The sequence below is a fragment of the Acinetobacter sp. CAU_H_60 genome (genome assembly GCF_058599385.1).
In genome coordinates, this window is sequence record NZ_CM178653.1 from 2594515 (window position 1) to 2825200 (window position 230686).

General features: G+C 43.6%; 226 protein-coding genes, 7 tRNA genes, 3 pseudogenes and 1 riboswitch (2 of these 237 running past the window's edge). Of the genes and pseudogenes, 92 read left to right on the forward strand and 144 right to left on the reverse strand.

The annotated features are described in order from the left end of the window. Positions 1-867: the 3' portion of a DMT family transporter gene (locus AC4MBN_RS12285; RefSeq protein ID WP_341120256.1), read on the forward strand. It extends 9 nt beyond the left edge of the window; the window shows 867 of its 876 coding nt (coding positions 10-876); its start codon lies off the left edge, out of view; its stop codon occupies positions 865-867. A 48-nt stretch (positions 868-915) separates the two neighbouring features. On the opposite strand, the gene AC4MBN_RS12290 is transcribed toward AC4MBN_RS12285, so the two are convergent. The 5 genes from AC4MBN_RS12290 to AC4MBN_RS12310 all read right to left on the reverse strand — a co-directional run bounded on the left by AC4MBN_RS12290 (position 916) and on the right by AC4MBN_RS12310 (position 6243). Beyond that, positions 916-3198, reverse strand: coding sequence for a TRAP transporter large permease subunit (locus AC4MBN_RS12290; RefSeq protein WP_419374481.1), 2283 nt, complete (start codon positions 3196-3198; stop codon positions 916-918). A 177-nt stretch (positions 3199-3375) separates the two neighbouring features. Then, positions 3376-3948: a rhombosortase gene (gene rrtA / locus AC4MBN_RS12295; protein ID WP_005233757.1), complete on the reverse strand. Its 573-nt coding sequence runs from the start codon at positions 3946-3948 to the stop codon at positions 3376-3378. A gap of 72 nt (positions 3949-4020) precedes the next feature. Beyond that, on the reverse strand, positions 4021-5061 hold the full coding sequence (locus AC4MBN_RS12300) for a hypothetical protein (protein ID WP_419364172.1): 1041 nt from the start codon (positions 5059-5061) through the stop codon (positions 4021-4023). 545 nt (positions 5062-5606) lie between these two features. Continuing rightward, a complete protein-coding gene (locus AC4MBN_RS12305; RefSeq protein WP_104425690.1) occupies positions 5607-5993 on the reverse strand; it encodes a hypothetical protein in 387 nt (128 codons plus the stop codon). After that, positions 5986-6243 carry an FAD assembly factor SdhE gene (locus AC4MBN_RS12310; protein ID WP_034590267.1) on the reverse strand — a complete coding sequence of 86 codons (258 nt, stop codon included), beginning with the start codon at positions 6241-6243 and terminating at the stop codon, positions 5986-5988. The genes AC4MBN_RS12305 and AC4MBN_RS12310 overlap by 8 nt, the downstream gene beginning before the upstream one ends. Before the next feature lie 182 nt (positions 6244-6425). Here AC4MBN_RS12310 and AC4MBN_RS12315 point away from each other — a divergent pair, with 182 nt between their 5' ends. Next, entirely contained in the window at positions 6426-7598 is a 1173-nt protein-coding gene (locus AC4MBN_RS12315; protein ID WP_491880286.1) for an acyl-CoA dehydrogenase family protein, read from the forward strand. Between the two features lie 53 nt (positions 7599-7651). On the opposite strand, the gene AC4MBN_RS12320 is transcribed toward AC4MBN_RS12315, so the two are convergent. The 31 genes and pseudogenes from AC4MBN_RS12320 to AC4MBN_RS12470 form a co-directional block, all read right to left on the reverse strand. Then, positions 7652-9142 (reverse strand): flavin-containing monooxygenase, encoded by a 1491-nt coding sequence (locus AC4MBN_RS12320; protein WP_491880287.1) that lies wholly within the window; start codon positions 9140-9142, stop codon positions 7652-7654. Between the two features lie 186 nt (positions 9143-9328). Continuing rightward, positions 9329-10551, reverse strand: a protein-coding gene (locus AC4MBN_RS12325) for an IS3 family transposase (protein ID WP_491880288.1) whose coding sequence is annotated in 2 segments (ribosomal slippage) — positions 9329-10215 and positions 10215-10551 — 1224 coding nt in all. Because the reading frame shifts where the segments join, the coding sequence is not laid out codon by codon here. A gap of 113 nt (positions 10552-10664) precedes the next feature. Then, positions 10665-11030 carry a 50S ribosomal protein L17 gene (rplQ, locus tag AC4MBN_RS12330; RefSeq protein WP_004786886.1) on the reverse strand — a complete coding sequence of 122 codons (366 nt, stop codon included), beginning with the start codon at positions 11028-11030 and terminating at the stop codon, positions 10665-10667. 18 nt (positions 11031-11048) lie between these two features. Then, complete coding sequence (locus AC4MBN_RS12335) at positions 11049-12056, reverse strand: DNA-directed RNA polymerase subunit alpha (protein ID WP_004786889.1); 1008 nt, start codon at positions 12054-12056, stop codon at positions 11049-11051. Positions 12057-12072: 16 nt separating this feature from the next. Continuing rightward, positions 12073-12699 (reverse strand): 30S ribosomal protein S4, encoded by a 627-nt coding sequence (gene rpsD, locus AC4MBN_RS12340; RefSeq protein WP_004786890.1) that lies wholly within the window; start codon positions 12697-12699, stop codon positions 12073-12075. A gap of 12 nt (positions 12700-12711) precedes the next feature. Further along, the gene (gene rpsK, locus AC4MBN_RS12345) at positions 12712-13098 is read right to left on the reverse strand and encodes a 30S ribosomal protein S11 (RefSeq protein WP_001040166.1); all 387 of its coding nucleotides are present in this window, start codon (positions 13096-13098) and stop codon (positions 12712-12714) included. 19 nt (positions 13099-13117) lie between these two features. Continuing rightward, positions 13118-13474, reverse strand: a complete 357-nt coding sequence (rpsM, locus tag AC4MBN_RS12350) for a 30S ribosomal protein S13 (RefSeq protein WP_004786893.1) — start codon at positions 13472-13474, stop codon at positions 13118-13120. A gap of 107 nt (positions 13475-13581) precedes the next feature. Then, entirely contained in the window at positions 13582-13698 is a 117-nt protein-coding gene (rpmJ, locus tag AC4MBN_RS12355) for a 50S ribosomal protein L36 (RefSeq protein WP_000867907.1), read from the reverse strand. Between the two features lie 20 nt (positions 13699-13718). Further along, positions 13719-15038 carry a preprotein translocase subunit SecY gene (gene secY / locus AC4MBN_RS12360; protein ID WP_171065444.1) on the reverse strand — a complete coding sequence of 440 codons (1320 nt, stop codon included), beginning with the start codon at positions 15036-15038 and terminating at the stop codon, positions 13719-13721. A 45-nt stretch (positions 15039-15083) separates the two neighbouring features. Further along, positions 15084-15524 (reverse strand): 50S ribosomal protein L15, encoded by a 441-nt coding sequence (gene rplO / locus AC4MBN_RS12365; RefSeq protein WP_004786897.1) that lies wholly within the window; start codon positions 15522-15524, stop codon positions 15084-15086. Positions 15525-15527: 3 nt separating this feature from the next. Continuing rightward, on the reverse strand, positions 15528-15704 hold the full coding sequence (gene rpmD / locus AC4MBN_RS12370; RefSeq protein WP_004786899.1) for a 50S ribosomal protein L30: 177 nt from the start codon (positions 15702-15704) through the stop codon (positions 15528-15530). 6 nt (positions 15705-15710) lie between these two features. After that, positions 15711-16208 carry a 30S ribosomal protein S5 gene (rpsE, locus tag AC4MBN_RS12375; protein WP_004786901.1) on the reverse strand — a complete coding sequence of 166 codons (498 nt, stop codon included), beginning with the start codon at positions 16206-16208 and terminating at the stop codon, positions 15711-15713. 2 nt (positions 16209-16210) lie between these two features. Next, positions 16211-16561 (reverse strand): 50S ribosomal protein L18, encoded by a 351-nt coding sequence (gene rplR / locus AC4MBN_RS12380; protein WP_004281497.1) that lies wholly within the window; start codon positions 16559-16561, stop codon positions 16211-16213. Positions 16562-16575: 14 nt separating this feature from the next. Continuing rightward, positions 16576-17109, reverse strand: coding sequence for a 50S ribosomal protein L6 (rplF, locus tag AC4MBN_RS12385; RefSeq protein WP_004786903.1), 534 nt, complete (start codon positions 17107-17109; stop codon positions 16576-16578). A 13-nt stretch (positions 17110-17122) separates the two neighbouring features. Next, positions 17123-17518 carry a 30S ribosomal protein S8 gene (gene rpsH, locus AC4MBN_RS12390; RefSeq protein WP_004786905.1) on the reverse strand — a complete coding sequence of 132 codons (396 nt, stop codon included), beginning with the start codon at positions 17516-17518 and terminating at the stop codon, positions 17123-17125. Positions 17519-17530: 12 nt separating this feature from the next. Continuing rightward, the gene (rpsN, locus tag AC4MBN_RS12395) at positions 17531-17836 is read right to left on the reverse strand and encodes a 30S ribosomal protein S14 (protein WP_004786907.1); all 306 of its coding nucleotides are present in this window, start codon (positions 17834-17836) and stop codon (positions 17531-17533) included. Between the two features lie 9 nt (positions 17837-17845). After that, the gene (rplE, locus tag AC4MBN_RS12400; protein WP_004786908.1) at positions 17846-18382 is read right to left on the reverse strand and encodes a 50S ribosomal protein L5; all 537 of its coding nucleotides are present in this window, start codon (positions 18380-18382) and stop codon (positions 17846-17848) included. A 16-nt stretch (positions 18383-18398) separates the two neighbouring features. Continuing rightward, positions 18399-18716, reverse strand: a complete 318-nt coding sequence (rplX, locus tag AC4MBN_RS12405) for a 50S ribosomal protein L24 (RefSeq protein WP_004786911.1) — start codon at positions 18714-18716, stop codon at positions 18399-18401. 9 nt (positions 18717-18725) lie between these two features. Further along, entirely contained in the window at positions 18726-19094 is a 369-nt protein-coding gene (gene rplN / locus AC4MBN_RS12410; RefSeq protein WP_001982634.1) for a 50S ribosomal protein L14, read from the reverse strand. Positions 19095-19185: 91 nt separating this feature from the next. Then, a complete protein-coding gene (rpsQ, locus tag AC4MBN_RS12415; protein WP_004786913.1) occupies positions 19186-19443 on the reverse strand; it encodes a 30S ribosomal protein S17 in 258 nt (85 codons plus the stop codon). Continuing rightward, complete coding sequence (rpmC, locus tag AC4MBN_RS12420; RefSeq protein WP_004786915.1) at positions 19440-19637, reverse strand: 50S ribosomal protein L29; 198 nt, start codon at positions 19635-19637, stop codon at positions 19440-19442. The genes rpsQ and rpmC overlap by 4 nt, the downstream gene beginning before the upstream one ends. Then, the gene (rplP, locus tag AC4MBN_RS12425; RefSeq protein WP_004786917.1) at positions 19637-20050 is read right to left on the reverse strand and encodes a 50S ribosomal protein L16; all 414 of its coding nucleotides are present in this window, start codon (positions 20048-20050) and stop codon (positions 19637-19639) included. Before rplP ends, rpmC begins: the two co-directional genes overlap by 1 nt. Next, positions 19990-20806 (reverse strand): annotated as a pseudogene (gene rpsC / locus AC4MBN_RS12430) (30S ribosomal protein S3). Before rpsC ends, rplP begins: the two are co-directional and overlap by 61 nt. Position 20807: 1 nt before the next feature. Continuing rightward, on the reverse strand, positions 20808-21137 hold the full coding sequence (rplV, locus tag AC4MBN_RS12435; protein ID WP_001982638.1) for a 50S ribosomal protein L22: 330 nt from the start codon (positions 21135-21137) through the stop codon (positions 20808-20810). A gap of 11 nt (positions 21138-21148) precedes the next feature. Then, the gene (gene rpsS / locus AC4MBN_RS12440) at positions 21149-21424 is read right to left on the reverse strand and encodes a 30S ribosomal protein S19 (RefSeq protein WP_004673001.1); all 276 of its coding nucleotides are present in this window, start codon (positions 21422-21424) and stop codon (positions 21149-21151) included. A gap of 19 nt (positions 21425-21443) precedes the next feature. Then, positions 21444-22268 carry a 50S ribosomal protein L2 gene (rplB, locus tag AC4MBN_RS12445; protein WP_005233738.1) on the reverse strand — a complete coding sequence of 275 codons (825 nt, stop codon included), beginning with the start codon at positions 22266-22268 and terminating at the stop codon, positions 21444-21446. Between the two features lie 11 nt (positions 22269-22279). Next, positions 22280-22600, reverse strand: a complete 321-nt coding sequence (rplW, locus tag AC4MBN_RS12450; RefSeq protein ID WP_004786923.1) for a 50S ribosomal protein L23 — start codon at positions 22598-22600, stop codon at positions 22280-22282. Next, positions 22597-23199: a 50S ribosomal protein L4 gene (rplD, locus tag AC4MBN_RS12455; RefSeq protein WP_004786925.1), complete on the reverse strand. Its 603-nt coding sequence runs from the start codon at positions 23197-23199 to the stop codon at positions 22597-22599. Before rplD ends, rplW begins: the two co-directional genes overlap by 4 nt. 11 nt (positions 23200-23210) lie before the next feature. Then, positions 23211-23849, reverse strand: a complete 639-nt coding sequence (gene rplC, locus AC4MBN_RS12460; RefSeq protein WP_005233737.1) for a 50S ribosomal protein L3 — start codon at positions 23847-23849, stop codon at positions 23211-23213. Between the two features lie 60 nt (positions 23850-23909). Next, on the reverse strand, positions 23910-24221 hold the full coding sequence (gene rpsJ, locus AC4MBN_RS12465; RefSeq protein ID WP_000070912.1) for a 30S ribosomal protein S10: 312 nt from the start codon (positions 24219-24221) through the stop codon (positions 23910-23912). Positions 24222-24495: 274 nt separating this feature from the next. Further along, positions 24496-25230 carry a type 1 glutamine amidotransferase gene (locus tag AC4MBN_RS12470; protein ID WP_180025508.1) on the reverse strand — a complete coding sequence of 245 codons (735 nt, stop codon included), beginning with the start codon at positions 25228-25230 and terminating at the stop codon, positions 24496-24498. Positions 25231-25392: 162 nt separating this feature from the next. Between AC4MBN_RS12470 and AC4MBN_RS12475 the strand changes: the two genes are divergently transcribed. Next, positions 25393-26580 (forward strand): PLP-dependent transferase, encoded by a 1188-nt coding sequence (locus AC4MBN_RS12475; protein WP_180047875.1) that lies wholly within the window; start codon positions 25393-25395, stop codon positions 26578-26580. A gap of 56 nt (positions 26581-26636) precedes the next feature. On the opposite strand, the gene AC4MBN_RS12480 is transcribed toward AC4MBN_RS12475, so the two are convergent. Beyond that, entirely contained in the window at positions 26637-28337 is a 1701-nt protein-coding gene (locus AC4MBN_RS12480; RefSeq protein WP_228154820.1) for a vWA domain-containing protein, read from the reverse strand. 249 nt (positions 28338-28586) lie between these two features. Between AC4MBN_RS12480 and AC4MBN_RS12485 the strand changes: the two genes are divergently transcribed. The 6 genes from AC4MBN_RS12485 to AC4MBN_RS12510 all read left to right on the forward strand — a co-directional run bounded on the left by AC4MBN_RS12485 (position 28587) and on the right by AC4MBN_RS12510 (position 34570). Next, the gene (locus AC4MBN_RS12485; RefSeq protein ID WP_491880289.1) at positions 28587-30104 is read left to right on the forward strand and encodes a helicase HerA-like domain-containing protein; all 1518 of its coding nucleotides are present in this window, start codon (positions 28587-28589) and stop codon (positions 30102-30104) included. A 152-nt stretch (positions 30105-30256) separates the two neighbouring features. After that, on the forward strand, positions 30257-31465 hold the full coding sequence (hmpA, locus tag AC4MBN_RS12490; protein WP_491880290.1) for an NO-inducible flavohemoprotein: 1209 nt from the start codon (positions 30257-30259) through the stop codon (positions 31463-31465). An 89-nt stretch (positions 31466-31554) separates the two neighbouring features. Beyond that, positions 31555-31995 carry an RrF2 family transcriptional regulator gene (locus AC4MBN_RS12495; RefSeq protein WP_419364151.1) on the forward strand — a complete coding sequence of 147 codons (441 nt, stop codon included), beginning with the start codon at positions 31555-31557 and terminating at the stop codon, positions 31993-31995. 93 nt (positions 31996-32088) lie between these two features. Beyond that, positions 32089-33006 carry a ribosome biogenesis GTP-binding protein YihA/YsxC gene (gene yihA / locus AC4MBN_RS12500; RefSeq protein WP_125278969.1) on the forward strand — a complete coding sequence of 306 codons (918 nt, stop codon included), beginning with the start codon at positions 32089-32091 and terminating at the stop codon, positions 33004-33006. Positions 33007-33108: 102 nt separating this feature from the next. Beyond that, entirely contained in the window at positions 33109-34053 is a 945-nt protein-coding gene (locus tag AC4MBN_RS12505) for a metal-dependent hydrolase (protein WP_491880291.1), read from the forward strand. A gap of 97 nt (positions 34054-34150) precedes the next feature. Continuing rightward, positions 34151-34570 carry a VOC family protein gene (locus AC4MBN_RS12510; RefSeq protein WP_419374491.1) on the forward strand — a complete coding sequence of 140 codons (420 nt, stop codon included), beginning with the start codon at positions 34151-34153 and terminating at the stop codon, positions 34568-34570. On the opposite strand, the gene AC4MBN_RS12515 is transcribed toward AC4MBN_RS12510, so the two are convergent. Both AC4MBN_RS12515 and AC4MBN_RS12520 read right to left on the reverse strand, forming a co-directional pair. Continuing rightward, positions 34567-35805: a dicarboxylate/amino acid:cation symporter gene (locus AC4MBN_RS12515; RefSeq protein ID WP_004786945.1), complete on the reverse strand. Its 1239-nt coding sequence runs from the start codon at positions 35803-35805 to the stop codon at positions 34567-34569. The genes AC4MBN_RS12510 and AC4MBN_RS12515 overlap by 4 nt on opposite strands. Positions 35806-35948: 143 nt before the next feature. After that, entirely contained in the window at positions 35949-36821 is an 873-nt protein-coding gene (locus AC4MBN_RS12520; RefSeq protein ID WP_004786947.1) for an acyl-CoA thioesterase, read from the reverse strand. A gap of 282 nt (positions 36822-37103) precedes the next feature. Here AC4MBN_RS12520 and plsB point away from each other — a divergent pair, with 282 nt between their 5' ends. After that, on the forward strand, positions 37104-39671 hold the full coding sequence (plsB, locus tag AC4MBN_RS12525; RefSeq protein WP_491880292.1) for a glycerol-3-phosphate 1-O-acyltransferase PlsB: 2568 nt from the start codon (positions 37104-37106) through the stop codon (positions 39669-39671). Positions 39672-39852: 181 nt separating this feature from the next. On the opposite strand, the gene AC4MBN_RS12530 is transcribed toward plsB, so the two are convergent. Beyond that, a complete protein-coding gene (locus tag AC4MBN_RS12530; protein ID WP_491880293.1) occupies positions 39853-40665 on the reverse strand; it encodes an NAD(P)H-binding protein in 813 nt (270 codons plus the stop codon). Between the two features lie 33 nt (positions 40666-40698). Between AC4MBN_RS12530 and recG the strand changes: the two genes are divergently transcribed. Together recG and AC4MBN_RS12540 are read left to right on the forward strand one after the other, a co-directional pair. Next, positions 40699-42744: an ATP-dependent DNA helicase RecG gene (gene recG, locus AC4MBN_RS12535; protein WP_491880294.1), complete on the forward strand. Its 2046-nt coding sequence runs from the start codon at positions 40699-40701 to the stop codon at positions 42742-42744. Then, complete coding sequence (locus AC4MBN_RS12540; RefSeq protein ID WP_491880295.1) at positions 42731-43366, forward strand: ComF family protein; 636 nt, start codon at positions 42731-42733, stop codon at positions 43364-43366. Before recG ends, AC4MBN_RS12540 begins: the two co-directional genes overlap by 14 nt. A 1-nt stretch (position 43367) precedes the next feature. On the opposite strand, the gene AC4MBN_RS12545 is transcribed toward AC4MBN_RS12540, so the two are convergent. Both AC4MBN_RS12545 and AC4MBN_RS12550 read right to left on the reverse strand, forming a co-directional pair. Then, positions 43368-43769, reverse strand: coding sequence for an NUDIX hydrolase (locus tag AC4MBN_RS12545; protein WP_491880296.1), 402 nt, complete (start codon positions 43767-43769; stop codon positions 43368-43370). A gap of 28 nt (positions 43770-43797) precedes the next feature. Continuing rightward, on the reverse strand, positions 43798-44388 hold the full coding sequence (locus AC4MBN_RS12550; protein WP_491880297.1) for an LOG family protein: 591 nt from the start codon (positions 44386-44388) through the stop codon (positions 43798-43800). A 152-nt stretch (positions 44389-44540) separates the two neighbouring features. On the opposite strand from AC4MBN_RS12550, the gene AC4MBN_RS12555 reads away from it, so the two are divergent. Beyond that, positions 44541-45554 carry a CorA family divalent cation transporter gene (locus AC4MBN_RS12555; RefSeq protein ID WP_159122636.1) on the forward strand — a complete coding sequence of 338 codons (1014 nt, stop codon included), beginning with the start codon at positions 44541-44543 and terminating at the stop codon, positions 45552-45554. Between the two features lie 350 nt (positions 45555-45904). On the opposite strand, the gene AC4MBN_RS12560 is transcribed toward AC4MBN_RS12555, so the two are convergent. From AC4MBN_RS12560 to dxs, 8 genes are all read right to left on the reverse strand, one after another. Next, positions 45905-46195, reverse strand: coding sequence for an STAS domain-containing protein (locus AC4MBN_RS12560; protein WP_166135914.1), 291 nt, complete (start codon positions 46193-46195; stop codon positions 45905-45907). Between the two features lie 12 nt (positions 46196-46207). After that, entirely contained in the window at positions 46208-46843 is a 636-nt protein-coding gene (locus AC4MBN_RS12565; protein WP_419364133.1) for an MlaC/ttg2D family ABC transporter substrate-binding protein, read from the reverse strand. Between the two features lie 18 nt (positions 46844-46861). Continuing rightward, positions 46862-47539 (reverse strand): outer membrane lipid asymmetry maintenance protein MlaD, encoded by a 678-nt coding sequence (gene mlaD / locus AC4MBN_RS12570; RefSeq protein WP_419374497.1) that lies wholly within the window; start codon positions 47537-47539, stop codon positions 46862-46864. Further along, positions 47539-48318 (reverse strand): lipid asymmetry maintenance ABC transporter permease subunit MlaE, encoded by a 780-nt coding sequence (gene mlaE, locus AC4MBN_RS12575; protein WP_004786970.1) that lies wholly within the window; start codon positions 48316-48318, stop codon positions 47539-47541. The genes mlaD and mlaE overlap by 1 nt, the downstream gene beginning before the upstream one ends. Further along, positions 48315-49133, reverse strand: coding sequence for an ABC transporter ATP-binding protein (locus tag AC4MBN_RS12580; protein ID WP_159122639.1), 819 nt, complete (start codon positions 49131-49133; stop codon positions 48315-48317). The genes mlaE and AC4MBN_RS12580 overlap by 4 nt, the downstream gene beginning before the upstream one ends. A gap of 410 nt (positions 49134-49543) precedes the next feature. Continuing rightward, a complete protein-coding gene (locus AC4MBN_RS12585; RefSeq protein WP_180011177.1) occupies positions 49544-51376 on the reverse strand; it encodes a DEAD/DEAH box helicase in 1833 nt (610 codons plus the stop codon). A 529-nt stretch (positions 51377-51905) separates the two neighbouring features. After that, positions 51906-52736: an inositol monophosphatase family protein gene (locus AC4MBN_RS12590; RefSeq protein ID WP_004786976.1), complete on the reverse strand. Its 831-nt coding sequence runs from the start codon at positions 52734-52736 to the stop codon at positions 51906-51908. A 114-nt stretch (positions 52737-52850) separates the two neighbouring features. Continuing rightward, positions 52851-54761, reverse strand: a complete 1911-nt coding sequence (gene dxs / locus AC4MBN_RS12595; RefSeq protein ID WP_491876500.1) for a 1-deoxy-D-xylulose-5-phosphate synthase — start codon at positions 54759-54761, stop codon at positions 52851-52853. A 311-nt stretch (positions 54762-55072) separates the two neighbouring features. Between dxs and ribA the strand changes: the two genes are divergently transcribed. Continuing rightward, a complete protein-coding gene (gene ribA, locus AC4MBN_RS12600) occupies positions 55073-55675 on the forward strand; it encodes a GTP cyclohydrolase II (protein ID WP_491880298.1) in 603 nt (200 codons plus the stop codon). 121 nt (positions 55676-55796) lie between these two features. Here ribA and hemN read toward each other — a convergent pair whose 3' ends face one another. Beyond that, complete coding sequence (hemN, locus tag AC4MBN_RS12605) at positions 55797-57170, reverse strand: oxygen-independent coproporphyrinogen III oxidase (RefSeq protein WP_491880299.1); 1374 nt, start codon at positions 57168-57170, stop codon at positions 55797-55799. A gap of 242 nt (positions 57171-57412) precedes the next feature. On the opposite strand from hemN, the gene hemF reads away from it, so the two are divergent. The 6 genes from hemF (at position 57413) to AC4MBN_RS12635 (ending at position 63044) form a co-directional block, all read left to right on the forward strand. Continuing rightward, on the forward strand, positions 57413-58360 hold the full coding sequence (gene hemF, locus AC4MBN_RS12610) for an oxygen-dependent coproporphyrinogen oxidase (protein ID WP_491880300.1): 948 nt from the start codon (positions 57413-57415) through the stop codon (positions 58358-58360). Positions 58361-58510: 150 nt separating this feature from the next. Next, positions 58511-58717 (forward strand): hypothetical protein, encoded by a 207-nt coding sequence (locus AC4MBN_RS12615; RefSeq protein WP_005233693.1) that lies wholly within the window; start codon positions 58511-58513, stop codon positions 58715-58717. A gap of 98 nt (positions 58718-58815) precedes the next feature. Next, positions 58816-59604 (forward strand): shikimate dehydrogenase, encoded by a 789-nt coding sequence (gene aroE, locus AC4MBN_RS12620; protein ID WP_491880301.1) that lies wholly within the window; start codon positions 58816-58818, stop codon positions 59602-59604. A 386-nt stretch (positions 59605-59990) separates the two neighbouring features. Next, positions 59991-61814 (forward strand): acyl-CoA dehydrogenase C-terminal domain-containing protein, encoded by a 1824-nt coding sequence (locus tag AC4MBN_RS12625; RefSeq protein WP_166135889.1) that lies wholly within the window; start codon positions 59991-59993, stop codon positions 61812-61814. A gap of 359 nt (positions 61815-62173) precedes the next feature. After that, on the forward strand, positions 62174-62383 hold the full coding sequence (locus AC4MBN_RS12630) for a cold-shock protein (protein ID WP_004786992.1): 210 nt from the start codon (positions 62174-62176) through the stop codon (positions 62381-62383). Between the two features lie 376 nt (positions 62384-62759). Further along, complete coding sequence (locus tag AC4MBN_RS12635) at positions 62760-63044, forward strand: hypothetical protein (protein ID WP_419374503.1); 285 nt, start codon at positions 62760-62762, stop codon at positions 63042-63044. A gap of 99 nt (positions 63045-63143) precedes the next feature. Here the strand turns inward: AC4MBN_RS12635 and hemW are convergent, their stop codons facing one another. Beyond that, complete coding sequence (gene hemW / locus AC4MBN_RS12640; RefSeq protein ID WP_419374504.1) at positions 63144-64298, reverse strand: radical SAM family heme chaperone HemW; 1155 nt, start codon at positions 64296-64298, stop codon at positions 63144-63146. Between the two features lie 126 nt (positions 64299-64424). On the opposite strand from hemW, the gene AC4MBN_RS12645 reads away from it, so the two are divergent. Both AC4MBN_RS12645 and AC4MBN_RS12650 read left to right on the forward strand, forming a co-directional pair. Continuing rightward, a complete protein-coding gene (locus AC4MBN_RS12645) occupies positions 64425-64883 on the forward strand; it encodes a DMT family transporter (protein ID WP_491880302.1) in 459 nt (152 codons plus the stop codon). 40 nt (positions 64884-64923) lie between these two features. Continuing rightward, the gene (locus AC4MBN_RS12650) at positions 64924-66282 is read left to right on the forward strand and encodes an MATE family efflux transporter (RefSeq protein WP_491880303.1); all 1359 of its coding nucleotides are present in this window, start codon (positions 64924-64926) and stop codon (positions 66280-66282) included. A 30-nt stretch (positions 66283-66312) separates the two neighbouring features. Here AC4MBN_RS12650 and AC4MBN_RS12655 read toward each other — a convergent pair whose 3' ends face one another. Beyond that, the gene (locus AC4MBN_RS12655; protein ID WP_034701512.1) at positions 66313-66519 is read right to left on the reverse strand and encodes a DUF1737 domain-containing protein; all 207 of its coding nucleotides are present in this window, start codon (positions 66517-66519) and stop codon (positions 66313-66315) included. A gap of 288 nt (positions 66520-66807) precedes the next feature. Here AC4MBN_RS12655 and AC4MBN_RS12660 point away from each other — a divergent pair, with 288 nt between their 5' ends. Together AC4MBN_RS12660 and AC4MBN_RS12665 are read left to right on the forward strand one after the other, a co-directional pair. Further along, positions 66808-68106: an ABC1 kinase family protein gene (locus AC4MBN_RS12660; protein WP_004787005.1), complete on the forward strand. Its 1299-nt coding sequence runs from the start codon at positions 66808-66810 to the stop codon at positions 68104-68106. Positions 68107-68203: 97 nt separating this feature from the next. Beyond that, on the forward strand, positions 68204-68455 hold the full coding sequence (locus AC4MBN_RS12665) for a type B 50S ribosomal protein L31 (RefSeq protein ID WP_004787006.1): 252 nt from the start codon (positions 68204-68206) through the stop codon (positions 68453-68455). Between the two features lie 75 nt (positions 68456-68530). On the opposite strand, the gene crcB is transcribed toward AC4MBN_RS12665, so the two are convergent. Further along, positions 68531-68911, reverse strand: coding sequence for a fluoride efflux transporter CrcB (gene crcB / locus AC4MBN_RS12670; RefSeq protein ID WP_419364114.1), 381 nt, complete (start codon positions 68909-68911; stop codon positions 68531-68533). A gap of 166 nt (positions 68912-69077) precedes the next feature. Between crcB and AC4MBN_RS12675 the strand changes: the two genes are divergently transcribed. Then, on the forward strand, positions 69078-69410 hold the full coding sequence (locus tag AC4MBN_RS12675) for a HopJ type III effector protein (protein ID WP_491880304.1): 333 nt from the start codon (positions 69078-69080) through the stop codon (positions 69408-69410). A 221-nt stretch (positions 69411-69631) separates the two neighbouring features. Here the strand turns inward: AC4MBN_RS12675 and AC4MBN_RS12680 are convergent, their stop codons facing one another. Beyond that, on the reverse strand, positions 69632-70195 hold the full coding sequence (locus AC4MBN_RS12680; RefSeq protein ID WP_419364111.1) for a hypothetical protein: 564 nt from the start codon (positions 70193-70195) through the stop codon (positions 69632-69634). A 181-nt stretch (positions 70196-70376) separates the two neighbouring features. Between AC4MBN_RS12680 and AC4MBN_RS12685 the strand changes: the two genes are divergently transcribed. Then, positions 70377-71003 (forward strand): class I SAM-dependent methyltransferase, encoded by a 627-nt coding sequence (locus AC4MBN_RS12685; RefSeq protein ID WP_419374508.1) that lies wholly within the window; start codon positions 70377-70379, stop codon positions 71001-71003. Here AC4MBN_RS12685 and AC4MBN_RS12690 read toward each other — a convergent pair. Continuing rightward, a complete protein-coding gene (locus AC4MBN_RS12690; protein WP_491880305.1) occupies positions 71000-71584 on the reverse strand; it encodes a hypothetical protein in 585 nt (194 codons plus the stop codon). The genes AC4MBN_RS12685 and AC4MBN_RS12690 overlap by 4 nt on opposite strands. Positions 71585-71610: 26 nt before the next feature. Continuing rightward, complete coding sequence (locus AC4MBN_RS12695; protein ID WP_004787020.1) at positions 71611-72078, reverse strand: Holliday junction resolvase-like protein; 468 nt, start codon at positions 72076-72078, stop codon at positions 71611-71613. 123 nt (positions 72079-72201) lie between these two features. Between AC4MBN_RS12695 and AC4MBN_RS12700 the strand changes: the two genes are divergently transcribed. The 5 genes from AC4MBN_RS12700 (at position 72202) to AC4MBN_RS12720 (ending at position 77512) form a co-directional block, all read left to right on the forward strand. Next, positions 72202-72846, forward strand: coding sequence for a ParA family protein (locus AC4MBN_RS12700; RefSeq protein ID WP_419364104.1), 645 nt, complete (start codon positions 72202-72204; stop codon positions 72844-72846). Positions 72847-72978: 132 nt separating this feature from the next. Next, a complete protein-coding gene (locus AC4MBN_RS12705; RefSeq protein ID WP_491880306.1) occupies positions 72979-74127 on the forward strand; it encodes an AI-2E family transporter in 1149 nt (382 codons plus the stop codon). A gap of 110 nt (positions 74128-74237) precedes the next feature. Continuing rightward, positions 74238-74780 (forward strand): superoxide dismutase [Cu-Zn] SodC, encoded by a 543-nt coding sequence (gene sodC, locus AC4MBN_RS12710; protein ID WP_419364100.1) that lies wholly within the window; start codon positions 74238-74240, stop codon positions 74778-74780. Between the two features lie 205 nt (positions 74781-74985). Next, positions 74986-77088, forward strand: coding sequence for a YccS family putative transporter (gene yccS / locus AC4MBN_RS12715; RefSeq protein WP_491880961.1), 2103 nt, complete (start codon positions 74986-74988; stop codon positions 77086-77088). 127 nt (positions 77089-77215) lie between these two features. Next, positions 77216-77512, forward strand: a complete 297-nt coding sequence (locus tag AC4MBN_RS12720) for a DUF3817 domain-containing protein (protein ID WP_419374510.1) — start codon at positions 77216-77218, stop codon at positions 77510-77512. 210 nt (positions 77513-77722) lie between these two features. On the opposite strand, the gene craA is transcribed toward AC4MBN_RS12720, so the two are convergent. The 5 genes from craA to AC4MBN_RS12745 all read right to left on the reverse strand — a co-directional run bounded on the left by craA (position 77723) and on the right by AC4MBN_RS12745 (position 81799). Next, positions 77723-78952: a chloramphenicol efflux MFS transporter CraA gene (craA, locus tag AC4MBN_RS12725; RefSeq protein WP_491880307.1), complete on the reverse strand. Its 1230-nt coding sequence runs from the start codon at positions 78950-78952 to the stop codon at positions 77723-77725. A gap of 261 nt (positions 78953-79213) precedes the next feature. After that, complete coding sequence (locus AC4MBN_RS12730) at positions 79214-79477, reverse strand: hypothetical protein (RefSeq protein WP_491880308.1); 264 nt, start codon at positions 79475-79477, stop codon at positions 79214-79216. Between the two features lie 40 nt (positions 79478-79517). Then, entirely contained in the window at positions 79518-79790 is a 273-nt protein-coding gene (locus tag AC4MBN_RS12735) for a hypothetical protein (RefSeq protein ID WP_419364094.1), read from the reverse strand. A gap of 79 nt (positions 79791-79869) precedes the next feature. Further along, complete coding sequence (locus AC4MBN_RS12740) at positions 79870-80247, reverse strand: hypothetical protein (RefSeq protein WP_312210962.1); 378 nt, start codon at positions 80245-80247, stop codon at positions 79870-79872. Between the two features lie 142 nt (positions 80248-80389). After that, positions 80390-81799 (reverse strand): FAD-binding oxidoreductase, encoded by a 1410-nt coding sequence (locus tag AC4MBN_RS12745; RefSeq protein ID WP_125279697.1) that lies wholly within the window; start codon positions 81797-81799, stop codon positions 80390-80392. Between the two features lie 354 nt (positions 81800-82153). Between AC4MBN_RS12745 and serA the strand changes: the two genes are divergently transcribed. Together serA and AC4MBN_RS12755 are read left to right on the forward strand one after the other, a co-directional pair. Further along, on the forward strand, positions 82154-83386 hold the full coding sequence (gene serA / locus AC4MBN_RS12750; protein WP_005233651.1) for a phosphoglycerate dehydrogenase: 1233 nt from the start codon (positions 82154-82156) through the stop codon (positions 83384-83386). A gap of 125 nt (positions 83387-83511) precedes the next feature. Further along, positions 83512-84378 (forward strand): EamA family transporter, encoded by an 867-nt coding sequence (locus tag AC4MBN_RS12755; RefSeq protein ID WP_491880309.1) that lies wholly within the window; start codon positions 83512-83514, stop codon positions 84376-84378. A 46-nt stretch (positions 84379-84424) separates the two neighbouring features. On the opposite strand, the gene AC4MBN_RS12760 is transcribed toward AC4MBN_RS12755, so the two are convergent. Continuing rightward, entirely contained in the window at positions 84425-85555 is a 1131-nt protein-coding gene (locus tag AC4MBN_RS12760; RefSeq protein WP_491880310.1) for a hypothetical protein, read from the reverse strand. 332 nt (positions 85556-85887) lie between these two features. Between AC4MBN_RS12760 and AC4MBN_RS12765 the strand changes: the two genes are divergently transcribed. Further along, positions 85888-86772, forward strand: a complete 885-nt coding sequence (locus AC4MBN_RS12765; protein WP_491880311.1) for an EamA family transporter — start codon at positions 85888-85890, stop codon at positions 86770-86772. A gap of 71 nt (positions 86773-86843) precedes the next feature. On the opposite strand, the gene AC4MBN_RS12770 is transcribed toward AC4MBN_RS12765, so the two are convergent. The 3 genes from AC4MBN_RS12770 to truB all read right to left on the reverse strand — a co-directional run bounded on the left by AC4MBN_RS12770 (position 86844) and on the right by truB (position 89127). Beyond that, positions 86844-87311: a hemerythrin domain-containing protein gene (locus AC4MBN_RS12770; protein ID WP_180179401.1), complete on the reverse strand. Its 468-nt coding sequence runs from the start codon at positions 87309-87311 to the stop codon at positions 86844-86846. Between the two features lie 127 nt (positions 87312-87438). After that, a complete protein-coding gene (locus tag AC4MBN_RS12775) occupies positions 87439-88206 on the reverse strand; it encodes a sulfite exporter TauE/SafE family protein (protein ID WP_004787054.1) in 768 nt (255 codons plus the stop codon). Between the two features lie 15 nt (positions 88207-88221). Then, positions 88222-89127 (reverse strand): tRNA pseudouridine(55) synthase TruB, encoded by a 906-nt coding sequence (gene truB, locus AC4MBN_RS12780; RefSeq protein WP_491880312.1) that lies wholly within the window; start codon positions 89125-89127, stop codon positions 88222-88224. 153 nt (positions 89128-89280) lie between these two features. Between truB and AC4MBN_RS12785 the strand changes: the two genes are divergently transcribed. From AC4MBN_RS12785 to AC4MBN_RS12795, 3 genes are all read left to right on the forward strand, one after another. Beyond that, positions 89281-90309, forward strand: a complete 1029-nt coding sequence (locus AC4MBN_RS12785; RefSeq protein WP_491880313.1) for a lipase secretion chaperone — start codon at positions 89281-89283, stop codon at positions 90307-90309. 506 nt (positions 90310-90815) lie between these two features. Next, a complete protein-coding gene (locus AC4MBN_RS12790) occupies positions 90816-91826 on the forward strand; it encodes an esterase/lipase family protein (RefSeq protein WP_491880314.1) in 1011 nt (336 codons plus the stop codon). A 170-nt stretch (positions 91827-91996) separates the two neighbouring features. Beyond that, complete coding sequence (locus AC4MBN_RS12795; protein ID WP_491880962.1) at positions 91997-92977, forward strand: lipase family alpha/beta hydrolase; 981 nt, start codon at positions 91997-91999, stop codon at positions 92975-92977. Positions 92978-93037: 60 nt separating this feature from the next. Here the strand turns inward: AC4MBN_RS12795 and rplS are convergent, their stop codons facing one another. The 12 genes from rplS to ispH form a co-directional block, all read right to left on the reverse strand. Further along, entirely contained in the window at positions 93038-93409 is a 372-nt protein-coding gene (gene rplS, locus AC4MBN_RS12800) for a 50S ribosomal protein L19 (RefSeq protein ID WP_004787066.1), read from the reverse strand. Between the two features lie 171 nt (positions 93410-93580). Further along, a complete protein-coding gene (gene trmD, locus AC4MBN_RS12805) occupies positions 93581-94330 on the reverse strand; it encodes a tRNA (guanosine(37)-N1)-methyltransferase TrmD (RefSeq protein ID WP_491880315.1) in 750 nt (249 codons plus the stop codon). A gap of 42 nt (positions 94331-94372) precedes the next feature. After that, on the reverse strand, positions 94373-94921 hold the full coding sequence (gene rimM, locus AC4MBN_RS12810) for a ribosome maturation factor RimM (protein ID WP_341256379.1): 549 nt from the start codon (positions 94919-94921) through the stop codon (positions 94373-94375). Between the two features lie 21 nt (positions 94922-94942). After that, entirely contained in the window at positions 94943-95200 is a 258-nt protein-coding gene (rpsP, locus tag AC4MBN_RS12815; protein ID WP_004826436.1) for a 30S ribosomal protein S16, read from the reverse strand. Positions 95201-95342: 142 nt separating this feature from the next. After that, entirely contained in the window at positions 95343-95759 is a 417-nt protein-coding gene (locus AC4MBN_RS12820) for a type IV pilin protein (protein ID WP_491880316.1), read from the reverse strand. An 11-nt stretch (positions 95760-95770) separates the two neighbouring features. Beyond that, positions 95771-96175, reverse strand: a complete 405-nt coding sequence (locus tag AC4MBN_RS12825) for a type IV pilin protein (protein ID WP_491880317.1) — start codon at positions 96173-96175, stop codon at positions 95771-95773. 2 nt (positions 96176-96177) lie between these two features. Next, a complete protein-coding gene (locus AC4MBN_RS12830) occupies positions 96178-99876 on the reverse strand; it encodes a pilus assembly protein (RefSeq protein WP_491880318.1) in 3699 nt (1232 codons plus the stop codon). 10 nt (positions 99877-99886) lie between these two features. Next, complete coding sequence (locus tag AC4MBN_RS12835) at positions 99887-100663, reverse strand: hypothetical protein (protein WP_491880319.1); 777 nt, start codon at positions 100661-100663, stop codon at positions 99887-99889. After that, positions 100660-101508, reverse strand: a complete 849-nt coding sequence (locus AC4MBN_RS12840) for a PilW family protein (RefSeq protein WP_491880320.1) — start codon at positions 101506-101508, stop codon at positions 100660-100662. Before AC4MBN_RS12840 ends, AC4MBN_RS12835 begins: the two co-directional genes overlap by 4 nt. After that, the gene (locus tag AC4MBN_RS12845) at positions 101501-101944 is read right to left on the reverse strand and encodes a type IV pilus modification PilV family protein (RefSeq protein ID WP_491880321.1); all 444 of its coding nucleotides are present in this window, start codon (positions 101942-101944) and stop codon (positions 101501-101503) included. The genes AC4MBN_RS12840 and AC4MBN_RS12845 overlap by 8 nt, the downstream gene beginning before the upstream one ends. Then, the gene (locus AC4MBN_RS12850) at positions 101937-102398 is read right to left on the reverse strand and encodes a pilus assembly FimT family protein (RefSeq protein ID WP_491880322.1); all 462 of its coding nucleotides are present in this window, start codon (positions 102396-102398) and stop codon (positions 101937-101939) included. The genes AC4MBN_RS12845 and AC4MBN_RS12850 overlap by 8 nt, the downstream gene beginning before the upstream one ends. A gap of 162 nt (positions 102399-102560) precedes the next feature. Then, complete coding sequence (gene ispH / locus AC4MBN_RS12855) at positions 102561-103511, reverse strand: 4-hydroxy-3-methylbut-2-enyl diphosphate reductase (RefSeq protein ID WP_491880323.1); 951 nt, start codon at positions 103509-103511, stop codon at positions 102561-102563. Between the two features lie 134 nt (positions 103512-103645). Between ispH and gmk the strand changes: the two genes are divergently transcribed. The 6 genes from gmk (at position 103646) to bfr (ending at position 108517) form a co-directional block, all read left to right on the forward strand. Next, entirely contained in the window at positions 103646-104269 is a 624-nt protein-coding gene (gene gmk / locus AC4MBN_RS12860) for a guanylate kinase (protein ID WP_004787090.1), read from the forward strand. A 77-nt stretch (positions 104270-104346) separates the two neighbouring features. Then, complete coding sequence (gene rpoZ / locus AC4MBN_RS12865; protein ID WP_004650579.1) at positions 104347-104628, forward strand: DNA-directed RNA polymerase subunit omega; 282 nt, start codon at positions 104347-104349, stop codon at positions 104626-104628. Positions 104629-104845: 217 nt separating this feature from the next. Next, complete coding sequence (locus tag AC4MBN_RS12870; protein ID WP_491880324.1) at positions 104846-106951, forward strand: RelA/SpoT family protein; 2106 nt, start codon at positions 104846-104848, stop codon at positions 106949-106951. Positions 106952-107026: 75 nt separating this feature from the next. Next, the gene (locus AC4MBN_RS12875) at positions 107027-107410 is read left to right on the forward strand and encodes a RidA family protein (RefSeq protein WP_005233608.1); all 384 of its coding nucleotides are present in this window, start codon (positions 107027-107029) and stop codon (positions 107408-107410) included. Positions 107411-107631: 221 nt separating this feature from the next. Beyond that, entirely contained in the window at positions 107632-107826 is a 195-nt protein-coding gene (locus tag AC4MBN_RS12880; RefSeq protein ID WP_004787097.1) for a bacterioferritin-associated ferredoxin, read from the forward strand. A 226-nt stretch (positions 107827-108052) separates the two neighbouring features. After that, complete coding sequence (gene bfr, locus AC4MBN_RS12885) at positions 108053-108517, forward strand: heteropolymeric bacterioferritin subunit Bfr (protein ID WP_347453508.1); 465 nt, start codon at positions 108053-108055, stop codon at positions 108515-108517. 54 nt (positions 108518-108571) lie between these two features. Here bfr and AC4MBN_RS12890 read toward each other — a convergent pair whose 3' ends face one another. Next, complete coding sequence (locus AC4MBN_RS12890) at positions 108572-110206, reverse strand: PglL family O-oligosaccharyltransferase (protein WP_491880325.1); 1635 nt, start codon at positions 110204-110206, stop codon at positions 108572-108574. 241 nt (positions 110207-110447) lie between these two features. On the opposite strand from AC4MBN_RS12890, the pseudogene AC4MBN_RS12895 reads away from it, so the two are divergent. Next, positions 110448-110799: pseudogene (locus AC4MBN_RS12895) on the forward strand (hypothetical protein). A 31-nt stretch (positions 110800-110830) separates the two neighbouring features. On the opposite strand, the gene AC4MBN_RS12900 reads toward AC4MBN_RS12895, so the two are convergent. The 14 genes from AC4MBN_RS12900 to AC4MBN_RS12965 form a co-directional block, all read right to left on the reverse strand. Further along, positions 110831-111175, reverse strand: a complete 345-nt coding sequence (locus tag AC4MBN_RS12900) for a prepilin-type N-terminal cleavage/methylation domain-containing protein (protein WP_491880963.1) — start codon at positions 111173-111175, stop codon at positions 110831-110833. Positions 111176-111394: 219 nt separating this feature from the next. Next, complete coding sequence (locus tag AC4MBN_RS12905; protein WP_491880326.1) at positions 111395-111955, reverse strand: TPM domain-containing protein; 561 nt, start codon at positions 111953-111955, stop codon at positions 111395-111397. Further along, positions 111949-112992, reverse strand: a complete 1044-nt coding sequence (locus AC4MBN_RS12910; RefSeq protein ID WP_180031257.1) for a TPM domain-containing protein — start codon at positions 112990-112992, stop codon at positions 111949-111951. Before AC4MBN_RS12910 ends, AC4MBN_RS12905 begins: the two co-directional genes overlap by 7 nt. A gap of 37 nt (positions 112993-113029) precedes the next feature. Continuing rightward, positions 113030-113623 carry a LemA family protein gene (locus tag AC4MBN_RS12915; RefSeq protein ID WP_491880327.1) on the reverse strand — a complete coding sequence of 198 codons (594 nt, stop codon included), beginning with the start codon at positions 113621-113623 and terminating at the stop codon, positions 113030-113032. Positions 113624-113893: 270 nt separating this feature from the next. Continuing rightward, the gene (locus AC4MBN_RS12920; protein WP_491880328.1) at positions 113894-115315 is read right to left on the reverse strand and encodes an FAD-dependent oxidoreductase; all 1422 of its coding nucleotides are present in this window, start codon (positions 115313-115315) and stop codon (positions 113894-113896) included. Between the two features lie 72 nt (positions 115316-115387). Further along, positions 115388-119863, reverse strand: coding sequence for a glutamate synthase large subunit (gltB, locus tag AC4MBN_RS12925; protein ID WP_491880964.1), 4476 nt, complete (start codon positions 119861-119863; stop codon positions 115388-115390). Positions 119864-120313: 450 nt separating this feature from the next. Next, the gene (locus tag AC4MBN_RS12930) at positions 120314-121165 is read right to left on the reverse strand and encodes a hypothetical protein (protein ID WP_179992175.1); all 852 of its coding nucleotides are present in this window, start codon (positions 121163-121165) and stop codon (positions 120314-120316) included. Positions 121166-121177: 12 nt separating this feature from the next. Beyond that, on the reverse strand, positions 121178-122257 hold the full coding sequence (gene aroB, locus AC4MBN_RS12935; RefSeq protein WP_491880329.1) for a 3-dehydroquinate synthase: 1080 nt from the start codon (positions 122255-122257) through the stop codon (positions 121178-121180). A 28-nt stretch (positions 122258-122285) separates the two neighbouring features. Next, positions 122286-122822: a shikimate kinase AroK gene (gene aroK / locus AC4MBN_RS12940; protein WP_180031266.1), complete on the reverse strand. Its 537-nt coding sequence runs from the start codon at positions 122820-122822 to the stop codon at positions 122286-122288. Between the two features lie 36 nt (positions 122823-122858). After that, entirely contained in the window at positions 122859-124991 is a 2133-nt protein-coding gene (locus tag AC4MBN_RS12945) for a type IV pilus secretin PilQ (protein ID WP_491880330.1), read from the reverse strand. A 61-nt stretch (positions 124992-125052) separates the two neighbouring features. Further along, on the reverse strand, positions 125053-125580 hold the full coding sequence (locus AC4MBN_RS12950) for a pilus assembly protein PilP (protein WP_491880331.1): 528 nt from the start codon (positions 125578-125580) through the stop codon (positions 125053-125055). Next, a complete protein-coding gene (locus tag AC4MBN_RS12955) occupies positions 125580-126296 on the reverse strand; it encodes a type IV pilus inner membrane component PilO (protein ID WP_180013423.1) in 717 nt (238 codons plus the stop codon). Before AC4MBN_RS12955 ends, AC4MBN_RS12950 begins: the two co-directional genes overlap by 1 nt. After that, entirely contained in the window at positions 126293-126931 is a 639-nt protein-coding gene (locus AC4MBN_RS12960) for a PilN domain-containing protein (RefSeq protein WP_005233586.1), read from the reverse strand. The genes AC4MBN_RS12955 and AC4MBN_RS12960 overlap by 4 nt, the downstream gene beginning before the upstream one ends. Beyond that, positions 126931-127989 carry a pilus assembly protein PilM gene (locus tag AC4MBN_RS12965; RefSeq protein WP_419364035.1) on the reverse strand — a complete coding sequence of 353 codons (1059 nt, stop codon included), beginning with the start codon at positions 127987-127989 and terminating at the stop codon, positions 126931-126933. Before AC4MBN_RS12965 ends, AC4MBN_RS12960 begins: the two co-directional genes overlap by 1 nt. Positions 127990-128155: 166 nt before the next feature. Between AC4MBN_RS12965 and ponA the strand changes: the two genes are divergently transcribed. Next, entirely contained in the window at positions 128156-130684 is a 2529-nt protein-coding gene (gene ponA / locus AC4MBN_RS12970; RefSeq protein ID WP_491880332.1) for a penicillin-binding protein PBP1a, read from the forward strand. Between the two features lie 58 nt (positions 130685-130742). Here the strand turns inward: ponA and AC4MBN_RS12975 are convergent, their stop codons facing one another. From AC4MBN_RS12975 to AC4MBN_RS13015, 9 genes are all read right to left on the reverse strand, one after another. Further along, a complete protein-coding gene (locus AC4MBN_RS12975; protein ID WP_419364031.1) occupies positions 130743-131546 on the reverse strand; it encodes a putative RNA methyltransferase in 804 nt (267 codons plus the stop codon). Positions 131547-131606: 60 nt separating this feature from the next. Continuing rightward, on the reverse strand, positions 131607-132725 hold the full coding sequence (mraY, locus tag AC4MBN_RS12980) for a phospho-N-acetylmuramoyl-pentapeptide-transferase (RefSeq protein ID WP_180016598.1): 1119 nt from the start codon (positions 132723-132725) through the stop codon (positions 131607-131609). After that, positions 132726-134129 (reverse strand): UDP-N-acetylmuramoyl-tripeptide--D-alanyl-D-alanine ligase, encoded by a 1404-nt coding sequence (locus AC4MBN_RS12985; RefSeq protein WP_491880333.1) that lies wholly within the window; start codon positions 134127-134129, stop codon positions 132726-132728. An 8-nt stretch (positions 134130-134137) separates the two neighbouring features. Continuing rightward, complete coding sequence (locus tag AC4MBN_RS12990; RefSeq protein WP_491880334.1) at positions 134138-135634, reverse strand: UDP-N-acetylmuramoyl-L-alanyl-D-glutamate--2,6-diaminopimelate ligase; 1497 nt, start codon at positions 135632-135634, stop codon at positions 134138-134140. Between the two features lie 11 nt (positions 135635-135645). Next, positions 135646-137469 carry a penicillin-binding protein PBP3 gene (gene ftsI / locus AC4MBN_RS12995; protein ID WP_180002752.1) on the reverse strand — a complete coding sequence of 608 codons (1824 nt, stop codon included), beginning with the start codon at positions 137467-137469 and terminating at the stop codon, positions 135646-135648. A 15-nt stretch (positions 137470-137484) separates the two neighbouring features. After that, positions 137485-137817: a cell division protein FtsL gene (gene ftsL / locus AC4MBN_RS13000; RefSeq protein WP_004787146.1), complete on the reverse strand. Its 333-nt coding sequence runs from the start codon at positions 137815-137817 to the stop codon at positions 137485-137487. Positions 137818-137827: 10 nt separating this feature from the next. Then, a complete protein-coding gene (gene rsmH / locus AC4MBN_RS13005; protein WP_034169737.1) occupies positions 137828-138739 on the reverse strand; it encodes a 16S rRNA (cytosine(1402)-N(4))-methyltransferase RsmH in 912 nt (303 codons plus the stop codon). A gap of 190 nt (positions 138740-138929) precedes the next feature. Continuing rightward, complete coding sequence (locus AC4MBN_RS13010) at positions 138930-139949, reverse strand: sulfate ABC transporter substrate-binding protein (RefSeq protein WP_004787154.1); 1020 nt, start codon at positions 139947-139949, stop codon at positions 138930-138932. 242 nt (positions 139950-140191) lie between these two features. After that, positions 140192-141196, reverse strand: a complete 1005-nt coding sequence (locus AC4MBN_RS13015) for a sulfate ABC transporter substrate-binding protein (RefSeq protein WP_491880335.1) — start codon at positions 141194-141196, stop codon at positions 140192-140194. 391 nt (positions 141197-141587) lie between these two features. Between AC4MBN_RS13015 and AC4MBN_RS13020 the strand changes: the two genes are divergently transcribed. The 6 genes from AC4MBN_RS13020 to AC4MBN_RS13045 all read left to right on the forward strand — a co-directional run bounded on the left by AC4MBN_RS13020 (position 141588) and on the right by AC4MBN_RS13045 (position 145000). Further along, on the forward strand, positions 141588-141893 hold the full coding sequence (locus AC4MBN_RS13020) for a hypothetical protein (RefSeq protein ID WP_159122701.1): 306 nt from the start codon (positions 141588-141590) through the stop codon (positions 141891-141893). 139 nt (positions 141894-142032) lie between these two features. Beyond that, positions 142033-143541, forward strand: a complete 1509-nt coding sequence (gene gltX, locus AC4MBN_RS13025) for a glutamate--tRNA ligase (RefSeq protein ID WP_491880336.1) — start codon at positions 142033-142035, stop codon at positions 143539-143541. Between the two features lie 57 nt (positions 143542-143598). Continuing rightward, positions 143599-143674, forward strand: a tRNA-Ala gene (locus AC4MBN_RS13030). Positions 143675-143710: 36 nt separating this feature from the next. Then, positions 143711-143786, forward strand: a tRNA-Glu gene (locus AC4MBN_RS13035). Between the two features lie 143 nt (positions 143787-143929). After that, a complete protein-coding gene (locus tag AC4MBN_RS13040; protein WP_004787163.1) occupies positions 143930-144271 on the forward strand; it encodes a hypothetical protein in 342 nt (113 codons plus the stop codon). A 318-nt stretch (positions 144272-144589) separates the two neighbouring features. Beyond that, positions 144590-145000 (forward strand): SEL1-like repeat protein, encoded by a 411-nt coding sequence (locus AC4MBN_RS13045; RefSeq protein WP_491880337.1) that lies wholly within the window; start codon positions 144590-144592, stop codon positions 144998-145000. Between the two features lie 43 nt (positions 145001-145043). Here AC4MBN_RS13045 and ettA read toward each other — a convergent pair whose 3' ends face one another. Next, positions 145044-146705 carry an energy-dependent translational throttle protein EttA gene (gene ettA, locus AC4MBN_RS13050; protein WP_005233568.1) on the reverse strand — a complete coding sequence of 554 codons (1662 nt, stop codon included), beginning with the start codon at positions 146703-146705 and terminating at the stop codon, positions 145044-145046. A gap of 318 nt (positions 146706-147023) precedes the next feature. Here ettA and AC4MBN_RS13055 point away from each other — a divergent pair, with 318 nt between their 5' ends. From AC4MBN_RS13055 to AC4MBN_RS13105, 11 genes are all read left to right on the forward strand, one after another. Then, a complete protein-coding gene (locus AC4MBN_RS13055; protein ID WP_491880338.1) occupies positions 147024-148301 on the forward strand; it encodes an O-acetylhomoserine aminocarboxypropyltransferase/cysteine synthase family protein in 1278 nt (425 codons plus the stop codon). Positions 148302-148596: 295 nt separating this feature from the next. Beyond that, positions 148597-149484: an SDR family NAD(P)-dependent oxidoreductase gene (locus AC4MBN_RS13060; protein WP_419364021.1), complete on the forward strand. Its 888-nt coding sequence runs from the start codon at positions 148597-148599 to the stop codon at positions 149482-149484. A 215-nt stretch (positions 149485-149699) separates the two neighbouring features. Then, positions 149700-150482, forward strand: a complete 783-nt coding sequence (gene hisIE / locus AC4MBN_RS13065; RefSeq protein WP_159122705.1) for a bifunctional phosphoribosyl-AMP cyclohydrolase/phosphoribosyl-ATP diphosphatase HisIE — start codon at positions 149700-149702, stop codon at positions 150480-150482. A gap of 19 nt (positions 150483-150501) precedes the next feature. After that, entirely contained in the window at positions 150502-152004 is a 1503-nt protein-coding gene (locus AC4MBN_RS13070; protein WP_034590271.1) for an AAA family ATPase, read from the forward strand. A 39-nt stretch (positions 152005-152043) separates the two neighbouring features. After that, the gene (locus tag AC4MBN_RS13075; protein ID WP_491880339.1) at positions 152044-153438 is read left to right on the forward strand and encodes an AAA family ATPase; all 1395 of its coding nucleotides are present in this window, start codon (positions 152044-152046) and stop codon (positions 153436-153438) included. A 437-nt stretch (positions 153439-153875) separates the two neighbouring features. Then, complete coding sequence (locus tag AC4MBN_RS13080) at positions 153876-156713, forward strand: monovalent cation/H+ antiporter subunit A (RefSeq protein ID WP_419364016.1); 2838 nt, start codon at positions 153876-153878, stop codon at positions 156711-156713. A 4-nt stretch (positions 156714-156717) separates the two neighbouring features. After that, complete coding sequence (locus AC4MBN_RS13085) at positions 156718-157083, forward strand: Na+/H+ antiporter subunit C (RefSeq protein ID WP_004787185.1); 366 nt, start codon at positions 156718-156720, stop codon at positions 157081-157083. Further along, positions 157083-158891, forward strand: a complete 1809-nt coding sequence (locus AC4MBN_RS13090; RefSeq protein WP_491880340.1) for a monovalent cation/H+ antiporter subunit D — start codon at positions 157083-157085, stop codon at positions 158889-158891. The genes AC4MBN_RS13085 and AC4MBN_RS13090 overlap by 1 nt, the downstream gene beginning before the upstream one ends. Beyond that, on the forward strand, positions 158891-159409 hold the full coding sequence (locus tag AC4MBN_RS13095) for a Na+/H+ antiporter subunit E (RefSeq protein WP_125278899.1): 519 nt from the start codon (positions 158891-158893) through the stop codon (positions 159407-159409). Before AC4MBN_RS13090 ends, AC4MBN_RS13095 begins: the two co-directional genes overlap by 1 nt. Continuing rightward, positions 159406-159681 (forward strand): monovalent cation/H+ antiporter subunit F, encoded by a 276-nt coding sequence (locus AC4MBN_RS13100; protein WP_004787192.1) that lies wholly within the window; start codon positions 159406-159408, stop codon positions 159679-159681. Before AC4MBN_RS13095 ends, AC4MBN_RS13100 begins: the two co-directional genes overlap by 4 nt. Before the next feature lie 10 nt (positions 159682-159691). Continuing rightward, entirely contained in the window at positions 159692-160090 is a 399-nt protein-coding gene (locus AC4MBN_RS13105) for a Na+/H+ antiporter subunit G (RefSeq protein ID WP_180011354.1), read from the forward strand. Between the two features lie 79 nt (positions 160091-160169). Here the strand turns inward: AC4MBN_RS13105 and AC4MBN_RS13110 are convergent, their stop codons facing one another. The 11 genes from AC4MBN_RS13110 to tpiA form a co-directional block, all read right to left on the reverse strand. After that, entirely contained in the window at positions 160170-160574 is a 405-nt protein-coding gene (locus AC4MBN_RS13110; RefSeq protein WP_179992191.1) for a ribosome-binding factor A, read from the reverse strand. After that, a complete protein-coding gene (gene infB, locus AC4MBN_RS13115) occupies positions 160574-163285 on the reverse strand; it encodes a translation initiation factor IF-2 (RefSeq protein WP_180011351.1) in 2712 nt (903 codons plus the stop codon). Before infB ends, AC4MBN_RS13110 begins: the two co-directional genes overlap by 1 nt. Before the next feature lie 10 nt (positions 163286-163295). Next, positions 163296-164780: a transcription termination factor NusA gene (gene nusA / locus AC4MBN_RS13120; protein ID WP_004787201.1), complete on the reverse strand. Its 1485-nt coding sequence runs from the start codon at positions 164778-164780 to the stop codon at positions 163296-163298. A 35-nt stretch (positions 164781-164815) separates the two neighbouring features. Beyond that, on the reverse strand, positions 164816-165340 hold the full coding sequence (gene rimP, locus AC4MBN_RS13125; protein ID WP_180016611.1) for a ribosome maturation factor RimP: 525 nt from the start codon (positions 165338-165340) through the stop codon (positions 164816-164818). A 224-nt stretch (positions 165341-165564) separates the two neighbouring features. After that, positions 165565-165641, reverse strand: a tRNA-Met gene (locus AC4MBN_RS13130). A gap of 88 nt (positions 165642-165729) precedes the next feature. Further along, positions 165730-165806 (reverse strand) — tRNA-Met (locus tag AC4MBN_RS13135). Positions 165807-165877: 71 nt separating this feature from the next. Next, positions 165878-165954 (reverse strand) — tRNA-Met (locus AC4MBN_RS13140). 81 nt (positions 165955-166035) lie between these two features. Continuing rightward, positions 166036-166112, reverse strand: a tRNA-Met gene (locus tag AC4MBN_RS13145). A gap of 53 nt (positions 166113-166165) precedes the next feature. Beyond that, positions 166166-166250 (reverse strand) — tRNA-Leu (locus tag AC4MBN_RS13150). A 53-nt stretch (positions 166251-166303) separates the two neighbouring features. Then, the gene (gene secG / locus AC4MBN_RS13155; protein WP_159122712.1) at positions 166304-166633 is read right to left on the reverse strand and encodes a preprotein translocase subunit SecG; all 330 of its coding nucleotides are present in this window, start codon (positions 166631-166633) and stop codon (positions 166304-166306) included. A 13-nt stretch (positions 166634-166646) separates the two neighbouring features. After that, the gene (gene tpiA / locus AC4MBN_RS13160) at positions 166647-167438 is read right to left on the reverse strand and encodes a triose-phosphate isomerase (RefSeq protein WP_419364007.1); all 792 of its coding nucleotides are present in this window, start codon (positions 167436-167438) and stop codon (positions 166647-166649) included. Between the two features lie 278 nt (positions 167439-167716). Here tpiA and pilB point away from each other — a divergent pair, with 278 nt between their 5' ends. The 4 genes from pilB to coaE are packed head-to-tail and all read left to right on the forward strand — an operon-like array spanning position 167717 to position 172177. Next, positions 167717-169426, forward strand: coding sequence for a type IV-A pilus assembly ATPase PilB (gene pilB, locus AC4MBN_RS13165; protein ID WP_419364005.1), 1710 nt, complete (start codon positions 167717-167719; stop codon positions 169424-169426). A 30-nt stretch (positions 169427-169456) separates the two neighbouring features. Beyond that, positions 169457-170689, forward strand: coding sequence for a type II secretion system F family protein (locus AC4MBN_RS13170; protein WP_419364003.1), 1233 nt, complete (start codon positions 169457-169459; stop codon positions 170687-170689). 17 nt (positions 170690-170706) lie between these two features. After that, positions 170707-171570, forward strand: coding sequence for a prepilin peptidase (locus AC4MBN_RS13175; protein WP_491880341.1), 864 nt, complete (start codon positions 170707-170709; stop codon positions 171568-171570). A 1-nt stretch (position 171571) separates the two neighbouring features. Continuing rightward, the gene (gene coaE, locus AC4MBN_RS13180; protein ID WP_419374545.1) at positions 171572-172177 is read left to right on the forward strand and encodes a dephospho-CoA kinase; all 606 of its coding nucleotides are present in this window, start codon (positions 171572-171574) and stop codon (positions 172175-172177) included. A gap of 40 nt (positions 172178-172217) precedes the next feature. Here coaE and AC4MBN_RS13185 read toward each other — a convergent pair whose 3' ends face one another. The 3 genes from AC4MBN_RS13185 to ppnP all read right to left on the reverse strand — a co-directional run bounded on the left by AC4MBN_RS13185 (position 172218) and on the right by ppnP (position 174396). Beyond that, positions 172218-173135: a DMT family transporter gene (locus AC4MBN_RS13185; RefSeq protein ID WP_491880342.1), complete on the reverse strand. Its 918-nt coding sequence runs from the start codon at positions 173133-173135 to the stop codon at positions 172218-172220. Positions 173136-173180: 45 nt separating this feature from the next. Further along, on the reverse strand, positions 173181-173930 hold the full coding sequence (gene rlmB, locus AC4MBN_RS13190; RefSeq protein ID WP_005233526.1) for a 23S rRNA (guanosine(2251)-2'-O)-methyltransferase RlmB: 750 nt from the start codon (positions 173928-173930) through the stop codon (positions 173181-173183). A gap of 142 nt (positions 173931-174072) precedes the next feature. Beyond that, complete coding sequence (gene ppnP, locus AC4MBN_RS13195) at positions 174073-174396, reverse strand: pyrimidine/purine nucleoside phosphorylase (RefSeq protein ID WP_004787221.1); 324 nt, start codon at positions 174394-174396, stop codon at positions 174073-174075. A gap of 437 nt (positions 174397-174833) precedes the next feature. On the opposite strand from ppnP, the gene recN reads away from it, so the two are divergent. The 4 genes and pseudogenes from recN to ruvX all read left to right on the forward strand — a co-directional run bounded on the left by recN (position 174834) and on the right by ruvX (position 178814). Then, on the forward strand, positions 174834-176495 hold the full coding sequence (gene recN, locus AC4MBN_RS13200; RefSeq protein ID WP_491880343.1) for a DNA repair protein RecN: 1662 nt from the start codon (positions 174834-174836) through the stop codon (positions 176493-176495). Between the two features lie 219 nt (positions 176496-176714). Then, positions 176715-177480: pseudogene (locus AC4MBN_RS13205) on the forward strand (IS5-like element ISAba31 family transposase). Between the two features lie 343 nt (positions 177481-177823). After that, on the forward strand, positions 177824-178378 hold the full coding sequence (locus AC4MBN_RS13210; RefSeq protein WP_004787233.1) for a YqgE/AlgH family protein: 555 nt from the start codon (positions 177824-177826) through the stop codon (positions 178376-178378). Beyond that, complete coding sequence (gene ruvX / locus AC4MBN_RS13215) at positions 178371-178814, forward strand: Holliday junction resolvase RuvX (RefSeq protein WP_180031547.1); 444 nt, start codon at positions 178371-178373, stop codon at positions 178812-178814. Before AC4MBN_RS13210 ends, ruvX begins: the two co-directional genes overlap by 8 nt. Before the next feature lie 235 nt (positions 178815-179049). Here ruvX and AC4MBN_RS13220 read toward each other — a convergent pair whose 3' ends face one another. Next, the gene (locus tag AC4MBN_RS13220) at positions 179050-179670 is read right to left on the reverse strand and encodes an alpha-ketoglutarate-dependent dioxygenase AlkB family protein (RefSeq protein ID WP_180003825.1); all 621 of its coding nucleotides are present in this window, start codon (positions 179668-179670) and stop codon (positions 179050-179052) included. Between the two features lie 160 nt (positions 179671-179830). Here AC4MBN_RS13220 and AC4MBN_RS13225 point away from each other — a divergent pair, with 160 nt between their 5' ends. Then, positions 179831-181633 (forward strand): ABC transporter ATP-binding protein, encoded by a 1803-nt coding sequence (locus tag AC4MBN_RS13225; protein WP_180015031.1) that lies wholly within the window; start codon positions 179831-179833, stop codon positions 181631-181633. 75 nt (positions 181634-181708) lie between these two features. Here AC4MBN_RS13225 and AC4MBN_RS13230 read toward each other — a convergent pair whose 3' ends face one another. The 4 genes from AC4MBN_RS13230 to abuO all read right to left on the reverse strand — a co-directional run bounded on the left by AC4MBN_RS13230 (position 181709) and on the right by abuO (position 185557). Beyond that, positions 181709-181954: a hypothetical protein gene (locus AC4MBN_RS13230; RefSeq protein ID WP_419374551.1), complete on the reverse strand. Its 246-nt coding sequence runs from the start codon at positions 181952-181954 to the stop codon at positions 181709-181711. Then, positions 181903-182988 carry a glycosyltransferase family 2 protein gene (locus AC4MBN_RS13235; RefSeq protein WP_491880344.1) on the reverse strand — a complete coding sequence of 362 codons (1086 nt, stop codon included), beginning with the start codon at positions 182986-182988 and terminating at the stop codon, positions 181903-181905. Before AC4MBN_RS13235 ends, AC4MBN_RS13230 begins: the two co-directional genes overlap by 52 nt. 401 nt (positions 182989-183389) lie before the next feature. Further along, positions 183390-184109 carry a phosphate signaling complex protein PhoU gene (gene phoU, locus AC4MBN_RS13240; protein WP_491880345.1) on the reverse strand — a complete coding sequence of 240 codons (720 nt, stop codon included), beginning with the start codon at positions 184107-184109 and terminating at the stop codon, positions 183390-183392. A 98-nt stretch (positions 184110-184207) separates the two neighbouring features. After that, positions 184208-185557, reverse strand: a complete 1350-nt coding sequence (gene abuO, locus AC4MBN_RS13245; RefSeq protein ID WP_419363964.1) for a multidrug efflux outer membrane protein AbuO — start codon at positions 185555-185557, stop codon at positions 184208-184210. A gap of 281 nt (positions 185558-185838) precedes the next feature. Between abuO and AC4MBN_RS13250 the strand changes: the two genes are divergently transcribed. The 7 genes from AC4MBN_RS13250 (at position 185839) to AC4MBN_RS13280 (ending at position 192588) form a co-directional block, all read left to right on the forward strand. Next, positions 185839-186876, forward strand: coding sequence for a hypothetical protein (locus AC4MBN_RS13250; protein WP_491880346.1), 1038 nt, complete (start codon positions 185839-185841; stop codon positions 186874-186876). A gap of 96 nt (positions 186877-186972) precedes the next feature. Further along, positions 186973-187101: riboswitch (TPP riboswitch) on the forward strand. 90 nt (positions 187102-187191) lie between these two features. Beyond that, positions 187192-189087 (forward strand): phosphomethylpyrimidine synthase ThiC, encoded by a 1896-nt coding sequence (gene thiC / locus AC4MBN_RS13255; RefSeq protein WP_159124360.1) that lies wholly within the window; start codon positions 187192-187194, stop codon positions 189085-189087. A gap of 79 nt (positions 189088-189166) precedes the next feature. Continuing rightward, positions 189167-189802, forward strand: coding sequence for an NUDIX domain-containing protein (locus AC4MBN_RS13260; RefSeq protein ID WP_104426962.1), 636 nt, complete (start codon positions 189167-189169; stop codon positions 189800-189802). Continuing rightward, positions 189799-190611: a 3',5'-cyclic-AMP phosphodiesterase gene (cpdA, locus tag AC4MBN_RS13265; protein WP_491880347.1), complete on the forward strand. Its 813-nt coding sequence runs from the start codon at positions 189799-189801 to the stop codon at positions 190609-190611. The genes AC4MBN_RS13260 and cpdA overlap by 4 nt, the downstream gene beginning before the upstream one ends. 209 nt (positions 190612-190820) lie before the next feature. After that, positions 190821-191348 (forward strand): RNA polymerase-binding protein DksA, encoded by a 528-nt coding sequence (gene dksA / locus AC4MBN_RS13270; protein WP_004787252.1) that lies wholly within the window; start codon positions 190821-190823, stop codon positions 191346-191348. 2 nt (positions 191349-191350) lie between these two features. Continuing rightward, positions 191351-192271: a tRNA glutamyl-Q(34) synthetase GluQRS gene (gene gluQRS / locus AC4MBN_RS13275; protein WP_491880348.1), complete on the forward strand. Its 921-nt coding sequence runs from the start codon at positions 191351-191353 to the stop codon at positions 192269-192271. Between the two features lie 56 nt (positions 192272-192327). Further along, complete coding sequence (locus AC4MBN_RS13280) at positions 192328-192588, forward strand: zinc ribbon domain-containing protein (RefSeq protein WP_180159404.1); 261 nt, start codon at positions 192328-192330, stop codon at positions 192586-192588. Here AC4MBN_RS13280 and ftsW read toward each other — a convergent pair. From ftsW to AC4MBN_RS13305, 5 genes are all read right to left on the reverse strand, one after another. Then, positions 192577-193773, reverse strand: a complete 1197-nt coding sequence (ftsW, locus tag AC4MBN_RS13285) for a putative lipid II flippase FtsW (RefSeq protein WP_180015015.1) — start codon at positions 193771-193773, stop codon at positions 192577-192579. The genes AC4MBN_RS13280 and ftsW overlap by 12 nt on opposite strands. Before the next feature lie 20 nt (positions 193774-193793). Further along, positions 193794-195140 carry a UDP-N-acetylmuramoyl-L-alanine--D-glutamate ligase gene (gene murD, locus AC4MBN_RS13290; RefSeq protein WP_491876431.1) on the reverse strand — a complete coding sequence of 449 codons (1347 nt, stop codon included), beginning with the start codon at positions 195138-195140 and terminating at the stop codon, positions 193794-193796. 378 nt (positions 195141-195518) lie between these two features. Beyond that, a complete protein-coding gene (locus AC4MBN_RS13295; RefSeq protein WP_312534416.1) occupies positions 195519-195770 on the reverse strand; it encodes a DUF6587 family protein in 252 nt (83 codons plus the stop codon). A 57-nt stretch (positions 195771-195827) separates the two neighbouring features. Continuing rightward, on the reverse strand, positions 195828-197684 hold the full coding sequence (gene feoB / locus AC4MBN_RS13300) for a ferrous iron transporter B (RefSeq protein ID WP_004787264.1): 1857 nt from the start codon (positions 197682-197684) through the stop codon (positions 195828-195830). Beyond that, positions 197681-197941, reverse strand: a complete 261-nt coding sequence (locus AC4MBN_RS13305) for a FeoA family protein (RefSeq protein WP_004787267.1) — start codon at positions 197939-197941, stop codon at positions 197681-197683. Before AC4MBN_RS13305 ends, feoB begins: the two co-directional genes overlap by 4 nt. A gap of 175 nt (positions 197942-198116) precedes the next feature. On the opposite strand from AC4MBN_RS13305, the gene xerD reads away from it, so the two are divergent. The 4 genes from xerD (at position 198117) to thrC (ending at position 202575) form a co-directional block, all read left to right on the forward strand. After that, the gene (gene xerD / locus AC4MBN_RS13310) at positions 198117-199034 is read left to right on the forward strand and encodes a site-specific tyrosine recombinase XerD (RefSeq protein WP_159124366.1); all 918 of its coding nucleotides are present in this window, start codon (positions 198117-198119) and stop codon (positions 199032-199034) included. 99 nt (positions 199035-199133) lie between these two features. Further along, a complete protein-coding gene (locus AC4MBN_RS13315; protein ID WP_034169775.1) occupies positions 199134-199946 on the forward strand; it encodes a DsbC family protein in 813 nt (270 codons plus the stop codon). Between the two features lie 127 nt (positions 199947-200073). Then, on the forward strand, positions 200074-201378 hold the full coding sequence (locus AC4MBN_RS13320) for a homoserine dehydrogenase (protein ID WP_005233480.1): 1305 nt from the start codon (positions 200074-200076) through the stop codon (positions 201376-201378). Positions 201379-201435: 57 nt separating this feature from the next. Beyond that, positions 201436-202575 carry a threonine synthase gene (thrC, locus tag AC4MBN_RS13325; RefSeq protein WP_419363942.1) on the forward strand — a complete coding sequence of 380 codons (1140 nt, stop codon included), beginning with the start codon at positions 201436-201438 and terminating at the stop codon, positions 202573-202575. Positions 202576-202633: 58 nt separating this feature from the next. Here the strand turns inward: thrC and AC4MBN_RS13330 are convergent, their stop codons facing one another. Then, positions 202634-203686: a serine hydrolase gene (locus AC4MBN_RS13330; RefSeq protein ID WP_034703413.1), complete on the reverse strand. Its 1053-nt coding sequence runs from the start codon at positions 203684-203686 to the stop codon at positions 202634-202636. Positions 203687-203902: 216 nt separating this feature from the next. Between AC4MBN_RS13330 and gacA the strand changes: the two genes are divergently transcribed. The 3 genes from gacA to AC4MBN_RS13345 are packed head-to-tail and all read left to right on the forward strand — an operon-like array spanning position 203903 to position 207570. Continuing rightward, positions 203903-204538, forward strand: coding sequence for a response regulator transcription factor GacA (gene gacA, locus AC4MBN_RS13335; protein WP_005233474.1), 636 nt, complete (start codon positions 203903-203905; stop codon positions 204536-204538). Positions 204539-204565: 27 nt separating this feature from the next. Continuing rightward, a complete protein-coding gene (locus AC4MBN_RS13340; protein WP_491880349.1) occupies positions 204566-206131 on the forward strand; it encodes a sensor histidine kinase in 1566 nt (521 codons plus the stop codon). A gap of 17 nt (positions 206132-206148) precedes the next feature. Then, positions 206149-207570 (forward strand): sigma-54-dependent transcriptional regulator, encoded by a 1422-nt coding sequence (locus AC4MBN_RS13345; protein ID WP_491880965.1) that lies wholly within the window; start codon positions 206149-206151, stop codon positions 207568-207570. Here AC4MBN_RS13345 and AC4MBN_RS13350 read toward each other — a convergent pair whose 3' ends face one another. The 4 genes from AC4MBN_RS13350 to lptF all read right to left on the reverse strand — a co-directional run bounded on the left by AC4MBN_RS13350 (position 207571) and on the right by lptF (position 212612). Next, the gene (locus tag AC4MBN_RS13350) at positions 207571-208743 is read right to left on the reverse strand and encodes a S41 family peptidase (protein WP_034703419.1); all 1173 of its coding nucleotides are present in this window, start codon (positions 208741-208743) and stop codon (positions 207571-207573) included. It abuts the gene before it with no gap. A gap of 23 nt (positions 208744-208766) precedes the next feature. Then, positions 208767-210314, reverse strand: a complete 1548-nt coding sequence (gene gpmI / locus AC4MBN_RS13355; protein ID WP_491880350.1) for a 2,3-bisphosphoglycerate-independent phosphoglycerate mutase — start codon at positions 210312-210314, stop codon at positions 208767-208769. 124 nt (positions 210315-210438) lie between these two features. Next, positions 210439-211509, reverse strand: a complete 1071-nt coding sequence (gene lptG, locus AC4MBN_RS13360) for an LPS export ABC transporter permease LptG (protein WP_491880351.1) — start codon at positions 211507-211509, stop codon at positions 210439-210441. Between the two features lie 2 nt (positions 211510-211511). After that, a complete protein-coding gene (lptF, locus tag AC4MBN_RS13365) occupies positions 211512-212612 on the reverse strand; it encodes an LPS export ABC transporter permease LptF (protein ID WP_491880352.1) in 1101 nt (366 codons plus the stop codon). A 156-nt stretch (positions 212613-212768) separates the two neighbouring features. Here lptF and AC4MBN_RS13370 point away from each other — a divergent pair, with 156 nt between their 5' ends. The 3 genes from AC4MBN_RS13370 to blhA are packed head-to-tail and all read left to right on the forward strand — an operon-like array spanning position 212769 to position 215258. Then, entirely contained in the window at positions 212769-214217 is a 1449-nt protein-coding gene (locus AC4MBN_RS13370; RefSeq protein ID WP_491880353.1) for a leucyl aminopeptidase, read from the forward strand. Then, a complete protein-coding gene (locus tag AC4MBN_RS13375; RefSeq protein ID WP_004787296.1) occupies positions 214210-214617 on the forward strand; it encodes a DNA polymerase III subunit chi in 408 nt (135 codons plus the stop codon). Before AC4MBN_RS13370 ends, AC4MBN_RS13375 begins: the two co-directional genes overlap by 8 nt. 26 nt (positions 214618-214643) lie before the next feature. Further along, a complete protein-coding gene (gene blhA / locus AC4MBN_RS13380) occupies positions 214644-215258 on the forward strand; it encodes a cell division protein BlhA (RefSeq protein ID WP_180053830.1) in 615 nt (204 codons plus the stop codon). Between the two features lie 103 nt (positions 215259-215361). Here blhA and AC4MBN_RS13385 read toward each other — a convergent pair whose 3' ends face one another. From AC4MBN_RS13385 to glnK, 7 genes are all read right to left on the reverse strand, one after another. Beyond that, complete coding sequence (locus tag AC4MBN_RS13385) at positions 215362-215907, reverse strand: VTT domain-containing protein (RefSeq protein ID WP_180053831.1); 546 nt, start codon at positions 215905-215907, stop codon at positions 215362-215364. Between the two features lie 109 nt (positions 215908-216016). Next, positions 216017-216676, reverse strand: coding sequence for a riboflavin synthase (locus AC4MBN_RS13390; RefSeq protein WP_166136489.1), 660 nt, complete (start codon positions 216674-216676; stop codon positions 216017-216019). Between the two features lie 23 nt (positions 216677-216699). Then, entirely contained in the window at positions 216700-217992 is a 1293-nt protein-coding gene (locus AC4MBN_RS13395; RefSeq protein ID WP_034703433.1) for a DNA adenine methylase, read from the reverse strand. Then, entirely contained in the window at positions 217989-219077 is a 1089-nt protein-coding gene (gene ribD / locus AC4MBN_RS13400; protein WP_491880354.1) for a bifunctional diaminohydroxyphosphoribosylaminopyrimidine deaminase/5-amino-6-(5-phosphoribosylamino)uracil reductase RibD, read from the reverse strand. The genes AC4MBN_RS13395 and ribD overlap by 4 nt, the downstream gene beginning before the upstream one ends. 2 nt (positions 219078-219079) lie before the next feature. Beyond that, positions 219080-219547, reverse strand: coding sequence for a transcriptional regulator NrdR (nrdR, locus tag AC4MBN_RS13405; protein ID WP_004787309.1), 468 nt, complete (start codon positions 219545-219547; stop codon positions 219080-219082). Positions 219548-219686: 139 nt separating this feature from the next. Beyond that, positions 219687-221102, reverse strand: a complete 1416-nt coding sequence (locus tag AC4MBN_RS13410) for an ammonium transporter (protein WP_491880355.1) — start codon at positions 221100-221102, stop codon at positions 219687-219689. 61 nt (positions 221103-221163) lie between these two features. Beyond that, positions 221164-221502 carry a P-II family nitrogen regulator gene (gene glnK / locus AC4MBN_RS13415; protein WP_004650081.1) on the reverse strand — a complete coding sequence of 113 codons (339 nt, stop codon included), beginning with the start codon at positions 221500-221502 and terminating at the stop codon, positions 221164-221166. A 278-nt stretch (positions 221503-221780) separates the two neighbouring features. Between glnK and AC4MBN_RS13420 the strand changes: the two genes are divergently transcribed. Next, on the forward strand, positions 221781-222008 hold the full coding sequence (locus AC4MBN_RS13420; protein ID WP_491876827.1) for an accessory factor UbiK family protein: 228 nt from the start codon (positions 221781-221783) through the stop codon (positions 222006-222008). Between the two features lie 65 nt (positions 222009-222073). Further along, complete coding sequence (locus AC4MBN_RS13425) at positions 222074-223561, forward strand: YifB family Mg chelatase-like AAA ATPase (RefSeq protein WP_419374566.1); 1488 nt, start codon at positions 222074-222076, stop codon at positions 223559-223561. Between the two features lie 46 nt (positions 223562-223607). On the opposite strand, the gene AC4MBN_RS13430 is transcribed toward AC4MBN_RS13425, so the two are convergent. Then, a complete protein-coding gene (locus tag AC4MBN_RS13430; protein ID WP_419374567.1) occupies positions 223608-224342 on the reverse strand; it encodes a TorF family putative porin in 735 nt (244 codons plus the stop codon). A gap of 868 nt (positions 224343-225210) precedes the next feature. On the opposite strand from AC4MBN_RS13430, the gene AC4MBN_RS13435 reads away from it, so the two are divergent. Then, positions 225211-226563, forward strand: a complete 1353-nt coding sequence (locus AC4MBN_RS13435) for an OprD family outer membrane porin (RefSeq protein ID WP_491876420.1) — start codon at positions 225211-225213, stop codon at positions 226561-226563. A gap of 101 nt (positions 226564-226664) precedes the next feature. Here the strand turns inward: AC4MBN_RS13435 and ppa are convergent, their stop codons facing one another. Together ppa and AC4MBN_RS13445 are read right to left on the reverse strand one after the other, a co-directional pair. Continuing rightward, entirely contained in the window at positions 226665-227201 is a 537-nt protein-coding gene (ppa, locus tag AC4MBN_RS13440) for an inorganic diphosphatase (RefSeq protein WP_005233448.1), read from the reverse strand. A gap of 120 nt (positions 227202-227321) precedes the next feature. Then, positions 227322-227720, reverse strand: a complete 399-nt coding sequence (locus AC4MBN_RS13445; RefSeq protein WP_034703876.1) for an MAPEG family protein — start codon at positions 227718-227720, stop codon at positions 227322-227324. Positions 227721-227820: 100 nt separating this feature from the next. On the opposite strand from AC4MBN_RS13445, the gene AC4MBN_RS13450 reads away from it, so the two are divergent. Continuing rightward, entirely contained in the window at positions 227821-228201 is a 381-nt protein-coding gene (locus AC4MBN_RS13450; RefSeq protein ID WP_419363911.1) for a hypothetical protein, read from the forward strand. Between the two features lie 42 nt (positions 228202-228243). Here AC4MBN_RS13450 and AC4MBN_RS13455 read toward each other — a convergent pair whose 3' ends face one another. Together AC4MBN_RS13455 and parC are read right to left on the reverse strand one after the other, a co-directional pair. Next, complete coding sequence (locus tag AC4MBN_RS13455) at positions 228244-229920, reverse strand: long-chain-fatty-acid--CoA ligase (protein WP_180011317.1); 1677 nt, start codon at positions 229918-229920, stop codon at positions 228244-228246. A gap of 150 nt (positions 229921-230070) precedes the next feature. Continuing rightward, positions 230071-230686: the 3' end of a DNA topoisomerase IV subunit A gene (gene parC / locus AC4MBN_RS13460; protein WP_491880356.1), read on the reverse strand. It continues 1604 nt past the right edge of the window; 616 of the gene's 2220 nt are visible here — the last part of the coding sequence; its start codon lies beyond the right edge, outside the window; its stop codon occupies positions 230071-230073.

A 230686-nucleotide genomic window follows, 5' to 3' on the forward strand; every position in this document is an offset into this window, starting at 1 on the left:
GCCTCTCCCTCGCATCTGGTTAAGGCAATTGTCTTTCTGACCTGTTCCGCTTTTTTGTTTTCAGTCATGGGCGTCTGTATCCGCTTCGCCTCACACACCGTTGACAATGCCACTGTGGTATTTTTTCGGAATTTTGTCGGCCTGTTTATTTTTCTTCCTTTGATCTTCAATAAAGGCATTAGCTTTTTTAAAACTGAAAAACTCTGGATGCACACCTGGCGCTCTGTCGCAGGTTTGACGGCGATGTATGGCTTTTTCTATGCCATTGCACATTTAAAGCTTTCTAATGCCATGGTCTTCACTTATTCCTCACCGATTTTTATTCCACTAATTGCCTGGCTGTTTCTAAAAGAAAAAGTTACTCAAAGCATGTTACTGGCTGCTGCGATCGGTTTTATTGGCGTGTTGTGCGTGGCTAAGCCTGATTCCGGTTTATTTAACCTGATGTCTGTGATTGGCTTGAGTGCCAGCTTCCTGGCTGCTATGGCTTTTGTCACGGTTCGTGCACTGACTCAGACCGAACCACCAGAACGGATTGTGTTTTATTTCTGTCTGATCGGCACCCTGATTTCCATGGTTCCAATGTTCTGGCATTGGCGTCCTTATACTCTGACTGAACTCGGTTATTTAATTGCAGCCGGTTTATTAGCAAATACCAGCCAGTTATTTCTATCCAATGCTTATAAACTAGCACCTGCTGGTCAGATTGGGCCAGTGAACTATATTGCGATTTTCTTTGCTGGCTTATGGGGCTTTTTATTCTGGCAGGAAGTTCCGGATCTCTATAGCCTGCTCGGACTAGGACTGATATTTTGTGGGATTTTACTTTGCAGTCCTGTTTTACAAAATAAGCTTAAGCTACGTTAAAACCATAATAAAAAAAGCACCCGAAGGTACTTTTTTTATTTGTTTAAATTACTGATACCAGCCGAAGAGCTTAAATACATAAGGCACATAGGCAATGATCAGCATCGCTGGCAGCAACACGATCATTGGTAAAATCCAGCGCTCGTAACGGTAATAGAAGGACTTATGTCGAACTTCTGCATCCGCCTCGGCCACCTCAGCATCACCAATAGATTGCCTTGCCAACAGATGGTTCAGGGCAACTGGCGGTGTTACATAACCTAGTTCGAAACCAATCAAGGTAATCATCCAGAAATGTACCGGATGAATTCCATACTGATAGGCGACTGGTGCAACCGTTGCTGAAATCAGGATCACCGCACCGAACGGGTCCATGATCATGCCAACGAACACCATCAGGCCAACAATCATGGAAATCACCAGAATGGTACTGCTAATATCTGTCGGAAACGCTTCCATAATTTCCATACGTTCCAGCAGGCCGCCCACACTGACAGATAGTGCCATCAAAATCACCAGCGCACCAATGTGTCCAACCGTTTCACTGGTCGAAATGTGTAATGATTTCCAGAAGCCGACTTGACGCAGGCTTTCACCAGCAGTCGAACGTTTTACGCCATGATTTACAGCCAGCTCACCGCCCTGCTGCTCAATATGGTCTGCTTCACGATACTCAGCATTAATAGCTGTACCCGCGGTCGCCATTGCAGGCGTATTTCCTGAACCTAAGGTTGTGGTTAAGGTTTCATCCCAATGCCCTACTGGCGGTAATGGTGCAGGCTCATGACGTAACTTATCAAATAGCACGATCATCAACAGAATCACTGGCATCATGACAGGTGCAGTAAATTCATTCAGATCTGTAGACAATGCATATTTGTAGAACAGCCAGATCAGGATGAAAATCACGATATAAGGAATCACATTTACAAAGGCACGTGCAGACTGTGGTGCCGCCAGACCAGGTGCAGCAATACGGAACTTGCTTTCAGCAAAGAATAGCGAAATGATCAGGAACAATGTTGAACTGAGCAGGAAGACATAGACACCGTAGTGATACAGCATATCTGTCGTCACTTCCTTGTTCAGTGAAGCCACCACAACAATTAATAGACATGGACGAAGCACCACACCGAGTGAACCGGACATCGCAGTTGCTGCCAAGGCAAACTGACGGCGACCACCGGCATTCCACACTTCCTTATAAATGATCGCACCTGCAGCAATCACGAAAATCCCGGATGCACCGGTATAAGCGGTTGGTAGTGCAGCTGCCAGCAGGATTAACCAGGTCAAGGTTTCTGGCGCCAGATTCCATGGACGCAGGATATTCAGGAACATGTCTACGACACGGGTTTGTTTCAGCAACATACCAGCCCAGATAAATAAGGCCAGATTCAGGAAGATACTCGAAAACTCAACCAGTTGCCCCAGATAGATACCCTGACCCATCGGGTAATCCATCAAGAATACAAAGTTAAACCCCGTACTGATAGCCATATAGGCATACAGTGGGATGCTTAAGAAAGCCAGTCCAAAACTGCCTCCCTCTCGGGTCGCCTGAGGTGGCTTAATGACTTGGTACAAACTGATCAGGGTCAATGTCCCAAAGAGAATCATCCATAACCAATAGACATACTTCATGTCTCCCATCGGCACCCCGGAATTCAGCACCGACATATATTGGCTATAGGAAGAATAAACCAGGAAACTGTTCGCGATCAGCATCGCCACAGAATAGACTTTGAAATCGATACGGGTCGCCGGGCTACGTAGACCGATATGATGAGTTTTTAATGTCGCACTGATTGCAGCAAATACCACCATGATGATCAGTAGCAAGGCACGGTTTTCAGTCCCGAACTTGAAAATGCCAAAGAATGAAGTTTCAAAACTGCGATAGGCACGAATACTTGGATGCGCCTCAATATGCGTCATCGCCTTGTCATAGAACTGGTAAGACTCTTCACAGACCTGTTGTGCCTGCATAACTGCAGCACGCACATCCGCTTCAGAACGTACACCGAAGAAATCGGCATATTCATCGGCGGCATCTGCTTTCATCTGCTCCTGAACTTTTTGATCGACATTAATATTACGATCACATTGAGGCGCTTTCGGTTCAGCACGCAAAAACGAATACTGCATGCCTGTTGCCGGGTCACCATACAGACGCTCGCCCATACGCAGCAACTGACCATGAATCATTTCCCCGGTTCCAATCACCAAGGTCAGTAAGAGCAAGATGAGCACGACAAAGGTCGAGATCCACTCTGTCCAGATATAACGTAACAGACCTAATCCCGATCTGTTTTGATTATCGTTGTGCATGTATTTTCCTATTCTTGTTTTCGCGCCTTACATTCTTTTAAGCGCTGGTCTTCCTGTCTGCCCCGAAAATTCCTTTACAAGGGTCAGTATCATTATTTTCTATTTTGACTCTGCATGAAAATCAGCAGAATAAAAATGACAATTTATCTTTTCTTTTTGTCTTTTCTGCCAACAGTTTCAGCTATCCCCAACATAGTTACCCAAGATATAGAGCAATGCGACTACCACTCCCCAGATCACCCCTAATAAATGCGCTTCGACCAGTACCGGACTGCCAATAAGTTGTGCAGTTTCCTGATTTCCAATGGTATTTTCCCAAATTAGTTTGGCAAAGATTAAAAATAATACCAGTACGGCAAATCCACGTTCACGTTGATAAAGCAGATGCACACAGGCGACTGCGACATAGGCCCCATGTAATACCCCGGATAGTCCTGCATATGCTTCAATATTTGGCAGGAAAAAATAAAAACTCAGGCTGATCAACGGTGGCAGAATCAAAAGAATTGAGACGAAATGCCACACAGATGCACGGGGAAAAATGAAAGGTAAACAGATAAAGGCAAGAATATTCAGAAAATAATGGGCCCAGCCGACATGCACCCAGTGCGCAGTCCAGAGCCGCCAGAATTCCCCGAGCAGGCTTTCCTGCCAGTAGATGAAAGCATCGTTAAAGATTTGCAAACTCGCTGAAAGAGAGACAAAAGCCGCCAGAAAAATAATTTTTCGTCGAAGATGTTGATCTTGCATCGGCTCCTTGAACTCCTTTCAGCATATTGAAAATGACCTCTATGAGCATCATTCACTTAATTTTTCATTAAATTATAGGTCAGCGCTAAACAGATCATCCAGTTCTGAAGAATTATCTGTTTCATCCCAGAAGGTCTGCATGCCATCATCTGCACTACGAATACCAGTATTTTCAGTCCAGTAACGGTCAGAAATACCATTCACCATAATGGCAGCCATACTGTCGATCAGCTTGAACTGAGGATTGACTGGCTTTTCATCACTACGTGCCTGATCAAAGGTTCTTAGCGCATCACGGATTTTGGCATCATCCCCACTAGCCTGTGCCGCTACAGCATATAAGGCATGTGATAAACGTACACCTTTTTGCTCACCGATTTGTACTGACTGTTTCAGAGTTTGGTAAGGATCAGGTTTTCCATCACCTGCCCCTGGCAATAAAGTCCAGATCACAGCACGGGTTGCCATTGGTGCGCCCCAGAATTTGGTATTATCCAGACAGGTCATGCCACGCTCGACCACAGCCGCAATATCTTTAGGTACTTGTACGGCCCCACCCGAGTTAATGTCATTGGTCATGGCTTGTAAGCCACTCAGCATGCCCAGCAGATAAACTGTCTGTTCAATATCACTGTTCATGCGTGGACAGCCTTCACCCAGCGCTTTTTTATATTTTTTCTCATAACGGGTCTGGAATAACTGATAACCCGTATACTGGCGTTGTGCGGCCAGTGCAGCCCAGCGTTTCTGCTCAATCCGTGCATCCTGAGCCTCAGTTACCTGATTGACTTTAGAAGCACGCAGATACCGTAGCTCTGCATCCAGCGCTTTCTGCTCGGCACAAATCCCCGCTGCAGAATACATCAATACCGCGACACGAGTCGGATCAGCCCCCATTTCCTTAGTCGACATGATGGCTGGTGTTAAAGAATTCCCGGAATTACACACCATCTCGGCATCATCCATCGCCAGGATTGGTGGAACAATATGCTTTTCAGTGAAGCCCAGCGCCACATTGGCACCGGTTTTAATGACCTGAGAACATCCTGTTAGAACTGTTGTTGTTATTGCAATGGTCGCCATACCTTGGCATATTTTTCGGACGCTCGACATTTTCCTGTCCTCTATAATTGTGATTATGTCCATTATTCTGCTAAACATATCAGAAGCATATAACGAATAAAAGAGTATTTACTCTAATTTAGACCAGACACTTTGCCATTAAATTGCCCAGCTGCAATTGACTGCAGTAGATAAAATCCCAAATTTTGGGCAAAAAAAAGTAGCATTGCGACGGTTCAGCACATGCTACTTATCAACTTGGCAAGCCGAGAAGAAAATAAGTTCTCGAGCTTAAATCTGTTATTTAGGTGAAAATTTGTCCTTCAGCACCGTTCCCAGCCGTCCTATGATCAGGGCCATCACAATCGCAACGATCAAAAACATCCACATTGGAAATTCCATCATGATCTCCTGTGTTCGCTGTTGGTGACTTAAATGTACCTGCTTATAAAAAAAGCAACTGAAAAATTGTCAGACAATTCATTGTTTTTACAGAGAAATGTGATTTTTTGTCTGACAATTCAAGCGGGGTTAGCGGATAAATCTTTATTTTTAATCAATTTATTTAAAATTTCGGAATATCATTTGTCGGACAATTAAAGTATTTTTGTCAAAACTTTCAAAGACTTCCATTGTTTAAAAGGCAACTGGTCACACCAGATGAGCAACGGACGTGCTTTTGCATGCTGGAAATACACCACGATATAAGCTTGGTGATCAATCACGTGACTGATCAACACTCGCCGTGTGCCTTGCGCAGCTGCTGTCAGCGACCATTCACGTCCATCCAGATATTCAAACTGCTCAATGTGCGGTGTCTTACGATAAAACAACTGGTAGATGACCAATCCGATGACACCACAAACCAGCCAAATCGCCATAGGCAATAACTGATACAGCAGGAACATCAATACAGCAAAAATAAAAAGCTGAAACACCAGCGCACACTTGCTGCGTTTCAGCTTGAAACAACGATTATCCATGAACGTAAAATTTAAGCTTCTTGATAAAATCTTTTAATTCAGGGCGTGGGGGTTCAGACACTTCCATAAACCAGTCCAGCAGGTCCGGATCTTCCTGTGCAACCAGCTCAGCAAACATCTGTTTTTCGAAGGGATCAGCAGTGAGATAATAGTTTTTCACGTAGGGATCAAAATATACATCGATCTCTTTCAAGCCACGACGCGCGCGATAAATCACTTTGCGCTCTTCTAAGGTGATGTCATCAGTCATCGAATTTTCCCAACTCGTTACAAACCTGAGTAGTTTACCTTAAGCCATTGCTGAATTTCGAGGTATTTCATACAAATGACCAAAAGCATCAGTAGATTCCCCAGATTTGAACATTCAGCTCATTGTTCCCTCGTCTGCTCTATCTTAAGTTAAATAAAACATCACAATAAGGAAATTATAAGATGCATTCGAGCGCGATCCGTCCATTGGCCAGCATGCTACCACGTCAACTATTCAATGATGAACATGAAGCCTTTCGTGAGACGGTCCGAAAATTTTATGAAAAGGAAGTGATTCCTCATACAGAAAAATATGAACAGCAACAACATGTCGATCGTGTGCTCTGGAATAAAGCCGGTGAACTTGGTTTGCTGTGTGCCACGATGCCTGAAGCTTATGGCGGTTCAGGGGTAGATCGTTTATACAGCATGATCCTGATCGAGGAACAGGCCTATGCAGGCGACTCTGCGACAGGATTTTCTCTACACTCCGATATCGTGGCAAATTATATTCTGAACTTTGGCAATGAAGCACAAAAGCAGCAATGGCTCCCGAAAATGGCTACAGGTGAAGTGGTCACGGCAATTGCGATGACTGAGCCCGGAACTGGCTCAGACCTGCAGGCAGTACGCACCAGTGCGGTATTAGAGGATGATGAGTATGTGATTAATGGTTCCAAGATATTCATTACCAATGGCTATCTTTGTGATATGGCAATTGTGGTATGTAAGACGGGTCATAGCGAGAAAGGTTCTGCCAATCTGTCTTTATTTATAGTCGAAGCAGATCGTGCAGGATTTAGTAAAGGTAAGCCCTTAAATAAAATCGGTATGAAAGGTCAGGATACCTGTGAACTGTTCTTTGACAATGTCCGTGTGCCTAAAGAAAACCTGCTAGGTCAGGAAGGCATGGGTTTTATGATGCTGATGAAAGAACTGGCTTGGGAACGGTTAATTGTGGCCATCATATGTCAGGCAGGGGCAGAAGCAGCATTCGCACATACGGTGAAATACACCAAAGAACGTCAAGCCTTTGGCAAACCGATCAGCGCTTTTCAAAATACCCGTTTTAAACTGGCAGAATTGCGTACCGAAATTGAAATCTGCCGGGCTTATCTGGACCGTTGTATGCAACTACAGCTTAATCAGGAATTGGGAGTTGATGCTGCCGCAGCTGCGAAATACAAAATTTCTGAACTGTATAGCAAAGTGGTTGATGAATGCCTGCAACTGCATGGCGGTTATGGCTATATGCTGGAATATCCGATTGCACGAGCGTACCTGGATAATCGTGCGAACCGTATTTATGCAGGAACCAATGAAATCATGAAGGAACTGATTTCCAGATCACTCTAATTTGAAATATAAAAAAGGAGTACATCAGGTACTCCTTTTATCTATGTCTATACTTAAGACACCAATCTTGGCTTGACTGGTACAGCATTAGATTTCGATTTGAATTTCAATACTCCATCTTCAAAAGATGCAGTTTTAAGTTCTTTACGGTCCACTAGATAATTATTGGATACTTTCCAAGGCGCATGCTTACCCTGTTTCGGCATTACATCCGCTGCACGGGCAATATAGCCTGAAGTTAAACTACCCATCACAGTATCTTCCAGCAACTCGGTGGCATCTCCTTCCGGAATCACTTCATCATAACCATGCTGATCCATATAATTAAGCAGACGGCAGATATATTCTGCGGCAATGTCCACTTTCAATGTCCAAGAAGCATTGATATAGCCAATAATCAGCGCCATATTTGGCACATCACTGACCATGACGCCTTGATACAGCATATGCTTCGACGTATCTAAAGGCTTGCCGTCCATCGTGGCCTGAATACCACCCAGAATCTGAATATTTAAACCGGTGGCAGACACAATAATATCTGCATCCAGATGTTTACCTGATTTCAGCTGAATCCCGGTTTCAGTAAATTTCTCAATATGATCTGTTTCTACAGATGCATGACCTTCACGTAGGATTTTGAATAAGTCACCATCTGGCACTACACATAGGCGTTGATCCCAAGGTTCATAATTCGGGGTAAAGTGTTTCATATCCACTTTCCCTTTCAGCTGGAACTGTACAGATTTTAATAGTAATGTTTTCAGAAATTTTGGCTGTTTTTGTGCGAGTGCATAGATACCACGTTGCATACCGATATTACGCGCACGGGTCAGCTTATAAGCCACATCTTCAGGCAATAATTTACGCATCTTTGAGTAAATCATGTCAATCGAAGGAACTGACGCGATATAAGTCGGTGAACGTTGCAACATGGTCACATGTCCTGCTCCGCCTTTGACCATGGCAGGAACTAGGGTAATCGCTGTCGCACCACTGCCAATAATCACCACTTTTTTTCCGCTATAGTCCAGATTTTCAGGCCAATGCTGCGGGTGAATGAATGTACCTTTGAATGCTTCCTGATTCGGGAATTGCGGCTGGAAGCCTTGATCATAATTGTAGTAACCAGTACAGCCAAGAACAAAGTTAGCGATCCAGGTCTGCTTTTTGCCCTGAGCGTTTTCAACTACGACTGACCATTTACGTGTCGCTGAATCATAATTGGCACTAACGACGCGATGTTGAAAATGAATTTTTGAGCTCAAGTTAAATTCCTGAACCACTTCTGCAAGATAGTTTTTAATTGCTGAGCCAGAAGCCAATACACTTTCTTTTTTCCAAGGCTTAAAGTTGAAGCCAAAAGTCGACATATCCGAATCTGAACGGATGCCAGGATATTTAAACAAGTCCCATGTACCGCCAAAGCTTTCGCGACGTTCAATAATTTCAAATGAGCGTTGAGGACTATGTTTAGAAAGATGGGCTGCTAGACCGATTCCAGAGATCCCCGCGCCTACAATTAAAATATCAACTTGCTTTTCCATATTCTTCTTTTTCCTGAGCATTGTCATATATTTTTATTAAAGCACAAAATTGACAATACACAATGTCAAGTTTAAATAAAAGTGATTATTTTTTTATCTTTTCAGGACAAATTTCTAAACAGCCTGATAATGGGTAAACACTGTCTTGTCCTGAAATAGATTGACAGTATTCCACTTCAAACCGAGTTAAGCAATTAGCTCGGTTTTAGTTTGCTCATACGTCTGATTCGGGGTGTTCATATTTAAACTTAAATGTGGTCTATAGCAATTATAAATCATAATAGATTCCGCAATTAAGTGATCTAACTCCTTCATGGTTTGACATCGTGTAATTAAAAACTCCTGCTTTAATATTCCATTAATCCGCTCTGCTAATGCATTCTGGTAACAGTCTCCTCCATCTGTCATAGAAGGACATACCCCATAATGGCGTAATGCCGATTGATATAGTTCAGAGCAATACTGAGAGCCTCTGTCTGAATGATGAATCATCCTTGTCGCTCGATCCGTCACATGCTGCATCGCCATATGTAGAGCCTGCACAACATTCTCCGCATGCATATCATTCGATAACTTATAACCTTTAATCTGACGGGTATAAGCATCTGTCACTAAGGATAAATAATGTACGCCTTCAGCACTCTCAACATAAGTAATATCACTAACAAAGACTTCGTTGGCTTGCACTGCTGAATAATCCTTTAATAAATTTGGATGCTTCTTCATCCAATGCTTGCTATCCGTAGTTTTTGTATAGCGACGCTTGGGGCGAATCAATAAATTATGCTCTTTCAATATTTTAAATAACTGATCCCGTCCACACTTTAAACCACGCTGCAACAATTTGCCTTTAATAAGCCAATACAGCTTACGTGTTCCGATACTTGGCATGAGACAACGATATTCCATAACCAACTCAAGTATTTGTTCAGTTGCTTGTGCAGCCATTTGAGCACGTTTTTCTGCTTGATAATAAGCTTGTCGGGTGATTCCCAACCACTGACAATAACGTGAAACGCTTAGTCTTCTTTGGCTTTGCCAATCTTTGAAACGTGCTCGGTATACTTTTTTCCAAGATCAGTCCCACATTCTTTATCAATGTGATAAATCACATCCTGAATAAATTCAGTTTTAAGCTTTTCTGCGGCTAACTGCTTTTCTAATTGGCGGATTCGTTGTTGGGGGGTTAATTGGCGTTTAGAAGAAGTCGGCATATTCGAAGTCCAGTCCTGTTGTCCGTGCTTGCGTAACCATACCAGCACAGTTGATCTTCCTTGAATACCATATTTTGCCTGAGCTTGTTTATAAGTAATTTGCCCTTTTTCTACTTCATGTACAACCATCATTTTAAAGGCGAAGCTATAATCACGTTGTGTGCGTTTAACTCGTTGTTCTTGTGCATGTTCCATAAAATAAGTCTCTTAAGGTGTAAACTTATTTCAGGACGGGACACACAAGACAATAAAAAAGGCCGGTTTATTCAACCGACCTTTTCGAACAACGTTTGCTGCTCTACACGAAATCAGTTAACTTCGCGATCTACTAGCTCAACGTAAGCCATCGGTGCAGCATCACCTGCACGGAAGCCCGCTTTAAGAACACGTAGATAACCGCCGTTACGCTCTTTGTAACGAGGGCCAAGAACGGTAAATAATTTACCAACAGTTGCAGCTGAACGAGTACGAGCAAACGCCAAACGACGGTTTGCTACTGTATCGACTTTAGCTAAAGTGATTAAAGGCTCAGCAACACGACGTAATTCTTTAGCTTTAGGCACAGTTGTTTTGATCAACTCGTGCTCGAACAAAGAGTTAGCCATGTTTTGGAACATCGCTTTACGATGGCTGCTTGTACGGCCTAATTTCACACCACTATTACGATGACGCATGGTGATAGTCCTACTTAATTAACGGCTACGATAGGCGAAACGATCGTCCATACGGAGACTAGCTGGTGGCCAGTTCTCTAAACGCATGCCGAGTTGTAAGCCTTTGGAAGCCAGAACATCTTTGATCTCAGTAAGCGATTTTTTACCAAGGTTAGGAGTTTTAAGTAACTCAACCTCAGTACGCTGTACAAGATCACCAATGTAGTAAATGTTTTCTGCTTTCAAACAGTTAGCAGAACGAACAGTTAGCTCTAGATCATCTACTGGACGAAGCAAAATTGGATCAACTTCTTCACGAGGTTCTTGAGCCACAGGAGCTTGATCTTTCTGAAGATCAACAAAGATTGCAATTTGTTGTTGCAAGATTGTTGCCGCTTTGCGGATTGCTTCTTCAGGATCAACTGTACCGTTGGTTTCAAGATCAATGACCAGTTTATCAAGGTCAGTACGTTGTTCTACACGAGCGTTTTCCACTGTGTAAGACACACGTTTGATCGGGCTGTAAGATGCATCTAACTGTAAACGACCCACTGGGCGAGTCTCGCCTTCTGGGAAACGTGAGTCAGAAGTCTCATAGCCACGGCCTTGAGCCACTTTCAGGCGCATCTTAAGATTGCCTGATGCACTTAACGTGCCGATCAAGTGTTCAGGGTTAACCACTTCAACATTATGAGGTAAACGAAGGTCAGCCGCAGTTACGTCGCCTGGACCTTGTTTCTCTAATGTTAAATAAGCTTCATTTTGATCGAACAGCTTAATAGACAATCCTTTTAGGTTCAGCAAGAGCTCGACGATGTCCTGCTGCAAGCCTTCCAAAGTACTGTACTCGTGCTCAACACCTTCAATCTCGACTTCTACCACAGCAGCGCCAGGTAAAGAAGAAAGAAGGATGCGACGTAAAGCATTGCCCAGAGTATGACCAAAGCCACGCTCTAAGGGTTCTAGAATAACTTTTGCCGAGGTCCCGCTTGCCGCTTCGACCTTGATCGCTTGCGGAGTTAGAAACTCATTTGCAGTACGCGTCATATTGCTACCTCAAGGATTATTTAGAATACAATTCTACAATCAAGCTTTCGTTGATTTCAGCAGGTAAATCAGAACGATCCGGTGCAGCTTTGAACGTACCTTCTAGTTTAGAATGATCTACTTCCATCCAAGAAGGAATGCCACGTTGAGCAGCTAATTCAATTGCGTTTTTGATACGTAATTGTTGTTTAGCGCCTTCGTGAACTGCAATCACGTCACCCGCTTTAACTTGGATAGACGCGATGTTAACGCGACGTCCATTTAAAGTGATTGAACGGTGAGATACTAACTGACGAGCTTCTGCACGTGTAGAACCAAAACCCATGCGATAAACAACGTTATCAAGACGGCTTTCAAGCAATTTCAACAGGTTTTCACCAGTTGCGCCTTTAACACGAGCAGCTTCTTTGTAGTAGTTACTAAATTGACGCTCTAAAACACCGTACATACGACGTACTTTTTGTTTTTCACGTAATTGTAGTGAGTACTCAGATTGTTTACCGCCACGAGCTCCACCATGTTGACCAGGAGCTTTAGCGTGTTTTTTAGTTTTGACGTCAAATGGTTTAACGCCAGATTTTAATTGCAGGTCTGTCCCTTCGCGGCGAGAGAGTTTGCATTTTGGACCAATATAACGAGCCATGAATGTTTCTCCTTACACGCGACGTTTTTTAGGTGGACGGCAACCGTTGTGAGGGATTGGAGTCACATCGGTAATGCTGTTAATTTTATAACCCACTGCACCTAATGCACGAACCGCAGACTCACGACCTGGACCAGGACCTTTCACAAGGACGTCCAAGTTTTTCAAACCGTAATCTAAAGCAGCTTTACCAGCAACTTCAGCAGCTACCTGAGCAGCAAACGGAGTTGATTTACGTGATCCACGGAAGCCTTGTCCACCTGAAGTGGCCCAAGCCAGTGCATTACCTTGACGATCGGTAATAGTCACAATGGTGTTATTAAAAGAAGCGTGAATGTGTGCAACACCTTCAGAGACGGTACGAGTGACCTTCTTGCGTGTGCGAGTATCTTTAGCCATCTTTTAGCTTCCAGAAATCTTATTTCTTAATTGGTTTGCGCGGACCTTTACGGGTACGTGCGTTAGTTTTGGTGCGTTGACCACGGACAGGCAAGCTGCGACGATGACGAAGACCGCGGTAGCAGCCTAAATCCATTAAACGTTTAATGTTCATGGAAATTTCGCGACGTAAATCACCTTCGGTCGGAACCTTGGCAATTTCTGCACGAATCGCATCAAGCTGAGCGTCATCTAATTCACGGATCTTAGTAGTAGTTGGGATACCCGCAGCAGCTAAGATTGACTTAGCAGTGTGGCGACCAATACCAAAGATGTACGTTAGAGAGATAACAGCATGCTTGTTATCCGGAATGTTTACACCGGCAATACGAGCCATTCAATTTTCTCCAAAAAGGCAGTAGAGATAATCAACCGCCCCACAAAAATCTTGAGGGGCGGATAATAACCCAATTCGCCTACTGAAATCAACAGGTCTTGATCAGATTAACCTTGACGCTGCTTATGACGAGGTTCTGCGCTACAAATTACGCGGATAACCCCATTACGACGGATAACTTTACAGCTACCACAAATTTTCTTTACAGAAGCTTGTACTTTCATGATGAAACCTCTAAGTGCGCTTATCCCTTAGGATGAGCAGTCGTTTTTCTCATTAACGTTTGATTGTCATACTGGTGCGAGGTGAGATGTGCTTGAAGCTGAGCCATAAAGTCCATCACCACCACTACCACGATCAGCAACGATGTTCCGCCCAAGCTAAATGGAATACCAAAAGAGCTTTGCAGAATCATCGGCATTAAACAGATGACAGTGATGTATATCGCGCCAATAAAGGTCAAACGATTGAGAATATGATCTAAGTAACGAGCAGTTTGCTCACCTGGACGAATACCAGGCACGTAAGCTCCGCTGCGTTTCAAGTTCTCTGACACTTCTTTAGGACTAAATACCAGTGCTGTATAGAAGTAACAGAAAAAGATAATTAACGCACCAAAGAGCACCAAATACAACGGCTGACCAGGCGATAACACCAATGCCAAGTCTTGTAGACTACGCTTGATAATTCCTGCACTTGGATCCGAACTACCAACCCATTGACCTAAGCTCGCTGGGAACAAAAGTAAAGAGCTGGCAAAAATTGCCGGAATTACACCCGCCATATTAATTTTTAATGGCAGATGCGTTTGCTGTGCAGTAAATACACGACGTCCCTGCTGCTTTTGAGCATAGTTCACCGGAATACGACGTTGCGCCTTCTCGATAAACACAATCGCTGCAAGTACAGCAATCGATAACAGACCAAAAATTGCTAGTCCAATTAGACTAGACTGGCCATTATCCACTGAAGTTAGAGACTGCATAACTAAAGTCGGCAATCCTGCAACGATACCTGCGAAGATGATCATGGAAATACCATTGCCCACCCCACGCTCGGTAATCTGTTCACCCAGCCACATCAAGAACATGGTCCCCGCAACCAAAGAGGTTACTGCAGGAACATAAAAAGCCAGACCAGAGGTCAGGGTAATTCCCTGGCTGATCAGGCCAGCACACATACCAATTGCTTGCACAAGTGCAAGGAACAGCGTGCCTTGTCGTGTGTATTGGTTAATCTTACGTTTGCCCTGCTCGCCTTCTTTTTTCAAAGCTTCGAGCTGAGGAACCACCGTAGACATCAACTGCACGATAATCGATGCAGAAATGTATGGCATGATCCCTAAAGCAAGAATCGACATTCGCTCTAATGCACCACCCGAAAACATGTTAAACAAACCAAGGATTGTACCTTGGTTTGCATTAAACAGATTTTCTAGCGCAGCATTATTAATCCCTGGTACTGGAATATGCGCTCCTAGTCGAAACACCAACAACGCACCAATGAGAAACATCATTCGACGAATAATTTCACGGTATTTCACATGAAATGGTTGGCCTTTCATCATGTTGACATGACCTGAAGAACTAGGAGTCATAGACACTGGGGATTACTCCTCGACTTTACCGCCAGCAGCTTCAACAGCAGCTTTAGCGCCTTTAGTCAATGCAACACCTTGTACAGTGAATGCACGAGTAATTTCACCAGAAAGTACGATACGAGCACGAGTCATGTCTTTACGTACAACGTTCGCAGCTTTTAAAGTTTCAAGAGACACGATGTCACCTTCAACTTTAGCAAGCTCAGATAAACGTACTTCAGCAGTTTTCAAAGCCAATTGGCTAGTGAAACCGAATTTAGGCAAACGACGATAAAGTGCAGTTTGACCACCTTCGAAACCTGGACGAGTACCACCGCTCTTACGTGAGTTTTGACCTTTGATACCACGACCACCAGTCTTACCAACGCCAGAACCGATACCACGGCCTAGACGAAGGTTGTCACGCTTAGCACCTTCTGCAGGTGCAATTGTATTTAAACGCAGAGTCATGGCTTATTCCTCTACACTAACCATATAGTAGACTTGGTTGATCATACCACGGTTAGAAGGCGTATCTTGCACTTCTACAGTATGACCAATACGACGCAGACCTAAACCTTTCAGGCTCAGCTTGTGATTTTTCAAGCGGTGCGATGCAGATTTAGTCTGGGTAACTTTAATCGTTTTCATGATTGATTACCCTTGAATTTGTTCTACTGTTAAACCACGTTTCGCAGCAACTTTCTCAGGAGAAGTCATATCACGCAAACCGTTAAAAGTCGCGTTTACTACGTTAGCAGCGTTTGTAGAGCCATAACATTTAGTTAATACGTTACGTACGCCAACAGCTTCTAAAACTGCACGCATCGCGCCACCAGCAATTACACCTGTACCTTCAGAAGCAGGTTGCATGTAAACGCGGCTTGCACCGTGACGAGCATTGATAGGGTGCTGAACAGTACCATCAACAAGGTCAACAGTAATCATGTTACGACGAGCAGCTTCAAGTGCTTTAGAAATAGCAGCTGGAACTTCACGCGCTTTACCACGACCAAAACCTACGCGACCATTACCATCACCCACAACAGTTAATGCTGTGAAAGAGAAGATACGACCACCCTTAACAACTTTGGCTACACGATCAACGGCAACCAGCTTTTCAACAAGACCTTCGTTTTGTTCAACTTTAGCCATGATTAGAACTCCAAGCCGTTTTCACGGGCAGCATCAGCCAAGGCTTTGATACGACCATGATATTTGAAACCAGAACGGTCAAATGCAACTTTAGTAACACCAGCTGCTTTAGCGCGTTCTGCGATTAAAGCGCCTACTTTTTGAGCTGCTTCAACGTTACCAGTAGTACCCGCACGTAGAGTAGCGTCTAGAGTAGAAGCTTGCGCTAATACTTTGCCACCATCTGCTGAGATAACTTGAGCATAGATGTGACGCGGAGTGCGGTTTACACACAAACGAGTCGCACCCAATGCACGGATGTGCAAGCGTGTGCTTTTCGCACGACGCAAACGGGATTGTTTCTTTTCGTTCATAAGAACCTCGCGCCTTATTTCTTCTTAGCTTCTTTACGAAGTACAACTTCGTCAGAATAACGAACACCTTTACCTTTATAAGGCTCTGGTGGACGGTAACCACGGATATCTGCAGCGACTTGACCTAGAACTGCTTTATCAGCAGATTTAAGTACGATTTCAGTTGCAGTTGGAGTTTCAGCAGTTACACCTTCAGGAAGCGTATAGTCGATCGGGTGAGAGAAACCAAGGTTAAGGTTAACAACGTTACCTTTAACCGCAGCTTTATAACCAACACCGATAAGTTGTAACTTACGTTCGAAACCTTCGCTTACACCTTTTACAAGGTTGTTAAGCACAGCGCGAGCAGTACCAGCTTGCATCCAAGCGTCTTTAGATTCAGCTTTAGGAGCAATAACTAGAGTACCGTCTTCCTGTTTTAGCTCGACCAGCGCATGCAGGTTGAAAGACAATGTACCTTTGCTGCCTTTCACTTCGACCTGCCGGCCGTTCTGAGTAACTGTTACACCGTTAGGTACAGTTACTGGGGCTTTAGCCACACGAGACATGAGGAATCACCTATTAAGAAACAAAAGCAATAACTTCACCACCAACGCCTGCAGCACGTGCAGCGCGATCAGTCATGATGCCTTTGCTTGTAGAAACAATTGCAATACCTAAACCTTGCTTAACGCTTGGAAGTGCATCTTTACCGCGATACTGACGTAGACCTGGACGGCTTACGCGTTTCACAGTTTCGATAACTGGCTTGCCTTCAAAATATTTTAAAGTCAAAGTAAGAGTTGCTTTGCCTTCAACTTCAGCAACTTCTACGTTTGAAATATAACCTTCTTGTTGAAGTACGTTAGCAATCGCAACTTTCAACTTAGAATTAGGCATAGAAACAGTTTGTTTCTTTGCCATTTGTGCGTTACGAACACGTGTTAGCATGTCGGCAACGGTATCTTGCATACTCATTTATAGTGCTCCTTACCAGCTTGCCTTAACAACGCCAGGTACATCACCTTGCATTACTTTATCGCGTACCATGTTACGGCTTAAGCCGAACTTACGGAAGTAACCATGAGGACGACCAGTTAAACCACAACGGTTACGTAGACGTACTGGAGATGCATTACGTGGTAATGCTTGTAATTTCATCATCGCATCGAAACGTTCTTCATCTGAAGCATTTACGTTTGCAATGATTGCTTTTAATTCAGCACGTTTTGCAGCGTATTTAGCAACAGTAGCTTCGCGTTTCAATTCGCGATTAATCATACTTTTCTTAGCCATTTCGACCTCTTATTTGAACGGGAAGCCGAATGCACGCATTAGCGCACGGCCTTCGTCATCGGTGCGAGCAGTCGTAGTGATGGTAATGTCCATACCACGAATACGGTCAATCTTGTCAAAATCGATCTCAGGGAACATGATCTGTTCTTTAAGACCCATTGAGTAGTTACCACGACCATCAAATGATTTCGCAGAGAAACCACGGAAGTCACGGATACGAGGAATCGCAATCGAGATCAGACGGTCTAAGAATTCGTACATACGTTCGCCGCGTAAAGTAACTTTACAACCAATCGGCCAACCATCACGGATTTTGAAACCAGCGATAGATTTACGAGCTAACGTAAGAACTGGTTTTTGACCAGCGATAGCTTGCATATCAGAAAGAGCACCATCAAGGAGTTTCTTGTCAGCAGAAGCTGCACCAACACCCATGTTGATAGTGATTTTAGTGATGCGAGGGATCTCCATCACATTCTTAATTCCCAATTGTTCTTTTAATTGAGCTTTAAGTTCGTCGTTGTAACGTGCTTTAAGTCTGGCCATTGCCTTTTTCAACCTATTACTTCGCTACCGCCACTGATTCACCATTAGATTTGAATACGCGAGTTTTCACGCCATCAATCGTTTGGTAACCAACACGGTCAGCCTTTTGGGTTGTAGCATTAAAAATTGCCACGTTTGAAATGTGAAGCGAAGCTTCTTGAGTTACGATGCCGCCTTCAGCGCCAGTAACACGGTTCGGCTTTTGATGCTTCTTCACCAAGTTAAGGCCTTCAACCTTAACGCGGTCATTAGAAACAGACAGAACAGTACCCTGTTTGCCTTTTTCTTTACCTGCGATCACAATTACTTGATCGCCTTTTTTAATCTTAGCCATGATCGCCTCTTATAGAACTTCAGGAGCCAATGAAATAATTTTCATGAACTGTTCAGTACGAAGTTCACGAGTCACTGGTCCGAAAATACGAGTTGCAATCGGCGCTTTGTTGTTGTTCAAAATAACAGCAGCGTTATCGTCGAAACGAATCACTGAACCGTCTGGACGACGGATACCGAATTTTGTACGTACAACTACTGCATTCATCACGTCACCTTTTTTAACACGTGCGCGTGGAATTGCTTCTTTTACAGTAACTTTAATAATGTCGCCAACAGAAGCATAACGACGATGTGAACCACCAAGTACTTTAATACATTGTACGCGGCGAGCACCACTGTTGTCTGCTACGTCGAGCATAGTTTCGGTCTGAATCATTGCCCTACTCCAAAACCGAGCATCACCGGTCACAATTTCGAAAGGCTCAAAGAGTACTCGAAATTGACCGATGATGCAACAAGAACGTTAATTACTCAGCAGCTGCTTCAACAACTTCAACTAAAGTCCATGACTTAGTTTTAGACATTGGGCGGCTTTCTTTAATGGTTACAACGTCGCCAACTTTAGCTGTGTTGTTCTCATCATGAGCATGTAATTTTGTTGAACGGCGGATTGATTTGCCATACAACGGGTGTTGAACACGGCGTTCGATAAGAACAACGATAGATTTTTCCATCTTGTCGCTTACTACTTTGCCTGTTAACGTGCGGACTGTATTTTCACTCATTGTCCGTTCCCCTGTTTTTCGGTAAGGAGGGTCTTGATACGAGCAATAGTCTTGCGAGTCAATTGCACTTCGTGCGATTTACCCAATTGACCAGTTGCTTTCGCCATACGAAGACGGAATTGGTTTAGCTGTTGCTCATCAAGCAAAGCTGTCAACTCTTCTACCGACTTTTCACGTAGATCTTTAGTTTTCATTACATTACCGTCCGAGTCACGATAGTGGTTTTAAACGGAAGTTTAGCAGCAGCAAGCGTGAACGCTTCGCGAGCTAGGTCTTCGTTAACACCATCAATTTCGTACAAGACTTTACCTGGTTTGATTTGGCAAACCCAGTATTCCACAGAACCTTTACCTTTACCCATACGCACTTCAAGTGGCTTAGAAGTAATTGGCTTGTCCGGGAATACACGGATAAAGATTTTACCACCACGTTTAATACGACGGCTAATTGTACGACGCGCTGCTTCAATTTGACGTGCAGTCATTTGACCACGTTCAATTGATTTAAGTGCGATAGTACCAAAAGATACTGAGCTACCGCGGTGAGCTAGACCAGTGTTACGGCCTTTTTGCACCTTACGGAATTTAGTACGTTTAGGTTGCAACATGGATTATTCTCCTTTTTCAGCAGAACGATCATTGCGACGACCACGACGCTCTTGACCTTCACCACGACCGCGACCGCGTTTAGCTGGACGTTCTTCAGCTGGAGCTGGGTTCATGACTTGTTTCATGCCACCCAAGATCTCGCCACGGAAGATCCAAACCTTAACACCAATCGTACCGTAAGTAGTCTCAGCACGCATAGTCGCGTAGTCGATATCTGCACGAAGAGTATGTAGAGGTACACGACCTTCACGATACCATTCAGTACGAGCAATCTCAGCACCACCTAAACGGCCTGAAACTTCTACTTTGATACCTTTCGCACCAGCACGCATAGTGTTTTGAACCGCACGCTTCATAGCACGACGGAACATTACACGTTTTTCCAATTGAGAAGCGATAGCTTCAGCAACTAGACGCGCGTCTAAGTCTGGACGATCAATTTCGTTGATACTTACTTGCGCAGGAACACCCATAATAGATGTTAATTCGCGTTGTAATTTCTCAATGTCTTCGCCTTTTTTACCGATTACGATACCAGGACGAGCAGTACTAATAGTTACTTTAGCAGCGCCTGTTGGACGTTCGATAAGAATATTGCTGATCATTGCATTCTTAAGTTTTTTAGTTAAAAACTCACGAACTTGCAAATCTTTAAGCAAGTATTCAGCGTATTGTTTCGGACTCGCATACCAGTTAGCGTTATGACGTTTCACAACACCTAGGCGGATACCGATTGGATGAACCTTCTGACCCATATCAAACCCCTACCTTAACGGTGATGTGACAAGTACGCTTAGTAATACGATCTGCACGGCCTTTAGCACGTGGCATAATACGTTTCAGGCTCATGCCTTCATCAACGTAGATCGTAGAAACTTTAAGGTCGTCTACATCTAAACTGTTATTATGTTCAGCGTTTGCAATTGCAGATTCCAACGCTTTCTTAACCAATACTGCAGCTTTTTTGTTGCTGAAGTTTAAGATGTTAAGAGCGTGCGCAACAGATTTGCCGCGGATAAGATCTGCAACCAAACGAGCTTTTTGTGCCGAGATAGCGGCACCGCGTAATTTAGCAGTTACTTCCATCATAGCACCTATTAACGTTTAGATTTCTTGTCAACACCGTGACCACGGTAGGTACGAGTCGGTGCAAATTCACCAAGCTTGTGTCCAACCATATGTTCAGAGATGATCACTGGAACATGGTTACGGCCATTGTGTACAGAAATTGTTAAACCAACAAAATCCGGGAGGATCATCGAACGACGCGACCAAGTTTTGATCGGCTTACGGTTATTAGCCGCGATAGCCGCTTCAACCTTAGCGAACAAGTGCGCATCGACGAATGGGCCTTTTTTCAGAGAACGAGGCATTGTCAGATTCCTTTACTTGTTACTTAACGCGACGGTCGCGAATAATCATCTTAGTCGTACGCTTGTTGGTACGTGTTTTGTACCCTTTAGCTTTTTGACCCCATGGGCTTACAGGTTGAATACCTTTGTTACGCCCTTCACCACCACCGTGTGGGTGATCAACTGGGTTCATCGCCATACCACGAACGGTAGGACGAACACCACGCCAGCGTGATGCACCAGCTTTACCTAGTGAGCGAAGGTTGCTTTCTGAGTTAGATACTTCACCTAACACAGCGCGGCATTCAACATGAATTTTACGCATCTCGCCTGAACGAAGACGAACGATAGCGTAAGAACCGTCACGACCCAACAACTGAACAGAAGTACCAGCTGAACGAGCTAACTGCGCGCCTTTACCGATTTTAAGTTCGATGTTGTGAAGAGTAGAACCGATAGGCATGTTGCGAAGTGGCAAGCAGTTACCTGGACGGATTGGAGCATCGTTACCAGATTGAACTGAATCACCAGCGCGTAAACCTTTAGGCGCGATGATGTAGCGACGTTCACCGTCAGCATACTTCAACAACGCAATGTGCGCAGTACGGTTTGGATCGTATTCAATACGCTCAACTACAGCTGGGATGCCGTCTTTGTTACGTTTGAAGTCGATTAAACGGTAGTGTTGTTTGTGACCGCCACCAACGTGACGAGTCGTAATGTGACCGTTGTTATTACGGCCGCCAGTACGTTTTTTAGCTTCAACTAGTGGAGCATAAGGCGCGCCTTTGTGAAGGTGATCATGAACCACTTTCTCTACAAAGCGACGTCCCGGAGACGTTGGCTTACATTTTTGAATAGGCATAGTTTTCGTCCTTATTCCGCTGCGCTTTCAGCGGCATCGCCCAAGTCAGCCATTTCAACATCTTGGCCAGCTTTCAGGGTGACGTATGCTTTTTTAACATCAGAACGACGTCCTAATGTTTTACCAAAGCGTTTAGTTTTACCTTTAGTGATCGTAGTGTTAACTTTAACAACTTCTACACCAAACAATTGTTCAACTGCTTTTTTGATTTCAAGTTTGTTTGCATCAAGTGCAACTTTGAATACTTGAACACCAGCAGTTTCACCTAAAACTTGTGCTTTTTCTGAGAAAACAGGTCCTTGCAGGACTTGATATAAACGTTCGTTGTTCATCCGAGTTCTACCTCAATTTTCTTAGCAGCAGCTACAGACATAACAACTTTATCGAACGCGATCAAGCTAACAGGATCGATTGCAGTCGCATCAACCACATCAACGTGTGGAAGGTTACGAGCAGCTAGATACAAGTTCTCATCAACAGCATCAGTAACGATCAATGCACGAGTAGCATTCAAGTCGTTAAGTTTTGCAAGCAATTCTTTAGTTTTTGGAGCTGCAACAGCAAACTCTTCAACTAGAACTAAGCGATCTTGACGAACAAGTTCAGCCAGGATGCATTGCATAGCACCGCGGTACATTTTACGGTTTACTTTTTGAGACCAGTCTTGTGGACGAGCAGCAAAAGTTTTACCACCGCCAACCCAGATTGGGCTACGAATAGAACCAGCACGAGCGCGGCCAGTACCTTTTTGACGGAATGGTTTTTTACCACCGCCAGAAACGTCTGCACGTGATTTCTGAGCTTTAGAACCTTGACGACCACCAGCTAAGTAAGCTGTAACAACTTGGTGTACAAGAGCTTCATTAAATTCACGACCGAACGCAACTTCTGATAATTCAACAGCAGAGCCGGAAACAGTATTTAAATTCACGTTATTTCCCCTCAGGCCTTGATCGTAGGACGAACAGTTACGTCGCCACCAGTAGCGCCAGGAATCGCACCTTTAACTACTAGAACTGAACGTTCTGCGTCGATAGATACAATTTCAAGACCCTGTACAGTTACGCGTTCAGCACCTAAATGGCCAGCCATTTTTTTGCCTTTGAACACGCGACCAGGAGTCTGGTTTTGACCTGTAGAACCTAGAACACGGTGAGAAACAGAGTTACCGTGAGTAGCGTCTTGAGTACGGAAGTTCCAACGCTTAACACCACCTTGGAAACCTTTACCTTTAGACTGACCAGTTACGTCAACAATTTGACCAACTGTGAACAGATCTACACCGATAGTAGCGCCAACTTCACGACCTTCAAGCTCAGCTTCTGAAACGCGGAATTCTTGAACCAGACGACCAGCAGCAACACCAGCTTTCGCAAAGTGACCTTTCTGAGCGTTAGTTACGCGAGATTCGCGACGTTCACCAGTAGTGATTTGAATCGCTTGATAACCATCAGTTTCAAGCGTTTTGATTTGAGTGATGCGGTTAGGATCAACCTCAATCACTGTAACAGGCACAGAAACACCAGCATCTGTAAAGATACGTGTCATACCGCACTTGCGACCGACTAAACCAATAGCCATGTGCATAAACCTCTAAAAAAGCGGCCTAATTAACTTAGAGCGTTAATTAACCCGAAAGCCTTAACCCAATGCGATCTGAACATCAACACCAGCTGCAAGATCTAACTTCATCAATGCATCTACAGTTTTGTCTGTAGGTTGAACGATGTCGATCAAACGTTTATAAGTGCGGATCTCGTATTGGTCACGCGCATCTTTGTTAACGTGTGGTGATGTTAAAACGTTAAAACGTTCAATGCGTGTAGGCATTGGAATTGGACCACAAACTTGTGCGCCAGTACGTTTTGCTGTTTCTACGATTTCTTGAGCTGATTGATCAATAAGACGGTGATCAAAAGACTTAAGACGGATACGAATTCTCTGGTTAGACATACCAGTTAACTCCAAGCCAAATATATAAAGAATCACTCTTGACGCATCTCACCCCACTATTTTAAGGCAAGTGTCAAGAGCAGTGAAATATCACTAAGGTCGTGATCGATGCCACGACTGTAACGATAGTTAACTACTTTCTTCGCAGTTAACCCCCTTCCTATCGAAGGGTCGCTTATTATAGCCATTGTTTATTGCATAAGCAAATCCCTTTTAGAGTTTTTCTTGCTGTATTTCAATTTATTCGGGAAATCAATTGTTTATTTTTTACCCACTAGGCTGTTTTTTCCAAAACATACTGAATAGCTTGGTTTAGTATTTGATTTCCTTGAATAAAATTATTTTTGGTTGTTCTTTTCAGTTGTTGAATGTCCTGTACATATTTTCCAGAAAATTGTGAAATTTCTTCTTCATTTTCCAAAAACAGCTTTAAAGTTTCCGGGGTGATTTCCGGATGAAACTGGAAACCCAAGACATTCTTGCCGAGTTGATACATCTGATTACGACAGGCTTCATTTTCTGCCAGATGAATCGCTCCCTTAGGCAGCTCAAAGGTTTCACTATGCCACTGCATGATTTCAAACTGTTCAGGCAAAACAAAACAATCCTCGGGTACATGTGCGACTTTGCGAACCGTGGTCCAGCCCAGCTCCTGTTCCTGGTTACGGCTGACGGCCGCCCCCAAGGCATTGGCGATCAACTGCCCACCCAAACATAGGCCAATCGTTGGTTTTCCGTGGGAAAGATAACGGCGTAACCAGCGTTTTTCGATCTTGAGCCATGGATAATTCGCTTCATCATTGACACTCATGGTGCCTCCCATGATGATCAGCAAATCAACTTCATCGACTGATGGCAAAGCTTCAATATCCAGTGGACGATCGACGGGTAAAGCAAAGAATTCAGTCGCAGTAATTTGCGCCTGATGCTGCTTTAAAAAATCAATACAACTACCAAAACCCTCGCCAGCAATATGCTGAAAATAATGTACTTTTAACTGCGACTTCATGCGCCTAAACCTTTTGTTGTAGCTCTCTGATTTTAGGTTTTGCAAAAATGAAGCCAACTTTTTAGCAATGTCAATTTTTTCAACATTTCACAACATAACTGGCAGCAATAATGAGATTCTCTTAAGCTAAAGCAATATTTGATTACATTTAAGAGCATTCACGTGAAAAAAAATCCTCAAACAGCGCTGATTCATGCACCACGAAAGGCCCCGCAATATATTTCCAGTATTCAACCTCCCCTGTTTCGTGCATCCACCATCATCTTTAACAATACTGATGCCCTATTTAATCGCCACTGGACTGATGACTATGACTATAGCTATGGCACGCATGGTACACCGACGACATTTACCTTAGGCGATAGCATTGCCCAGATCGAAGGCGGTCAATATTGCTTGCTGGCACCGAGTGGTTTATCCGCGATTAATCTCGTGAATTCTTGTTTTTTAAGCCAAGGCGATGAAGTGTGGGTTGCGGATAATATCTATGGTCCAAACATGGAACATCTACGCAACCTGGAAACCCGCTATGGCATTCAAGTCAAAGTCTATAATGCGATAGATGCGGATACTTTTCAGCCCTCGGAAAAAGCCAAACTACTTTGGCTTGAAGCGGCGGGTTCCGTGACTTTAGAATTCCCCGATTTAAGTCGCTTGGTCAAGAAGGCCCAAGCGAACAACATCCTCACTGCGCTGGACAATACCTGGGGTGCAGGCCTTGCCTTTAATGCATTTGATTTTGGTGAGGATCATATAAGTGTCGATATGACTGTGCATGCCCTGACCAAATATCCAAGTGGTGGCGGTGATATCCTGATGGGTTCAGTGGTGACCCGCGATAAAGACCTGCATCACAAATTGTTCCGTGCGCATGCCATTCAGGGTATCTCTGTATCAGGCGATGATGTCGCTCAGGTACAACGAAGTCTGGCGTCGATGCAACTCCGATATGAACATCAATCACAAAGCTGCTTAACCTTATTACACTGGCTCAAACAGCAACCAGAATTTGTCCAGGTCTTACATCCGGCTGATACTGACAACGCAGGTCATGAATACTGGAAAGAAATTTGCAAGCAAGGACACAGTGCCGGACTGGTCAGCGTGATTTTTGACAATAACTACAAGTTGCAAGATATTCGCAATTTCTGTGACAGCTTAAAACTGTTTAAGCTTGGCTTTAGCTGGGGTGGTCCTGTCAGTCTGGTCATGCTATATAACTTAAAAGAAATGCGTGTGCTTGAACATTCACATTTGAAAGAGGGTTTTCTGGTCCGTTTCTGTATTGGGCTAGAACATCCGGAAGATCTGATTCAGGATATTAAACAGGCTTTAAAAGTCTTAGCTTAAATATAGACATAAAAAAATTGGGCAAATTGCCCAATTTTTTACATTATCGTTTCGCTTTACTTAAAGTAATCATAGCTTACAGAAACAGTCTCTCCTGCTTTTGGTAAAGCTGTTCCATAAAATACTAAGCTTACTCCAGAATTACTATAAACTAGATCAAAGCCTTGTCGATGTGTTGTATCACGCCCAACATTCTGACCATTTACTGTCACCTTAACAGTTGAAGGTACTGGTACCTGTTTTAAACTAAACTGACTTGCAAGACCAGTTGCTACACGGATAATGTCATCAAATACCACATTCCAGCTTGTAGCATCAGCACAAATTGAAGCAGAAGCCCCACCAGTCAAACGTGCAATCTCTTTAAAGTGCCCTCCTCCTTCAGCAGATCCACCTTGACCATTACATTCAAATCCTAATGTACTCCAAGAAGTTGTAGGATCTGCAAAAGTTGGACGGATATGATCAGATGTACCCACAATCGAAAAGTAGGTAGTGTTTGTAGACAAGAAATAATTTTTATAATCATTAAAATCTCGTCGTGTATAGTTACTATATACAGGACTGTACTGCCAATATGTTTCATTTTCAGGCTCATCTGAAACAAACACTACTAAATTTTTCACATTTGGACGATCAAAACCAGTCAAATCTGCTTCACGAACGCAGTAAAAACCTGTTTCAGTAGCTGAATCATAAGTTCCAGGTTGAGCCAAGGTAGCCCACTCTTGCTCTGCATCTGGTGTATTTCTATCAATAAAATTAGTCGTTTTATCTTTTAAAGTTCTAAGCGACTTACATGCATACGCATCCTGCGTATTCACTGCTAAACGATAATCTACACCTGCTTGATTCAATGATTTAAAGAACTGTGCAGCACCATTAGCCAAGTTACGCTGTTCTTCAGACATTGAACCTGAAGAATCAATATTCCATAAAATGTCAACCGCATTTGCAGATTGTGTTGTTTGAGTAAAAGTTTCTTTTGCTGTAGCCACTTCAATAACCGCATTGCTACTTAAAGCACTAGCAATATTCAAATCACCATATACTTGGTTAACTTGATCACTATTACTCGCTACGTAAGTATTTCCCCAAATATAACCTGATTGGTTTGCAAGCCAAAAAGATAAATTGAGACGTAATTTTTTATCACTTGCTTGTACGGCTACAGGAGTAGTAACAGATGAATTTGAATTTAATACAGATAACAACAGGTCACGAACTTTAGTCAGTTCATTGGCATTAGAAAAATCAATATCCAAGATTACATTAACCACTTCACCTTGAGCATTCGTAGATACACGATTAGTTAAAATATTGACTTTTGCATTTTGCTGGATAAGAGCATTAGTAAATGCAGCTAAATAGAATTTACTAAATTCATCTAAATTTTGATTTAATACAACTGATCTCACTTTCGCTTGATTCTGTGCCGATGAAGCAGTTAAATCAACCTGTGAAGCAAATCCAGCTGCTTTTGTCACATTATCATCTAACAATAAAACAGTCCGACCTGATGTTAATGCTGTCTCTGTAAAATATTTAGGATTCACTTCACCAAAAACTGCAATATTTGCCTTTTCACTTACTACAGTTGCAACATCTTGAATAGTAGTAAGCGTTTCGCCTGGCTGTTCTGGTGGAACTGGATCAGTAGGCTTTGTAGATATTGAGCTATCTGAATCACCACCACATGCCGTTAAAAATACAGATGTTCCCACTAACATTGCTAATAATTGTTTGTTAAGTTTCATTTACACCCTCTAACCGTTTTCAAACTATTTAATAAAAGCTATTAAATTAAAATTTTATTTTTCATAATGTTATTAAAAATAAAATGAATGGTGAATATTACAAAAAATGAATACAATTTCAACAATAAAGTCAAAATACCTTAACATGTAACACAATAAACCAAAAAAGAGACTTAAATCACAAATCCCTGCATAAGGGAAATTTAAGTATTCCAAAAGACAAAAATTTATATAGAGGTTTTCAAGTTAATGAATATACCGATCATTATTGCTAAAAAAACCAGTGATACCACGCAAGATATTGTGCTGCATTCACAGCTTGCCAACCGTCACGGACTGATTGCCGGCGCGACCGGAACCGGCAAAACGGTAACCTTGAAAGTTTTGGCAGAAAGCTTTTCTCGCATTGGTGTACCCGTGTTCCTTGCCGATGCCAAGGGAGATGTTTCCAGCCTGGCCAAGCCAGGCGAAAGTAATCCTAAGTTTGATGAACGTATTAAAAGCCTGAATATTGACTCAATTCCTTTTGAAGCTTCGCCGGTCGTATTCTGGGATCTGTTTGGTGAACAAGGCCATCCGATCCGTACTACGATTTCCGAAATTGGACCACTCCTCCTTGCCCGTATCCTAAACCTGAATGACACGCAAGAAGGAGTACTGTCCGCCGTCTTTCGGATTGCTGATGATCAGGGCCTGCTACTGATCGACTTTAAAGACCTGAAAGCCATGCTGAGTTATGTCAGCGAACATACTGCAGACTTTAAAGCGGAATATGGCAATCTATCGCCTGCCAGCCTCGGTGCGATTCAACGCAATTTATTGGCACTTGCGGATCAAGGCGGGGATAAATTCTTTGGCGAGCCAGCACTAGACCTGATGGATTTCCTGCAAACGGATAGCCAAGGCCGCGGCAATATCAATCTGCTGGCTGCCGACAAGCTGATGAACACACCGAAGTTGTACGCCACTTTCCTGTTATGGATGCTGTCAGAGTTATTTGAACAGTTACCAGAGGTGGGTGATCTGGACAAACCGAAACTGGTGTTCTTCTTTGATGAAGCGCATTTACTCTTTGATAATGCCAGCCCCGCCCTGCAGGAAAAGATTGAACAGGTGGTGCGTCTGATCCGCTCCAAAGGTGTCGGGATTTACTTTGTCACCCAGAATCCACTCGACTTACCTGAAAGCGTATTAGGGCAACTCGGCAACCGTATTCAGCATGCTTTACGCGCTTTTACTCCTAAAGACCAGAAGGCAGTCAAAACGGCGGCAGATACCTTCCGTGCCAATCCAGAATTTAAAGTGCAGGAAGCGATTACTGAACTTGCTGTAGGTGAAGCGCTGATTAGCTGTCTGGATGAAAAAGGCACACCACAAATTGTGGAACGTGGCTGGATCATGCCACCACATTCTTCTTTTAGTCCGATCTCAATTGAAGAACGTAAAGTGCTCATGCAGCAAAGTATCGTGGCTGGTATTTATGAGCAGGAAGTTGACCGTGACAGTGCACATGAGATGCTGCAGCAAAAAGTACTGGAACGTCAGCAGCAGGCACAAGCCGCGGAACTTGCCAAGCAACAGGCCAAAGAACAGGAACGTTTGGCACGTGAACAGCAAAAAGAAGCTGAACGTGCAGCCAAGCAACGTGAAAAACTCACACAGGATATTGTGAGTACCTTTGCCAAAAGTGCAGCACGTAGTCTTGGTGGTAATACCGGACAGAAAATTGTGCGTGGTCTATTAGGCTCTCTCTTCGGGCGTAAATAACCTTCCTTTCTCCGATCGAAAACATCATTTTTATGGGATATTTTCATATCCCATAATTTTTTTATGGTTTTATGCTTTTACTATATTGTAAAAGCATTTTATAAGATGTATTTTAAATACATCTTATAAATAACAGCCATGAGAGATCAGCTATGACTCCACAGCAAATTGACCTTGTAAAAGCCACTGTTCCTGTTCTTCGTGAAAATGGGGTTGCCCTGACTGGTTATTTCTATAACCGCATGCTAGGCAATAATCCTGATTTGAAAGAAACCTTTAACATGGGACATCAACGTAGTGGAGCTCAAGCACAAGCCTTGGCAGGTGCGGTTCTGGCTTATGCTGAAAATATCGAAGATCCATCTGTGCTGTTACCCGTGGTTGAGCTAATCGCACATAAACACGTAAGCCTAAACATTAAGGCACCGGACTACGGTATTGTTGGGGAAAACCTGTTGCATTCAATCAGTGAAGTATTGAACATTTCTATGGATGATCCATTGATTGATGCTTGGGCTGCAGCATACGGTCAACTGGCTGACCTGTTTATTGCAACTGAAAAAGCGATCTATGATCAGCATGAACAGACTAAAGGTAGCTGGTTAGGCTGGCGCAACTTCAAGATTGCCAAGAAAGTCGTAGAAAGTGATGAAATCACTTCCTTCTACCTGGCTCCAGTTGACGGCGGTCCATTACCGAAATATGAAGCTGGACAATATATCTCTGTACGCGTGTTTGTGCCTGAGCTGAACCTAAAACAGCCACGCCAATATACCCTGTCGACTTGCCCACAAGCCGATTACCTGCGTATTTCCGTGAAACGTGAAGATCAGAAAGGCGACATGGTTCCAGGCTGGGTATCGAATACTTTACACAGCCTGCCAGAAGGTTCAGAAATTGAAGTCTCTGCACCAACAGGCAACTTCTACCTGATCGATCCGAACAAACGTAATGTGTTCATCAGTGGCGGTGTAGGTCTAACTCCAATGGTGGCTATGCTGAACCAACTGGTGACTCTGGACATGCCACAGCCTGTGACTTTCATCCATGCCTGCCGTAGCAAACAGGTACATGCGATGAAACAGCACATTCATGAGCTAAAAGCGAAATATCCACGTCTGCATACAGTGACTGCATACGAATTCCCACATGCCAATGACAAACTGGGTGAGGATTATGATTTTGCTGGTCGTCTGGATCTCAGCATAATTGACCGTGCCCTGCTTCCAGAAAATGCCGACTATTACCTGTGTGGTCCAATGCCATTTATGGCTGAACAGCAAAAGGCGCTCGTCGCTCGCGGAATCCCTGCTGAGAACATTCATAGCGAAGCCTTTGGCACAGGTGGTGTACGCCACTAACTGCTTCTTCAGCTTAAAATAAAAAAAGAGGGTTAGTCTGGTATGCTAGACTAACCCTAATTTTTTTCATCAAAAACATCAGTATTATCATGCAACTGAATAAATTTACTGACTATGCGCTGCGCATACTGATGTATGTTGCGCAACCCCGCGATCTGCCTTATACGATTGCCGAGCTGGCGGAGCGCTTACAGATTTCGCAGAACCATGCCATGAAAATCGTCTACTTTATGGCGAAACAGGACTGGCTCATTACCTCTCGCGGTAAAGGGGGTGGAATCCGTCTCAATCCGGCTGCCCTGCAAGTTCAGCTCGGACAGATTGTGCGTATTCTGCAACGTGACAACCAGATTGTGGAATGTAATGATCCACCCTGTGTACTACGTACCAATTGCGGATTAAAAGGCATTCTGGATCAGGCTGTGGAACAGTTCTATACCAGTCTCGATCAATATATTCTGGGTGATGTCGTTGAACCGACCAAGGAACATTTTAGCATCCAGTCACCGATTAGCCTGATCAATCTCTAATACCCTTATTCTATGGGGCAATTCTAAAGTTCGCTTGCCCGCCCGACTTCCTTTATAATAGCTTCTTGTATAATTAGTCATTGAAGTTGAGCCATGCATCACAGCAGAGGAAAGTCGAAAAACAGTAAGGCATCAAATGCCCCAAAGCAAAAGATCAGCTATGAAAAAAAGGTCGATCCAGCCATTACTGAATATTCGGTACAAGCCCTCAACTGGTTACGCAAAGCTGAGTTCCTGATGAGTGCACCCAAGCTCAGCTTGTGTGTAGAAGATACCGGTTATGAAGTGGCTTTTGCTGGCCGTTCCAATGCGGGTAAATCGAGTGCCATCAATGCCCTGACCAATCAGAAACAGTTGGCCCGTGCTTCTAAAAAACCAGGCCGTACCCAAATGATCAACTTCTTTAGCCTTGGCAATCCGGATCAGCGTCTGGTCGATTTGCCGGGTTATGGCTACGCCGCTGTCCCTGAAGCCATGAAAATTGTCTGGCAGAAAGAACTGGAAAACTATCTGATTCACCGCAAGAGCCTGCAAGGTCTGGTGCTGCTGATGGATATCCGTCATCCGCTACAACACTTTGATGTGATGATGCTGGAATGGGCGTATTCACGTAAATTATTCGTACATGTGCTGCTGACCAAAGCCGACAAGCTGAACCGTGGCCCCGCTTCGAAAGCGCTACAAGAAGTGAAAGCCAAACTGAAAAAGATGAAGCTGGATTTCTCGATTCAACTGTTTTCTTCTCTAAACAAGCAAGGTCTGGAAGAACTGGCCAGTGTGATGGGCGGGCGTTTGAACTTCACTTTGAATCAAGCACCTGAATTTGATCTGGACAGCATTCCTGAAGCTTCAATGCATGATTTAAACGAAGCTGATGAACCAATTGAATTATTAGAAGATGAAGATGAGACCAACAGCGCTCATGAAGTCAGTGCCAGTGAACTGAATGATCTGGACGCGCCTGTGGAAGTCGATCCAACAAAGATTGTCGAACAGGATCCACAAAAATAAGCCGAATGTGTTTCATCGGATAAAAGAATGTCCCGTATTGCCTGCTGCAATTCGGGATATTTTTTTCATACTGTCTTGATCAAGCAGTGATGGATTCACACCATGTCTTTACTTTCGCGCTTCAAAACAACAAGAATTGGCTCTTCCATTTCCTATTTTATCCAGCCTCGCAAAGTCAGCTTTGAATGGCAAGATACTCCGGTCGACTGGATTCCTGATCAGCCCTTTGCCAGTTACTTCGTCAATGAAATTAACAATATTCTGCCCGCGGGTGAACTCTGGTTCTGCCGTTTATATAACAAAGTCCTCCCCCAGATCACTGACGAAAAATTAAAGCATGATGTACAGGCATTTATCCGTCAGGAAGCCATGCATGCCCAGGCACATAATTCGGCCAATAAAGAATATTTATCTGAACGTCAGATTGATATCCAGCGCAATCTGGACATCATGCATTTCCTATTTAACAAGCTGCTCGCCGATCAGCCATTCGGTCTCAAAATCCCTAAAATCCTAGAACACCAATGGGATCTGTTTCGTCTCGGTATCATTGCGACAGTAGAACATATGACCTGTGTCCTGGGTAAATACGCACTCTACAATACTGAATGGGAACGTCTGGGTGCTGATCCGAATATGCTGGATCTGGTGAAATGGCATGGTGCTGAAGAAATCGAGCATCGTAGTGTGGCTTTTGATTTATATCGTCACCTGGGCGGCGGCTATATTGCCCGTTATTATCTAAGTGTGGTGGTCATTATTGGTGTAATTGGCCTTTGGGTAGATGGTGCTGCACATTTAATGGCACAGGATCCACGCTTTAAGCCACTTAAACCTGCCGTATATAAACCTTGGATTTGGAAAGAATGGTTGCGTATTTCCCAGTTAGATAACCGCCTTCTACCTAACCCGCTGTGGTTAGTATCCCAACAGCTCGGTTACCTAATGCCTTGGTATGATCCGGTGCATGAAGGCAGTACCGATGATGCGCTGCATTATCTCAACCATTCACAGGCAGCCAAACGTGCTACTCTCAAAGTCGCTTAAGCTTGCCTATTATTATAATTTCTAACAGCAGGGATCACTCCCCTGCTTTTTATTTATCCTAAGATAGAAATATTACAATCATAATCAGGAGGGACTTATGCAAGCACGGATTTCTGTGATTACCCTCGGTGTACTCGATCTGGAAGCTTCACTACGCTTTTACCGTGACGGACTGGGTTTTCCCAGTGAAGGAATTATGGGGGAAGAGTTTGAATATGGCACGGTGGCTTTTATTCAGTTACGACCTGGTCTTAAGCTTGCCTTATGGCCACAGCGTAGTATCCAGCAAGATACCGGTCTGGAGCCAAGCCCAATCTGTCCGACGCAAATGACTCTGGGGCATAATGTCTATAGCCCATTAGAAGTCGATCAGGCAATGGCACAGGCTGAACGTGCCGGCGCTAAAATTATCAAACCTGCACACACCACCTTTTATGGCGGATATGCAGGTTATTTTCAGGATCCCAATGGTCATCTCTGGGAAGTTGTCTGGAACCCGGATTTTGACATAGATTAAACTGGTACTTCAGGCTCGCGGGTATGTCGATCTACCACCACACTAATCATCATATCGCCCTGTACATTCACTACTGTACGTACCGTATCGAGTAGACGGTCAATCGGAAGTAAAATCGCAATCGCTTCAGCAGGTAAACCCACTGATTGCAGTACCATGATCATAGTGACCATGCCGGCACTTGGAATGCCCGGTGCACCTAGGGACGCAATCATTGCCGTGGCACAAACCACCAGCTGCTGACCTAAGGTTAGATCCAGCCCCATCAGATTAGCAATAAACAAAGCTGCTGCAGCTTCATAAAGTGCCGTTCCATCCATATTCAGCTGTGTGCCAAGAGGAATCACAAAACCAGCTGTTTGCGGACGTACCCCCAGATTTTCCTGCGCGCACTTTAAAGAAATCGGCATGGTTGCCGAACTGGAGCTGGTGGCAAAGGCAGTAATTAATGCACTACGGGTACCTTTAAAAAAGGTCAGCGGATTCATTTTTCCGAAGATCCATAGCAATAACGGCAACACCACTATCCCATGAAAAATTGTGGTGCCTGTCACGACTGCCGCAAACTCAGCCAAACGGCTCAGTACTGAAATATCTTCAGTGGCAATTAACTTGGCGAGTAGTGCAAAAATCCCAATCGGTGCCAGTTTCATGATCCAGCCAATCATCAACATCATGATGTCAAAAAACTGGTGACTGAGCTTACGCACAGTACGGAAGCTATCTCCACCTGCGACCAAAGCCACACCGATAAACAGAGCAAAAATTACAACAGCTAGGACATTACCGTCAGCAAAGGCCTTAAAGGGATTGATCAGGGTATTCTGAATAAAATTAGTAAAGAAAGACGACGGCGTTAAAGTATCAGGCGTTTGATGCTGAGCCATGGCATCCTGAAACATCACCACATCCACACCTCTCCCCACATTAAACAGATGTGCACAGGTTAGCCCTAAAATCAGTGCCAATGAGGTGGTGGTCACGCAGCATAATAGGGTGATTTTCCAGGTTCGACTCAGCTGTCCCCCCGCCTGCAGATTAGACACTCCAACCACGATTGAGGTAAAAATCAGGGGGATCAAAATCATTTTCAGCAGACCAATAAAAAGGCTGCTGGCGATTCCAATCCCGTACAGGCCGACATCAAAAAATGTGCTTTGCGGAAATAAAGTCAGTAAAAATCCAAACAGTACCCCCAATACGGCGGCAATTAAAATCTGCGTATTTAAGCTCATTTTACATGCATTTTTAATATTGATCTTAAGGGCACTATGCCATGCAAGTGCTGGAGAATCGAGTAATTTTTTATAAAGAGCCGTGCTTAAAAAGGTATAAAGCCGGATCTGGAATCCGGCTTTATTTAAATTAAAAGTATGCTTTACTGGGTTTCAATTTCACGTAAACGGATCAGGCCTTCTTGTGTGGTACTGCAGACCAGCTCACCATTTTGCCACATGCGGCCAAAGTTCAGACCACGTGAACTGGCACTTTGAGTAGCATCCATGTCGTATAACATCCATTCATCTACCCGGAATGGTTTATGGAAATACATGGCATGGTCAATACTGGCACATTGCAAGCTTGGAGACAGATAACTTAAACCATGCGGACGAAGGGCCGTGGTCATTAAGGTAAAGTCTGAATAGAAAGCTGCAATCGCCTGATGCAGGGAAATCTCATCCACTTCTGCAGCGATCTTTCCATGAGTACGGATATAGTGCGCATAATTCGGCGCTTCCGGTTGCGGCTGGAATGGATTCACTGGCATTACAGGGCGAATTTCGACATGACGGTCACGCATGAAAGACGCACGCACGTTTTCCGGAATAAATTCGATAATCTGCCGGGTGAGTTCCGCTTCATTTTTTAGACTTTCTGCCGGTGGATATTCAGGTTCTGAAATCTGATAGTTCAGGCCTTCTTCCTGATGCGCAAAAGAAACCATACACATGAAAATGGTACGGCCATGCTGAATGGCGCGGACCTGACGGCTGACAAAGCTTTTTCCATCACGGATACGATCCACTTCATAAATGATCGGTGCGTTGACATCTCCACCAAACAGGAAATAGGCATGCAATGAATGCGCAGGACGATCTGTAGTATAAGACGCAGCACGTAGGGCCTGTCCCAAGACCTGCCCACCAAATACGCGCTTGCCTACCAGATTACGGCTAATTCCCCGGAAAATATTTTCTTCTAACTTTTCTAAACTGAGCAGCTCGACCAGTTCCTGTGTTAAGGCATTCATAAGCAACCTGTGTGATATTGGCAAGATCCAGAAGTGTAGAAATAAATCTATACAATTTATTCTGAATATTCTGCCATAAAATCCAAGCAATCTTCTAAAGATTGATTGACTGTTCTGTCAACTGCTCTTGCAACTTACTAGGAAAAACATCTACTTTCGCGCTAAAATTGAACCACTTCGATTGAATTTGTCAGAAAATGACATATTGTTTGTTTTTATAATCAATCAAAATAAATTCCCTCAGAAATTCTGTAGTTTTGGTCAGTAAAATTAGGAGTAACTATGTCCAAGAGTGGCTTTGGTCAAATGTATCGCAAGCTTTCAAGTAAGCTACTTGATCTTGTGGTCACCCCGCATGTTCTTGGGGAAGTACCAAGTGAAGTGACAACTCCTACTGCTGACCAGATTCCGGCAGCGCAGCAGAAAATTGTCTGCTATATCTTGCAGAATCATTCACGCAGTAATGCGCTGGTAGTTGATGCAGAAACTCGCCGTTTAAATATGCCACCTGCGCTCGATCCTCTACAGATTGGTGACAGCAAGGAAAAGGCTTCGGTTCTATTCCTACAGCACCATGATGAGAATAATCTGCTTAGCTCACCACCACATGCCTTTCCACCACGTCTGTTACGTCTGATTGAAGTACTGGAAAAAAATCCTGAACTAGACGTGGAACTGGTACCGGTCACTGTGCTCTGGGGTCGTGATCCTGAAAAAGAAGATTCCTGGTTTAAACTGTTATTTACTGATACCTGGTCTACGCCAAGTCGGGTCAAACAGCTGGTTAATATCGGTCTGCATGGCCGCCAGTCTTATTTGGAGTTTCATGAGCCGCAATCTTTACGTGCCCTCATGGACTTTGCCAAAGAAACTTATCCAAATTCAGCACCAGCGACCTATATTGTCAGCCGTCTGAATGATTATCTGGATGCACAGCGTGAAGTGATTCTCGGCCCTGACCTGTCAGATCGCCGTAATGTGATGCATGGCCTGATTAAATCGCCGGATGTACAAGCGGCTATTCGTAACGAAAGCATCCGCAGCAAAATCAGCATGCTGGAAGCAGAACGTCGTGCGATTGGTTATCTGAATGAAATTGTATCAGATTATTCTCATTCGACTGTACGTTTTGCCGATAAAGCCCTGACCCGTTTATGGACCCAGCTTTATGACGGCGTGGAAGTGCATAATTTCAGTACCGTGCGTGAACTGGCCAAAGATTATGAAATTGTCTATACGCCATGTCACCGCAGTCATATCGACTACCTATTATTGTCTTATGTGATTTATCGTCGTGGCCTGATGGTGCCATATATTGCAGCGGGCGATAACCTGAACATGCCATTTGTGGGTCAGATCTTACGCGGTGGCGGTGCTTTCTTTATCCGTCGTACCTTCCGCGGTAATGCACTCTATACCACCGTATTTAAAGAATATCTGTATAGCGTGCTGTCGCGTAATACCCCACTGGAATACTTTATCGAAGGTGGCCGTTCACGTACCGGTCGTCTGCTGCCACCAAAAACCGGCATGCTGGCGATGACCGTACATGGTCATTTACGTGGCAAAGCTAAGCCAATTGTCTTCGTTCCGACTTATATCGGCTATGAACGCCTGATGGAAGGTGGTACTTATGTCGGTGAGATGAACGGCAAGCCGAAAGAAGCGGAATCTATTTTTGGCATCCTGAAAACCTTGCGCAAAATTGAACGTATTTTTGGCAAGGTCCATCTGAATTTCGGTGAACCAGTATTTCTGGATGACATCCTGAAACAGCACGGTGCAGAACATATCAAAATTGAAAAGAATGATGATCCGATTCCGCAGCCGGTATCCGACGCAGTCAACAGTTCTGCCCAAGCCATTCTGGAAAATATCAACCGTGCAGTCGTGGTGAATCCGGTTTCACTGCTGTCACTTATTTTATTGGCAACACCGAAACATACGCTGGACGAAGAAATCTGTATCAAGCAGCTGGATACCTACCGTAATCTGCTGGTGGCTTTACCTTATGATGAGCGTATGCAAATTACCTCACTTTCAGGTAAAGAGATTATTGCCTATGCAATGAAGCTCAAGCTGATTAAACGGGTGAAACACGTTCTGGGCGATATCATTGCGATTGAAGATAATCAAGCGGTACTACTGACCTATTTCCGTAATAATATCGTGCATAGCTTTGTGTTGCCGTCCCTGATTGCGGCACTGGTAGAGCACAATGGCATGATTCGCCGTGAAGATGCGATCAATGCCAGCAGTACACTCTATCCATTCCTGAAAGCCGAGCTATTCCTGAAATGGAAAGAAGACGAAATTCAGCAACACGTTGATGCTTATATCGATGCTTTACTTGCAACTAACCTGATCAGTGAAGATGGTGAAAATCTGGTGGCTCCAGCACCAAATACTGAAGCGCATCACCAGCTTGAGGTTCTGGCCGCCCCAGTGACCCAAAGTCTGGAACGTTACTATATGACGCTGGCTTTAATTACTCAGCGTGGCCCAGGCAACATTTCAACCCGTCAGGTAGAAGAACTGAGTCATCTGGTGGGGCAACGCCTTTCTGTACTGTATGAATTCAACTCACCAGAATTTTTTGACAAAGCCTTATTCCAAAGCTTTATCAAAGTTCTGACGCAAAAAGGCTATATTTGTACCAACGATGACAATGCCATTGTCTATGATGAGCAGCTGACCAATGTTGCGCAGTATGCAGATCTGGTACTGGATGAAGTGAAGCTGCAAATGCTGCATCACATCACCTCCTTTACCGATGAAGAGTTGAAAGAAGCACTAGATGCGGTTGCGGCTGAACAGGCCAAGAAACGTGCGAAACGTAAAAAGAAATAGTGTTTAAGTTTAAGTAAAGGAAAAGAGAGGTTTTGGCCTCTCTTTTTTTGCTTGAGAATTAATAAAAATAATAGATATTCTCTCTCCTTTTAGGAGATGAGCAGCACTGCTGCGCAAGGGAGAGGTGATTTAAAAAACCCTCCTCCTAACCTCCTCCCAGAGGGAGGAGGAACTTCCAAATTTATAAATCAGTCTTATTCATCAACTCTAAATAATCCTGAAAACAATCCTGATGCTCTAACTCAAAACCTATCTTCTCCATTCTTGTGGCATACAGCTTTTTACCCGTCACCCTGTCACTTTCGACTTTCAATATAGGTAAACCCATTTGCTGCTGGAACCATTGCAGGACTTCATGCAGAAGTCTTGGCTGATTATTGCTCAAAATATATGAAGAATCAGGATGTTCCACGTGAATCATCTGAGCTAGAAAACGTGATAAATCTTCAATATGAATCCGATTCGACCAATGCAGATTTGGGTAGCTGGTCATCGATGCTGCCATTTTCTGCATACGTGCCACAGAAGTCCCATAAATCCCACTTGGGCGGATAATGGTACATTGATCAGGATAAGCGGCGAGATACACCTGTTCCATGTGATGCAGAATTTCACCTTGAACATCATTCGGATGAATTTCAGTTTCATCATCCACGCTTTCACCTGCATTCTGTCCATAAACCCGGGTTGATGAAACCACCACAATTCTTTTTACCGGATGGGATTTCAAGGCAGTGACGATTGGCTGAACCGAATCCAGATAAGTATGCTGATAGGCTTCGACACCCCTCTGTTTGGGACTGAGTAACACATAGACCCAATCAATCGGAGCGACTGTACTTAAATCTAGTGTGTGCACATCCTGAATCAGATGAGTTGCGAATGAATCTGTTTTGGGACTTTGGCTAATTGTGCTAATTTGATGACCTTGCTCAAATAATTGTTTAGCTACCCGCTCGGATGTTTTACCATAACCAATAAATAAAATATGCATTCGACACCGAATCACAGACCTGGTTGAGGGGACATGGCTGCAGTCCATCAGTTACAAGGCGTTGGCAATGCCGCCGCTGCTTTACTCGAAAAACTAAATATCTTTAATACTGATGATTTGCTTTTTCATCTACCACGTGACTATGAAGACCGTAGCACGATCATTCCCATGAATCAATTAACGGTGGGACGCAGCTATTTGCTGGAAGGTGTCGTGAAAGGGGTTGATTTCCCACCCGGTAAACGTAAATCCATGGCGGTGTTACTGGATGATGATTCTGGCAAAGTCACTTTGCGCTTTTATCATATTTATAAAGGCATTACCGATCGCTGCAAGCTTGGTAACCGTTTAAGAGTCTTTGGTGAAGTGCGAGTCGGTGCCCGTGGTCTGGAAATGTATCATCCAGAACTGCAAGTGATTACTGAACATACACCTTTGCCTCATACCCAACTCACCTCGATCTATCCGGCAACCGAAGGACTGACTCAGCCCAAGCTACGGGAATATATTAAACAGGCACTAGAGCTGCACAGTGATGATTTACCTGAACTGTTGCCACAAAAATTTAGCAATGGTTATGGCCTGAAACAGGCACTGGAATATATTCATCATCCGCCGCTGGATGCCAATATGTTGCAGCTGACCCAAGGCTCACATCCGGCACAGCAGCGTCTGATTTTTGAGGAACTGGTGGCACATCAAATCAGTTTACTGACCCGGCGTGCCTTTATTCAGCAGATTGAAGCTCCCTCATTTTCACCAAGTAAGACCTATGCCAAACAGCTTTTGGCCGGTTTGCCTTTTGAAATGACGGGTGCACAAAAACGCGTATCCAAAGAAATTGCCCTAGACCTGAAGCAGAATAAACCGATGCTGCGTCTGGTGCAGGGTGATGTAGGCGCCGGTAAAACCTTGGTGGCCGGTGTAGCAGCCTGTCATGCCCTAGAAGAAGGCTGGCAAGTCGCGCTGATGGCACCCACTGAAATTCTGGCCGAACAGCATTACCTCAACTTCAAGCGCTGGTTCGAACCACTCGGTTTAAATGTTGCCTGGCTTTCCGGGAAGCAGAAAGGTAAAGCGCGTGCTGCAGCAGAGCAAGTGATCCGTGATGGCAGCGCGCATCTGGTGGTAGGAACTCATGCCCTGTTTCAGGAAAATGTCGAGTTTGCCAAACTGGGCTTAGTGATTATTGATGAGCAGCATCGTTTTGGGGTCGATCAACGTTTAGCCTTGAGAAATAAAGGCTTAGATGGCATGTCGCCGCATCAACTGGTCATGACCGCAACCCCGATTCCACGCACGCTTGCTATGTCAGCCTATGGAGATCTGGATACGTCAATTATTGATGAACTCCCACCGGGTCGTACTCCGATCCAGACTGTGACTATTCCACTGGAGCGCCGTGAAGAGGTTCTGCAACGTATTGCCACGAATTGTGCTGAAGGTAAACAGGCCTATTGGGTCTGTACCTTGGTAGAACAGTCTGAAACGCTGGATGCTCAAGCCGCAGAAGCGACCTTTGCCGAGATCAAGGAACGCTTCCCTGAACTGAATATCGGTCTGGTACATGGCAAGATGAAAGCTGATAAAAAACAGGCAGTCATGCAGGAATTCAAAGACAATAAACTGCAGCTACTGATTGCCACTACCGTGATTGAAGTCGGAGTCGATGTCCCGAATGCTTCCATTATGGTGATTGAAAATGCCGAGCGTCTCGGCCTGTCACAACTACATCAGCTGCGTGGCCGGGTGGGTCGTGGTGCCAAAGCCAGTTTCTGTGCCCTGCTCTATAAAAACCCATTGTCACAAAATGGTCAGGAACGTCTACGCATCATGCGCGAAACCAATGATGGTTTTATCATTGCCGAGAAAGACCTGGAATTACGTGGTCCGGGTGAATTATTAGGAACCAAACAGACCGGTGATATGGGTTTCCGTGTAGCCAAGCTGGAACGTGATGATCACTTGCTGAATCAGGCCCATTATGTCGCCCAGCAGATGTTGAAAGATTATCCGAAACAGGCGGATGCATTATTAAAACGCTGGTTACCTGAGGCTCCACGCTATGCCTATGTTTAAGCTGCTCCAACAGGGAAAACACTGGCTGAATCGTTTACAGCCTTGTCAGCTTTGCCAGACAGATTATCAAAATCTGCATTCTGTTTGTCAGGATTGCTGGCAACAATTGCCTTGGGCACATCAGACTATTCAGCGTCAGGAAATGCAGTTTCAGGTGGCGTGTGACTATGCCTACCCGATGGATCGCCTGATTCAATTATTTAAATATGAGCAAAAGCTGCATCTAGAACCATTATTGGCAGGTGCATTACTGACTTTAAAATTTCCTAAAGTCAGTGCAGTGGTTCCTATGCCGATTTCAACCGAACGGCTGGTCGAACGTGGCTATAATCAATCCCTATTACTGGCCAAACATGTTGCCAAACACTTACAAGTTCCCATCTGGCAGCCCATTGAACGACTCAAGCAACATTCACAAAAAGGCTTAAGCCGTTTGGAACGTATCGAAGACATTGAAGCCCAGTTCAGGGTCACTACCTCTTCAAAAGTCCGTTATCGTAAGGTTTTAATTATTGATGATGTGGTTACGACTGGCAGCTCAATTCGAGCTTTAACCCAGCAACTGGAAAAACTGGGCTGTCAGCAGATTTATGCCGCCTGTCTAGCAGGAGCCAAACTTTAAATCAGGCTTGTACCAGTAAGTTCTTTTTAACCCAAGGTATGACAATTTCTGTAGTTAGTGGTGCAAGTTTCACATCTTCCCGATCCAGATCCACCCATTTCATTTCGGCAATCTCAGCCTCAATATGTGGTTCCCCATCTAATTGCACCAGATAAACATAACTGACCAGTTGATGATCCGGCTCGTTAGCAGTTTGAGTTTCAAAACGCCCGATAAATTGCTGAATCTCAGCCTGACAGCCAATTTCTTCCTGAATTTCACGTAGCATAGTTTGTTCAGGTGCTTCATCTGGTTCCAGCTTGCCACCCACTTGCATAAAACAGTCAGTATTTTTCTTACGAACCACCAGCAGCTGCTGATCTGAATTCAAAATAATGGCAGCTGCGACGGTAATAATTTTCATGAATTCGGAACGATCAAATGGGAAGTATTTATTTTACGAGATCTTCCTGATCGACCATACCCCATTTTGCTTCAGGCGGCTGGTAGTCTTGAAATTTCTGCAAAATTTCTTCGAAGTCATCACTCACGATCAGGGATTCAGTAAAACGTGGCTTGGTAAAACCTTTATCTGTAGTCATCTGAATAAATTTAAGCAAATCATCATAAAAGCCATCGACATTGAGAAAAGCACAAGGCTTTTTATGAATCCCGAGCTGTGCCCAAGTCCATTGTTCAAAAATTTCCTCGAGTGTTCCCGCCCCACCCGGAATGGCAATGAAACCATCGGAGAGTTCTGACATTTTGGTCTTACGCTCATGCATATTATCGACCACATACAGCTTGGTAATATGCGGATGCGCCAATTCACGATTCACCAAGGGTCTTGGAATGACACCAATGACCTCGCCCCCTGCAGCCAGGGCACTATCCGCTATAATGCCCATTAATCCGGAACGACCACCACCATAAATCAATGTTTGCTGTCTTTTTGCCAGGGTTTGACCTACCTTTTCGGCAATTTGTTTATAACCAGGTTCAGAACCTAGCGCTGAGCCACAGAAAATTGCGATAGAATTCATCATTTTCACCATTGCATTGCCGGTATATAGTACGCAGGCAGCGCCTGAGAGTTTTTTTTCAAAAATAACTGCACAATCAGTGTTTTTATTCAATTCCTTGTCTAAAATACACGCATTTAGATTAACATACTGCGCAAGGGAGAAAAGACAGCATGCTTGAAGCCTTTTACGCCACAGAGCGCGGTAGCCTAGAAGATGCCACCATCAATGGTGATTTCGACCTGCATCCGGAACTGGTTTGGATAGATTTAATTGCGCCTTCACAGGAAGAACAGCAATGGATTCTGGATGCCTATGAGCAAAACCTGCCCACTTTAAAATCTCTGGAAGATATTTCTTCGAGTGCCCGATTTTACCGTGATGATGACGGTATTTTGCACATCAGTACCTATTTCTTAACGAAAAATAAAAATTATCAGGTCGAAAGTGAACATGAGGATGATGCCAGCATCCTTGCAACGGTTCAGACAGTTGCTTTCATCTTGCATAAAGACCGGCTCTTTACCCTGCGCGGTGAAAAGCTGGTAGCTTTCCGTGCCTTTCGTGCCCGTGCGCGTCGCAATGATTACGATATTGACTATAAAGATCCAACCTGGATTCTGCTGGGTTTACTCGAAGCCAAACTGGATGAGTTGGCTGATATTCTGGAAGATGTACATAAGGATCTGGAAAAATACTCAACCGAAGTTCTGAATAACCGGCATCGTGAACAGATCCTGGATCTGGATGACATGATTACCCGTCTGGCCCAACTGGAAGATATGCTCGGAAAAGCCCAGCTCTGTCTGATCGATTTACGCCGGGTACTTACCTTCCTGTCACGGCCACGTGCCTTAGGCAGTCATATTTATGATGCAGATATTCGAGAACTTAGTGAAGATGTTCGCTCACTGGTCGAACACGATGCCTTCCTGTTCCAGAAAGTCCGATTCTTGCTGGATACCACGTCCGGATTCATTAACACTGAACAGAATGATACGATCCGTCGCTTCTCGATTTTACCAAGTATGCTCGCACCACCCATGCTGATTGCCAGTATTTACGGGATGAACACTGATGTCTTGCCTTTCGCTCAAGGTTCGATGAGCTTTGTGATGGTGAACATTATTATTATGGGCTTCCTGATTGGACCATTGATTTACTTTAGATGGAAGAAGTGGATTTAGAATCCCTCCTAATTTCTCCTTATTAGGGGAGGAATTTCCCTCTCCTTTCAGGTGATAAGCAGCACTGCTGCACAAGGGTGAGGTCAGAATTAACCCTCTCTAACTCTCTTGTGTTTAGATTTAAGGCAGTGCTTTAAATCTCGCTCAGAGAGAAAAGACTTCCAATATTTGCTTAAAGTTCGAGTCTAGACCCATTTCTCCACTTTTTTAAAATACAAGTTACCTCTCCTTTCAGGAGAGGGTTAGGGAGAGGTTAATTAACTAATCCCTCCTAACCTCCCTTTGAGAAAGGGAGGAACTTTTTTTAAAATATACCGGCAATAAAAAAGCACCGAAAGGTGCTTTTTTATTTACTGAATGATCTGTAAATCATCCTGCAAATGACAGGCCTGAATGATCTTCATCATTTTCTCAGGAACCGCTTTAAACTGTAGCCCTCGTGCTTGCGGGGTCTGGCGCAACCAGCGCACCAGAACAGCCAAAGCCAAAGTACTACCTTGCTCAAGTCCAGCCAGATTAACTACCACAGGAAACTTGTCCTGTGACTGAATGACACGCAGACCATCTAAGTAATAGTTCTGCGCATTGTCAGCGTCAATCTTGCCTGAAACCTGCAGTTCCTGATTATTGAATTGAATCACAGCTCACCTATCTTATTTTTTCTTGTCAATTGCCGCTTCAGCATCTGGCTTGAAGTTAGCAATGGCTTTATCCAGGTTACCACCATTACGTTTTACTGTAGCCGCAAACTGGTTACGGAACTGCAGACCTAGGTCAATCCCAGATACGTTAATGTTACGGATTTTCCATTGCGAACCTTTATCAACCAGCTGGAAAGCAACCGGGATTTTCTCGCCTTTGTTATTAAAGTCGATAGTCACCACAGGATTTTTGCTGTTAGTCGCCTTATAAGGACGAACGCTGTAGGTCTGGTTACTGAACTTAGAGAAAGCCGTACCATAATTTTCAATCAGGGTTTCACGGAAGTTCTTTTCAAACTGTGCACGCTGCGCCGCAGTACTATACTGATTGGTCGCATAAGTCCCCATCACAATCCGGGTAAACGATTGTGAATCGATATATGGGTCAAGATTCTGACGAACAATCGTTTTCACAAGCGCAGGATTATTTTGCAATTTGGCATGATCGGCTTTAAGACGATCAATCAAATTGTCTGCAACTCTTTTAATAAAAGCAGGTGGGGCTTCAGACGGTGCAGCAAACACTGTACCAGCAACCATTGTTGAAAGAATGCTTGCAGCAAGCGTTTGTTTTACTAAAGTCTTCACTCAAATCTCCTCAATCTGTTATTCAACAAATGCAGGTTCTGCATCTGTTGTTTCTGAAAATGCAGCTTCTTCTGAGGCACTTTCCTGACTATCTGACGATTTTCCGGCACCACCGGTAATAAATTTCGTCACTAAATCTTCAATTTCCATGGTGCCTTGAGTGTTCGCAATCTGCTCACCACGTTTCAAGTAAGTCAGACCGCCACCTGGAATAATTTTCAGATACTTTTCACCCAATAAACCATTTGTTGCTACCATAATGTAAGCATCTTCATCAATATTGGTGATGGATTTCATGTTATCTAATAGTTGTTTTTCCATTGTTTTTTGTTGCGCAGAATCGGCTGCGGTATAGTCTGAACTATAACGTAACTCTTCCAGGGCTTCCTGCTGAACCTGCTTGAGCTGCTCGGCATTAAAGGATGTCAGAGAGCCATCTAGTGTCATATGAACAGTGGCTAAACGGGTCACTGGATCCAGCGTAATTTTATCAACCTGACCGACTTTCACCCCACTTAAAGCAACTTTAGCGCGTGGTTTGATGCCATTTACATTTTCAAAAGTCGCTGTCATCTGATAGCTATCAGAAATATTGGTGCCTACCAGACCGCTGACACGCATCGCCAAGAAGAACAGGGCGATACCGAAAAGAATGACAAAAACACCAACGGCCAGCTCACTAGTACGTGATTTCATTAAATACCTCCGAACATGACCGCAGTCAACACGAAATCAAAACCTAATACGCACAGCGAAGAATAGACGACCGTACGTGTTGTAGAAGTTGCGATACCTTCTGATGTTGGTTCACAGGCATAACCCTGATAAACCGCGATCCAGGTACAAATTAATGCGAAAACAAAACTCTTGATAATGGTGCCATTCAGGACATCCTTATAGAATCGCACGGTACTTTCCATGCCACTCCAATAAGCGCCTTCATCTGCACCCAGAAAATCAACACCCACCATTTTTCCGCCCATAATCCCGACCGCAGCAAAGATCACTGAGAGCATGGGCAAGCTAAAAATACCGGCCCAAAGACGTGGTGAAATCACCCGTTTTAAGGGATCGACCCCGATCATTTCCATACTGGATAATTGCTCGGTTGCTTTCATTAGACCAATTTCGGCGGTTAAGGCAGAACCGGCACGACCAGCAAATAGTAAGGCAGCAACCACAGGTGCCAATTCACGTAACAGAGTTAAAGCCACTGCAGTACCAAGCATCGCTTCACTACCGAATGTCGACAGGATGGTATACATCTGCAAACCGAGTACTGAACCAATAAACAGGCCAGATACCGCAATAATCAAGAGTGACAGTACCCCAACCCGATACATTTGATAAACAAACAGCTTTACTCCAAGCCAAGTCGGCATGGAAAAGAGAATCTGCAACAGCATCAGTGTTGCAACACCAATCCCCTGAACACGTTCAATAACGCGTCTACCTAAGGCAGCAATGGCATTCATGAACGTACCTCATCACTTAAATAAGCCTGATGACTAAACTGATAATCTACCGGGCCTTCAACCGAACCGGTCAGGAACTGCTGCACAAAGGCTGAAGGATGATTTTTCAATTCTTCTGCTGTGCCCTCACCCTGAATTTTGCCTTCAGCGACTACATAAATGTAATCGGCAATCGATAAAGTCTCTGCTACATCATGCGAAACAATAATGGTTGTTAAATCCAGTGCTTCACGTAGAGAGCGGATCAGTCGGGTTAAAACCCCCATCACAATCGGATCCTGCCCGGCAAAAGGTTCATCGTACATGATCAGTTCAGGGTCCAGTGCAATCGCGCGAGCCAACGCGACACGGCGATTCATCCCACCAGACAACTCTGAAGGCATCATTTGCTCTGCACCACGTAGTCCTACTGACTCGAGTTTCAAAGCCACGATTTCAGCAATCAGATGTTCAGGCAATCTGGTATGCGCACGAATCGGAAAGGCAACATTTTCATAGACGCTCATGTCGGTAAACAGAGCGCCACTTTGAAACAGCATCCCCATACGTGCACGTGCAGAAAAAAGCTCGGAACGGGACATCTTGGCAATATCTTTACCGTCCAGTAAAACCTGACCCTGTTCAGGCGTCAGTTGCCCACCGATCAATCTTAATAAAGTGGTTTTACCAGTTCCGGAAGGTCCCATAATGGCAGTAATCTGTCCACGACGAATGTTTAAACTGATATCGTCATAAATTACACGCTCACCCCGCTTGAAACTCAAATTCTTGACTTCAATCAAAGACTGAGGATCCTGCGCTGTTTGATTTTTCATAGCTGAGTTTATTCCTGCATTTTTTCAGCATGCATATGACAAAAGAACGAAGTTCAACATGTTAGCATTTGAAAATGAAGGGTCAAGTTCATGGAAAACATAATGCTCCATGCCTGGCCATATATTTCTAGTAATCAAAAATTTTATTTCGACGCGATTTTAACAGACTATGATCCATTTAAAAAACGATATACATAATAAATCAGATTGCACAAAAGCAAAGTTACCGCAATGTAGGACATGTACCCCCTCAATAATATGAAAGACTATACAAGGATACTTTCAGATTACGAATCACCATAAATCCAGAAAAAGTTGACGAAGTGGGCATTCTATGCTGAAAAAACAAAAAATCAATGCATAAAAAAACCAGCACTCAGGCTGGTTTTTTTATTACAGACGTTATTCAATTAGTCATTGAATTTACGACGTGGACGATCTTCACCGAATGAACGCTCGCCACGTGGCTTGTCATCAAAGTTGCGACGCGCTGGACGGTCACCGAAGTCACGTTTTGGACGGTCATCACCGAATGAACGTGCTGGACGATCACCGAAACCACCTTCGCGACGTGCTGGACGGTCACCAAAATCACGTTTTGGACGGTCACCGAAACCACCTTCACGACGTGGAGCAGGACGATCACCGAAATCACGTTTTGGACGGTCACCAAATGAACCTTCACGACGTGGTTTGTAATCTACACGGTTACCGCGGTTGTCATCATTACCTTCGAAACGAGGACGGTCACCGAAGTCACGACGTGGACGATCATTGTTAAACTCGCGACGTGGACGGTCTTCATTGAAGTCACGACGTGGACGATCACCGAAACCGCCTTCACGACGTGGACGATCGCTGTTGAAGTCACGACGTGGACGATCTTCGCCACCGAACGCAGGACGTTCGCCACGAGGTTTGTCATCGAAGCTACGACGTGGACGGTCATCACCACCTTCACGACGTTTGAAGTTGCTCTCGCCTTCGAAACGACGACCACCACCGAAGCCACGACCGCCATCACGACGACCGCCACGACCACGACCAGCGCCATCACGACTACCGCGTGCAGGAGGTGGAGATGGCTCAAGACCTTCAATTTCAGATACATTTAGACGAGCTTCAAGGAAGTCTTCTAGTGCACGAATTTTACCGCGTTCACGATAAGTCGCTAAAGTAATCGCTTTACCAGTACGGCCCGCACGACCTGTACGACCGATACGGTGTACATAGTCTTCGTTCTTCATAGGAAGACCAAAGTTGATCACGTGAGAGATTGTCGGTACGTCTAGACCACGTGCTGCAACGTCAGTTGCAACCAGGATTTTTGCACGACCTTCACGGATACTGCGCAGACGACGGTTACGAACGGTTTGTGGCATCGCACCATGTAGAGCAACAACTGATAAACCTGCTTCAGCAAGTTCTTCAGCCAGCATATCTGTATCTTCTTGAGTAGAAGCAAAGACCACTGCCTGATCAACATCTTCTTCGTTTAACCAGTGAGTAAGAAGTTTTTTCTTGTGCTCAAAGCCATCAGTCCAGTGTAAAGTCTGGGTAATGTCAGTATTGGTAGAGTGACCAGTTTCAATTGCAATACGCTCTGGCTCATTCATCATGCGTTCAGCAAGCGTAATGATACGTGGAGCGAAAGTTGCAGAGAACATCAGTGTCTGTTTACGGTTTGCAGCCAAGTCACCGATTGCTTCTAGGTCTTCAGAGAAGCCAAGATCCAGCATACGGTCAGCTTCGTCGACGATCAGCGAGTCAACTTTGTCAAGTTTGATTTGACGACGGTTAACAAGATCAAGTAAACGGCCTGGAGTTGCTACAACAACCTGTGCACCTTTTAACTGCTGGATTTGTTTACCAAATGGCATACCACCCATAATTGCAGCAATACGAACACCTTTCATGTGACGTACAAATGCGATCGCGTCTTGGCATACTTGTTGTGCCAATTCACGAGTTGGTGAAATCACCAGAATAGTTGGTTGAGTCACCGCTTTCATACGTTCTTTAAATGGTACGAAAGTATCTTGGTTAGCAAGTGCGTTCAAAGTTGGGAGAAGGAACGCAGCGGTTTTACCCGAACCTGTCTGGCTAGATACTAAAAGGTCTTTACCTTCTAGTGCAGCAGGGATAGATTGTTCTTGTACAGGAGTCGGAGTAGTAAAACCTAAGCCTTGAAGGGCTTGTTGTAACGATTCATGCAAAGAAAATTCAGCAAAAGTTTTGCTCATAGAGTATTCCACCCGGAAATTGGGTGCTCCATTAAAAATAAAGTCAAATGGACATCGACAAAAAGCGGTACAGCAATTAAACGCTGAAAAGAGATGATTCAGCGGCGATCCGAGTAACGACGATGTGATATAACGCACGCATGATTACGGCATAACCTGAAGGAATCGCTTTAGCGATTGGGGCGCGAGATATCGTCCTCTCTTTGGACCGCACGCGCATACACAATGATAAGAAGAGAAATGTTCAGGTAACGAACAGAAATTAAGTGCGTGCGCAGATTATAGCAGGATTATTCATAAAGTCATCCGCTTTTCAGATTATTTTGTTTAACTGCTAATTTCTTCATCAATTTCTAAGACTTAACCAAGAAAAGAAATGTAATTAATTCTCCAGCCGGTCAATTTTCTTTTTATCAAGGCTGTGAATCATCTAAATATGAAGATATTTATTTCGTAATTATTTTCAAAAAATAAAAAAGGCATCCCGAGAGATACCTTTTTAATATTCGATTTACGGCGTTAAACCCGATTATTTCGCTGCCTCACCCCAAGCAGGAACAACTGCTTGCATAAGAGGTTTCAGCATTTTCATTGAACAAGCCAAAACTTGACCATTTTCCATAGAATCGCTACCACCACGCGCATCAACCACAGTACCACCCGCTTCTTTCACGATTAACTCGCCTGCTGCAATATCCCAAGGTTTCAAGCCAAGCTCGAAGTAACCATCAAGACGACCAGCAGCTACATAGGCCAGATCCAGGGCAGCTGAACCACCACGACGGAATTGTGCACCTGCTTCAGTTACATTGAGCAATGCATCAAAATGATTCTTGGCATAAGAGACTACTTCACCGTTACGTTTAGTACGGTAAGCATGGCCTACTGCCAGGAAAGTATTGTTCAGACTGTCTTTAACATTTACACGGATACGGCGCTGGTTCAGCATCGCACCACGACCACGGCTCGCAGAGAATAGCTCATCTTTCACCGGGTCATAAATAACACCGTGTTGAGTTACACCTTTGTGCTGAACTGCGATAGAGATACAGAAATGCGGAAAACCGTTGATAAAGTTTAGTGTGCCATCAAGTGGATCGATCACCCAACACCAATCAGCGTCGTGACCTTTACCTTCTTGCAGACCAAATTCTTCACCAAGGAAACTGTGATTTTTATAGCTTTTACGTAGAGTATCGATGGTCAACTGTTCCAGATAACGATCTACACGCGTTACCGGACCATCAATGCCTTTTTCTTCGACTTGCAGATCGAGTTTATGACGATTTTGATGCGCTTTTAAAAGCTCTTGACCAACTAATTGAGCCGCACGCGCAGCCATCACCACCATAGGTTCCATTGAACACCCACTACAAATTTGAAGATACTGATAAAGAATAATGCATAAAAGCCCGCATATTTTAGCAAATATCCGGGCTTTTTGGGAAAAAATGTGTCGAAACTTTTTAAGAGTTTATAACAGGACGCTTTGACCTAGCTTTGACCAGGCTTCATTGATTGATTTTTCAATGCCTTGGCTATCAAGTCCTGCCTGCTGCAACATCTGGCTATGTGTTGCTTGTGCCATAAAGCTATCCGCTAAACCTAGATTCAGGATTGGTTTAACGATTTGAGCTTCAGCCAGATACTCATTCACTGCACTTCCTGCGCCGCCCATCACTGCATGTTCTTCAACAGTGACAAACAGACTGGTTGAATGAGCCAGCTGGTTTAACATTTTGGTATCCAGTGGTTTGATAAAACGCATATTCACTACGCGTACGCCCACATCATGCTTGCTGGCAAATACTTGAGCAGCTTCAACTGCGGCTTGAACCCGACTACCGAACGCTAGAATTGAAACATATTCATCATATTGTTCGTTCAGGCTGAGCAATAATTCTGCCTGACCGATCTGCATCTCGGTCATGGTTTTCTGGATTTCCACACCCAGTCCATTCCCGCGCGGATAACGCACTGCTGCCGGACCATGATACAGATAAGCCGTATGCAACATTTGACGGCACTCATTCTCATCTTTTGGTGCCATGATCACCAGATTCGGAATGGTACGCATATAGGCATAGTCATAGGCACCGGCATGCGTTGGACCATCTTCACCAACCAGACCGGCACGATCGATCCCAAACGTCACATCCAGATTTTGCAGCGCTACATCATGGACCAACTGATCATATCCACGTTGCAGGAAAGTTGAATAAATTGCGACGACCGGTTTTAAACCTTCACAAGCCATACCAGCGGCAAGCGTTACTGCATGCTGTTCTGCAATGGCAACATCAAAGAAACGCTCAGGATATTCTTTGGCAAACTGCACCATGCCTGAACCTTCACACATTGCCGGAGTAATCGCCAATAGGCGTTTATCCTGTGCTGCTTCATCACATAACCATTGTCCAAATACATCGGAATATTTCGGTGCTGGATTAGGGGCTGTAACTGCATTGAGTTTACTAATCGCATGGTATTTAATCTGGTCACATTCTGCTGGCGCAAAGCCCTTACCTTTTTTGGTATAGATATGAATTAGGCGAGGACCTTTACGTTTTTTCAAGGCTTTAAAGACGTGTACCAATTGTTTGACATCATGGCCATCATAAGGACCGAAGTAGTCAAAACCAATGGCTTTAAACAGGTTATCTGCGGCATCAGTTGCAGCTTGATGTAAACGCGAGTTATATAGCCATTCCGGATGTGGCTGTACATAAGCCTCACCATCTTCAGTCACATTGACGAATTCGCCACGTTCCCAGATTGCAGCGAGATGCTTGGCAAAACCACCAGTACTACATGAAATCGACATATCATTGTCGTTCAGAACCACCATCAGGTCAGCCTGATGTGCCACAGCATCATTCATAGCTTCAAAGGCCATACCTGCTGTCATGGCACCATCACCAATGATTGATACGACTTCGCACGGGTTGTTCTGATAACGGCGTGCCAAAGCCATGCCGAGACCAGCAGAAATTGCGGTAGATGAATGCCCTACCCCAAAAGTATCAAATTCGGATTCTTCACGCGCCGGAAATGCGGCCAGACCATCTTTGGCACGGATTGTAGTGAGCTGTTCACGACGTCCGGTCAACGCCTTATGCGGATAAGCCTGATGACCCACATCCCAGATCAGGCGATCATGTGGCGTATTAAAGCAGTAATGTAAAGCGACAGTAAGCTCAATCACACCCAGATTGGCCCCAAAGTGTCCACCACTCTGACCCGCAGCATACAAAATGAATTGACGTAACTCATCCGCCACTTGTGTGAGCTGGCTTTGCTCGAGTGCACGCAGTTGCTCAGGATGATCGATCGCATCAAGCAACGGTGTTACAGGGCGTTGAGTTGGTATTTCTGTATACAGCATATATGGCAAAGCCTTCTAAAGCCTGGCAAAATCTTAAGCTAGGTCAATGGGGAATAACCGATCATATAGTTGAATTGTAGCAGCTTCAATTCAGCTACGCTTCTAGCGATGCAATATTAAACAGCGATCTCGTCGGGGTGAAAAATTTGCAGGCTACGATTATCCTGAATAATCTTACTATTTATCAACTATTATCGTTCGCTTTCTACAAAAAAGAAAATGTTCTTCATAAATTCAGCTGAGCAATTCTACTAATGTTTAAGCATTACGCTATACTTTAGCTACTTTATTAGGATTTTACGGGTTCAGCTGTGCCTATCAAATTTGTCGCAACTTCAAGATTACCGACCGCTCATGGTGAATTTAAAATTACTGTTTTTCAAGACCCTAAAACTGGCGAAGAACATGTCGCTCTTTCTAAAGGCTTAGAAGAACCAAGTGATGAACCTGTGCTGGTCCGTGTACATTCTGAATGTTTAACCGGTGATGCCTTTGCTTCATTAAAATGCGACTGTGGCCCTCAACTCCAGGCAACACAAAAACTGATTAATGAAGTGGGTCGCGGTGTCATTCTTTATTTACGTCAGGAAGGACGCGGAATTGGCTTGACCAATAAAATCCGTGCATACGCCTTGCAAGACCAGGGACATGATACGGTCGATGCCAATCTGATGCTGAATTTACCGGCAGATGCACGTCAATATGATATGTGCAGCATCATGCTGGATCATCTAGGTGTAAAAGCAGTTCGTTTGATCACCAATAACCCTTTAAAAATTGATGCACTGAAAGAGCAAGGCATTAATGTAGTGGACCGTGTACCACTCACTGTGGGTCTGAATCCATTCAATGAGCAATACCTCAAAACCAAGCATGAGCGTATGGCGCATATGTATCAGAAGGAAGATTTTTAAAAGAATCTCCCCCTGCCCCCTCTTTTTCAAAGAGGGGAAATTTCCTTTTATATAAGTATAGGGAAGCCTCCCTTTTTTAAAGGGAGGTTTGGAGGGATTTATAAGATCCTAAGAGGGATTCTTAAATCGTCATCGAGAAAATCCGGTTCTCCGGCATGCGACGCTTTAAACGCAAATCAAAAGCCATGCAAATATTGCGTACAAATGGTTTCCCTTTCTCCAAAATCGTGACTGAAGAGTCTTCAATTTTGATCAGCTGATCCTGCTGCATTTCCTCAAGCTGCTTTAGAACTTCATCAATTTCAGCAAATCGCATGTCAGGTTTTGCCCAAGAAGTAGTAAAGCAACACATCAGATTCAGGATATGTTTGCGAATGATCAGGTCTTCCTGAGTCAGGATATGCCCTTTAAAGACCGGAATCTGGTTTTGCTCTAGCAGTTCATAATATTCTTCAATGGTTTTCACATTCTGCGCAAAGCTATACCAGCTATCACTAATCGAAGAAATTCCGAGCCCGATCATCACCTGAGTTTTAGACGCGGTATAACCCATAAAATTGCGGTGCAAAGTTCCAGACTGAAAGGACTGGTACATGCTGTCTTTTTCTAGTGCAAAATGATCCATACCAATTTCATGATAACCTTGCGCTAAAAGCTTCTTTTTACCCTCTTCATAACACTGACGCTTGATCTCATCTTTGGGTACATCCGCATCTTTAAAACCGCGCTGGCCATTCCCTTTAATCCAAGGCACATGCGCATAGCTATATAAGGCCAGACGGTCTGGTAACAGTGAATTGGTCTGATCGATGGTATTTAAGACATCCTCCAGACTTTGAAATGGCAGACCAAAAACCAGATCATGCGAAATCGATTCATAACCAATTTCACGTGCCCATTCGGTCACCTGCTTAACATTTTCATAAGGTTGAATCCGGTGAATGGCTTTTTGTACGGTTTCATTATAATCCTGCACGCCATAACTGACCCGACGAAAACCCAGGTCATATAAGCCTTGCAAATGCTCACGCGTAGTATTGTTTGGGTGACCTTCGAAGCTGAATTCATGTTCTGCTGCAATCTCGGCTTTGGACAAAATGCCTTGAATGAGCTGGGTTAAATGTTCAATTGAAAAGAACGTTGGTGTCCCACCGCCGAGATGAATTTCTTTGATGACGGGTTTTTCTTCTAATAACTCACAATACAGATCCCATTCTTTCAGCACAGCTTGTATATACGGCTGCTCGACCTCATGACGTTTGGTCACCCGTTTATGACAGCCACAAAAGGTGCATAAACTTTCACAAAATGGCAGATGGATATACAGGCTGATGCCTTCCGTCGCATTCGACTCCTGAAAAGAACGTTTTAGTGTCTGCTTCCAGAGCTCTAGTGAAAATCCTGAATCTTCCCAATAAGGTACGGTTGGATAACTGGTGTAGCGGGGACCGGGGACATTATATTTTTGAATGAGAGAATTTGCCTGCACAGTCATGAATGCCTACCACCTTATCAGTCAGGTTAATGCGCTGCATAGAGCGCTGTTGAGGTTATTGTGCGGAGCTCAAAAAAAGAATTCAACCTAGTAGTCTGGTCGGATTTGAGCTGAAGCAAATTGCTCTAAAACATTAGGTTGAATGTTGTTACAGATGGTGAGCATCCAGAAAAACACCTTAATTTTTAGGCCATTTTATGCTTTGATGTAAGCAGTCTTTTTATTTCCCTATGAGGGTTCTGATGCAGCATCCTACCTCTGCAGATATTCAACGCGTTCGCGATTTTCTCCTCGACCTGCAAGCCCGGATTTGTGCCGCGCTGGAACAGCAGGAACGTGCCGGTGGCGGCACAGCCGAATTCATGATTGATGACTGGGAACGTCCTGAAGGTGGCGGTGGCCGTTCACGCGTGCTGCAAAATGGTACGGTGATTGAAAAAGGCGGTGTGATGTTCTCTCACATCAATATTTCCAAACTGCCCGCTTCTGCCACTGAACGTCATCCAAATATTGCCGGAGCCAAAGCTCAAGCCATGGGTGTATCTTTAGTCATCCATCCTAAAAATCCGAATGTTCCAACGTCACATGCCAATGTACGTTTATTTGTGGCGGAAAAAGAAGGTCAGGATCCGATCTGGTGGTTTGGTGGCGGTTTTGACCTTACCCCTTTCTATCCAAATGATGAAGATGTGCTTTCATGGCACCAGACGGCGCATGATCTGTGTGCGCCTTTTGGCGAAGAGGTTTATCCGGAACATAAAAGATGGTGTGATGATTATTTCTATCTAAAACATCGTGATGAGCAGCGTGGTGTCGGTGGCCTATTCTTTGATGACTTGAATCAATGGGATTTTGAAACCTGTTTTCAGTATATGCAGGCTGTAGGCAATGGCTATTTAGAGGCCATTTTGCCAATTTTCCAGCGTAACCAAGACAAGCCTTATACTGAAGCACAACGTGATTTCCAGCTGTATCGTCGTGGCCGTTATGTGGAATACAATCTGGTATATGACCGTGGCACACTGTTTGGCCTGCAGACGGGTGGCCGGATTGAATCAATTCTGGTGAGCCTGCCACCTCTTACCGGTTGGTTATATCGCCCGGAATGGGCTGAAGGATCAGCAGAAAAACGCTTGACCGATTATTACCTTAAACCGCATGACTGGTTAACAGAATTAAAAACAAAATAAAGCAATCAAAATATTTAAATACAAATTGCCCTCAGATGGAGGGCTTTTTTAATGGATAAATCCTCTATACTGCAACTCAGAAAGATATTTCAGGATCTACTCCTTAATCTTGACTCTGATAAAGATAAATTCTGCTAGGTAAAAATAACAATGTTTAAGCTTCACCTTAATCCTGCTACGTTGGCCTTTTGGCTATTTCTGGCGCTGGGTATTAGTGCGATTAGTACCGCTGTTATCAGTCATAACCTGATTCTAGATGTAGTTGCCATTTTTGTGAGTGTCCTCACGATTGCCGGAACCTTATTTAGTATGGCCTTGCTTTTTGTCGAACATATTATTGAGATTTGTAGTTCTTAAACCTTTAATCTTTAGCCTGCTTTTCACTACTGACAGGCTTTAGCCCTCCTGCATTTTCACGTATATTAATGGCCATTTCTGCACATGGATATGGTGAAATGAGCAAGCAATTTGCCGTTATTGGCAACCCCATCGAACAATCACGCTCTCCTGAACTGCATCAGGCTTTCGCTACCAAAACCGGGGTCGATTTGACCTATACCAAACGCCTTGCTCCACTGGATGGTTTCACAACCAATATCCAGGAATTTTTTGCTCAGGGCGGTATTGGCATGAATGTGACTGTGCCCTTCAAAGAACAGGCCTTTGCCCAATGCCAAGTCCTCACCGAACGCGCCAAAATCGCCAAAGCCGTGAATACCCTATGGATGAAAGATGGCATTCTGCATGGCGATAATACTGACGGACAAGGCTTAGTCGAGGCTATTCGTGCTCTTGACTGGACTCTGGAAAATACTGATATCCTGATTATTGGTGCTGGCGGTGCGACCCGTGGCGTTATCTATCCATTGGTACAAGCCGGTGTGAAGAAGATTGTCATTGCTAACCGTACTTTGTCACGTGCAGAACAACTGGTTGCCGATCTAAAAGACGCTGTGCCTCAAGCGGAGTTACAAGCCATTGCCTTAACTGAGTTGGCCGGTAAGTTTGATATCGTAATTAATGCGACTTCTGCCAGTCTTAGCGGTGATGCGCTGGTACTACCTGAAGCTCTACAGTTTAAACATGCCTATGAAATGGCCTATGGCAAACCGTCCACGTTCCTGGATCAAGCCAAAGCCCGTGGCATCCCTTCCTCTGAAGGTTTCGGCATGCTAGTCGGTCAGGCCATTGAATCTTTTTATATCTGGAACGGAGTAAAACCTGAGTTGAAAGATTTTCTTTAATTCTGAATATTTTTGAGATGAACGGGTTAGCCATTAATCCGTTCGCTCTTTTCCTTTCATTAAAAATAATAAAATTAAATTGGATTTAATGACATGATTTATCCAATGATTAGACCCTAACATTCGTGTACAATTCATACAAAAATACCCCTAGACAATCTCCCTAAATGTTGATTAAAGTCCAGACAGATAAGCATTTTTCAATATAAGTGCCTTATTTAAAGATGGAGAGTTCCTTTATTTAATCTTTAAACTTGTCTGATCTTCTCGATTCGCTTTTCTGACATTTTTATTTGTTGTCTTTATCAATGTTTTTTTATCCCCAATGTGAATAATCATAGAATCGATACAGATAATCCAAAACTATTTTAATCAGGATTAAACGCATGCCAGCATATAAAGCTCCTTTACGTGATATTCGCTTCTTAATGAATGAAGTGCTTGATTACCCTGCACATTACCAAAAACTGTCAAATGGCGAATATGCCGATGCAGATACGGTAGACATGATCCTAGAAGGTGCGGCAGATTTCTGTGAAAATGTACTTTCTCCGCTGAACCAGACCGGCGATGCAGAAGGCTGTCATTTTGAAAATGGCGAAGTACGTACACCGAAAGGCTTCAAGGAAGCTTATGATCAGTTCGTACAAGGTGGCTGGCAAGGTCTGTCTTATCCTGAGGAATTTGGCGGTCAAAACCTGCCGATGTCTTTAAACCTGATCAAATCAGAAATGATGGGTACAGCGAACTGGTCTTTCCAGATGTATCCAGGTTTGAGCGTGGGCTGTATCAATACCATTATCCAGTATGGTACTGATGAACAGAAAAATACCTATTTACCGCATCTGGTTGCAGGTACCTGGTCAGGTACGATGTGTCTGACTGAGCCACAATGTGGTACTGACCTGGGTCAGGTAAAAACTAAAGCTGAACCACAAGCTGATGGTACTTATGCCATTTCAGGCACTAAAATCTTCATTTCTGCGGGTGAACACGATTTAACTGAAAACATCGTACACATCGTTTTGGCACGTCTTCCAGATGCGCCACAAGGCACCAAAGGCATTTCTTTATTCATCGTACCGAAATTCATTGCTACTGAAGATGGTGGTATCGGTGAACGCAATGCGGTGAACTGTGGTTCGATTGAACACAAGATGGGGATCCGTGCCTCTGCAACCGCTGTACTGAACTTTGACAATGCAGTAGGTTATTTAATTGGCGAGCCAAACAAAGGCTTGCATGCCATGTTTACCTTCATGAATACCGCGCGTATTGGTACCGCAATCCAAGGTATCTGTCATGCAGAATTATCGTTCCAGGGTGCATTGCCATATGCTAAAGAACGTATGTCGATGCGTGCCCTGTCTGGCAAAAAAGATCCAGAAAAAGTAGCGGATGCGATCATTCACCATGCCGATGTGCGCCGTATGCTATTGACCCAGAAAGCGATTGCTGAAGGTGGTCGTGCCATGATCTATCATGCAGCACAAATTGCAGATAACATGAATGATGCCCTGCTGCGTGGTGATACTGCTGAATTTGAACAGCAGGATGATCACTTAGGTTTCTATACCCCTATTCTGAAAGGCTTCCTGACTGAAATGGGTTATGAAGCAGCGAACCACGGTATGCAAGTATTTGGTGGTCATGGTTACATCAAAGAATGGGGCATGGAGCAAATCGTTCGTGACTCACGTATCTCTACCCTGTACGAAGGAACGACTGGCGTTCAGGCGCTTGACCTGATTGGCCGTAAAGTCCTGCTGACCTCTAAAGGTAAAGTGATTCGTGATTACACCGCTGAAATTCTGAAATTCTGTGGTCAGCATGCACGCAATAAATACATGCGCCGTTTTGCCTGGGATCTGACCAAGCTATGTGCACAGTGGAACGCACTCACTGTACGTATCATGCTGGCAGCACGTAAAGACCGTGATATCGTATCCTCTGCTTCTGTGGACTTCTTGATGTTCTCGGGTTACGTCATGATGGCTTACTTCTGGGCACAACAAGCTGCGGTTGCTTCAGCAAAACTGGTTGCTGGTGATGGTGCAGAAGTTCCAGAGTTCTACAAAGCGAAGATCAAAACTGCGGATTTCTACTTTGAGCGTTTATTGCCACGTGCCCAAGGCCATGCGGAAGCAATGGTGAATCCATCAAAGACCATGACTTCACTGGCAGCAGAACATTTCAGCTTTGATTACTAAGTCAAAAGTTTAGGTTTTAGCTTTAAAAAGAGCGCTACGGCGCTCTTTTTCATGTGTCAACATGATGACTTGATACAAAGAAAAATCTGCTGCGTACACAAACTACACAAATTTATATCTATAATTTTCAGACGCCTATTAAATAATCCATATAATTTACTTGAATATCTATAAATACAGGGTATGATGGCGATAACTAGAAAAATTCTTGTTTTGGTTAGTCTTCTTTTAAGTATCGCAGTTTTAGTCATAAACCTTCGTTTTAAAGATCAATAAGCTCCATCCTTTTTATTTTTCAAAGTTACAGCTAGTCATCTGAAATTTTGACTATAAATCCATAAGATTCAATAGGTTATATTATGTCTAACACAGTTACCGGTACAGTAAAGTGGTTCAACGAAACTAAAGGTTTTGGCTTCATTCAACAAGACAATGGTCCAGACGTTTTCGCTCACTTCAGCGAAATCCAAGGTTCAGGTTTCAAAACTTTAGCTGAAGGCCAAAAGGTTTCTTTCAGCGTAGCTCAAGGCCAAAAAGGTCCTACAGCGACTAACATCACTGCAATCTAATATTGCGAAGATGAAAAAAAGCACTCATTAGAGTGCTTTTTTTGTACCTTAAATTGGCTAATTTTAGTTTCCAGATCAATTAATTAAATTTAAAAGATAATTAAATATTCGCTTTTCATTCATCATCTTGTCCCAAATCTCTTCATCTAATTTTAATCAGGTTAAAACATGAAGAAACTGAGAAGAATTTTGATGATTTTAAAATCAAAAATTGCCCATAAAAATATAGAAGTTTTAATTAAAATTATTATTTATTAGCTACTTAAATACAAATTTGACAGAAATCCTGAAATTTACAAAAGTCTTGTCTACAGCTCCATCTTCCCTACATCACTGACTCCTATGATGAACTCATTAAATAAATATGAGTATTATCATGAATAAATTAGTTTCTTCTTTAATGATTGGCTTGATCGCAACAACAGCTACCATGTCAGCAATGGCGGCTCCTGGACCGGATCATCGTCATCCAACGCCATCAGCGCATCATTTTGATAAGAAACCAATGCCGCATAAAGGTGGTTTCCATAAAGCACCTCCTAAAGCGCATTTTAACCAGCATGATCGTCATGATAAATTTGGCAAGAAAGACCATAAGGGTTTCTTCAACAAAAACCATCACAATGGCCCGCATCACAAGTTACCGCCTAAGTATCGTTAATCCGAATGGCTTAAATGCATAGTGGAGAGAGAAGAAAAAGCCCGATGTAACTCATCGGGCTTTTTTAAACTTGATTAATTATTTAGATAGATTAGGCAATTAAAGAAACTCTTCCAGCACAGAGTTTAAAAAGATGTGACCTTGCTCAGTACATGCCAGATGTTCTGTATCTTCTACCATCAGTTGACGTTGGCGCAGTGAAGTCAATAATTCACTCAGTGTATCCAAACTATAGCCTGTTCGTTCAAGATAAAGCTTTGCTTCCACGCCATCATTTAAACGTAAAGCATTCATCATAAATTCAAACGGCATATCTACCGCTTCGATGCGCTTAAACTGCAAATTTTCTGCTGGCACTTTGGCTAAATAGTCTTTAGGCAAACGGGTTTTCTGGAAACGGTAAACACCATCCGGTTGAGTCACTTTGCCATGTGCCCCTGCTCCAATGGCCAGATAATCACCAAATTGCCAGTAATTCAGATTATGTGCCGATGGCAATTCTTTACGCCAGGCAGAGACTTCATAATTGATAAAGCCATTGGCTTTTAAATAGGCCTCGCCCTGTTCCTGAATCTCTTCCAGTACTTCATCGACCGGTAAAATCGGCTGAGTACGGAAAAACACGGTATTCGGCTCAATGGTTAACTGATACCACGAAATATGCGTAGCGCCATTCTCGACTGCCAGTTTCAGGTCATTGAGTGCCTGCTCCAGTGTCTGTCCAGGCAAGCCATGCATCAAGTCTACATTAATTCGCTGAAATCCTGCGTCACGCGCCAAGCCAATCGCCGAGATCGCATCTTGATTGCTATGGATTCGGCCCAGCTTTTTCAGATGCTCGGTATTAAAACTTTGCACGCCTATCGAAAGACGATTAATACCAGCTGCTAAATATCCAGCGAATGGATCATGCTCCACTGTACCCGGATTGGCTTCCAGTGTGATTTCACAATTCTCTTCAAAAGGAATCAGTGCTTTCAGTTCGGTAAATAGCCATTGATAACCTGCAGCAGAGATCAGTGACGGCGTTCCCCCACCGATAAATACACTATGAATCGAACGGCCTTGGGCAAAATCAACCTGAGTTTTAAAGTCCTCTACCAGCGCATGCAGATATTCCCGCTCCAGGTCCAAAGACAGTTTTCCATCAGGTACGGCATGCGAGTTAAAGTCACAATACGGACATTTACGTACGCACCACGGCATATGGATATACAGGGATAAGGGAATAAGTGCAGGATTCAATTCAGCCAAAGAACTACTCAAAAACAACTACAAGATCTAGCGTAATTTTAACATGACTCGGCAACAACACTGCTAAAATTAAAATCGCCATCACCTAATGCCTAAAAATTTAAATAGAATTAGATAGTTAAAATTATGAAAATATCTTCCCAGCTCCTCATTTTACTGCCTTTGGTCTTTGCAATCGGGGGCTTGCTGACCTTACAGACGGCTATTAATACCCAATTAAAAGAATATTTATATTCTCCTATTCAAGCTGCATTTTTTTCCTTTTTGATTGGTACAATAGTGCTTGCCGGCATCGTGCTATTTCAGTCACATCCCAAACCAGGCTTACAGGAGCTGATGGCAGTTCCCTGGTATCTCTGGTTAGGTGGATTTTTGGGTGTTTATGCAATTAGCATGAGCATTTATGCTGCTCCCAAAATGGGCTTCCTGACACTGACTGGAATGATTATTTTTGGTCAGATGGTGATGTCCATGATCGTCGATCAGTTTGGTCTGCTGGGCAATGAAAAAATGCCGGTGAACTGGCAACGTCTTTTAGGTGGCGTGGTGATTTTTATTGGTGTGCTTCTCACTTTACAACGCTAAACCTTATCTCTAAGCACATGATCACTAATGAGTAATTTTTGTGTCGAATGTTTTGACAGCCACAACCTGTCGTTATGAATTAAAACAGCTGTTTCATCTGATGTTGCCCATTCTGGTCACACAATTCTCCCAAGCAGGTTTGGGCCTGATTGATACGATTATGGCCGGGCGTCTCTCACCGACTGATCTGGCAGCGATTGCGGTTGGTGTCGGCCTCTGGATTCCAGTCATGCTACTGTTTAGTGGCATTATGATTTCTACTACACCTTTGGTAGCGGAAGCGAAAGGCGCACGTACACCTGAAAAAATCGCCACAATTGCGCGGCAATCACTATGGGTTGCATTCATCCTGGGGATGATTGCGGGTCTGGTTTTACAAGTTTTGCCACTCACCTTACCTTTACTAGGTGTTCCAGAAAGTCTGCAACCTAAAGCTGGCCTGTTTTTGCATGCCATCGGCTTTGGTATGCCTGCTGTAACCATGTATGCGGCTTTACGTGGCTACTCTGAAGCCATTGGTTATCCACGTCCGGTCACTGCCATTAGCCTCATGGCGCTACTGCTTTTGGTTCCATTGAACTTCATTTTTATGTATGGAGTTGGTCCAATACCTGCGCTGGGCAGTGCAGGTTGTGGTTTTGCCACCGCAATTCTGCAGTGGCTCATGTTAATGAGTCTGGCACTGTATATTTTTAAAAATCGGGTTTATCAAAATAGTCAGCCATTTAGTCACTGGGAAAAGCTAAATGCGTATTGGCTGAAACGGATTTTAAAGCTGGGCTTTCCGATCGGACTGGCAATTTTCTTTGAAGTGAGTATTTTTAGTACCGCAGCGATTGTTCTGAGTCCATTAGGTGAAACCATTGTGGCCGCTCACCAGATTGCTATTTCCGTTACCTCGCAATTGTTCATGATTCCCATGTCTCTCGCCATTGCACTGACCATTCGGGTGGGAACTTATTATGGTGAACAGAACTGGGATGCCATGCGTAGAGTGCAAGGCTTAGGTCTGATGACTGCGACGATTCTGGCTCTGCTGATCATGTTGATGCTTTGGGTGTTCCGTAGTGAAATCGTAGCGCTCTATACCTCTGACCCGATGGTGACCCAGATCGCGCTTTATCTGGTGCTCTTTGCTGTGGCCTATCAGCTGATGGATGCCTGGCAGATCAGTGCTGCAGGCTGCTTACGCGGCATGCAGGATACCAAAGGTCCGATGTGGATCACCATGATTGCCTATTGGGTGATTGCCTTCCCGGTGGGGGTTTATTTGTCCCGTTTTGGAGATATGGGGGCGGCAGGCGTCTGGGTCGGTCTGATTGTCGGTCTGAGCGTGGCCTGTGTTTTATTGCTGGCACGACTTTATGGCAATAATAAACGTTTAAGCCAGCGTGCCTAATCCTCTTATTATTTAAAAAGATGCATTGAATTACTGATTTAATGCATCTTTTAATCCCTGTGGAATCTCCGACTCATCTGCGACTTCTTTAATCACCACTTGCCCCACAATCACATCTGTTCCATTAAAGGTCATGGTCGGTGCACCATAAAGTTCATAGCCTTCATTGAGTGCCTTGGTCACACGGGCACAAAAATTCACATCATCTTTGCCAGTAAAATATCGATAGACTTTCATTGAAATTTCTTGATCTTGAGATGCGATTATTTTAAGACTTTCATCATGGAAAGGCACTTAAAAATCATGCTTTGCTCTCTCCAGAATAATTAAATAATTGATTTAAAAACTGCCGTACATACGCCGAGTTGGTTTAAAAATTGCATAAATCAAATGAACAATATCAAGCAAATATGAATACTTTGAGAAGCTTTGCAACATAACATCTACAATTAAATATAGGCAATTTATAGTTTGTCACCTATGATCAGATACACCCATAAAAATGGTGATTTTGAGGAATCTCGCATGGCAAAAACGGCTCGAACGCCTGGTCGCCGCTTTATGAAATTGGCTGGAATGACCGCAAGTATTGCAAGTAAAACCCTATCCAATTCGATTAAAAATTTAACTGCGGATGAAGAGCAGAAAAATGCTGCACGCAGTAAATTATTTCAGGATATTGGAGTACAGATTGCTGATACCTTGGGGGAAATGAAAGGTGCGGTGATGAAAGTCGGCCAGATTGCCTCGCAATATAAAGATATTTTTCCGCCTGAAGTTGCTCGAGCCATTTCCAAATTGCAGCGTCAGGCTCCACCGATGCCATTTAAAGAGATTCAGTCACAGGTCGAAAAAGAATTAGGCAAATCTTTGCAGGACCTATTCCAGCAGTTTGATGAGCAGCCTTTTGCCGCAGCCTCGATCGGACAGGTGCATAAAGCGACGCTACCCGATGGCCAGCAGGTTGTGGTCAAGGTGCAATATCCGGGAGTGGAAGAAGCCTGTGAAAGTGACCTGAAACAGGTTCGTCTCGCCTTGCGTTTGATGGGTGTACTTAAAATTGACCGCAAGTTGCAGGATCAGCTATTTAAGGAAATCCAGCATAGTCTGGACAATGAACTCAATTATGAAATTGAGGCTCAGAATCTGGAAGTGGCGCGTGCCTTTCATGAATCGCTCGATCACCAAATTGTAATTCCGAAAGTATTTAGTGAGTATTCTTCCCGCCATATTCTGACCCTAAGCCTGGAACAGGGTGAAAGTATGGAAACGGCCAGCCAATGGCCGCTAGAAACCCGTAATGCCCTAGGCCGCCGATTATTCCGTGCGATTGGTCAGGAAATTTTCTATCTGAAACGTTTCCATTGTGATCCGCACCCAGGGAACTTTGCCTTCCGTGAAGATGGCTCGGTGATTATTTACGATTACGGCGGTGTTAAAACCCTTTCTACCGAGATCATTACTCATTTCAAGGAATTGATCCATGCAGCCCGTGATAAGGATATTTCGACCATTGAACAGCAACTGGATGCCCTGCATACCCTGACAGAAACCGGAAAATTCCCGGCCGATCTGTATGAACAATGGCTAGAAGTACTGATGCGTCCTTTAACTACCAATTATGATTTTGCTGAAAACTCAGCACATCATGATGGAATGGAATTGCTCAAACCTTCTCTGAAATATTGGGATGTATTCAAACCGTCGCCAGATACCCTGATGGTGAACCGTACTATTTCCGGACAATACTGGAACCTGATTCATTTGAAAGTACATGATGATTTGAGTGATGTATTTGAGGAAATTGTGCCAAGTCGCAGTTAGGTTGAAGTAATAAGCTTACAAGCTGTAACCCTACTTCACTTGAAACACCAAATGTTACATTATAACATTACTCTTAAATTACAAGAGGAATATTACGATGCGTCCAGACATTCATCCAGAATATCGAGAAGTTTTATTTCATGACACCAATGCTGATGCCTACTTCGTGATTGGCAGCACCATGACTTCTAGCCAGACCAAGGAATATGAAGGTAAAACCTATCCTTATGTCACCTTGGATATTTCAAGTGCTTCACATCCGTTTTATACTGGGGAGCAACGTCAAACCAGCAATGAAGGTCGCGTAGCGAGCTTTAACAAACGTTTTGCCCGTTTTAAACGTGGTTAAACTTAAAACCTCCGATTTCTCTCTCAATTTAAATCGTGGTTTATGTCAGGAAATTACCTCCAATTTCCTGACTTTTTATGCCTGCGCCAAAGCCAACTGGGTGAAATAAAAGCCCACACCCAGCATAAATACTCCGACAATCACACTAGAGATCACATAGCTCAAGGCGATTGTAACTGCACCCTGCTTAAGCAGCTGAAAAGTTTCTAGCCCAAAACTGGAAAAAGTCGTAAAGCCGCCCAAGATGCCTACCATCAAAAATAACCGTGCTTCAGTTTGCAGGAAACTGTATTTCTGGCTAAAGGCAAAGAAAATCCCGGCACACATACAGCCTATAATATTGATCCACCAGGTCGGCCACGGAAATAGCATCTGTGGCTTGGCAATCAACATTCCTGTTCCATAACGCAGTGTTGCCCCAATCGCGCCTCCCATTGCCACCAAAAGCCAGTTCATGTTTACTCCGTCTTTATTCGATCTTAAATCTTTCGTCAGCCACCATGTGGGACGAGAATAATGAATAACATCATGCACCTAAAATTGCAGAATGAACATGGATCTTTGCCAAAAAATTGGTATATTCGACGCCATTCAAATTGATTTAAGTCTAGAGGGAATCCACATGGCTCAGGAATTACTGGCTCAATTGGCTGCGGGCGAAGCTAAGTTTGCAGATGTGATTGCATATATCGATGCACGCTATACTCATACACCAACTGCATTCAAAAATGGTCAACAGGCCAATGCTGCCACTGAAAACCAAGGCAGTGCCAAAGTATTTTCATTTGCCAAATTGAATGGTCTGGATCAGGCACAAACCTTGAGCCTGTTTGCAGAACACTATGCGGCTGTACTGGCCACACCAGAAGCAACAGATCACCAGAATATCCGCCAGTTCATGCAAAATGGCTGGGATAGCATTGAGTTTGAAGGTGAAGCACTGGCTGCCAAATAAGTTATTCTGCCAAATAAAAAACCGCCTATTTCTGGCGGTTTTTTATATCAAACTAACAAAACAAGATGACATTCGTATTTAAGATTAAAATTATTTTTGGAGAAGTAGTTCAATTTAAAAATGAAAAACAATAAGGTTTAAAATAAATTAAATATCAAGAAAGTCAAACCACTCAGAAGCACTCCAAACGCCCTTTTCAGAAAGCTCTAAGTTTTCCAGTGTTAACCTTTACCTACTTTCTCAATCCACTTGATTGAGCTGACCCGAAACACCTCACAAGCACCATCACCGGTATCGGTTGGGGTTAAAGAAGATTTCCAGACAAGGTCTTTATCACGTACTTCCACCAGCTCACCTTGCAAACGCACCAGATCACCACGTTTCACCTGTTTAATCGCTTTGGCAATTTGTGGATTGGCAGGGATGATGTGCATATTGGATACCATCTGTTTGGCCTGTTCAATGGGCACTGGTACGCGATCCATTTTCCAGTTCAGGTAACGGTTATACTGATTGACTGTAATGTGCCGGGCAATTTCAGGTTGTGCAAACAACCCCCAACTCACCGCATAATCGATCGGAGAGAACTTAGCCTGCTCGTCGTCGGTATAAATTTTTGATCCCAGAATGCGGAAATCACCTTTAAACGGCTGCAAGACTGAAATAGATTGGTCTTTGGCCATCGGTGGCAGCCCTTTGGCAACATTATGGTCTACAGAAGTGTGACCATAAAGCGGCAGAAAAAGACTGGCCGCCAAAGCATAGTATCGAAGATGTTTGAACATAATTCTGTCTTTATTCCATCAAATTTTTTTCAAGAATATCTTGTTTGATAGTACGATTTTTTTAATGAATAAATAGTTGAAATTAGTAACAAGTTGATCAATTTTGGTGAGTGGAGGGCTTTAGCTAACCCTGTTATTTTCAGTTAATCTAAGCCTGTCTAAGAATCATTTGAATGCGACCATGCTGTATAAATTCTATCAACAACATATTTTTCCGCATCTGCTGAATCAGGTCATGCAGACCCCATCCCTGATGAATTTACGCCGTGAATTATTGTTGCCTATTACAGGTGAAGTCCTAGAAATTGGCTTCGGTACAGGATTGAATCTGCCTTTTTATCAGGCCGTCGATAGAGTCTATGCGCTGGAACCTAACCTGGACATTTTTAAACTGGCTGAGCAGCGCATCAGTCAAAGCCCTTTTGCAGTCGAACAGATTCAGGCCCGTGCAGAAGCTCTGCCTTTCGCAGAAAATAGTCTGGAAAATATCGTATCAACCTGGACCTTATGCAGTATTCCGGATCTGCACCAAAGTCTGCATGAAATTTACCGGGTTCTGAAGCCAGGCGGTCATTTTCATCTGGTTGAGCATGTATTAAACCGAGAGCATCTCAACATTCAGCGCTTGCAGCATTTACTCACCCCGATCCAGAAGAAAGTGGCAGATGGCTGTCATCTTAACCGGGATATTGAAACCGCTCTTTTAGAGGCTGGGTTTGAACTGGATGAAGTTCATTATATCGATGCAGAAGGTATTCCAAAGATTGGTCAGCGTATGCTGCTGGCACGAGCACATAAACCGCTTTAATCCAGCACTTTTAAATCAGTTATTCTAAACAGCCGGCATTGGGCTGATCTTGGATTGCCTATTCCAACCTGAAATTCTTGCTGGCTGGTCGCTGATTTGACCTGTACCCAGTCGCCTTGCAGCCAGATCCACTGATCTGCTTTTAAATGGCGAACCTTATTGGCAACAGCTTCGCTGGCGGCAATCACACTCAGGTTCAGCAAATGAGGTTGAATGTTCGCAGGATTGGCCTGTGCGTCTGTAGCGGTCATATTAAAACAACGCCTGTCCTGCTCAAGCTTGAATGGTTTAAATATAGCACTGGATACTTCCGTTGCGGCCAGTAACAGATCAATATTGCTGACATAGGCCAGATCATTAAAACTTCCCACCACCGGACTGGCTGGATGAATGGTACGGCGCTCAGGCCCATAATACTGTTTAGCCAGTATGCGATATTCAGCCTGATGCGGCTCAATCGATTCTACCTGAAAATTTTTGAGTACTCCGGCCTGCTCCAGATTCGGAATCGCCCGAAAGTATTCCGACCAGATCCATAGTCCAAGCGCAAACAGTGCTGCGGCAATAATCAGTTTATCCATAGTGTAGCGTTGAAGCTTGCTGTCCTTCAGTCTTCAAAATCAATCCGGATAGTCTCAAAACGTACCCGCCCTTCCTGAATGGCTTGAGCAATTGCCATCTGGCCTTTGGTCAGACGTGCACCACCACTTTTAATATCAATCAACACCACTTCAATATCTTCAGCCAGCCCCTCACCGTCACGAAAATCGGTATAGCCATCAAAGACCACATAATCCACCGGATCACCTAAAAATTTGGCATCACTAGGCAGATATTGAAACTCTGGCATGATCGGTGCCAACTGCTCGGCCATTTTGCCTTTGAGTACCGCACGACTGGTATTCACACTGCGTTTTTGTGCAGCAACTAAAGCTTGCTGATGTTCCAGCTCCAGCTCGGCAATATATTGTTCATATTCTGCTTTAATTCGACCATTTCGCGTCTGGCCCAGAATCAGGGTAGTTAAAACTACTCCAATACAGGCACCAATCAGCATGGCCATTCCAATGGACATTCAATCTTCCTAATCTGCTTTATTTTGCTGCCTACCTTCGACTGAAGTTGAAAGGGTCTGCCATCCAGTAAGCCTGCAAAGAATGATATGCTAGGCGGGAGCAGAATTAAATCATCCCGGGTCATGAAAACTATTTTAGTTGCAAATCAGAAAGGTGGCTGTGGTAAAACCATTACTGCAATTAGCCTGGCAGCTGCCCTGGCACAAAAGGGTTATAAAGTTGCTCTGGCTGATGCGGACAGCCAGAAATCGACCTTGCAATGGCTGAAACATCGCCCAAAAGATGCCGCACCGATTCAGAGTCTGGACTGGCGAAATGCCAAATCGATTGGAGATGCGCCTAAAAACTTGGAATATCTGATTATCGATGCACCCGGAGCGCTGAATGAAGATCATGCTGAACAGCTAATTAGTGAAGCAGATGCCATCATTACCCCGCTGCAGCCTTCATTTTTTGATATTGATTCTACGCGCCGTTTTCTCAAGCATTTGCATGATATTAAACGTATCCGTAAAGGCAAGGTTGAAATTCTGCTCCTCGCTAACCGCACCAAACCTAATGCAGCCAGCAATCAGGACATTCAGCAGTTTTTCAATAAAATTGATCAGCAACCGGTCGCCTGGATTTCTGAACGTGCGCCTTATAGCCGGCTGGCCATGCAAGGCCTGTCTATTTTTGATAAACAGCAGAAGATGTACCGGGAATTACAGGATCAATGGCAACCTTTATTGAATGCCATTATTGACGATCCAAGCCAATGGTTCTAGTTCTGTTATTTTTAGCCTCTTCTTTTTATTCTTGGGAAAATAATCGTACTACTTCCTGCACTATCGTTTTCGATCGCTTTTTTTTCAGTTAATATGCCTGACACAACCTAAAAAAATGAGCTTCTAAATTCAGTGCAACAGTACGCGCCTACACTACAAAAAGTCTTATTATTTGGACTGTTTTTCATTCTGATTTTTTTGAGTTTTCACATACTCAAGTATTTCATCATTCCTGTAGTTTGGGCAGCCATTATTGCGTACATGACTTGGCCGCTGTATCAGTCGATCTTAAGAATGAGTGGCAATCGGCCGACGCTGAGCGCGACTATAATGATTCTGGGTGTAATTCTGGTATTTGGTCTGCCTTTTATCTTTGCCATTTTTATGCTGCAACACGAAGGCCGGAATCTGTATTTTGAATTACAAAAACAGGTATTCTCAGGTCATCTTAGTGTTCCTGATTTTATTCGCGGCCTGCCACTTGTGGGTAAGGAAATTACCCGTACCCTGAATGAGATAAATGCCGATCCAAATAGCATTGCACAGACCATTTCCGTCTGGATTCAGGGTCATCTGAATTACGGTAAAGTTGTGCTGAATGAAATCAGTAAAAATGTCTTCAAGCTGTGTTTTGCCGTACTGTCGTTATTCTTCTTCTATCGCGATGGCCATACCATTCTGAATCAGGTGCGTAAAGCCTTTGAGATGGTAGTCGGTCCACGTATTCATCATTATCTGGCGACAATTTCAGATACCACACGTGCGGTGGTCTATGGCGTAGGCTTAACAGCAATTGCCCAGTCTTTGCTGGCAGGTATCAGCTACTTTGTGGCTGGCGTACCGAACCCGATGGTACTGACCATTATCACCTTTATCTTTGCTTTAATCCCTTTTGGCCCTCCGGTTGCTTATGGTGCAGTTTCGCTATGGCTGTTCTCGCAAGGACAGACTATTGAAGCCGTTGGCGTCATGGTCTGGGGTGTCTGTATTGTGAGTACAGCGGATAACGTGATTCGTCCACTGGTCATTTCAGGCGCAACACAAATTCCATTCTTGCTGATCATGTTTGGTGTCTTGGGTGGCATTTCCAGTTTTGGTCTGGTCGGTGTCTTTATTGGACCAGTGATTCTGGCGGTACTACTGGCCATCTGGCGTGAATGGCTGCATGAAAGCAACCTGAACGAACCTTTGATGATGCCTAAAGCCACTATGGCGCATGAGGTTGAACCGAAGAAAAAATTCCGTCTGCGCCGTAACAAGGCACCGAAATCACAAGACTGACTGGCTTAAACAAATTAAAACATTTAAGTACTGATTTTCTATAGTGCTTTTGGTCTTGCTCTGTTTCAATAGATTCCGAAAAGCAGAATAAAGATCAAGGTGTGATAATTATGTCTTCATTATTTAAACTTACAGCTTTGTGCGCAGTCAGTGCAGCACTTTTTACCGGTTGCGCTTCAACCTCTACTTCGACTGAAAATGTTAAAACCGTGACCCTGAATGCAGTTTCTGCACAGGGCGTCGGTGAATCGATTGGTACCGTATTATTGAGTGACAGCCCGGCTGGCTTGGTGATTCGTACTAATCTGAAACAGCTTCCTGCGGGTGAGCGTGGTTTCCACATTCATGAAAATGGTTCATGTGCACCGGGTGAAAAAGATGGCAAACCAGGTGCTGCACTTGCTGCCGGCAGTCACTACAACCCGAATCAGGCACCTCATCATGGCACACCAGTGACGGGTCATTTGGGTGACTTACCAGCCCTTAAAGTAAACACTGATGGTACAGCACGTGTGACTCTGCTTGCGCCACGCCTGAAACTGGCAGATGTTCAGGGTCGTACCATCATGGTTCATGCAGGCGGTGATAACTATTCAGATGAACCGCAACCATTAGGCGGCGGCGGTGAACGTATTGCGTGCGGCGTGATCTGATTTATCACAGATTATTAGCATTCAAAAACGGGCTTCTTGCCCGTTTTTTAGTAGATATTTCTTTTGAAATTGGCGCTTAAATTGCATTCAAAACCGGCAGTCAAATACCACGGATCATATTCTTGTGAATAGCTCAGATTCCACGTTGCATCCTCTTCATCACATACTTAAAAAAGCCCTGTTGCCTTTTCAGTCCAGTGCCTTGATGACTTACTGTTTGCAGATGTTCATTGTGCTTTCAGGGACAACTTTTGGTCTAAAGCTTCTCGGCTATGAGGCCTTGATTGTTCCGGTCACTTTAGGGGCAATTGCCACTGCTCTGACCGATTTTGATGACCGTTTAAGTTTAAGGCTGCGCAATCTGGGGCTGGTCATGTTGCTGTTTTTTGCAGTCAGTAGCATGCTGGAATTTCTGCACTCCTATAAAGTCTGGTTTGCACTGTGGTTATCACTTTCTAGTGCCGTATTTATCTTAATGGGGGCTTTGGGACAGCGTTATGCCACTATTTCTTTTGGCACTGTATTGCTGTCCATTTACACCATGTTTGGCTTGGGAGAATATGGACACTGGTATGAGCAGCCGCTGTATTTTGTAGTTGGTGTGCTGTGGTATGGCCTGACTTCGATTCTGTTTTACCTGATTCGTCCAACTTTACAGGTTCAGGAAAATCTGTCCATCAACCTGCAACAGATGGCGGAGCTGCTATCGACCAAAGCCAAATTATTTGATCCTGATAATCAGAATAATGTTGAGCCGCTGCTCTATGAGCTTTCCTTAAAAAATACCCAAGTCATTGAAAGCTTTAATCGTACCAAAGATTCTTTACTGACCCGACTCAAAGCCTCACGTCCGAATCATAAAACTATTTACTGGCTGAATCTTTATTTTCTGACTCAAGATATCCATGAGCAGGCGACTGCCAACTATCTGCATTATGAGCAGATTCACCAGCATTTTAGCCGTACCGATCTGATCTTTCGGATTCAGAAAAATATTCACTTGCAGGCACTTGCTTGCCAGCAATTGGCTGCATGTGTACTACGCAACGAAACTTATCAGCTTCCTGAACAGCATCAGCGGGCGCTTCAAGCATTAGAAGCCTCTATGCAGGACTGGATTGCGCAGCACCCCCAGAATATTGAAGTGAAAAACTTACAGCTCATTCTGAGCAATCTGCTGAGTGTGCATGAACAGCTGCAACATTTGCAGGATGGACAAGCCATTTACCGTCCGGATTATCCAAAGCATTTTGATGATTCCAGCCTGTTTGATGATGATCTGCGTGGACCTGCTGATTTCTGGCTGAAATTAAAACCCCATTTGGGACCGCAATCGGCGCTGTTTCGTCATGCGGTACGGATCGCTTTGGTCTTTCTGGTCGGCTATGCAATTTCTCTATTGCCCTTTGCCAAAAATGGCTACTGGATATTGCTGACCAGTCTGTTTGTCTGCCAGATCAGTTATTTCGCCACTAAAAGCCGTTTAAAACTACGGACTTTGGGTACATTGCTCGGCGTCATTCTGGGTATTCCAATCCTGTATTTTGTGCCAAGTATTGAAGGTCAGTTGCTGCTTACTGTGATTTTCGGTGTCGGCTTTTTCTATTTGCGCTCCAAGAAATATGCTATGGCCACGCTGATGGCGACCTTGGTGGTACTGCTGATTTTTAATCTGAAAGGCGCTGGCTATGCAGTCATTCTGCCGAGAATTATCGATACCCTGATTGGCTGTCTGATCGCCTGGCTGGCGGTCAGCTGCATCTGGCCAGACTGGAATTTCCGTAATATTTCCAGCAACATCAAAAAATCTTCCCAAGCGACGTTAAATTATTTACTGGCTATTCTGGAGCAATATCAACACGGCAAAAATAATAGCATTGCTTACCGGACAGCACGTCGTTTGGCCCACAATGCCCAGATTGACCTTTCCAATATGATTTCCAGTCTAAGTACCGAACCGAATCCAGATCCGGTGCTGATTCGCAATGCCTTCCGTTATCTGGTTTATAGCCACAGTCAGCTCAGTTATATTTCCGCATTGGGTAGCCATCGTGAACAGGTATCTGATCCGCAAATTCTGCAACTGCTTTCTGCCTGTCAGCAGACCTTAACCTCTGCCCTATCAAATCCTGAAAATGTACCGCAGCAGGACATTCAAGGCCAATTGGCAGAAATCCGGCAACTGAGTCAGCAGGAACATATTTCCACCCACCTGCTGCTAGTACTTAAACAGATCAGTCTTTTACTGGAAACCTTGCCTGAATTATTGTCTCTAAGACAGCAATTACTGGCAGTTGAAATCAAATAACCAAGCAGAGCACTAGGATATAAGTATTTAAAATAATTCATTTTATTCTATAAATTTCATTTTGCTTAAATCGGCAGATTGGGTACACTCAAGCCTGACTGAATAGAACATAGAAGAGTGAGTGCGCGTGAATATTAAAACTTTACGTCTGGTTGGACTGCTTGAAGGTATTTCATTTCTGCTGCTGTTATTTATTGCAATGCCGGTCAAGTACATGATGGATAATCCGATTCTGGTGAAATATATCGGCATGGGTCATGGCGTTCTTTTCGTACTTTTTCTTGTAGTGTTATTTGCAGTATGCGAAAAACAGAAATGGTCTCTGAGTATGTTTATTCTGGGCTTGATCGCTTCGATTCTGCCATTTGGACCATTTATCTTTGATATGAAATTAAAAAAGTTAGAGCAGCCGGCTAAAGCTTAACTTTTGGATTCTAATCATTATTAAATCAATAATGGACGTTCCCTCGCCTTTTAGAAGATGAGCAGCACTGCTGCGCAAGGGTGAGGTTATTTTATTAATATTTCCCTCTCTCTAACTTTCTCCCATAGGGAGAGAGAACATTCAATACTTTTATTTGAGGTACATAAAGTAAATAGCTTCATTTGATTAAACATTTAAAAGGCAGGAGCTTTAAAACTCCCCTCGCCCTTTCCTTTCTTGCATCACCTGTTTCAGCTGCATACGCGGCAAGCTAAACCACAGCGCAATTAAAATAAACGAGGCACCGCAATAAGCCCAAAGATCAAAAGCTTCATAAGCAATTCTGACCACTTCAATCACGATAAAGAAACTCAGCATCATCAAGATAGATACCGTTGCCGCAACCGTGCCTTTAGACACTTCAGATGACATCAAGGCAAAACGGTACAATACCGAAAAGCTGATCCCCTCTCCCAGACTGATGCAAGTGGTACCGATAATCAGGCAATGCAGAAAATAATCCGGAATCAGCATTCCCACTAAAAGCAAAATGGTTCCAAACAACATCAATGGCACACCCAGCATCACTGTTTTACCAAGCGGTATCTTATCGATAATTTTCAGCAGAATGATATTACCCAGAATCAGGCCACCCAATACCGGAAACTGAGCCAGGCCATATTGCATGCTGCTCAAGCCTAGTTCTTCAACCAGAATCACGGGAGATAAGGCAATCCATAGCATCAATGGCAAGCTCACCAGTGGCAATGCCATAGTCATGACCACAAAACGCTTATTTTTCAGGACCTGCTTAAAGTCATCGATAATATAGCTGAGTGGCTGTTTGGGAATACTGATATTTGGATTCGGCATTTTCGCTTTTAGTCCAAACCAGCTCAAAAATGCCAGACAGGCGATGCCGATAAAACCCCAGTGCCATGAGACATGGTCAATCATAAAGGCGCCGACCACTGGCCCTAAAAGTGGTGCCAGTAAGGAAACATTGGCCATAAGTGCCATCACTTTAATGGCATCGCGTTCTTCAAAATTTTCCTGAATCGCGGCATACCCCACAGCAGCAATAAAGGACAAGCCAAAACCCTGTAAAAAGCGCAGGAACAGAAAGCTTTGAATATTCGGTGTGAGTAAAATCGCCAGACAGCAGATCACAAAAAATGCCACGCCACCGAGCAAGACTTTTTTACGGCCTAAACGGTCCGATAAGGGTCCTAAAATTGCGGCAACAAATGCTCCACCTAGCAGGAAAAAGGACATGGAAGATGGTGCCCAGGAACTGCTCACGCCAAAATCACGGGTAATGGCTAACATGGCCGGCTGGATCAGGTCATTACAGATATAGACGGAGAATTCAAACAGAACCAGTGCCAGTGGGAACATCAGTGTGGCACGGGTCAGTTTGTGGGTTTGGGCATTTTGCATGGGAGTTGTTATTGCCAGTCTATCTGTTAATAGCAGACCGAACTTTATCTAAAATAGAGAAGAATAATTTTAGCAGAGTACTATTTTTAAATCCGTTCTCTTTTTGAATGGTCTAATCAAAATATTATATTTTCTCTTTCTGAATTAACCTCAAATCATCCGGTTCATAAGCACGAGTGAAAAACTAAAAAATTTATAGCTCTTCCAAGTTAATTCAATAAAGATTATATATATTTTATATACTTATGATAATTAATTAAATTATACAGTATTCCAGTCTTGAAACCATTTTTCTTTTCTAGAATCTTCAAAAGGAAGAAGTTGTTCTACTAACTCTATAATCAGTTGATCAATATCTTTTGCTATCGAATATCCTAAAGTTATTTTAGAAATACTCCCACTTTTTAATTGGTCACTACAGTCCAATCTAGAGTAATGATAGTTGGCCCTATCCGTAATAAATTTATCAATATAATCAATATGCCCTTCTGCTGAAAAATGGTCTTGAGGAAAAAACCTTACCAAACTTAACCAACAGAATCTTAAGAACCATATTAAATCTTCATTACCTTTTCATCATATTAAGCGTGATACCACTATCCCAATTGACATGACAATTTAAATAGACTTCTCTTTTCAGATCAGGTAAAGAAAAAATAAAAATTTTATCTGCCCCTAGCTCATTATCTTTCTCACGATACAATAATTTTTCTCGTAGGATTTTTTCTGATTTTATTTTATCGCAGTTAGTATAAAACCTATTTAAGTAGAATAGTGAGAGTGAAGCTAAAAATCCCCCAATAACACCAATTGTGGCGGCTAATATATTTGAGTCCATTAACTTCCCTTTTCTAAAACAAAAAAGCGCATCAATAAGATACGCTTTTAACGAAGTTTTGTTTAAAGATCAAACATTATTATGGACAGACTGCTTTCTGGAAAGTTTTGGTATTTGAACCGCGTACACACTGATAGAGCTTTTCAGTATTGTTCATTTTCCAGTTTTTCTCTTCTTTTCTAAAATGATAAATGGTTTGAATCGATCTCACCGAATCATCCATCAAACCTGTTTCAGTCACTTTTACCTGTCCAACCGTTGGTGACTCAACACGATTAAAGAACTGACGTATCTCGACTGTTGCCAGTTCTTCACGCAGGTCAGGCCTCATCTTAAGCACCTGATCCAAAGGTGTATCTGAAGAAGACTGCACTTTTGCAATCACTTTCTGGGTGGTTGTACAACCTGATGTCATCACACCCAGACCTAAAATTGTAACCGCCAATAACCGTAACATATTGTTTAACCCAGATTATCTTTATTATGCAGAAATTATCATGCCGGGCTTTTCAGCTTAACGCTATTTAGACTCTGTAAGTCCAGTTACAGAGTAATAAAAAAAGCGCACCTTTCGATGCGCTTTTGTAAATCTATTCTGATTAAAGATCGAATAGTTTGCCTGGGTTCATGATGCCATTTGGATCGAACACTTTTTTCAGTGCTTTCATATATTCGATTTCTTCAGCGGAACGAGTGTATTCAAGATAAGGTTTCTTGGTCATACCTACGCCGTGTTCTGCAGAAATTGAACCATCGTATTTTTTCACAGTATCAAATACGTACTTGTTCACGACTTGGCATTTTGCAAAGAATTCATCTTTGGTCAGGTCAGCCGGTTTCAGGATATTCAAGTGCAGGTTACCGTCACCGATATGACCGAACCAGCAGATTTCGAAATCTGGGTAGTTTTCATTCACGATCGCATCGATTTCTTTAATAAAAGCTGGTACGTGAGTGATCAGTACAGAGATGTCATTTTTGTACGGAATGAATGGAGCGATCGACTCAGAGATGTCTTCACGCAGACGCCATAAGCTATGTACTTGCTCAAGACTTTGGCTCATCACGCCATCCAGCACCCAACCCTGTTCCATACAGTGCTCGAAGATTTCCATCGCCTTGTCCATAATCGGCTCAAACGGCGCTTCAAATTCAAGCAATACATAGAATGGACATTCAGTTTCAAATGGACGCTGTACGTGACCATTGGCCAATACTTTTTGCATCGCCAGCTCACCGAAGAACTCGAATGCAGTCAGGTCGATTTTTGCCTGGAAGGCATGCAATACTGGCATGATCGCATCAAAATCAGGTACACCCAGTACCAGCACTTGCAGGTCGTGTGGCTGACGCTCAAGTTTGATTTCTGCTTCAGTGACTAAACCTAAAGTACCTTCACCACCGATGAACAGGTGTTGTAGTGCATAACCAGTCGCGTTCTTGATCATACCCTTGTTTAGACGCAGTACATCACCTTTACCAGTCACCACAGTCAGGCCAAGCACCCAGTTACGGGTCATGCCGTATTTGATCACTTTAATCCCGCCAGCATTGGTCCCGATGTTTCCACCGATCTGGCTTGAACCAGAAGAGGCAAAATCAACCGGGTAATACATGCCCTGCTCTTCAGCATAGTTTTGCAGCTGTTCAGTCACCACACCTGCCTGTACGCGCACCATACGGTCTGCCGGGAAGAATTCCAGAATCTGGTTCATCTTGTCCATGCTTACCACAATCTCGCCATTCGCAGCGACAGCACCTGCAGAAAGACCAGTACGACCACCTGATGGAGTCACTGCAACATTGAACTGATTGGCAAGCTTCACAATTGCTTGAACCTGTTCAGTCGAAGATGGGAAAACGATGACCGATGGGTTTGGATCAAAGTGTTTGGTATGATCACGACCCCAATTCTGGAGGCTGTCCGCATCAGTTTTAATACGGTTTTCACCCACAATTGCAGTCAATTGGGTCAATAACTCTGGGGTTAAAGCGACTGGAGCATTCATCGTTTGCAGACCTAGCATGAATTAAACAAGAGAGACCTCGCCAGTTTATTTGTATATTTTTCAGGCATTAAAACCTGTATACAAAGCAGGCGAAACATGATGATTAAAGCACCAAAACTGGCAGCTTAAACAGCATGGCGCAATATTATAAGCTATTTTTGGGGCTTTCCCTTAAAAAATGACAATTTTGATAATATACCTTTGAAAATGATAGTTTAATTCAACCAGTTCTATCATTTTCACTACTATCACTTGCAAAAATAGCTGATATTGTAGTCATCAAGGAAATGTATAACCGCCCCATTCCTGTGCTATTATACGGCGACTAAATTTGGCCTTTGTAGCGGAGCCGTAATGAGCCAACATCTATCTCTACCTAAAGATAAAATCCGTTTTCTATTGTTAGAAGGCGTTCACCAGAACGCAATCGACACATTGAATGCAGCTGGATATACCAATATCGACTATCGCAAAACAGCGCTTGAGGGTGAAGCACTGAAAGAAGCGATTAAAGATGCACACTTCATTGGTATCCGTTCCCGTACTCAGCTCACTGAAGAAGTGTTTGAAGCTGCGAACAAACTGATCGCGGTAGGCTGTTTCTGTATCGGTACCAACCAGGTGAACCTGGATGCAGCAATGCGTCGCGGTATTCCGGTATTCAACGCACCGTATTCAAATACACGTTCGGTTGCTGAACTTGTACTTGCTGAAGCGATTCTTCTGCTTCGCCGTGTACCTGAAAAATCTACAGATACACATGCAGGCGGCTGGAACAAATCTGCTGTAGGTTCGTTCGAAACTCGTGGTAAGACTTTAGGTATCGTTGGTTACGGTTCAATTGGTTCACAACTTTCTGTCCTTGCTGAAAGCCTGGGTATGAAAGTGATCTATTTCGACACAGTGACTAAATTACCATTGGGTAATGCACGTCAGGTCGGCACAATGGGCGAACTTCTTGCAAATGCTGATGTTGTTTCTATTCACGTTCCTGATGTTCCGTCTACACGTAACTTCATGACCAAAGAACAATTCGCGCAAATGAAAGAAGGCTCTATCTTCATCAATGCGGCACGTGGTACATGTGTGGTGATCGAAGATCTGGCTGAAGCATTGAAATCTGGCCATCTTGCGGGTGCTGCGGTTGACGTATTCCCTAAAGAGCCTAAAGCGAACGGTGAAGAATTCGTTTCTCCATTACGTAACATTCCAAATGTGATCCTGACTCCACACGTGGGCGGTTCTACTATGGAAGCTCAGGCGAACATCGGTCTGGAAGTTGCTGAGAAATTTGTAGCTTATTCAGATAAAGGTATGACGCTTTCTGCGGTGAACTTCCCAGAAATCGCGCTTCCATTAACCGAAGGCAAACACCGTCTGCTTCACATCCACAAAAACATCCCGGGTGTACTGTCTAAGATCAACAACCTGTTTGCTGAACACGGTATCAACATCTCTGGTCAGACTTTAATGACCAAAGGCGATGTGGGTTACCTGGTGATGGATGTAGACGCAACTGCATCTCAAGAAGCACTCGATACTTTACACAATCTTGAAGGTACAATCCGCGTTCGCGTATTGTTCTAATTCAGGTTTTTAAAAAGCCACAGTCTTCGGGCTGTGGTTTTTTTATTGCTTAAAGGTTTTTATTTTAAGCCTTACTCAGCTGATGCTGCTCTTCCGCTCTTCGAGAAATCGAAACAAATTTAGTCATGCCAAATCTTAAAATTGCACCTATGGTGCAAGCGCCGCTGATTCTGCTGATCGCGATGATCAGCATGCAGAGCAGCGGCTCCTTTGCCAAATATCTGTTTGGCCAGTTCCCGATCTTGACCGTTTCCGCAATGCGCCTACTTCTTGGTGCATTAATTTTGGCGCTCATTTTTAAAATCTGGCAGATCAATTTCCGCCAGGTCAAATGGCCAGCCATTATCAGTTATGGCTTGGCATTAGCTGGCATGAATATGCTGTTTTATCTGGCAATTGACCGATTGCCGATTGGAATCGCAGTCTCTTTTGAATTTATTGGCCCCTTAAGTGTTGCCCTGTTTTATGCCCGGCAGAAATTTGATTTTATTTGGGTGGGATTGGCCATTCTGGGGCTGGTTCTGTTGTTTCCCTTTGATCAGGCTGCACAACCGCTTGACCCGATGGGCATCCTGTTTGCCTTAGGTGCAGGTTCCTGCTGGGCACTATATATCGTGGCCGGACAAAAGCCTTCGGGTGTATCAGGAAATCATACCGTGTGTCTGGGCATGTTTGTGGGCATGCTGGTGCTGATGCCGATTGCCCTATTTGCGGGAATGCCTGCTCATGTGTTTGAGCCAAGCAGCCTCATGTATTTTGTTATTTTGGCTGCACTTGCCAGTGCCTTACCCTTTAGCTTGGAAATGATTGCACTGCGTAATTTAACTGCTTTGAGTTTTGGCACCTTGATGAGCCTAGAACCTGCGGTTGCAGCACTCTCCGGTTTTGTATTCTTAGGCGAGACTTTATTGTGGACACAATGGCTGGCGCTGGCCACTATTATCAGTGCATCGATTGGCTGTACGGTGACGACACAAAGAAGAAAGTATTAAATAAAAAAGGCGCTCAAGCGCCTTTTTTAAGATGATTGATTTAATTTTAGCGTGGCGTTGCATCCTTAATAGCTGTATTTAATGCTGTAGCTGCTGTCACATTATAGCCATCACATGCCGAAGCAAGATGGTCATACAGGTAATCTGTCCATTTGAGCATTAGAGGAGTTGCACCCTCTTCCCTTAAATTGTCCAAGGCAGCTTTTCTTGCTTGAGCAATATAATCGGCATGATCAATATGCTCTCCATGTTCCGAGAAAGTACTGGAATAAATTTCACCCTGATATTCGATCGCCCCAAAGTATTTATAATATTGCTGAGCATCGTCTTTATATTCGGCTTTTTTAAATTTCAGGTTAGCCATCGTGCCATCTAAAATGGTTTTCGCCATCTCTTGAACAGACTCGCCTGTCTGCCATTCAGACAGTGTACGATAGCCAGTTTTGATATCCGGATCAAATTCAATAAATTCTTCCTCCGGATGCTCAGCCAGAATACGGAAACATTTAGATCCGTTCGGGAAAGTACGTGCCTTCTGCAAACCGACAAAATTGGTAGCAAACTGATTGTAATATTTACGTTCAGCATCCGTGGTATCAGTATCAAAGAAAACTCTGGTCTCGGTATCGTCATACATCTTCACGACAGCAATATTGGTACGTTCAGTTAATGCTTTACCTGACAGGTCATACCACTCCAGGTGTCGATGATTGCTGATGTTATTTTCCGGAATAGTGACGGGACGACTGGTAAATTGTTCAGAAGTATTTTCCAGTACTTTTTCCAGTTTATAACCTAATGCTGTACGGGCACGATCTGCAGGGAATACGCCTTTTTCTGTGACATAAATTGGGAAGGTCATATCTTCATCAAGATCATATTCAGTATCAACAGTCCGGTTATCATCTGCATACAAGATGCCGTCAGCGATTTTATTTTTATGACTGGCCAATAGAAGCTTTTCCGACTCCATATCTGAAGCATCAATATTCGGCAGGTTGAACTGATAGGTATAGAATTCAGAAATCGTATCTGATGTTCCATCACCATTATCCGGGGTTCCAGGATTGGTTGGGGTTGGTTGACCTGCGACTGGCTCGTTATTATCAGAATCAGAGCCACCACATGCAGTCAGCATAAGGCTCAAGACAGCACAAGAGAGTAATCTTAATTTCATTATTATCTACCTTATTATTTTTTCATCGTTTTATTTTTCATTGTTATTTTAAAGTTGACCCAAATCATGAGGTCTAAGCCATTTTAATAAATATAAAATTAAGATCAAATTAAAAATTGATTAATTTGTAACCACAATCTCATCAATAATTCATTTTGAATTTAATTTTTCTGGCATAGGATGAAATCAAAAATTTAAATTCACTGATCCAAAATCTGCTTCGCATTCACAAAATATTCGTCTGCCCTACTCATCAAAAATTAACCAGTTTGATATACTTCCGCTTTCTTCTGTATCTCGATTATACCCTTCTGGTATAAGTAGTTTCTCCCATGCCAAACGTCCAACTTCTTGCTGTGTTGTACATGGTTCTCTCCATGACTTCATACCAGATCAGTGCATCCTTCGCCAAGCAACTTTTCCTGGTGCTTGACCCGATCACCGTCACTATTTTAAGACTCTGCTTTGCCGCCATTATTGTCTGTGTTATGTTCCGTTCCTGGAAAATTATCCGACGTTTACACTTCCTGAAATGGCGGGATCTGCTCTGCTATAGTGCTTCTCTGGGCATCATGAATATCCTGTTCTATATGTCGCTCGGGAAACTTCCTCAAGGCATTGCAGTCGGACTGGAATTTATTGGTCCGCTAGGACTAGCGTTAATCTCAATTCAGAACCGCAAGGACTATGTCTGGGTGTTACTGGCAATTTTAGGTATCGTGCTGATGGTGCCATGGGGGGAAGCCAATAGCAGTAACTTTGATCTGTTTGGTGCAGCCTGCGCCCTAGGGGCTGGCCTCTGCTGGGCGCTGTATATCTATTTTGGGCAACGCGTGGTACAGCAAAATATCGGGATGCATGCACTGACGATTGCCATCAGTATTTCAGCCCTGTGTTTGCTACCAATCGGACTGTATAACAATGCTCCTGCGCTCGTTGATACCCAATATTGGGGCAAGGCCATTACCATTGCAGTTCTGGCAACCGCCATTCCTTATGCGCTGGATTTAAAAGCGCTCCAGCACTTGAATAAAACCAGTTACGGCACGCTTTCCAGTCTGTCTCCAGCTCTGGCAGCACTGGTAGGTTTTATCTTGCTGGGTGAAAAAATTACGCTACTTCAAACGATAGCACTGGTTTGTATTATGCTGGCTTCAGTTGGCGTGACCATGCGGGAAGCACGGCAGCAATATAAAACCCGGAAAATAGAAAGCTGAATAAATAAAAAAGATGGCACTTTGACCATCTTTTTTTGTTATGAAAATTTGAATTTAAATAAATTTAAATATTAGCTTTTAACCAGCATGTCTTTTTTCATTTTTTTATAACGCTGATATTCAGTTTTGTACTGATCCGCTAGAGCCTGCTTTTGCTCATCTCCCAGAATTTTCCCGGCCTGCTGGAAGAAAGCATGCTCCTCTTCTTTCAAATGATGATGAACTTTATCTGACAGTCTCTTGGCAATTGCAATCCAGCTTGGGCTACTAAATTCAGTTTCAGTCAGTTCCTCAATCATTTCATCCATTTCATGATGTTCTGCCAAGGCGTGACGGGTAATGTTCAGGCCGGGATCTGTCATCATCAAGGGAATATAAAAGTAACGGTCTTCTGCCGTTTCATGCGCAAACAGTTCATTCTTCAGCTGCTTGAACAACTCACGACGTTCTGGCGAATCCCCCGAAGTTTGCAGTAATTTTTCTGCCAGATCACGCTGGATTTCATGACTTTCCCTTAATGCTTCAAAAATGGTGGTCATGTAATTTTTCTCCTGTTTTTGTCATGCCTTTGCTCCAGCATAGAGTGAAACCGGCAAATGGTCAGGAATATTTATAAGGCGAATTTGTATAAAAAACTTTAATATTGAGAATAGTTTACATCTATTTTTAGGCTAAAAACATCTGATAAGCCATACGGCAAATCAGCAAACTGACCAGGATCAGAAACAGAATCCGGATAAAACCGCTGCCATATTTAAAAGCCAGTTTAACTCCTAACAGCGAACCGCAAATATTCGCAGCTGCCATCATGGCACCGACTAGAAATAGCACATGACCTGTAGGAATAAAGAAACTCAGTGCCGCGAGATTAGTAGTGAAATTAGCAATTTTCGATAAAGCTGAGGCATGCAAGAAATCCACGCTCAGATAACGAATAAAGAAAAAGATAAAGAAACTGCCTGTCCCCGGGCCAAAAATTCCGTCATAAAAACCGATGGCCAGGCTGCCTAGTGCTGCCAGTATCAGCATCTTTTTATTCAGCTTTTGTTCGACATGTACCCGTCCGAATTGCTTTTTCATGAATGTATAGATTGCAATCACGATCAGCATGATCAGCACAAAAGGCTTGAGAATATCCACCGGAATCAAGGTGACACTGGCTGCTCCAATAAATGAGCTAATAAAGCTGCACAGCGCAATTACACCAAGTAAAACCCAGGGCAGTTTGACCTGTCTAAGATAGGAAAAGGCTGCCGATCCTGTACCAAAAATAGAGGCCAGTTTGTTAGTGCCAAATACCGTGGCGGGTTGCAACTGCGGCAGGCTACTCATAATTGCCGGGATCTGGATCAGACCACCACCACCGACGGCAGCGTCAATTGCTCCGGCCATAAAGGCAAAAAGCACCAGACTGAGGATAATCTCGATGTCCATTGTTATTCAACGCGCCTAGAGATTAAGAACACGTTTGGGTACCAGACGTTTTTTATCCGTGATTTCAGCCAGACCTAAGCATTTCTCGCCCTCAAAGACCAGCACCTGTGGCTCTGCCGGATGGTCGATATTACTTTCCATACCCCGACTAAAATATTCTGCACGGCCTTCCGGTGCCTGAATCTGCGGGAAATGTTGTACTGGTGCATAAGCTGGCAGTAATAGTGTTTCACGTTCTGCCTCAGTCAAGCTTTCCAGATATTCAATGGTATAGCTTGGAATAATATCAAAATGACCGGTTTGAATCCGGTGCAGATAAGTCAGATGACCATAGGTACCGAGAGCTTTGGCAATATCTTCGCCGAGTACCCGGATATAAGTGCCTTTAGAACAGGTCACATCCAGCGTAATACTATTTTCAGTAAAAGATAAAAGCTCAATTGCATAAATGGTAATTGGACGTGCTTCACGTTCGATCTCAATGCCCTTACGCGCCAGCTCGTACAGCGGACGGCCTTCTTTTTTCAGGGCTGAATACATCGGTGGCACTTGCTGGATCTCACCAACAAACTTGGCAATTGTCTCCTGAATCAACTCTTCATTCAGTTTAGGGACCGGTTTTTCCAGCAGAATCTCTCCTTCGACATCACCTGTCGTAGTGCTATGTCCCAGAAAAACTGTGGTCTGGTAACGTTTGGTTGAATCCAGCAGATAATGCGAAAACTTGGTCGCCTCACCCAGACAGATCGGTAAAAGACCGGAGGCCAAGGGATCTAGTGCACCAGTATGTCCAGCTTTTTGCGCACGATATAACCAGCGTACTTTTTGCAATGCAGCATTCGAGCTGATGCCTAGAGGCTTATTTAATAGAAATACACCGCTGATATGACGACGCTGAATTTTAGGAGATGAAGCTTTCATGGCAAAAAGTCAGACATTTTATAAATTGGCGCAATGGTAAAACCCCTGCCAATTATTTACAACTTTTCTACAGCATATAAGGTGCAATATCTCCTATCCTGCCGAATGCAAAATTTAAAATAATCCGATAATTAAAATAAAGGTGCATAGGATATGCAGAAATATAAACTATGGATCGTGATTGCGCTCATCGTATTGTGCTTGATTACCCTGATTCTATGGCTTGCTCCTAGGGATGAAGCACAGGCACGTGTCTCAGGCCCGCAATCCACCAATGAAAGCAGCGCTCAGCAGGCAGCAGCACTGGCCAATGGCCCCGTAAATAATATATTCCCGAGTCCAAGCCAGCAGGATACGGAAATTAATTGCCAGATGCAGATGGATGCCAGTAACCGTCTGATCGTTAATGAGCAGACCCGTAACTGTTTTGAATATTTTATTACCCAGTACGGGGAAAAAACCCTCGAACAGATCCAGCGAGATTTTAAAACTTATATTCAGCAAAATTATCAGGATTCTGCGCTCTCACAAGTTCTAGATCTTTGGGACCGTTATATCCAGTATCGTCAAGGTTTGGGAGAACTGACCCCACCTGCAGGTCTGGATCAGGAAGATCCAGCTTACTACCGCAGTATCTATGCCAGCACCCAGAATCTGCGTAAGCGCTTTTTCTCTGATTATGAAATTGAAGGACTGTTTGGCACTGAAGATACCTATCATGAATATACCTTAGACCGTATGGCAGTCATGGCGGATAAACAACTGAGCGAAGCAGAAAAAGCCCAGAAACTAAAAGAACTATTTGCACAGTTACCGCAGGATTGGCAAGAAAATCTGGAGCAGCTGAATAAACTGGAAGATCTGCGTAAACTTACGGCTGATATTAAAGCCCGAGGTGGTTCTGCGGAAGAAATCCGTCAGATGCGACTGAATCTGGTCGGTCCTGAAGCAACCCAACGTCTGGAAAAACTTGATGATGAACGTGCGAATTGGAAATCCAGTGTGACGCGTTACTTGGGCGAGCGCGATAACATCCTAAAAAGTGGCCTGAGTGAAAATGCCAAACAGCAGGCAGTTGATCAGTTGCGTCAGAAACATTTCCAGCGCCCTGAAGAACGGCTTCGTGTAGGTACATTTGAACAGGTACATGATCAGGGTGGGACCCTACCCTTTGCCAATTAATTTTCAGCTAAAATTGCTCATTGACGCCGTAGCTACACAGTACTGCTACGGCGTCGAATATCTTCTCCTATTCCCTTTCTTTTTGTCCCATCTCTTATATAAAAACAGTAACGCTGACCCTCTATTTTGAGAGTTTGACAGAGCCATTTCCCTCTGAAAGCCTTGATTTTCTTGGGCTGATTACTTTTTTTAACATTGTTATTTGTTTCTAACTATTTCAACCTAAACATTCATCAATCTTATATTTCAAGGAGTTAACAATAAAATACATACGTATATAAATTGCAAATTTATGGACTCATAAATGCTCATCGGGCATGGCCCGAAATGACATGGAATTGGCTCATCAGCATGAAAAAATGCTTCTGCTTCAAAATAATAATTTTTGCGCGTGATTGAAGATTAGGTCTGCACGATCGAGACATCCAACTTCAATATTTATCGTGCATCAATACTCCCGAGCAATGATTGCTTTTTATAACAATAAAATGAACAAAGGAACGGTTATGCGTACTTTTATTAAAACAACACAGATGCTGGCGCTTTCCTTGGCAGCAGGCCTCGGTTTTGGCTTTTCAACACAAACCCAGGCGGCAGCAAGTGCAGTTCAGGTCACTGAAAAAGCCAAATCAGACTATGCCAAAACCAAATATCCTATTCTGATGGTGCATGGCTGGCTAGGCTGGCAACGCATAGGTACTGATACCATTGGCTTAGATTACTGGTATCAGATTCTGCCGGATATGGCTCGTAATGGCTCTACCGTGTTTGCCGCCCAATTGTCGCCTGCCAATACCACGACCCACCGTGGTGAACAGCTCATTCATCAGGTCGATGAAGTGCTGGCAATTACAGGGAAGGAAAAAATCAATCTCATCGGTCACTCCCATGGTGGCCCGACTGTACTCTATGTGGCAGCGACTCGACCGCAGCAGATTGCATCCATTACGGGGGTTGCAGGCACCTATCATGGCTCTAAAGTGGCCGATGATATTCAGAACAATACTCTTACCCGCACTGCTTTTAATGTTCTCGGTGATTATATTATCGGGCCACTGATCGCACTGGGACAGTTCAAACCTGAACTGGAAATTGATTTCGATGCATCCATGAAATCCCTGACCCAAACTGGCTCCAGCTCTTTTAATACCAGCGTGGCCAAACAGATGGTGCAAGATGGTGTCTTAGCCTCCACAGAAAACTGTAATAAGAACCTGAAACCAAAAGACCGCAACGGTATCTATTATTATTCTTGGACCGGTGTGGCTCAAGCGACCAATGCACTGGACATCGATACCATCCTGATGCAGCTTGGCCCTTTATCTTATGGCAATAAAGACAATGATGGCATGGTCGCCCGTTGTAGTGCATTCATTGGTAAGGTGATTAATGACCAGTACAAGCTAAACCATACTGATCTGGCCAATATGATGTTTGGTCTTAAAGGCCTGTTTGCTCCAGATCCGGTGGCGATGTACCGTCAACATGCCAATCGTTTAAAACTTCAGAATCTCTAATTTTCATCGCCCTTATATCTACAAATATAAGGGCTTTTTTGTTATTTTCACTTGAAAAAACTAAGGAGATAAAAAACTCAAAACGCTTAATGGGTCGGCTTTTCAGCTGGCTATTCCCCACATTATGGCGAGGATCGCCTTAACACAACAACAAGAATGAGGAAATAATGATGAAATATGGAGTATTAACAGCAGGTCTGCTCATGGCAGCGACCTGTTTCACGGCTCATGCCTCCACTCAGGCCAGTCAGGTGACGGCGAAAGCCAGTTCACAATATGCCAAAACCAAATATCCGATTGTATTTTCACATGGTATGGCGGGTTTCATCCGGGTTGGCACTGACCAGTTTGGACTGGATTACTGGTATCAGATTTTACCTGATCTGGCCCGTAATGGTGCGAATGTCTGGGCAACACGGGTCTCCCCTTTTAACTCTTCTGAAATTCGCGGTGAACAGCTTTTGGAGCAGGTTAAGGAAATTGCCGCAATTACCGGAGCAGATAAAGTTAACCTAATCGGACACTCACATGGTGGCCCAACAATTCGTTATGTAGCAGGTTCGGAACCTAAACTAGTAGCTTCGTTGACCACAGTAGGCGCACCGCACAAAGGTTCACCAGTTGCAGATCTGATTCTAAAAGCTGAAGGGACTGCTATTGAAGCACCGCTGGTCGGCACAATAAATCTGGTTTCTAAAGCCATTACCTGGGCCCAAGGCCTGAACCCAAACTCTTATCCTCATGATTCACTTGCGGGTGGCAGCAGTTTAACGGCATTAGGCTCTGCGAAATTTAACCAGAGATATCCAATTGGCATGCCCACCACAGCCTGCGGTGAAGGTGAATATAAATGGAAATATGGCAATAAAGAGATTTACAATTATTCCTTTACTGGCGTAGGAACAGTCACCAATCTTCTGGATCTTGACTCTGCCCTCAAAGTCACGAGCCTCTTAATTGATGGTGGTAAAGAAAATGACGGTTTAGTGGCTCGTTGTAGCGCCAAGTTTGGTAAGACGATTCGAGATAACTATAACTGGAACCATCTGGATGAAGTGAACCAGGTCCTCGGATTGAAGAGTATATTCGCACCAGACCCTGTAGATGTTTATCGTCAACATGCTAATCGTTTAAAACTACAAGGTTTATAAAATTTAAACATAAAAAATGCGCCTAAAGGCGCATTTTTTTGCAGATAAGCAAGGCTAAAATTAACCTTGTTTACGAGCTGGCAATTTTTCACGAATACGTGCAGCTTTACCAGACAATTCGCGTAGGTAGTAAAGTTTAGCACGACGAACGTCACCACGACGTTTCACTTCGATTTTAGCAACGATTGGAGAGTGAGTTTGGAACACACGCTCAACACCCACACCGCTAGAAATTTTACGTACTGTGAACGCAGAGTTCAGACCACGGTTTTTCTTAGCGATTACAACGCCTTCGAACGCTTGTAGACGTTCACGGTCGCCTTCTTTTACTTTTACTTGGACAACTACTGTGTCACCTGGTGCAAAAGCTGGGATGTCTTGTTTAAGCTGAGCATTTTCAACAGCTTGTACTAAAGGATGCTTACCGCTCATGGGGTATCTCCAATATGTGCGAGTCAGAAGAGGTCTGATCATCGCTGGGTATAGAGGCTAAATCGCATAGACCCGATTGACTTTCCCTTTATGCTTGACCGCTTCAATGCATAAAGAGCCTATTTTAAATATTTAAACAACATTGCTTAAATACAGATTTGGACAACAGGATTAGTTGTTGCCACTTTTTAAATCTTTTAGCCATTTCTTTTGCTGCTTGGTCAGTTCAACTTTTTCTACCAACTCAGGCCGGCGTTCCAAAGTGCGCTGATATCGCTGCAAAAACCGCCATTTCTCAATATTGGCATGATGTCCCGATTTCAAGATGTCCGGTACATCCATACCTTCAAAATGGTCTGGCTTGGTATATTGTGGGCAATCTAACAGACCATCCACAAATGAGTCTTGCACGTGTGATTGTTCATCTGACATTGCACCCGGAAGTCTCCGGATAATACTGTCCAATAACACCATAGCAGGGAGCTCGCCACCCGATAATACGTAATCTCCAATCGACCATTCCTGATCAACATATTTCTGGATCAAACGTTCATCGACACCTTCATAACGTCCGCACAGTATAATCAGTCCGTCATATTTAACGAAGTCCTGTACTGCAGGTTCATTTAAGGTTTTTCCTTGCGGTGACATATACACCACAGGAACGTTAACTGCACCCGCTTGCACTGCAAGCTCTTTGGCACGATGAATTGCTTTTGCTAATGGCTCAGCCATCATCACCATACCGGGACCACCACCAAATGGACGTTCATCCACCCGTTTGTAGTTCCCTTCAGCAAATTCTCGTGGATTAATACAATGAATTTGCATCAAATCACGTTTTGCTGCGCGCCCGCTAATACCGTAGGCTGTAATCGCTTCAAACATTTCAGGAAAAAGCGTAATGACTGCAAAGAACACCGCAGACTCCTCATTTTCCTGCTGCGTTAATCCTGTTGAGGATTAATAATCTACGCCCCAATTTACGTAGATACGACCAGCTTCGAGATCAACACGCTGTACCACATCTTTATGCCATGGAATCATTCGCTCTTCACCATCAACGCTGTCAGCAGTAGCGCGAACTACCATTACGTCATTGGCACCTGTCTCAAACATTTCATGGATTTGACCGAGATTAACTTCCTGTTCTTCTTCATTCAGACCTAACACAGTTAAACCTTTCAAATCAGACCAGTAATACTCATCCACGCCTGGTTGAGGCAGTTGCGACTTAGAGATCCAGACATTAGCACCAACCAGACCGTCTGCTGCGGTGCGATCACTCACACCCTTCAGCGAAACAACCAGGCCCTTGCCATGTGGTTTCCAACGTTTTACATCGACAATTTGCCATCCTGCTTTGGTTTCAATGTACCAAGGCAGATAGTCAAATATGTTGCTCATAGGTTCTGTATTGGAATAGACCCAGAGCCACCCATTTAATCCATATGCTGAACGTAACTGTCCAATCTGAATACGATCTTCGGGAACATTCTGTGTTGGTGTCATGGGCTACCTGCTACCTTAAAATTAAGCAGCAGCTGCAGCTTTCTTAGCTTGAGCAGCTAGAGAAGCAACACGTTCAGAAGGTTGAGCACCTTGAGAAACCCAATGAGCAAAACGGTCAGCATCTAAACGAAGTTTTTCTGCTTTACCTTGAGCTGTAGGGTTGAAGAAACCGATACGTTCGATGAAACGACCGTCACGTGCATTACGGCTATCAGTCACAATGATTTGATAGAACGGACGTTTTTTAGCACCACCGCGTGCAAGACGAATAACAACCATGATAGAACCTTATAGTTTTTACGGATTATTCATGTACCGACCACCGGAACACTTCAAACCCCTTTCATAGAGGGCAATATTTTACGCGAAGTTTGCCCTGAATGAAAGATTAAAAGTTGGTTATCCACAATTTTGAATTTGGTTAGCGTCCGTCCCACGGCTCACATGCCCCTGAGATTTTTTCCCAGCATTGCTGACCTGAACTATTTAATGTAATAGCACCGGTATTTGCCATAGAATTTGCAGGTGTAGCTTTTAAAGTCCAAGAATGTTTATCCGCTGACACCGTTAACTGTAAACCATAATTTTCTGTTCCACTATTTGGAATCTTAGCTACCATAAATGGAGCTGATGCAGCATTATCATAATTACCATGAGCAACCTTATAGGCAGACAATTGCTGTGCTATATCTAACAACTCTGTCTGCGCTTCTAATCTTTTACCTCGTTCTTGGTACCCCGTATAACCTGGATAAGCAATCGCAGCCAAGATACCTAGGATTACCACGACAATCATAAGCTCAATCAGTGTAAAACCCTTTGTTATTTTTAATTTCATATCTCTACACCTTATTGACATTGAGCAGGCACTGTACAAGAGTTATCAAACCATTCGCATGTTGCACCCTTACTATTAGAAGCAAAATTCTTGTATAAGCTAGCATCCTCCAAAGTTTGATCTACACATGCTTTGATAGACCACTCTCTTAGCCCTGCCGAAACGGTAGCATCATATAAAACTTTACTTCCTGATTTGACTGAGACATTTTTTCCATCAAGCCCCTCATAACTAAAATTACGGGTCTTTTCTTTTTCAAGCTCCATACTCAAATCTGCTATCTGTTGCAAAGCAAGCTTTTCATTACCTCTACGAACCTGAGCCTGATAACTTGGCAGCGCAATGGCTGCCAAGATTGCCAGGACAATTACTACAATCATCAACTCTATCAGAGTAAAGCCTTTGTTGATTTTCATAACTATTCACCGCCAGAATTAAATGGTAAATATTCAAACCAACGTTTCGGTACCAATTTATCCGACACCGCATACTCTGGAGGTGCTGGACTAACATCTTTATTGAAAATAAGGGTTCTATGATTCGCCTGAGTCCGACCTGCACCAAATGTCAAACCAATAATGCCAGCACCCAGTTCAGCAATTTTTTCCGGATTACTTGATGTAGTGGTTCCGAAACAAGTTTTATCACCGTATGGCAGACAGAATTTATATGCAATACTTTTTCCTGTTACACCACCCGTACAATCATCTGCTCCACCCTCTTCTTTCGCTGTACTCGCATCTGGATTGAACACTGAATAATACAGGTCATTATCGATTGCAATTCCTTCCTCTATACCACGTAACTGTTTCCCATCTGACTTAGGCATCGGATAGAACCAGCCTTTATGAGTCGCCTTATTAAAAACAGAGGCAGTACTTATATTTAGCATAGAATTTAAAGTAATTACTGTCGGAACAGTGACTGTTGCCTGAGTAACCGTATCATCCTTAATCGCGACAATATAATCTGTTGGATAATTAGTCTCGGTAACTAACGGACTACTACGATCCCCCGAAGCTAATGTCACCATTGCAAATCGTTTACCATTGTCATTTTTATGAATGGTAAAGGTCGGTGCCTCATAGAAGCGTCTTGATATTGTTCCATTCGAATCATTAAGATCAGCAATTTTTACTGCCTGCTTAACTAATGGTGTATTAACAGCACTTACACCTAATTTAGAATTAAAATCAACACGGAACACTTGTCCACCCAAGTCACCAACATATAAGTGATCTGTAATTCCATCACCATTTCGGTCAACCGCCTTAACTCGTGATGGAATACTATGTGTCATCGTATCAACTGTAGTCGATTCAGTAGTACCAGATGTATTGCCATCAGCGTCACTACTACCCCACCATAGCAAGTCCCCGTTTTCAGCATCAAATATATATATTCCATTACCAGCAACATTGCCACTTAATGCATTATTATTAAGTTGCTTTTCATATAGGCGGTCATAACCACCACCTACAATCATGGCTAATTTTTTCTGCCCTTTCCATGGAATATAAGTAATCACTGGTTTTGCCCAGCTTTCTCCCATATGAGACAATGCCCCAGATGTATGCTCATCTGGTTTAATAGAGAAAAGTAGTTTTGGCTTACCTGAAGCTTTGCCAAGATCTGACAAATCTAAAGCGTAGTAACTTCTTCCACCCATACGCAAGCCACCATAAGCATATTGCTTTTTGGCAGTCATGATTTCTTTATCACCTTCGAAGGCATATTCATACTCAGTATGGGCTACCCATGGACCATCTACGCCATAGAAAAAATTATCAGTATCGGCAGTAGTAAATCGGCCCATTGCAAGTGATTCCGCAAAGCCTTTTTCTTGGCTATTATCAGTTCGTGTTAAAAACTCGCTTGGCAAGAAACTAAAGACTTCTTTTCCTGTATCCGCATTTACAACCTGCACTAAACCTTGAGTGGTACCAGCGAGAATATAATCTTCTCGATCAGCAACACCGTATTCACCATTAACTTCTTCAAATACTCCTTTTTGAGTCAGCATAATTGGTGTTGAGTGAATGACGGAGCCCATTTGGAAATCTTGAACAGTGCTTTGAGTTTTAAGATAATTTACTTGCTCAGTAAATGATTTTCCTGCTAGTGCATTAAAATCCGCTTGAGTAAGTTTTGAGTATCCCAACAGCCCCCATAAATAATGTTTATTATTTAAACTTAAATTGCTATTCAGAACACCAGTTACTGCATGCTTTAGGTCACTACCATCATCTACATATACATTACGTTGGAAATCTAAAGAGCCTGAACTAGCAAGAAGCGGTTTATGATGCACTTTCAACTTGCTCAACATACCGCCCCATGCCATAAACACATCATCATCAGAACTACCAGCACTTTCATACCAATAATCACTGAGTTTTTCTTGGATCTTTCCATCTTTAAATACGGGTTTATCTGATTGATCTACGACTGTACCCGTACTGGTTTTAACCGCAAATTTCTTTAAGTTTCCCGCCCATAATTGTTCATCACCACCCACAATAGGTTTAAACATTGGGAAATATGAATAGTTTTGAAGCTGAGTCGGGTTCAACGCATCTACAGGAATGGTATTGGTTCCCATAGTAGAACCTTCGATCTCTACAGATACGTCACTTACGAATTGTAAAATACTATCAACCAGATCATTAGTAGATTGAGCAGTATAGAATCCCCCTTTACCGTACCCAGAACTCTTTTCCCCTAAATAACATAAGGTCGACAAATCCCCGTCTTTGCCTGTCAACTTTGAACATTGGAAATTACCTGCTTTATTTAATAACTCTTCCGCAGGAGTAAATTCTTTATAGTACATCCCTCCAAACCCAACCGTAGCGGTTTTTATACTTTTGGCTTTATCACTACTTACATGTAAAATACTTCCAGCAACTCTGCGCCAATATGGTCTGAAACCCAAAGGATTTTTTTCAGCAGTATTATCAAGAGCTGATGCTCCTGGATATAAAGGTGCATACTTATCACTACTATCATCACGTAGTTCTGAATAGTTTTTAGCTGAATCCCCTTGAGGTACACCATCAGTTAATAAATAAACTCCATTACCACTACATTCTGGGTTTACATTTCCCTTAGAGCTTTTATTAATCTTATTATAATGCGCGGCAGCTGCGGTATTAAATGCCTTTGCTATAGGAGTACCATTTCCTGTGGTAATAGAAGCTACCGTTTGAGAAAATAGTTTTCGGCCCTCCTCATCCATAGCAATAAATTTTACTTTCCCATTATTTGGGTCAGTTCTATCATTGACTAAATAATTGCTTTCAGTAATTGCTTCATTAGCTCTATATACGCCTACGGCAAAATATATTTCTTCGTTGAGGTTAGGATTGGATGCAAGATTTAATAAGCCTTTTCTTAATAAGGACAATCTAGATAGACAACGATACTCATCTGCATTTTCAACTTTCTCACAAATTTTTTTAATTTTTTTTAGATATTTTGCATCATCTGCATTTGCTGTATCTAAATATGACTCTTTTACCAAACAGTATCTTTCATTTTTAGGAGCATAGACATAGTTATTAATAGATAATTCCCTATCTAAAGGGAGCGTAAAGTTGCCATTTTCTCCATTACAAATTTCTTTAGATTCTGTACAGGTTTGAATTTTTACATTAAAAGAATCAGATCTATTAACTCTTATACGTCCAGACCCACTAGTCCTATATTCTGTTACCGTATATGCTCCTTTATTTGGTCCAACAAACACATATTGATCATTGATTAGATTATGTGTACCTCTACCCGAGCCCGCATTTGTTACTTTAATATAATATGAACCTTCGCTATTTGTTGTATAAGTTCTACCACTATAATTGTTTGTCGTGCATGATATTATATTGTTCTTATTAGCTGTATGTTTATAGTCATCACCCAAACTCTGTGATTTCATACTCCCCGAAGTATCCAACATAAAATAAATATTGACACCACCCGTTCCCCCCGCCTGATAAATATCAATATCAGACGCTGAAATTTGAGTAGGAATCCCACTTACAATTAATGCTGTCACAGATGCAGATAAAGCCGATACTTTAAATTGCATCCATTTTGTTTTCATCTGTGTGCTAATTTTCATAACGGCTCTCCTAAGCGTTTGGTGGAGCAACATATTTTTTAATAAATTGACCTAAACTGTATTCAGCGACCTGTGTTTTAAATGGAATACTTTCACCACTCAAACACTCAGAGACAGTCGGTAAATCTGAATCCGGATCATCGATATAACTTAAATTTTGCATACAATCATTTATGGTTTTATTCGTTGCAGAACTGAGTACAGGCATAACTGTGGTTGATGTCACTACTACACGCATAGTTTCGTCTAATTTTCCAGTTTCAGCATCTGTACCAATCTGATAATGGGAAAATGGCTCATCATCAGACATACCAGCTACACGAACGGAAATTTGCGTCATGGCCGCTCCCCGTCCACTTACAAAATCAGATTTTGAATTATTAACTTGGCAAAATCCCATATTTGAAGAGCCACCGATATGCTCTTTTTTTAGTTTTTCTGAACCACCTTCGAGTTCTGAATAGACTAAACTCACCTTACCAAGTTGATAGAATTTCGTAGAACCACCACGATAACAAAGTACTAGTTCTTTATTACGGTTATCAGCCATTTTAGGAAAACCAAATAACCCCGTTCCAACCAACTGACTTTTAATAAAATCTAAATTCTCAATATAATAAAAAGAGGCATCATTATTTTGGTCCATAATATTATTCGCTTGGCTATTGGTCGCAATTCTTAACCCAAACATACCGCCACGCATAGCCATAGCACCAATGATCGTTAGTAAAATAACAACCACCATAACCACAATAATTGTTGAACCTTGCTGATTGACTTTGTTCATAACTCTTCCCCCAGTCCATTACGAAGCGCAATCGTACGTTCGACTGGAATCCACACATATTTAGTCGTTACAGATGGCGGCTTTTTGATCGTATATTTATCACCAAATATCTTATGCTCTAATTTTTCTTCCGAGTTCGTATTAATGCTATCTAAAGACCTTGCTAAAACTCCAATCTGTAGAGAGACAGCTTTAGATGTATTAGGTTCATCAGCAAACTCATCTAAAGTTTTATATGACAAATTATTATCTTTATCTTTAACACCTATTCGCACTTTAAAAAGATCAACCCCTTTCATAATAATTTGGCCCTTCCCATCTAGACCTGAAAGTGCTACACCATCTTTGTATTTCCCGGCATCACAAGCCAATACAAAGTCGTTTGCGCTGCCATTATCGTCTTTACGTATAAAGTAACGTTGAACAACTATGTCATCAGCATTAATCGTATTTCCTTCGCAATCATATTCTTTAGATTGATCTGGTTTATATTGAATAACCAATACGTCACTTTTATCAGCTATAAAAGATGATTTAACCCCCTCGCCAGAAACATTTGTACTCGCAGCTCCGGTCAGATAGTTGGTGTTTTTTACAATTAAACCAGATACTTGATTTGGCTTAATTTCAGTGAATGTCAGATTGAGGTTTGTAAGCTTAATATCATCAGCAACGTAATTAATACCTATATTTGCATTATCTTGTAGCCCTTGAATAGACTCTTGAAATGCTAAACTACGTTGCCCAGACAGCAACATCTGAAAAGCCGCCCCGACAATAATGAGGCCAAGTACCAGAGATACCATAAGCTCAACAAGTGTGAAACCTAGATGAGATTTATTCATTGAATGCCTCCACCACTACACACTTGGCATCAGACTTATATGCAAATTTAGCAGTTTCAGTGCAAGAACCAGGCTTAGCATCTGTCTCGCCCCAAGCAACATAAATACATTGACGCCCATTTGTCGTTTCTGGACATTTATAGACTCCTATATTCATACCTCTAGCGGCTGCCAACTCATGCATTTCATTCCAATCCTTACCTGCAAATGTATCTCCAGAACATGACCCTTTAAAACAATTCGTATAAGAGGTACGACTCACATACATCCGCTCAGATAAATTCCGAGCTATATTGACAGCTTCAACACGACTTAAAGATTCGGATGCCATTTCCAAGGTTCGATATTGCAAGGCAACAAATCCCATAGCAGCGATTGCAAGAATGACTAGAGAGGCGATGATTTCAATAAGACCTACACCTTTTTGATTATTCATCACCATCATCTCCTGTCTCAGTGCAGTTTTCAGTGCTCTTGGACACTATTCCCAATTTAGAAAGTTCCAATACTCGAGACCGACTAGCCTCTTTTTTATCAGATATAGTTAAGCACAACCTTGGTTTTCCCTGGGTATCAACCAGTCCATTGTTATAAAAAGTCAAGTCCTTGCTTGCTAAATTGAAATTATATTTATTTAAGTCAATATCAACATATAACGTATTCGTAGCCCCTTCCACTGGTGATGAAAAGACGACTTTCATTGGTTTATTTTGTAGCCTCGCTTCAGTACGAGCTTCACTTAAAGTTAATTTAATTTTTTTTTCTTGCTCACTGATTTCTTGGTTTTTCCTAAAATTAGTCATAGAAGGCATAGCTATAGATGCAATGATCGCAAGCACCCCAATTGTCACCATGAGCTCAATTAACGTAAAACCTTTATTCTTTTGCACACTCTTCCCCAACTCCAAAACTTTCCCCTATTAAAAATAATATCTATAAATTTTACAAAACCTACACAGAGTAGATAAAAGGCATAAAAAAACAGATAGCTGTCATATTATAGCTATCTGTTTATTTTTTAATAAAAAATAAATTGTTAAATAGTTAACAATTTAAGCCTGTGTTACAGGAATACGTAACTCTTTAGGCAGACTAAATGTAATATTCTCTTCTCGCCCATCCAGTTCTTTTGGTGCTTGGGCACCCCAGTCCTGTAGACGCTGAATCACCTGCTTAATCAAAATTTCCGGTGCTGACGCCCCTGCTGTAACACCAATCTGGGTTTTTTCACTAAACCATTCCTGCTTGAGCTCATCGGCATTATCTACCAAATAGGCAGATTTGCCCATACGTTCTGCCAGCTCACGCAAACGGTTTGAATTAGAAGAATTTGGAGAGCCAACTACTAGTACTACATCACAACGTTCAGCTAAATCACGCACTGCATCCTGACGGTTTTGAGTAGCATAGCAAATGTCATCTTTACGAGGCCCCTGAATCAAAGGAAACTTTTTACGCAAAGCATCAATGACTTTCGCAGTATCGTCAATCGACAAAGTGGTTTGAGTCACAAATGCCACTTTATCTGGGTTATGCACTGTCAATGCCGCAACATCTTCTTCATCTTCAACTAAATAAATGTCACCGCCATTTTTCTTGTCATACTGGCCCATAGTACCCTCGACTTCCGGGTGACCTTCATGACCAATCAGGATCGCTTCAATGCCTTCACGGGCATATTTGGTCACTTCAATATGGACTTTGGTCACCAAAGGACAAGTGGCATCAAACACTTTTAGACCACGACGTTCCGCTTCTTGCTGGACGGCTTTAGATACACCATGTGCACTAAAAATCACAATATTGTCATCTGGTACTTCGTCGAGTTCATCTACAAAGATTGCGCCACGCTGGCGTAAGTCATCGACCACAAATTTATTATGCACGACTTCATGACGTACATAAATTGGTGGATTAAAGCATTCTAGGGCACGGTTCACGATCGCAATGGCACGATCCACACCGGCACAGAAACCACGCGGGTTGGCTAACACAATTTCCATAGAATCCTCAATACTCACTCAATTTATGGCATAACAATTGAAATAAATGTAAAACAATCGACGTACAACTATTTAGTTTAAAGCCGGTCTACTCTAAAATAGAGAAGATATTTTATCATATCAGGAAAAATATCATGTCGGGTCTCTTGTTTGTCGTTTCTGCTGCGTCTGGAACAGGCAAAACATCCCTCGTTAAAGCATTACTTGAACGCGTCAACAATCTTCATGTTTCTGTTTCTCATACGACACGCGGTCAACGACCTGGCGAACTCGATGGCGTACATTATCATTTCTCGACTAAAGAAGACTTTTTAAACCTGGTCGAAGAAGGTGGTTTTATTGAATATGCCGAAGTCTTTGGTAATTATTACGGCACAGCGCAAGCGACTGTAAAAGAACAACTTGCCAAAGGTCATGATGTATTACTTGAAATTGACTGGCAAGGTGCACAACAAGTTCGTCGACTTTTTCCTGAATCTAAACAGATTTTCATTCTTCCGCCAAGCCAGTTTGATTTGCGTCAGCGTCTTTCCAACCGCGGTACAGACTCTGTTGAAGTGATTGAACACCGTCTTAGCTGTGCAGTCGAAGATATGCAGCAGTATGTCAACTTTGATTATGTCATTATCAATGATGACTTTAATAAGGCATTACATGATCTTGAATCTGTGATAATTGCCAATCGATTGGTCCTTTCCCAGCAAGCGACCCGCCATGAAAAATTGATCCAGGCTCTAATTACTCCAAGCGAACAGTGATTAAAACTTGAGTCTCCAGACAAAGCATTTTATACTGTGCAGTCTGTTGAAATTTACTATTCAAAACGAGAATTCTTATGGCACGCGTAACCGTTGAAGATTGTTTAGACCATGTAGACAACCGCTTTGAGCTTGTACTAGTGGCAAGCAAACGCGCGCGTCAATTGGCACGTCAAGGCATTGAACCAACTGTAGAATGGGACAATGACAAACCGACTGTAGTTGCTTTACGTGAAATCGCTGCAGGTCATGTATCAAAAGATATTTTGAAACAACGTGATCAAGATTATCAAACTTCAAGTTTAGACCTTGCTCTTTCTGCAAATAATCTAAATTTAGATGGTTTTTCTTTCCAATAAGAATAAACCATTCCAAAAAGCCTAGTTTTAAACTAGGCTTTTTTTGTTCTGTGACTTTTATATTTTGCGCAGAACGGTTATAACATAAGAGTTAGCTCTAAAGTCAGTATAAATTTTTCACTCGTTGATATGAAAAAACTGACCCACTTTATGTTATACATTTCATACGAGCTTTCTCTGTTTTATTTGTTAAAAAATCCAGTTTTAAAGGTGTTTTATGCCAGGCCCACAGGTCAGTGAAGCTAAGCAACAGTTAAAAATTATTATCGACGCGTACTTAAGTGAAAGCGATGTCGAACGTGTGCTTGCGGCCTGTGATTATGCCGATATTGCCCATGATGGCATTACCCGTAAAAGTGGTGAACCCTATATTCTGCACCCTATTGCAGTGAGCTGTATTCTGGCCCATATGCGTCTAGATACTGAAACCTTAATGGCAGCGCTGCTGCATGATGTCATTGAAGATACCGACTTCAATAAAGATGACATTACTGAAAAATTTGGCAGCACGGTTGCAGAGCTGGTTGATGGTGTCACCAAGCTCAGCCATTCTAGTGATAAGGAATATAATAAAGCGGCCTCTTTCCGTAAAATTCTGCAAGCGACTTTACAGGATCCACGTGTCATTATTGTGAAACTGGCAGATCGCTATCACAACATGACTACGCTGGAAGCATTACGTCCGGATAAACGCGCCCGTATTGCCCGCGAAACCTTTGAAATTTTCGTTCCAATGGCGCGCTTGGTCGGCATGAATGAAATGGCAGATAATCTGGAACATCTCTGTTATCAAAATCTGGATCTGGATATGTATAATGATGTCCAGGCTGCCCTTCTAGAAACCAAACCTAAACGCTGTGAATATCAGGCCAAGTGGGAACAGAAACTTAATGAACTGCTTCAGCAATATGCCATTAAAGGCCGGGTTAAAAAGAAAAACAATAATATCGAGCTATTACGTCACTTTGTAAAAAATGATATTGATCTGCAGGAACTTACGCATAGCCACGCATTTGAAATTATCTTACAGAGCATTGCCGACTGTGACCGCCTTGCCGATATCCTGACTGAGAGTTTTACGGTTCAAAATTACCAAGATAATATCCGTCGTCCTCTACCTGGCGGCAACCAGTCGTTAACCATGCGATTAAAAGGCGAAAAGACTACTTTATCACTGACCATTCAAACTGAACTGATGCGTAAAGCTGCACGCTTTGGTGTGGTACTTGGTGAAAATGCCCCTCAGGCTTGTCGCTCTGCTATTCAGGCATCCATGCAAAACCTGAACGTACTCGTTGATGGTGAATGCGCCAAAACTACGTTCAGCGAATTACTGGATTATCTGCATCAGGAAAAAATTTGGGTTTATACCCCTCATGGTCATCTGCATGAGCTGCCGCAAGGTGCGACTGCTGTTGATTTTGCCTATGCCGCCAGCCTGTTCCTCGGTAACCATGCTATTGGCGCCAAAATTAATGGTGAAACTAAACCACTTTCTACACCATTATTGAGTGGTCAGGTGGTTGAAGTCATTACCGATGTTCTTGCAACCCCAAACCCGGACTGGCTCAGTTTTATTAACACCCAAAAAGCCCGTCGCGCGATTCAGAATATCCTGCGCGATCAGGATATTGATGAACAACGTCTTGTAGGTCAACAAGCCCTCAACCGTGCCTTAAAACTTTTCCAGTGTTCTATTCGTGATCTGACCGAAGCTGACTGGAAAAATGTACTGGAATGGCGTCATGTTCCGACTAAAGAGCAACTATTTGAACAGATTGCTGTAGGTGACTTATTACCACAACTGGTCGCCAACCATTTATTCGCACATGACCAGCATCAAAATGCAAATAGTTCAGGTCGTCTTATTCAGGGTACAGAAGGTGTAGATGTTAAATACGCACATTGCTGCAACCCGGTACTTGGTGATCCAATTCAAGGTCATCTGACTCGTCGTGGCCTGATTGTACATCGTGCCCGTTGCCATAATTTATTGCAGGAACAACACATGCATCCTGAAAATATTATGCCTCTACAATGGACGACTGAAGATCTGGATGATGTTAGCTTTACTGCCTATCTCTGTATTGATCAGGCCATGGACGATGAACAGATTTCTGATCTGATTTATCAATGTCGTAAAGGCCATACAGGTGTAGAGATGGTGCGTAATTATGATGGCAAAACTTATGTAAATATTGTGGTGCATAACCGTAAACAGATTGCCAAGATTATTCGTGATTTACGCATGCATTTTGGTTTTCCACGTATTACCCGCTTAGAACAACCGCTCAATATTGCTGAAACCTCTAAAGCCAGTTAATCATTTAAAATGATAATGCTTTTGTCAGTTGAATTGATCTAATATGATGTATGTTGATGATAAAAGGAGAAATTGATGTCCCGCCAAGTGATCCATACTGAAAATGCCCCAGCTGCCATAGGCACCTATTCACAAGCAATTCTAGTCGGGGATACGCTTTATTTATCCGGCCAGATTGGTCTGGATCCATATAGTATGGAACTGGTTGAAGGCATCGAAGCTCAGATTCGCCGTGTGTTTGATAACTTGAAAGCAGTTTGTGAAGCAGCGGGTGGCTCATTAGCCGATATTGCGAAACTGAATATTTTCTTGACTGACCTTTCTCATTTTCAACTCGTCAACCAGATTATGGGTGAATACTTTGCTCAACCTTATCCAGCGCGTGCTGCTTTAGGTGTTGCAAGTTTACCTAAAGGTGCTTTAGTTGAGATGGATGGCATCGTTGTTATCAATCAATAAGTTATAAAAATCACCAAATCTCCAGCCTGCAATATTTAATTCTAAATTATAAATCGCTCTTGCGCAGAAATCCGAGTAGCACTCGGATTTCCGCTCAGGTGGTATTTTTTTATCTGAATCATCAATCATTATCAAAAGCATTTTCAAATGATTTTTATTGACAAACGATAACAATTATCAATAATATCTCTTATCTTATTTATTCACTGTGGTTGTATCCTATGTACGTTTGTCTATGCCGTGGCATTACAGATCAAGACATTAAAGATGCTATTGCAAATGGCGCCGAAAGTTATCGTGATGTACGTGAAATGCTTGACTTAGGTACTTGTTGTGGTCGTTGTGCTCCAGAAGCCCGTATGATCATCAGTGATGAAATTTCCCAGATTGCTGCCCGGCTGGCTGTTGCTGCCTAAAGCGGATAACGATAATTATAAAATCAATGGTCTCGTATCATTACTCCTCCCCCGCCTCTGACTCTGGCGGGTTTTTATTGCTTTATATTTCACCTGAAGCTTTTTGATTGCGATTTTCATTTGCAGTTCAATAAATTACTCGCCATTGCTCGCTCGATTGATTTAAGATAAGTTAATCAAAAACCCATAGCGATAAATGGGTTAACAGGCTATATGGAGTGATACGATGAAAGGCAATCGTGATGTAATTAATCAGCTGAACCAGGTGTTGTATCACCACCTTACAGCGATTAACCAGTATTTCTTGCATTCACGCATGTTTAATGACTGGGGCATTGAAAAACTGGGTTCGGCAGAATATAAAGAGTCCATCCGCCAGATGAAGCATGCCGATAAAATCATTGAACGTATTCTATTTCTGGAAGGCTTACCAAACCTGCAACATCTTGGCAAATTGTATATTGGCCAGCATACTCAAGAAGTACTGCATTGTGATGTACGTAAAGTAAAAGAAAATATTGAAGTCATTCAGCAGGCTGTGGCTTTGGCAGAAACACAGATGGATTATGTAACCCGTGACTTAGTGCGAGAAATTCTGGAAAAAGAAGAGGAATATCTAGACTGGACTACGACTCAGCTAGATCTTATCGAAAGTATTGGTATCGAAAACTATATTCAAAGCCAGATATAAATTGTGAATAAAGCAATAAAAAAGCCAGCAATTGCTGGCTTTTTTATAGGGAATTTACCTTGGCATATCCTGAATCAATTCCTCATAACTGAGTTCGGTTTTCTGAATGACTTTTAAGCGTTGCAGCTGATGCTTGGCTTCATCTTCATAGTCATTAAAAGCTAGTAATTTGGCATATTTGATCAGGTTATATTTAGTTGGATAACTTAATACCATCTGTTCACCTGCTTGAATCTGTTCAAGGGATGCTTTGCTATACGGATTAAGACGAATCCAGTCAATACGGTGATTAAACTCTGTTAACAAATAGATTGACTGTTGATTGGTGATTTTTTCAGGCTGTTGCTCATAACGAATACTTTGACCAAGTTTGGGTACAGCGACATCATAATCCCGATAGATCACGATTAATAACAGTAATCCAAACCCAAAAATGATTTTCATTGCTATAGCCGGTAAAGTCACGGTTTTGATATTCGGATTTTGAGCTAGAACCGTACCAACAATAAAACCAACAGGTAATAGAAAATAGGCATAGTGCTGCGGAAACTCGAACATAGCATGAGTAAGAAAAGCTCCAATCATTAAAATACCAATGACCGACTCAGGAGTTTTCACCCATCTTTGAAGCTGATAACCTAGATAACCAAAATAAGCCAAGAACGGCAGACCAATAACCAGCCCATTCCACAGCAAGAAATCAATAATAAAGTTATGTGCACTGCGAATCCAAACTGGGCCTTGCACGGTATCGCTAATCGAGACAAACGCTACACTGGTCTGATACCAGCCATAGCCCCACCATGGCTGTGACTGAATGGCAGCCAGCATTTGTTGCCAGATCGCTAAACGAGACATATCGCCTGTTGCACGAGCAACTACATCACGGCTTTGTACCACATCTGCATCTATTGCTTGAACAGCCAACTGACTCAACAATGGAAAAGCAACAATGCAAGTCACAAAAAAACTGAACCATGCAATGCTGTAATACCATTTCAGGCGAATAATACCTTGATATTGATAGAAAGCTAGAAACAGCATAATCGCAATGGCAGCGACCCAAGCGGTACGAGACTGGCTTAAAGCCACCCCCATGACAATAATTGCCGCACATGAAAATAGCCATTTGGTCTGGATTTTTTTCTTTTCATATAGGTAGAGGCAACTCATTAAAGACATGAGCAAGAAAGTTGCCATATTATTCGGCTGGGCAAAGTTAGCAAATGGTCGTGTGGTTCCATTAATATTCACCATACCTGGCAGCACTGCATCCAGATTAGACCACTGACACAGTGCAATTAAACCGGTAATCGTCCCTGAAGCTAGAAATACATAGCTCAGATTGGTAAAAGTTGCTTCTCGGTTAAGCTGCCCTGTTGAAAGGTTATAGCCCAGTACACTTGCCAGCCAGAAACACAAAACATAGATTACTCCCATCATGGCAGTACTAAAGAAAAATACTTGTCCTGCTAGCAATTGAATTACAGGAACACAAGCAAGTAATAATAAAGGTAGACCTATCGCAGGTAGCTTAATTTTTTCTTTGAGAAATATAGCAGCCAAAGCAAATAAGGCAAAAAATGCATAAAGTTCACCCGTATAGGTAACCCATGGACGATAGTGCACAGGGATAAGCCATGCGAGCGAAATAAGAATTGCTGCAATGAGAGCGAGCGTGAATTTCATGGAAATATCAGGCAGTGAAAGTTTGGCACATAATAAACAAAAAGCAGGTGATTTTGTAATTTGATCTTCCTGCTACAAATCTTTATCAGTACAGATAAATACAAAAAGACGGTTTTGCAATTATAGAGAGTAAGAGAATATAAGTATAAAGCTGTTTGCCCTACAGGCAAATAGACAGGGATATTATGGTATTAACTAAAATAATGAACAAATTTAAGTCGTAAATATGGGGGATTCAATGATGAGCGTATTCAATGAATATTATACTGCTGTAGAGCGATTAAAAACCAATAAACCAACCATCCCACTGAAAGGTTCTGCAATTAATAATGATACCATCGTACTTGAAGCAGGGCGTAAGCGTGGTTCGATTAAGAAGAGTGTTATGCGAAATTAAAGCAATTGAGCAAGCTGCGCAAGAAGCAAGGTAAAATGTTCTTTCGCCTGTACAACAGATTGAACAGGCAAAAGGCAAGATCAAGGCGGTTAAAACTGATTATGAACAATTAAAAGAGGATTATAAAAAATTGCTGAAAATTTGTAATTCATTGTTATTAAAAAATTTTGAGTTGAGACAAGAAACGCATCTCTAAAGATGCGTTTTTAAATTCTAGTTCAAGTTAATTAATTTGATTTAGCCACTAATTTACAACGACCAGTTTCTAGGCTACAAGTTACGCTTGCACTATTTCCGTTAGTAATAGTGGCCGTAATTGCTGTAGCAGAAGGGGTACCAAGTTCACAAGTAGCAGATTTTTCAGGTGCAGTTGGTGCAGCAGATTCAGGACCGTTATCTGGATCATTTTTCCAAATCATATATTTAGATGTATATGCTTTAGTATCAGCTAAACATGCATTGTCTGCTGCTTTACGCGTATAGTTTTGATAAGCAGGAATCGCAATCGCAGCTAGAATACCGATAATTGCTACAACAATCATTAATTCAATAAGGGTGAAACCCTTTTGCATAGTTTTCATAACATTCTCCACAAATGTTTTTGTTTATTTATAAGCCTAAAGAAAAAGCTCATTTAGCTTAATATTATATTTAGCACTAAGTGTGCCAAGTTTTATTATAATAAAATTGACAAAAAAAACAGCACTTTAAAAAAATATTTTTATTTTTGTAACTACTATGTTTTATTTTGTGTAAATAACTGACAAAAATTGTCAATTAGTTGACTAAAATCACCCCAAAATTATCGGTTTATTCCCCAATTCATTTTCTAAATCATCTATTTTCCGATCGTAGTACTGATCTAGTACTTCACCAATCTGCTTCACACCTTCAATGACACCTTCTTTAAACCTCTGCTGAGCCAGATTTTGAATAATGTTTTGACAGATTTCATCCCAGACCTGCTGGGTCGTTGCATTCTTAATTCCCCGATCAATCACAATTTCAACCTTGTGCTCGCACAGGTTCAAATAAAGCAAGACCCCACTATTATATTCAGTATCCCAAACCCCAATTTCAGCAAATAACTGTCGGGCACGACAAAGTGTATCCTGATAATAAGCAGATCGTGAAGGCAGACAGCCCTCAATCACCACCTGAATCTCCCCGACATGTCCATGCTCAGCTTCTTCCACCGCCACTGCAATCGCATGCTGATCCTGCTTGGAAAAAAAACGCTTGGTGGCCGGCATATAAAAGAAATGTTTTAACCAGCGCTTAAAACTCGGCTGCGCATGTTCTTCCAGCTTCGGCTGCGTGACAATCTCTGTCGTATCTGTAGTTGTTACCATGAGCCTGATGCTCCTCCCCCACCAAAACCACCGCCGCCTCCACCGAAGCCGCCGCCTCCAAAACCGCCACGCCCATTACTACCGCCACGACCTCCACCTGCCATGAAAGCATGCAGGATCAGCTGGGCAAGTGAGGTCACGAGCAAAAAGAAGACTCCAGCACCAATTAATAGGCTAGCAACCAATCCCATTCCATTGACTAATCCAGCTGTGGTACCCGCTACTGCAGCAGTGGCCGCACTCAGCTTCCTGCCAAAGATCATGGAACCAATGACACCAGCGACGATAATAAAAATAACCGAACCAAAAGTCGCTTGAGATGCTTGCTGCGCTTTATAAGCCTGTTCCTGACGTTCTTTAAGCTCAGCCGCTGCTTGAGCTGCAATTTCTGGATCCAGATTTAGAATACGCTCGATTTCTGCCAGCCCAGCATCTATTCCTTGCGCATACTGCCCCTGCTTAAACAAAGGTGTAATTTTGTTATTAATAATCCGTCCAGCCACAATATCCGGCAGAACGCCTTCTAACCCATAACCCGTTAAAATCTGGATACGATGATCATTTACTGCAATGGTCATTAACAGACCATTATCATGTTCTTTTGATCCCAGTTGCCAGCGATCTGCCACACGCATGGAATAGTCAAAAATATCTTCCTGGCCCGTAGTAGGGACAATCACTACTCCGATCTGAGCCTTACCTGCCTGATAAAGATTGATGATTCGTTGACTAAGTTGTTGTTTTTCTGCTGCCGTTAATAAATTTGCCTGATCAATCACCGGCTCATTCATGGTGGGCAAGTCGCGCTGAACCTGACCTTCTGCCATATCATTGGCAATTTGGCGCTGCGGTGCTGTATCTGCAGATTCTACATTTTGATCCGTAGTATTCGTTTTAGGCTGCAAAATTTCACGTGCAACAATCACTTCTTCTGTATCAGTTGCTGTTGCTGTTTCACTCCAGGCAGGATTCATCAGGCTCATAATGAGGCTGAGAAATATACCCGTACAAAGTTTTACAGCGCTTATATGCATCATTGCAGCCACCTTATTAGCAGATTACCCAAGATCAAGCTTAGTCAAATGAAACCTTAGGTGCCTGTTGCGCACTCTGCTCTGCACTAAAGTTTGGCTTGGTATTCATGCCAATGACTTTGGCCGTCATCACCTGCGGGAACTGACGTGCATAAGAGTTAAAATCTTGTACAGTGGTAATATAGCGGTTACGTGCTACCGCAATACGGTTTTCAGTACCCTCAAGTTGTACCTGCAAATCACGAAACTGCTCATTGGCTTTCAAATCAGGATAATTCTCGGTTACGGCCAATAAACGCGATAAGGCACTGGTCATTTGTGCCTGAGCTTCCTGATAACGCTGGAACAGTTCAGGATCTTCCAGCACTTCACGATCAACTTTCAAACCTGCCACATTGGCGCGTGCCTGAGTCACTTCAGTCAATACCTGCTCTTCATGCGCTGCATAGCCTTTGACGACATTCACCAGATTCGGCACCAAGTCAGCACGACGCTGGTACTGGTTTTGCACTTCAGACCATGCCGCAGTCACAGCCTCATCCTTAACTTGTAAGGTGTTATAGCCACAACCTGTAAGCGTAAGAGTACTGGCTAACATCAGAGCAATGAAAGATTTTTTTAATACAGGGATCATCTTTTATCCTCAATTCTTTATTGATATTTATTTAATTAATTTGATTTTAAACATATTTTTCTCATTTTTTGTTAATTTTTATAATTTTTTACTTATATCGTTCTTATTCCTTTCGTTATGCTTCAAAGCTACGAATTAATATTGGATATATCTATAAGTTAAAATCCATATCTACTATAACTTCTTAGAACTAAGCTGACTGAATTAGTAAAATGAGGAAAAATTAAAAACCCGCCGTAGCGGGTTTTTTAAATAAATGATTAAATTAGATTAAACATCAAGATAATCCAGAATACCTTCTGCAGCCTGACGACCTTCCCAGATCGCTGTCACAACCAGATCAGAACCACGAACCATGTCGCCACCAGCAAAGATTTTTGGATTCGAAGTCTGGAATTTGTATTGCTGTTGCTCGGCTGCAAGTACGCGACCCGAACCATCCAAGTTGATTTCTACGTCAGTAAACCAGTCTGCAGGACTAGTACGGAAACCAAATGCCAGCAATACTGCATCTGCAGGTAGAATTTCTTCTGAACCTGGAATTGGTTCTGGGCTACGGCGTCCACGGCTGTCTGGTTCACCCAGTTGAGTGGTTACCACTTTTACGCCAGTCACTTTACCATTTTCACCCACGATTTCGATAGGTTGACGGTTGAACTGGAATTCCACACCTTCTTCACGTGCATTTCTTACTTCACGACGTGAGCCCGGCATGTTCGCTTCATCACGACGATAAGCACAAACCACTGACTCAGCACCTTGACGGATTGAAGTACGGTTACAGTCCATCGCGGTATCACCACCACCCAAGACAATCACTTTCTTGCCTTCAACACTGATGTATTCGGATGGATCTTTTTCCCAGCCCTGGCAACGGTTCACGTTAGCAATCAGGAAATCCAGTGCATCATACACACCATCCAGATCTTCACCAGCAAAGCCACCTTTCATATAAGTGTATGTCCCCATACCCATAAAGACAGCATCATAGTCAGCGAGTAACTGGTCGATAGTGACATCGGTACCAATTTCAGTATTCAGACGGAATTCAACCCCCATGCCGGTGAAAATTTCACGACGGCGTTTCATCACGTCTTTTTCCATCTTGAATTCTGGGATACCGAAAGTCAGCAGACCACCAATTTCAGGACGTTTATCAAATACAACTGGCTTAACACCATTACGTACCAGAATATCAGCACAACCTAGACCGGCAGGACCTGCCCCAATGATAGCCACTTTTTTATCAGTCCATTTCACATGAGACATGTCTGGACGCCAGCCTAAAGCGAAAGCGGTGTCATTGATATATTTTTCAGCATTACCAATGGTGACTGCACCAAAGCCATCATTTAAGGTACAGGCACCTTCACACAGACGGTCTTGAGGACAAACACGACCACAGACTTCTGGCAAAGTATTGGTTTGGTGACATAGTTCTGCTGCCTGGAAAATACGGCCTTCTGCCAATAACTTCAACCAGTTTGGGATGTAGTTATGAACCGGACATTTCCATTCACAGTACGGGTTACCACAACCTAGACAACGATGTGACTGATTTGCAGCCACTTCTGTTGTGAAAGGTTTATAAATTTCCACAAATTCTGCTTTGCGGACGTCAATCTCTTTTTTCTCTGGATCTTGGCGTGCGACATCCAGGAATTGAAAGTCATTATTTAGGCGCTCTGCCATCTCTCTCTCCGTGGGTAGACCCAAGGCTTTATTCGCATTACCTTAGGTCTGCCTATATCTGCAGTAGTGGAATTATTGTGGATCAGCTTGAGTTGTTTTCAACAAGGTCAATAAGTTAGCTGCTTTTGGTTTTACCAGCCAGAACTTACGACTATAGAAATCAAACTCATGGCGGATCTTGTACGCCCAAGCACTACCTGTTTCTGCAATATGTTCATCTAAAATGCGAAGCAAGAAGGTCTGATGTTCTTCCATCGCTTCAGTTGAGATACGGTTCAGTTCAATCAACTCGTGGTTATAATGGTCAACGAAGTCATTGTCCAGATCAAGCACATAAGCAAAACCGCCAGTCATACCTGCACCGAAGTTATGGCCTACTTTACCTAGAACAGTCACAATACCGCCAGTCATATATTCACAGCAGTGATCGCCTGCACCCTCAATCACGGCGAAGGCTCCTGAGTTACGTACCGCGAAACGCTCACCCGCTGTACCTGCTGCAAACAATTTACCACCAGTCGCACCATACAGACAGGTGTTACCAATAATTGCAGTATTTTGAGTCTGGAATGGCGAACCTTTCGGTGGGAAAATCGAGATACGGCCACCTGCCATACCTTTACCCACGTAGTCGTTCGCATCACCTTCCAGTTTCAGATGCAGACCACCGGCATTCCAGACACCGAGTGACTGACCCGCTGTACCAGTTAGATTTACTTTAACCGGATGTGCTTCCATACTCAGGTTGCCATAACGTTTGGCAATTTCACCTGACAGACGTGCACCAATTGAACGGTCACAGTTACCTACGGTAAAGCTGTATTCACCGCCTGTACCTGCTTCGATTGCTGGCAGAATTTCCTCTACCATTTTCTCAGCCAAAATACCTTTATCGAATGGTTCATTACCCTGTACTTCACAGTACTGTGCTTTGCCTTCTGCTGCTGGATGTGACTCTAGCAGTTTGCTCAGGTCAAGGTGAGCATGTTTGTCAGTTTCACCTGGCAAGATTTCCAGCAAGTCGGTACGACCAATCAGGTCTTTCAGGCTAGATACGCCAAGTGCCGCCAACCATTCACGTGTTTCTTCAGCAATGAAAGTGAAGAAATTGATCAGCATTTGTGGTTCGCCGATGTAGTGCTCTTGGCGCAGATGATCCTGCTGAGTCGCAACACCGGTCGCACAGTTATTCAAGTGACAGATACGCAGATATTTACAACCTAAGGCAATCATTGGTGTTGAACCAAAGCCGAAGCTTTCTGCACCCAAAATCGCTGCTTTTACGACGTCCAGACCAGTTTTTAAACCACCATCAGTTTGAACGCGTACTTTGCCACGTAAGTCGTTTACACGAAGTGCTTGATGCGCTTCACTTAAACCTAATTCCCATGGAGAACCCGCATGGTGAATCGAGGATAATGGAGATGCTGCTGTACCACCGTCATAACCAGAAATAGTAATGAAATCGGCGTAAGCTTTCGCAACACCTGCCGCAATCGTACCTACACCCGGTTCAGACACCAGTTTCACCGATACCATCGCTTGCGGATTGACCTGTTTCAAGTCAAAGATCAACTGCGATAAATCTTCGATTGAATAGATATCATGGTGTGGTGGTGGTGAAATCAGGGTAACACCCGGAACTGAATAACGTAAACGGGCAATCAAGCCATTTACTTTACCACCAGGTAACTGACCACCTTCACCTGGTTTCGCACCTTGAGCCACTTTAATTTGAAGTACTTCTGCTGATGTTAAGTAAGCAGGAGTTACACCAAAACGACCAGATGCAATCTGTTTAATTTTCGAGTTGCGGATGGTGCCATAACGTGCTGGATCTTCACCGCCCTCACCAGAGTTAGAACGACCACCGATGGTGTTCATGGCAATCGCAATCGCTTCATGTGCTTCAGGAGACAATGCACCCAAAGACATACCCGCAGAGTCAAAGCGAGGCAAGATATCTTCTACAGACTCAACCTGATCCACTGGAATTGAGTTGTCAGTTTTCAGCTTGAATAAGTCACGGATGGTTGCAATGGGACGATTGTTTACCAGCTCTGCATATTCTTTAAAGTCAGCATAATTACCAGAACGTACTGCTTTATGCAGTGAGTTAATTACATCCGGGTTAAACGCATGGTATTCCTTGCCGAAAACAAATTTCAGCATACCGCCCTGATCGATTGGCTTACGATTTTTCCAGGCCAAATCTGCCAGTTGCTTCTGGTCATTTTCAAGGTCAGCAAAAGTTGCACCCTGAATACGGCTCGGAACACCTACGAAGCATTTGTCCACAACTTCATTGGATAAACCGACTGCTTCAAATAACTGACCGCCACGATAAGAAGCCACAGTTGAAATACCCATCTTAGACAGGACTTTCAGTAAGCCTTTTTCAATACCCTTACGGAAATTGTTTTGCGCATATACCGGATCACCCAGCAATTCACCTTTAGCCACCAGATCATTGATCACGTCATATGCCAGGTACGGATAAATTGCTGTCGCACCAAAGCCAAGCAGCACGGCAAATTGATGTGGATCACGTGCAAAACCGGTTTCAACAATCAGGTTCGCATCAGTACGCAGACCAGTATTGATTAGGTGGTGGTGTACTGCACCAGTGACCATCACAGCATTGGCTGGCAAGAAACCTTCACGAATTTTCTTGTCTGAAAGTACCAATAAAGTTTTGCCGTCACGAATCGCTTGCGCTGATTCTTCGCAAATACGAGCAATCGCAGCTTCTAAGCCTTCAGTTTCAGCATAGTTCAGATCAATATCCGCAATCTCATAACCTGTACGGCCTAGCGTACGGATCTGATGCATTTTTGAATTAGACAGGACTGGACTTGAAATAATCAGACGGTCTGCATGTTCTGGACCCTGTTCGAAAACGTTTTGTTCACGACCTAAACAGGTTTCCAGCGACATCACAATCGATTCACGTAATGGATCGATTGGCGGATTTGTTACCTGTGCGAACTGCTGACGGAAATAGTCTGATACATGACGCACCTGACGTGACAGAACCGCCATCGGTGTATCGTCACCCATAGAACCTACAGCTTCCTGACCGCTTTCAGCGATTGGACGCAGCAACTGGTCACGTTCTTCGAAAGTTACCATGAACATTTTCTGTGCCGCTTTCAGGTTGTCACCTTTCAAGCCTCGCTCACATAGATATTCTTCCAGCTCAGGGCTACCTTGTAGACGTACAGCATTTTCACGTAACCACTCACGGTACGGACGCATACGTTTCAGGTGATTATTCACATCCTGAGTATCTAATACTTTACCGGTATAAGTATCGATCACCAGCATTTGACCTGGACCCACACGACCTTTAGAAATGACATCTTCAGGTTCATAGCCCCATACACCAATTTCTGAAGCCAGTGTAATGTAGCCATTTTTAGTGATGACCCAGCGTGCCGGACGTAAGCCGTTACGATCCAGCATACAGATGGCATGACGACCGTCTTGGATAACTAAACCAGCAGGACCATCCCATGCTTCCATATGTTTAGAGTTGAATTCATAGAATGCACGTAAATCTGCATCAAGCGTTTCAACGTTCTGCCAAGCAGGTGGAACCAGCATACGTAGCGCACGGAACAAATCCATACCACCACCCACTAGAATTTCCAGCATATTATCCAGACTAGATGAATCTGAACCAGTACGGTTTACGATTGGATTCAGCTCAGTCAAACCTGGCAGTAATGGGTTTTCAAATTTAGGCGTACGCGCCATTGCCCAGTTACGGTTAGCCGTAATAGTATTGATCTCACCATTGTGGGCCAAGTAACGGAATGGCTGAGCTAGTGGCCAGCGTGGCAATGTATTGGTAGAGAAACGTTGGTGGAAGACCACGATATGTGATGCCAGACGCTCATCAGCCAGGTCAGTATAGAAGTCAGCAATAGCTGCTGGCATCATCAGTCCTTTATAGCTGATTACAGTTGAGCATAAGGTCGTCACATAGAAGTATGGATCACTGGTTAACTGCTGTTCAGCACGACGACGTGCAAGGAACAATTTACGGTTGAATTCAACTTCAGTCACACCGATTGGGCAGTTAACAATCACCTGTTCAAAAGCTGGTAGAGACTGCATTGCAATCTCACCGAGCGCCTCATTATTCGTCGGTACAACACGCCATGCGATAACGCGACAGCCTTCTTCTTCAATTTCTTTCGTCAGGACTTGTTTTGCATGTGCAGCTAATGCTGGATCCAGATTCAGGAATACTGTACCCACAGCAAAAATCTCACTTAAGGTAATGTCACTTAAGCGTTTGGCCTCTTCACGGAAGAATTCTTTAGGCATTGCCAGCAATAGACCACAACCATCACCGGTCTTGCCATCAGCAGCAATACCGCCACGGTGGGTCATACAACTTAGACTATGAATTGCGGTCTTGACCAGATCATGACTGGCATCACCCTGCATATGGGCGATCAAACCGAAACCACAGTTATCTTTAAACTCATCCGGTTGGTATAAACCTTGAGCGGGAGCTACATTATTAGGCGATGGCATGTGCATAGCGTACCCTTCTTTTCACTAAGCCCGATAGGCTATTAAACAATCTAAATTCTGCTGTGCGTGACTGTCTGATTTACTCCGCAAGCTAAGCAGCTTTATAGAGCAAAATATCATTGAGTATCTTTTCAACATAATCCTTTTTCAGACGGAATGCATGAAAAATAACATTCATTTTGCTGATGGATAAGATAAAAATAAGCAACAAAGATGACAATTACGCCTATTCATCGAATCATTTTCGCGCCAAAACAGGGAGATTAATTCAATTCATGCACCAATAAAGCAAATTTCATGCCAACTTAAGGAGCAAAAATCAAAACAACACAAATGACAAAGATTTAGCCTACAAAAGAAAAATTATGATTATTTATGGTGCGTATTTTTTGCACCAAAAGCGCACATTTATAATAAAGATAAAGTGTCCGTGCGCTATTTTAGACCGGCCTAGTTAAATGGATCACTAATCTCGTTTTCTTGAGGTCGAGAATTGCCATTTGATGAGCGCGGACTTCCTTCGACATGACTTTGAGATTTCTGTACATCTACTACATTACCTTCCTGATCACGTCGAACAATCGTGGTACTCGTGGTGCTTTCTTTAGGGGTGACCACAGGTGCTGAAGGTTGAGCTTTCGGTCTTATCTGTACGGATTCATCGACTTTCGGTAAAGGTACATTTTTCAACTGAATTTCATAAAGTTTTTGATTACTTGCCAGTTCTTCCGAACCCATACTGTTGACTAGACTGGCATATTGTTGCATGGCCACAACTTTAGGCTGGACGGATTTAGGCAGATTCAGATTGAGCACTGATAAAGCCTGTTGAGCTTCTGCTGCGGTTTTATACAGACCATATAACAATACATATTGTTCAGGCTGGTTCTCACCCGAAAGCCTTAAATAAACAAAAGGCTTACGATCCTGCTGCTTTTTCAGGAAGGTTTTTAGAATGGCTTCATTACCTACACGAAATAGCTCAATCGCATGCTGTTTCTTTACTTCACCAATATATTTGGTTCCGCGGAATTCAGGCTCATGACTAACATTGACAACAATCCGAGTATTGAGAGCAAGAGGCTTAACCTCATCAGAAAGTGCACCAAGATGGGTCATTGAGGCCACTTTTTCTGGTTGAATCTGTAATTCAACTTCCGTTTCCGGCTTCTTCTCTACTTCTACCACTTCATCTGTATCGGTAATAGCCCAAAAAACCAAGGCAGCAAATAGACAGCATACGCCACAGACCAGCCAGAAATAATGCTGAATCTTTTGCCAAGGGGTACGTAATGCTGTCATAAAAATTTAAACCTATGCCTGATGAGCTAAAATCGCCTCTTGCATCAACTCGACATCAAAGTCTCGAGTAATGACCGCTTTTCCAAGTTGCTGCAATAATACAAGACGAAGCTGCCCATTTAAAACTTTCTTGTCGTGAGCTATATAAGCTAGGAAATCGTCAAGTGGGATTTTAGGACAAACGATAGGTAATTGCGCACGAGAAATGATTTTTTTTGTACGCTCAAGGTCTTCTAATGAAATCCAGCCCATGCGATGGGATAAATCTGCTGCCATCACCATACCGGTTGCTACTGCTTCTCCATGCAGCCATTCACCATAGCCCAGATAAGACTCAATCGCATGACCGAATGTATGACCGAGATTAAGTAAAGCACGCTCACCCTGCTCTTTTTCATCATTGGCTACAATACGAGCTTTATGTGCACAAGAACGATAAACCGCTTCGGCCAGCAATTGCTCATCACGGGTAATAAGACCTTCCATATTGGCTTCTAACCAGACCAGAAAATCTTCATCTCCGAGTAAGGCATATTTGATCACTTCAGCCAGACCCGCAGACAGTTCACGATCCGGCAAAGTTGCAAGTTGTGACATATCTGCCAGCACCACTTGTGGCTGCTGGAAAGCACCAATCATATTTTTACCCAGTGGATGATTAATGCCGGTTTTACCCCCCACACTGGAATCCACTTGAGAGAGTAACGTCGTTGGCACCTGAATAAAATATACTCCACGCTGGAAACAGGCAGAAGCAAAGCCGGCCATATCTCCAATAACACCACCACCGAGTGCCAGAACCGTACTGTCTCGGTTAAAGCCTGCCTCAAGCAATGCATCAAAAATCAGGTTTAGATGCTCAATATTTTTGTATTTCTCACCATCCGGCAAAATACAGGTCGCCACAGTTTTACCCAAATTTTCCAATGCAGCCTTATAGCGATCCAGATAGAGTGGTGCCACCGTATCATTACTGACAACCATCACCTGTTTGCCATGAATATAAGGCTCAAGCAATTCCTGAGGATTCAAGTTACTGCCAATAAAAATGGGGTAACGACGTTCACCGAGTTCGACATATAAGGTTTTCATGAGGGGATAACCACTTTTTCAACTGAACTTATTTTTTCGGAAGGATGAGATTCAGAATACGCTGCGCCAGATCTCGTGCAGCTCCCTGATTGGTCTCAATGATGTAATGTGCGACTTCCCGGTATAACGGGTCCCGCACTGCAAGCAAATCTTTGAGTTTCTGTTCAGGATTTTCGACTTGTAACAAGGGACGGTTTTTGTCGCGATAGGTTCGCTGAAGCTGAATTTCAACTGGAGTGTAAAGATAAACAACGATGCCTCGCTGCTTTAAATAATCCCGATTAGGAGCCTGAGTAATTGCACCACCACCAGTCGCAAGTACCAGCTGTGGACGTGAGGTTAACTCATCAATTACAACAGTTTCACGATGACGAAAACCCTTTTCACCCTCTTTTTCGAAGATCCAGGGAATTGTAGCTCCTGTTTTCCGCTCAATTTCATGATCGCTGTCCAGAAATTCTCGTCCTAACAGTTCTGCTAAATGTCGTCCTACTGTTGTTTTACCGGCCCCCATCGGCCCTACCAAATAGATATTTGGCAGGGTTTCAAACTCTTTGCTTGGCAAGGAGTCACCTATTCATTTTGTTAAATTCAAAATATATTAATGATTTCTTGAAACACTGTCATTAACAATTCGAGGTGTAACAAAAATCAGTAACTCACGCTTGTTATCCGCTTTTACATCTTTACGGAATAAACGACCTAAATAAGGTAAATCGCCCAAGAAAGGAACTTTAGTTTGTGCATTTCGAGTTTCTTGCTCAAAAATACCACCAAGTACTACTGTTTCGCCATTATCAACCAGTACATTGGTGTTTAAACGGTTTTTATTTAGATAATACTCACCCATTGGCGTTACCCCAGCAATACTGTCACTGGAGATATCTAAAGCCATTTGAACTTTACCATCAGGTGTAATGCTAGGAGTAACATCAAGCTTCAATACCACATCTTTAAATTCAGTTGTTGCTGTTGCATTCGCCCCAGACCCTTCAGTCGACTGGTATGGGACTTCCAAACCGGACTCTACTGTTGCTTTCTGTTTATCAGCTGTCAAGACTTTTGGCGTAGAAATCACTTCACCATAGCCATCTGCCTGGAGTGCTGATAATTCAAGATCCAGCATAAAATCTGAAAGGCTAATTAAACCAAAGGCAATACGCCCAGCGGCATTCTCGACACCTAAATCAACATTCAAGTTACTAGGGCGTTGAATTTCATAAGTTGGAATACCCGTCGCGCTATCAATTTCAGGTGTTCTTAAATCCCAAAGAGTCGTATCACTACCTCCTACAAGTAGATGATCGTTATTAGTAATACCTTGAGATAAAATCCCCCATTTCACACCCATTTCTTTCGCAAATTCGGTGGATGCACGAACAACACGAGCTTCAACCATCACTTGTTTGACTTGAACATCAAGCAAGTCGACCATACTACGAATTTTATCAATAAACGGTTGAGTATCATTCACGATTAATGTATTGGTACGAGCATCAATAGATACAGAACCACGTGAACTTAATAAACTTTCTTTATCTTCATCATTAGAATTATTGGAAGAGTTATTCGAGGAGTTAGAAGAGTTCTGGGCTGATTTATTTTGTGTAATCAGTTTTTCAATATCTGCCGCCTTCGCATAACTAAGTTGCATATATTCTGTTTGGATTGGAGCTAGTTTAGTACTTTGCTTTAAAGCCTTAGCTTCCTCTTCTTCAGCCTTAATTAGTTCTGCCACTGGTGCAATCCAGATCACATTACCATTACGACGTTTATCCAGATTTTTGGTTTTTAATACAATATCTAAAGCCTGATCCCAAGGTACTTCCTTGAGGCGTAAGGTAATATTACCCTGTACGCTATCTGCAGCAACCATATTAATATCGGTAAAATCAGCTAATAGCTGTAAAACACGACGGACTTCAATATCCTGAAAATCTAGAGAAATCTTCTTGCCTGTATAAGCGACTGATTTAGGACGTAAAGGCCCTTTAACTTCTGGACGCTTCAAACTAATGGTCAGCTTATTATCTGTCTGGAAAGCCATATATTCATAGCTTTCCGCAGACTGAATGGTAATTACGCCTGATCCATTCTGGTTGACTGCATCTACCGTTGAAACGGGTGTAGCAAAATCATTTACATTTAAACGTCGGGTCAAATGTGCCGGAATCTTGGAGCCCAGAGTCCGCACAATCACTTTGGTTCCCTGCTGCTGTACATCGACTGGTGTGTTCTGACCTGCCAGATCAATTACCACCAGTCCTTCACCTTGCGCACCCCGCTGGAAACCAATATTAGTAATCCCCTGAGCAACCTGCTGTTGTACTGGCTGAGCAATAGCGACTGGAGTAGCAGAATTAATTTTTAAAATAAAGGTATTGCCTTCCACACGCGTCGTAAATGCACCTGCATTAGCGAGATTCACCGTCAGTCGAGAACGCTGTGCATCTGAGCTAACATCCACTGAACTAGCTTCAGCAGTTGCGACTGGAATACTAGACTGTTTTAGATTTTGTTGGGCCTCATTAAAATCCAGAATCAGGCGTGATGGAGATTCAAGCTGATAAGCTTGAGGCTGAGGTGGCAAGCCATTAAACATCACCCGGATTTCAGTTCCCTGTCCAGGAATTTGCATTGGCACTACATTGGTCATTGAAACCTGCGCACTCGCTGCTTGCATCACAGCAATCGCGACAGCCCCCATAGAAAACTGACGAAACACATGATTCATTGTATTAGCATCCCCAAAAATAAATTCTTTAATACTCTTATTCATTTTTATTCCTTAAAACTTATGGCGCCGGTCCAATCAAAACCAGACTTCGTGGACGTTCCACATATCCTTCACGGCCATCTGGAATAATCTCAATCAAGTCAATCTGTGTCGGCGTAATTCTTGTTACACGACCATGATTAAGTCCCATATAGCTGCCACGTTGTATCCGTTCAATTTCCTTATCAGGCGTTTGAATTAGAGCCAGAATTTGCCCCGCCTGATTCCGCATACTGCCCTTCATACTTAAGGTTTCGAGTGGATAGCTTTCTAAAGGCTGTAATTGGCGTGACAAGTTCGGATAAACCCGCTTACCCGCCATAATTTTCAATTCAGCTGCTAAAGAGCTTGGCAGGAAAGGACTTTTCAGCTGATGAGCTGCGTAATTAAACATTTCTGTCGGAATAAAATCTGGCGCCGGTTCAATCGGTAATGGTGGTTGATTACGAATATTGGCCATTTCCTGATTGACTGCATCAATTCTTGATTCACAGCCCACCAATAAAAATCCGAGCGTTAAAGCTGAAGTAATTTTAATGATATTCATTACTGAGCTCCCTGCGTATCAGTTGTAGCTGGAGTAGATGAAGCATCTGCATTGCCTACATAACGGTAGGTTTTCGCTTTCACTACATAATCGATGACAGGAATTTCAGATTTCTTTTCTTTATTTTCAGTCCCTGTAATCGTGAAGTCATGCAGCGTAACAATACGCGAAAGACCTGCAATACTGCTCACAAAAGAACCAAAGGCATGATAATCCCCAGTGGCTTCAATCGCGATCGGCTGCTCAATAAAGAATTCCTGCTTGATTTCAGGTTCAAGGCGAATATTCTTGAATTTCAGTCCGGAGTTCACTCCACTCAGGTTAATATCTTCCACCAGACCTGGAATTTCAGTTTCTTTCGGCAATTGTTCCAATTGCTGATTAAAACGTGCTTCCATCTCCTGCAACTGAATCTGGTACTGCTGTAAATTACGCAGCTTGGATTCCTTTTCCCGGAATTCATTTAACAGGTTTTGCTCTTGAGCACTGGCTTGTGAAATCGCTTCTATCTTGCCGCGAATAAACCCGAAATACCCCAGCATAAAAACCAGAATAACAATAAAGATCCAGCAGGTGATTTTGACTGATAATGGCCAGCTACCATAATTATTTGGATCTAGTGTATTGAATTGTTGAAAGAACTTTTCAACTGTCATTTTTTTTCTAGGAACAGCCACTACGTCTTGGCTTAATTCATCGAATCCGTCATTACTCATGATGATGCCTCCGCTGTAGTTGTGGCTGGTGTTTGTCCTTCTTTAAGTGTTGGCTCAGCAATTTGATCCAGATCAACCGTGACCGTAAAACTGCCATAAGATTCTTCCACTCGTGGAATCACAGAGGAGGGCGCTTTATCTTTTGGCTCTTCAGCAACCAGGAAAGCATTCATAAATGCATTACGATACCAAGTAGAAGCTTCCAGATTACGTAGCAATTCAGCCACTGTATTTGGACTTTCCGCCTTACCTTCAATGGTGAATTTATCGCCGGTACGCTGGAATTTGGTAATATACATATTGCTTGGTGTGACCCGTACAATTTCATCAATCAGGTGAACTGCGATCGGTCGTTGAGTCTGTAAACCCTGAATTAGCTTCATACGTTCAACAATTGCATTACGCTGGTCTTGTAAACCATCCAAGGCTTTCAGCTGTACATCCAGATTCTGGTTAGTACTGACCACCAGCTGGTTGGCCTGCTCCTGATCCTGAAGTTTTTGATCATAGTAGAACCAGGTTGAACCTGCTGCTGCCAATCCTAGAAAAAGTGCCCCTGCGCAAATCGCTACAAATTCATTATTTCTTTTAATTCTTAGCTCATCGCGCCAAGGGAGTAAGTTAATCTTTGCCATTAATCAAAACTCCTCAATGCCAAACCACATGCAACCATGAGTGAGGACGCGTCATTTTCAATTTTTTTAATATCAATTTGAGGAGAAAAGCCCATTTGCAGGAATGGATTGGCAATCGTGACCCGGTAGCCGAGTTTTTGCTGTAATAGTTTTGCCAGACCTGGAATATTGGCATTCCCCCCTGCCAATAAAATATGGTCAATCTCGTTAAACTGAGATGAAGAGAAGAAGAACTGTAATGAACGTGCTGCTTGTTGGACTAAAGCATCCAGGAAAGGCTCCAGCACTTCGATGTCATAATCATCTGGTAAGGCACGGGTTTTTTTAGCACGCCCTGCTTCCTCAAAAGACAATCCATAACGGTTCTGGATTTCCTGAGTTAGCTGTTTGCCACCAAAAACCTGCTCACGGGTATAAATGATCTTGTTATTCTGCATGACGGATAAGGTCGTCATACTATGACCAATATCCAAGATCCCGACAGTATTTACCCCCATCGGTAAGGTATCCGAAAACACCTTGAATGCATTTTCTAATGCAAAGCTTTCGACATCTGCAATTTTTGGATTGAGGTTGGCAATTTGCAGTACTTCAGAACGTGCTTCGACATTTTCGATTCGGGTCGCTACCAACAGGACATTGACCCGGTTCGGATTGGTTAAACGGTCTGGCAGAACTTCAAAGTCCAGACTGGCTTCATCAAGTGGGAAAGGAATATATTGTTCGGCATCTTCACGAATCTGAATTTCACGTTCATCATCCGACATATCAGCATCCATTTCGATGATCTTGGTGATGACCATAGAAGTTGGAATCGCAAAGGCTGACTGACTGGACTGGGTATTGGCCAAATTAATCGCACGCCCCAACGCATCACCCACCGCTTCTGGATTTAAAATATTTTTTTCAACGACACTACTTTCTGGTAGTGGGACCAAAGCATAACTTTCTACCCAGTACCGACCGTTCTTTACAGAGAGCTCTAAAACTTTAACAGAAGTCGAACTAATATCCACTCCTATTAACCCCTTATTTGGCTTACGATATAACCTGCGCACAATACAATTCCTATTATTTTTTTATCCCCAATAAAAACAAACTCACCAATCTGTGCCGGCCTATAATTTTATATAGATACAATAACTCATCTAACAATATGCATATCTAAAGGATATACTGGCCGGTAATTAGTTTGCCATTAGCTCTTATTAAAACTTACTTGTTATGAAAAAGCTATCTTGTTCAGGCCTTGTTCATCCATTTTTTTTGATCATTATCATTATTTTGATCTCAATTCCGATGGGTTTCTATGGCATGTATCTCTATATTGCCCCATCTTTGCCTGAAATGTCTACGCTTAAAAAGGCACCTTTATTAAAGCCTTTACAAGTTTTTAGCTCAGATAATGAGCTCATTGCAGAGTATGGTGGCAAGCTTTCTGTTCCTGTGAATTATGAACAGATTCCGAAAGAATTTATTCACGCCTTCCTCGCTGCAGAAGATTCCAGTTTCTTCGAACACAGCGGGATCAGCTTTAAAGGCTTAGGACGTGCAGTCAGTGAAACTATTACCGGCTCTGATGTACAGACTGGTGGTTCGACCATTACCATGCAGGTCGCCAAAAACTACTATTTAAGTCCCGAACGTACTTTAAAGCGTAAGCTGACTGAAATTTTCCTGGCACGTAAAATAGAACAGAATTTAAGTAAAGAAGAAATTCTGACTTTATATGTCAATAAAATTTTCTTGGGGAAAAATGCTTACGGCATTGCGGCAGCAGCGAAAATCTATTACAACAAAAGTTTAGATGAGCTTTCGATTGCGCAAATGGCAATGATTGCTGGCCTACCTAAAGCACCTTCTCGTTATAATCCGGTGGCCAACCCTAAACGTGCATTAGAACGCCGTAACTGGATTTTAGGTCGCATGCTGCAATTGGGGTATCTGAATCAAAGCCAATATCAGGAAGCCATTGCTGAACCGATTAACCTGGATATGCCTGACCGCAGTACGCGTAACAAATTTCCCTACGTCGGTGAAATGGTTCGCTCTGAACTGGTAGAAAATTTTGGTGAACAGGCCATAGATTCAGGTTATAAAGTCTACACGACGATCCATAGTGAACGTCAGGCTTATGCTGAACAGGCGGTACAGGACGGTTTAGAAGCTTATGATCGTCGTCATGGCTGGCGAGGTGCTGAGGCTCATGATCAACCTCTGCAAAATTTCCGTGTCTATGCCAATACTTATCCTGCTGAAGTGACCAAGGTCAATAATAATAGCTTTGAAGCGTTGATGCAGGATGGTACAACCGTAACTGTGCCTTGGTCAGGCATGTCCTGGGCCCGTCCTTATCGTAGTGCAGATAGTGTAGGTGCTGCACCAAGCAGAGCATCACAGATTGTCAAAGTTAAAGATATTGTTCGTTTAAGACCTAATGAAAATAAAAGTTCCTGGGCACTGGTACAAACGCCTCAGGTACAGGGCCAATTAATTGCATTGAACCCAAATAATGGTGCGATTGAAGCCATTGTGGGTGGTTATAATTTTTATCAATCCAAATTTAACCGCGCGACTCAAGGCTGGCGTCAACCGGGTTCAACCATTAAACCTTTTGTTTATGCCCTGGCTTTAGAACGTGGTATGACTCCGCATACCATGGTCAATGATGCGCCGATTACCATTGGTAAATGGAGTCCGCGTAATTCGGATGGTCGTTATTTAGGGATGATTCCTTTACGTCGTGCTTTATATCTGTCACGTAACACAGTTTCAGTACGCCTATTACAAACCGTTGGTATTGAGCGTACCCGTCAGTTATTTATGGATTTTGGCTTGCAGGATAATCAGATTCCACGTAACTACACCATTGCTCTAGGCACACCTCAGGTTTTACCAATCCAGATGGCCACTGGTTATGCTACGTTCGCCAATGGCGGTTATCGCATTCAGCCACATTTTATTACGCGTATCGAAGATGCCTATGGCAAGACTATTTTTGAGGCTAAGCCTGAATATGCCTGCATCTCGTGTATTAATGCTCAGGAAGAAAGTCCTCAACCAACAGCCGCACTCACTCCTGATGACGAAGCCATTGAAATCAATAACAAAACCTTGGCACAGAAACCAGAGACACCAAAAATCTCGGCGGAAGACAGTAATTACCGTCAGGCAGAACGTATTCTAAAATCTAGCTCTGCTTATGATATGGCCAATATCCTGCGTGATGTGATTCAGCATGGTACGGGGCGTGCTGCTTTAAGAATTGGTCGTAGCGATATTGGGGGTAAAACCGGTACCACCAATGATGCCAAAGATGCCTGGTTTGCAGGTTTTAATGGCAAACTGGTCACCGTTGCCTGGGTCGGTTTTGATCAGCCGAAGACTTTAGGTCGACGTGAATACGGTGGCGTAGCAGCCTTGCCAATCTGGACCGACTTTATGGGGAATGCCTTAAAAGGCACACCAGAAGCTTGGGTTCGCCTGGATCGTAATGCTAAAGCACCAATTAACCGTAATAAGGTAGTGCAAGGTGAGCAGGAACAGCATGATCCGTCTTCTCCACCTTTAGCGACGCCTCTGTATCGCCCTGCCCCGGTTGTAGCACCTAAGCGACAAAGCAATGATTTTGAAGATTTGCCTGATCAGGAAATTCGCATACCGGATGATGAAAGAGTGGCGCCAAGAGACCAGCCACCACAGCCAAATCGGGTGGTGGATCCTTTGGAAAACTTGATTGAAGAACTTGAATAATCTGAACCAATAAAAAATCCCTCAATAATGAGGGATTTTTTATTTCTAAATAACCGATTTACTTCTTCTGAAATACATAAATCTGGAATTGAGCCATTAAATCGAATTGATCCTGCTGCTCAAGTGCCAAACGGCGTTCAGGTTTGGCTTTATAAGCATAAGGAGTCATGGTAATCAGGTTTTTTAAATCCGCTTGAGCCAAAGTCATTGGCGCATCAATCACCTGTTCACTTACCAGATTAAATGTATCCTGCAACTGTTCGACAAATTTATGTGGTTCATGTGCTTTCACTTCCTCGAATAAGGCTTCACGCATCGCGTACAAATGTTGTGGTGCAGGTGTCACTACCATCAAATAAGATTTTGCCTTTAATACCCGCAAGATTTCTTGTTTCGGAATCGGGCTAAATAAGCTGGTACAGAGATCAATGGATTGATCCAATACCGGCAAGGTCGCCCCTGTTCCTACCACCCAGGTAATTTCTTTATTCAGTTTAGCTGCAACCTGAACTGCATTTTTGGCAATATCTACGCCGACACATTGCATGACTTCAGCCTGCATGGCATTGGTGTAATAACCTTCGCCACAACCAATATCGAGCAGATTTTCAATCCGCAACTCACGGATTTTCTTGACCACAGCCTGTTGCAAAGGCGCATAATGGCCTGCACTCAGAAATGCACGGCGTGCCTGCACAGATTCAGGCGTATCACCCGGATTTTTACTATGTTTATGCTGCACCACATGCAGATTCACATAACCCTGCTTGGCCACATCATAGCTATGCTGATTGTCACAGCGCCATGTACGTTCATTTAAGCGCAACTGCTCACGACAAACAGGACACATCAGTAGGTTCATTTTTTTCATTTCTCCAAAACAAAAAAGCCGGCATGCGCCGACTTTTTTTAAATGCATTTCTTAGCGTAATTTTAAGGTCATTAGGCCTAAAACTACCAGCATAATCGTAATAATCCAGAAACGAATGACGACTTGAGTTTCACGCCAACCTTTCTTTTCATAATGGTGATGCAAAGGTGCCATCAAGAATACACGTTTATTACGCATTCTTAATGAACCGATTTGCAGGAAGACTGAAATTGCTTCCACCAAGAATACACCTGCCATAATCGCAAACACGATTTCCTGACGCACCATCACAGCAATCGTACCCAGCATTGCACCTAAAGATAACGCCCCTACATCACCCATGAACACTTGAGCTGGATGAGCGTTATACCAGAGGAATGCCAGACCGGCACCGATCATCGCAGCACAGATGACTACCAGTTCAGAGGAATATTTCACATAAGGAATATGTAGGTAGTTAGCGAAACGTACATCACCTGCCAGATAAGCAAACACCCCTAAACCGGCTGCAACCAGGACAATTGGCATGATCGCCAGACCATCCAGACCATCGGTCAGGTTTACAGCATTAGATGCACCATTAATCACGAAGTAAGTGAAAATAATGAAACCAATTCCCAGCGGAATCACGGACAATGGAATGGTGTGATCCTTAAAGAATGGAATCAACACATCCAGCATATTGGCAGTCACAACCGGATTCGGTTGTTGCTGGGCGATCACATACAGCGCAATACCAGCACCCAAAGAACCCACTGATGTCCAGAAGAATTTCTTACGTGCAGGTAAACCGGCATTGTCTTTATAACGGATTTTAATCCAGTCATCCGCCCAACCAACGGCACCAAAAATCACCATCACCGAGAGCACAATCCAGACATAAGGATTCGTCAGGTCCGCCCACAGTAAGGTGGAGATCCCGATCGAGAGCAGGATTAATACCCCACCCATGGTCGGTGTGCCCATTTTCTTGGCATGATTCTCAGGAGCAAACGAACTTACTGCCTGACCATATTTTAGTGCCTGCAATTTGCGAATCATGATCGGACCCAAGACCAAACCGATAGTCATAGCAGTCAAAACGCTGAGCAAAGCACGTAAAGTTAAATAACGAACCACCTGAAACGTGCTATCAAAGCCCGCCAGCTGGTCAAATAGCCATAACAGCATTTAGAGTTTCTCCATCAATGCAGCCATTAATGTTTCCATATGGGTAAAACGCGACCCTTTAAATAGAAAAGACATTGGCTGGGGATGATGTGTTTCAATCAAATCAATTAAAAATGGTAAAGCCTGCTCCTGATTGAGGAAAGCCTGCATCTTCTTACCATATTGCGTACTACGTGCACCTTCTTGTGCAGCTGGAGCAAATTCACCCACAGCCACCACAAAATTAATGCCTTTGACCGATACCAGATCCCGACCAAGTTTATAATGCTCGATCGCGGCAGATGAACCCAGTTCACCGATATCACCGGTCACCATCACTCGAATACCCTGCTGCTGCGCTAAAACTTCAGCCGCTGCACGCATCGAGCTTGGATTGGCATTGTAGGTATCATCAATAAATAAAAAATCTTTGTGCGGAATAAAGTTCAAACGACCTTTGGCACCAACAGCCTGTTCAAGGCCAGCCACGATATCATCCAGACTAATACCAATCGCCAAAGAGAAAGCCACTGCTGCAGTTGCGTTCTGCACATTGTGTTCACCAGCAAATGGCAGATTTACAGTTATAGTGCCTTGTGGTGTATTTAACGTGAAAGTCGCAGATTGCGGATGTAGTTCTACGTCAGTTGCATAGACATCACCGCCCTGACCAAAACTTAGAGTCTTCTCGGTTTTGACGGCTGCACGAATCTGCTCGGCATAATCATCCGCTGCAGGCACAATCGAAGTTTCAGAAATATGCGAATAGATTTCAGACTTGGCACGACAAATCCCATCACGGCCACCAAACTCACCCAAGTGTGCGGTACCAATATTAATGATACCGGCCACATGCGGCTGTACCAGATTGGAAGTGTAATCAATTTCACCCTGATGGCTCGCACCCAGCTCCATCACCGCATACTGATGTTCAGCACGCAGTTCCAGTAACATCATTGGGACACCCAAATCATTATTCAGGTTGCCTCGAGTCACCAAAGTAGGAGCTAGACGCGACAAGATACTGCCCAGCATTTCCTTGGTCGTGGTTTTACCGCTACTGCCTGTCAAAGCAATGACTTTAAGCTGTGAGTTTTGCTGACGACGATAAGCGCCAAGATGACCCAGTGCCAGACGAGTGTCTTCAACCACCAGCTGGCAAATCTCTGCATCAACAGGTTGGCTGACAATCGCGATTCCACAGCCCTTTTCAGCCACTTGTGCGATAAAGTCATGCGCATCAAAACGCTCACCTTTCAATGCCAGAAAAGCATCACCTGCTTCGGCATGACGGGAATCAGTTAAAATCCGCTTAATCTGGCCTTCAGGTTTTTTATCATTCAGCCAATAACCATGAGTGGCCTGCTCTAACTGTTCAATTGTCCATGGCTCTAGAGGCACGGTACTTGTTGTTGAAGTATGCATGTAAAATCCTAATGCGCTGGAAATGCTAAATCACAGTTGTGATGCTGGGCATCAATTGCGGCCTGTACCTCGACCACATCATCAAACCAATGTCGCACCCCATCAATCTCCTGATAATTTTCGTGTCCCTTACCGGCAATCACCACAATGTCACCTAGCTGCGCCTGGTCGACTACAAAGCGGATTGCTTCACGACGGTCATGAATTTCATGATAGGTTTTGTCTGAAAAATCGACACCCTGCTTCATGTCAGCGAAAATCTGGTTTGGATCTTCAGTACGTGGATTGTCCGAAGTCAGCACTGCAATATCAGCACCTTCGAGGGCCGCCTGAGTCATCAGCGGACGTTTGCCACGATCACGATCACCGCCACAGCCAAAAGCAACCCAGAGTTTTTGGCTGACATGACGCTTCAGCGTAAGCAAGACCTGAGTCAGGGCATCTGGAGTATGCGCATAATCCACCACAAACAGACGTTCATCATCACGAATGACCTGCATACGGCCTGGGGCACCTTTCAGCTCGGGCACAGTTGCGATTAAATCGGTTAATGCAAAACCGGCTTGCTCTGCCACAACCAGGCTCGCAACCAGATTTTCGATATTGAAATGACCTAACAAAGGACTATGCACAGTAAATGTATCTTGTGCAGTGATCAGTTTGAATTCAGCACCGGAAATACTGTACTGGATATCCTGAACCTGATAATCGGCTGATTGTGACAAAGAATAAGTCAGAATTTTCGGCTGATTCGGATTGGCTTTTGCAGTATTCAGCATCACCTCTGCGTGTGCGTCATCAATATTGATGATTGCAACTTTCAGAGATTCAAAGCTGAATAAACGCGATTTTGCTTCTGCATAGGCTTCCAGCGTACCGTGATAGTCGAGATGGTCACGGCTTAAATTGCTATAAGCCGCAATTTCAATTGCACAACCATTCAGACGGCCCTGCTCCAGACCATGCGAACTCGCTTCAATTGAGGCAAATTCCGCACCTGCCTGTGCATAGGCATGTAAGGCATTTTGCAATTGCAGGGCATCGAGTGTGGTATGAGAAGAGGCTTCCAGATTCGGCAAAATACCATTCCCTGTAGTCCCCATAACTGCACAGGCTTTGCCTTGCAGCATCAGCAACTCAGCAACCAGACGGGAAATCGTGGTTTTACCATTGGTGCCGGTCACGGCCAGAATACGGGTAGCCTTAACTGGCTGAGTCGCTTGCAGATAGCACTTCTGCCATTCGCCCATCAAGTGACGGACATTGGGTACTACCAAAGCTGGAGTAACACCTAGCTCTTGTTCTGAAATTACGGCCAGTGCACCCAATGACAGGGCTTTTTTGGCATATTCTGCGGTTTTTTCAGGTTGAGACAAGCTGGTCAGGGCAATAAAAATTTGCCCCAGTTTAACTTTGCGGCTGTCCAGTTCGAAACCCTGAAAGGATTGTCGCATCCATTCAGCAGGTTCTTGAACGGCGTAGAGATCTTGAAATGTAATGGACATTGATCACCTATTTACTGGACTTTGGGAGATTCTAAAGGTTTGTCCAACGGGACATTCAGCAAGCGTAAAGATTCCTGCATCACACGGGCAAAGACAGGTGCAGATACCATACCACCATAATAAGACCCTTGCGGATTTTCCACGACCACCACCATAGCAATACGCGGATCACTCACGGGTGCTACACCGGCAAATAAGGCACGGTATTCACTGGTTGAATAGCCTTTACGGTCGGCACGCAATTTATGCGCAGTACCCGTTTTACCTGCAACACGATAACCAGGTACGGTTGCACGGGTTGCTGTACCACCAGGCAAAGTTGCTGTTTCCATCATCAGCAGAACCTGTTCTGCGATTTGTGGATCAATCATCTGCTCGCCTTGTGGCTGTTCTTCTAATTTATACAGGCTTAAAGGCACTTTCACACCTTTGTTCGCCAGCATGGCATAGGCATCAGCCAGTTGCAGCACAGTCGCATTCAAACCATAACCATAGGCCATGGTTGCTACTTCAGACACATTCCATTTACTTGGCGGCAGAATCAGACCGGAACTTTCACCCGGAAATTTCACTGCGGAACGCTGACCAAAACCAAGACGTTTATAGAAAGTCGGTAAAGTTTCATACGGCAGTGACAGAGCTAATTTAGCTACCCCGACGTTTGATGATTTCTGGATAATCCCACCCAACGTCAACTGACCATAGTTATGCGTATCACGAATAGTGTGGTTTCCGACCCGCATACTACCTGGACTCGTATTGATGACCGAATTGGCCGTATATTTCCCGCTCTCTAGAGCCATCGCCACAGTTAGCGGCTTCATGGTTGAACCCGGCTCGAAGGAATCGACAGCGCCACGATTACGCATTGCGTCTTTATTTAATAAGCCATTCTTGTCATTCGGGTTATAAGAGGGCCAAGAAGACATTGCCAGAATTTCACCGGTTTTGACGTCGACTGCAATCGCTGTTGCGGAGCGGGCATTATTCGCTACACCAGCCGCAGTCAGTTCACGGTACATGATGTACTGTAAACGTGAGTCGATACTCAGGGTAATATTTTCACCCGGCTCGACTTCTTTAATCACTTCCGGTTCTTTAACCCGGTTGCCTTTTTTGTCACGGATAATCTGCTGTTCACCATCCTGACCGGCAAGACGGGTATTCAGCTGCATCTCCAGACCTTCGATCCCAATTCCCTCACTATTGGTCAGACCAATAATCTGGGAGTTTGGCTGGGGCTGAGGATAATAGCGCTTATAGTTTTTCTCGGTATACACACCTTGGAAATTACGCTTCATGATCAGTTCCGCCTGTTGTGGCGGCACTTCTTTTTTCAGGATCAGATAACGTGAACGTGGACGCTCTTCCATCTTTTTGCGCAATTCAGCACGATCCATGCCCACTGCATCAGCCAGCTCATCCAGATTCAGGTTTTTATCTGGGAGCTGGCGTTTTAGTTTACGGCTATTCGGCTCTTTCTGTAGTGCCAGCATGGTTTCATCATAGAGTTTTTTATTATCAAAATAGTCACGTGGGTCAATCACGATTTTCATAATCGGCGTACTGATCGCCAGCGGAATACCATTACGATCATAAATTACGCCACGCATGGCCTTGATGGTATTGGTTCGTAAAATATTGGCATTGGCTTTATTTTGCAGAAAGTCTTTATTGATAATCTGCACATAGAAAGCTCGGCCGATCAGTGTCACAAAACACAGCAGCACCACAGCCCACATGATGTAAAAACGGTTGATATAAACATTTAAGGCATTTTTCTCGGTGACGGACTGCTTTTTACGTACCGGTTGCTTCTTTCTCTTGTCTACCATGTTCGAGCGCTAGCCTTATTTTTTCTCATCTGAAGGTTGTGGTAAGGAAATCACGACACTCTGTGAAATCGGGGGTGAATACATCCTTAACTGAGTCACTGCACGGGTACCAATCTGCGCGGTCGCACCAAAGGTCTGCTGTTCAATCAGCAAACGTCCCCACTCTGCATTCAAATCATCCCGTTCACGCAGATAGGTGCTCAGTTTGCGGTTATCCTGACGGTATTCAAAGACTTGGAAGACGACAAATACCGCACTGATGAAGACCATCAACATTAATATGAGGTAAACAATGACTTTTTTCAGCCATAACTTTTCTGTTTTTTTATCAACCACTTCAGTTTTCATGATGTGCCTATTAAGCTAAACGTTCTGCCACGCGCAGCCATGCGCTACGTGAACGAGGATTGGCTTTAACTTCCTCATCACTTGCCTTGACCCGGGCGATTTTCTTTAAACGTCGCGTATCCTTTTGTTGTTGCGGCATTCCCCAGCCTGAATCTTCTTCAAGCGTTGATTCTTTTTGAATAAACTGCTTAATCAACCGATCTTCCAGTGAATGGAAGCTGATCACAGCCAAACGTCCCTCTGGTTTTAAAATCTCAACCGCTTGAGGGAGGAAAGTTTCAATATCTTCTAATTCTTTATTAATAGCAATACGAATTGCCTGGAAAGTTCGGGTGGCAGCATGTTTATTTTTTTCCCATTTTGGATGGGCAACTTTCACAATTTCCGCCAGTTTGGCTGTGGTATCAATATATCCGGCAGCCTTGATCGCTTTGGCTATACGGCGACTATAACGCTCTTCCCCATACTGAAAAATCACATTAGCCAGTGCTTCTTCTTCAATATTCACCAACCATTCTGCTGCAGTCGGACCTTGTGAGTTGTCCATGCGCATATCTAGCGGGCCATCTTTCATAAAGCTGAAACCGCGTTCTGCCTGATCCAGCTGCGGTGAAGACACCCCTAAGTCAGCCATCACACCATCTACACTTACAATACCCTGCTCAGCTAATGCCTGTTTTAAATCAGCGAAGCTGGCATGGATAATTTTAAAACGTGAATCTTCCTGTTCCAGTTCTGCGGCAACAGCCAATGCTTGCGGGTCTTTATCGAAGGCGTAGACGCGTGCATTTTCATCCAATTTGGAAAGCAATAAACGTGTATGCCCACCGCGACCAAAGGTTCCATCCACATAAATTCCCGTATTGCGACCAGCCAGTAAGGCATCAATCGTTTCGTGAAGTAATACAGAAATATGTGACATAAAAACTCAATCAATAGGGCGAAAAATTTAACTGCACATTATCACTCTGTTTAGCTAAAGCTCCAAACGACTTTTTGTAGATAAATATTAATTTCTATAGAGAAAACCGTTTTTATTTTTCGACAGCCGATAAAAAAGCCTCCATCGAGGAAGCTTTTTCATATTTTAAATTTATTTTTTAATCAACAGATTAACGCTTCGAGTTATAGATCTGGTCGAAGATTGCGCCATTCACAAAGTGAGTTTTCTGTGCATTGGCCCAGCCACCGAATACTTCATCAATGGTAAAGGTTTTAATTTTCGGGAACTGTGATGAATATTTGGCTAAGACTTTCTCATTACGTGGACGATAGAAATGTCGTGCTGCCATGTCCTGACCAAGTGGAGAATAAAGATAGTTGATATAACCTTTAGCTAACCATTTATTGCCATTTTTATCTACCGTACGATCTACGATGGCTACAGAGGGTTCAGTCAGAATAGTCAAAGATGGATAAACGATATCAAACTTATTTTTACCCAGAGTTTTTTGTGTTACCAGAGCTTCATTTTCCCAAGTTAACAGCACATCACCAATATTACGTTCAGCAAATGTCGTCATTGAGGCACGTGCGGCTGAGTCCATCACTTTGACGTTTTTATAAAGCTTGCCGACAAATTCTTGGGCTTTGGCTTTGCTACCACCTGGTTGTTTTTCTGCATAACCCCAAGCTGACAGATAAACCCAACGTGGCAAACCACCAGTTTTCGGGTTTGGTGTAATAATTTCTACGCCCGGTTTAGTCAGATCTTTCCAGTCTTTAATTCCTTTAGGGTTACCCTTACGCACCATGAAGACAATCGTTGAAGTATAAGGTGCAGAATTATGCGGGAACTCTTTTTGCCAGCCTGGCTGAATCTGACCAGATCTTACGATCTCTTCAATATCGTTTGCCAATGCCAAAGTAACCACATCACCTTTTAAACCGTCGACCACAGAACGCGCCTGTTTACCTGAACCGCCGTGTGACTGTTTAAAGTTCACATCGATACCGGTTCGTTTTTTCCAGTAGGCACCAAAAGATTTGTTGAATTCGTCATAGAATTCACGGGTCGCATCATAAGAAACGTTCAGGAATTCACGATCCGCGGCTTGGCTCGCAGTTGCAGTAAATGTCAGACCTGTTGCCAATAAGGCAGCACTAACCAGTGATTTTAATTGAGTTTTCATAAGAGCATCGGGAGATTATCTTCATTAGATATAACTATATGAAATAAAGTTATTTTTCGCAATTGAGCAAACAAAGTGCATACAGGGTAATATTTAGTTATTTTTTGTTTTAATTTCATGTTTTATATAATAAAAATATCTAGATTAAAGACTTATCCTATTTTTATAGCATTTTATGCTTTAGATATAAAAAAAACGGATAATAAATTATCCGCTTTCTGATTTTGCTTCAGTAATTAAAATTATTTACGATTTTCCGCAGAGATCTGATCGTAGATCGCCCCATTCACAAAATGGGTTTTCTGCGCTTTTGCCCAGCCGCCAAAGACTTTATCAATAGTAAAAGTCTGGATTTTCGGGAATTGCGCCGCATATTTTGCTGCTGCTTTGGCATCACGTGGACGGAAGTAATATTTCGCTGCCAGCTCCTGCCCTTTTGGTGAATATAAATAGTTCAGATAACCTTTGGCCAAATTACGATTACCATTTTTATCAACAGTCTTGTCGACAATCGCTACTGATGGCTCAGCCAGAATAGAAATTGAAGGATAAACAATTTCATATTTATCTTTACCCAAACCTTGCGTCGCCAATAATGCTTCATTTTCCCAAGAGAGCAATACATCGCCGATCCCACATTCAGCAAAGGTCGTTAAGGAACCACGCGCACCTGAATCCAACACTTTGACATTGGCATAGAGTTTTTTCACCAGTTCTTTGGCTTTGGCATCATTACCACCTGGCTGTTTCAAGGCATAACCCCAGGCGGATAGATAAATCCAGCGCGGGGCACCGCCAGTTTTTGGGTTTGGCGTAATAATTTCAACGCCTGGTTTGGTTAGGTCATTCCAGTCTTTAATCTGTTTAGGGTTGCCTTTACGAACCAGAAATACAATTGTAGAAGTATAAGGAGTCGAATTACTTGGGAACTCTTTCTGCCAGCCCTTTTCGATTAAGCCTGCATTGACAATTTCTTCGATATCATTGGCTAGCGCCAAAGTGACTACATCGGCCTGCAAACCATCCACCACAGAGCGTGCCTGTTTACCTGAACCACCATGCGACTGTTTAAAGTTGACTGCTTGCCCGGTTTTCTGTTTCCAGAACTTGCCAAATTCTTCGTTATATTCCTGATAGAATTCGCGAGTCGGATCATAGGAAACATTGAGAAAGTCTTTTGCAGCATAGCCAGGAATGGCACTTCCGCCAAGTAGTACTAAAATAGTAGAAGTTATTATCTTTTTCATGAGTAGTGCTCATTGCTAATTTATCCAGCACTATATAAATAAAAAAATTACTTAACAATCATGTGCTTATAATATTTTATCCAATCATATTCTATTTTCGATATATATGCTCACAATTCATTTCGGATACATTTTCCCCTAAAAATTTAATATCCTGCTACAATATAAGACAGTTCTTCACGATCTCTACACAGTTATCTGTTACAAATAGGCAACTTAAATGTGGAAATTCTGAGATTTAGTAATTTTCCACAGAGAAATATTAGTTTTTTGTAAAAAAATGTGACCTGGTTCTACTTTTTTATATCTGAATGTGATTAGATTGTAGCCAGTATTATAACAACATTTTTAACAAAACAAGATTAACCAGAGCCAAGGAGGAAGTTTGGATATGAAATTTAAAATATTTACAGCCAGCATCCTAAGTCTTATCACGCTGTTCTCGATTCAACTTGGCCATGCCGTAGTTGTGAAAACAGAGCTACCTAAAGCCTCTGTAAGTGCAATTGAAGTGAAAACCTCACCAATTGAAAAAGCAATTCAGCAACATAAGGCTGATAAAAATGCTTTTCATACTGAGGATGAACTTAAAGCGCTGACTGCGTTCAAATCAAATCCGACTCAAAGCTTTTTTGCAGCTCAAAACCTGCGCTTTACCCGCTTTGTGCAAAGTATTTTTTCTCCGAGCAATTCATAAGACTTAGTTTTAGTTCTCCACATTCGTTATATTTTGCTCATCCTGAAAAGCCGCATCATTCAATGTTGAATAAAGCATTAAGTGATGTGGCTTTTTCGTTATAATAGCTGCAATTTTATATTTAAGATTAGATCCGGTTATGACTGTTCGTACTCGTATTGCACCTTCTCCTACCGGTTTCCCGCATGTGGGAACTGCCTATATTGCCCTGTTCAACCTGTGTTTTGCCAAACAGCACGGTGGTGAATTCATTCTTCGTATTGAAGATACGGATCAGCTGCGTTCTACTCCTGAATCTGAAAAAATGATTCTGGACTCACTACGCTGGTTAGGCCTGAATTGGTCGGAAGGTCCAGATGTTGGTGGTCCACATGCACCGTACCGTCAGTCAGAACGGATGAGCATCTATAAAAAATACGCAGAAGAACTGGTAGATAAAGGTCATGCCTTCTACTGTTTCGCAACAGCGCAAGAACTAGATGAAATGCGTGCTGAACAGCAGGCGCGTGGCGAAACTCCACGCTACGATGGCCGCGGTCTAAAACTGTCTAAAGAAGAAGTGGCACGTCGTCTGGCAGCTGGTGAACCGCACGTGATCCGTATGAAAGTGCCAGCTGAAGGTGTATGTACCTTTAATGACATGCTGCGTGGTGAAGTAGAAATTCCATGGGCGCAAGTCGATATGCAAATTCTGCTGAAAACTGATGGTCTGCCAACTTACCATCTGGCAAACGTGGTTGATGATCACCTGATGCAAATTACTCATGTGATCCGTGGTGAAGAATGGATTCCATCTGCACCGAAACATCAGTTGCTGTACAAATACTTTGGTTGGGACATGCCAGTCCTGTGCCACATGCCTCTACTGCGTAACCCGGACAAATCAAAACTGTCTAAACGTAAGAACCCGACTTCAATCAATTACTATAAAGACATCGGTGTATTGCCAGAAGCGTTGCTGAACTATCTGGGCCGTATGGGCTGGTCAATGCCAGATGAGCGTGAAAAGTTCACTTTGGCTGAAATGATTGAACACTTTGACATTAACCGTGTCTCTCTGGGTGGTCCAATCTTTGATGTTGAGAAACTCAATTGGTTAAATGGTCAGTGGATTAAAGCCCTTTCTCCTGCTGAACTATTAGATACCTTACTAGCCTGGAAAGCAGACCGTGCCAAACTGGAAGAAATCGCTGCTGCAATTCAACCACGGATCAATCTGCTGTCTGAAGCAGTAAACTGGTCAGCGCATTATTTCAACCATTTCCCGACTTTGACTAAAGAACAGTTTGAAAGCAAAAAACTTTCTGAAGAACAAGTGCGTCAAAGCCTGCAATTTGCGATCTGGCGTCTGGAAAGCCTGTTCACCTGGAACAATGACACTGTCAGCCAAACGCTGATGGATCTGGCGAATCAGATGGGCGTTAAATTACGTGACTTTATGCCAGCGTTCTTTATTGCGATTGCCGGCTCAACCGCTTCTACCCCAGTCATGCAGACCATGGTTACTATTGGTCCGGATCTGACTTTTGCCCGTCTGCGCCACGCGCTGGAAGTTGTGGGTGGTCCTAGCAAGAAAGAAGTAAAAGCTTGGGAAAAACTGAATGAGAGTCTGAAACTGCCGAAAAATGAAGCAATTGATCAAGCTTAATTTATTTTTTAGTTGACGGCTGAGCGTTATATCCATAATATAGCGCTCACACAGACTGGGGTCATAGCTCAGTTGGTAGAGCGCTACAATGGCATTGTAGAGGTCAGGAGTTCGATCCTCCTTGACTCCACCAAATAAGTCTTGCTTTACCTGTGTATTTGCCTCATTTGTCCCTATCGTCTAGAGGCCTAGGACATCGCCCTTTCACGGCGGTAACCGGGGTTCGAATCCCCGTAGGGACGCCATATTCAAGATGGCAACATCTTAATAAAAAACCCAAGCATTGTGACTTGGGTTTTTTATTGTCTGTCTGTTTTATATTGGCGGTATTTCGGTTTTTGCGTATCTTCCGATAAAATAATCAGTAATTTAGAATTTTGGAGTTGTAATGCAATATCGCTGCCCTAAATGTCAAAGCCCAAAAATCATGCCCGTGGCTCAGCCAGGTCAACCAGCGGCACGTCCAGTCGTGCCTAAAAGCCTGATCATGCTGGTGCCTGCCCTGTTTGTATTATTGCTACTGGTCATCATTAGCATCGCGATGTGGATTTTTGGAGATGGTGCAGGTACGACTTTACAGACCGCTACTGTGATCGTGTTTATAATCTGTCTGATCGCAGGCTTCATGTTCTATAAAGATTTGCCTGATTTTAAAATTTCCATGCAGGCTTTCATGCAAAGCCAAAAGAAATGGAAATGCCGTGAATGCAATCATGAGTGGGAAATCTGATTTCTATAGTTGACTCATTTTCAAAGCCGAAAAATCTTGCATGCTTATGCAAGATTTTTTTATTAGTAAAACTAAATTTTCTACCATCCAATATTAAAATGTCGACTAGAATAACAAATTCATATTTTTTCTAATTTACTTCACTTTTTAAATGAAGTTTTTTTATTTTTACTTCTTGTTTTTGCTCATTAAATACACAAAAATATCAACATGAGACTAAAAGCATGTAATTCATTACCGAAATAAAACCGCTTTATATTGTAGTCTTTAGTGGATAGTTTAATTAATTGTTAATAATGGCAAAGGTGAGGAATAAAAATGCTTAAACTTAAAAAAGTCATACATTTTCTGTTTTCTCATGACGAGCCTACGGGTACAGAAGTCGAAAATTCTATTTCTGAAGCAGACACTTATTATCTGGAAGCTGTACAGTTTGAAAAGCTTTGCCATGCTTTAAAGCAACGCCAAGCCGAACATTTTCAAATTGCGCAGCTAGAGCAGCAAGAAAGTTATCAACGCAATGCTTTCTGGAACTATTTAAGTGCAGCAACACGTGGACACGCCGAAGCGCAATATAGACTGGGTAAACACTTTCTTAAAGGTAGTCTAGGTTTAGATCAGAATTATTTTCATGCTGAAGAATGGCTGAATAAGGCTAAACAGCAAGGTCATTTAAAAGCTGCGCGGCTGTTATCAAATACTTATAGCCAAATGAGTGTCCAATATTAAATAAAAAAACCAGCCCAAAGGCTGGTTTTTTTATGCGCTTGGATTAAGCACCAATTTTGCGGTATTTCTGACGCTTCGCTGCCAGATCATCGCCATATTTCTTACGGCGATATTCTTCAAACTCGGTATAGTTACCGGTGAAGAATTCTGGAGTCTCATCTTCAAATGACAAGATGTGAGTCGCAATACGGTCCAAGAACCAGCGGTCATGCGATACCACCATCACACAGCCCGGGAAGACCAGAATTGCATCTTCTAACGCACGTAAAGTTTCTACGTCCAAGTCGTTTGATGGTTCATCGAGCAGGATTACGTTCGCACCTTGTTGCAGGATTTTCGCAAGTTGTAAACGGTTACGCTCACCACCTGACAATTCACCTACGCGTTTTTGCTGATCTTGGCCTTTAAAGTTGAAGCGACCGATGTAAGCACGAGATGCAATTTCGTAATCGCCTACTTTCAGGATATCCAGACCGCCAGACACTTCTTCCCAAACGGTTTTATTGTCATCCAGGGTGTCACGAATCTGACCCACATAAGCAACTTTTACAGAATCACCCAAAGTCACTGTACCAGTATCGGGTTGCTGTTCGCCCGTCATCATACGGAACAATGTAGTTTTACCTGCACCGTTTGGACCTACGATACCGACAATCGCTGTTGGTGGTACTGTGAAAGACAAGTCTTTATACAGCAGTTTGTCACCAAACGATTTGCTGATCCCTTCAACTTCAACCACCTTGTTGCCCAGACGTGGACCAGGCGGAATATAGATTTCAGAAGTTTCATTACGTTGCTGGAATTCGCGAGAGTTAAGCTCTTCGAAACGCTCCATACGTGCTTTGTTTTTCTTCTGCTGGCCTTTCGCATTTGAACGAACCCATTCAAGTTCTTTTTTCAATGCTTTAGCAAACGATTCTTCCTGCTTGTTCTCTTGTTCTAAACGCGCATTTTTCTGTTCCAGCCAAGAAGAATAGTTACCTTGGTAAGGAATACCATGTCCGCGGTCAAGCTCCAGAATCCACTCGGCTACGTTATCCAGGAAATAACGGTCGTGCGTAATCGCCACGATAGTGCCCGGGAAGTCTTTCAGGAAGCGTTCCAGCCAAGATACAGATTCTGCATCCAAGTGGTTGGTCGGTTCGTCGAGAAGCAGCATGTCTGGTTTAGACAGCAGTAAACGACATAATGCAACACGACGGCGTTCACCACCTGAAAGCATGGTTACATCTGCATCCCATGCAGGCAGATTTAATGCTGCTGCAGCCTGTTCCAACTGGTTATTCAGGTTATGCGCATCCCAAGTCTGGATAATCGCTTCCAGTTTTTCTTGCTCTTTTGCTAGTGCATCGAAGTCTGCATCTGGATCTGCATAGTCTGCAAATACCTGATCAAGGCGTTCTAATGCATCAAGTGCTTCACGTACGCCGTCTTCAACGTTGCCACGAACGTCTTTGGTTGGATCAAGTGGTGGTTCTTGCTCGAGGTAACCGATTTTGATACCCGGTTGCGCACGTGCTTCACCAGAGAAATCCTTATCTACGCCCGCCATAATACGAAGCAAAGTAGATTTACCTGCACCGTTCAGACCAAGCACACCAATTTTTGCGCCTGGGAAAAATGATAAGGAGATATCCTTGAGGATTTCGCGCTTTGGCGGAACCATCTTGGACACTCGGTTCATCGTATAAATATATTGGGCCACGTAGGACTCCTCAATTGAAAAACCAAATGGGGAAGAAACAAACTTCCCCTGCTCAATCATGAGCGAAAAAATAATCGGCTATTATACGCAGAAAGTCTTCAAAACATAAGCCATTCACGTGAAGTTAATGCCTTGTTACAAGTTTAATCCTGTTTATTTTTCAAACAGTATTTCTGACACCTAAACTTGCATTATTTTGCTGATGCTATATCGTTAATTAAGATATTCATTTGAATAAATATGCACTTTTCTTCATATTTCAAGTGTTAATATTTGAGCAGTTTCATTACAGCTAAAAACACAAGAAGACCAACGATCATGACTTATAAAGCAGAAACTTTAGCGATTCACGCAGGCTATAGCCCGGAACCTACCACTAAAGCTGTTGCGGTTCCCATTTATCAAACCACCTCATATGCCTTTGACAATACTCAGCACGGTGCCGATCTGTTTGACCTAAAAGTTCAGGGCAATATCTATACCCGCATCATGAACCCAACCACGGCAGTGCTGGAACAACGTATTGCAGCTCTGGAAGGTGGTATTGGTGCGCTGGCTTTAGCTTCAGGTATGGCTGCGATTACCTATGCGATTCAGACCATTGCTGAAGCGGGTGACAATATTGCTTCGGTGTCTACTTTATATGGCGGCACTTATAACCTGTTTGCACATACCCTGCCTAAACAAGGGATCGAAGTTCGTTTCTTTGACTATCAAGATCCGGAAGCTCTACGTAATCTGATTGACGGCAAAACCAAACTGGTTTTTGTGGAATCAATCGGCAACCCGCTGGGCAATATTATTGACCTCGAAGCGATTTCCAAGATTGCCCATGAATATGGCGTACCAGTCATCGTCGACAATACTGTAGCGACCCCAGTTCTACAGAAATCTTTTGATTTCGGTGCCGACATCGTGGTGCATTCACTGACCAAATATATTGGTGGTCATGGGAATTCGATTGGCGGCATTATCGTGGATAGTGGCAAGTTCCCATGGGGGCAACATGCCGAGCGTTTCCCTGCTTTGAATACACCGGATCCGAGTTATCATGGTGTGAATTATGTCGAAGCTTTAGGTGAAGCGGCGTATATCGCGCGTGCTCGTGTCGTACCTCTGCGTAATACCGGGGCAGCGATCAGCCCACAAAATGTATTTTTAATTCTGCAAGGCTTGGAAACTTTGAGCCTGCGTATGGAACGTCACACAGAAAATGCGCTGAAGGTTGCAGAATATTTACAACAACATCCGAAAGTAAAATGGGTCAATTATGCCGGTCTGAAAGATCACCCGCAGCATGCTTTGGCACAAAAATATGTGAAAGGTAAACCGTCTGCCATTCTGACTTTTGGTGTAGAAGGTGGCCGTGAAGGCGGTGCCCGTTTTATCGATGCCCTGCAACTGTTCACCCGTCTGGTCAATATTGGGGATGCCAAGAGTCTGGCCTGCCACCCGGCAACCACCACCCACCGCCAGCTTAATCCTGAAGAGCTCAAATCGGCTGGTGTAAGTGAAGATATGGTTCGTTTATCAATCGGAATTGAACACATTGATGACCTGATTGCGGATCTGGACCACTCTCTCGCAGCAGTTTAAGCCTCATTTTAAAGCAGAAAACTCCAGCAAAAATGCTGGAGTTTTTTTATTTATTTTTTGAATACAATCACTTGCTTTGTGATTTATTTTCATGATAAAAATCAATTGAAACGGCGAACACAAATAGAGCAATTACTCTAATTTTTATTTTATTTTCAATAGTTTAATGTATAGATTTTCTTAAATAATTGGTTATCATATTAGTACTCATCTTCGCTCTTATCTCTGTTAGAGCCATCTTTGATTTTTTAATAAAAATAATTTGAACGCAGTCTTCAAATTAGGGATAACAAACGTGAAAACTAGACTACAGAAACAATTGGAAAAACGTATTGCAGGTAAAACTGTCCTTATTACAGGCGCATCCAGTGGTATAGGTTTAACGACAGCACATCAGCTGGCAGATGCTGGCGCACATGTTTTACTGGTCGCGCGTACCAAAGACACCCTAGAACAAGTAAAAAAAGAAATTGAATCCAAAGGCGGTAAAGCTTCAGTATTTCCATGTGATCTCAATAATATGGAATCCATTGATGAAGTGTCCAAACAGATTATTGCTTCAGTCGATCATATCGACATCCTGATTAACAATGCGGGCCGCTCGATTCGCCGTGCGGTGCATGAATCAGTGGATCGTTTTCATGATTTTGAACGTACCATGCAGCTAAATTATTTTGGTGCTGTACGTCTGGTGATGAATATCCTGCCGCAAATGATGATTCGCCGTGCAGGCCATATCATCAATATCAGCTCGATTGGGGTATTGGCGAATGCCACCCGCTTCTCGGCTTATGTCGCATCTAAAGCCGCACTGGATGCTTTCAGCCGCTGTCTGTCTGCAGAAGTCCATTCACATAAAATTGCGATCACTTCGATTTATATGCCTTTGGTTCGTACACCAATGATCGCACCAACCAAGATCTATAAATATGTGCCTACCCTGTCTCCGGAACAGGCAGCCGAACTGATTGCTTATGCGATTGTGAAACGTCCGAAGAAAGTGGCGACCCATCTGGGACGCTTGGCTTCGATTACCTATGCGATTGCACCAGACATCAACAATGTCCTGATGTCGATCGGTTATAACCTGTTCCCAAGCTCTTCAGCATCAGTGGGTCAGCCGCAAAAACTGAACTGGGTACAAAAGGCCTATGCACGGATCTTCCCGGGCGAGCACTGGTAATTTCTTCAAGAATATTTCGGCCGCCTAAGGGCGGCTATTTTATTTCTGCACTTTAGAGATTCAACCGCTCAGGTTTATAATTTGAATGTGCCTAACGACACATCCTGTCTTTTCAGGCACAGATTTTTGCCGCAAATGCGACGAGATCACGTACACTATGGACGGATATTTCCTATCCATCTTTTTATATTCTGATTCAATTAATGGAAACCCTTATGAACAACGTGCAATGGCTCGATGAAGTAAAATTTAACGAACAAGGTCTGATCCCTGCCATTGCCCAGCACCATCAAACTGGTCGTGTATTGATGGTCGCCTGGATGAATCGTGAAGCGCTGGCTTTAACTGCTGAAAAAAATCAGGCGGTATATTTCTCCCGTTCGCGCAACAAGTTATGGCATAAGGGCGAAGAATCTGGTCATTTCCAGACTGTGCATGAAATCCGTCTGGACTGTGATGCGGACGTGATTATTTTACAGATTGAACAGCATGGTGGCATTGCTTGTCATACTGGCCGTGAATCATGTTTCTACCGTAAACTGACACCAAATGGCTGGGAAATTGTGGATGCACAAATCAAAGATCCTGCTGCGATTTACGGTGAAAAATCAACAAATCCACATACCCTTGCCATGAATGCCTCAACCGCTCAGTCTGAACAGGTTGAAGTATTGTCATACTTGGGCGAGATGATGGCAGAGCGTAAGAAAGCTGATCCGGAATCCTCTTATGTGGCCAAGCTGTACCATAAAGGTTTAAACAAGATTCTGGAAAAAGTCGGTGAAGAAAGCTTTGAAACCGTGATCGCGGCTAAAGATTTCAAAACTGAAGCCTCTGAAGACAACAAGAATGACCTGATCTATGAAGTGGCTGATCTATGGTTCCATACCATTGTGATGCTCGGTTACTTCGACCTGGATCCGCAACTGGTCCTGAATGAACTGGCACGCCGTCAGGGTCTATCCGGTCTGGTTGAAAAAGCCAATCGCCAACATTAAATCGTGAATGAATCTACCTGTGTCTGATCTGCAAAAACCCAAAGCGACCTATGAGCAGGCAACTGCCATTGATAACGCACGTCTGGGAAAATCTTTTAAAGTCATTGCCTATGCGGGCACAGGTAAAACCACGACCCTGCAAATGATCAGTGATGCCATGCCGGAACGGCGCGGTATGTATCTGGCATTTAATAAATCGATTGCCTCGGAAGCACAAAACAAGTTTCATCGGGGTGTGGACTGCCGAACGTTTCACTCCCTGGCTTTTCGCAGTGTTCCACGTGGAGTCACGGATAAACTACGCCTACCGCGTTTAAGTCCAAGCTTTATTGCCAAAGAATATCGCCTTGAACCGATGACCTTGCGCCGGATGATGGGCGGACGTTATGAAAAATATGTGCTGATGCCTTCGCGTCTGGCCAGTCTGGTTGCGAACGCAGTCGGCTATTTCTGCTCGACCAGTTCGCAATATCCCGCCCCGCGACATATTCAGGCACCGAGCTGGCTACACCCAGATGATATTGAAGCATTGCAAAAGAAACTTTATCCAGCAGTTGAACGGCGTTGGTTAGAGTCAATTGATCCCAATCATCAGGCCGGGATTGGGCATGATATTTACCTGAAACTTTGGGCATTGTCTGAGCCCAATATTCCTGCCGACTATGTGCTGTTTGATGAAGCACAGGATGCCGACCCACTGATGCTAGGAATTTTGCTGAAACAGCGTAGCACTCAGGTCATCTATGTCGGCGATGCGCATCAGCAGATTTATGCCTGGCGTGGCGCAGTGAATGCCATGCAGCAGCTGCCGTTACCCGAATCTCGTCTGACCACTTCATTCCGTTTCGGGCCTGAAATTGCGTTAAATGCCAATGCGATTTTGGGAGCATTGAATGAAACCGTGCCCCTACTCGGTAATCCGCACTTAAACTCCAAAGTCGTCAATAAACCGCACACTAAATTACGCGATGCGATTCTATGCCGGACCAATGCGCGTGCTATGGAACTATTACTTGCCGGTTTAGTACGTGGCGATAAAGTCAGCCTGCAAGCGGATCATGTCAAATTAAACCGTTTTGTTGATGCCGCTGCGATGCTGAAACAGGGCAAACGTGTGGTTGATGTACCTGAACTGGCCTGGTTTAATTCCTGGCATGATGTACACGAATACTGTGAGACCAATGAAGGCAGTGATATCAAGCCTTTAGTCAAACTGGTCGATGAACATGGTACTGATCCCCTGAAAACTGCTCTCGCCAAAATCACGCCGATTGGGCAAGCGGACTACATCATCTCTACCGCACATAAGGCCAAAGGTCTGGAATGGGATCGTGTGCATATTGAAGATGACTACCAGTTCAAGCTGAATGAGAAAGACCATAAAATTAGTGACGAAGAGTTACGTCTGCTGTACGTGGCCTGTACTCGTGCTAAAGTAAGCTTAAATATTCATCACATTTATGACCTCATTCAACAACTGAAAATCAGGATGCCACAGTCACTGCGCCAAGCCGTCGGCTAAGGTAAAACATAGATGTAAAAATCACACTACAGGTGATCCATGCACATCGAAAAAATACAACTCAAACATGCTCTGCTCTTTTCTAATATCCAGCTCGATTTTGATCTGCAAAAATCACCTGTGACTTTAATTTTGGGTGATCAGGGTTCCGGTAAAACTACCTTGCTGCGCTTAAGTTATCAGGCTTTGACCTGGTTTTCTGCACGTTTTCGTGACTTGCGTACCGCAGGTTTAAGTATGCTGGATCAGGATATCCTGCAAAATCGTCTGCAATCCAAAATTGATATCCTGGTGCGTTTTCCTGATGATTTGGGATCATTTCCTGAATCAGCACAGGGAGAAGCGGCCCCTGCCCAATCTTGTTCCTGGCAGTTATATAAAACCTTAAATAGTCAGGGAATTGGCTTTGCCAAAGCAGAAACCCAGCAACTCGATGCCATGGTGAATCTTTATCAGAAGGCAAGGCAACATGACCCTTTGCTCGGTCTGCCTATGGTCGCCTACTATCCGGCTGAACGCTTCGTCAATGAAATCAATTTACTCAGCAAAAATAATCAGGCCATTTTTCAGACTGCGCATGCTTATGAAATTACCGCCATTCCTTTTACGACTTTTGCGCGTTTCTTTGAATGGTTTCGTGAAGTTAGTGATATTGAAAATGCACAAAGTGCCAAGATCATTGACCAGATTCTAGATCAGGCACTACAGCAATCGGATGATATACAGGCAGATCAACTGGCCCAGCAAATTGAAAAAGCCAAAGCGCATATGCATACACCGAGCTTAACTGCCTTGCGTGAAGCTCTATCCATTGTACTACCAGAACTTAGCCAGATTTATCTCGATTACCAGCCCAAACTGCAATTGATGGTGCGTTATCAGGATCACACCTTTAGCTTTCAGCAGTTGTCGAGCAGTATCCGGAACTGGATTGCACTGGTGGGAGATATTGTACGGCGCCTTTGTCTGCTTAATCCGCACAGCTTATTTCCCTGTCAGGAAGGTACTGGCATCTTAATGATTGATGAAATTGATCATCAACTGGATCAGGACATGGCTGCCGTCATTTTACCGCGTCTGCATCAGGCGTTTCCTAACTTGCAGATTATTGCCACTGGAAACCGGCCGGAATTGCTGGAACAGGCTCAGGATTTTCAGTGTCTAAAACTGGAAAATAAACAGCTGCATCCCATCCATCTGAATCCAATGCAGGTTCAATATGATCATCTCTATGCAGAGTTGCCGCTTGAGATTAGCCAGAATCATTCAGATATAGAAAAAGTTGAAGATGCACTTCAGGAACCAGAAACAGTCAACCTGACGGCTCAGTCTGTTTTGCAACTGATTCAGGATCAGTTAAGTGCAGAACAGCAGCAAGAACTTTTACAACTGTTGAGTCAGGATAATTCACAAAGTCTGCCTCAATCTTCTTAAATAGTGCTGAAACGATAATGCAATTTAAAAATTAAAATCAGGATGCAAGAATAGGTTTTGATTTTCTGCATTCCTGATCAAGAAGTTATAAATTTTTATCAATAAATGCAGGGAGTTTGATCTTTATTTTCGGTCAAATTTGTACGAGATGTTCAAGCATGCACCCCATATCAAAACCAAGCTTACGTATAATCTACAAGTTCTACATAAAAACATTGATGTTGTGGTTATCCTGTAATATGATCGGTTTTACTTGCAATTTTCGTTGTAAAATCGGAATTTGCTATCGTTTATAAGTTGCGCAATACAACTGTTTTATTCTGTTTGAATATCATTCTGGCTTTCAAGATCGAGAAGTTTTGGGTCGCTCTTTGCGGTCCTGTAATCCTTGAAAGATAAAGATTCACCCTAGGTTGACCTTAACCTATATCACGACAATGGATACGAGTGTGCTGCCAATTATTATATTGTTACCGTTAGTATTAGGCACAACCCTTGTCTCGTGGCTGAAGCAATTTTCACGCGGGGTAACGGCTTTAGGAGCAATTGCCGTCAGCCTCAGCAGTTTCTTATTACTGTTGAGTCAGGCGCCTGCTGTATTTAATGGAACGGTAATTACCCAGACCTGGTCCTGGCTACCCCAGCTTGGAATCGATTTCAGTTTCCGGCTGGATGCTTTGGGCATGCTGTTTGCTCTGCTGATTAGTGGAATTGGCACCCTGATTTATATCTATGCCTATTATTATCTCAGCCCTAAAAACTCCCTGAGTAAACTCTATTTCCTGCTGATGCTGTTTATGGCAGCGATGCTCGGCATTTCCTTGTCTAATAATCTTCTGATTCTCCTGATTTTCTGGGAACTCACCAGTATTTCCTCCTTCCTGCTGGTCGGTTACTGGAGCAATTATGAAGCGGCTCAACGCGGCTCACGCATGGCTCTGACCATTACCGGCATGGGTGGCTTATCTATGCTGGGTGGTTTTATTCTGCTCGGACAGATGACAGGTACCTATCAGATTGACCAGATCCTGATGATGGGCGAACAGATTCAGGCACATGCCCTATTTGTACCGACATTATTATTAATTTTACTCGGTGCTTTTACCAAAAGTGCGCAGTTCCCGTTTCACTTCTGGCTACCAAACGCCATGGCCGCACCGACGCCGGTATCTGCCTATCTGCACTCTGCCACCATGGTCAAAGCGGGCCTATTTTTAGTCGCACGTTTATTGCCAATTTTTGCAGGCGCGGCACTGTTTCATAATATTGTTACTTTTATCGGGTTATTTACCCTGTGTGTGGCAGCGTTCTTTGCCATTTTTAAAGAGGATCTGAAAGGTCTGTTGGCCTATTCAACTATTAGCCATCTCGGCCTGATCATGTGTCTGCTGGGTATTGGCTCACCACTGGCTGTGGCAGCAGCAATTTTCCATATCATTAACCATGCAACCTTTAAAGCTGCCTTGTTCATGATTGCCGGGATCATTGACCATGAATCCGGTACCCGGGATCTGCGAAAATTGTCTGGTCTTTGGCAAATGCTGCCTTTCACCGCAACACTGACCATGATCACCGCCGCCTCCATGGCAGGTATTCCATTAACCAATGGTTTCTTGTCCAAGGAAATGTTCTTTACCGAACTGGTCGCAAACTTAAGTGGACCAGTGATGGTCGGTGCTGCCATTGCAGGAACACTGGCCGGGATTTTCGCTGTCGCCTATTCGATTCGCCTGGTACATGGCGTGTTTTTTGATGGCCCCTTAGGCCAGCAAGTTCCAAATAAAGATGCGCATGAGCCGCCATTTGGTATGCGTGCACCAGCTATTTTACTGGCTTTCCTGTGTATCGCAGTCGGCCTGTTACCAGGATTACTGGTCGAAAAGATTGTAAATAGCACCACACAAGCGTCAACCCAGAATTTCGCCTTTGAAGGAACTCACCTCGCCCTCTGGCACGGTATTAATCTGCCTTTGGTGATGAGTATCATTGCGATATTCGGCGGTGCGATTTTCTATTTTGCACTGGCCAAAGGCGGCGCAATCCGGGAAATTGATCTGGATCCGAAACTGGGCAAACTGCAAGGTCGTGTACTATTTGATCTGTTCCTGAAAAATCTGTTAATAAATTCAAGACGTTTCCGCCGTGCGACTGAAAATGGCAAACTGCAAAGTTATATTTTATGGATTGTGCTGTTTACCATTGGTCTGGTGGGTTACCCACTCATCGTCAATGGGATCGACACCGGTAGCCGCGAACTGACCCATGCACCAGTTCTGGCCATCGTTCTATGGTTATTACTGTTCTCAGCCTGCTGGATGATGCTGTGGTTCCATCATGAACGGATTAAGGCCATCCTGATCAGTGGTGCGGTCGGTCTGGTCGTCACCATGGTTTTCATTGGTTTCTCGGCACCCGATCTGGCTTTGACCCAGATTACAGTCGATGTAGTAACGACGGTTCTGCTACTAATGAGCCTGTCTCTACTGCCACAACTCACGCCTTATGAATCCAGCCCAACCCGACGCTGGCGAGATGCAGTGATTGCGGTCTGCGGAGGTCTAGGAATTGCAACGGTTGCCTGGCTGATTATGACGCGTGACCATAATTCAATTTCCTGGTTCTTCATCCAACAATCGATTCCGCTTGGTGGCGGCACAAATGTCGTCAACGTAATTCTGGTCGATTTCCGTGGTTTCGATACCTTCGGCGAGATTACCGTACTCGGGATTGCCGCAATCGGTGTGCTGAGCCTGATGGACGGTATGCGTGCTCATGGCACCACCATTACCCAAGGCCTGACTTACCGTTTTAACCCCTCCCCTTTGATGCTGCGTATTACAGCATCATGGATTTTACCGGTAGCACTGGTGGTGAGTCTGTATATCTTTATGCGCGGCCATAATCTTCCAGGTGGCGGTTTTATTGCCGGTCTGGTTACCTCATTAGCATTGATCATTCAATACGTTGCCATTGGTCAAGACCATGCAGAAAAAATGCTGGGAGCTAAATCTGGACGTCTCTATGAAATCTGGATTGGCGTCGGCCTGACTATTGCAGGCCTAACTGGTATTGCAGCCTGGTTCTGGTCACGTCCATTCCTGACCAGTGCCCATATTCATGTCCATCCGCCATTACTTGGTGATATGCATCTCGCTTCTGCTGCGCTATTTGATGTCGGTGTCTATGTCACCGTAGTCGGGGCGACCATGCTGATGATTTCCGTTCTGGGTGACTCCCGTCACTCAAGTATGACTGGCCCAGTACCAAGAGGATAATAGAATGATTAGTTTAGAACTTTTATTAGCCTCAGCAATTGGCCTACTCACTGCCACCGGGATCTATTTGATTCTGCGGGCACGTACCTTTCCGGTCGTCCTCGGACTGGCCATGATTGGTTATGCAGTGAACCTGTTTTTATTTGCCATGGGTCGTATTCAGATGAATTCGCCTGCAGTGCTCACCGAAGCCACGCAGGTCACCGACCCTTTACCTCAGGCGCTAGTGCTGACCGCCATTGTAATCGGTTTTGCCACCACCGCCTTTATTGTACAGCTGGCCTTACGTAGCCGTTATGAATCAGGAACAGATCACGTTGATTCCAAAGAAGAGATACCGCAACATGACCCACGTGAGGATGAGCCGTAATGACTGATCTTCTCAACTTCTTGAATCAACACACTCCTATTTTCAGTATTCTTTTACCGGCTTTTACTGCCTTTATTTTAGTACTGTTGGGTAACCCGGGTTCCGGTTCTCTGATTACCGACTGGCGTCAGCCGTGGCGTCGTGGCGTGAGTCATATTTCGACCCTATTGGGTTTGATTATGGCGGTTGGCTATCTGATCAATAGCAGCCAAGGGCAGATCAGTGTCTACACTTTAAGTGAATGGGCCGCCCCTTTTGGTATTGTACTGGTCTTGGACCAACTCTCTGCCTTGATGCTGGTACTGACCTATACACTCGCTTTGCCAATCGTTTGGTATGCCAGCAAAGAATGGGATATTCGCGGGCGCTATTTCCACGCCATGGTCCATTTTCTATTAATGGGGCTTAGTGGTGCCTTCCTGACCGGTGACTTGTTTAACCTGTTCGTGTTCTTCGAGATCCTGTTAATGGCCTCCTATGTTCTACTTTTGCATGGGCAAGGCAAGGCACGCTTCCAGCTCGGTGTGCATTATGTGGCTATTAACCTGCTCGCTTCTGCTATGTTCCTGATCGGACTCGGGATGATTTATGGCAGTGTCGGCAGCCTGAATATGGCTGATGTTGCCCGCCTGATGCCAACTTTGGCAGGCGATGAACATAAGCTGGCCGTTGCAGGCGGACTGATGCTATTTGTGGTGTTCGGGATCAAGGCAGCCATGTTACCGGTAGGCCTGTGGCTTCCTAAAACGTATGCTGTTGCGACTACTCCGGTGGCTGCCCTGTTTACCATCATGACCAAAGTCGGGATCTACGCGATTATCCGGGTCAATGGCACTGTATTTGATGATGAATATAGCTACCAGATTCTGATGAACTGTCTGCTGGTGATTGGTCTGATTACTTCGGTCTATGGGGTAATCGGTGCAATTGGTACCGAACGCCTGCGTCGTTTTGTCGGCTTTATGGTGCTGTCTTCAGTTGGGACTATTTTGATTGCCATTGCGATGAATAGCACTCAGGCCTGGGCAGGTGCACTGTATTACATGGTGCACAGCACCCTAATTGGCGCGGCATTTTATATTCTGTGTGGCTGGATTACCTCACAACGCGGTGAATTTAAAGATCACTTTAAAATTGCCCCACAGATGAAACAGAATACTTTGGTTTCCATTGTATATTTCATCATTGCCTTGATGATGGCCGGCTTACCACCTTTCAGCGGCTTCTTCGGTAAGGTGTTTATTCTGCAAGCTTCAGGACAGTCTGAGCATCAAATGCTGATTATCTTTACGGTTCTACTGGTCAGCTTACTCAGTATTCTGGCTTTTACCCGGGTCGGTTTTATTCTGTTCTGGCGTTCAAGCCGACCGGAACAGGATGAAAATACTGAAGAATTTAGCAAGTATGAAGCCTTACCCAGCAAGGCACCGGCACGAAATGACCGGGTTATTTATCTGTTATTGCTCAGTTTGACAGCCTACGTTGTTTTTGCTGCACCGATCTATCAATATAATTATCAGACCGCAGCACAGATTAAAACCAATCCGATTTATGAAGCCGCACTGTTAAAACGTGATGCTGAAGGTAAGTTTATTAGTGTACAGCCATTTGATCCGGGTTATTTACCAGAAACCAAATACGGTGGTGAAACGCCTGATCCAAATGCGCACCTGATTCCTTATGTCATTTCAGAAAATACCTTAAATGGCGATCATATTTCTGAATTTAAACAGCGTCAGATTGATAAGCAGTATATTGAACAGAACAAATACGACGACAATCAACTTAAACCGGCGGAGGGACTTTAATGGCTGAATCATTACTTCAACGCTGGTTCCCACATCCTTTCGTTTCGGTCATTGTGGCGATGAGCTGGGTCATGCTAGCCCATAATATGGAAGCCGGCACACTGCTCATGGCAATATTTCTGGCCATCTTGATTCCACGAATGGTCGCTCCTTTTATTGATTACACGCCGAATATCCGATGGATCCCGGCGATGCGTCTATTTTGGGTCGTCGTTTGGGACATCATTGTCGCCAATATTAAAGTTGCGATTCTGGTTCTGGGACCGACCAAAAATCTGCATCCCAAATGGTTCCGGGTACCTCTGGATACCGAGCATGAAGAAGTAAATACTTTGCTAGCAATGATCATTACCACCACACCTGGCACAGTTTCTGCGGGGATTGATCAGGACCGTGGCGATATTCTGGTGCATGCCTTAAGTACGGATGATGAAGAGGCCGAAATTGAAACTATTAAACAGCGCTATGAACAACCATTGATTAAAATTTTTAGCGCACAATCAGGAGCTGAAGCATGACCATTCTGCCATATGCATTGCTGATTTGTCTGGGTGCTGTCACGATCTCCATGTTGCTGTGTCTGATCCGGCTGGTCATGGGCCCTTCAATTGTTGACCGTCTCCTAGCATTAGATACCCTGTTTTTGAATGCAACCTGTCTGGTGGTGATTCTGGGAATCTACTGGAGCAGTACCTTTATGTTTGAAGGTGCCCTACTGGTGGCTATGCTAGGTTTTGTCTCTACCGCTGCCCTTGCCCGCTATTTCACTACTGGCCATGTCATCGACTAGGAGTTTTTAAATGCCTTTAATTTTAGAAATACTAGTTTCGATTTTTTTATTGATTGGCGCGTTTTTTATGCTGGTGGGTGGCATTGGGATGATACGTCTACCTGACCTGTTTATGCGTCTGCATGCACCGACTAAATCCAGTACCTTAGGCCTGGGAAGCTTTCTGATCGCTTCTATTATTTTTTCGGCTATCTATGGTCGTTTAGGTTTTGCTGAAATACTAATTACCCTATTTGCCTTTATTACTGCACCGGTATCTGCCAACCTGATGGCGCAAGCGGCCTTGCATTTACGTTTGCGCTCGATGAGTGGTGAAGTGCCAGAAACGCTGGAACGTCCATTACCTTGGCAGAAAACCCGCCGTCGTGCATTTTATGAAAAGAAAATGAATGATCAAGATTCAAAGTAATAGTTAGCCAGTTCTACTTAAAAGTTCAGCAATAAAAAAGCCACCCTAAGGTGGCTTTTTTATTGCGCTTTATAAAAGCTTATTCTTCATCTTTCTTGTCGTCAGCAGGAGGTAAATCCTTCACTGCTTCAGCAATCAGACCAAACATATAGTTACCATATGCATTGGTTTTGTCGTAATGGAAACGTAGACGAGGTGTAATACGTGTCTTGATCCGACGGCTCAGTTCATGGCGCAGGAACCCAGATGCCTTATTCAGGACATCGAGTGTTTCTTTATTTGCCGCTTCACTTTGCTCATCACCAAGTTCACGACCCATTACTGTGACATAAACTTCTGCATATCCTAAGTCTGGGCTCACCTTCACGGCTGAGATGGTCACCAGACCACCCAGACGTGGATCTTTCAGCTCCTGACGGATCAGTTCAGACAACTCGCGTTGTACCGTATCCGCCATACGCTTCAGACGTTGACTACCCGCCATTAAAGACTCCGTTTAATCAATTGCACATCATACACTTCGATCTTATCGAGAGGTTTGATGTCTTTATAGCCTTTCACCGCAAGACCACATTCCATACCGGCACGAACTTCTTCCACCACTTCTTTGTAGCGACGAAGAGATTCTAGCTCGCCCTGGAAGATCACCACGTCATCACGTAATACGCGAATCGGTTTATTACGGTGTAATACGCCTTCAAGTACCATACAGCCTGCTGCAGCACCGAATTTGCTTGAGTGGAACACTTCACGTACTTGAGCAACACCCAAGATCGTTTCACGGTGTTCAGGAGCAAGTTTACCGCTCATCGCTGCTTTCACGTCATCAATCAATTGATAGATCACTGAGTAGTAACGAATGTCGATACTGTCTGCATCTGCTTTTTGACGTGCAGTATTGTCAGCACGTACGTTAAAGCCAAGAAGAACTGCTTCTGAAGATTCAGCCAGTGTGACGTCAGATTCAGTAATTGCACCCACACCCGAACCGATGATACGTACTTTTACTTCATCCGTTGAAAGCTCAGCCAATGCAACATGCAGCGCTTCCAATGTACCGCGTACATCAGTTTTTAATACCACATTGACGATTGGCACATCTTTTTTGCCCATAGACGCCATGATGTTTTCAAGACGCATTGCAGATTGACGTTCAAGACGTTTTTGACGTTCACGATCCATACGCGCATCGGCAACTTCACGTGCTTTCTTCTCGTCATTCACAACCAGAACTTCGTCACCTGCCATCGGTGCTTCTGGAAGACCCAGAATTTCGACTGGAATCGAAGGACCTGCCGACTTGATACGTTTACCGTTTTCATCGGTCATGGCACGAACGCGGCCATAAGATGAACCAGCAAGTACCAGGTCACCCACTTTCAACGTACCGTTCTGTACAAGAATAGAAGTTACTGCACCGCGGCCTTTATCAACACGCGCTTCAATCACAACACCTTGTGCCGCACCTTCTTCAGACGCTTTCAATTCAAGCAATTCAGACTGAATTAAAATCAGGTCAAGAAGTTCGTCAATACCGGCACCAGTATGTGCAGATACTTTCGCTACAGGAACGTCACCGCCCCATTCTTCAGGTACGATTTCTTTGGTGGTCAATTCGTTCAATACACGATCTGGATCAGCTGAGTCTTTATCCATCTTGTTGATTGCAACAATGATCGGTGTACCCGCTGCACGAGCATGATCGATTGCTTCTGCAGTTTGTGGCATCACACCATCATCTGCTGCAACAACCAGGACTACGATATCAGTCGCTTTGGCACCACGTGAACGCATTGCAGTAAATGCTGCGTGTCCCGGAGTATCAAGGAATGTGATAATACCTTTATCAGTCGTTACATGGTAAGCACCGATATGCTGGGTAATACCACCTGCTTCGCCTTGCGCCACTTTGGCACGACGAATACGGTCAAGAAGCGATGTTTTACCATGGTCAACGTGACCCATGATCGTAACAACTGGCGCACGAGTAGTTTGCGCACCACGTGCTTCTTCAGCCTGTTCAAGCAGGTTATCTTCAACTGCAGTTTCAGAAACCAGTACCGGGTTATGGCCCATTTCTTCAACCACAAGTGCCGCGATTTCCTGATCGATCGCCTGGTTTTGAGTAACCAGTTCACCCATTTTCATCAGTGACTTGATCACTTCACGAACCTTAACTGCCATTTTCGCAGCCAGGTCAGCAACGACAATCGTTTCACCGATTTCAACGTCATAAACCTGTTTTTTCACTGGTTTTTCAAAACCATGCTTATTCGCTTGGCTAGATTTCAAACCACGTTTGTGTGAGTTATCACGGAAAGACTGCTCTTCACCACGACGACCACCTTTTTTCGGTGAACGTGTATTTGAAGTGTTAGTACCACGTTTGATTTCGCGGTCTTCTTTCGCAAATGAGTCTTCATATGCTTGGCCAACCAGACCAGCAGCAAGTGGAGAATCATCAATCACACGAATGGTTGCAGTGGTATCTTCAGAAGAATACTTCGACGCCATCTTGCGCATTTGCTCAAGGGTACGTTGCTGTGCTTCTTCAGCTGCCTTACGACGTGCTGCTTCTTCAGCTGCTTTTAATTGAGCGGCTTGAGCTTCACGCGCTTTTTTCTGTTCTGCTGTTTCAACTTGTTTAACCGCTGCTTTCACAATCGGTTTATTAGTTGATTTGCGTTTTACCACAACAGCTGCTTTAGGTGTTTCCTGTTTCTCAGTTTCTTGTTTCTGAGCTGCACGCATTGCTTCTAGCGCTTTGCTTGCATTGTTTGTACCTGACTTAGGTGCATCAGCAGGTTTTTTAGCTGGTGCTGACTTCTGTTCAGCTTCTGCTTTCGCTTGCTGTTCAGCTTGAGCCTTCGCTAAAGCTTCTGCTTTAATTTGTTCCGGGTCTGGCTTGACGAATGTATGTTTCTTGCGAACTTCTACATTAATCGTTTTCGCCTTACCTGAAGTACTTGCCACTTTAGCAGTACTGGTCGTTTTACGTTTCAACGTGATTTGTCCTGCATGGCCATCTGAACCTTGTGTCTTTTTCACATGATTCATTAAGCGATCTTGTTGTTCGGTGGTAATAATATCGTCAGCTTTACGCTGTGGTAAACCTGCCTCACGAACCTGCTCTAGGAGCTTATCAACATGGCGACCCACGCTGAGTGCTAACTCTTTAATCGACTTGTCCGTCATATACTACCTCCTAGTTAAACCATGATTCGCGCGCTTTCATAATAAGTTGACCGGCCTTCTCAGCACCGAGACCTTCGATATCTTCGATATCATCAGTCGCTTGGTCAGCTAAGTCATCTACGGTTACCACACCACGAGCTGCGAGAGCTTGCGCGATCTCTGCTGTCATGCCTTCCATTGCAACAAGTTCTTCACTTGGCGCTTGTACGTTTTCTTGCTGTTGTAATGCATCAGCAAGTGCAATTTCTTTCGCACGGCTTTGCAGTAGTTCAACCAGTTCCGCATCCAGTTCGATTTCATCAAACGTTTCTGGCGGTACGTAAGCAATTTCTTCAAGCGAGGTGAAGCCCATTTCTACCAACGCCATCGCCAAATCTTCAGCAATATCCAGACGTGTAACAAACATGTCTAGGTATTTTTGTGCTTCGCTTTGTTGACGTGCGTAGTACTCTTCTTCCAGCATCATGTCCAGCTTGTAGCCAGTCAATTCAGATGCCAGACGAACGTTTTGACCTTGTGAACCAATTGCACGAGCTAGCTGATCACTAGTCGCGAAAATGATGTCTGCAGTACGTGCATCTTCATCGATGACAATACTAGAGACATCTGCTGGTTCTAATGCACTTGCGATATATTGCGCAGGATCATCCGACCAAACTACCACATCAATACGCTCGCCATTGAGCTCTTGCTGTACAGCCTGGATACGTGTACCACGCATACCAATACAAGCACCCACCGGATCAATACGGTGGTCATTGGTTTTCACTGCAATTTTAGCACGAACACCCGGTTGACGAGCTGCGGCCTTAATTTCAATGATTTCTTCAGAAATTTCAGGAATTTCTTTTTTCATCAATGCAATCAGCATTTCCGGTTTAGCACGTGACAACAATAATTGTGCACCACGGCCTTCACGGTTAACGCTATATAGAATCGCATTCACGCGTTGTTTCGGACGAAGGATTTCCTTCGGAATCATCTCTTCACGAGCCAGATACGCTTCTGCGTTGTCACCCAAGTCAATGATAAAACCATCTTTGGTTTGTTTTTTCACTTCACCGTAGATTAGCTCACCGACTTTAGATTCATACGCATCGGCAACCAGTGCACGTTCTGCTTCACGGATCTTCTGTACAATCACCTGTTTCGCGATCTGAGCAGCAATACGACCGAAATCGATTGATTCTACTTCCAGTTCACGGATATCGCCAATTGACCATTGTGCCGGATCAACATCAGAGATCGCATCCTGACAAGCAGGCATTTCATGATCTTCATCAGCCACCACTTCCCATTGACGGAAAGTACGGTAATCACCAGTTTTACGGTCAATTTCTACACGAAGACGAGCTTCTTCCGAGTGAGTCCCCTCGTAGAATTTCTTCTTAGTCGCTGCAACCAAAGCTTGTTCTAGCGCTTCAAAAATTGCTTCACGACTTACACCTTTTTCGTTACTAACCGTTTCAACCACGGTAAGAATTTCACGTGCCATAAGTCACCTATTCGTTCAGATTCTTATTAATTGAATTAATCTTGATAGACCAAATTTGCTTTATCGATATTGTGACTGTCGATATCCAAAATCTGTTGCTTTTCTACTTCAACTTGAATCATTTCATTTTCAAGGTCGACTGCAACCAGTTTTGCCTGGAATTTACGACGATTATCGACGGCACTGATCAAACGCAGCGCAACCATTTGTCCGATATAATGAGCCATCTGCTCCAGCTGGAAGAATGGACGATCCCAACCTGGTGAAGACACTTCAAGCGAATATTCACCTGAGATTGGATCATGTACATCCAGGATCGCGCCGACTTGCTGTGTGACACGCACACAGTCCTGAACCCCAATACCACGACCCTGCTCTTCTTCGCCATCTTCATTGACAACAGGTGCTGCATTTTCATCGACCGGTTTGTCGATATAGATCCGTAATAATGAACGTTTGCCTTGTGGCAGGAATTCAATCCCCCACAGATTTACATCACAGGCTTCAACTGCTGGTGCAATCAAGTCCTGAAGTGCTTGAGTTTTATTTGATAGCTTCATTTACTCTCGTCATCTGGTGCGATTTTATGATCTATTTGACCACTACAAACCAATACAAACTATAGTAGTAGTGAAACATGGAGATTTGACCAAATATTGTCGACACTACACGATAGCCAATAAAAAAGGGCGTAAATCGCCCCAATTAATGCACAATTTGAACTTTTTTCAAATCCCACTGTGCAAAAAGGCCCACCATAGTTGTGAGCCTCTTTTAAGAAACTTGGTAGCGGGAGCTGGATTTGAACCAACGACCTTCGGGTTATGAGCCCGACGAGCTACCAGACTGCTCCATCCCGCATCAACGTGCAAAAATTATATACAAAAGATGCGAACTTTTCAATCACAACCACATCATTCTGCATATTTGTTATCTGTTACTGAAAAATTGGTAGCGGGAGCTGGATTTGAACCAACGACCTTCGGGTTATGAGCCCGACGAGCTACCAGACTGCTCCATCCCGCATCAGCATACAAATAACGTTCAGCTTAATATTCTATCATTAAACTGCCTTTAAAGTTGCATCTTTAAAGGATTGGTAGCGGGGGCTGGATTTGAACCAACGACCTTCGGGTTATGAGCCCGACGAGCTACCAGACTGCTCCACCCCGCAACAACATGCAAATAATTCTTCTCAACTTAAATCAGATTTAAGCTGCCTTTTAAAAGTTTGCGTCTTTAAAAAAGGATTGATTGGTAGCGGGAGCTGGATTTGAACCAACGACCTTCGGGTTATGAGCCCGACGAGCTACCAGACTGCTCCATCCCGCAACAACAGAAGTTTTTTTAGCTGCATACACCAACTTATGTTCTGGATTATAAGTTGGTGCGGAAGGGGGGACTTGAACCCCCACGCCCGAAAGCACTACCACCTCAAGGTAGCGTGTCTACCAATTCCACCACCACCGCAGCTGTGACGCATTCTAGTCGCATCACTGAAAAAAAGAAAGGTTTAATTAAAATTATTCGGTCGTTTGTGGTGCAGTTGGTGAAGTTTCAACCGGTTGCGCAGGCGCAGTTGGTGCTGATTGAATTGACGATAAACTGTACGCATTCGTGGTTTGTTTCTTGGCAAGAATCGCCAAAGTAATACTGGTCACAAAGAACAATGCGGTAAAAACTGCCGTCAAACGGGTCATAAAATTACCCGAACCTGAGGCACCAAAGATCGTTGCCGCACCGCCGCCGCCAAATGATGCACCTGCATCCGCACCTTTACCATGCTGAACCAAAATCAAAACAATCATCAAAATCGCTAAGATAATATGTACTACCAGCACAAAAGTTTGCATGCTGAACTCCTAATTATTGTGTATTTGCAAATGCTTGAGCAATTTGATGGAACGACTCAGCATTGAGTGATGCACCACCCACCAATGCCCCGTTAATGTCAGGACAGGCTGCTAACTCTACTGCATTTTCCGGTTTTACACTACCACCATATAAAATCGCCATAGTCGCAGCATAACCTGTGATCTGGCTCAAACCCTGACGGATCTGGGCATGCATGGCTTGCGCATCTTCTGGAGAGGCAGTTTTACCGGTGCCAATGGCCCAGATTGGCTCATAGGCTATCACGATATTTTTCCACTGTTCGCCTGCAACCACAGTCGCGATATCACAAATCTGTTGCAGGACCACTGCTTCCGCCTGCCCTGCTTCACGCTGTTCCAGACTTTCACCAACGCAATAAATCACAGTCAAACCTGCATTTAAGGCATTCTTGATTTTAGCATTTAAAATCTGTGAACTTTCAGCAAAAATTTCACGACGTTCAGAGTGTCCGACTAATACAAAATGAATCTGGCTATCAGCCAATAATTCAGCACTTACTTCCCCGGTATAAGCACCTGTACCTGAAATACGTGATACATCTTGTGCTACGGTATATACAGGACGACTAGCAGAAGCAAATGCAGTTTGAATTTGAGTTAAGGCAAGGGTTGTCGGTGCCACACCCAAATGACATTTCTCTGTTGAAACTGGTGCAGACTCAAGCAAGTCTTTTAAATTCTGAACCAAAGCCTGGGCATCTGCCTGCATTGGATTCATTTTCCAGTTGCCCACCACCCAAGGGGTAATCGTCGAAACCGACATAAATAACCTATTTCACTGACATATCTTGAATTGGGCACATTCTACACGGAATTGTAAAATTTAAAGAATAGTTTTATTCATCCTATTTCTCAGTTTAGACTATTCAAAATGGTTATTTTTTGTTATCACTGAAAAAAATGTCCGGTTCTTCCGACCAGTTCAAGCTTTTACTGAATATCAGGAAGATTGCAGCATTCTCAGCTATGGTATTTTTGTATAACAAACGTATAATTTTAGAATAGCAAATTAAAAAAATTGAATTGATAGGCATTTGAAGCATGACAGCATTGCAGGGGTCACCAAGATTTACGGGGTTTATTCGTCGCCTGGTCGATGAAGGGGTATTATCGGCTGAAGATATGCGGACTGCTTTAGCCAATGCCAAACAGGAAAAAACAGATATCGTGGCCTATTTGGTCAGTCATCATAATCTTTCCCCTACTACCATCGCTGAAACGATCTCAGTAGAATTTGGTGAGCCTCTATTTGATATTGGCGCTTATGACCCGGGGCAAATCCTGCGTGAAGATATCGATGAAAAGCTGATCACCAAACATCGTATTCTGCCAATTTATAAGAACTCCAATGTTCTGTATATTGCCACGAGCAATCCAACCAATATCGAAGCAACGGATGCCATCCGCTTTGCGACTAAACTGAATATCGAAACCGTTATTGTTGAACACAATAAACTCGAAAAACTGATTGAGCAAAACTTTACTGAAGAAAGTACTTTTGATTTTGATGATGATTTCGATCTGGATGTAAATGTCGATACAGCTGATCCAACTCAAGAAGAAGATGAAAAAGAGAAGGGTGAAGAAGCCCCGATTGTTAAATATATTAATAAATTACTGATTGATGCCATTCGTATGGGCGCATCGGATTTACATTTTGAACCCTATGAAAAAATGTACCGGGTGCGCTATCGTGTCGATGGCGTTTTACGTCAGATTGCAACCCCGCCGCTACAACTTGCAAACCGTTTGGCGTCACGTTTAAAAGTTATGTCGCAAATGGACATTTCTGAGAAACGCGTGCCTCAAGACGGCCGTATTAAATTAAAGCTTTCAAAAAACAAAGCTATCGACTTCCGTGTTAACTCACTCCCTACCCTGTTTGGTGAAAAACTGGTTCTACGTATTCTAGATCCGTCTAGTGCCATGCTGGGAATTGATGCTTTGGGTTATGAACCTGAGCAGAAAGAGTTATTCATGGAAGCCTTAGATAAACCGCAAGGGATGTTACTGATTACCGGTCCTACTGGTTCCGGTAAAACCGTATCCCTTTATACGGGCTTAAACATCTTAAATCGTGAAGATACTAATATTTCTACTGCGGAAGACCCAGTCGAGATTAACCTGCAAGGGATTAATCAGGTGAACGTCAACCCTAAAGTAGGCCTGACGTTTGCAGCTGCTTTAAAATCCTTCTTGCGTCAGGATCCTGATATTGTCATGGTCGGTGAGATCCGTGATCTGGAAACAGCTGAAATTGCAATCAAGGCAGCGCAAACAGGTCATATGGTGATGTCAACTCTGCACACCAACAGTGCTCCAGAAACCTTGACCCGTTTACGTAATATGGGCGTCCCTTCTTTCAATATTGCGACCTCGGTCAATCTAGTGATTGCGCAGCGTCTGGCCCGTCGCTTGTGTTCACAATGTAAAAAAACAGCTGACATTCCAAAGCAAAGCTTACTGGAGATGGGCTTTACCGAAGCAGATTTACAAAGCCCTGAATTTCAGATTTATGAGCCAGTCGGCTGTAATGAATGTCGTGAAGGGTATAAGGGCCGGGTCGGTATTTACGAAGTCATGAAGGTCACACCTGAAATTTCAAGAATTATTATGGAAGATGGCAATGCCATTGAAATTGCTGAAGCTTCCGCACGGGCAGGATTTAACAATTTACGCCGATCAGGGTTAGTGAAGGTTATGCAGGGGGTGACTTCTTTACAGGAAGTCAATCGTGTAACCAGCGAATGATCGTGCTGAATATAAAATAAGGATAAAGCTATGGCAGCAGTAAAAAAAGGCCAGATGACACCGATCTTCAGTTATGAAGGGGTTGACCGCAAAGGCGCAAAGATCAAGGGGGAATTGCCGGCACGAAATATGGCCTTGGCAAAAGTGAACTTGCGCAAACAAGGCATTACGATCAAAACTATTCGAGAAAAGAAAAAAAATATTCTCGAAGGTTTGATGAAGAAAAAAGTTTCCACGCTGGATATCACCATCTTCACCCGTCAGTTAGCGACCATGATGAAAGCCGGGGTACCTTTAGTACAAGGCTTTGAAATTGTTGCAGAGAGTTTAGAAAATCCATCTATGCGCGAGGTTGTGCTTGGAATTAAAGGCGAAGTTGAAGGGGGGAATACTTTTGCCGGAGCATTACGAAAATACCCACAATATTTCGATAATCTATTCTGCTCTTTGGTCGAATCTGGCGAACAATCGGGTGCTCTGGAAACCATGCTGGATCGTGTCGCGATTTATAAAGAAAAAAGTGAGCTGTTAAAGCAAAAAATTAAAAAAGCCATGAAATATCCTATATCAGTAATTGTGGTTGCAATTATTGTGACGATTATTTTGATGGTGAAAGTTGTACCCGTATTTCAAGAACTTTTTCAAGGATTTGGTGCAGACCTGCCAGCCTTTACTCAGTTTGTTGTTAACTTGTCAAATTGGTTCCAGCAATACTGGTTCTTATTTATTCTTGGCATTGGAATTATTATTACTATATTTCTTGAAAGTAAAAAACGTAGTAAAAAATTTCGAGACTTGCTTGATAGAGCTGCACTTAAAGCTCCCATTTTTGGTGATCTGGTCTATAAAGCAATTATTGCCCGTTATAGCCGTACCCTAGCGACGACTTTTGCTGCCGGCGTACCATTAATTGATGCGCTTGAATCGACTGCTGGCGCGACCAATAACGTGGTCTATGAGGAGGCGGTCTTAAGAATCAAGGAAGATGTTGCGACGGGTCAACAACTTCAATTTGCCATGCGTGTCACCGATAAATTCCCTTCTATGGCCGTACAGATGGTTGCAATTGGTGAAGAATCTGGCGCACTAGATGCCATGCTGGATAAAGTTGCAACGCACTATGAAAACGAAGTTGACAATGCAGTAGATGGTTTAACCTCGATGATGGAACCTTTGATTATGGCGATCCTCGGGGTTCTTGTCGGTGGTTTAGTGATTGCGATGTATCTCCCAATCTTCCAAATGGGTTCAGTGGTTGGCTAATTTACAGGTTAAATATTTTGTTTATTAATGTTATTTCTTATTTTATTTCAAACCCAACTGCGCTTTATCTCGCAGTTGGGCTTTTTAGTCTCTGTATTGGCAGTTTTTTAAACGTTGTTATCTACCGCACCCCTAAAATAATGGAACAGGAATGGCGTACGGATTGCCAGCTGTTTTTGCATCCAGATCAGCCCATCATTGATGAAAGTAAAATTACTTTAAGCAAACCAGCTTCAACCTGCCCGAAATGTCAGACTCCTATTCGCTGGTATCAGAACATTCCGGTGATTAGCTGGATGTTATTACGTGGTAAATGTGGTAACTGTCAGAATCCAATCAGTATCCGCTATCCATTTATCGAACTTCTCACAGCTGCTTGTGCGCTGATAGTGGTGGCAGTATTCGGGCCTACCATACAGATGCTGTTTGGTCTGATTTTTACCTATATCCTGATTGCCCTCACCTTTATTGATTTCGATACCCAGTTATTACCCGATCGCTATACCCTGCCGCTGGCTGCACTCGGCCTGGGTATTAATAGTTATGCGATTTATACTCCCCCTGATTCTGCCATTTGGGGCTATATCATTGGCTTCTTATGCTTGTGGGTGGTGTACTATCTGTTTAAGCTGGTGACCGGCAAGGAAGGTATGGGCTATGGAGATTTCAAACTGTTAGCTGCCTTAGGTGCCTGGATGGGGCCTATGCTCCTACCACTCATTATATTATTGTCATCATTGGTGGGTGCGATTATTGGGATTATCCTGCTTAAAGTCCGTAAAGAAAACCAGCCCTTTGCCTTTGGCCCTTATATTGCCATTGCCGGCTGGATTGCCTTTTTATGGGGTGAACAGATCATGAAAATTTATTTAGGTCAGTAAAGTGAAATTTGTACTCGGTTTAACTGGTGGAATTGGCAGTGGCAAGTCTGCAGCCAGCCAATGGTTTGAAGCACAAGGAATTGCTGTCGTAGATGCAGATATTGTTGCTCGTGAAGTCGTCAATATCGGACAGCCAGCCCTGCAGCAAATTCGAGAAGTATTTGGTGATTGGGTCTTACTTCAGGATGGCTCATTGAATCGCCGTGCTTTACGTAACCATATTTTCCAGTCTCCAGAAGCACGAAAAACGCTGGAAAATATCACTCACCCTGCTATTCGCACTTCAATTATTCAACAGTTGCATGCAGCACAAAGTCCTTATGCGATTTTAGTTTCTCCCTTATTATTTGAAACCAATCAGCATGAACTGACACAACATACGTTATTAATTGATGCCGCTATTGAACTGCAAATTCAACGGGCTTCGCAGCGTGATGGACAAAATGTGGAGCAAATTCAGAAGATCATTGCCGCACAAATGCCGCGTGAACAAAAGTGTGCCATGGCTGATGATATTGTGCTGAATGATGGTGAGCTAGAACATCTTTATGCCCATCTCACGCCATTACATGAAAAATATCTTCAGATGGCTGCTCAAAATCATTAACCCGAACTTAGCTAAATTCAAAATAAAAAAAGTAGCCCTTTTAGGACTGCTTTTTTTGTTGTTCCAGTTTTTGGCTGAGACTGTCTTGATGCATCAACCAGCGCCAAGGCTGTATGGCACCAATTGCCATACCCACTAAGCCAGAGACAATCGCGAGACTTAGAGGCTCATTTAATAACGGTACAGCCAGTATGGCAGCAATAAATGGCGCTAGGGTCACAATACTGCCCGCTTTAAAAGCACCTAAACGTTTAATTGCTTCCACATAAGTTAGTGTCGCTATAATCACCACAAAAATACCGTGAAAGAGCACTTGGGAAGCCATCTGCCAAGGTTCAGCAGCATCCAGATGTTTGGGGAAGAATAGCAGATAAATTGGCACATAAACGATGGCTGACCAGATCGCTACACTGGCCATAGAATGCCAGGCAGATAGCTTCCATTGACGTAGCAGTACAGTGAATACACCCCACCACATTGCACTGATGAAAAATAGCAGATCGCCTAATCCCAAGGCCACACCGGACTCTCGGAACATCAGCCAACTCATACTGCCAATCGCAAGCAGCATAATCACCATACTGATCCAAGTATGTCGGTCAAATCCCTGTTTAAATAACACAAAAGCAGCCACTGCGGTACAAAGTGGAATACAGCCATTTAGAAATACGGCAGCATGAGCTGCAGGTGCATAATGGAAAGCCGTATAAGCAGTCAGGCAATACCCCACCCCGCCAATCATGGCTAAGAGAAAGGATTCCTTACTCCACAAAAAGGCTGTGTCCTTTTTATAAATCAGGACTGGCATCAGAATCAGAAAAGCCAATAGAAAACGTAATCCCACCAGATCCCAGGCACTAATCCCCCATTGGGCACTTAAGCGCGTACTTAAGGTAAAACCTCCCCAAATACACATGGTAATTAAGACAAAGGCATAACCTTGCGTTCGGGGAGACATAGACTTCTTCTTTAACAGTATTTATGAATAAACAATAAAAAGGACTTAAGCTTGACGCTGACGACAGGCTTCATAAAGAGCCATCCCTGTTGCCACGCTCACATTCAGACTTTGCAGATTGCCTGCCATCGGAATATAAACCGTCTGATCACATTGGCTTTGGGTAATTGGACGCAAACCGGTATCTTCCGCACCCATCACCACGCATACACCTGTTCCGGTAAAATCAAATTTCTGGATAGGTAAAGCTTTTTCATCCAGCATCGTACCAACCACACGTACATTAAATTCATCTTTGATTTGACCCAAAGTACGCGCCAGATTGGTCACCTGAATAAACTTCACTTTTTCTGCACCACCTGCTGCCACTTTACGTGCAGTTGGCGTTAGGCTTGCTGAACGGTCACGCGGTACAATCACAGCCGCTACACCCATCGCTGCGGCAGTACGAATACAAGCACCCAGATTATGCGGATCAGTTACCTGATCGAGTGCTAATAGAAGTACTTGAGAATCTTGCTTCAATAGATCTTCCAGATCCTTTTCATTTAAGGTTGGATGCGGACGAACTGCCGCCACAACGCCTTGGTGAAAAGGCAAACCTGCCAGTTTTTCCAGCTTGTCACGACTAGCCTGCTGGACACTAATGCCGAAAGGCTCAGCCAATTCCAGTACACGTTTCAGACGCTGATCATCACGGCCTTTCAGGGTAAAAAGAGTCAAGACACGTTCAGGCTCAAGCTCCAGCAGTGATTCTACTGAATGGACGCCATAATAATACTCAGGTTTAGCCATGAACGACCTCGAAAATAAATGGGGAAATAGGTAACAAAAGAAAAATCCTGCAAAGCCAACTTCACAGGATTCTGTATCAAGCTTAGTTTAACCGATTCAGAACAAAATTTCTTGATCGGTTACAGCTCATCTGTAGGTCTATTTAGCCTTCAAAATGGCAAACATAGTCCAGCACGTCATCAGTTTCGATTTTGAAACGGCTATTGCCTGGCACATAGAATGACTGACCCGCACGGAACAGTTCTTTCTCTTCACTGTCAGCGATTTGTACACGGCATTCACCTGAGATGATTTCCATACGCTCAGGCACATGTGTTTCAAAAGTTAATGCATTTTCTGAAGGTAAAATTACCCCTAAGGTTTTTTTAGTGCCATCTTCAAATTGCACCACATGGCTGATGCATAACCCGCCAAAATACACATTCGATTTTTTAAGTACTGATACATGATCAAACTGAGCTGACATGCCATTTCTCCAGATAAAGCATTTTGTAATATTTTGATTGCTGTAGTTTAAATGTGCACCCGCAACTAATCAATCGAAGTTTATCGGACTTGAATGAAATTATTGAGTGCCTCTGCTTGCCTTAATTCCAGCCTGTTTGAGCGATTTCGGCAGATCTTGGAAAATGTCGTGATTTTTCCCGCCATTTATAAGCAAAATATATTCCGACCTGATTTAATCTAAATTTCATGTATGTCAGAAAAATGAAAATATCTTTTGTAACTTCAGTGGCCTAATCTTGGTTCCTGTGACACAACATTCAAATAAGCGTGTATTAATCCCTGAAATTTAAGATAGAATGAAATCGATTTATCCTGATTTATAATAACAGCCGCGTTGCTAGACTGAAGCAACTGACATGCTATTTCATTCAAACTTTTCGCAGCCCGGATGCGTTTATGCTGACACATTTAACTCTGATCAATTTTGCTTTGGCCGAGCATCTTGCTATTGATATTGATAAAGGTTTTAACGTTCTTACTGGTGAAACCGGTGCAGGTAAATCCCTGTTACTGGATGCCCTATCTGCCTGTCTAGGTGAGCGAACCGATACCAATTATGTGCGTTATGGCACCGAAAAAGCGGATGTAACCGCAAGCTTTAGCTATCAGGAAGACAGCCCTGAGGCGAGCTGGTTAAAAGAGCATGAACTCGATGATGAGTCAGGAGAAATTCATTTACGCCGGGTGATCTTTGCCACTGGCCGCAGTAAGGCTTGGATCAATGGCCGGCCCAGCAGCCTGTCTGAACTGAAAGAAATTGGCCGACTACTGGTCCAGCTTTATAGCCAGCATAGCCAGCAGCAACTTCTAGAGCCACCTTATCCCAAACACTGGCTGGATCGCTATAGCAATTTTTATGCACCGGCTCAGGAAGTACGTGACGCTTATAGCACCTGGCATAAAAATATTCGCCAGCATCAGGCCGCGTTGGATGCACAAGCAACTCGTAAGCAACGTATGGAAACTCTGGAGCTGCAACTCGAAGAACTGGAAGAAGTCATCCAGACGGATTATCAGGAAATTGAGCAGGAATTTGACCGCCTTTCACATCATGAAGCCATCATGCAGGATTGTGTCTATAGCCTGAATGGCCTAGATGAAGGTGAACAGAATATTTCTCAGGAACTGGCTTCAATTTTACGCCGTATGGAATCGCATGCCGGTCGTAGCGAGCAACTTTCCCAGATTTACACTTCATTGCTGAATGCCCAAAGTGAACTCGAAGATGCGACGGCGACCTTACGCCAGTTTATGGATCGGCAAAGCTTTGATCCGGAACGTATGGAAGAACTGAATTCCAAACTGGAAGTGTTTCACCGTTTAGCACGCAAATACCGCACCCAGCCAGAATTGCTAAAAGAAGAATATGAGGCTTGGCAGGCTGAGCTTGAGCAGCTGCATCAGCTGGAAGATCCGGAAACTCTGGCTGAACAGGTCGAGGTCTCTTATCAGGAGTTTCTGAGCAAAGCACAACATCTGGATCAGATTCGCCGTGATGCGGCTGAACCGCTGGCGAAGAAACTGACCGAACAGGTGAAACAGCTCGCACTACCTGAAGCACATTTTGAATTTAAATTTGAGCCTTTGGAACATCCATCAAGTGAAGGTTTGAGTTTTATTCAGCTTCTGTTTACTGCCAACAAGGGCATTCCAGCCCAACCTCTGGCACGGGTGGCTTCAGGCGGTGAATTATCCCGTATTGCCTTGGTGATGCAGGTGATGAATGCAGAAAAAACCGAAGCTGAAGTATTGGTATTTGATGAAATCGATGTCGGGATCAGTGGCGGAACTGCGGAAATCGTGGGTCGCTTATTGGCTGATCTGGCACAGCATGTACAGATTCTATGTATTACCCATCAAGCGCAGGTAGCTGCACAGTCCGATCAGCATTTACTGGTGAAAAAACGCCAGACTGATCCAGCCAGCAGTACCATTATCAATCTGGAAGAAAGTGAAATTGTACAGGAACTTGCCCGTATGACGGGTGGCGTGGAAATTAATGAAACCACCTTGCAGCATGCACGTCAGTTAAGACAGTTAAAGTTTCAGCAAGCATGAATTATGCTTAATAAAAAATCCCTGACTAGTGCAGGGATTTTTTATGAACAGCTTTTAGTTTAAAACAACTTATAAAAAATTAATAAAAAATAAAGCACTCCGCTTTAAATATAAAATTTAATATTTTCTTCTATTTAATTAGGGTGTGTTGACACTTTTAGCTTAAAAAAATAGCGAAGTAGTAAAATCAAATCACCAAACCCAATTTTACTATTCGCTATGCCTCGTACCATGCTGACAGATCAACACTGGCAAAAGTTGAAAGTTATTCTGCGTAATTTATCCATTCACCACAACTCAAATTTACGCAATTTTATTGAAGCTATTCTCTATAGAATTAGAACAGGCTGTCCGTGGCGAGATATTCCTTCTTGTTTTGGTCATTCCAATTCTATTTTCAAACGTTTTAATCGTTGGTCAAGCAGCGGTAAGTTACTTAGATTATTCAAATTACTAGCCTCATGCCCCGATATGGAGTGGATTTTTATTGATGGCTCTCATGTACGTGCTCATCAACATTCTGCCGGCATAGCGAATCAATCTATTTCTAAAAGTGTAGGAGGAAACTCCTCAAAAATACATTTGATTGTTGATGCACATGGCAATCCTATTGATTTCATGATTACCGATGGAACCACACATGATGTTAAAGTTGCGCCTGATTTAATATCAACATTAGATTTAAAAGAGACAAAAGTGGTATGTGCAGATAAAGGCTATGATTCAGAACCACTGCGTGAACAGATCAGGAAAACAGGGACTAAAGCGAATATACCAAAGAAAACGAATAGCCAATCGAACAATGACCATATGGACTGGTATTTATATAAAATCAGGCATTTAGTTGAAAATATGTTTTGTAGATTAAAGCAATTTAGAGGAATAGCTACTCGATATGACAAGCTCAAAAGAAATTATCAAAGTTCTGTTGCCTTAGTCTGTATATTTTTATGGCTACCGTTATAGGGTTAATTATGAACAGTAAGTGTCAACAGACCCTATTTAGTTTGATTATTAAACAATTAAAAATATATAAACTTATTCCTTCTTAAATTTATTTTATATTCTTAGTCGATAATAAATAAGCCCGAGAATTTACCATTCAATAAAATAAAACTAATTTTATTGATTTATTGAAAAAATAAAAAAAATACCTATTTGTAGTTTTTTTATACCCAGTATCTACAAAGCTAAGTTGTCAGTGATACATTTTTGTGGGATAAGTAAATAAAGGAATAGACAATTTGCAAATTGAAAATCCAGTCTTTTGCCCTGATAAATCATCTACCACGATCACAAACGATATAGACTTTTGGAGAGCCGCTCAGGTGACTAAACAATATCTGACTCATCGTTGTCTGATTGCGCCACCCCATGCAAGTGACGATTTTTTTGCGCATACGGTCATTTATTTGGCCCGTCATGATGAAGATGGTGCTCAAGGGATCATTATTAACCGCCCTGCTGGTATTCAAATTAAAGAATTGCTGAATGATCTGGATATTGAGGCGGATAATGTCAATCCCCATGAAGTGTTGCAAGGTGGACCTTTGCGACCTGAGGCCGGTTTTGTCCTGCATACCGGTCAGCCGACCTGGCATTCTTCTATTGCTGTGGGTGAAAATGTTTGTATTACCACATCTAAAGATATTCTGGATGCGATTGCGCATAATGAAGGCGTAGGCCGCTATCAGATCGCCTTGGGTTATGCGAGCTGGGGCAAACATCAGCTTGAAGAAGAGATTGCCCGGGGTGACTGGCTGATCTGTGAATCCGATATGGACCTGATTTTTAACTTACCTTATAACGACCGCTGGGATGCTGCCTATAAAAAAATGGGCGTAGACCGAACCTGGTTATCTTCCGAGATTGGACATGCCTGATGTAAACGCGCCAAACACCATTATGGCGTTTGATTTTGGTACACAGAAAATGGGAATGGCAGTCGGCCAATCCCTGATTGAAAGTGCCAATCCCCTCCCTTTATTTCCCATGAAAGATGGGATCCCGAACTGGGATGAGTTACTGAAAATCGTAAAAATTTATCAGCCAGGCTTATTTTTAGTTGGTCTGCCACTGAATATGGATGATAGTGAATCTGAACTGTCGACACGGGCACGTAAATTTGCCCGCCGTTTACGTCATCAGACCAATATTGAAACCTTGATGGTGGATGAACGCCTGACCACTCGTGAAGCACGGGATGAACTGGATCATTATCAGGCACAAGGTCGCGGCAAAAAATTGTCTGCGGACAGTATTGCTGCTGCCCTCTTGATTGAAAGCTGGTATAGGCATCCGGCTGGACTGCAACCCTAAATTTCTTTTAAATATAAGCAATAGCATCTTTCGAGATGCTATTTTTTTTGAATTGAAGAATCTCTTTTTTAGTTCATTGGGGTACTTTTAATCTAAAAACAATAGAGTGCCTTCATCAATCATTTTTTAATTATTCAACAATGAGCAAAGAAACTCCCTTATCCTAATTTCTCCCTGAGAGAAAGAACTTTAAATACGAATGGACTAATATTTTTTATTTTATGAAGAGATTTAACTAAGGAAAAAAATAACGAAAGGTCAGGTTAATTCTAGGTTCTAAAACCCGAGTCGTTTTCCGGATACAATGTTTCCAGTAGTGTTGGGTCTGTCCTCGCATCACAATCAACTGACCACTTTGTAAAAGCAGATCTACTGTTTCATTCTCTGTTTTGTGTTTAAAGCTCATCTTGCGGGTTGCCCCCAAACTGAGGGATGCAATCACATTTTCCTGTGACGTTCCCTGATATAAAGCCGCTTCATCATCACTATGCCAGCCCAGACCTTGCGAACCATCTTCATATAAATTGGCCAGACAGGAATTAAAGGAATGGCCCACTAATTTTTCAATATACTGCTTTAACCGAAATAGCCCCGGTGTCCAGATATGGGCTTGTTTGGAACTTCCGGAATAATGATATTGATAGTGTTCATCGCCATACCAGACGACTTTTCGCCCAGTAATATAATGCTTGCCAAATAAAGTGACTTCATCCGCTTGCCAGGCCAGATGAGCTAAAAAATGCTGTAAATATTGCTGGCTCTGCTGCTCATTTAAAATCTGGCCATAATCCTCTACCACCCCATCAAAGGGTAATAAATTCATTTGAGGTTCTGGCGCAAACAGGTCCAAAGTCATTTTAAAATCAGTCTAAAAATTTCAGTATCTTGCTGAAAAGATTGAGACTTATCCAGAGAAATTACAATCTAATTTCACAAATAAATACAACATTTACTCTTGTGAGTACCTTTATTCCTGCCTAGACTAAATTCAACTTTGACAATAAAAATAATTGCTTATGAATTTATGGCAGCTGTTTTTAAAACTTCGTCCCTTTGTCAGCCCTTATCGGCTCCTGGTGATTGCGACCCTCATTCTGACCCTGATCGGTTCCTTTACTGCTCAGGTCAATGCACTGACCCTGCAATATGCAGTCGATAGCATCAATGCACTGCTGGAACAAGGACAAGGGCTAGATGAAGGCTGGCATATCCTGATCACTATCTCTGCCATTTTACTCGGTAAGGAAGTGGTGAATGCGCTGGTACAGTTTGGGCAGAAGTTTTATGGAGAAAAGCTGCGGATTTTTATTTCCCAAGATCTGGCTCAAGGCATTATTGAAAAGTTTTTAAAGTATCGGCTGGCATTTTTTAATCAGGATAATAATCAGGCCGGAAAATTGCAGACCCGGATCGACCGCGGAATTGGCTCCCTCACCCGACTGGTCCAGATCTTTTTCATTGATATTTTTCCTCTATTTACCAGTGCAATTGTCGCGCTCGGATTGATGTACTATGCCAATTTTTATGTCGGGCTGGTCGCCACAGCGATTGTACCGATCTACTTCTGGCTCACCTATAAACAGGCACAAAAACTTGGTGGATGGCGCCGTAGTCTGAGAGATGGCCGGGAAAAAAAGAGCCAAGGGATTCTCAGTATCATCAATTCAATTACAGTCATCAAATCCTTTAACCGGGAATCAATTGAATCAGACAAGCAGCTGAGCTTGCAGCGTGAACTGACCGATAACCAGATGAAAACCCGGCAAACTAGCTTCCTGTTTGATGGCTTAAAAACCTTTATTGAACAGATCGGCATAGTCCTGATTATTATTCTGACCTCCTATTTTGTACTGGATGGCCAGATGAGTATCGGCATGATCATGTACCATGTGCTGCTCTTTAATAACGTCTCTGCCCCGATTCGCTCGTTGCACCGGATTTATGATGAAGTGAATGATGCCATGATCTATTCAGAAAGCTTCTTTAATATTCTGGAAGCGGATGCTGAAATTGAGCAAAGCGGACAGCAAAAACCGCCAGTTAAAGGCCGATTTGAGCTAAGTGGCGTGAATTTTTATTATCCAAATGGGCATCATGCTTTAAAAGATATCAATATGGAGATTCGTCCCAATACCATTACCGCACTGGTAGGGTTATCTGGTGCTGGTAAATCAACCTTGATCAGTCTGCTCGATAAATTTTATGAACCACAGGAAGGCCAGATCAAGCTGGATGGGATCGACTTAAAAGATTATGACACTCAATATCTGCGTGATCATATCGGATTAGTGCTACAAAAAAACCATATTTTTCAGGGCACGATTTTTGACAATATCCGTTATGGTAAAACCAATGCCAGTATGGATGAGGTGATTGCAGCTGCTCAAAAAGCCTCGATTCATGAACAGATTTTACAGCTACCGGATGGCTATGATTCCGATGCCCTGCAACTGTCCGGCGGTCAGCAACAGCGGATTGCCATCGCACGGATGTTCCTGAAAAACCCACCGATTATTTTTCTGGACGAGCCGACGGCAAGCCTGGATGCCATTGCGACAGAACAGATCAAACAGAGTCTGGATCAGATCAAGCAAGGCCGTACCGTGATTATCATTTCGCATAGCCTGTCTCAAATTATTGATGCAGACTATACCTATGTGATGAAAGAAGGTTGTATTGCCGAACACGGTGAACATGATGCGCTTTATCATCAGGACGGCGTATATAAGGAAATTTTTGATGCGATGGCGAAGAGCCTGAATATTGAAAAAATTGCCAAGACTTTTGAAGATGATGCAGAGGAAGAAACGCATAGTTAGCTCTTCATTCAACTATCTCTAAAAAAGAAAAGCGGTCTTTAAAGACCGCTTAAAATCAAGATTCATTATCCAGTGCTAAAACTGCATAATCCATTCACCCCTGATATAACGATAATCGTAATTCGGGCCATAGAAAGAAGCACTGCGGTTATAGCCGGCATTCATCCGCAGAAATTGCGAGCCACGAACAGGACTTTGTAGGTTGAGTTCGAATAATCGGGTAGACTGGCTCGGATCCTGATTGATTTTTTCTCGGCCAAAGCCTGCCGTTAAGCCTGCAGACCAGCCAGCGAAACGCTGACGCCAACCGAGAGCGAACATCGATTCTTGATAATCTTCTGGGTTGAAGTACTCTCTACCCACATTAAAATACTGGGATGCTTAATAAATGCTTCAATCATGCCACGAGCCCAACGCTGACGCTGTTTAACAAACACTTTAAGCGTCGTCGGTGCATTGGTAAACAGGCAGGCATCCTCACAATGGCCAATCCGATAACCTGCATTTAACAAGGCCCAGGTCAGCACAATATCTTCACCTACACATTCAGGCCAGCCGCCGACTTCAATCAGGGCATTACGGTCATAAATAGAGAAAGCACCTTGCGCTACCAGAGTTCCCTGATAAAGAGATTGTAGGCGTTTGGTTGCCGAGATACCCAGAAAATAATCCCATTCCTGAGTTTTGGTCAGCAGATTGGTACGCGAATTACGTACCAGAATTTTACCTGCAACCGCACGTGTATTTGGAGGATCTGCCACATAGCGCTCAACAATATTAATCAGAGCAATACGATGGAGATAAGAATCCGCATCGACGGTAATTACCAGATCATGTTCCGCAAGTTTCAGACCTTCGTTTAAGGCGTGCGCCTTCCCTGCATTTTGCTTTAAATCCAGTAAAGTCAGCCAGGGAAATCTTGATTCTGCTTTGCGAACAATCTCTGCGGTTTCATCCTGAGAGCCATCATTAATCACAATAACCTGTAATTTTCCCGGATATTTTTGCTGGTTAATACTGACCAAAGTGTCTTCAATTGACGCGGCTTCATTGTAAGCAGCCACCAACATGGTAATCCCTGGATAAACTGCTAATGGCTGGCGTTTAGGGCGTCTGTCCATCATCAGGCTGAATGCCGCAAATGAGTTCATAAATCCTGGAATAATGGCAATACCATAAATCAGAAAAATAGCCCAAAAGTAACCAACATAAGTGCTCAAATCATGCAACCAGTCCTGAGCAATCCAGATGGAAAATACGGTCCAAAAACATGCACCCATTAACGCGATCACAAACTTTAACTGCACAGAAAAGTAAATTCGGGAAGCTTCTCTTTGACTTTCATCAATGATCATGAATTTTCTCTTAAATATATAATTTCACTGAGTAAATTAATGCAGGGTTAGGTTTAGACCAGAAGTATGTGACTGATAACAAAAGAGCTTCGTTTTTCTTTCTTATCTATTGGTTTGATGAGCACATGAAAAAATCTTTTCACTTTCTGAAAATAATTCCATTTTCATAAATCAACCCGCATTTTGCTAAATTATATACAACTTTTGTATGTTTTTTGATAAATAGTTCACATTTCTTTTAATTAAATTTATAAAGCTTATTAGTAATTGTTATTTACGTGATTTTTCTCATATTAATATTAGGGAACGCCTATCCTATCTAGCTTTCACAATATCAAGAACATATTTTTGAAATAAAAAAGCCTGCACGATGCAGGCTTTTTACTATTATTTAGTTTTAATTAACGCTGAAATTTTTGCTCAATTTCTTCGACACTGCTATGCCGTACATCCAGGCCCTTGACCATATAAATGACCTGTTCCGAAATATTACGTGCATGATCTCCAATGCGTTCCAGTGAGCGTAGCACCCAAAGCACATTGATCACCCGACTAATATGCCGTGGATCTTCAATCATATAGGTCATTAAGGTACGGGTAGCGGACTGATATTCCCGGTCAATATCGGCATCGGCCTGCATCACGCGCAGCGCTTGGTCTACATCCAGACGGGCAAAGGCATCCAATGCATCATGAATCATCACTCGAACCTGGTTACCAATATGTCGGGTTTCCATATAACCGCGTGGTGAACCACCCTCTTCACACAAGGTTTGGGCAATACGAGCAATTTTCGATGCTTCATCTCCAATCCGTTCCAGATCGGTATTGGCCTTGGACATGGCAAGCACCATACGCAGATCAATGGCAGCGGGATGACGGCGAGCCAAAATCAGGGTGAGTGCCTCATCAATTTCACTTTCCAGACGGTTCACGGTGTTGTCCTGAAACTGCACCTCAACCGCCATGGCAGCATCTGTATCCAGCAGTGCATGAATGGCATTCGCTACCTGCTGTTCTACCATGCCGCCCATGGTCATGAACTTGGTATTTACATCCTGCAATTCTTCATTGAATTGCGAAGAAATGTGATGAGTGAGCACAGGATTATTGGGACTCAAGGAAATCTACTCCTGAACAGGAAAAGGCAAGAACACATCATGAAATATCATTAAAGCATGACCATCATGAAAGTTTGATGACAACTTGTTAGCCTTCTTTAAGAACGGTCATATTCAATGAGCCAGGCATTCATCTCTGCCAGTTCTTTTTCTGTCAATTGTCCTACCGAAGCCTGTAATTGCAGTACATGCAGCAAATAATCATATTTGGCATTCAGATAATCGGTTTTGGCAGAGAAGGCATTGCGCTGCGCCAATAATACATCCACCATGGTTTTTAAACCTTCCTGATATTGAGCTCTGGAAGCTTGAGACACAATATCTGAAGACTGCATCGCTGCTTTACGTGCATTCAGTTTGGCCTCATCCGTTTCTACCTGCAGATAAGACTGTTTAACATCAGTATTAGCTTTGCGAATGGCGGCATCCAGTTGGGCTTCACTTCTCTGTACGTTCACGCCCGCCTGACGAATACTCTTTTGGGTTCGCCCCCCGGTAAACAGATTCCAGTTGACCTCGACGCCAATCTGGTCAAAATCACCATTGGTTGATAACACTGTTTCAGGAGTCTGCTTTAAATAGCCATAGGTTCCGACGGCTTCAACCTGAGGATAGAGAGCCGCCTGCTCTACCCGCTTGGCATCTTCCGAATAGCGTTTCTGCAAACGGGCCTGTAGAATTTCCAGATTCTGGTTTTGTGCCAGTTCGGTCCAGGAACCGATATTACTCGGAACAGGTTTCTGAAACTGGAAATCCTCACGCAGAACCGCCAGATTTTCCTGATAAGGTCCAATCAGCTGTGCCAACTGTTCCTGAGCTAGAACCAACTGCACCTGTGTAGAAATTCGGTTGGCCTGAGCACTCTGATATTGGGCATTGGCTTCACTGACATCACTTCTCGCCACGAGTCCTTCTCGAAGTTTGGCATTCATCATCCTTAACTGTTCTGATAAAGCTTGCTCTTCTTGCAGATAAGCCGTAGTTAAAGACTGCTGACGTAAAACATTAAAATAGGCTTCTGCCACCTGCAAAATATGCTGCTGCTTTTGCAGACGTAAATTAACTTCGCTGAGTTCTACCGAGGTTTTGACCTGCTTATAACCCTGCCAGGCATCCCAACGAAATAGTGGCTGACGTGCAGTGACTGCAATCTGACGTGTAGTCGTACTCGAACCTTGTAATTCTCCAAATTCGGCAGGCAAACCTTCTATCGATGAATTATCGGCAGATTGGTTTTTACGGGTCATATTTCCAGATAAAGTCACAGTCGGCAATAAATTTCCGCTGGCAATGCCCAGGTTGAGCTGATCCGACTGGTATTGCAACAGATTCGCCTGCCAGTTCGGATCATTCTGCTGGGCACGCTGATAAGCTTCAAGCAGATCCAGCGCAAACAGTGTCGGACTGGCACCCAATAAACAGGCACTGACGATGAGTTTTAATTTCATTTTATAGTTTTCACCCCTACAGCCATTTAAATCATCAGATTAAGGCGCATTAAACCCAGCAATACTAAAGATTTCTTTTGATTTTTTACGTATGACTTTTATTAATTTTCTCTTATAGATCCACGATTTTATTCAATATTCCTCCTACTTTCCCCATTCCGCATCCTAGCTTAACAAAGCCATTCACAATACTACACATAGAACTTGAATTAGATCTATACAATATAGCTCCCAGTAAGGCAGTTATTTCTGATTTCATCTATATAGAGTCCTGAAGCATAGTGTTAACGCGAATTCATTCGATATTCAAAGTTTGTTTTGTTTTCAGCAGCTTGCTGTTCGTAGGCGGATGCCAGCAATCCTCAGAACCGCAAGTTGAAATGGAACAGGCCGAGGTTAAAACCGTTCAGTCTCCCGCGAACGATTTCACCCTCATGTGTGAAAATATTGAAAAAAACATGTCCCAGATTAATGAACAGCGCACCACTTTTGCACTGGAACAGATTAATCAGGACCTTAAAGTGTGTCTGCCGCTCATGGAACTGGCCGAGCAGAAACACCTGATGCAGCGTTCTACCGAAATGTATCAACGCTTCCTGCATGTGGAACGTACTGAATTCCAGCAACGTGCTTTCGAGCAATATGCCTTGGATATGGCTCAGCATCCCACCATTCAGCAAAGCCACTTTGAACAGTTGACTACGCGCGACCAGTATTTATTGAAGCATAAAGGACAGGCCTATGTAGAACTGCTGGATCAGGGCAATGGCACGCTGCAATATCGTCGTAGCCCGGAATATCTGGCACGTATCTTCGCACCGTATTTACCGGCTGCCGAAAAAGTATTTATTGAAAATCTGGCTGAGCAGAATATGGAACCGGTCTTGGTCGAAAAACGCTTACAGCTTGAAGCTGCCAATATTGCCGCTCGCGCTTTATTCTGGGAAGAATATCTGCAAACCTATCCGAAAAGTAGCTATCAGCGCGATGCCGAATATCTGCTGAAACAATATACTTATTTCCTGTTTAGAGGCAGCGAGCAATCGCCAATCTCTGAGGATTATCGTGACCGTTATTCGGTAGAAACCAGCCATCTGGAAACTATTATTGGTCTAGCGCGTGGTCAGAAATCCAAGTTATCGACACAGGCGCAATTATTTTTAGAGTTTCTGGATATGAATCCTGAACAGCGTCAGCGTGCCTTAGCTGCGGATTATCGTGACCGGTCCAGCACTGAACAGATTTTATATTATGCCCAAGTCACCCCACCCTCACAGAACTACAATAAAGACTGCTTTAAAGATGCGATCTGTCTTTAAAACAATCTTTTCTTAAAAATCGATGAGATAGCCGAAAATCAGCAACCCCTCCCAATTTAAAGCTACTTTTTAAATACCAACTAAGCTAAGATTTAGCCTCGCTTGACGGAGCGCGAGTAATAACTCGCTGAGATCACTTAAATCAGCCTTTTCGGCCATTTGATAGTGAGTACCGTTGAACCTGATCAGGTTAATACCTGCGTAGGAATCAAGCCATCTAAAAACGATTACCCTTGTTTTATCTACTCCCAGATAATTCCGTCCACGTTTTTGGTCGTGCTTGATTCGTTGATGTCATTCATAAGGATCATTGCAATGAGCCAGTTAACGAATCTTTCTTCTGAAACTCCCCTTACTCCACACGAACAGGAAGCGCGTGATCTGACCCGCATTCTGCCGGCTTCCCGTAAAGTCTATCTGCAAGGTTCACGTCCTGATATTCAGGTGCCCATGCGAGAAATTTCTCTCAGCGAAACTCCGACTGGTCTGGGCGGTGAATATAATGCACCTTTGATGGTCTACGACACTTCAGGGGTTTATACCGATCCAAATGTTGAAATTGATCTGAATAAAGGCCTGCCAAATCTGCGTGAAGGCTGGATTGAACAGCGTAATGACACAGAAATGCTAGATGATTTAAGTTCTGAGTTTGGTCGCCAACGTCTGCGCGATATCCGTACTGCCAATATCCGCTTTGCCCATATCCAGAAACCACGCCGGGCTAAACTTGGCCAGAATGTGACCCAGATGCACTATGCCAAACAGGGCATTATTACGCCGGAAATGGAATATATCGCGATTCGGGAAAACTTGCGTCAGCTGGAAGGGACCGATATGCGTCAGCATCCGGGACAGAATTTTGGTGCCAAAAATTTACAGGAAATTACGCCTGAATTTGTGCGTCAGGAAGTCGCTGCAGGCCGTGCCATTATTCCTGCCAATATCAATCACCCTGAACTGGAACCGATGATTATCGGACGTAATTTCTTGGTAAAAATTAATGCCAATATCGGGAACTCTGCCCTGGGTTCAAGTATTGAAGAAGAAGTGTCAAAAATGACCTGGGCGACCCGCTGGGGTGCCGACACCATTATGGATCTGTCAACTGGTCAGAATATTCATGAAACCCGTGAATGGATTATCCGTAACTCTCCGGTGCCAATCGGTACCGTACCAATTTATCAGGCATTAGAAAAAGTCAACGGTGTAGCCGAAGACCTGACTTGGGAAATCTTTAAAGATACCCTGATTGAACAGGCTGAACAGGGCGTGGATTACTTTACGATTCATGCCGGTGTGTTATTGCGTTATGTACCACTGACCGCAAATCGTCTGACTGGTATTGTGTCACGTGGTGGTTCGATCATGGCACAGTGGTGTCTGGCACATCATCAGGAAAACTTCCTCTATACCCATTTCGATGAAATCTGCGAAATCATGAAAGCCTATGATGTGTCTTTCAGCCTCGGGGATGGCTTACGTCCGGGCTGTATTCAGGATGCCAATGACGAAGCGCAATTTGCCGAGCTACGCACGTTGGGTGAATTGACGCATCGTGCCTGGGAACATGATGTACAGGTGATGATCGAAGGTCCGGGGCATGTGCCAATGCATATGATCAAGGAAAATATGGACCTACAACTGGAAGTCTGTAAGGAAGCGCCTTTTTATACACTGGGGCCGTTAACCACAGATATCGCACCGGGTTATGACCACATTACTTCGGCCATTGGTGCCGCGATGATTGGCTGGTACGGTACGGCAATGCTTTGCTATGTGACACCGAAAGAACATTTAGGCTTGCCGAACAAGAAAGATGTGAAAGACGGCATCATTACCTACAAAATTGCCGCACATGCTGCCGATCTAGCCAAAGGTCATCCAGGTGCCCAAGCGCGTGACAATGCCCTGTCTAAAGCCCGTTTTGAGTTCCGCTGGGAAGACCAGTTTAACCTGAGTCTGGATCCGGACACAGCACGCAGCATGCATGATGAAACCATGCCAAAAGCGGCGCATAAATCGGCTCACTTCTGCTCGATGTGCGGACCGAAGTTCTGTTCAATGAAAATCACCCAGAATGTGCGGGATTATGCCAGCCAGTTATCTGCTGATGAAACCCCGGCTGTAACGCAGGCAGAGATTGAAGCCGGCCTTAAGCAGATGAAAAACGATTTCCACAGCTCTGGTCAAAAATTGTACCACAAGGTGTAAAACCGTAAAAAAAACAGTTGTTTTCATAAAAATCTCAGATAGGATGAAAAAAATAAGTTATTTCATCCTTTTCTGAGTTATGAATATTATTAAACAAGCCTCTTATAATAAAAAAGATTTTAGGATAGAGGCCCGTGAGTTTTTATATCGGGGATTTATTCAGGTGGAAAAAGTCACGTTACGTCACCGTGTCTTCCATCAGGAATCTTATACACCTGCATTGCAGCGTGAGCTCATCCATCGCCCTGAAGCCGCTGGGGTACTACTGTATAACGATCAACAGCAAAAATTCGGCTTGATTGAACAGTTCCGTATTGGCGGGCTGGATGATCAGGATACGCCATGGCAACTAGAAGTCATTGCCGGTGTACTGGATGGCGATGAAACGCCTGAGACCTGTATTCGCCGCGAAGCTTTCGAAGAGTCAGGCTGCACCGTTGATTCCTTGCAGCATCTTTTCAGTTTCTATCCTTCTGCCGGTGCCTGCTCGGAACTGTTTCATCTTTATGTCGCCCAGACTGAACTGCCTGAAGAAGGCGGTGTTTTTGGCATGCCGGATGAAGGGGAAAATATCCAGCTGCACATTCTGGATTATGCCGATATTCCGACCCTGCTGAGTAATGGTCGCCTTAGAAATGCACCTGTGATTATGGCACTGCAATGGCTACAGCAGCATCAGCAGGCTGTCCCGTCAGGTTTAAGGGGGCAGACATGACATCGGAACAATTCAATCCTGCATCACCACAAGAATGGACCATTATCCAGATTTCTGACACCCACTTAATGGATCAGCCCAATCTGGAATTCGCGAATATGAATCCCGAGCAGAGCTTCCATGAAGTCATGCAGCATATTCAGCACAATTTTCCAGAAATGGATGCACTCGTACATACCGGTGATCTGGCACAAGTGCCGGTCACAGAAACCTATACACGTTATTTAAAATATATCCAGTCCTGTCAGGTGCCCTATTATCAGATTCCGGGCAATCATGATGACATCAAGGTCTTTCCTTTTTATCAGGATCGAGATCAGGCTCATGCGATTCATTTTGGCAACTGGACCCTGATTTTACTAAATAGTGCAGTCCAGGATCGGATAGATGGTTGGGTAGAACAGGCTCAACTGGAACAGCTGGACCAATTATTGCTTGAATACCGAAATCAGCATGTGGTTGTGGCTTGCCATCATCATCCTTTTGCAATGAAGTCGCACTGGATTGACCAACACCGGCTAAAGAATGCCGAAGATCTAAAAGATGTACTGGCCCGGCACCAGAATGTGAAGCTGGTTCTATTTGGTCATGTACATCAGGATTCCTGCAATAAATGGCACGGTATCCAGTTTTTATCGACACCATCGACCAGTGTACAGTTCAAACCCAAGAGTGATGAATTCGCGCTAGACCAGGCGGCACCTGGCTATCGTGTATTACATTTGAAACAAAATGGGGAGTTCGATACACATATCGAACGTGTGGCCTTAAGCCAGCAAAATATTAATACCGAAATTTCAGGTTATTAACTTTGCATTTTATTTTTTTTGAATTACTTTATTGCAACCAAAGGAAATGTGATATCTATAATCCAGACATCAAAGACTATCAAAAAGCATAAAAAGTCTATATGATGACGACCCCCGTAGGAGGATAATCTTTCTACAGGGTGGATAAAAATTGCATATCACCATATTTTTTGCGTATTAACATACGCATATGATGAGGAATGCCCTAAATGGCGAATGACAACCAAAATCAAGTCTTAGACGAACAAACTGATGTTGTAGAGGAAAAACCTACAAAACGTGTGCGCAAATCTAAGCCGAAAACGACTGAGGGTGGTTCTACTGCTAGCTTATTTGGTATTGAACCTTATCAACCTAAAAAAAATGAAGAATACATGTCTGAAGGGCAGCTTGAACACTTCCGCCAAATCTTGATGGCATGGAAAGCTGAACTGATGTCAGAAGTTGATCGTACTTTAAATACGATGCAAGACGAAAACACTGCACTCCCTGATGTAAACGATCGTGCGACTCAGGAAGAAGAATTTGCCATCGAACTTCGTACTCGTGACCGTGAACGTAAACTGATCCGCAAAATCGAGCAATCTATCGAAGCGATTAAAAATGATGACTACGGTTTCTGTGAAACCTGTGGTATCGAAATTGGTCTGCGCCGTCTGGAAGCACGTCCAACTGCAACGTTATGTATCGACTGCAAGACTTTGGCAGAGATCAAAGAGAAGCAAAATAACGGTTAAGCATGTCTTTAAGTAATCCCTCCCTGACCCTCCCTTTATCAAAGGAAGGGAAAGCTGAAGAGAATTACGTGGGCCGGTTCGCGCCATCGCCAACCGGCCCTTTGCATTTTGGGTCCCTCATTACCGCAGTCGCCAGCTACTGTGATGCCAAAGCCCATCAGGGGCGCTGGCTAGTCCGCATTGAAGATACCGATATCCCTCGTATTTATCCCGGCAGCGAAGAACATATTCTACGTGCAATGGATGCTTTTGAATTCGAGCCAGATGGCGAAATCATCTACCAGAAAGAGCGTCTGGATATTTACGAAAATGTCATTCAGCAACTGCGTCAGCAGAGTCTAGTCTATGCCTGTCAATGTACCCGTAAAATGCTGGGCTCCAATCATATTTACCAAGACACCTGTCGTGACTTAGGTTTGCCTTTTGAACATCAGGCGATTCGGGTCAAAGTCGAAGATGTTGAAATCTGTTTTGAAGACCGTCTACAAGGCCGACACTGCTCACAACTGAAAAAGGACTTGGGCGATTTTGTCTTAAAACGCCGTGATGGCATCATGAATTATCAGCTGGCAGTCGTGGTCGATGACTATCTGCAAGGCATGACCCATGTAGTCCGTGGCGCAGACCTTTTGGACAACACGGAACGTCAGATTTATCTGGGTCAATTACTGGGTTACCCGCGTTTAAGCTATATGCACTTACCACTGGCAATGAATGATCAGGGCCAGAAACTGTCCAAGCAAAATCTGGCTCAAGCCCTCAATCTTGATCAGGCTCCCCTGCTCTTGCAAAAAGCACTTCAAGCCCTCTGTCAGGTGCCCGTAGAACTGGATCGCCCTGCTCATATGCTTGAACAAGCGGTTGCACAATGGGATATCTCCCGAATCCCGCATACAACTGAGCTACAAGGTCACTATTTATAAAAACGGGTTTTCACTTAAGCTAAAAGCAATAACAAAGGCGAGTGAGGATCATAAAAATGTTTTTTATTTTTGGTGTAGGACCGAAAACCAAGGTCATTGAGAAAAGCCAGTTCCTTTGTCCAGTCTGCCGAACCCGTTCTGGGTATGAACTCAAACAGCAGCGTAATTATTTTTCTTTATTTTTTATTCCGCTAGTTCCACTTTCCAAGGCAAAAAGTGCTTTTGTGCGTTGCCTGAATTGTGGAACTGTCATGCCGAGCACAGTGCTTGACCATGCTCAGCCTGATCCACAGCGTCCGTCTAATCTAGAAGCTTGATTCTTCCCGGCTTGGATTGACCTGCTGGGTCGTTGAATCAATTTTCAGAATCAAACTGATCATCACTGCACAGACAATTAGTGATGAACCGCCATAACTAATAAATGGCAGGGTCAAACCTTTGGTTGGCAATAGCCCCATATTCATCCCGGCGTTTACCAGAATCTGTAACAGGAAAATGATACTGATCCCATAAGCCAGATAACCTGCACGCAAGTACTGATGCTGCAAGGCACGATGCCCAATCCGGATGCAGCAGACCATCACGGTGAAGGACAGAATCAGAATAGTAGAAATACCCAAGAAACCAAATTCTTCCCCTAAGATCGCCAACATAAAGTCAGTATGCGCTTCCGGTAAATAAGACATTTTCTGGATACTGTGGCCTAGCCCTACTCCCGTCCATTCGCCACGACCAAAGGCCATTAAGGCATTGGAAAGCTGATAACCGGTACCAAGCGGATCTTCCCAGGGATTCGAGAAAGACAGTAAACGTTGTAAACGATAAGGTTCCAGAGCAATCGCAGCAGCAAACGCACCTAATAAGGTTATAAAAGCAACACCGAACTGAATCCAGGGTGCACCAGCCAGGAAGAATACACCGAGCATGGTCAGGGTAATAACCACCGTTGCACCCAAGTCAGGCTCAAGAATAATCAGGCCAACGGTTGCACCCATGATGGCACTTAAACGTACCAAGCCCTTGATATTATTACGAACCTCTTCAGCACGACGCACGACGTAGTCTGCGGTAAAAATCGCCATCATGATCTTGGCGACTTCGGAAGCTTGCAAGGTAAAACCGGCTACCCGAATCCAGCGCTTGGAGCCGTTTACCTCAGTCCCGACAAAGAGTACGGCGACCAGCAAAACAATAGTAATAATCCATAAAAAGAAAGTGTTATTGAACCAGACTTTTAATGGAACTTTATAGGCTAAAAAGGCTGCACCCGCCGCAACCAGAATCGAGATCGCATGCCGGGTTACATAGTGGAAAGCATTTTCATGCATCCGTTCCGCATAAGGCATGGATGCCGAGGCCACCATGATCGAACCAATGCACAGCAAAGCCAGCACACAAAAAATCAGCACATTACGCGGATTAACTTCAGCGGGCAGCTTAGGTACCCACTGCTGATAAAATTGATTAATTTTATTGATCGCAGTCTGAGCAAACTCAGCCATATCACGAATCCTTGTTATTCTTAATTGAGTTCATTCACATAGGCCACAAACTTGCGACCACGTTCCGGATAACCGGAGAACATGTCAAAACTTGCACATGCAGGAGACAATAACACGACATCATGTGCCTGAGTGCGCTTCTGGCAAATTTCTACTGCTTCTTGCAGGCTTTCTGCATGCACCAGCTCAGTTGTACCAGTAATGGCTTTTTCAATAATTGGACGGTCCACACCAATCAATACAGCTACTTTTGCATACTTAGATAATGAGTCACGTAAGGCAGTAAAATCCTGACCTTTACCCTGACCGCCAAGAATAATGGCAACTTTGCCACCTTGAGCTTCGATTGCCATGCCCAAGCCATCAAGTGCTGCCAGTGTTGCACCAATATTGGTCCCTTTGGAGTCATTATAATAACGTACCCCATTGACTTCTTTAACAAATTCACAGCGATGTTCCAGACCTTTAAAAGTTTTTAAAGTGTCCAACATAACGTCCATTGGTAGGCCAATTGCTTCACCTAAAGCTAAGCAAGCCAAGGCATTTGCCACATTATGGGTACCTTGAATATACATGTCAGAACTTTTGAGCAGACGTTCACGACCACGTGCCAGCCAGATTGTGCCGTCTGTATCTTTGAGAATACCGTACTGGTTGATGTCCGGTGCATTCAAACCAAAGCTCTGCATCGGTGTTGCATCTGGAACCAGTGGACGGGTCAATGAATCATCACGATTAAACACCACTTTTTTCACACCTTGGAAAATACGGTGTTTGGCGGTGTGATAACCCATCATGTCGCCATGACGATCCAGATGGTCTTCACTCATATTCAGAACAACCGCCACTTCAGCCTGCAAGTTTGAGGTCGTTTCTAACTGGAAGCTTGACAACTCCAGAATATACAGTTCAGGATCATCTTTGGTGAGATCCAGTGCTGGACGACCAAGATTCCCCCCAACTGCCACTTTTTTACCCGCATTCGCTGCCATCAGACCGATTAAAGTAGTGACTGTACTTTTGGCATTGGAACCGGTAATGGCCACAATCGGCTTATCCGTCGCACGACGTAAAATCTGGATTTCACTTACCACAGGAATACCTTGAGCCAGTGCTGCTTGAATCTCAGGCAGTTTCGGATCGAGTCCCGGGCTGATGATAATTTCTTCAGCAGAGAGCAACAGATTCTGGTCAAACTTGCCAAAACTGGTCTGTACTTCCGCAGGAATCTGGTCATGTCCCGGTGGGGTGGCTCTTGAGTCCGTTACTGCAACGCGGTAGCCCTGGTCATGTAAGAAGTTGACCGCTGCAACACCTGAAATCCCGAGTCCTGCAACGACTTTTAATCCACCACGTTGTATTAACATTTTCGCCCCATTTTCTGGTCTATTTTAAAACTGACGAAATGGTAGCACTTTGCTGTTTTGAATGCTTTTTCTGTTTTGACTTTCTCTGGCATTTTTTGTGTCAGGGCGTAAAAAAATATCGTTCAATCTTCATCTTTAATCGGTTTAATAATTAATAAATTTTTATTGGAGTCATCATGGGAATAAAAGTTAAGACTATGCTAGCCATAACTTGAAAGGAAAATCAGACAACGCTTCCATTCATATATAGAAAAATAGTGGATTCTTCTCTCCCAGATAAATCAATAAGTTTTTAAAAAATAAAAAGTAAGGGAGTTTATTTTTAAACTCCCTTACTCATTTGTATGCTCAGTTTTTATTCTTAAATAGAATGAAAGTTTACTTCCATTTCACTGCCTGAGCTTTAGGTTTAGAATCCGAGCTTTGCTCCGATGCCGGACAAGCGCAATTACCGCCACAGCCACCAGCCATAGCCGGTTTTAACCATTTCGCCAGCGTATGCCAGTCCTTGGCTGCACAGGCATCAGACAACTTCTGGAAGACTGAGCGTGAAGTATTCGGAAATACCTTTTTAAATACCACGAGCGCACTCCAGACAACCAGTACCGCTACAATCAGAATTTCAATCATCTCAATCTCCCATTCACATGATCAGTCAGATCTAGCCAAGGTTTCTCTTCAGCCAGTTTAACCCAAATAATGTGATGCAATTTGATAAGTCAGGAATGACATGAAATATGCCAAACCAAACAAGTAGAAGGTCATAAAGCTGACCGTTTTCCATGAACCGGTTTCACGCTTCACAGTGGCTAAAGTCGCCAGACAATGCGGCGCATAGATAAACCAGACCAGTAGAGACAAGCCGGTCGCGATCGACCAGCCCAGATCACCACCGCCACTAATCAGTGCCGCCAGACCCTCAGACATGGCATCTTCATCGACTGCAGACAAGGCATAGACTGTACCCAGTGCTGCGACTACCACTTCACGTGCTGCCATTGCCGGAATCAGTGCAATACAGATCTGCCAGTTAAAGCCTAATGGTGCAAAAATAGGTTGCATCACATGGCCGAGCATCCCGGCAAAGGAATAATCGATATCCGGTAAAGTTGCACCTTCTGGTGGCTGCGGGAACGTACACAGGAACCATAGTAGAATGGATAACGCAAAGATGATGCCACCGACACGCTTTAAGAAGATTTTGCCGCGGTCCAGCAACCCAATCCAGACGTTTTTCACATCCGGGAAACGGTAACTTGGCAGCTCCATCAGCAGCATATGCTGTGACTTGTCTTTATGGAAAAATTTCAGAATAAAGGAAACAATCAAAGCACTCAGGATACCGGCCATATACAGACCAAATAACACCAGACCCTGCAGGTTCATGAAGCCCCACACGGTTTGCTCAGGAATGAAGGCTGCAATCAGCAAAGCATATACTGGCAGACGTGCCGAACAGGTCATCAGTGGTGCTACAAAAATTGTGGTCAGACGGTCACGTGGATCACTGATGGTCCGTGAAGCCATAATTCCCGGCACGGCACAGGCAAAGCTGGACAATAGAGGGATGAAAGCACGGCCCGAAAGACCTGCTTTAAACATCAATTTATCTAGCAGGAAGGCGGCACGTGGTAAATACCCGGACTCTTCCAAAACCAGAATAAAGAAGAATAGAATCAGAATCTGCGGCAGGAAGACTACCACTCCACCTGCACCGGCAATAATCCCGTCAACCACCAAGCTGTTTAGTAAAGGATGAGCGATCAGTCCACCCATGTACTCGCCCAGCCAGCCGAAGAAAGTTTCAATTCCGTCCATAAATGGCGCAGCCCAGGCAAAGACCGCCTGAAACACCACAAACATCATAATGGCTAAGCTAAGCAGGCCCAATACCGGATGCAGGAATATCTTGTCCAGGAAATCAGTACGTTTATCTTCCTGATCGGCATAATTCACCACATCTTTCAGGATACTGGCAATCTGATGATGATGATCGCCACTCAAACCGCTGAGTTCAGTTTGCGGGGCAGAAAACTTGTTTTTATCCAATGCATTTTTCAGGTTTTCAATGCCTGAAGTACGCACAGCTACCGTTTCAACCACAGGTACACCCAGACGTTCAGACAGTTTCTGAGTATTAATCTGCATGCCACGACGGCGTGCTTCATCCATCATGTTCAGCACAACCAGCATTGGACGGCCCAGCTGAATCATTTCCAGTACCAGTCCCAGATGCAGTTTTAGATTTGTTGCATCTACAACGCACAGGAAAGTATCCTGCTGGCCTTCTTCTGCAATTTTACCCTGAACCACATTACGGGTAATTTCTTCGTCCGGGCTGGTCGCATCCAGACTATAAGTTCCGGGCAGATCCAGTACGCGTACCGGTTTACCTGAAGGAAGTGTAAAATTCCCGACTTTACGCTCAACCGTAACCCCGGCATAGTTGCCGACTTTTTGACGAGATCCAGTTAAATGGTTAAATAAAGAAGTTTTACCGCAGTTTGGGTTACCGACAAGGGCAATACGTAAGGTATCACTCATGCCGCCGCTCCCTGTTCAATTTCAATCTTGGCCGCTTCCGATTTTCGTAAAGCAAAGCGCGTAAACCCCACCTGAATAAGAATCGGATCCCCACCAAAAATACCTTTGGTAATGACTTGTACCTGAGTTCCTGGTACAAAACCTAAAGTTTCCAAGCGACTGGCCACAACATCGTGGGAAGCGCCTTTACCATCAGTAGTTCGATTAACTTTTCGAATGATGGCAGTTTGTTTTGCTTTCAAATCAGACAAACGCACCGTGAAAATTCCTAAGACTTTTGTACAGTATACAAACAAATGAGAATAATTAACAAATAAGTATTAATTACATTTCTTCTTGACTGTATAGCACATCGACATGTTCGTAAAATTAAACTAGAGTGGAGAAGAGCAATCAGGCTTCTCGCTTTTAAAATTATCTTCATTAAACATCATGCTGAATAAAAAACCTCGCATTCCTAGTCCAGTTCAGATTCCTGAAGCTTTCAGTTACTTACAGGGTTTTCGTGATTATCTGATTGCCCAGACAGTGAGTCCTCATACCCGAAATGCCTATTTATCTGATCTGATCCAGTGTGCTGAATGTCTGGTTAAACCTTTACCAGAATGGAACCATGATGATATTTCCGATGTGCTCATTGAACTGACCAAACAGCAAAAAAGTCCACGTTCAATTGCACGATGTTTGTCCGCCTTACGTTCTTTTTATAAATTCCTGCGGGAACAAAAACTGCGGAGTGACAATCCGGTTGCTGCCCATAAAACACCGAAGCTGGGCCGTGCCCTGCCGAAAGACCTGTCTGAAGCTGATGTCGAAGCGCTGATTCATGCACCCGATATTAATACTGCTCTTGGTTTACGTGATCGTGCCATGTTTGAGGTACTCTATGCCTGCGGTTTACGGGTAACGGAACTGATTAATCTGCGTCTGGATCTGATTAATTTAAAACAGGGCTATTTGCGTATTGTCGGTAAAGGCAATAAAGAACGTCTGGTGCCGATGGGACAGATGGCCTGTGAATGGGTGGAAAAATACCTGCAGGAAGCACGCCCGCAATTGTATAAGACAGCGACTGATTATCTGTTCCTCACCCAGCATGGCGGGATCATGAGCCGACAGAATTTCTGGTATGCCATTAAACGCTATGCACTACAAGCCGGAATTCAGGCTGAACTGTCTCCACATACTTTGCGCCATGCCTTCGCCACGCATTTACTTAATCATGGCGCTGACTTACGGGTAGTACAAATGTTGCTAGGTCACAGTGATTTATCAACCACACAGATCTATACCCATGTGGCACAAGTCAGAATGCAACAACTACACGCGACCCATCATCCACGAGCTTAAGAGCTGATTCAAATAGAATAAACTGAGAAGTTTGACGTAGCTCTATCTTTTTTTGCTATGCTAATGCTCTGTTTTTAGTCCAAGAAAAAAAGGGTTATTATGACATTTGCCCGCACCAAAATTTTTATCGCTTGTCTGCTTGCTACCGGTCTGGGACTGAGCGCATGTTCCAATTCCAATAATTCAGATAAAAAGCAAGATACGCTTACAGCAAGTGCTCCGGCGACGGGTGAAGCCTCTAACCTTAGCGAACGTAATGCACAGCAGCGCCTGATTTCAACGCTCGAAGGTCATTTCAAAAAAGCGGGGATTAACGCAAAGATCACGGGTATTAAATCCACTGAAGTACCAAACATGTCTTGGGTCAGCCTGGAAGGTATGGCACCCGTCTATGTGACAAATGATGGTAAATATCTGATTCAGGGCGATGTCATTCGTCTTGGTGATAAAGAGCTGCATAATGTCAGCGAAACCTTGCAATCTGACGTGAACAAGAAAATCTTTGCAAATCTTAAAGCTGAAGACCTGTTGATCTATCCAGCCAAAGGTAAAACCAAGCATGTGATCTATGTCTTTACCGATGTCAGCTGTCCGTATTGTCACAAATTCCATGAACAAATGGATGAAATGAACAGCAAAGGCATCGAGGTGCGTTATATTGCCTGGCCACGTGGCGAGCAGCATATGCCTGCCATGGAAGCCATCTGGTGTAATTCCGACCGTCGCGCAGCCTTCGACCAAGCCATCGCTGGTGGATCTATCACTCCTACTACTTGTAAAAATCCTGTGAAAGATCAATATCAAATGGGTCTTAATATTGGCGTCAATGGTACCCCGGGCGTATACAGTTCTGAAGGACTTTACCTCGGTGGCTATATGAGCACATCAGAATTATTGGATCGACTTAAATAACTCATTTTAATTAGTTATTTAACTTTATTTTATAGATAAAGATATTCTGAAATGACCCTAGAGTCAGGCCGCTTTTTTAGCTATGATCTAGGCTCTCGTAAAAAACTGTTTATATTTGGAGTGTGACGTGAAACCAGTTCGTCTGGCAATCCTCGGTCTTGGTACTGTGGGTGGTGGTGCCCTTAAACTATTAAAAGAAAATGCTGCTGAGATTAAACGTCGCACCGGTCGTGAAATTCAAATTACCCATGTTGGTACGCGTCGTCCGCGTCCTGATCTGGATCTACCTGAATCAGTCAAACAAAGTGCAGATCTGCTCGACATCGTACGTCAACCTGATGTAGATGTGGTGGTTGAAGTCATGGGCGGTATTCACCCTGCTTATGAAGTGATTAAAGAAGCCATCCTGCATGGCAAGCAGGTCGTAACTGCCAACAAGGCCCTATTGGCTGAACATGGAAATGAACTGTTCAAACTTGCCGATGACAACGCTGTGCAAATTGCTTACGAGGCAGCGGTGGCTGGCGGCATTCCAATTATTAAAGTGATGCGTGAAGGTCTGGCAGCCAACAAGATTGACTGGCTGGCTGGTATCATCAACGGTACAGGCAACTTCATCCTGACTGAAATGCGAGATAAAGGCCGTGCCTTTGCTGATGTACTGAAAGAAGCACAAGAGCTGGGTTATGCAGAAGCAGATCCAACCTTCGACGTAGAAGGCATCGATGCAGCACACAAACTGACATTACTGGCCTCTATTGCTTTTGGTATTCCATTACAGTTTGATAAAGTCTTTACTGAAGGCATTAGCAAAATTACTGCACAAGACGTGAAATATGCTGAAGACTTGGGCTTCCGTATCAAACACCTCGGTATTGCCCGTCGTGCTGAAACGGGTATCGAACTCCGTGTACACCCTACCCTGATTCCTGAAGAGCAATTGATCGCTAATGTGAATGGTGTAAAAAATGCAGTTCTGGTTCAAGCCAATGCGGTTGGTCCTACACTGTATTACGGTGCAGGTGCGGGTGCAGGTCCTACAGCTTCTGCAGTAGTCGCAGATGTCGTGGATATCGTACGTGATATTTCTTATACTGAAGATGGTGCTGGTACAATTCCACAACTGGCTTTTGAAAGCTTAAGTGACCTGCCAATCCTGCCACGTGAAGAAATGACGACTGGATACTACATCCGGATCAATGCTGAAGATCAAACCGGAGTACTGGCTGAAGTAACCTCTATTCTAAGCCGCGAAGGCATCAGTATTGATGCAATTCTGCAGCAGTCACGTCTGAAAGATCTTATTCCTATCGTGATCCTGACTGATCCAGTCAAGGAAGCGAAAATGGATGAAGCGTTAAAACAAATTCAAGCTCTTCCTGTCATTCATGGCGAAATTGTACGAATTCGTTTAGAATCGCTTGATAATTAATCGGGTCGAGGGGACACTCTCCCCTTGCCAAGCTCTACACACAATTGGAACATCATCATGTCGAATGCCAATCGTTATACTGGTTTAGTTGACCGCTATCGCGACCGTTTACCAGTGTCTGCAACTACTAAAGCCGTTTCTCTGGGTGAAGGTAACACGCCACTGATTAAGCTTGCGAATATTCCGCGCATTATTGGCAAAAATGTTGAAATTTATGTGAAGTACGAGGGCTTAAACCCGACTGGTTCATTTAAAGACCGTGGTATGACCATGGCGGTAACAAAAGCGGTTGAAGAAGGCTCTAAAGCGATTATTTGTGCTTCTACAGGTAATACTTCAGCAGCTGCAGCAGCTTATGCAGCGCGTGCAGGTATCAAAGCGTTTGTTTTAATCCCAGAAGGCAAAATTGCCATGGGTAAAATGGCGCAAGCAATGATGTATGGTGCGATCACCATGCAAATCCGCGGTAACTTCGATGACGGTATGCGTCTGGTAAAAGAAATCGCTGATAAAGCACCAGTAACTATCGTAAACTCAATCAACCCGTACCGTCTGCAAGGTCAAAAAACCATTGCTTACGAAATCGTGGATGAATTGGGCCGTGCACCAGATTACCACTGCCTGCCAGTAGGTAACGCAGGTAACATTACTGCACACTGGATGGGTTATACTGAAGCTGTTGCGAATCAACCTGCTGATCAATTCGAGCAAGTGGTTTACGACGCTGCCACTGATGCCTTCACTGGTCCTAAACCTGAAGGTCTGCCAACAATGGTAGGTTATCAAGCTTCTGGCGCTGCACCTTTCCTTCGTGGTGCACCTGTTAAAAATCCTGAGACTGTTGCAACTGCAATCCGTATCGGTAATCCACAAAGCTGGAACCATGCGAAAGCGGTTGTTCGTGATTCTAAAGGCTGGTTCGATGAACTGACTGATGCCGAGATTCTGGAAGCGCAACGTCTTCTTTCTATGTATGAAGGCGTATTCGTAGAACCTGCATCTGCAGCGTCTATCGGTGGCGCAATCCGTGACATTAAAGCAGGTAAAATTGCTGAAGGTTCTGTGATCGTGTGTACCGTAACTGGTAACGGTCTGAAAGATCCAGATACTGCCATCAAACAATGTTCTGATGCTGTAATGCTGTCTATCGACGCAACTTTAGAACAGGTTCGTGAATCTATTCTTTCTAATATGTAAGATACAGAATCAAAAAAGCCCTGCACTTGCAGGGCTTTTTATATGCGCTTAAAAAAGATTAAACACGTTGTTTAGGCAGGCTAGACACCCAGGTCATCAGACGAGTCGCATCATTGGTACGTGCAGCAGTTGAATCCGCACCTAATACCACGACCACCACAGGACGGTTATTCAAGGTGGTGTGCATGACGACACAACGTCCTGCCTCATTAATATAACCGGTTTTAGACAGGTTGATGTTCCAGCCACCATTTCGCACCAGTGAATTGGTGTTATTCGATTTCAATACACGATAGCCAAGATTAAAATCATAACTGGCAGTGGTAGAGAACTGACGGATCAGGCCATACTGTGAAGCGGTATTCACCAGAATCCCCAAATCGCGTGCAGAAGACACATTGCCAGGATGCAGGCCGGTAGATTCCATATAGTGGGTTGAATTCATGCCCAGCTCTTTAGCTTTGGCATTCATCTTCGCAATAAAGGCTGCACGACCACCTGGATACGTACGCGCCAATGCCGCTGCAGCCGGGTTCTCAGACTTCATTAAGGCAAATAATAAGGCTTCAGCACGATTCATGCTGTCCCCAGCTCTTAAGGTAGAACTTGAGCTCTTACAGCCTGCACAGGAAAAATCAGCCTGTTGCAAAGTAATTTTTTCAGACATATTCAAACGCGCATCTGAAATCACTACTGCAGTCATCAATTTGGTAATCGACGCAATCGGGTAAGCATTATTGGTATTTTTACTGAATAACACTTCACCTGTCTGTGAATCCATCACCAGAGCTGCACGCGCACTTACAGCAGGTTGATTAATAAAATGACTATTATCAATAATCTGCACAGGTTTTGTTGGTACTGGTGCTGGTGCGCCGCCCTGACGAATCGTCGTCGTAACAGTTGCTGAACCTGGTGGTGAAGGTTCTGCAGCAGATACGCTCAAATTATCATTCATGAGCTGATTGACTTCATCAGAAGACCAGCTGATGCTGGATCCGCCCTCTGTTGTGCCAGAATTCATAATGATTTCAGCAAAACTTGTCGTGCTCATGCTGATTAACACGGACAGGCCGAGTAGATGCCTTAAAGACTTGTTTATTTTCTTCACTATTCCTTCACTCAACTAACAGAGGTAAGATTGATTTGCGTATTACCTCTAATATGCCTTACATTTAAACACAATGCCGAACATTTTTTGTTCTTGACACTATGTGATAAGTTTCAGATTTAATCTGCGAATAGGATTGCTAATTTTGTAGTTTCATTGCAAGCTTATTTTGCTTTATGTAACAAAAAAATGATTTTTTAATGAGGGAGAGTCTAGGTGATCACAGTTTTAGTTGTCGACGACCATGAATTAGTTCGTACTGGAATTTGCAGAATGCTGGAAGACCATGCGGATGTTCAGGTGATTGGACAGGCTGAATCTGGTGAAGAAGCAATTACCCTCGTCCGTCAGCATCATCCCAATGTGGTTCTATTAGATGTCAACATGCCAGGTATCGGTGGTGTAGAAACCACACGCCGTTTACTACAGACTGCTCCTGAAACCAAAGTTCTTGCGGTGAGTGGCCTAGCTGAAGAGCCTTATCCTTCTCTTTTACTTAAGGCAGGTGCCAAAGGCTATATCACCAAGGGTGCACCTGTATCAGAGATGGTTCGTGCCATCAATAAAGTCATGCAGGGCGGTAAATATTTCAGTGCTGATATCGCAGAACAGTTGGCTAGCTCCTACCTGTCCGATACCCAGCAATCTCCTTTTGATGCACTGTCTGAACGTGAAATGCAGGTAGCCATGATGGTAGTGAACTGTATCAGCGCGCAGGAAATTGCCGACAAGCTGTTTGTAAGTGTTAAAACAGTCAATACTTACCGTTACCGGATCTTCGAAAAACTGAATATCGATAGTGATGTTAAACTGACCCATCTTGCAATGCGCTATGGCCTGATTAAACCTTAATTTAACCCTCTGCTTAATGCGGTTTCTATGGCGCAAAAATCCAGTTATTCTGAACTGAATCAATATCATCTGGGCCTATGGTATAGCGCCTACCGCCTGATTATCAGCACGGGTCTGTTGCTGATTTTCCTGCTGACTTATCCCGATATGACCGCGGATTATCAGTATCCTAAACTCTATCACTATGCCTTAATGATTGGCGTCGCCGTCAATACTGTTCAGCTATTTACACTAAGATGGGTAAAGCGCCTGATTCAGCCACAGTTCATTCTGATTTTTGCCAGCGATGTCTTTTTTCTCAGTTTATTAACCTTGGCCAGTCAGGGTCCAAATGTCCATCTCGGACTGATTTTTGTTATTACCATTTTTTCAGCCTCATTATTGCTCGATGCCAAGAAGGCCCTGATCATCACCCTGATTGCGGTGATTAGTATCATCTACCAGCATTTTATCGGCAGTATTTTTGCCTTTTCCTCGCTTACTAATATCGGAAATAGTGCCCTGTTGGCCTTTCTGTTTTTTGTCGTCTATGGCTCGGGACAAATTGCAGTACGACGTTTTCAGATTCTGGAGAACCTGAATTTTTCTCAATCGCTGGAGCTATATCGCTTACAGAATATTAACCGCTATATTCTGGAACAGATTGAAACTGGCTATCTGGTCTTAGATGAGAATTACCATGTGGTGCTCAGTAATCCAGCTGCCTGTCATCTGCTGGGCATTGAACCAATGTATGCCCATGAAAGATTTTCGTTATACCAATCTCAAAATGACTTGTTTGAACTGATCCGTTTTGAAACTCTAGAAAATGGTGAGCGGTTTCAATTTGAATCCCAGCAGAGTCGTTATAATATTCACGTGCAGGTACAAAAGCTGATTGTACCGCACCAGACTCTGACTCTGCTCGTGCTGCAAGATGCCCGCAAACTTAATCAGCAGGTGCAACAGTTAAAGCTTGCTGCTCTAGGCCAGCTTTCCGCCAGTATTGCCCATGAAATTCGCAATCCTCTGGCTGCCATTGTACAGGCCAATGATCTTTATCTCGATTCTGAACCTGAACAGCAACAGGTCCTGCATCAGATGATCAGCCGACAGGCTACCCGTATTGACCGGATTATCCAAGACACCCTGAATATGGTGAAGAATAAAGAAACCCATCCGGTCGTGATTCAGCTGAATGAGTTTATACCACTGTTTATTCAGGAAGATTTAGCAGATGTGGCAGATCAGATTCAATTTAATATTGATGCACCACTGGCAATTCAGTTCGATGAAGCCCAGTTACGTCAGATTCTGATTAATCTGATTCGTAATGCTATCCGGCATAATTCACCGGATTCACCCCATATTCAATTGAATATTCACCCATATGAACATAAGGTATGGATAGATGTTCGGGATTTTGGCTCTGGTGTTGCCACCCATGATCAGGAATTATTATTTAAACCTTTTTTCAGCACGTCTATCCATGGAACAGGACTCGGACTATATTTATCACACAGTTTTTGTGAAGCCAATCAGGCACAACTCAACTACATTTCACAAGAACAGGGCGCATGCTTTCAGATTAGCTGTCAACGTGTAACAGCATAAAAGGAATAAGGGGAAATATTGTGGAACAACAACCACTGGTCTTATTGGTGGATGATGAGGAAGATCTATGTACCCTCATGCAAATGTCATTGATGCGCATGGGAATCCGTACACACATTGCCCATCGTCTGGAAGATGCAAAAAAATTTCTGACAGATCATCAATATGATGCCTGTCTGACAGATCTAAATCTTCCTGATGGCAATGGTCTGCAATTACTGGACTGGATTAACCAGCATTCTCCTCACCTTCCGGTAGCTGTTTTAACGGCCTATGGCAATATGGAAATTGCCATTGCTGCACTCAAGGCAGGTGCATTTGACTTTGTCAGCAAACCGATCAATCAAAAGCATCTGGAACAGCTGCTGCAAAAAGCACTGAATAAACCAGTAGACTATTATCAGAATAATTCCAATGATTCACTAGAACATAAGCTGCTGATTGGACAATCCCTGCCTATTCAGCAATTGCGTGTCACCTTGAAAAAAATTGCCCGTTCTCAAGCTCCGGTATTTATTACTGGCGAATCAGGTACCGGGAAAGAAGTGGTGGCCAATCTGGTTCATCGTCTTAGCAATCGCAATGAAGGACCTTTTATCGCGATTAACTGCGGTGCAATCCCGACTGAATTGATGGAAAGCGAATTGTTTGGCCATAAGAAAGGCAGCTTTACTGGCGCGACACAGGACAAACAGGGGCTAATTCAATCTGCCCATGGAGGTAGTTTGTTCTTAGATGAAATTGCCGAATTACCGCTATCTATGCAGGTCAAACTATTACGTGCCGTCCAGGAAAAACGCATTCGTCCAGTCGGTTCCGATACCGAAATTGATGTCGATTTCCGTGTCATCAGTGCCAGCCATCAGGATCTTGATGCGTTGGTACAACAAGGCAAATTTCGTCAGGACTTATTCTTCCGTATTCATGTGATGGATCTGGTCTTACCACCACTGCGTGAGCGCGGCCAGGATATTCTGCTCCTCGCTGAGCATTTTATTCAAAAGATCTGTCAGGAATGGGAGATTCCTGCAAAAAAGCTGACAGAACGGAGCAAGGAATTTTTACTGGAGCAATATTATCCAGGCAATGTGCGTGAACTGCGTAACATTATTGAACGTGCGATTACTTTGAGTGATGAAGACAAGATTGATCTTCAGCATCTGCAAACTGCTCCACTGCGTCATCTGGCTCCTGTCTTATCAGAAACTGCCAATCTGGCAGAGCCTATAGCATCTTCGGATCAGATCATTATTCCGAAAAAATTACCTGAAGAAGGTCTGGAACTATATTTAGAAAAGATTGAAAAAGAAATTCTGCTGAATGCTTTAAATCTGACCCATTGGAACCGTACATTGGCCGCCAAAAAACTCGGTATGTCGTTTCGCTCTTTACGTTACCGTCTGAAAAAATTCGGACTGGATACCGAAGAAGAGGAATAATTATTTTTGCAGGAGCAGCAAGTCTGTGACGTGATCCAGATAGCTCTCCTCACGCGCATCCTGACCTAGAGGATAGGTGAAATGTGGCTGAATCCCCTGTCCTTCGATCATATTGCCACTTGGGCTAAAGTATTGCGACACTGTCATCTGTAAAGCGGAGCCATTGCTCAAAGGAAATAATTTCTGTACCACCCCTTTGCCATAGCTCTTTTCCCCTACCACCCAGGCACGATTATGTTCTTTCAGAGCAGCAGTAAATACTTCTGCAGCGGAAGCAGAGCGGTTATTAATCAGAATCCCGACTTTCAGGTTCTGAAATTCGATCCCTGGTAGTGCCTGAAATTGCTGATTGCCTTCAGAGCGGCTCTTGGTTGAGACAATAATACCCTGATTCAGGAATAAATCTGCCGATTCAACGGCTGCGGACAATAAACCACCGGGATTATTACGCAGGTCAAACAGCACTGCTTTCAGGCGATTGGTTGAATAACTTTCAATAATCCGTTTGATTTCATTAGCGGTATCCTGCTGGAAGACTTTGACCTGCAGCACCAGAACCTGATTGCTGTGTAAGGTCGATTTAATCTCGGTATCTACTTTGGTATTGCGGACCAGTGTAATCGGTACACTTTGCGCAGAAAGCTGGAGCGTTAAAGTAGAGCCAATGGCACCAGTCAATAAATCTCGCACCTGCTCACGTTTCAGCGCACTCAAGACCTGATCATCAATCTTGTAAACTGTGACACCGTTACGAAGGCCTTGCTTGGCAGAGTCAGCATCCGGACTCAAGCCTTGTACCATCCATTGTTTTAGCTGCGGATTAAAATGCAGATCAAAATCAATACTGGCCAAATCACCTTCGGTATATTCACGCAGCTGCTTATAGTCTTCAGGAGATAAATAGCGGGAATAGCGGTCTAAGCCACTCACCAAACCTTGAATGGCTTGCTGGAAAAGCACATCGTCATTTTTGTCTTGAATATAATTATCTTTGACGATGCCATAAATCTGAACAAATTCCTGGATGGATGTAACAGGAATTTCATTATAGACCTGTTCATCCATTTCCAGTTCATCGAGTGCCATCTCGGTCGAAACAGCACTCCAGGCGGAATGACTCAAACACATCAGTAAGCAGGATAAGACTACAGACTTGCCATGTGTTTTTATCATTCTTATACCTGTTTTATAAAAGATTAAGCGTGCAACTCAATAAGATTGCGGCCCTGCATTTCAGCTGGTACCGGAATTTGCATCAAGTTTAGTAGTGTTGGTGCGACATCCGCCAATACGCCACCTTCTGCGATTGTTGCAGAGCTTGGACCCACATAGATAAATGGAACCAGTTCAGTGGTATGCTGGGTATGCACCTGACCGCTCTGATAATCCTGCATTTGCTCCACATTACCATGGTCTGCAGTAATAATCATATGACCTTTTTTCGCCATCACAGCTTCATAAACACGGCCTAAGCAAGTATCCACAGCTTCAACGGCTTTCACTGCTGCATCAAATACACCAGTATGACCGACCATATCACCATTGGCATAGTTCACAACCAATAGGTCAAACTCGCCTGAATTGATCGCTGCCACCAGTTCATCTGTTACTTCATAGGCACTCATTTCCGGTTTCAGGTCATAAGTCGCAACATTTGGAGATGGGATCAGGATACGTTTTTCACCTGGATACTCTTCTTCACGGCCGCCGCTAAAGAAGAACGTTACATGTGCATATTTCTCAGTTTCTGCAATACGCAACTGGGTTTTACCCAAATTAGACAGATACTCACCTAAAGAATTTACCAGCGCTTCTGGCATATATGCCACAGGTGCATCAATGGTTGCCTGATAACGGGTCAGCATCACGAATTTTGACAGGTTTGGCACCACTTTACGTTCAAAACCAGCAAAGTCTTTTTCAACAAAGGCACGAGTCAATTCACGGGCACGGTCAGCACGGAAGTTCATGAATACGACGCTGTCGCCATCCTGAATCTTCACAGTGTCGCCAATGCGAGTCGCTTTTACAAATTCATCTGATTCCTCTGCAGCATAAGCCTGTTCCAGACCTTCAACTCCACTAGCTGCAGTACGCACTGCTTCACCTTCAGTCAGCAGACGATATGCTTGCTCTACACGATCCCAACGGTTGTCACGGTCCATGGCAAAATAACGACCGATCATGCTGACAATACGACCCTGGCCCGGATATTGAGCAAATAATGCATCCAGTTTTTCTAAAGAGGGTTGCGCACTTTTTGGTGGTGTATCACGGCCATCGAGGAACGCATGCAGATAAACCTGAGCACCGCGTTTTAAAGCCAGTTCAGCCATGGCCACAATATGGTCTTCATGTGAGTGCACACCGCCTTCAGACAACAGACCCATAATGTGGACTGCGCCATTTGCTGCTTTGGCTTTCTCAACCGCATCTACCAGCACTTCATGCTCGAAGAAAGCCCCAGTACGGATATCTTTGGTAATACGGGTAAAGTCCTGATACAGCACACGGCCAGCACCAAGATTCATATGACCAACTTCAGAGTTCCCCATTTGACCATCAGGCAGGCCGACATCTTCGCCTGAACCTGAGATTAAACCATGCGGATGCTTTTCCTGCATAGCAGTTAAATTTGGTCGTTTAGCCGCTAAAAACGCATTGTCTTCGACCGCTTCGCGATGACCCACACCATCCATAATCACCAAAACGTGAGGGATTTTGCCAGCAGTTGCATCCGTCATAATGAAATACTCTTTTCGTCTACGAATTAATCGTCCTAGTTTACCGAATTTTGCAAAAAGAGGCCATGACCAGACGATGGTTTAAGCCTCTTGTTGCGATTGATTTCTTCTATTTTCCTTTGGCTTAGCGGGCCCGATGGAGCAAGTAGCCGCCAATAGCAAACATCAGCAAAATAGGAGTAAATACGAACCATGCCGGTGACGGCGCATAGACCAGACTGGCATAGCCAAGAAAATCCTGTAGATAGAAAAAGCCTAACCCTGCGAATAACGCAATCACCAAACGGAAGCCCATCGATTGCTGACGCAATGGCCCAAAGATAAATGAACAGGCAATCACTACCAGCGCAATCAGGGCAAATGGCGAACCGACTTTCTGCCAGAAAGCCAGCTGATAGGTTTTAGGTACCTGACTATATTCATGCATATAGCTCATAAAGCTCACCAGCTGGCTTGGCGATAAATCTTCCGGATCAATCGTCACCATATGCACATATTTCGGCTGCAAGGCCAAAGCCAGTGGTTGCTCATCATGCTGTACCAGTGTCGCATTGCCGTTTTGTAAAATATCAAATTGTGCAGTGCTATCTAATTTCCAAGCTCCATCTTTGACGAATTCACCCTGCTTGGCATCCAGAGTGCCCCGCAGACGGTAATTGTCATCAAAGTCCAGCATCTGTACATTTTTCAGCTGGCCTTTGGCGTTGGCATAATCAATATAGATAAAGCGATTGCCCTCACGCGTCCAATAGCCTTTCACTTCACCGATTTTGACTGGCTTGTTATAGCTTTTGACTGCTTTGGCCTGTTCATTGGTATATGGAATCACCCATTCGCTCAGGGCAAACGACAATACGACCAATAACAATGCTGATCGAATAACCCAGCCGACAATACGCCATAGGCTAACGCCGACTGAACGCATTACGATCAGCTCACTATTGGAAGCCAATGTACCCAAACCGAGTACCGCACCAATCAGTGCCGAAATTGGCAGAATTTCATAAAGATAATTCGGTGCGCCCCAGAGTACATATTTCAAGGCATCCCAGGCACCATAGCCTTCTTTCAGGGAGCCCAATTCACCTAAATACGTAAATAAAACCTGCAGACCTGAAAGAACAGCTGTTGCCCCAAGCATCGCCAGCGCAGTGGTTCCGGTCACATGTTTGGCAACTATACGACGTGCTAACATTGTTAAGACCTCACTCGCTGAATCCGTTTTTTAATTTTTGGCGCCAAATTCTGTTTACGTGAGAACAATGCACCGGCTATCGCATAGATGATCAGGACTAGTGGATAAGCCCAAATGCCCACTTCCGCCTTGCTGACCCGGGTTTTGATCGCCATCAGGGCCACAATCAGGCTGGCAAAGATCATCAGTGCCGGGAATAATTTGAGATAGCGACCTTGACGTGGGCTCACTTCAGACAGCGCTACAGACAAAATCAGGGCAATCACAATGGCAAACGGTACAAAGACACGCCAGCCAAGCTCACTGGCTACGACAGGATCCTGACGGTTTTTCCAAAGCTGTCCGGTCGGCAAGGCTTCAACTTCATCACTGGCCAGTTCTGCTTCTTTATCACTTTCGATCCGTAAACGATAGCTTTCAAATTCAGCCTGGGTATATTGCGGCGTGCCTGGATAAATTTCATAGCGGCGACCATTGACCAGATCAACCACATTGGCTGCATCATTCGGCATTTCAATTCGGGTCGCTTCCTGCGCCAGAATCATCACATCCGGCTTGCCTTCTTTTTCCGCACGCTGATAGAAGAAAATATCTTTCAAGTTTTTGCGATCTTCGGATAGATCTCCGGCATAAATCGTATAAGGTCCGGAAGAAATAAATTCTTTGGGTCGAACCAGATCAAAGCCGGTTCGTACTGCTTGCTCACTGGTCAAGGCTTCAAACTGACGAATCCCCCACGGCGAAGCCCACAGCATGAGAAAGCCTTGTGCAAGGAGATACACTAGAGTCATCGGAATCAAAAGACGTGCCAGCTGATGCCGGCTAATTCCGCTACCGTTTAAGACCGCCATCTCATGATCAACATAGAGACGGCCAAAGACCAGCATTAAGCCAATAAAAAACCCAAGTGGAAGAATCAGGGTCAGGAATTCAGGCAGACGATAACCAATGATGCTGAACAGGATTCCAGCATCCAGACGCCCCTGTGCGGCCACACCAAAATACTTGATCAAACGACCGCCCATCATGATAAGGGTCAGTAAGGCAATCACCACCAAGGAGGTCGATACCACTTGCTTGACCAGATAACGCCGAATAATCAAATTAGTTCTTCCAAAATGAGCTCCATAAAACGAGTGCTAGTTTACCCGAATAGCAAAAATATAAAACCTAGGTGGCTCTGCCCATTGAAAATCTATTCGGATAAATGTTTCAATGCTTGAATGATTTGCAAATCTAAACAGGCGTGAAAACAAGATATGAACCTTACAATTAATACGTCATTCCCAGAGAATGGATCAAGTCAATCTTTGTTGATTTTAGTCGACTCAGAACAGATTCAGAGCGCTGCATCAACATACCAAATCAATAGCCTAGATACATTAATTGAAGCATCTCAATTCAAGGCTGGTCTAGCAGAAAGTTTAAGCCTGATTGGACAGGTCAGCCAGTCTCAGCATGCGGCCCTGATCGGCCTCGGCAAGACTGCCGAATTACAAGCGGGAAAACTGGCGAAAATTGCCCAGGCCATTATTAAAGCCTCTCAAAAAAAATTCAAACAGATTTCTGTTGATCTGACACAACTTCCACAAGAATTGCACTATCTGTTTGCATTGACTTTAACTCAGGCCAGCTACAGCTATGACGAATACAAGTCGAAAAAGAACGAATTTATTCTGCAGCAGATTGATTTCATCGCTGCCGAAACTCCGCTAACAGCTGAACAGTTACAATTGATTCATGCCGTTCAGACTGGTCAGAATCTGGCGCGTGATCTGGGTAACCGCCCTGGCAACATCTGCTTCCCGGAATATCTGGCAGAACAGGCGCAAGCGCTGGCGGCTCAATATCCGGACCTGCTTAAAGTAACTGTACTTAATGAACAGCAAATGGCTGACCTTGGCATGGGTGCCTTCCTTGCAGTCAGCAAAGGTTCAGATCGTCCAGGCCGTATTATTACGATTGAATATCTGGCGCACCGTGAAGAAGCACCAGTGGTCTTACTAGGTAAAGGCATTACTTTTGATACCGGCGGTATTTCATTAAAACCAGGCGCTGGCATGGACGAAATGAAATACGATATGTGCGGTGCGGCTTCAGTTCTAGGCACGCTTCGTGCACTATGCGAATCTCGTTTACCAATTCATGTGGTGGGTGCGATTGCTGCAGCGGAAAATATGCCTTCTGGTAAAGCCACCCGTCCAGGTGACATCGTAACGACTATGAGCGGTCAAACCGTTGAAATTCTAAACACTGATGCTGAAGGCCGTCTGGTACTCTGTGATGCGCTAACTTATGTGAAACGCTTCAACCCTGCTCTGGTGATTGATATTGCAACTCTAACCGGTGCTTGTGTAGTCGCCTTAGGTTCAGTCTTGACCGGTATGTTTACGCCAGACAATGAGCTGGCTGCAGAACTTGAAACCGCTGGCCAAAATGCATTTGACCGTGTATGGCGCATGCCAGTACTGGACGACTATCAGGAACAACTGGATTCCCCATTTGCGGATATTGCCAATATTGGTGGTCCTAAAGCCGGTTCTGTAACGGCTGCATGCTTCCTGCAACGTTTTACGCGTGACTATCGTTGGGCTCACCTGGATATTGCAGGCACTGCATGGAATTCAGGTCCAAATAAAGGCGCAACTGGCCGTCCAGTACCTCTATTAATGCAATTCCTGGCTAATCGCGTTCAAAAGCATGGCTAAGGTCAGTTTTTATTTATTTGAAAAAAGTCCTGAACGACAAGTGGACAGCACTTGTCGTTTATGCCGTAAAATTTTGCGTCAGCCAGAGCGCATCTGGCTGCTGTGTGCTGATCCTGCCTTACAGCAGGAACTGGATGAAAAGCTGTGGAACTTTGATCCCGCCAGCTTTATTCCGCATGGAATCGATCAGCCAGATGCAACCGTTTGTATCTCGGCTCAATTACCAGAGCAGTCGGGCTGGATTATTTTTAATTTTAATCCGGAAGCACTTGAACCTGATGCGAAATTTAGTCACATTATTGAGATTATTGAAAACAATGAACCGGCCAAACAGCTGGGACGTGAGAAATATAAACAATATCGTCGCTTTGGCATTCAGCCAAATACCTTTAAGCTCTAAGTAATCACGTGAACAAGGAGATGCAAGTGGCATTAAATGTAGGTCCAGATTTTAAACAGCGCTGGTTAAACACGCCTGAGGCTGTACGTCAGACCTTTATCGATGACCTCTCGCGCATCTGTGAAGTACTTAAGCCTGAAACCGCTGTAGAAGAATGGCTCGTTCGCGACCAGCAGTTACAGAAAGAGTCTGAACGTAAAATTGAAGCAGCATATGCACAGCGCAAGGCCGAACTGATTGAAGAAGCACGCATTCGCAGACAGCGGGCACTCGAAAAAGCCTTAGCCGAAAAACGTGCTGAAGAACAGGCCTATGCCGAACAGCTACGCCGTGATGAAGAGCGAAAATTTGCCGAGCAAACTCAGAAGCTGGCTGAAATGCGTCATATGCTGGATACTGAAGTTCAGGATTATGCCGCACGCTATCAGAAAAATCCGGATCAGGTGCTCGACTTTGCCAAAGGTCGCTTAAATATCGACGATACCCAGATTTTGTCTGAGCTGGAAAGCTTACGGTTACGTCTGGAACTCGAAGCAGAAACTGTGATTGAACAAACCATCAATGCACTGCGTGAGAAATTACACGCTGCAGCTAAAGAAGAAATTGACTATATTCTGAAAAATTCTGATCTGGCTGAGTAAAGTTGATAGTCAGTTGGCTGAAAGAGTCTTTTTATTTTTCAGCCTTAACCCCTGCTTGCCTTATTTAAACTCATTTTATCTAACTATAAAATTCACTTTAAAATTAAAACAAGTCAGCCAGTAAAAATGCGGTATTGCCAAGCAGATAGCCTGTCCCAAGCAAAGTGCTGATCCAGAGAATTCCCCCAGTCACATTATAAAAACTGAAAGTCGCAAAGCTCATATGGCCAGAACCTGCCGCAAAAGGGCCGAAGGAACGTACAAAGGGAATAAAACGCGCAATTAAGATCGTCTTGCCACCATGTTTCATAAAATAATGATTGGTTTTGACCATATATTCGGGTTTGAAAAACCGTGAATGTTCATTGAAATACTTTAATCCGAGCACCCTCCCCGAATAATAATTCACGGTATAACCCAGAATCGAAGCAATCAGCAGCAATAAACCCATAGAGTGCAAGGTAATCAGGTCAGAGCTGGAACACAGCGCACCGACAGCAATCAACAGACTGTCACCGGGCAAAAAAAAGAAAAATGGCGAACCTGTTTCTGCAAAAATCACCAGGAACAAAATTGCATAGATCCACACCCCATACTGCTCCAGCAATAAGGGTAAAGACTGTTCAAGATGAAGTAAAAAATCGAGCATTCGACCTGTCCACTGGGGCTAAAATCGCGAGTTGAGCTACGTATTATCCCGAAAAATAAAAAGACAGTCTAATTTTTCAATTAGACTGTCTGGTAATTGCGCAGCGGATTTATTTCAAAAAACCATTTTCGGCTAAGAATTCCATGCTGATTTTAGACTGTTCTGTAGTTTCTGCGGCCTTGTCACCCAGTAATAACCGCTCGATATAACGCGCCAACACATCTACTTCCAGATTGACTTTAGTACCTAATTTCCAAGTGCTAATATTGGTACGTTCGGCTGTATGCGGAATCAGATTCAGACTAAGGATATTTCCACGTAAGTGATTGATGGTCAGGCTGATACCATCTACTGTTATAGAGCCCTTCTCTGCCAGATATTTGGCAATTTCTTTTGGTGCAGTCACTTCAAAGTAGATGGAACGGGCATCGGAACGTACCACCGTAATTTCACCCACAGCATCGACATGGCCAGAGACAATATGTCCACCAAAACGTGTAGTGGGCAGCATCGCCTTTTCGACATTTACAGGTTGGCCGACTTTCCAGTTAGCCAGTGTAGTCCGGTCCAGGCTTTCACGTGATACGTCTGCAGCATACCAGTTCTCACCCCAGTCAATTACGGTCAGACAGATGCCATTGGTGGCAATCGAGTCACCCAGATGTACATCGGACATATCCAGATCCGTCTGGATGCGTAAGCGTACATCACCGCCAACGCTTTGCAAGCTCTCGACCTTGCCCAGACTTTCAATAATACCTGTAAACATCTTTATTTCCTTTTTCTCTGCGCTTACCACAAGGCCAATTGGGTACTCACACCGGTCGTATCCACACCGCCCAGCTCGGCATAATGATGCAACTGGCTCAGTAACTGACGAATTGGTGGACCTGACTTGGCATGCGTGTCGGTAATTACAATAAATTCCAATACGCGTGCACGTTCAGACTGGCGCTGCTTACTGACACGATAACGTGGCACATCCTGAGTGAGCAAGGTTACACGGCCACGTTTCAGGTTGGCCTGCAGCAAATCTGTGGCACTGATATTACCATCGGTTGAATAACTGGTCAGGATAAAACGCGCATTAATGGTCGCCAACAAAGTTTCATAGGCTTCTTTGGCATGCTTGGATGAGTTGTACTGACTTGGACGTTCTTTACGCCATGCACGGTCAATCCCGCTCTTGAAGCCTTTAGTGTCTGGAGTCGGTAAATCCACCTGATCCCACAGCGTTAAAGCATTGAGTACATGATAGTTACTACTATAGGCATGCTGGTTATACGGTGGATCCAGATAAGCCACATCGACTTCAAAACCACTCATCTGATTGGCTAAGTGTTGGGCATCCACACACCACATTTCTGCGGCAGGTCCTTGATGCTTAGCATCTTCACAGAAACGGCTTGGCGTTAACCAAAGTAGTGATTCAATGCGTTCTAGTGCAGTCTGGGTTTTACCGCCCCAACCATGATGGAAACTTTTAAATACACCTGAGGTATTGCTGACAAAACTGGCTGAATAGAGCAGCGGTGCCAGCAAAGCACTCATTTCCACGTCATCAATCGCACCTTGAGCCTGCCAGGTGGCAATCTGCTGACGGATGGCATCGATACGCATGCCGTTACGGCGTTTGAAGAACAAACGGTCTCGGGTCGGATCATAAATCTCATCATTACGCGGACACAGGTTATGTGTCACCCAGCCTTTAACTTCAGGCAAACGGTTCAGATAATCAATCGCTTTCTGATAGCCACCGAGCTCTTTAAAGGCAGGTGCTTCAGTACAAGCTAAAACTGCATGATTGAGTGCATGACTATAGGGTTCCCAGTCATTGGCAATCACCCGATAGCCATTCTGACGGGCCAGACGTGAAACCACCCCGGAACCGGCAAAGAAATCGGCAAATATCGGCGCACGGCCATCTTCACGTTTTAAGGTTCCCGTGCTCTCAAGTGCTTCCAGAATTAAATGTAGTAAACGGCGTTTGTTCCCCAAATAAGGAACCAATTGATGGAAAAGATATTCATCTGTGGTACGTGCCGCATGGCGACGTTTGTGATAAACCGTAGACTCTGAATTCATAGTGTCTCTTGAGAAGGAATTAACCTGAAGCGCACGTCGTCACCCAAACGGGTCACGTCCTGCAACTTGAATCGAAGTTGTTCTGCCATTCGGCTAAATTCTGCATTGAACATACTACGCGCAGTTTGCCCCAATAAGGTCGGTGCAACATAACTGATGAGTTCATCCACCAGTCCTGCCTGTAAAAATGCGGTAGATAAGGTCGCGCCTGACTCAACCAGCACCTCATAAATCTGATGCTGCTGAACCAGTTGCTGTAATAATTCTTTTAAAGGCTGAATTTCGAGTTGGATCACACCCAACTCAGCCAGCTCCTGACGATAAGGCCCCATCACCATTATCGTTTCTGGATTTTTCAAGAGCTTGGCAGTGAGTGGCAAACGCCCCTGGCGATCCAGAATAATCCGTTTGGGCTGAACGATGGTACTGAGGTCATCCACGTCATTTAGATTGCGTACATTGAGCTGGCAGTCATCTGCCAATACCGTATCTATACCAGTAATTACGGCGCCAGAAATCGCACGCCAATGCTGTACATCCTGTCGGGCCTCTACACCAGTAATCCATTTTGATTCACCCGATGCCATTGCGGTACGGCCATCTAAACTTGATGCAATTTTCAGTCGTACATAAGGCATCCTAGTCGCCATGGCTTTCAGAAAGCCATAATTCAGTGGATGCGCTTCATCTTCACAGATGCCAACTTCCACTTCAATACCGGCATCTTTCAGGATCTGCATGCCTTTTCCAGCCACCAGTGGATTCGGATCAGGGCAAGCCACAATCACTTTGGCTACGCCTGCTTCGACCAGACCTTTGGCACACGGTGGTGTACGACCATAATGTGCACAAGGTTCCAAGGTCACATAAGCTGTTGCACCGCGCGCCTGATCTCCAGCCTGACGCATGGCAAAGACTTCAGCATGTGGCTGACCAACTTTAGGATGGAAACCTTCACCGACAATCACGCCATCTTTGACAATGACACAGCCGACATTCGGATTCGGTTTAGTGGAATACTGTCCCTGACGTGCCAGTTCGATGGCACGGCGCATCCAGACTTGATCTTGATTGAGTTCAGACATGCTTATTCTTGAAATTCGCCACGTTGCTGCATCTGTTCAATTTGACGACGAAAAGCCTCGACATCCTGAAAATCCTGATAGACCGAAGCAAAACGGACATAAGCGACATGATCAAGTGCAAATAGAGATTGCATGACAATTTCACCAATGGTACGTGATTTCACATCACGCTCACCCAGACGGCGAATCTGCAACTGGATATCACTCAGCACCGTTTCAATCTGTTCCTGCGTCACAGGACGTTTCTGCAAGGCATGCATCAGGGAACGGCGTAATTTGGCTTCATCAAAGGGTTCATTCTTGCCATCAGATTTGATGACACGCGGCATCACCACTTCATAACTTTCAAAGGTGGTAAAGCGTTCATTACAACTGACGCATTCACGACGGCGGCGAATCTGGCAACCTTCAGCGGCCAGGCGTGAATCAATCACTTTACTGTCTGGTGTATTGCAAAATGGGCAATGCATAGCGGTTTAATTGAACAAATCCTGATGATTTCCGAGTGTAGCAAAAATTCTAAACTTTGTAGAGTTTTACGCAATATATAGATAAAAAACAGCCCAGATGGGCTGTTTTACACAATATATTGATTATTGTTTTAGCAGATTATTCTACGCGTTCGCCGTGTTGGCTCAAGTCCAGACCCATGCGTTCATCATCAGAAGAAACACGGATACCGATGATCAGATCAATCACTTTAAGAATCACGAAAGTTAATACTGCAGAGTAAGCGATGGTTGCAAGTACACCTTCAACTTGAACCCAAAGTTGGCTCATTACATTTGCTGGAGCAGCATCACCCATGATGAATTCGCTTGCGAAGAATGCTGTCAGAATCGCACCAACGATACCACCCACACCGTGCAAACCAAAGGCATCTAGAGAATCGTCGGCTTTTAGTGCGCGTTTCAGAGCAGTAATACCCCAGAAACATACCACACCACCGATCAAACCCATTGCCAGTGCACCACCGACAGTAACGAAACCAGCCGCTGGAGTAATCACCACCAGACCTGCTACCGCACCAGAAGCCCCACCTAATACAGAGGCTTTACCACGTACTACTTTTTCAGTAATTAACCAAGAGATCGCTGCTGCCGCTGCTGCAACTTGAGTTACGATCAGCGCATAACCTGCAGAACCATTCGCACCCAATGCTGAACCACCATTGAAGCCAAACCAACCTACCCAAAGTAAGCTTGCACCGACTACAGTTAAAGTCAGATTATGTGGCGCCATTGATTCACGGCCAAGGCCCATACGTTTACCAAGCATGTAGGCTGCAACCAGACCCGCTACACCTGAGTTGATGTGAACGACTGTACCACCAGCAAAGTCAAGCGCACCGTCGTTGCCTAACCAGCCGCCACCCCATACCCAGTGAGTAATTGGTGCATAAACCAGAATCACCCAGAGTGCAATGAATGCCACAAAAGCACCAAACTTCATACGCTCTGCAATCGAACCGCTGATGATGGCAACCGTAATGATGGCAAACGTCATTTGGAAGATCACGAACAGGATTTCAGGAATTGTGCCTGAAAGTGCATCGGTGGTTATCCCAGCCAGCATGAGCTTGTCCAGACTGCCGATAAAGGCATTTCCTTCACCAAAGGCCAATGTATAGCCAATCACGACCCAGGCAATACTGACTACGGCTGCAGCAACAAAGCTGTGTGCCATTGTTGCCAGCACATTTTTCTTACGGACCATACCGCCATAGAACAGGGCTAAACCTGGAATGGTCATCAGTAATACAAGGGCTGTTGAAGTGAGAATCCAGGCTGTATCGCCAGTATCGAGAGTAGCTTCTTCTTCTACAGGCGCTGCTGGCTCAGCTGGCGCCACTTCAGCAATCTCTGCTGTAGTTGTGTCTGTTGTTGTAAGTGAAGTATCACCAGTCTCTGCAACGAGTGCGACTTCTTCAGTAGGTGTTGGTGCTGTTACGGCCTCTTCAGCCCACGCAACAGAACCACCTAAAAGAGCGCTGGACAAGCCGAACGCCATTAGCATTTTTTTCATTCGTATCCCCCAACCATGTTTTTTTGTGAGTTATTAGGTACTCAGCAAACTTCGTGCCAAATTAAACAGCGTCTGCACCTGTTTCACCGGTACGAATACGGATGACTTGTTCTAAGTTAGTTACGAAAATTTTTCCGTCACCGATTTTGCCAGTGCTTGCAACACGAGTAATTGATTCAATTACCGAATCAACCATTTCATCGCTGATTGCGATTTCAATTTTGACTTTCGGTAGGAAATCTACAACGTATTCAGCGCCACGATAAAGTTCAGTATGGCCTTTTTGACGACCAAAGCCTTTGACTTCAGTCACAGTGATGCCTTGAACACCAATTTCAGATAATGCTTCACGCACATCATCCAATTTGAAAGGTTTTACAATTGCAGTTACGAGCTTCATGTTTGTTTTCCTTCGGCTTATTTCACCAGTAAGGTTTTATGTTCAAATTTCATGCCAAGATTCCTAAGGTCGGGGGAAATTAGAAAGCCCGGCACGATGTTTCTTGCTCTTTTATTTTATACTTATAACGTATTGGAATCTGCACAAATTGGATATTTTTTATGTGGATTTTTACAATATTACTAATCGAAGCAGCCTATATTTTATCTGAAATACTGTCAGTCACTCTTTCGGCAATGTTACACTGTCCACGCATTTATATGGCGATGGATCGGATTATGATTGAAACCCTGTTACAAGCAATTTTGCAGCAAGTTGAACAACCTAAAAAGGATCTGGAGCACAACCTGCGTGCCCTGCTCAATGAAGCCGTCAGTAAAATGGATTTAGTGTCTAAAGAAGAGCTCGAACGTCAACGCACTGCCCTAAATAATGCCAATCAGCGTTTAAATGATTTACTAAAACAAGTCGAAGAGCTAGAAGAAAAAGTCTCAATTAAAAAATAAGCACAACTACAGTGCACAAAAGACACGAGAACAATAAAAATAATGCACTATATTGGAACAACAATATGTCTTTTGCCAAAATTTATACGCGAGGCCTGTTAGGCCTGCATGCACCTTTAATTGAAGTCGAAGTTCATGTCAGTTCTGGCATGCCTTCCCTCACCATTGTGGGGCTTCCTGAAGCCGCAGTCAGGGAAAGTAAGGATCGGGTTCGATCAGCTATTCTGAATAGCGGCTTTCAGTTTCCGACCAAACGCCTGACCATTAATCTGGCACCTGCCGATCTACCTAAAGATGGCTCACGTTTGGACTTGCCGATTGCGCTAGGAATTTTAGTGGCCTCAGGGCAGCTTCCAGAAAATTGCACAGATGACCTTGAATTTATTGGTGAACTGGCCCTAGATGGTCAATTGCGGCCAGTAACAGGAATCCTGAGTATTGCAATCGCCTGCCAGCAGGCACAGCATCAACTGATCTTGCCTAGTCCGAATGCTCAGGAAGCCTCTCAGCTTCCGGATTTTCAGGTATTTGCTGCCAATCATTTACAGGAAGTCTGTGCACATCTGGCTCAAGCAGAAACCTTGCCCCCGTTTAAGACCAGTCCATTAGATCAGCACTCTTTTTATAAATTTGATCTTGCGGATGTGAAAGGACAATTGCGACCACGACGTGCCTTGGAAATTGCAGCTGCAGGTGGCCATTCCCTGCTGTTCCGCGGCCCACCTGGTACAGGTAAAACCTTATTAGCATCGCGCCTCGCCAGTATTTTACCTCCCTTAAATACTCAGGAAAATCTGGAAGTTGCTAGTATCTATTCAATTGCCAATGCCAATCATCCCTTTGGCCAGCGGCCATTTCGGGCACCGCATCATACTGCGTCTGCCATTGCACTGGTCGGCGGTGGCTCACATCCTAAACCTGGAGAGATCACACTGGCACATTTGGGCGTTTTATTTCTAGACGAACTGCCTGAGTTTGACCGCAAGGTTTTAGAAGTATTACGTCAGCCGCTTGAGTCCAAAGAAATTGTAATCTCACGTGCTTCCCGGCAAATTACTTTTCCAGCCAATTTTCAACTGGTGGCAGCCATGAATCCTTGTCCATGCGGTTATGCATTTAATCAGGACAGCCGCTGTCAATGTTCACCTGAAAGCATCAAGCGTTATCAGAACCGGATTTCTGGTCCATTACTGGACCGGATTGACCTGCATATTGACGTACCACCTTTACAGGCACAGGAGTTACAAGACAATAAACCTGTCGAAAACTCTGAAACCGTCAGACAGCGTGTGATCAGCGCCTATAATATTCAGATCGAACGGCAAAATGCCTTGAACATGAGCCTTAGTCCAAAACAACTGGAGCAATATGCCCCTCTCGATCCATCAGCTCAGAAAATGATTGAACTGGCGCAGCAGAAACTGAATTTATCAGCAAGAGGCTATCATCGCATTTTGCGTGTTGCCCGTACCATTGCCGATCTTAATCAAAGTCCAGATATTCAGACTGGACATTTATCGGAAGCCTTGTCTTATCGCGGGCAGCACATGTAAACAATAAAAAAGGCGACCTAAAGTCGCCTTTTTTATTTAGAAAAAATTAGAAGCTATAACCTAATCCGAATACTACTTTGTTCTTTTGTTTCACATCCATACGATCATAACCACCGATGATGTAATTGATGCTTGCAGTAACACCAGTATCTGCAAGAGGTTTGCTTAAACCGATATCAAAATGACGGAAACCAAAGCTTTCACTGGTCTCTTCTACATAGTCACCTGACTTTTCATAAGCATATAAACCTAAAGCGGTGTCTAAGCTAAAGTCATTAGGCAGTGCATAGCTATAAGTACCTTTGATATAAGTATCCCCTGCATTCCCCCAAGTCGTATCTTCAAGAAGAGTTTGTGCTGTAATACCTAAATCTTTATAGCTCAGACCTAATAACAGCTCAAATCCATTCGTTTCTTCATCAGATTCATAGTAATAGTAGTAAGTCGTACCGATCGTTAAACCCAAATCATCATTTACCGAATGGCTATAGCCTGCATAGAAATTATTTTCAAAAGCATCACGGCCTTCCTCAACCAAAGAATAATCTAAGGTAGAGCCCCACCAACCAGCATAGAAGCCAGAGGCATGATTATAGTCAAGTCCACCTTGTAAAGTAGCTCCGCTATTTTCAGGTGTGTTGGTAATCCCACGCAGGTTATAGCTTGAAAGTACACTGATATTTCCAGAAACTGAATGTTCAGCAGCTGGTTCATCCGCGAAAGTGAAAGAAGATGCAGCACCTAGTAAAGTAAAAGATAATACTTTTAATGTTGATTTCATTGTATGACTCCCCCAGATCGTCTGAGACGTTTTTATGATATTGATTAAACTCAAGTTCGAAATTTGCAAGAGCTATGCCAATCTGGAATAAAACAACGGAAATCTGATGAATATAAATAAAATAAATCACTAGGTATTTGTTTTTAAATTATATTTAAATTTTTAAAAAAAGCACTTTGATAGGTTCTTTTTAACACTGGTCCTTTTTCAAAGATTTATTTTCTTTTTTCGCCCTTATACATAATCATTTACAAGTTGCGCCATTTTGAAACTATTTTCGCTTTGATTAAATTTTGTGCTAAAAAAAGGTGCAGAAATAAAAGGTAAAGAAGCAGATTACTCTATTCGAGTTTTTGATTCTTGCCCAAACTCAGAAATTTCTGGATTAAAAAGTTCAAAATAGTGCTAAGCAACAAAAAGTGACTCTCATAGAATGACTTTTTATTATTCGGCAATCTCTGCGCATTTTTGGATTTATAAATATTTAAATTAAGTATTTATATATTAAAATTCAATATTTTATAATAAATTTCTACTTTTAAGAAATTATTAATGAAGAGTCTGATACAGAAAATGAAGATTTTGAACACTTAACTTTTTCATTCTAAGAATTTTAATTTTAAATATTATTGATGCACTCATGAGTCAAATCCTTCAGAGAATTTATATTTAAAAAATATCTTTGTTTTTATTTGTTTTTTTACTATATGGTCAGGATTTAGACTATTAGATATCTTACTATTATTCACTTTAGATTAAAAAAAATCCCTCGACTTTAGTGGAATATCGTAAATAAAAATGACATTTATTCAGCAAATCTTATACAATTCCTAAAAATTTCCATCAATTTGTATAAGGCTCTCTCCCAATGCAAAACACAAAAAAATTAACATTGGCAGTTTTGATTCAGGCTGCATTGATCTCAACCGCTTTTGCTAGCGAGCAAAGTGAGTCTAAAGGTTTTGTAGAAGATGCAGAAGGATCTGTACTTTTCCGTACTGGTTATTTATCTCGTGATAAGAAAAATGGCGTAGCAGATACAAGTTCAGCTGCACAAACTGCAATCGTGAAACTGGATTCTGGCTTTACTCAAGGTGTAGTCGGTTTTGGTGCCGGGATCATCGGTGATGCTTCTTTCAAACTAGGAAACAACAAAAATGCCGGTAATGGCATGATTCCTCGTGAAAATGGTTTCAACGCTAAAGGTGATTACGTTAAAGGCGCTGGCGATACTTATGATCATTGGGCGCGTGGTGGGGCTTATGTGAAAGCTCGTGTATCTAATACCACTGCTGTATATGGTACCCAAGTTTTAGATCTTCCTGTATTGGCATCAAATACTGCACGTCTCGTTCCTGAATACTTTGAAGGTGTATTAGTGACGAGTAATGAAATTGATAACCTGTCATTAACAGCTGGTAAATTTACTAAAAACCAATATTCAGACCAAATCGACTCTGATGGTAACGAGCTTGATCGTGCTGTTGTTTGGGGCGCGAAATATAAATTTAGTGATGCGCTAAACGCTTCTTACTATGGTACAGATATTAAAGACCGTTTAGACCGTCATTATGTGAATGCGAACTATAGCTATGCAGTAGCCAATGGCGGCACTTTAACTCACGATTTTAGTGGCTATCATACTGAGTGGGATAAAAAAGCTGACGGTGGTGCATATACTTATTCTCATACCACAAATGACTTGAGTAACTTAAGCAACAATATTTGGGCTATTTCTACCACTTACAATACTGGTCCGCACAATGTCATGGTGGCTTACCAACAAAATACTGGTAACACAGGCTATGACTATGGTTTGGGTCGCGGTGTAGGTGATGGTCATCAAACGATTTATCTACCAAACTCATACCTATCTGACTTTATTGGTAATAATGAAAAATCAGCACAACTTCAATACACATTTGACTTCGGTGCTGTAAATGTTCCTGGTCTATCTTGGACTTCAGCATTTGTATATGGTTGGGATATTGATGTACCAGCAGACCCTGAAGGTGATCGTTCAGTGTTAGCGACTAGCGATGCTCATGAACGTGAATTCTTTAATCAGGTGAAATACACTGTTCAATCTGGTTTTGCTAAAGATGCAAGCTTGCGTTTACGTCACTCTTACTACCGTGCAAGCAATGATTACCAATCTAACTACATTGGTGACACCAACGAATGGCGTATCTGGTTAGATATTCCTGTGAAATTATTCTAATTCACTCGAATTTCAAGCCATAATAAAAAAACCTGCACATTGTGCAGGTTTTTTTGTTTAAGCTTTAAAAAGTTAAAGACTTAAACTGAAAAGCAAATGAATTATTTATTTGCTTCTGCATAAGCTGCAATTGAGCTGAGTACTTCTTGTTTCGCAACATCAGCACCTTCCCAACCACTTAACTTAACCCATTTGCCTGGTTCCAAGTCTTTGTAATGCTGGAAGAAGTGTTCGATTTGGCTGATCAGTAATGGAGGAAGATCAGTATATTCTTGAACATCTTTGTAGATCGGAGTCAGTTTGTCGTGTGGAACTGCAACCAGTTTCGCATCAACACCACCGTCATCTTCCATGTTCAGTTTACCGACAGGACGGCAACGAATGACTGAACCTGGCTCTACTGGATGTGGAGTTACCACCAATACGTCTAGAGGATCGCCATCTAGAGAAAGTGTATTTGGTACATAACCATAGTTTGCTGGGTAGAACATTGCTGTACCCATGAAACGGTCTACAAATAATGCATCAGAATCTTTATCGATTTCATATTTGATTGGTGCTGCATTTGCAGGAATTTCGATAATGACATAGATGTCGTTTGGCGCATCTTTACCCGCTGGGATATTGCTGTAGCTCATAGCATCACTCTTTAACAAGTTATATCTTTTAAAAACCGCGATAATTATAACGGTTTTTACAGATTTTTTTTGATTTTAAAATATCGAACTGTAAATATCTCGACCTGCTTTATTTTTGGCTTAAGAGATTTTGATAATTAACAGCAGCAAGGTTATTGGACACAATAAGGATAACAGCCAGACAATTGAACGTAAGGTCGACCAGTTCGCCAGATAACAAATCCCATAGATGACCCGAAAAACCAGATAGGCAATCCCAAAGGTCATCACCAGACTTTGTGAAACGACCATATATTCTGCCATCAGAATCGAGGCGATAAAGAGTGGTAAGCTTTCAAAGCTGTTCTGCTGAGCGGCATTGGCACGACTGGCCAGGCCTGTAGACTGTTCTAAAAATGCCCGCGGATTCTGATTGTCTTTTGCACGAAACCCTGCCGATTTTTTCGCAATCAAGGTAAAAACATAAGGTAAAAGACAAGCTGCCAAAATGAGATAGATAACCCCACTAATGCTATGCATCTGATTTTTCTCTTGAGAATTTTTATGTCTATCATAGCATGGCATTTCGTGAATAAATTTTGTTAAATAGAGTGTTTTTATAAATGATTAAGGATTCACTATGGTCAGCCCTGATCAAAATGAAATGTTCGATGTCCTCGAGAAACAGCGCCAGCATCAACGTCAAGTGGATCGCGTATTAAAAATCGTATTGCCGATTGTTGCATTTCTGATGGCCGTCATTTGTGCCAATATGAATATCTGGTCTCCCCTCTTTACCTTTGCCATCTTATGGATTGCCTTCTATGCGGTAGGCATCAAGCGTATGCCGATCTGGCACTGGGTAGTCGCGATCATCATTTATTGCCTCATAGATAATATTCTCAGTTACGGCAGTTTTAATTTGAGAGGATTTAACCGCCAGTTTGGTACCATGTTTATTTTCTTGGGTGTGATCGGTGTAGGACGTCCTTACTTTGACCGCTGGCTAATGAAAAAATAGAATTAAAAAAAAGCGCCCTCAGGCGCTTTTTTATTGCAGGATTTATGCAGTCTTACGTAGGTCTTTACGCAGGATTTTACCTACGTTAGATTTCGGTAATTCATCCATAAATTCAACATAACGTGGGCGTTTATAACCGGTCAGGTTTTCTTTCGCAAATGCCAGAACTTCTTCAGTCGTCAATGAAGGATCTTTCTTCACAACGAATAGTTTTGGCACTTCACCTGATTTTTCATCTGGTACACCAATTGCAGCCACTTCCAGTACTTTCGGATGTTTTGCAACGACTTCTTCAATTTCAGAAGGATAAACGTTGAAGCCAGAGACCAGAATCATGTCTTTCTTACGGTCAACGATTTTGATATAACCACGTGAATCCATTACACCGATATCACCAGTACGGAAGAAGCCATTCACCATCACTTTATCGGTTTCATCCGGACGGTTCCAATAGCCTTTCATCACCTGAGGACCACGGATTGAGATTTCACCCTGTTCACCGAGTGCAACTTCATTACCGTCATCATCCAGAATAGCAACTTCAGTTGAAGGCAACGGAATACCAATCGTACCGCTGAATTCTTCAGATGCTGGTGGGTTTGCAGTTGCCACTGGAGAAGTTTCAGACAGGCCATAACCTTCAATGATGTTAGTGCCGGTAATTTTCTTCCAAGCTTCTGCAGTAGAAGGCAGAACCGCCATACCACCGCCCATCGCCATTTTTAAACGGCTATGATCCAGTTGCTTGAACTCTTCGTTGTTTACAAGCGCATTAAACAGCGTGTTCACAGCAGGGAAGAATGTTGGCTGGTATTTACGTAATTCTTTCATCACCGCAGGCAGGTCACGCGGGTTAGGAATCAGAACGTTCGCCTGACCTTTATACATGCCGTAAAGTGCACAGACCATGAAAGCAAAGATGTGATAAAGCGGTAAAGCACAGAAAATACGGTCATCTGGCTGGCCATCTTGCGCACCGAATTTGCTCTGGAAGATACCGTCACACTGCAACAGGTTAGCAACCAGATTACGATGGGTCAGTTCAGCACCTTTAGAAACACCGGTAGTACCACCTGTGTACTGAAGTACAGCAGTATCACTTAAAGTCAATTCAGGGCGTTTATAGTTGCTTGGATTTACCTTGTTCAGTGCAGCATTGAACTTGATGTGACCTGGAATATCCCATGCCGGAATCTGCTTACGTACTGAACGCAATACGAAGTTCACCAAAGTACCTTTTAAAGCACCCAGCATGTCACCCACAGAAGCAACCACGACGTGCTTCACAGGTGTTTTGCCAATAATTGACTGATAAACGCTGGCAAAGTTCTCAATAATGACCAGAACTTCAGCGCCAGAATCTTTTAACTGATGCTCAAGCTCACGTGATGTATACAGTGGATTTACATTTACCAGTACTAAACCAGCGCGGAACACCCCCAATGCTACGACCGGATACTGAAGAACGTTTGGCATCATTACGGCAACACGTGTGCCTTTTGCCAGACCCAAACTTTGTAAATATGCTGCGAATTTACGACTAGCTTCTTCCAACTCATTGAACGTTAAAGTCTTATCCATAAAGATAAAGGCATCACGTGAGCCAAATTTTTGGAAATTGCGTTCAAAAATATCAACCAGAGATGTATTTTCTGCTGGTAATTCTACAGTTTCTGGAATCCCTGTTTTTTGGTATTCAGCGAACCAAATCTTTTCCATAATGCCAATCTCTCCAATCATAATCCTTAGTAGTTCAACTGTTTTTTTCAATGCTGCACGTCATTTTTTAGACTTGTATATGTGCAACATTGCATCCATTTGTCGAATCGTTACTCATATATAACGTATTTCGATTCATGGATGCTAGTATTATCTTTGAATCAACAGTTTATTTGCTTTTTGATATCCACGTGGTAACAGGGTTCCTTTAGAGCCTCGTTTCCCAATATATTTTTGCAGGTCATCCCCTTTAAGTTTTAATTGTTGCTGTCCTGCAAGCACTTGAATTATTTCATCAAGTTTCAATATTGTCATGGATAAAATTTGATCTTTATCTTCAAGTTGTATCAATTTATTACCTTTACCTTTATTGAGTACAGGTAATTCCGACAGATCAACAATCAGCAGACGGCCAGCTGAACTGAGTAGTGCAACATGAGTTGCATCTTCCAGCGGTTGCAGGTTCATGACCTGTGCACCTTCAGATAGATTCAGGAAAGCCTTACCTGCTTTGGCATTGGTATCCAGCTGCTTGGCCTGGGTTTTAAATCCATAACCTTTGCTGCTGACTGCCAGGATTTCCGCATCATCTTCAGCCACCAATACCTGCTTGAAACCGACTCCACTTGCTGGAGACAGTTTTGAACTCAACGGTTCACCAAGTCCTCGTGCCGATGGCAGGCTATTGATTGGCAAGCCATAGCTACGACCACTATCATCTAATACATAGACGCGTTGATTAGATTTACCTTGGGCATGACTGAGG

What these genes read in the sequence shown, in the direction of transcription:
- AC4MBN_RS12290 (WP_419374481.1), bottom strand. Translation starts at nt 3,198, where the DNA reads ATGCACAACGATAATCAAAACAGATCGGGATTAGGTCTGTTACGTTAT.
- rrtA (WP_005233757.1), bottom strand. Translation starts at nt 3,948, where the DNA reads ATGCAAGATCAACATCTTCGACGAAAAATTATTTTTCTGGCGGCTTTT.
- AC4MBN_RS12300 (WP_419364172.1), bottom strand. Translation starts at nt 5,061, where the DNA reads ATGTCGAGCGTCCGAAAAATATGCCAAGGTATGGCGACCATTGCAATA.
- AC4MBN_RS12305 (WP_104425690.1), bottom strand. Translation starts at nt 5,993, where the DNA reads ATGGATAATCGTTGTTTCAAGCTGAAACGCAGCAAGTGTGCGCTGGTG.
- AC4MBN_RS12310 (WP_034590267.1), bottom strand. Translation starts at nt 6,243, where the DNA reads ATGACTGATGACATCACCTTAGAAGAGCGCAAAGTGATTTATCGCGCG.
- AC4MBN_RS12315 (WP_491880286.1), top strand. Translation starts at nt 6,426, where the DNA reads ATGCATTCGAGCGCGATCCGTCCATTGGCCAGCATGCTACCACGTCAA.
- AC4MBN_RS12320 (WP_491880287.1), bottom strand. Translation starts at nt 9,142, where the DNA reads ATGGAAAAGCAAGTTGATATTTTAATTGTAGGCGCGGGGATCTCTGGA.
- rplQ (WP_004786886.1), bottom strand. Translation starts at nt 11,030, where the DNA reads ATGCGTCATCGTAATAGTGGTGTGAAATTAGGCCGTACAAGCAGCCAT.
- AC4MBN_RS12335 (WP_004786889.1), bottom strand. Translation starts at nt 12,056, where the DNA reads ATGACGCGTACTGCAAATGAGTTTCTAACTCCGCAAGCGATCAAGGTC.
- rpsD (WP_004786890.1), bottom strand. Translation starts at nt 12,699, where the DNA reads ATGGCTCGTTATATTGGTCCAAAATGCAAACTCTCTCGCCGCGAAGGG.
- rpsK (WP_001040166.1), bottom strand. Translation starts at nt 13,098, where the DNA reads ATGGCTAAAGATACTCGCACACGCAAGAAGGTCACTCGTACCGTCTCT.
- rpsM (WP_004786893.1), bottom strand. Translation starts at nt 13,474, where the DNA reads ATGGCTCGTATTGCCGGTGTAAACATTCCGGATAACAAGCATGCTGTT.
- rpmJ (WP_000867907.1), bottom strand. Translation starts at nt 13,698, where the DNA reads ATGAAAGTACAAGCTTCTGTAAAGAAAATTTGTGGTAGCTGTAAAGTT.
- secY (WP_171065444.1), bottom strand. Translation starts at nt 15,038, where the DNA reads ATGAAAGGCCAACCATTTCATGTGAAATACCGTGAAATTATTCGTCGA.
- rplO (WP_004786897.1), bottom strand. Translation starts at nt 15,524, where the DNA reads ATGACTCTGCGTTTAAATACAATTGCACCTGCAGAAGGTGCTAAGCGT.
- rpmD (WP_004786899.1), bottom strand. Translation starts at nt 15,704, where the DNA reads ATGAAAACGATTAAAGTTACCCAGACTAAATCTGCATCGCACCGCTTG.
- rpsE (WP_004786901.1), bottom strand. Translation starts at nt 16,208, where the DNA reads ATGGCTAAAGTTGAACAAAACGAAGGTCTTGTTGAAAAGCTGGTTGCC.
- rplR (WP_004281497.1), bottom strand. Translation starts at nt 16,561, where the DNA reads ATGAACGAAAAGAAACAATCCCGTTTGCGTCGTGCGAAAAGCACACGC.
- rplF (WP_004786903.1), bottom strand. Translation starts at nt 17,109, where the DNA reads ATGTCTCGTGTGGCTAAAGCCCCAGTAACTGTACCTAACGGTGTAACA.
- rpsH (WP_004786905.1), bottom strand. Translation starts at nt 17,518, where the DNA reads ATGAGTATGCAAGATACCGTTGCCGACATGCTAACACGTGTTCGTAAC.
- rpsN (WP_004786907.1), bottom strand. Translation starts at nt 17,836, where the DNA reads ATGGCTAAGAAAAGTATGATTAATCGCGAATTGAAACGCGAAGCTACT.
- rplE (WP_004786908.1), bottom strand. Translation starts at nt 18,382, where the DNA reads ATGGCCAGACTTAAAGCACGTTACAACGACGAACTTAAAGCTCAATTA.
- rplX (WP_004786911.1), bottom strand. Translation starts at nt 18,716, where the DNA reads ATGGCTAAGATTAAAAAAGGCGATCAAGTAATTGTGATCGCAGGTAAA.
- rplN (WP_001982634.1), bottom strand. Translation starts at nt 19,094, where the DNA reads ATGATTCAGACCGAAACTATGCTCGACGTAGCAGACAACAGTGGTGCT.
- rpsQ (WP_004786913.1), bottom strand. Translation starts at nt 19,443, where the DNA reads ATGAGTGAAAATACAGTCCGCACGTTAACAGGCAAAGTAGTAAGCGAC.
- rpmC (WP_004786915.1), bottom strand. Translation starts at nt 19,637, where the DNA reads ATGAAAACTAAAGATCTACGTGAAAAGTCGGTAGAAGAGTTGACAGCT.
- rplP (WP_004786917.1), bottom strand. Translation starts at nt 20,050, where the DNA reads ATGTTGCAACCTAAACGTACTAAATTCCGTAAGGTGCAAAAAGGCCGT.
- rplV (WP_001982638.1), bottom strand. Translation starts at nt 21,137, where the DNA reads ATGGAAGTAACTGCTAAATTACGCGGTGCCGCTATCTCGGCACAAAAA.
- rpsS (WP_004673001.1), bottom strand. Translation starts at nt 21,424, where the DNA reads ATGCCTCGTTCTCTGAAAAAAGGCCCATTCGTCGATGCGCACTTGTTC.
- rplB (WP_005233738.1), bottom strand. Translation starts at nt 22,268, where the DNA reads ATGCCTATTCAAAAATGTAAGCCAACGTCTCCGGGACGTCGCTTTGTA.
- rplW (WP_004786923.1), bottom strand. Translation starts at nt 22,600, where the DNA reads ATGAACAACGAACGTTTATATCAAGTCCTGCAAGGACCTGTTTTCTCA.
- rplC (WP_005233737.1), bottom strand. Translation starts at nt 23,849, where the DNA reads ATGGCTATTGGTTTAGTCGGTCGCAAGTGCGGTATGACACGTATCTTT.
- rpsJ (WP_000070912.1), bottom strand. Translation starts at nt 24,221, where the DNA reads ATGTCTAACCAGAGAATTCGTATCCGTCTTAAGTCTTTTGATCACCGT.
- AC4MBN_RS12470 (WP_180025508.1), bottom strand. Translation starts at nt 25,230, where the DNA reads ATGAAGTCGCAGTTAAAAGTACATTATTTTCAGCATATTGCTGGCGAG.
- AC4MBN_RS12480 (WP_228154820.1), bottom strand. Translation starts at nt 28,337, where the DNA reads ATGAAACTTAACAAACAATTATTAGCAATGTTAGTGGGAACATCTGTA.
- AC4MBN_RS12485 (WP_491880289.1), top strand. Translation starts at nt 28,587, where the DNA reads ATGAATATACCGATCATTATTGCTAAAAAAACCAGTGATACCACGCAA.
- hmpA (WP_491880290.1), top strand. Translation starts at nt 30,257, where the DNA reads ATGACTCCACAGCAAATTGACCTTGTAAAAGCCACTGTTCCTGTTCTT.
- AC4MBN_RS12495 (WP_419364151.1), top strand. Translation starts at nt 31,555, where the DNA reads ATGCAACTGAATAAATTTACTGACTATGCGCTGCGCATACTGATGTAT.
- yihA (WP_125278969.1), top strand. Translation starts at nt 32,089, where the DNA reads ATGCATCACAGCAGAGGAAAGTCGAAAAACAGTAAGGCATCAAATGCC.
- AC4MBN_RS12505 (WP_491880291.1), top strand. Translation starts at nt 33,109, where the DNA reads ATGTCTTTACTTTCGCGCTTCAAAACAACAAGAATTGGCTCTTCCATT.
- AC4MBN_RS12510 (WP_419374491.1), top strand. Translation starts at nt 34,151, where the DNA reads ATGCAAGCACGGATTTCTGTGATTACCCTCGGTGTACTCGATCTGGAA.
- AC4MBN_RS12515 (WP_004786945.1), bottom strand. Translation starts at nt 35,805, where the DNA reads ATGAGCTTAAATACGCAGATTTTAATTGCCGCCGTATTGGGGGTACTG.
- AC4MBN_RS12520 (WP_004786947.1), bottom strand. Translation starts at nt 36,821, where the DNA reads ATGAATGCCTTAACACAGGAACTGGTCGAGCTGCTCAGTTTAGAAAAG.
- plsB (WP_491880292.1), top strand. Translation starts at nt 37,104, where the DNA reads ATGTCCAAGAGTGGCTTTGGTCAAATGTATCGCAAGCTTTCAAGTAAG.
- AC4MBN_RS12530 (WP_491880293.1), bottom strand. Translation starts at nt 40,665, where the DNA reads ATGCATATTTTATTTATTGGTTATGGTAAAACATCCGAGCGGGTAGCT.
- recG (WP_491880294.1), top strand. Translation starts at nt 40,699, where the DNA reads ATGGCTGCAGTCCATCAGTTACAAGGCGTTGGCAATGCCGCCGCTGCT.
- AC4MBN_RS12540 (WP_491880295.1), top strand. Translation starts at nt 42,731, where the DNA reads ATGCCTATGTTTAAGCTGCTCCAACAGGGAAAACACTGGCTGAATCGT.
- AC4MBN_RS12545 (WP_491880296.1), bottom strand. Translation starts at nt 43,769, where the DNA reads ATGAAAATTATTACCGTCGCAGCTGCCATTATTTTGAATTCAGATCAG.
- AC4MBN_RS12550 (WP_491880297.1), bottom strand. Translation starts at nt 44,388, where the DNA reads ATGAATTCTATCGCAATTTTCTGTGGCTCAGCGCTAGGTTCTGAACCT.
- AC4MBN_RS12555 (WP_159122636.1), top strand. Translation starts at nt 44,541, where the DNA reads ATGCTTGAAGCCTTTTACGCCACAGAGCGCGGTAGCCTAGAAGATGCC.
- mlaD (WP_419374497.1), bottom strand. Translation starts at nt 47,539, where the DNA reads ATGAAATCACGTACTAGTGAGCTGGCCGTTGGTGTTTTTGTCATTCTT.
- mlaE (WP_004786970.1), bottom strand. Translation starts at nt 48,318, where the DNA reads ATGAATGCCATTGCTGCCTTAGGTAGACGCGTTATTGAACGTGTTCAG.
- AC4MBN_RS12580 (WP_159122639.1), bottom strand. Translation starts at nt 49,133, where the DNA reads ATGAAAAATCAAACAGCGCAGGATCCTCAGTCTTTGATTGAAGTCAAG.
- AC4MBN_RS12585 (WP_180011177.1), bottom strand. Translation starts at nt 51,376, where the DNA reads ATGAGCAAAACTTTTGCTGAATTTTCTTTGCATGAATCGTTACAACAA.
- AC4MBN_RS12590 (WP_004786976.1), bottom strand. Translation starts at nt 52,736, where the DNA reads ATGGAACCTATGGTGGTGATGGCTGCGCGTGCGGCTCAATTAGTTGGT.
- dxs (WP_491876500.1), bottom strand. Translation starts at nt 54,761, where the DNA reads ATGCTGTATACAGAAATACCAACTCAACGCCCTGTAACACCGTTGCTT.
- hemN (WP_491880299.1), bottom strand. Translation starts at nt 57,170, where the DNA reads ATGACTGTGCAGGCAAATTCTCTCATTCAAAAATATAATGTCCCCGGT.
- hemF (WP_491880300.1), top strand. Translation starts at nt 57,413, where the DNA reads ATGCAGCATCCTACCTCTGCAGATATTCAACGCGTTCGCGATTTTCTC.
- AC4MBN_RS12615 (WP_005233693.1), top strand. Translation starts at nt 58,511, where the DNA reads ATGTTTAAGCTTCACCTTAATCCTGCTACGTTGGCCTTTTGGCTATTT.
- aroE (WP_491880301.1), top strand. Translation starts at nt 58,816, where the DNA reads ATGAGCAAGCAATTTGCCGTTATTGGCAACCCCATCGAACAATCACGC.
- AC4MBN_RS12625 (WP_166135889.1), top strand. Translation starts at nt 59,991, where the DNA reads ATGCCAGCATATAAAGCTCCTTTACGTGATATTCGCTTCTTAATGAAT.
- AC4MBN_RS12630 (WP_004786992.1), top strand. Translation starts at nt 62,174, where the DNA reads ATGTCTAACACAGTTACCGGTACAGTAAAGTGGTTCAACGAAACTAAA.
- AC4MBN_RS12635 (WP_419374503.1), top strand. Translation starts at nt 62,760, where the DNA reads ATGAATAAATTAGTTTCTTCTTTAATGATTGGCTTGATCGCAACAACA.
- AC4MBN_RS12645 (WP_491880302.1), top strand. Translation starts at nt 64,425, where the DNA reads ATGAAAATATCTTCCCAGCTCCTCATTTTACTGCCTTTGGTCTTTGCA.
- AC4MBN_RS12655 (WP_034701512.1), bottom strand. Translation starts at nt 66,519, where the DNA reads ATGAAAGTCTATCGATATTTTACTGGCAAAGATGATGTGAATTTTTGT.
- AC4MBN_RS12660 (WP_004787005.1), top strand. Translation starts at nt 66,808, where the DNA reads ATGGCAAAAACGGCTCGAACGCCTGGTCGCCGCTTTATGAAATTGGCT.
- AC4MBN_RS12665 (WP_004787006.1), top strand. Translation starts at nt 68,204, where the DNA reads ATGCGTCCAGACATTCATCCAGAATATCGAGAAGTTTTATTTCATGAC.
- crcB (WP_419364114.1), bottom strand. Translation starts at nt 68,911, where the DNA reads ATGAACTGGCTTTTGGTGGCAATGGGAGGCGCGATTGGGGCAACACTG.
- AC4MBN_RS12675 (WP_491880304.1), top strand. Translation starts at nt 69,078, where the DNA reads ATGGCTCAGGAATTACTGGCTCAATTGGCTGCGGGCGAAGCTAAGTTT.
- AC4MBN_RS12680 (WP_419364111.1), bottom strand. Translation starts at nt 70,195, where the DNA reads ATGTTCAAACATCTTCGATACTATGCTTTGGCGGCCAGTCTTTTTCTG.
- AC4MBN_RS12685 (WP_419374508.1), top strand. Translation starts at nt 70,377, where the DNA reads ATGCTGTATAAATTCTATCAACAACATATTTTTCCGCATCTGCTGAAT.
- AC4MBN_RS12690 (WP_491880305.1), bottom strand. Translation starts at nt 71,584, where the DNA reads ATGGATAAACTGATTATTGCCGCAGCACTGTTTGCGCTTGGACTATGG.
- AC4MBN_RS12695 (WP_004787020.1), bottom strand. Translation starts at nt 72,078, where the DNA reads ATGTCCATTGGAATGGCCATGCTGATTGGTGCCTGTATTGGAGTAGTT.
- AC4MBN_RS12700 (WP_419364104.1), top strand. Translation starts at nt 72,202, where the DNA reads ATGAAAACTATTTTAGTTGCAAATCAGAAAGGTGGCTGTGGTAAAACC.
- sodC (WP_419364100.1), top strand. Translation starts at nt 74,238, where the DNA reads ATGTCTTCATTATTTAAACTTACAGCTTTGTGCGCAGTCAGTGCAGCA.
- yccS (WP_491880961.1), top strand. Translation starts at nt 74,986, where the DNA reads ATGACTTACTGTTTGCAGATGTTCATTGTGCTTTCAGGGACAACTTTT.
- craA (WP_491880307.1), bottom strand. Translation starts at nt 78,952, where the DNA reads ATGCAAAATGCCCAAACCCACAAACTGACCCGTGCCACACTGATGTTC.
- AC4MBN_RS12735 (WP_419364094.1), bottom strand. Translation starts at nt 79,790, where the DNA reads ATGGACTCAAATATATTAGCCGCCACAATTGGTGTTATTGGGGGATTT.
- AC4MBN_RS12740 (WP_312210962.1), bottom strand. Translation starts at nt 80,247, where the DNA reads ATGTTACGGTTATTGGCGGTTACAATTTTAGGTCTGGGTGTGATGACA.
- AC4MBN_RS12745 (WP_125279697.1), bottom strand. Translation starts at nt 81,799, where the DNA reads ATGAATGCTCCAGTCGCTTTAACCCCAGAGTTATTGACCCAATTGACT.
- serA (WP_005233651.1), top strand. Translation starts at nt 82,154, where the DNA reads ATGAGCCAACATCTATCTCTACCTAAAGATAAAATCCGTTTTCTATTG.
- AC4MBN_RS12755 (WP_491880309.1), top strand. Translation starts at nt 83,512, where the DNA reads ATGCCAAATCTTAAAATTGCACCTATGGTGCAAGCGCCGCTGATTCTG.
- AC4MBN_RS12760 (WP_491880310.1), bottom strand. Translation starts at nt 85,555, where the DNA reads ATGAAATTAAGATTACTCTCTTGTGCTGTCTTGAGCCTTATGCTGACT.
- AC4MBN_RS12765 (WP_491880311.1), top strand. Translation starts at nt 85,888, where the DNA reads ATGCCAAACGTCCAACTTCTTGCTGTGTTGTACATGGTTCTCTCCATG.
- AC4MBN_RS12770 (WP_180179401.1), bottom strand. Translation starts at nt 87,311, where the DNA reads ATGACCACCATTTTTGAAGCATTAAGGGAAAGTCATGAAATCCAGCGT.
- AC4MBN_RS12775 (WP_004787054.1), bottom strand. Translation starts at nt 88,206, where the DNA reads ATGGACATCGAGATTATCCTCAGTCTGGTGCTTTTTGCCTTTATGGCC.
- truB (WP_491880312.1), bottom strand. Translation starts at nt 89,127, where the DNA reads ATGAAAGCTTCATCTCCTAAAATTCAGCGTCGTCATATCAGCGGTGTA.
- AC4MBN_RS12785 (WP_491880313.1), top strand. Translation starts at nt 89,281, where the DNA reads ATGCAGAAATATAAACTATGGATCGTGATTGCGCTCATCGTATTGTGC.
- AC4MBN_RS12790 (WP_491880314.1), top strand. Translation starts at nt 90,816, where the DNA reads ATGCGTACTTTTATTAAAACAACACAGATGCTGGCGCTTTCCTTGGCA.
- AC4MBN_RS12795 (WP_491880962.1), top strand. Translation starts at nt 91,997, where the DNA reads ATGAAATATGGAGTATTAACAGCAGGTCTGCTCATGGCAGCGACCTGT.
- rplS (WP_004787066.1), bottom strand. Translation starts at nt 93,409, where the DNA reads ATGAGCGGTAAGCATCCTTTAGTACAAGCTGTTGAAAATGCTCAGCTT.
- rimM (WP_341256379.1), bottom strand. Translation starts at nt 94,921, where the DNA reads ATGACACCAACACAGAATGTTCCCGAAGATCGTATTCAGATTGGACAG.
- rpsP (WP_004826436.1), bottom strand. Translation starts at nt 95,200, where the DNA reads ATGGTTGTTATTCGTCTTGCACGCGGTGGTGCTAAAAAACGTCCGTTC.
- AC4MBN_RS12820 (WP_491880316.1), bottom strand. Translation starts at nt 95,759, where the DNA reads ATGAAATTAAAAATAACAAAGGGTTTTACACTGATTGAGCTTATGATT.
- AC4MBN_RS12825 (WP_491880317.1), bottom strand. Translation starts at nt 96,175, where the DNA reads ATGAAAATCAACAAAGGCTTTACTCTGATAGAGTTGATGATTGTAGTA.
- AC4MBN_RS12830 (WP_491880318.1), bottom strand. Translation starts at nt 99,876, where the DNA reads ATGAAAATTAGCACACAGATGAAAACAAAATGGATGCAATTTAAAGTA.
- AC4MBN_RS12835 (WP_491880319.1), bottom strand. Translation starts at nt 100,663, where the DNA reads ATGAACAAAGTCAATCAGCAAGGTTCAACAATTATTGTGGTTATGGTG.
- AC4MBN_RS12840 (WP_491880320.1), bottom strand. Translation starts at nt 101,508, where the DNA reads ATGAATAAATCTCATCTAGGTTTCACACTTGTTGAGCTTATGGTATCT.
- AC4MBN_RS12845 (WP_491880321.1), bottom strand. Translation starts at nt 101,944, where the DNA reads ATGAATAATCAAAAAGGTGTAGGTCTTATTGAAATCATCGCCTCTCTA.
- ispH (WP_491880323.1), bottom strand. Translation starts at nt 103,511, where the DNA reads ATGGAAATTGTGTTAGCCAACCCGCGTGGTTTCTGTGCCGGTGTGGAT.
- gmk (WP_004787090.1), top strand. Translation starts at nt 103,646, where the DNA reads ATGTCGGGTCTCTTGTTTGTCGTTTCTGCTGCGTCTGGAACAGGCAAA.
- rpoZ (WP_004650579.1), top strand. Translation starts at nt 104,347, where the DNA reads ATGGCACGCGTAACCGTTGAAGATTGTTTAGACCATGTAGACAACCGC.
- AC4MBN_RS12870 (WP_491880324.1), top strand. Translation starts at nt 104,846, where the DNA reads ATGCCAGGCCCACAGGTCAGTGAAGCTAAGCAACAGTTAAAAATTATT.
- AC4MBN_RS12875 (WP_005233608.1), top strand. Translation starts at nt 107,027, where the DNA reads ATGTCCCGCCAAGTGATCCATACTGAAAATGCCCCAGCTGCCATAGGC.
- AC4MBN_RS12880 (WP_004787097.1), top strand. Translation starts at nt 107,632, where the DNA reads ATGTACGTTTGTCTATGCCGTGGCATTACAGATCAAGACATTAAAGAT.
- bfr (WP_347453508.1), top strand. Translation starts at nt 108,053, where the DNA reads ATGAAAGGCAATCGTGATGTAATTAATCAGCTGAACCAGGTGTTGTAT.
- AC4MBN_RS12890 (WP_491880325.1), bottom strand. Translation starts at nt 110,206, where the DNA reads ATGAAATTCACGCTCGCTCTCATTGCAGCAATTCTTATTTCGCTCGCA.
- AC4MBN_RS12900 (WP_491880963.1), bottom strand. Translation starts at nt 111,175, where the DNA reads ATGCAAAAGGGTTTCACCCTTATTGAATTAATGATTGTTGTAGCAATT.
- AC4MBN_RS12905 (WP_491880326.1), bottom strand. Translation starts at nt 111,955, where the DNA reads ATGGTAACAACTACAGATACGACAGAGATTGTCACGCAGCCGAAGCTG.
- AC4MBN_RS12910 (WP_180031257.1), bottom strand. Translation starts at nt 112,992, where the DNA reads ATGATGCATATAAGCGCTGTAAAACTTTGTACGGGTATATTTCTCAGC.
- AC4MBN_RS12915 (WP_491880327.1), bottom strand. Translation starts at nt 113,623, where the DNA reads ATGATCCCTGTATTAAAAAAATCTTTCATTGCTCTGATGTTAGCCAGT.
- AC4MBN_RS12920 (WP_491880328.1), bottom strand. Translation starts at nt 115,315, where the DNA reads ATGGCAGAGCGCCTAAATAATGACTTTCAATTCCTGGATGTCGCACGC.
- gltB (WP_491880964.1), bottom strand. Translation starts at nt 119,863, where the DNA reads ATGCCATCGCCTAATAATGTAGCTCCCGCTCAAGGTTTATACCAACCG.
- AC4MBN_RS12930 (WP_179992175.1), bottom strand. Translation starts at nt 121,165, where the DNA reads ATGACAGCATTACGTACCCCTTGGCAAAAGATTCAGCATTATTTCTGG.
- aroB (WP_491880329.1), bottom strand. Translation starts at nt 122,257, where the DNA reads ATGAAAACCTTATATGTCGAACTCGGTGAACGTCGTTACCCCATTTTT.
- AC4MBN_RS12945 (WP_491880330.1), bottom strand. Translation starts at nt 124,991, where the DNA reads ATGAATCATGTGTTTCGTCAGTTTTCTATGGGGGCTGTCGCGATTGCT.
- AC4MBN_RS12950 (WP_491880331.1), bottom strand. Translation starts at nt 125,580, where the DNA reads ATGAATATCATTAAAATTACTTCAGCTTTAACGCTCGGATTTTTATTG.
- AC4MBN_RS12955 (WP_180013423.1), bottom strand. Translation starts at nt 126,296, where the DNA reads ATGAGTAATGACGGATTCGATGAATTAAGCCAAGACGTAGTGGCTGTT.
- AC4MBN_RS12960 (WP_005233586.1), bottom strand. Translation starts at nt 126,931, where the DNA reads ATGGCAAAGATTAACTTACTCCCTTGGCGCGATGAGCTAAGAATTAAA.
- ponA (WP_491880332.1), top strand. Translation starts at nt 128,156, where the DNA reads ATGAAAAAGCTATCTTGTTCAGGCCTTGTTCATCCATTTTTTTTGATC.
- AC4MBN_RS12975 (WP_419364031.1), bottom strand. Translation starts at nt 131,546, where the DNA reads ATGAACCTACTGATGTGTCCTGTTTGTCGTGAGCAGTTGCGCTTAAAT.
- mraY (WP_180016598.1), bottom strand. Translation starts at nt 132,725, where the DNA reads ATGCTGTTATGGCTATTTGACCAGCTGGCGGGCTTTGATAGCACGTTT.
- AC4MBN_RS12985 (WP_491880333.1), bottom strand. Translation starts at nt 134,129, where the DNA reads ATGCATACTTCAACAACAAGTACCGTGCCTCTAGAGCCATGGACAATT.
- AC4MBN_RS12990 (WP_491880334.1), bottom strand. Translation starts at nt 135,634, where the DNA reads ATGTCCATTACATTTCAAGATCTCTACGCCGTTCAAGAACCTGCTGAA.
- ftsI (WP_180002752.1), bottom strand. Translation starts at nt 137,469, where the DNA reads ATGGTAGACAAGAGAAAGAAGCAACCGGTACGTAAAAAGCAGTCCGTC.
- ftsL (WP_004787146.1), bottom strand. Translation starts at nt 137,817, where the DNA reads ATGAAAACTGAAGTGGTTGATAAAAAAACAGAAAAGTTATGGCTGAAA.
- rsmH (WP_034169737.1), bottom strand. Translation starts at nt 138,739, where the DNA reads ATGTCACATATTTCTGTATTACTTCACGAAACGATTGATGCCTTACTG.
- AC4MBN_RS13010 (WP_004787154.1), bottom strand. Translation starts at nt 139,949, where the DNA reads ATGAAAACTCAATTAAAATCACTGGTTAGTGCTGCCTTATTGGCAACA.
- AC4MBN_RS13015 (WP_491880335.1), bottom strand. Translation starts at nt 141,196, where the DNA reads ATGAAAAAGATAATAACTTCTACTATTTTAGTACTACTTGGCGGAAGT.
- AC4MBN_RS13020 (WP_159122701.1), top strand. Translation starts at nt 141,588, where the DNA reads ATGAAATTTAAAATATTTACAGCCAGCATCCTAAGTCTTATCACGCTG.
- gltX (WP_491880336.1), top strand. Translation starts at nt 142,033, where the DNA reads ATGACTGTTCGTACTCGTATTGCACCTTCTCCTACCGGTTTCCCGCAT.
- AC4MBN_RS13040 (WP_004787163.1), top strand. Translation starts at nt 143,930, where the DNA reads ATGCAATATCGCTGCCCTAAATGTCAAAGCCCAAAAATCATGCCCGTG.
- AC4MBN_RS13045 (WP_491880337.1), top strand. Translation starts at nt 144,590, where the DNA reads ATGCTTAAACTTAAAAAAGTCATACATTTTCTGTTTTCTCATGACGAG.
- AC4MBN_RS13055 (WP_491880338.1), top strand. Translation starts at nt 147,024, where the DNA reads ATGACTTATAAAGCAGAAACTTTAGCGATTCACGCAGGCTATAGCCCG.
- hisIE (WP_159122705.1), top strand. Translation starts at nt 149,700, where the DNA reads ATGAACAACGTGCAATGGCTCGATGAAGTAAAATTTAACGAACAAGGT.
- AC4MBN_RS13075 (WP_491880339.1), top strand. Translation starts at nt 152,044, where the DNA reads ATGCACATCGAAAAAATACAACTCAAACATGCTCTGCTCTTTTCTAAT.
- AC4MBN_RS13080 (WP_419364016.1), top strand. Translation starts at nt 153,876, where the DNA reads ATGGATACGAGTGTGCTGCCAATTATTATATTGTTACCGTTAGTATTA.
- AC4MBN_RS13085 (WP_004787185.1), top strand. Translation starts at nt 156,718, where the DNA reads ATGATTAGTTTAGAACTTTTATTAGCCTCAGCAATTGGCCTACTCACT.
- AC4MBN_RS13090 (WP_491880340.1), top strand. Translation starts at nt 157,083, where the DNA reads ATGACTGATCTTCTCAACTTCTTGAATCAACACACTCCTATTTTCAGT.
- AC4MBN_RS13095 (WP_125278899.1), top strand. Translation starts at nt 158,891, where the DNA reads ATGGCTGAATCATTACTTCAACGCTGGTTCCCACATCCTTTCGTTTCG.
- AC4MBN_RS13100 (WP_004787192.1), top strand. Translation starts at nt 159,406, where the DNA reads ATGACCATTCTGCCATATGCATTGCTGATTTGTCTGGGTGCTGTCACG.
- AC4MBN_RS13105 (WP_180011354.1), top strand. Translation starts at nt 159,692, where the DNA reads ATGCCTTTAATTTTAGAAATACTAGTTTCGATTTTTTTATTGATTGGC.
- AC4MBN_RS13110 (WP_179992191.1), bottom strand. Translation starts at nt 160,574, where the DNA reads ATGGCGGGTAGTCAACGTCTGAAGCGTATGGCGGATACGGTACAACGC.
- infB (WP_180011351.1), bottom strand. Translation starts at nt 163,285, where the DNA reads ATGACGGACAAGTCGATTAAAGAGTTAGCACTCAGCGTGGGTCGCCAT.
- nusA (WP_004787201.1), bottom strand. Translation starts at nt 164,780, where the DNA reads ATGGCACGTGAAATTCTTACCGTGGTTGAAACGGTTAGTAACGAAAAA.
- rimP (WP_180016611.1), bottom strand. Translation starts at nt 165,340, where the DNA reads ATGAAGCTATCAAATAAAACTCAAGCACTTCAGGACTTGATTGCACCA.
- secG (WP_159122712.1), bottom strand. Translation starts at nt 166,633, where the DNA reads ATGCAAACTTTTGTGCTGGTAGTACATATTATCTTAGCGATTTTGATG.
- tpiA (WP_419364007.1), bottom strand. Translation starts at nt 167,438, where the DNA reads ATGTCGGTTTCGACGATTACCCCTTGGGTGGTGGGCAACTGGAAAATG.
- pilB (WP_419364005.1), top strand. Translation starts at nt 167,717, where the DNA reads ATGACAGCATTGCAGGGGTCACCAAGATTTACGGGGTTTATTCGTCGC.
- AC4MBN_RS13170 (WP_419364003.1), top strand. Translation starts at nt 169,457, where the DNA reads ATGGCAGCAGTAAAAAAAGGCCAGATGACACCGATCTTCAGTTATGAA.
- AC4MBN_RS13185 (WP_491880342.1), bottom strand. Translation starts at nt 173,135, where the DNA reads ATGTCTCCCCGAACGCAAGGTTATGCCTTTGTCTTAATTACCATGTGT.
- rlmB (WP_005233526.1), bottom strand. Translation starts at nt 173,930, where the DNA reads ATGGCTAAACCTGAGTATTATTATGGCGTCCATTCAGTAGAATCACTG.
- ppnP (WP_004787221.1), bottom strand. Translation starts at nt 174,396, where the DNA reads ATGTCAGCTCAGTTTGATCATGTATCAGTACTTAAAAAATCGAATGTG.
- recN (WP_491880343.1), top strand. Translation starts at nt 174,834, where the DNA reads ATGCTGACACATTTAACTCTGATCAATTTTGCTTTGGCCGAGCATCTT.
- ruvX (WP_180031547.1), top strand. Translation starts at nt 178,371, where the DNA reads ATGCCTGATGTAAACGCGCCAAACACCATTATGGCGTTTGATTTTGGT.
- AC4MBN_RS13220 (WP_180003825.1), bottom strand. Translation starts at nt 179,670, where the DNA reads ATGACTTTGGACCTGTTTGCGCCAGAACCTCAAATGAATTTATTACCC.
- AC4MBN_RS13225 (WP_180015031.1), top strand. Translation starts at nt 179,831, where the DNA reads ATGAATTTATGGCAGCTGTTTTTAAAACTTCGTCCCTTTGTCAGCCCT.
- AC4MBN_RS13230 (WP_419374551.1), bottom strand. Translation starts at nt 181,954, where the DNA reads ATGTTCGCTCTCGGTTGGCGTCAGCGTTTCGCTGGCTGGTCTGCAGGC.
- AC4MBN_RS13235 (WP_491880344.1), bottom strand. Translation starts at nt 182,988, where the DNA reads ATGATCATTGATGAAAGTCAAAGAGAAGCTTCCCGAATTTACTTTTCT.
- abuO (WP_419363964.1), bottom strand. Translation starts at nt 185,557, where the DNA reads ATGAAATTAAAACTCATCGTCAGTGCCTGTTTATTGGGTGCCAGTCCG.
- thiC (WP_159124360.1), top strand. Translation starts at nt 187,192, where the DNA reads ATGAGCCAGTTAACGAATCTTTCTTCTGAAACTCCCCTTACTCCACAC.
- AC4MBN_RS13260 (WP_104426962.1), top strand. Translation starts at nt 189,167, where the DNA reads ATGAATATTATTAAACAAGCCTCTTATAATAAAAAAGATTTTAGGATA.
- cpdA (WP_491880347.1), top strand. Translation starts at nt 189,799, where the DNA reads ATGACATCGGAACAATTCAATCCTGCATCACCACAAGAATGGACCATT.
- dksA (WP_004787252.1), top strand. Translation starts at nt 190,821, where the DNA reads ATGGCGAATGACAACCAAAATCAAGTCTTAGACGAACAAACTGATGTT.
- gluQRS (WP_491880348.1), top strand. Translation starts at nt 191,351, where the DNA reads ATGTCTTTAAGTAATCCCTCCCTGACCCTCCCTTTATCAAAGGAAGGG.
- AC4MBN_RS13280 (WP_180159404.1), top strand. Translation starts at nt 192,328, where the DNA reads ATGTTTTTTATTTTTGGTGTAGGACCGAAAACCAAGGTCATTGAGAAA.
- ftsW (WP_180015015.1), bottom strand. Translation starts at nt 193,773, where the DNA reads ATGGCTGAGTTTGCTCAGACTGCGATCAATAAAATTAATCAATTTTAT.
- murD (WP_491876431.1), bottom strand. Translation starts at nt 195,140, where the DNA reads ATGTTAATACAACGTGGTGGATTAAAAGTCGTTGCAGGACTCGGGATT.
- AC4MBN_RS13295 (WP_312534416.1), bottom strand. Translation starts at nt 195,770, where the DNA reads ATGATTGAAATTCTGATTGTAGCGGTACTGGTTGTCTGGAGTGCGCTC.
- feoB (WP_004787264.1), bottom strand. Translation starts at nt 197,684, where the DNA reads ATGAGTGATACCTTACGTATTGCCCTTGTCGGTAACCCAAACTGCGGT.
- xerD (WP_159124366.1), top strand. Translation starts at nt 198,117, where the DNA reads ATGCTGAATAAAAAACCTCGCATTCCTAGTCCAGTTCAGATTCCTGAA.
- AC4MBN_RS13315 (WP_034169775.1), top strand. Translation starts at nt 199,134, where the DNA reads ATGACATTTGCCCGCACCAAAATTTTTATCGCTTGTCTGCTTGCTACC.
- thrC (WP_419363942.1), top strand. Translation starts at nt 201,436, where the DNA reads ATGTCGAATGCCAATCGTTATACTGGTTTAGTTGACCGCTATCGCGAC.
- AC4MBN_RS13340 (WP_491880349.1), top strand. Translation starts at nt 204,566, where the DNA reads ATGGCGCAAAAATCCAGTTATTCTGAACTGAATCAATATCATCTGGGC.
- AC4MBN_RS13350 (WP_034703419.1), bottom strand. Translation starts at nt 208,743, where the DNA reads ATGATAAAAACACATGGCAAGTCTGTAGTCTTATCCTGCTTACTGATG.
- gpmI (WP_491880350.1), bottom strand. Translation starts at nt 210,314, where the DNA reads ATGACGGATGCAACTGCTGGCAAAATCCCTCACGTTTTGGTGATTATG.
- lptG (WP_491880351.1), bottom strand. Translation starts at nt 211,509, where the DNA reads ATGTTAGCACGTCGTATAGTTGCCAAACATGTGACCGGAACCACTGCG.
- AC4MBN_RS13370 (WP_491880353.1), top strand. Translation starts at nt 212,769, where the DNA reads ATGAACCTTACAATTAATACGTCATTCCCAGAGAATGGATCAAGTCAA.
- AC4MBN_RS13375 (WP_004787296.1), top strand. Translation starts at nt 214,210, where the DNA reads ATGGCTAAGGTCAGTTTTTATTTATTTGAAAAAAGTCCTGAACGACAA.
- AC4MBN_RS13385 (WP_180053831.1), bottom strand. Translation starts at nt 215,907, where the DNA reads ATGCTCGATTTTTTACTTCATCTTGAACAGTCTTTACCCTTATTGCTG.
- AC4MBN_RS13390 (WP_166136489.1), bottom strand. Translation starts at nt 216,676, where the DNA reads ATGTTTACAGGTATTATTGAAAGTCTGGGCAAGGTCGAGAGCTTGCAA.
- AC4MBN_RS13395 (WP_034703433.1), bottom strand. Translation starts at nt 217,992, where the DNA reads ATGAATTCAGAGTCTACGGTTTATCACAAACGTCGCCATGCGGCACGT.
- ribD (WP_491880354.1), bottom strand. Translation starts at nt 219,077, where the DNA reads ATGTCTGAACTCAATCAAGATCAAGTCTGGATGCGCCGTGCCATCGAA.
- nrdR (WP_004787309.1), bottom strand. Translation starts at nt 219,547, where the DNA reads ATGCATTGCCCATTTTGCAATACACCAGACAGTAAAGTGATTGATTCA.
- AC4MBN_RS13410 (WP_491880355.1), bottom strand. Translation starts at nt 221,102, where the DNA reads ATGAAAAAAATGCTAATGGCGTTCGGCTTGTCCAGCGCTCTTTTAGGT.
- glnK (WP_004650081.1), bottom strand. Translation starts at nt 221,502, where the DNA reads ATGAAGCTCGTAACTGCAATTGTAAAACCTTTCAAATTGGATGATGTG.
- AC4MBN_RS13420 (WP_491876827.1), top strand. Translation starts at nt 221,781, where the DNA reads ATGATTGAAACCCTGTTACAAGCAATTTTGCAGCAAGTTGAACAACCT.
- AC4MBN_RS13425 (WP_419374566.1), top strand. Translation starts at nt 222,074, where the DNA reads ATGTCTTTTGCCAAAATTTATACGCGAGGCCTGTTAGGCCTGCATGCA.
- AC4MBN_RS13430 (WP_419374567.1), bottom strand. Translation starts at nt 224,342, where the DNA reads ATGAAATCAACATTAAAAGTATTATCTTTTACTTTACTAGGTGCTGCA.
- AC4MBN_RS13435 (WP_491876420.1), top strand. Translation starts at nt 225,211, where the DNA reads ATGCAAAACACAAAAAAATTAACATTGGCAGTTTTGATTCAGGCTGCA.
- ppa (WP_005233448.1), bottom strand. Translation starts at nt 227,201, where the DNA reads ATGAGCTACAGCAATATCCCAGCGGGTAAAGATGCGCCAAACGACATC.
- AC4MBN_RS13445 (WP_034703876.1), bottom strand. Translation starts at nt 227,720, where the DNA reads ATGCATAGCATTAGTGGGGTTATCTATCTCATTTTGGCAGCTTGTCTT.
- AC4MBN_RS13450 (WP_419363911.1), top strand. Translation starts at nt 227,821, where the DNA reads ATGGTCAGCCCTGATCAAAATGAAATGTTCGATGTCCTCGAGAAACAG.
- AC4MBN_RS13455 (WP_180011317.1), bottom strand. Translation starts at nt 229,920, where the DNA reads ATGGAAAAGATTTGGTTCGCTGAATACCAAAAAACAGGGATTCCAGAA.